The organism is Halorubrum cibi, from assembly GCF_900182635.1.
Classification (GTDB): Archaea; Halobacteriota; Halobacteria; order Halobacteriales; family Haloferacaceae; genus Halorubrum; species Halorubrum cibi.
Window position 1 is genome coordinate 336,994 of record NZ_FXTD01000001.1, and the last position, 191,276, is coordinate 528,269.

Below are 191,276 nucleotides of genomic sequence, written 5' to 3' on the forward strand. Positions count from 1 at the left end.
ACCGCCGGAACCGCCACCGGGAACGGCCCCGACGCGAACGACACCGCGGCCGCCCTCAACGGGGGTGTCTCCGCGTGAGCCGAGCCGTCACCCTCGCGGTCGCGTTCCTCGTGACGTTCGCGACGATCGCCGGCGGGTCGGCGCTCGCCGGCTACGTGACCGCCGACGGCGCGGCTCCCGCCCCGGAGATCGAAAACGAGCACTTCCGGTCGACGGACGTGATCAAAGACGACGATCCGGGTGAGGCGACCGTCGAACTGTCGAGCGACGCGGAGTCGCAGACGGTCCTCATCGATCCCGGCGTCCAGGCGGCGGGCGGCGGCGTCGCGGTCAACCCGCTGTCGCTCATCGGGATGGCCGGCGGCGGCGTCGCCGACCGGGACATCCGCCCGCTGGCGAACGCCCTCATCGAGAACGGCCACGACGTCCGGGTGTACACGCCGGATTCGAGCGCGTCTCAGTTCCCGAGCCAGCCGGGAGCGTCCGGCCCCACGCCGCTCGGCGAGGACCTCGCCGAGGCGGACGCGTTCGTCACGTTCCGGAGCAATTACGAGGCGGACGAGCTCGAGGACATCGAGACGTTCGTCGAGGCGGACGGTCGGATGATCCTGGCGACCGAGCCCGACGCGGCGTTCAGCCAGCCGGGTCCGACGTCGCTCGACGCCACCCTCGGGACCACCACCGAGCCCGGCTACGTGTACAACATGGCCGAGAACGACCTGAACTACCAGCGGGTGTACGCGGAGCCGACCGGCGACTCCGCGCTGACCGAGGGGGTCGACCGCGCGATGTTCTCGACGGTGACGCCCGTCGGGACGGCCGCCGAGGGCGGTGACGAGTTCCGGCCGATCGACGGCAGCGAGCTGTCGACGACGCGCTCTTCGACCGACGCGCCGCTTCTCGTCCGCGACGGCGGCGTCGTCGTGGTCGGCGATAGCGACTTCCTCTCGCCGGAGAACGCCGCGCGCGCCGACAACGACGTGCTGATCGGGAACCTGGCGGACTTCCTCGTGGAGAACGACCGGGACCCGGAGACGCAGCCGCCGCAGACGGAATCGGAGGGGCCGACGGGCCCGACCGCGCCGACGCAGCCCACGCAGCCGACCCAACCGCCGACGAACGCGACGAACACGACGGCCTGAGGCGGTCGTCGTCCGGAGCGTCGTCGAACCACACGGCAGGACCTTTTTTCGGCCGAACGGCACCGGGAGCGTCGGCTCGGCGGAAGCCATGAGTCCCCGGCGACCGTATCTCCCGTTCATGTCGCCGTCTCCGTCACCGTCCTCGTCATCCCCGTCGTCCGTCCGGGCGTTCTTCGCCGTCGAGCTGCCCGACGGCCTCGCGGAGCCGATCGCCGACCTCCAGTCGGCGTTCGCGGACGCGCCGGGGATCCGGTTCACGGACCCGGAGCAGGCGCACCTCACGCTGAAGTTCCTCGGCGACGTCGCCGCCGGCGACCTGGAGGACGTGCGCGCCGCCGGCGAGCGCGCGGTCGAGGACGCCGGCGTCGGCCCGTTCGACTGTACGGTCGAGGGACTCGGCGTCTTCCCCTCGCTCGAGTACGTCTCCGTCGTCTGGGCGGGGATCGGGGAGGAGACGGAGGCGCTGACCCGCCTCCACGAGGCGTTGGAGGCGGAGACGACCGCGCTCGGGTTCGAGCCGGAATCCCACGAGTTCACGCCGCACGTCACCCTCGCGCGGACGGACGACGGCCGCGGGAAGGGACTCGCGCGGGAGGTCGTCCGCGAGCGCGACCCCGAACTCGGGGCGTTCGAGGTCGAGGAAGTCCGGCTGATCGAGTCGACGCCCACGGAGGACGGCCCGGTCTACGAGCCGATCGAGACGTTCGCGCTCGGGTCCGGGTGACGCCGAGGGTCAGGACGAGCCCGCGTCGGGTTCGCCCTCGCCGGGACCCGCGACCGGGTGTTCGACGCGGACCCGCGTCACGCGCGTCGGGGTCGCGTCGGCGACGACGAGGGTGACCTCGCCGACCGCGACGCGGTCGCCCTCCTCCGGGAGACGGCCGACCCGCTCCGTGATCAGCCCGGCGACCGTCTCGAACCCGCCGTCGATCGGCAGCGAGAGCCCGAGCGCGTCGTTGAGGTACGCCACGGTGGTCCAGCCGCGCGCGACCGCGACGCCCGGCTCGAGGACGTCGACGTGGTCGGTCTCGCCGCGCCCGACCAGCTCGCCGACCACCTCCTCGAGCACGTCCTCGAGCGTCGCGAGCCCGACGACTGCGCCGAACTCGTCGACGACAACGACCATCCGCGCGCCGCTCTCGCGCATCTCCGCGAACAGCTCGTCGACCGGTTTCGTCTCGGGGACGAACGTCGGCTCCGTGAGGACGCTCGCGAGCCCCTCGTCCGCCTCGTCGGCGCGGATCGCGTCGCGGACGTCGACGATCCCCACCACGTCGTCGCGGTTCTCGCCGTAGACGGGCAGCCGGGTGACGTGCGCCGCCGTGGCCGCCGAGACGACCTCGCGGGGCGTCGCCGTGTCGGGGACCGCGACCATGTCGGTTCGGGGGACCATCACGGCGGTGACGCGGGTCGCGCCCAGGTCGAGGACGCCGCGGATCATCGCGCCCTCGTCGGGGTCGAGCGCGCCGGTCTCCTCGCCCGAGAGCACGAGCGTCTGGATCTCCTCGCGGCTCAGGTACGATTCGATGGCCGTGTCGCCGCCGACGACGCGGGTGACGAGCCCGCTCGCGGCCTCGAAGACGTAGAGGATCGGCCGGAGGAGCCGCTGAACCGCGACGACCGGGCGGGCGACCCGGAGCGCGTGCCGCTCGGCGTTCGCGACCGCGTACGACTTCGGCGCGATCTCGCCGAAGACGATGACGAAAAACGAGGTGAAGACGGTGGAGCCGGTCGCGGCCTGTCCGGCCGGGAGGTACTGGACGAGCACCGCGGTCGCGACGGAGGCGGCCGCGATGTTCGCGACGTTGTTGCTCACGAGCGCGGTGACGAGGAAGCGGTGCGGGTTCTCCCGGAGCGACGCGAGCGCCGCGCTTCCGGGGATCCCGTCGGCGACGAGCGCGTCGACGCGGTGTTTCGCGACCGAGAACACGGCGAGTTCCGAACTCGAGAAGAAGGCGCTGATCCCGGTCAGTGCGAGGATCGCGGCGGCCCCGAGAAACGAGAGCGTGAGGTCCATACCCCCACATGCGCGCCGACCCGAAAGGGTGTATCGGCGACGCCCCGCGAGGGAGATCGTCGCGACGAGGCACCGCCGCCCCCGACGACCCGGCGCTCGGTCCGTGACGGCCAGTCCGCGGCGGTACGCACGGACGAGGTGGTTCCATCCGAAACGAGGGGATGAATACCCACGATCGCGGATCGAAAGTGACACACGAAGGAGGGTTCGGGAGCGGAAAAACGGCGCGATGAAGAAAGCGTTAACACCGCGCCGAGGGTCGGTACGGACATGAAGGTACTCGTCACGGACCCGATCGCCGACCCGGGCCTTGAGCGGCTCCGGGAGGCCGGCCACGAGGTGGAGACCGACTACGACGTCGAGGGCGAGGCGCTCTTGGACGCCGTGAGCGACGCCAACGCGCTGGTCGTTCGCTCGGGGACGGACGTCTCCCGCGAGGTGTTCGAGGCCGCGGAGGACCTCGTCATCGTCGGCCGCGCCGGCATCGGCGTCGACAACATCGACATCGACGCCGCGACCGACCACGGCGTCATCGTCGCCAACGCCCCGGAGGGGAACGTCCGGGCCGCCGCCGAGCACACGGTCGCGATGACGTTCGCCGTCGCGCGGTCGATCCCGCAGGCGCACGGCCGGCTGAAGGGCGGCGAGTGGGCGAAAGGCGAGTTCCTCGGCACGGAACTCAACAACAAGACGCTCGGCATCGTCGGGCTCGGCCGCGTCGGCCAGGAGGTCGCGAAGCGGCTCGACTCGCTGGGGATGGATCTGGTCGTCTACGACCCGTACATCTCCGAGGAGCGCGCGGCGCAGTTCGGCGCGGACCTCGTCGACGACCTCCACGAGACGCTCTCACGCGCCGACGTGGCGACGGTCCACACTCCGCTCCTCCCCGAGACCGAGGGCATGATCGGCGAGGACGAACTGGCACAGCTGGAGGGCGGCTACCTGATCAACTGCGCCCGCGGCGGCATCGTCGACGAGGACGCGCTCGCCGAGGCAGTCGACGACGGCGTCGTCGCCGGCGCCGCGCTCGACTCCTTCGCCGAGGAGCCGCTGCCGGACGACTCCCCGCTCCTCGACGTCGAGGACGTGGTCGTCACGCCGCACCTCGGCGCGTCGACGGAGGCCGCCCAGGAGAACGTCGCCGTCGACACCGCCGAGGCCGTGATCGCGGCGTTCAACGGCGAGCCGGTGCTCACGGCGCTCAACGCGCCCTCGGTCGACGAGACGGCGTTCCCGCGAATCGAGCCGTACATCGCCGTCGCGGAGACCGCCGGCAAGGTCGCGGCCCAGCTGCTCGACGGCCGGATCACGGGCGTCGAGGTGACCTACGAGGGCGACATCGCCGCCGAGGACGTCGAGCTCGTCACGGCATCGGCGCTGAAGGGCGTCTTCGAGCCGCTCGAGTGGCAGGTGAACGCGGTCAACGCCCCGCGGCTCGCCGAGGAGCGCGGCATCGAGGTGACCGAGTCGAAGACTCGCCAGACCGAGGACTTCCAGAGCGTCGTCCGGGTCACGGTTCACAACGGCGACGACCAGCTCTCCGTCGAGGGGACGCTGTTCGCGGGCGAGGACCCGCGGATCGTCCGGATCGACGGCTTCCGCGTCGACGCCGTCCCGTACGGCCACATGCTCGTCGCGCGTAACACCGACGAGCCGGGCGTCATCGGCCTCATCGGAACCGTCCTCGGCGACCACGACGTCAACATCGCGGGGATGTTCAACGCCCGCGAGACCCAGGGCGGACAGGCGCTGACGGTGTACAACCTCGACCACCCGATCCCCGACGCGGCGCTCGAGGCGCTGCTCGCGGACGATCGGATCGTCGAAGTGACCGAGATCACCCTCGACGGCGCGGACGAGCGGAACGCGGAGTAGCCGACCGGCGTCGTCGGGGGCGCGTGCGAGGAGTTCGCAAGGCGCGTCGCGAAAACTTTAGACGCGAGAGCGGCGTACCCAGTCGCAATGAGTCGCGGCCCCGAACTGATAATCACGGAGAAGGACAACGCCGCCCGACGGATCGCCGAGATCCTGAGCGGCGGCTCCGCGACCGCGGAGCGGAGAAACGACGTCAACGTGTACAAGTGGGGCGGCAAGCGGTGTATCGGCCTCTCGGGCCACGTCGTCGGCGTCGACTTCCCGCCGGAGTACAGCGACTGGCGCGACGTCGAGCCCGTCGAGCTGATCGACGCGCCGGTCCGCAAGACGCCGACCCAGGAGGGGATCGTGAGCGCGCTCCGGACGATCGCGCGAAACGCTTCCCGCGTGACGATCGCCACCGACTACGACCGCGAGGGGGAGCTGATCGGCAAGGAGGCGTACGAACTGGTCCGGGAGGTCAACGAGGACGCGCCGATCGACCGCGTGCGGTTCTCCTCGATCACGGAAAACGAAGTGAAAGAGGCCTTCGCGGACCCCGACGACCTCGACTTCGACCTCGCAGCCGCCGGCGAGGCCCGCCAGGTGATCGACCTCACGTGGGGGGCGGCGCTCACTCGTTTCCTCTCCTTATCCGCCCGCCAACTGGGCAACGACTTCATCTCGGTCGGGCGGGTCCAGGGACCGACGCTCAAGCTGATCGTCGATCGCGAGCGCGAGATCCGCGCGTTCGACCCGGAGGCGTACTGGGAGCTGTTCGGCGACCTCTCGAAGGCGGGCGGCGACCCCTTCGAGGCGCAGTACTTCTTCGAGAACGACGCGGGCAACGAGGCCGAACGGGTGTGGAACGAGTCGGTCGCCGACACGCTCACGGAGGCGCTCGCGGCCGCCGAGGACGCCGTGGTCGACGACGTGCGCCGCCGCACGCGGACCGACGAGCCGCCGACCCCGTTCAACACGACCGCGTACATCCGCGCGGCGGGGTCGCTCGGCTACTCCGCCCAGCGCGCGATGTCGATCGCCGAGGAGCTGTACACCGCCGGCTACGTCACCTACCCGCGGACCGACAACACGGTGTACCCCGACGACCTCGAGCCGCGCGAGCTGCTCGAGGCGCTGTCGGCCGACGCGGCCTTCGGCGACGATGCCTCTTCCCTCCTCGAACGCGAGGAGATCGAGCCCACGGAGGGCGACGAGGAGACCACCGACCACCCGCCGATCCACCCGACCGGCGACTTACCCGGCGCGTCGGACCTCGACGACGACGAGCGGGAGGTGTACGAGCTCATCGTTCGCCGCTTCCTGGCCACCTGCGCGCCGGCCGCCGAGTGGGAGCGGCTGCGCGTCGTCGCGCTCGCGAACGGCGAGGCGACCGCGATCGCGGCCGAGGCCGACCCGGTCGCCGCGCTCCGGAACCCCGAGGACGCCGAGGGGACTCCCGAACTGGCCGCCGACGGCGGGCTCCGCCTGAAGGCGAACGGCAAGCGCCTGCTGGAGGCCGGCTACCACGAGGTGTATCCCTACCGCTCCAGCGACGAGCGGATCGTCCCGGACGTCGAGGTCGGCGAGACGCTGGCGCTCTCGGGCCGCCGGACGGAGGCCAAGGAGACCCAGCCGCCCCGCCGGTACGGCCAGTCGCGGCTGATCGAGGAGATGGAGAAACGCGGCGTGGGGACCAAAGCCACCAGACACCGCACCCTCGAGAAGCTGTACGACCGCGGCTACGTCGAGAGCGACCCGCCACGGCCGACCCGGCTCGCCGAGTCGGTCGTCGAGGCCGCGGAGGGGTTCGCCGAACACGTCGTGAGCGAGGAGATGACCGCCCAGCTCGAACGCGACATGCAGGCGATCGCTGCCGGTGAGAAGGGTTACGACGACGTGACCGCCGCCTCCCGCGAGCTGCTCGAGCGCGTCTTCGATGACCTCACCGAGTCGCGCGAGGCGATCGGCGACCAACTCCAGGAGTCGCTGAAGGCGGACAAGACGCTCGGACCCTGTCCGGAGTGCGGCTCGGACCTCCTCGTCAGGCAGTCGCGAGCGGGCTCGTACTTCGTCGGTTGTGACGGCTATCCCGACTGCGAGTTCACCCTCCCGCTCCCCTCCACCGGGAAGCCGCTCATACTCGAGGAGACCTGCGAGGACCACGACCTCCACCACGTGAAGATGCTCGCGGGCCGGAAGACGTTCGTCCACGGCTGTCCTCAATGTAAGGCCGACGAGGCGGACGAGGCCGACGACGAGGTGATCGGGGCGTGTCCGGAGTGCGGTGACGACCACGGCGGGGAGTTGGCGATCAAGCGGCTCCGTTCGGGTTCGCGGCTGGTCGGCTGTACGCGCTACCCGGACTGTGACTACTCGCTGCCGCTGCCCCGCCGCGGCGAGATCGAGGTGACGGACGAGCGGTGTGAGGAGCACGACCTCCCGCACCTCCGGGTCCACTCCGGGGACGAACCGTGGGAGCTCGGCTGTCCGATCTGTAACTACCGGGAGTTCCGGGCGCGCGAGGAGGGATCCGAGCTCCAGACCGTCGAGGGCATCGGCGAGAAGACGGCCGAGAAACTACACGGCGCGGGGATCGGAGGGGTCGACGAGCTCAAATCGGCCGACCCCGACGAGCTCGCCGGCGACGTCGACGGCGTCGGCCCGGACACCGTCCGCGACTGGCAGGCGAAAGCCGACTGATCGGGGCGGACGACCGGATGGCCCGGTCGGACCGGCTCACCGACGGGATCGCTCGGACGAACACGCATTCATATACGTCCGGGCGTGTTTCCTTCGGTAGTCATGGCTCGCGGGGACGACGTCGCGCTCGCGCGCTCGCTCGTCGGAGCGATCCCGGCGGCGGCGCTCGCCTGTGATCCCGAGAGCCTCGCGATACGCGCCGTCAACGACGCGGCGTCGACGCTCCTCTCACGAGACTCGTCTACGCTGACGCTGTCGGGGCTGTCGGATCTGGCCGTCTCCGGAACGACGATCGGCGAAGACCCGGTCGAGGGTGTGTTCTCGGATCTCTCCCCGAGCGACGGTTCGATCGCCACGGAAGTGGACGTCGAGATCGACGGCGACACGCGGCGGATCCGCCTCCGCGCGCACGCCACGACGCTCGGGGATCGGGAGTGGTTGATCGCGGTCGCGACCGACGTGACGCCCCGGGTCCGAGCCGAGCGCGGCAATCGTGCGCGCGCTCGGACCCTCGACGCGGTCGCGTCGACGCTCCCGATGGCGCTGTTTCGGTGTGACACCCAGGGGACGATCAGCCGATGGAACGAACGGGCGAGCGAGGACACCGGCTACGGAGCGGGAAGCCTCGACGGTCGCGCGTTCGCCGAGCTGTTCGACGCCGACGGTCGATCGACCCTTTCCGAGGGACTGACGCGAGTCTATCGGGACGGATCGGTCGCCGAGTGCAAGGCGACGCTCCTGACGCGGTCCGGCGAGGAGGTACCGTATCGGCTGACGATGGGGCCGGTGACCGACGGGTCGGCGGTCGTCGGGGCCGTCGTGCTCGGCGAGGACCGGACCGACGAGTCGGTCCGAGCGGAGCGGCTCGCGGTGTTGACTCGAGTACTCAGACACAACTTCCGGAACGACCTCAACGTCGTGACCGGCTTCTCCGAACAGGCGAGAAACGCGGTCGAGGACCCGGCGGTGACGGAACAGCTCGACCGCGTGGTCGACACGGCGGGCCGCCTGCTCCGCCTCGGCGAGACCGCCCGGAAGGTCGAGCGACTGCTCGCCGAACGGCCGGAACCGGAACCGCTCCCGCTCTCGCGGGTCGTGTCCTCCGCGCTCGCGTCGCTTCCACCGCGGCTCCGCGAGTCGGCCGACGTCGAGGTCGACGTCCCGCGCGGCGTCACCGTCTCCGGGGTCGACCGGCTCGCCGACGCCATCGCCGAACTCCTCGACAACGCGATCCGTCACGGCGACGCCGACCGGCCGAGCGTCCGCGTCTCGGCCGCCGAACTCCCCAGCGAGTCGTGGGTCTCGCTCGTCGTCGCCGACGACGGCCCCGGGATCCCTCCCGCCGAACGGGCCGTACTCACGGGCGAGGAGACGCAGCTGAAACACACGAGCGGCCTCGGGCTGTGGTACGTTCACTGGATCGTCACCGCCGCCGGCGGCCGCCTCGACATCACCGAGAGCACGAACGGCGGGAGCCGGATCGAACTCAGTCTCCGGGTCCCCGAGAACGCGTGAGACCGGCGAGGACGCTCGTGTCTTCCGCCACCGGTCACTCGCGGAGCCGGATCCCGTCGCCGACCTCGACTCCGTCTGCCGCCCCCGCGGGCAGCTCGACGACGGTGTCGGCCGCCCCGTGAGCGAGCCCGACGAACGGCGCGAGCCGTTTCACCTTCGTGACCTCTCCGTCGACGATCCAGACCGCGTCGATCGCGAACGGGACGAAGAGCATGTGGAGCCAGCGCGTCTCCGACTCCCCGAACGGGAACACGAGCGCGTAGTCGTCGGGGATCGACCGGCGGAACATCAGCCCGCGCGCCTGCGCGAGCCGGGAGCGCGCGACGTCGACGTCGCGCGCGAGGGTCCGCGCATCACGGTTCACGGGCGGATCCCGGTCGGGTCGATGGACGAGTCGCACGTCGGTCACGTCGTCGCCAGTCGGTAAATACTCCCGCACTCGAGTGGAGCGCGGCCGGGGCAGTACGGTGGTCGTGCGGCGCGGCGGCCGGGGCGAGGCGCTGGTCGGACGGTTCGGTGGTCGGGCGGCGCGACTACTCAGATTCGATCAACAGCGGGTCCTCGTCCGGGACCGCCATGTCGAGGAGCACGTCGTTCTCGTAGACCGCGACTCGCTCGCGGCGACTGAGGACGTAGCCGTCTCGGTCGGCTTCGATCTCCCGTTTCGATTCGCCGTGCGGGTCGACGATCTCGGCGACGACCTGGCCGGCCTCCACGAACTCCCCCTCCGTGGTCCGGTAGCGGACGATCCCAGCGACGTCGGTATATGGGCCGTCGAACCGACGCAGTTGGTCCTCGGAGTCGAAGTCGAACTCGGCGTGTCGGTCTGCGGGTTCCTCGACCATCTCGAGCGCGTGTAGGACGTTCCACGTGCCGTCCGCGGCCGCCGCGGCGACGTCGTGCTCGACGACGAACCGGCCGCCGAGCTCCGGGGTGAACGCGGGGATACCGTCGGCGACGGCCGCTCCGGTGAGCGAGTGCTGGAGGTCGCGGGTCTCGGTCTCGCCCGGCGGGTACTGGTTGACGACCGGCATCCCGAACGCCTCGGTGAGTTCGACGAGTCGGTCGCGGAGCACCGCCGCGTCCGACACGCTCCGGTCCTCGCCGTAGGGAACCCGGGGCTGGATCGTGTACGGATGGGTGGCGACCCACGACGTGTGTAACGCCACGATGGCGTCTGCGGTCTCTCGCATGTCCTCGTATATCCGCTCGCAGACGACCCGTTGGACGCGGGGCGGGGTCTCCGTGTCGGCGTCGTCGCGACCGAAGTAGCGGTTCGGGTCGTCCCCGTGGTAGTAGGCGGTCCGCGAGTTGGTTCGGAACCCCGCGGGGTTCATGATCGGTAAACAGACTACCGCCCCCGCGAGGTCGGCGACGTCGATCCGCTCCGCGACGTCGTGAGTCACCGCCATCCCGGTCGGCTCGTCGCCGTGGATCGTTCCAGTCACCCACACCGTCGGCCCGGGATCGACGCCGTTGAGCACCGTCACCGGGAGCTCCTCGGATCCGCCGGTCGGAAGCTCCGTGACCGCCCGATAGCCGGTCGCCCGCTCGCCCGGATCGGCCTCGGCCGTACCCACCTTCATCGGTTCCCTCCGTCGCGTGCCGCGTGACCGCCGCATCGATCCGTCATAACGGGTGAACCGAACGGCTCCTGAGACATCAGTGTACGTGCTCCGGCGAGCGACCGCGACCGCGACGCGTCGGGGACGATCGGTCCGCTATCGAGTCCACTCGCCCTCGTAGAGCGTCCTCCCCTCGTGTGAGACGGTCGTTCGGACCCGGCACCCCGACGTCGAGATCCGGTTCGTCGCCTCCACGAGGAACTCGCCGAGGTCGTTCTCGACGGTCAGCCGATGCTCGTTCCGCGCCGAGATCGACGCCGGGTCGTCCTCGTCGACCGTCGCCTCGTGCGTCGACTCCGAGACGAACGTCCCGTGCGGCAGGTCGACGCGCTTCTCCCCCGACTTGCGGGCGCGGACCCGTCCCGAGACGTGTTCCCGAGCGGTCTCCCACTCGGTCGATCCGATCGCGCGCTCGGCGTGTGCCGGAATCCGCTCCTCGTCCGGTCCCGCCATCCGAACCGCGTCCGCGAAGGCGGGATCGTCCCCGTCGTGACGACGGCCGGGGAACCGCAGCCGCGAGGGGGTCGCCGGGCTCGATCGGACGGTGAGGGGATCACCCGGTGACGAGCCAGTCCGTCGGGGAAGACGGGCAACCTCGGGAAAGAGCGCGGTCCCGATCGCGACCCGGATCCGGTGGCCCGCCTCGAAGACGTGGGAGGTCGGATCCAGCGTGACCGCGAGCTCCGCCTCCCCGTTCGTCGACAGCGGGTCCCGGGAGTCCAACCCGTCGCGGAAGGCCCCGCGGGCCGCTCCTCGCGTCACCGTCCGCCCCCGGCCGCAGGGGTCGACGTCGATCAGTCGAACGGCGATCGAGGGGTCCGAGACGGGCGACTCGATCCGGAGTTCGACCTCGCCCGTCCCCGTGATCTCCACGGGTCGATCGAGCGGGCCGGTGTCGAACGCGAGCGTTCGCGCGTCGTCGTCGTTCGTGACCGGCGGGGCGATCGCCGCGCCGTACGGATCGACCGAGGCGAGCCCGACCGTCGGATCCGGCTCGTACGCGAACTCGGCCGGCTCCGTGAACCCCGTCGCGTTCGCGGTCGGAGTCAACTCGCCGACCGCGTCCGATCCGCCGACCGCGGGGTCGACGAGCCCCTCCGGAGCCAGCGCGAACTCGATCCGGTCCGCCCCCGCGTCCTCGAGCGTCGGCCACGCGTCGAGCCCGCGCCAGCAGCCCGCCTCGGTTCCCCCGCCGTTCCGCTCGGTCCATATCCGATAGGTCGGGTGCTCGAGGACTCCGGTGTCCTTCCCGCGGAGGAATCGGTCGAACCAGTCTGCGACCTGCCGGCGGAAGTCGATCGCCGACTCGCGGCCGCGGTGGGGCATCCGATGACGCCACGGACCGAACAGGACGCGGGTCGGCGCGTCGATCCGGTCGACGTACCGGAGCGTGTCCTCCGTGTAGGGGTCACGCCAGCCGTCGACGGCGAGGACGGGGACGTCGATCCGCTCGACGGGGATCGTCTTGTCCGCCCAGTACTCGCCGTCCGGGCCGGCCTCGAGGAACTGGAGCAGCCACGGGTCGCGGTCGTCCAGCCGGTCGAGCCGGTCCAGCCACGCGTCGAGCGAGGCGGGATCGCCGGCGGGATCGGAGGGCGGCTTCGCGTCGAGCGCCTGCATCAACGTGAGCCAGTCCATCCCGATGGTGAGGAACTCGAAGAGCCCCCCGTAGGTGTACGCGTTTCTGAGTCCCTCGAACGGCGTGTGGATCGGGACGATCGCCTCGAGCGCGTCCGGTCGCTGCGCGGCGGCGTCGAGCGCGGTGATCCCCCCGTAGGACTTCCCGAACATCCCGACGCGGCCGGTCGTCCACGGCCGGTCCGCCAGCCAGTCGACGATCGCGGCGGGCTCTCTGCCCTCACGTCGAGTGAACGGCTCGTCGATGAACCCCGTCGATCCGCCGGTGCCGACCATGTCGGCGACGACCACCTCGTAACCGCGGGCGGCGAGGTATCGGTTGAGCGGATCGTACGCGCCGTAGGTGATGCTGTCCTGTTGGGGATACGGAACGTAGCTCAGGAGCGCCGGCGAGGGTCCCGGCTCGTCGACGGGCTCATAGCGGGTCGCGGCGACGGTCTCGTCGCCGACGGGGATCCGGATCCCCTCGTGTCGGGCGATTCGCCCGCTCATGCCACCTCGTCGGCCCACGGCCACGGCCGCTCTTCACCCCACGGCCAGGAGTCCGTCGCCTTCATCCCGACGTCGTGGCCCTCCTCCACCGTCTCCTCTCTCACCGACTCCGGATCGCGTCCCTCGATCTCGCGGTCCGACTCGGCCAGCTTCGCGACTCCGGCGGCACACAGCACCGTCAGCTCGCGGAGGTCACGGATGTCGAGTTTGTCCAGGGTGTCGCCGTGGGTGTGTCCCCAGCCGCGGCCGCTGCCCTCGGCGGTCGACCGCCCCTGTCCGCCGGCGACGCCGCGCTGGACGAACGGCCAGTGGTCGCTGTGCGGGCGGAGCCCGTCCTCGACGACGATCGGCACGTCGAACTCCGCTTCCACCTCCTCGAACGCCTCGCCGAGCCCCGACGCGCCGTGCGGGTAGATCTCGAGGTTCCGCGAGTAGCCCGCGCCGTCGACGTTGAGCACGCACTTCACCCGGTCGAGGTCGTGCGTGTGCGACCAGTAGTACGAGCCGTAGAGACCGGTCTCCTCGGCTCCGAAGACGACGAGCCGCACCCGCGTCTCGAGGTCGTCCTCGATCGAGGCGAGCACGCGGCCGACGCCGACGACGAGCGCCGAGCCGAAGCCGTTGTCGTTCGCGCCGACCCCGACGTCGTGCGCGTCGACGTGGGCGGTGTACAGCACCTCCTCGTCGGTGTCGGGTCCGACGACGGCCTCGACGTTCGCGGAGGTCGCCGGCTCGTTTCGCGCCTCGACCGAGAGCGTCGCGTCGATGCCGCCCTCGCCCTCAACCTCGTCGCAGTGGCGCGCGAGCTGGCTGCCGAGCTCCTTGCTCAGCCCGACCGCCGGGATCGGCCCCGGCCCGTTCGTGTGGTTGATGGAGCCGGTCGGCGGGAGCGACCCCTCGATGTGGTTGTAAAACAGGAATCCCTCCGCACCCGACTCGGACGCGTAGTCGTACTTCTCGCTGCGGTGAACCCAGCGGCCGTAGTCGTCGGGCGTGATACTCGACGCCATCGCGATACACCCCGAGAGGTCGACGTCCTCGAAGTCCTCGGGGAGGCCGTACCCCATGTCGACGATCTCGCCGGTCACCTCGCCCGAGGGCGTCCCCGGGAGCTCGACGAGTTCGTGGCTGCCGTCGAAGGTCATCATTCGGCCGTCGTGATCGACGGTCAGGGAGGCCTCCCCGCGCCACCAGCCGGGGATCGGGAACTCCGTAACCGAGACCTCGGAGAGGCCCGCCTCCTCGAAGGCGTCGGCCACGAGCGACGCGCCCATGGCCTCGCCCTCGTGACCGGGCATTCGGTCACCGAGGTCGGAGAGGTTCGCGAGCAGCTCCCAGGCGGTCGAATCCGTGTACGCGTCACCGACGGTCTCGGACGGCAGAGATGTCATACGCTCCTACACAGGTGCTTCCGGTATATGATTACCCGGGGACGACGGGGGGATTGCCGGGAGATCGCGGGCGGCCCGCTCGCGACGACACGACGGCCGACGCGGCGAGCGACGCCGATCCGACCCGGGAAGTTATGTCCGTCGGGCCGAAGCGGCCGTATGGAACCTTTCCTCGCCGCCATCCTGATCGGACTCCCGCTCGCGTGGCTCGCCGCGTTCGCGGCGTACGCGTACGTCGACGCGCCGAAGCGCGGGATGAACCCGCGGAAGTGGGCCGCGATCTTGTTTGCCGTCCCGCTTTTCGGCTTCTTCGCGTACCTCTTCGAGCGCGACGAACGCGACTACGACCCCGAGGAGGACCCGTACGCGCAGGGTGCCACCTTCGAGGTTCACGAGTCCAGACGCGGCGAGGAGCTGCTCGATCCCGGCGGGGCGGGGACCCGCGACGAGAGGGGCACCCCCGCCGGGGGTCGAGCGGTCGACGAGAATCATGGAGACGACGGAGATCGGGCGGGAGACGGGGACGAACCGGCCGACGGCGACGAGTGGAACGACCCGCCGGGCGTCGATCTCTGAGCACGGAGCGAGCCGATCGACGACCGATCAGAGTAGGTCCAAGAGCGCGGTCCGCCGACGTTCGAGGTCGAAGTGCGCGTGCTCGGCGTCCAGCCGATCGAGGAAGCCGAAGACGTCCGCTCCCTCCCGCTCGGCGCGCTCGACGAGCACCTCGATCGACGCGCGGGACAGCGCGAACGACCCCAGGTGACCGCAGAGCAGCGCCAGCGCGATCCCGGCGTCGCCGTCGGGAAACGCCGGGTCGACGGCGGCGAGGTCGGGCGGATCGTCGGACATCGATTCGATCCCCGCGTCGGCGGCGGGGGCGGTTGCGAGACATCGCGTACAGATCGCCGTCTCGTCGGCCGGCGCGTGGTCGCGGAGGTCCGGCGGAACGAGGAAGGCGACCACGGACGCGGAACAGTGTGGACAGGTCATGTCGGTGGTCGGGCTGAACGCGTGTCGGTGGTCGGGCTGAAAGAAAGCGAGAGAGGTGAGACGGATTTAACGGACCGATCAGTCGGCCGCTTCGGGCTCCTCGACCGCGCCGGCGGCGGCCGCAGCCTCGGCTTCGACCTCCTCTTTCGCCTCCTCCTCCTCCTTTTTCGCCTTGATCTTCTTGAGCCGGAAGATCTCCTCGCGCTCCTGTTCCTCGAGCTTCTGCTCGATGTACTCCTGGTTCTCGTACAGCCGGGGTAAAAGCGTGAACTCGAGGGCGTTGACGCGGCGTTTCGTCGTCTCGATCTCCTCGAGCATCTTCTTCATCGCCGTCTCGACCTCGGCGGCGAGGATGATCGACTCGAGCAGCTCCTCGTAGGCGTCGGCGGCCTCGTCGATGCGCGCCGAGGAGCCGAGCAGGCCGTACCCGCGCTCGTCGAGGCTCTTTTTGACCTTCGATGACTCGATCTGCGGGACGACGACGCCCATGATGTTCTTCGACTGCGTGGTGATCTCGGGGTGCTCTTTCAGCGCCGCGGCTGCGCCGCGAACCGCGACGTCGCCCTCCATCGCGCGCGCCATGTCGATCTTGCGCTGGGCCGTCTCGTAATCGTCGGCCATGCCCGACCGGACGTCCTGGGCCTGATCGAGGATGTCCATGAACTCCATGATGAGGCCGTCACGCTTCTGTTCGAGCGTGTCGTGGCCCCGCTCGGAGAGTTCGATCCGGTCTTCGATCGCCATCAGGTTCTTCCGAGTCGGTTTGACGTCCTTTGCCATCTGTTGAGGGACCGTTCCGCGCCGAGGCTGTTAATTCTTTTCAGATGTGGTGCCGGCGGCTCCGGATCGACGAAGGAACGACCGTCGAGAAACGGAAACGGCCCGCGTCCGACGGCGGGACGCGTGTGCCTCTGCGGATCGACCGATCACGTCGCCGTCGGTGAAGGGCCGATGGCCCCCCGGTTTCGGACGATTCACACCGCGTTCGGAACGAACGGACGGCGTGTCGTCCACGAGGGGTCCACGGCGAGACGTCGAGGGCGTGCGGAACACGCCGCTCGTGGAGACGCCTCCCTGCCGGGAACCCCTCACGACGTGCGAGGGCCGGTGTGAACATATACCTCCGAGAACGTTACGGCGATTTCATCCCGATTAATCCGAATTAGCCGCGGATCGAGGGGCGATCCGACGGAGCCGAGGCTGTGCCGGCCCCTACTCGACCCGCTCGAAAAAGTCCTCGCGGTTTCAGTCCGCGGCTTCGACGACTTCGCGCTCGTCGTCCTCCTCGCGGTAGTACTCCTCGATGAACTCCTCGTCGACGCGGTTGAGTTCCTCCTTCGGCAGCATCGAGAGGAGGTCCCAGCCGATCTCGAGCGTCTCCTCGAGCTCGCGGTTCGTGTCGAATCCCTGGTCGACGAACTCCGTCTCGAAGGCGTCCGCGAAGTCCAGGTACTTGTTGTCGCGCTCGGAGAGCGCCTCGCGGCCGACGATGTTCACGAGGTCGCGGAGGTCCTCGCCCTCCGCGTACGCCGCGTACATCTGGTCGGAGACGCCGCCGTGGTCCGCGCGGGTCAGCCCCTCGCCGATGCCGTCGTCCATCAGCCGCGAGAGGCTGGGAAGGACGTTCACCGGCGGCTGGAGCCCCTGACTGTTGAGGTCGGGGTCGACGTAGATCTGCCCCTCCGTGATGTACCCGGTCAGGTCCGGGATCGGGTGAGTGTCGTCGTCGCCGGGCATCGTGAGGATCGGGATCTGCGTCACCGAGCCGTCACGACCTTGGATCCGACCGGCGCGCTCGTACAGCTGCGCCAGGTCGGTGTACATGTATCCGGGGTAGCCACGCCGACCCGGAACCTCCTCGCGGGCCGCGCCGATCTCACGGAGCGCCTCGCAGTAGTTGGTCATGTCCGTGAGGATGACGAGCACGTGGTAGTCCTTCTCGAAGGCGAGGTACTCGGCCGTCGTCAGGACCATCCGCGGGGTGACCGTCCGCTCGACGGCGGGGTCGTCCGCGAGGTTCATGAAGACGACGGAGCGCTCCAACGCACCGGTCCGCTCGAAGTCCTCCATGAACTCGTTGGCCTCCTCGGCCGTGATCCCCATCGCGCCGAAGATGACGGCGAACTCGGAGCCGTCCTCGTCGTCGTCTCCCTCCTCCTCCTCGGGCACGCTCGCCTGCCGGGCGATCTGCATCGCGAGCTGGCTGTGCGGTTGGCCCGAACTCGAGAAGATCGGGAGCTTCTGGCCGCGAACGAGGGTGTTCATGCCGTCGATGGCGGAGACGCCCGTCTCGATGAACTCCTCGGGATACTCCCGGGAGTACGGGTTGATCGCCGCGCCGACGATGTCCTGTCGCTCCTCCGGGACGATCTCCGGGCCGTCGTCGATCGGCCGGCCGGAGCCGTCGAGCACCCGCCCGAGGAGGTCCTCGGTGACGGGCATCTTCATCGTCTCGCCCAGGAACCGGACGGACGCGTTCTGGTCGATGCCGGAGGTGCCCTCGAACACCTGGATGGCCACGAGGCCCTCCGAGGATTCGAGCACCTGGCCGCGCAGCGTCTCCCCCTGTGCCGTCTCGATCTCGACGATCTCGTCGTAGCCGATGGCCTCGTCGACCTCGGCGTACACGAGGGGGCCGCTGATCTCGGTGATGGTTTGATACTCTTTCATGATCAGTAGAGGCTCCGAAGCTCCTCGGTGATGTCCGCTTTCAACTCCTCGACGTACTCCTCGTAGTCCTCCTGGACGCCGATCCGGTTGATCCGCGGGACCGACTCGATGTCGATGATCTCCTCGACGGGCACGCCGGCCTCCAGCGCGTCGAACGCCTCGTCGTTGAACGTCTCGATCGTCGTCAACATGAGGTACGTCTTCTCGGGCGGACAGTAGGTGTCCACCGGGTGGAAGGCGTTCTGCTGGAGGTACGCCTCACGCAGGTAGCGGGCGATCTCGAGGGTGAGCTGCTGGTCGTCCGGCAGCGCGTCCTTGCCGACCAGCTGGACGATCTCCTGGAGCTCGGTCTCCTCGTCGAGCACGTCGACGGCCCACTGGCGCTTCTCCGGCCAGTCTTCCTCGACGTTCTCCTGGAACCAGGGGTCGAGCTGGTTCTTGTACAGCGAGTACGACTCGTTCCAGTTGATCGACGGGAAGTGGCGGCGCTCCGCCAGGTCCGCGTCGAGCGCCCAGAACGTCTTCACGATACGCAGCGTGTTCTGTGTGACCGGCTCGGAGAAGTCGCCGCCGGGCGGGCTCACCGCGCCGATCGCGGAGACGGAGCCCTCCGTTCCGTTGACGTTCTCGAAGTAGCCGGCCCGCTCGTAGAACTGCGCCAGGCGGGCGGCGAGGTACGCGGGGTACCCCTCCTCGCCGGGCATCTCCTCGAGCCGCGAGGAGATCTCGCGCATCGCCTCCGCCCACCGCGAGGTGGAGTCGGCCATGAGCGCCACGTCATAACCCATGTCACGGTAGTACTCCGCGATCGTGATCCCCGTGTAGATACAGGACTCACGCGCCGCGACGGGCATGTTCGAGGTGTTCGCGATGAGCGAGGTCCGGGCCATGAGCGGGTTGCCGTTGGCCGGGTCCTCGAGCTCGGGGAAGTCCTCGATGACCTCGGTCATCTCGTTGCCGCGCTCGCCACAGCCGACGTAGACGATGATGTCCGCGTCGGCGTACTTCGCGAGCTGGTGTTGGGTGACCGTCTTTCCGGACCCGAACGGTCCCGGGATCGCGGCCGTCCCGCCCTTCGCGATGGGGAACAGGCCGTCGAGGATCCGCTGTCCGGACACCAGCGGCGTCCGGGGGGTCTTCTTGTTCGCGGAGGGTCGGGGCTCGCGCACCGGCCACTCCTGGTGCATCGAGACCGACTCGCCGTTGTCGAGTTCGGCCACCGTCTCGGTCACGTCGAAGGACCCGGGCTCGATCGAAGCGATCTCGGTCGTCTCGCCCTCCTCGAGGGCGTCCGGCGGCACCATGACCTTGTGGTCGATGGTGACCGTCTCCTCGACGATCCCGACGACGTCGCCGCGGCCGACCTCGTCGCCGACTTCGACCGTGGGTTCGAACTCCCACTTCTTCTCGAGGTCGATGCCGGGCGCGTCGACCCCGCGGTCGAGGTAGGGGCTTCCCATCTTGCCCTCCAGCACGTCCAGGGGGCGCTGGACGCCGTCGTAGATGGCGTCCAGCATCCCCGGACCAAGGTCGACCGACAGCGGCTCGCCCGTGTTCTCGACGGGTTCGCCGGGGCCGACCCCGGAGGTCTCCTCGTACACCTGAATGGTCGTGATGTTCCCTTCGATCTCGATCACTTCCCCCATGAGGCCTTCGTCGCCGACGTAGACGACGTCGTTCATGCGGGCGTCGAGGTCGCGGGCGCTCACGACCGGACCGCTCACGCTTTGGATGACACCGTCTCCGGTGGTCTCCGTGGATTCTGCTTTACTCATGTTAATCGTCCTCCTCCATCAGGTCGATGCCGATGGCTCGTTTGATCTGGTCGCGGAGCCCGCCGCTGCCGGCGCCGCCTGCGCCGAGCGTCACGAGCACGGGCTCGATGCTCCCCTCGACCCGCTCGCGGGTCCCCCGCGAGAGGTGATCGAGGTCCGCGTCGTGCATCACGATGATGCCGGTCGTCTCGTCCTCGAGCGTCCGTTCGACGGCGTCGTCGAGCCGCTCTTCTTTCTCGTCGTCCGGCACGTTCTCGAACTTGCGGACGCCGGCGAGTTGGAACCCCGTGGTGAACTCCGGACTGCCGACGACGGCGATCTCCTGGCTCATGTTATCACCAGCTCCGATTCGATGTCGTCGGCCGACAGGCCGGCCTCCTTCCCGCGGGCGATGGCGCGGATGTTCTCCACCTCGCGCTCCTTCGCGAGGATGTAGGAGATCACCGGCGTCACCGACACCGGATGGACCGTGCCGAGCCGGTCGCCGTACGCCAACAGCGCGGCGTCGGTCGCGTGCTCGAACGCGATCAGGCTGTCGACCTCCTCGAGTTCGCGCAGCGCCGGACCGAGCTCGTCGGCGTACTGGCTCTCCGCGATGTACTCGACGAGCTCGTCGACGTTCCGCGCGAGCCGGGCGAGCGTGTCGCGGGTGAACAGCTCACCTCCCTCGATGAAGTACTCTGCGGGGTCGATCTCCGCGCCCGACCGCGCGAGCCGGAGCGCGTTCGTCGCGTTCCGGAAGTCGACCTCCGCTTTGAGGAACGCCTCGTACTGCCGGATCGGCTCGCCGCCGGGCAGGTTCTCGAGGAGACGTTCGTAGAACGCGCGGTCGACCGCGTTCTCGAGGGGGACGAGGACGTCCGACTCCTCGAACTCCGCGTACGCCTCCCGGAGCGGGTCTCCGTAGATCGTGTCCTCGAGGACCTCGACGACCGCCTCGATCGAGTCGGCCTCGAGCAGCCGCCGGATCCGACGGTCGTCGAACTCGCCGGCCCGGATGAGGTCGACCTCGATGGCCTCCTGGCTCGCGCCGGTGTAGACGCCGCGGATAACGGTCTTCACGTTCCACGCGTCGAACTTCCGGAGGTAGCGGGCGATGAGACCGTACAGCGCGCCCTCGCTCCAGTCTAAGATCCCCTCGAACTGCTTCGCGAGGTTCGCGTTCAGCGCGTACTCGATGAGGTCGACGCCGCCGTGGCGGCTCCCCAAGGCGTTGATCTCGGTCTCGTAGCTCGATTCCTCCATGAACCGGGCGATCTCGGCGGGCGTCATCCGGACCAACTTGCGGTACTCCTCGTCCCCGTAGAGCTGGCCGCGGCGGGCGCGAACCCGCGCGACGACGAACTCCGGGTTCGAGCTGCCGGCGGCGCTCATTGGTCGAACAGTCGCTCCGAGACGTGTTTCAACTCGTCGTCCCAGACCGTCTCCAGGACCGAGTCGAACGTGTTGTTCACGCGGACGCGGGAGGTGTCGCTCTCGGCGACCACACCGCCGAGACAGTCGACCTCGCCGTCGACCTGCGCGTTCCGATCCGCGACGAGGTCCTCGAGGAGTTCGACGTCCTCCGCGCGGGTGTAGACGGCGACGTCCTCGTCGTCGTCGAACTCCGCGAGGCTGGCGTCGAGAGTCGCCTCCGTCAGTTCGCGTCGGCGGCCCTCCTCGAGGTCGGCGATCGCTTCCTCGACGCCGTCGTACACGTCCTGAAGGACGTCACGACGCGCGCCGAGCCGCTCCTGTTTGGCCTCGAGTTTGGCCGACGAGAGCGTCTGCTCGCGCTCCTGGTCGATCTGTCGATCGACCTCGGCGAGCCGCTCCTCGCGGATGCGCTCGGCGTCGGTCTCCGCCTCGGCGAGTATCTCCTCCGCCTCGGCCTCGGCTCCCTCGCGGATCTCCTCCGCACGCGCGCGGGCTTCGTCTCGAACGTCCTCAACGACGGTTTCCAAACTCATTGTGTGAAAGGGTGTGCCGCTCAGACGATGAAGACGACGACGAGCGCGAGAATGACGATCGTCTCGGGAAGGACCGTCAGGATGAGCCCGTTGACGAAGAGGTCGTCGTCCTCGGCCATCGCGCCGACGGCAGCCGAACCGATACCTCGCTCCGCGTATCCCGCACCGAGGGCGGCGAGCCCGACGGCGAGCGCGGCCGCGGCGCTGGGGTCAGTGAGCGTTCCTCCGGTGGACAGTACGGCGTTCCCGAGTTCGTTGGTAGCTTCAAGCATTGGTAGTAGTTGCGGTTGCTCGTCTCCGAACAGTAGCTAGTTGCCGCCACAGTGGACATAAAGCTTCCCAAAACGACCGACGAGAACCCCCGCGAGGGGACTCACAAGGGCGATAGAGTGGGCTCTGAGGAACCAAGCGAAGGGGATCGAGCGATCCCGAAACGGCGCGCGACCCGGCTACTCCTCGGAGGTGTACTGCCGGTCGTACCCGAACGGCGTGTACGCGTCGCCGCCGCCCTCGTAGAAGTTCCCGAAGAACTCCACGTACTCGAGACGCACCGCCTGGATGCCGGCGGACGTGACGCCGAGCGCGAGGACGACGACGTGGCCGACTATCGCCACGACGATCCCGCCGACGAGCGCGAGGACGCCGACGGCGCCGATCGACGCCGGATCGAACGCGGTCGTCATCCCCGAGAAGACGAGTTCGTAGTCCTCGGGGTGGCTCCGCACGTACTCGAGGTAGTCGGCGGAGAAGATGAAGTGGAAGCTCCCTGCCCCGCCGTCGCCGATGTACGCGCCGAACGCGAGCAGGTTGACCGCGAGCGCCATCCCGCCCTTCGCGAGCAGCACCGCCATGATCCGGGCGTACGAGATGACGTTGACGATCGGCGAGAGCACCTCCGCGAGCTCCGGCGGCTCGCCGATCGCGAGCAGGACGACCCCGAGCGCGATGGCCACGATGGCGGCGTACCCGACCGCGACGGGGAAGCCGCCGAACGACACCGCGCCGAAGGTGAGTATCGAGAACGACTCGAAGAGGAAGTCCGGCTTCGGACCGGGGAGGTGCTGGCTGAAGATCCAGATCCACGCGCCGTTGAGGATCAGGAGCCACGAGCCCCCCTCGTACAGCGCGTGCTTCAGGTCGTGCTGCTGGTAGTTGCTCACGAACGAGAGGACGTGCCCCACGTTCAGGTGAGCGAGCCCGAACAGCACGCTGGCGACGAGGAACGACAGCGCCCAGTCGATGTCGGCCGGCGAGAGGCCCTTCCCGTCGACCGGCCAGTGGACGTCGCCCGGCAGCAGCTGGTAGGCGTGGTAGCCGAACACGTCGATGCCGAAGTAGATCCCGAACAGGATCGTGAAGCCGCCGGCCCACAGCGCGACCGCGCCGAGTTCGCGGAACGTCCCGTCGTACCTGCTGTACAGGAAAGCCCCGATGGCGGCGTACAACACGCCGTACCCCACGTCGCCGATCATGAACCCGAACATGAGCGGGAACGTGAGGAAGACGAGAAGCGTCGGGTCGAACTCCGTGTACTTCGGCCGGCCGAACCCCTGAACGAGCAGCTCGAACGGGCCCGCCGCGCTTCCGTTCTCCTGGACGACCGGCGGGTCGTCGCTCCCGTGGGTCGCGTGGCCGCCGTCGGTGGCCGCCTCGCGCTCGGCGTCGTCGTCGGCGGAGCCGGCACCCGTCGCGGAGTCGGTGGTCGCGGCCGCGGAGGCGCCGCCCGTCCTCCCGCCGTCGGCGACCGCCTCGGTGTGGTGGTCGCCGTCCGGCGTGAACGAGGCGCGCTCGAGCTCCTCGACCTCGGCGTGGTCGTCGACGGCGGCGGCGACGGCCGCCTCGAAGTCCGCGACCGTCGCGGTCGGGATCCACCCCTCCGCGATGAACGCGTTCTCCGTGGTCGCAAAGGAGAGCGGCGCCTGCTTCTTCTGCGCCTCGATGGTGAGCTGCTCTTCGGCGCGCAGGAGGAACCCCGCGGCCTCGGATTTCACCTCCTCAAGCTCGGCGTCGACCGCCTCGAGCTCCTCCTCGAGGTCCGCCTTCTCGCCCTCGAGCTCGGCGACGTAGTCGGCCGGGCTCGCGTCCGCGTCGGGCACCTCGAGGAACGCGACGTCGACCCCGACGAGCGCGTCCTGAAGGACGCCCTCCTCGGCCCCGTCGGCGGGCGCGGCGAAGGCGGCCACGACGTTCCCGCCCGAGAAGACCTCGAAGGCGTCGACGCCGTCGGCCGCGCCGAGCGCCTCCTCGATCGCTTCGGGTTTCGCCTCGCCGACGACGACCTCGAGCGAGTCGTATCCGCTAAGCAGATCGAGCTCGATGCCGAGGTCGGCGAACGGCTCCATCCGGTCGATCTCCTCCTGTCGGTCGCGTATCTCCGCTCTGAGGCCGTCGCGCCGGTCGTTGAGCTCGTTGACGCGCTCGCGGACCTCCTCGAGCTCGGCCGTGAGCGCGTCGTCGCCGAGTTTCCCCGGGCCGTCGGCGTCGTCCGCGGTGACGTCGAGGATGCTCTCGAGCGAGCGGACGGTGACGAGCCGCTCGTTGACGTCCTCGGCTCCCTCGAGTGAAGTGCCGGGTTCGAAGCCCTCGTAGCGGTCGTCGTAGTCGGTGACGTGGAGTGAGTGGTGGTCGTAGGCCGCCTCGATGACGTCGTCGATGACGCGCTTCGAGCCCGTCACCGACACCTTGCTCATTTGCTCCGGTCTAAGCGCCATTCATTCCTCCGTCTGCCGGCCCTTGACCGCCTCCTCGAACCGCTCGACCGCGTAGTCGACGGCGTCGTCGACCCGATCGCGGGCGGTCGATTCGAGCGCTTCGCGGTCCTCGCGCCCCTCGGCGAGGATCTCCTCGCGGCGTTCCTCGAGCTCCTCGCGGGCGGACTCCAGCCGAGCCTCGGCCTCGGCCGCCGCCTCCTCCTCGGCCTCGGCGCGGATCTCGTCCGCGCGCGATCTGGCCTCGGCGAGGCGCTCGTCGGCGTCCGATTCCGCCTCCGCGATGATCTCGTCCGCCTCCGTTTCAGCCTCCTTGATCCGGTCGAGCACCTCTGGTCTCGCCATTCTACTGATCGCGTGAACGTCCACGAGCGACGTATAAGGTGTTTGCGGAACCGCTCGGCGAGCCGGCGGAGAACGGCGAGCGCGGTGGAACCGCGAACCCGCCGTCTCGCCGCCTACATTTAAGTAGGAGTCGCCGGACCCTGACGGTATGGCAACGGTGTATGCGGTCGCGTCGGCGAAGGGTGGCGTCGGGAAGACCACCACGACCGCGGCGATAGCGACGCTCCTCGCGGAATCGGGCGCGGACGTCGTCGCGATCGACGCCGACGTGGGTATGGCGAACCTCGCCGACGCGCTGGGGATGGTCCCCGGCGAGACGACGATCCACGACGTGCTCGCCGGGCGCGCGGACCCGGCCGAGGCCGTCCACGACGGGCCCGCCGGACTGCGGGTCGTTCCGGGAGATCCGGACCTCGACGCGTACGCGGCCGCCGATCCCGCCGAACTCGCAGGCGTCGTCGAGGCGTTCTCGGACGCCGACTACGTGTTCCTCGACGCCGGCGCGGGGCTCTCTCACGACTCGACGCTCCCGATCGGGTTGGCCGACGAGACGCTTCTCGTCTCCACGCCCGACCGGAGCGCGCTCGGCGACACGGAGAAGACCCGACAGCTCGCGGAGCGGATCGGCGGCCACGTCGCCGGCGCGGCGATCACCCGTGTCGGCGGAGACGAGGACGAATCTGTGGGGCTCGACGACGCGAGCGGGATGGCCGACCCGGACGACCCGGCCGTCGATATCGTCGACGAGATCCTCGCGACGGAGGTGCTCGCGCGGATCCCCGAGGACCCGGCGGTCGCCCGGGCGAGCACGGCCGGAGAGCCGCTGACGACGTTCGATCCGAACGCGCTGGCGAGCCGCGCGTACCGCGAACTGGTCCGAACGCTGGCCGGCGTCGACGTGGCGGGGCCGGAGGGGAGAGCGGAGTCGGGAGCCGAAGCGGAACCCGAAATCGAAGCGGAACCCGAAACCGAAGCGGAGTCGGAAGCGGACCGGAAAACGGAATCGGAAGCGGATTCAGGAGGGAGATCGGATGCGGAGGTCGAACGGAAGGCCGACGAAGACACTGATAGCGACGACGCGGACGACGACATCATCGTCGCGGAGTCGGAGACGCTCGTCGAGGACGCCGAAGTCACCGCGAGCGATGCGGACGACGCGGACGCCGTGACCGGCGAGGCCGACGAAACCCACGATTCTGACGACACCGACGACACCGACGACACCCGAGAAGCTGCCGAAGATGAGGACTCGACCGGACTCATCGACGAGGCGGAGCCGACCGCCGACGAGGAATCGGGGGATCTCGACCGGTCGAGGAGCGACGATTCTGATGGCGACGACGGCGATACCGACGACGATGATGACGAGGACGATCTGGCCGGGAGCGTCCCGTTCCGGGACGACGACAGCGGGACGATGGCGACCGCTCTCACCGGCTCGGACGACGACGCTCGAGATTCGAACGACGGTACCGGCGAGGGGGAGACGGAGGGCGACTCGGACGACGAAGACGAGGGAAACGGCGGGTTCTTCGGCCGACTGCTCGGCCGCTGACTTCCGACCGAGACCCCCGCGGCTCGGCTACGCCTCCGAGGGCGCTTCCGCGCGGTCGCGGATCAGTTCGCGGATGGTTTCGGGGTCGTCGACCTCGGCGAGTTCCGCACAGGAGACGATCGCGGTGCCGTCGACGGACTCCTGGCTCTCCTCCTCCTCCGTGAAGTACACGGAGCGGGTGTGTGCCACCTCGCCGATGGAGGACATGATCCGCGCGCGCTTCTTCGCGGCCGGCGTGAACGTCGAGTGCCCGGTGAGCAGCCGCGTCACGGGGTCGTCCTCGTCCTCCGAGACGGCCTTGAACGGCGCGCGGGCCGTCGGGTGGACGGTGAACCCCGCGCTGGTGAGCACGTGGACGACGTGTTCGTCGCCCGGATCGGCGTCGGGCGCGGAGGGCGTCGGGTCCGCGTCGCGGACGTCGTCGGCACCCTCCAGGACGTCCACGGGACTGGAGAACGGCTCGTCGAACAGCTCCTCCAGCTGGATCGCGACCTCGATGGAGGCGTTCATCCCGTCTTCGTACTTCGAGACGGTCCGACGGGAAACGCCGAGCTCGGTCGCGAGCCGGCCGAGCGACCAGCCGCGCTCCTCGCGCTCGTCGGCGAGCAGGTCGCCGTCGAGGCTGACGTAGAGGCCGCCGGGGGCCGCGTAGATGAGCGGCGGCATCCCCTCGATGAACAGCTCGTAGGCCGTGTCCGGGTTGATCACCGGGACGCCGTGTCTGAAGTAGACGACGCCGGGCTTCAGCTCCTCGTCGCGGGTCCGGATCCCGATCACCATCGGGGTCGCCTCGAGGTACTCGCCGAGCCGTCGCATCTCCGCGCCGGTCGCCGCGTCGAGCGCGTCGACGTTGCCGAGGATCTTGAGGAGCAACAGGTCCTCGTCGCGCCGGACGGCCACGTCGAAGCTCTTGGGCCGGACCGCACACCGGTCGCTGACGAGGAATCCCGCGTCTTCCAGCATCGCGGTGACGTTCTCGATCAGCGCAGTCCGGGACATACCCGAGATAAGCGGCTCGGAACATATATACGTTGTGTCGGCTGGATCCGCTGATACCGGTGCCACCTTGCGTTTTCTCCGAGCGACTTGGACGACACGGTTATATAGGTGTTCGCGTGTCCGAGAGCGGAGCAGGCACCCGTCGAGATCGAACCGGCGGCGGGTCGAAACCGCCTTGGTCGCCGCCCGAGAACCTCCGATCATGCCGATCGTCGCCGTCGACGACACCGACTCGCGGGACCGCGGCATGTGTACGACGTATGTCGGGGTCCGGCTCGGAGAGCGGCTCGAGGCGGCCGGGGCGCGGGTGACGCGTCACCTGCTCTTGCGGCTCAACCCCGCGGTGAAACACAAGACCCGCGGGAACGCCGCGGTCGCGCTCCACGTCGACGAAGTCGACGCCGATGGAGTCGACGCTGACGGGATCGACGCGGACGAGGCGTTCCGGATCGCCGGGGAGACGGTTCGGGAGTTCGCGGCCGCCGAGGACCCGCGGACCTCACCGGGCGTCGTGGTGGCCGACGTCTCCCCCGACGGCGACGGTGACGCCGACTCCTTCGTCGACGGCGCGGGCGACCTCGCGGGACGGATCCCCGCCGACGTCGCGTCCTTCGCCCGCCGGGCGCTCCGGGAGCGACTGGAACTCGCCGAGGCCCTCGAGATCGCGGACCGACACGGCTTCCGACACGCCGGGTTCGGTACCGGCGGCGCGGACGGGGACGAGACGCCGGGTCGCGGGCGGATCGGCGCGCTCGCCGCGGTCGGCGCACCCGCCGCCCACGACGAGTGGACGTTCGAGCGGATCTCCTACCGCGAACTCGACCGGTGTGGGACTCCCCGCGACGTCGACGCCGAGAGCGTCTTCGCCGCCGCCAACGAGGCGTACCCGACCGTGTGGGACACCGTCGACCGCGGGACCGGCGAGGTCGTCTGCGTACCGAACGCGCCGGGGCCGATCCTCCACGGGATCCGCGGGGACGACCCGGACGCGTGCCGGCGGGTCGCCGACGCGATCGAGAGCGAACCGGTCGAGCGCGCCGCGACGTTCGCGACGAACCAGGGCACCGACGCCCACCTCGCGGACGGGAGCCTCGGCGACCTCCGCGACGGTTCGGGGTACCGGGTCGCGGGCGTCGTCGCGGACGACCCGGAGACGAAGCGGGGGGGACACGTCCACGTCGCGGTTGCCGCCGCCGTCGATGTCGGCCCGGAACTCCGAGCGATCGCGTTCGCGCCGACCGGCAGGTTTCGTGATCGCGTGCGCGCGCTCCGTTCGGGCGACCGCGTGACGCTGTGCGGCGAACACGAGGTCCGCGAGGATGAGTCGGGTCCGGCGGGGACGCTGAAACTCGAGAAGTTCGCCGTCCGCGACCTCGTGCGGACGGAACCGGCGACCCCGACCTGTCCGGAGTGCGGCCGGACCATGTCGTCTGCGGGTCGGGACCAAGGGTACCGCTGTCGCGACTGCGACGCCGCCGCGCCCGGAAAGGTCGAGGCGACGATCGACCGGGAGCTCGAGCCGGGGTGGTACGAGGTCCCGCCGAGCGCCCGCCGACACGTGGCGAAGCCGCTCGTCCGCGGCGGGTTCGACGCGCCGGTCCACCCGGAGCAGTAGGGTGTTCGATGAGAACAGTTAACACGGATCGCCGCGTCCCCCGGACGATGGCAGGGATCGTCTTCTACGCGACGGAGAACCACGACGCGGTCGTCGACTTCTACCGCGAACGACTGGGGATGGAGCCCTGGCTCGAACAGCCCGACTGTACGATACTCCGCCACGGGAACCTCCTCGTCGGGTTCTGCGACCGGGACCGGACCGACGACTGCGGGATCGTGACGGTCGTGTATCCGGATCGCGAGGGCGTCGACGACGCTCACGACCGCCTCGGCGACGCGGCTCGCGAGGAACCTCACGAGAACGGGACGTACGACATCTACCAGTTCTTCGCCGCCGACCCCGACGGGCGGACCGTCGAGTGTCAGGCGTTCCTCGACGAGGACGTGGAACTGCCCTAAAGGGGGCGGTCGTGTCGACGACGGCGTCGACTCACTCGTCGAGATCGCGTTCCTCGCGCCACGCGGCGGCCCGCTCCTCGGCGGCGTCGCGCTCGTCGAGAACGACCCGGTCGTACGCGCGGTCGTCGGTCGCCTGTTCCATCACGTCGAGGCGCGCGACGAACCGACCGTCGCCGCGCTCGCGGATCCGGACCGTGGCGTACCCGTCCGAGCGTTCCCACTCCGTGATCGTCGCGTCCTCCCGCTCGAGAGACCAACCCATGCGGGAGAGTAGGATCGAGCGCGGGTAAAGCGCGGCGGTTCCGCTCGTCAGACGTCGATCCCGTGCTCGCGTGTAGTCCCCTCCGTCTCGAGTCCGGTCGTGTACGAGCACTCGGGACACACCGCGTAGCCGAGGGAGTCGTACGGTACCGACGTCGACGGCGCGGTGGCCGCACAGTCGGGACAGCGGAACGTCGAGGGGTCGGTCCCGCCGAAGTCGAACGCCGTGGAGCGATCGGTCGCCATGCCTCATCCGACGGAGAACGCCCCTATAGTTACGACCCGCTTGATGGGACGGTAACCACATCCTGATTTATATACCCACGCCGACCCGAGCGCTCGTATGACCGACGACGCGTACGCGACCCGTCGCGACCGAGCGGGAGAACGGCTCCGGGCGATCGGGGCCGACGCGCTGATCTGTTTTCCGAGTCGGAACCTCCGGTACCTCACCGGGTTCGTGGCGGAGCCGAGCGAGCGACACTTCCTGTTCGTCGTCCCCGCGGAAGGGGAGCCGAGCCTGCTCGTCCCGAAGCTCTACGAGAGCCAGGTTCGCGAGGAGACGGGCGTCGCCGACGTACGGACTTGGGACGACCGGGACGACCCGCTGGCCGCAGTCCGGGACCTGCTGGAGGCGCACGGCCTCCGCGATGGGCGGCTCCTCGTCGACGACGCGATGTGGGCGCGGTTCACCCAGGACCTCCGGGCGGTCGCGCCGGCCGCGGAGTGGGGCCTTGCGAGCGAGGCGCTCGCCGACCTCCGGGTCCGCAAGGACGAGACCGAACTCGCCGCGTTGCGCGCGGCGGCCGCGGCCGCGGACGCGACCGTCGAGGACCTCCGGGAGCTCGGAACCGACGCGGTCGGCATGACCGAACGGGACCTCGCCGGATGGATCGCCGACCGGCTGGCGGCCCACGGCGGCGTGGGTACCTCCTTCGAGACGATCGTGGGTGCGGGCGAGAACGGCGCGAAGCCGCACCACGGCCACGGCGATCGGGAGATCCGCGCCGGCGACCCGGTCGTCCTAGACTTCGGGACGCGGATCGACGGCTACCCGTCCGACCAGACGCGAACGCTGGTGTTCGCGGGCGAGCCGCCCGCCGAGTACGAGGCGGTCCACGAGGTCGTCAGGGAGGCGCAAACGGCCGCGGTCGACGCCGTCGAGCCGGGCGTGACCGCGGCCGCCGTCGACCGGACCGCTCGCGACGTGATCGAAGGGGCAGGGTACGGCGACGCGTTCGTCCACCGGACCGGCCACGGCGTCGGGCTCGACGTCCACGAGGAGCCGTACATCGTGGCGGGCAACGACCGCGAACTGGAGCCGGGGATGGTCTTCTCCGTCGAGCCGGGGATCTACCTCGAGGGGCGGTTCGGTTGCCGGATCGAGGACCTCGTCGTCGTCACGGACGAGGGCGCGGAACGGCTGAACGCGACGGATCGACGCTGGCGGTGAGCGGGGGACGGATCGGCCCGTTTCCGGGCCGTATCGAGGCGGTCCGTACCGAAACCGTTACCACCGACCGAACGGAACCGCGACGCATGAGCGACACCGACGAGGAGGCCGACACGGAGGCCGAAGAGGACGCCGAGCCCGCCGTCGAACTCGGCGACGGGCCCGACGTCGCGGGCGAGCCGGTCGCCCGCGTCGCTTCCCGGCTCACGTGGCCCGCGACCCGAAGCGACGTGCGCGCCCAGGAGGGCGACGCCACCGTCCGGACCCCCGACGGACCGACGAGCCTGGACGCCGTTCTCGAGGAGTCCGAAGTCCCCCTCTTCGAGAGCCGCGACGAGTTCCACGAGGCCGTCGAGGACGTGGTCGGGAGCGGTCCGGTCGCCACGGAGTGATCGGTCCCGTACGCACCGCCGAGACGAGCCGGCACGCACACTCTTTTGTCCGTACCGGCCTCATGAGGATCCATGACGCTCCCGTTCGATCCGGACGACCTGGACGGCGACGACTTCGGCGAGAAGCGCGCGACCCTCGAGATGGACCACGAGGCGGCCATCGAGCGCGTCCGCGAGGTCTGTGCGGACGTGGGATTCGGATTCCCCGTCGAGTTCTCCCCCTCGGAGATGCTGAACGAGAAGGTCGACGCCGGTCGCGACCCCTACTACGTCCTCGGCGCGTGTAACCCCGCCGTGGCCGACCGCGCGCTCGACGCCACCGACGGCCGGATCGGCTCGCTGTTCCCGTGTAACATGGTGATAGAGCAGGTCGAACCCGACAGGCAGGTCGTTCATCACGTCTCGATCATGAAGATCGCGCGGCTGCTCGGCCTCCCGAGCGACGACGAGGAGATGGACGCGATAATCGAGGACACCGGGGAGATGGTCGGCGAGGTCTTCGAGCGGCTCGAGGACTGAGAGGGGATACGACGGCCGCTCGCCGACTCACTTCCCGTTCTCGACGCGCTCGCGGAGCCGGTCGACCTCGGATTCCAACTGTTCGACCCGATCTTCGAGCGCCCCTCGTCGACGGAACAGGAGGAACACGACCGCCACGCCGATCGCGACGGGCGCGGCGAGCAGCAACAGCACCAACGCGAGGATCACGAGCTCGGGACCGCCCGGGACGCCGAACTGCGCGAGGAGGGCAGAGAGCATGCCGGCACTCTCGTCTCGATGGAACAAAAGTCCTCGGGGCTGGTACTCACTCGTCGCGGCCGGCGAAGTCCGCGAGGTTCGCCTGGAGACCCGCCGCCATCGTCGACTTCCGTCGGAGGCGACCGACCGAGATCGGGAGGTGGGACGCGACGCCCCGGACCGCCTCGCCGAACGTCTCGGCGGTCCCGCGTTCGCCCTCGAAGGCGTTCCGGACGGCCTCGCGCACCTGCCAGACGCCGACCGGCCCCCAGTAGTCGTCCGAGACGTGCCGGCAGACGAGGACCTTCGCCTGTCGTCCGCGGTCGTGGAGGTGTTCCAAGACGCCGAGGCGCGCGGCGTAGTACGCGCCCGCGGTCTCCTCGACGTACCCCGTCCGTCCCTCGCGGCCCTCGCTCGCGGCCGCGAGGTAGACCCCGGCGTCGGGGTCGGGGTTCCAGATCGAGCCGGGCGCTTTCAGCTCGACCAGCTCGTACTCCCAGTTGCCGGGGACGAGGACGACCCAGAAGGCGTTTCCGAGGTACTCGTTTCGGTGGACTTCGATCCGGTCCACCGACGGGTTGTCGCGGATCGACCCGCGGAGGAACGTCCCGACCGTGTCGTCGACGGCGGTGATCGACCAGCGCGTCGGCACGAGCCGCCGGTTCCTCCCGCGCCCGAGCGCGCCCGCGGAGAGGATCGTATTAATCTCGTACACGTCGAACCCGCGGCGGTAGAGATACGTCATCGCGCCCTCCGCGCGCCAGTCGTCGTCCTCCAGCGTCTTCTTCACCGGTCGCGGGACGTGCGGGTTCTCGCCGAGGGCGGCCTCGCGCGCCGCCGCCCGCGGGCCGGTGGGCGTCTTCACGTCCTCCACGCCCACCTCGAAATCGAGGTCGGGGGTGCCGTCGAGGCCGATCTCGACGTCGACGGGACGGTCCGCAATCGCGACCTCGCGCTGGACGCCGAGCCAGCCGTCCCACGCGTCGTGGACGCTCGCCCCGTCGGTGCCGGAGCCGCCAGACCCGACCCCGCTCGCTCCCGCGTCGGTCACGTCGACGCCGCGGTTGGCGTTGAGCAGGCTGGTTCGGCGCTCGAAGACGTCCGCGATCGACACGCCCTCGTCGTACCACGCGCCGGAGGTCCGGAAGCTGGCGGCGCGCTCCTCGCGGCCGACCGGCGAGAGCAGCCCGGTCGAGACGTTGGGATAGTCCGAGCGGCCGACGAAGATCGACGGGGAGACGCTACCGACGACCGCGTCGTCGGAGACCTCCGCGTCGAAGCGCCGCTCGAAGGAGTCGAGGTGGTCGAGTATCCCGTAGTCCTTCTCGCGGGCGAGCCGCCGGCGCTCGGCGCGCTCGTTCGCCTCGAACTCGAGGTAGTTGTCGAGCCGCATTCGTCCGCCGTTGGGCGCGGGCGGGCTTCAACGTTGCTTCGGTGGTAGAGTCACGAACCATGTGCGTATCTGTGGTCGGCGCGCGCCTCCGAGCGTCCCAACGGGACGCGAGGAGCCCGCGCGAGGGACGCGGCGAGCGGTGAAACCGCGAGCCGCAGCGAGGCGCTCCGCGCCTCTGGCAGCCGGACGTAGTCCGGCGACGAGGTTGGGGAGGCGTGAGGTGCGGTTTGCGGGGCTGTGCGGGGTGGGACTCAAAGGGGCGGCCGGGAGGCGGGCGCAGGCGACGTAAGCACTGAGGGAACGAACGAAGTGAGTGACCGAAGCGCGCAGCGAGCGTGCGCCCGCCTCCCGGCTGGGGCTTTGATCGTGTTCATCGCGTCGATGACAGCGCAGTACCGAACGATGCGGGTTTTGACGGTGTTCACCGCGCCGACAACGATCGAAAACCGGTCGGCCGGGGAGTGGAAGGCCCTCACCGCATCGACGACGACCTATGCGTGGATGCCCATCGCCTCGATCTGCTCTTGATACCGGTTTCGGATGGTGACCTCGGTGACCTGTGCGACGTCGGCGACCTCGCGTTGGGTCTTCTTCTCGTTACACAGAAGCGAGGCGGCGTAGATCGCCGCCGCAGCGTACCCCGTCGGAGACTTCCCCGACAACAAGCCCTGCTCGGCGGTGGTCTCGATGATCTCGTTGGCCTTCGACTGGACCTCCTCGCTGAGACCGAGCTCCGAGGAGAATCGCGGGACGTACTTCTGAGGGTCGACGGGACGCATCTCCAACCCGAGCTCCTGAGAGATGTAGCGGTAGGTCCGGCCGATCTCCTTGCGGTCGACCCGCGAGACGTCAGAGATCTCCTCGAGCGAGCGGGGGATCCCCTCCTTGCGACAGGCGGCGTAGAGCGCGGCGGTGGAGACGCCCTCGATGGACCGGCCGCGGATGAGGTCCTCGTTGAGTGCGCGTCGATAGATGACCGAGGCAACCTCTCGGACCGATCGGGGGACGCCGAGGGCACTCGCCATCCGGTCGATCTCCGAGAGCGCGAACTGGAGGTTCCGCTCGCCCGCGTCCTTCGTCCGAATTCGCTCCTGCCACTTGCGCAGCCGGTGCATCTGCGAGCGCTTCTTCGAGGAGATGGAGCGCCCGTACGCGTCCTTGTCCTTCCAGTCGATCGTGGTCGTCAGCCCCTTGTCGTGCATCGTCTTCGTCGTCGGCGCGCCGACGCGGGACTTCGACTGCCGCTCGGAGTGGTTGAACGCCCGCCACTCCGGGCCGGGGTCGATCTGCTCCTCCTCGACGATGATCCCGGTCTCCTCGTGTATCAGTTCGCCGTCGGCCGTCCGGGTGAGCTCCGCCGGGTCGAGGTCGTCGGGGTCCAGCTCGTCGGGATCGACCTCCTCGATGTCCACCTCGTCGGTTTCCGATCCCTCCGCGTCCTCGTCCCGCACGCGCTGCCGGTCGTGATCCCGTTGCCGGGTGGGCCGTGTCATCGCATTTATATATTACGTTGACCGACTAACTTAAAAGTTCGTGAGCGATCGGGGATCGCGGCCGGTCGACGGGCGGAGCGTCGGTCGATCGCGTCGCGTCCGGGACCGTTCGCGTCCCCCCCGGAGCGTTGCTCTCGTCGCGTCCGCTGCCGTCACCTCCGACGGGCCATCCACTCGTCGACCGCGCGCGGGAAGAGCAGCGTCCCCGCTCCGCTGGCGACGATCGACCACAGGAGTCCGAGCGTCACCGCGCCCGTTCCGCTCGCGACGGCGCTGCCGCCGTGGATCGCCACGAGGAGGGTGGCGTTGAAGTAGACGAGTCGGAGGAGGATCAGCGTCGGAAGCAGGCGGGCCCACCCCGGAGCGTCCGTGAGGAGCGGGGCGACCCGACCGTTCCTGACGAGGGTGCCGACGACGACCATCGTCGTCAGGCCCACGAGCCACGTCTCGAAGAGGGCGACGAGCGCCCAGCCCTGCGCGACGGAGAGATACAGCATCACCGGAAGCGTGAGTGTCCCGACCTCGCCGACGATCCGACCGAGGTCGGAGAGCAGGGCGCCGATCGGGTCCTTCTCGGTGCCGGACCGACCGCCGATCGCCAGGAACTCGCGGCGATACCCGGAGGTGGCCGCGCTCGTCTCCCGCCCCGGCGGACCCCGCCGCGGGCTGCGTCCCCCGCCCCGGTGTGCCCGAGTCCTGTTCGGCAGGCCGTCGTCCCGGTCCGGCCGCGTCGAGTCGCTCACCGTTTCGGCCTCTCGGAGGACGGGGTTAACTCTTCTCTCGAGAGCGCCACCGCGGCGGGCGGCGGACCGACGCCGCGGGGCGCGATCCGACCCGGACGGACAGCCATATCCCCCGCGGACGCGGACCACCGAGACATGCCGACGATCGACTGCGATCCGGCCGAGGCGCGGGTCCGTCTGGAGGACGCCGGCGTCCGGATCGACGCCGGAAACACCGACCACGAGCGGTGGCGCGCCGAGCGCGACGGGGCGGTCGCGGTCGCCTACGACGACAAGGTGGTCGTCCAGGGGAGCGACCCGACCCGACTGAGTAACCTCCTCTCGGCGGGCGGCGGGCGCGCGCACGTCTACTTCGACGGCGCGTCCAGGGGAAATCCCGGCGCCGGCGCGGTCGGCTGGTGTCTCGTCACCGCCGACGGCGTCGTCGCCGAGGGGGGTGAGCGGATCGGCCGCGTCACCAACAACCAGGCGGAGTACGCCGCGCTGATCCGCGCGCTGGAGGCGGCCGACGAGTACGGCTTCGACGAGATCGACGTTCGAGGGGACTCCGAGCTGATCGTGAAACAGGTTCGCGGGGAGTGGAACGCGAACGACCCGGAACTGCGCGAGCGGCGCGTCCGGGCCCGCGAGCTGTTGGAGCGGTTCGATCGGTGGTCGATCGCGCACGTTCCGCGGGAGATAAACGCGCGCGCCGACGATCTGGCGAACGAGGCACTCGATGACGCGAACTGACGACGAGCCACCGGAGTGGGCGAGAGAACGGGCGCGGGAGCTGATGGCGGCCGAAGACGACGCCGGCGGGGCCGACCCGAGCGACGGCGACGGGGGCGACCGGGTTCCGGACGTCCCCGTCGAGGTCGTCGACGAGGCCGAACGCCTCACCCGCCTCGCACGGGAGGCGACCGATCCCGCGGCCGCGGAGGGGTATCGCGACCGCCGTGACGAACTGGTGACGAGCCACGAGTACGCCCCGCGAGTCCGCGAGGAGGACGACACCCTCGTGTTGTATCCGGAGGAGTGGATGGAGTCGGGGACGGTCCAGTTGGACCGGATCGAGGAGACCGACCGGGCGGTGGAGGTGTCGCTTTCGGGACCCGGCGACCCCGACCGCTACCGCGAGGTCGCCGCCTACAACGACGCGGTCGTCGACGCGATCGCCGAGCGGGCGGACGACGTCCACGCCGAGACCGCTCGGAGCTTCGCGGCGTTCATGAGCAACCACTACGTGCGCGCGGTCGACGACGCGACCCCGGAGATGCGCACGGAGTTCCGCGAGGAGTTCTTCCCGCGGAACGGCTGGCCGACCGACGAGCAGCGGTCGGCCCTCGAGGAGTCACTCGAGACGATCGAGCGCGTCGCGGGCGAACTCGACGAGCCGGAACCGTAGCCGCGGCTCATCGGGGGAAAAAACGACGAGCCGATCCGGATCACTCTCCGAGTGACGTCCTCACTTCTCGAGGAGCGTCCGTACTTCGTCCGCGCGGGCCTCGTCGATGACGAAGCGGTCGAGTACCCACTCGAGCTGCCCGAGGACGATGTCGTGGCCGGCGTCGGTGAGCGCGTACTGGTTCGTGCGCTTGTCGAGTTCGCTCTTCTCGATGAACCCGTCCTCGACGAGGTCGTCGAGGTTCGGGTAGAGCCGACCGTGGTTCACTTCCGAGCCGTAGTACGCCTCGAGTTCGCGTTTGACCGCGAGCCCGTACATCGGCTCCTCGGCGAGGATCGTCAGGATGTTCTGTTGGAACGCGGTCAGGTCGTGTGCCGTCGTCGGTGCCTCGGGAACGGATCGTGCCTCTGACATGCCTGAAAGAATGGTTCCCTGACTTATAACCTTTCTCAACGTTCATAGAATTTATGCGCTTTCAGCGACCGAAATACGCCTGAATGAGGGATACAGTCGATCAGGACGCCGTTCTCGACGGATCCGGTACGACCGTCACGGACCGCGATCCGTCGCCGTCACTCCGCTCGATACGGTCGTCGTTCGGTGAGATCGGCGTTTCGGCGACGGATCCACAACGGTGGATCGAACGTGAGGCGGTCCGTTTCCGTCGCGTTCATCCCGGGCGCATCCCCCGTACGGCTCGAGAGAACCGTGAGCGAATCACACGGGAATACCGGATCCGAACCGTCGCGGAACTCGACGACCTCACGGACTCGATTTGCGGTCCCGTCCCGAAAGGATTTTCCACGCGTTCGTCGCAGTATCCGGTACATGGTGAACCTCTGGGAGGACCTCGAGACGGGGCCGGACGCCCCCGACGAGATCTACGCGATCGTGGAGTGTCTCAAGGGAGAGCGTAACAAGTACGAGTACGACAAGGACGTTCCGGGCGTCGTCCTCGACCGGGTGCTTCACTCGAACGTCCACTACCCCTACGACTACGGGTTCATCCCGCAGTCGTACTACGACGACGAGGACCCCTTCGACGTGATGGTGCTCGTCGAGGACCAGACGTTCCCCGGCTGCGTGATCGAGGCCCGTCCCGTCGCGTTGATGAAGATGGACGACGACGGCGAGCAGGACGACAAGGTGATCGCGGTGCCGACCGAGGACCCGCGGTTCGACCACATCGAGGACCTCGAGGACATCCCCCAACAGATCCGCGACGAGATAGACGAGTTCTTCTCGACGTACAAGAACCTGGAGGAGGGAAAGGAAGTCGAGACGCTGGGCTGGGAGGACAGCGCCGCGGCGAAGGAGGCCATCGAGCACGCCCAGGACCTCTACGACGAGGAGTTCGGAGCCTGAAGCTTCTCGGGATCTGAGGGTTCGGAACCGTCGAGACTCCGGTCGCCTCCGCGGCGTGATAACCGGCGCGTATGGCGCCCGTCTCTCTCGATGTGTTATGCGCATGGGTAATTTTTAGAGGGCGGAACGAGTAGGATCGGGTGGAACCATGACGACCACCACCTCGTCGTTCGGCATGGATCACCCGACGGTCGTGCCGGTCAACTTCGACCCGGACGGTCGCGACGAGACGGGCGATCCGGAGTCGACACTCGCCGGGGCCGCCGAACGATAGTCTCCCGTTGGAGGCGGATCGGGGTCGGTTTCCGTCACTCCGGAGTCGTTGACGACTCCTGGATCACCGCGGAGAGCGGAGCGGCTTCCGCCGAGAGCGTCTCGAACCGTTCATCGGCCCACCGGACCACCGTCTCGTCCGTGGACTCGAACACGCAGCGCGGGTTGTTGTGCTCGTCGTAGGCGACCACGCAGGCGACGTCGTCGTACCGGAACAGCCCGTACTCGATGGGGTCGGGAGAGACGTACACCGTCGCGCCTTCGTCGGATATGGCTCGATCGGTCGCGGGTCCGAACTCCGTGACCGACGTCTCCAACACCTCCCGGTCGATGATCAACTCGATCTCCGAACCCTCGTCGATCGCGGCTCCGGCCGCCTCGTTGTACTGGGTCGTGACGATCGGCGAGACCGCCCGGACGTCCGAACCGCGGATCGTCCGGATCAGCTCCACCACTCGGTCGAGCGCGGCCAGCGGGTCGCGGTCGGTCGCCGCGGTGAGGTCGCCCGTCTCGAGTCCGTCGGCGGGGAAGCCCGCGCCTGCCCGCTCCAGATCGGCGGCGAAGCGCCCGTAGCGGTCGGCGCGATCGATCTCGGAGAGCAGCCCCTCGTAGGCGTCGTGGACGCGCTCGCCCGTCGGCGTCACGTGGTAGGTGCTCCCGCGTTTGACGACCCACTGCCGCTCGCGGAACCCCGCCAGGATGCGTTGGACGGTGGTCCGCGTCGCGTCGACCGCGTCGGTCAATGAAGCCGGACGTCGCGGCTTCCGGCCGAGCGCTCGAAGGATCGCGATCCGTACCGGCGAGCCGGCGAGGTACTGTGCGTCGTCGTGTCCGCTGTCGGACGCCATCGTCTGTCACGGGCGTACGACCACCCGCGTCATAACCGTGTCGTCGAGGCGGAAGGCGCGGTCGGTGGCGACCTGGCTGTAGTCCCGTGGAGGCCGCCTCATTCACCAGCGGCGCCGAGGAATGGGGTAGCTACTTTCTTCCGCGTGTGATTTCATTTAAACATCCGGAACGTACCACTTCGCATAAGACTAGAACTTAATCTCACGCGCATTTTGGTGTAATATGCCTGAAAGTGTTGCGGCATACCTGGCAGAGCACCCGAAGATGACCGGCGTCCTGTTCACCGCCATGCTGCTGTTGACGCAGGCGGCGCCCGCGGCGGCGAACGCGGCACAGGCGACGCCCGGCCCGTAGAACCGAAGACGGATCAAAGCGGCAGCAGTTCGTCGCTCCAGTGGAGTTCTCCGTCGTGAAACACGGGGAGGGTTTCGAGCTGGAGGAGATCGTTGAGCTGCTCGGAACTGACTCCTCCTATTCTCGCGTCGGTCGGCACCGCGTAGTTGTCGGAAACGCCATCGATCGTCGGACTGTACATCGTACCCACCCCGTACGGTCCGTTCGGATACGCCGACATCGTGAACTCCCACGCGGAGCCGTCCGGCTCGATGTCGACGACGATCGCGATCCCGCTCCGGCTCTGGCAGATCGTGGTCGCGCCGTCGCCGACGACGATGTACTGGTGGCCGGTGAGCAGCTCCCGCTTCGCGACGTGGAGAGCGGTCCGGAGGTTGAATCCGCTGTTCATCAGCCGGGCGACGATCCGTCCGAGCTTCGTCGCCGGCGAGTTCGCGACGTCGCTGAGCGTGACGATCCCGCCGCGGCTCCCGCGGTGGATCAGCGCCTCCCCCTGCTCGTAGGACTGACACGCGTTGAGGAGGAACGCGCTGACGTCGACCCGGAGGTCCTCCTGTGTGAGATCGAGGTAGTCGTCGGTACACTGCATCCCGCGATCGTCGACGTGGCCGACGTAGTGGAGGAAGTCGACGCCGGAAGCGAGGACCTCCCGCATCTCCGCGCGGGTGAGGTCGTGGCGCACCTCGATGTCGAACTGGACCATGTCGCGGAGCCCATAGAGGTCCGAGACCTTCCCCTCCTCGCGCATCTGTTCGTCGTTACAGACGACGAGCACCGAGATGCGCGACTGCTCGACGGTCCCCGTCTCCAGCCGCCGCCGATAGGCGTCGAGCGTGGCCTTGTTCGCGTCGAGCGGAACGCCGTCACCGACCCAGGCGTGCTCGACCGTCTCGACCGGTTCGGGACGGATGAACTCGGCGGAGGCGAGCGCGGCTCCCGGTTCGCTCGGGGTGTCGGTCCCGCGTGAGTCCGCTCCGCGAGAGTCGGAGACGCCGCCGGTGTCCGCCGGTTCGGTGGAGACCCCGCCCCCCGTCCCGCCGCGGACGAGGGTCCCCGGCTCCGGTTCCGGCGCGCGGAGGAACCCGATCCCGCCGCCGGGACCGGACTCCGCCGGCGTGGCCGTCTCCGGCGACCGGACGATGGAGAGCTCTCCGGCCACGAACGGAAGCGACTCGACGTTGCTCGGATCGGGCCGCACGTCGGTGGTGAGGGTCCACTGCGGGAGCTCCGGCTCGATCCGTTCGAACGGAACCTCGAGGTACGTCCCGAGCCGTTTGGCGAGCGGGGCCTCGTACAGCGCGGCCCAGTCGAGGTCGGCCGCGGTTATCCCCCGCTCGTACAGGTCGACGGGGTAGAACCCCTCCGTCCGGGCGATACAGTCGAAGTGGAACGACTGCCGGAGCACCTCCCCGGCCCGCCGCTCCACGTCCGGCTCGAGGGAGTGTGACCACCCGTCACCCTCGATCCGCGCGGCGGAGCCCGGAACCACCTCGGCCGCGAAGTAGTACGCGAGGGGAACGACGGGGTAGAGATCCCGGTAGGCGGGCGGCACCACGATCCGAACGCCGCTTTCGGGGCGCTCGATCCGGTCCGGAACGCGGAGGTCTTCTCCCGGCTCGATGAGGGGCGGGTGCCCGCGCAGCGTCGGGAACGAACGCTCCGGGCTCGTCGTCTGGAGCGCCGAACCCAGACACGAGACCGCCCTCATCAGCGGCTCGGGCTCCGTCGGCGTCGTGATCGTGCCGGCCGGCTGCTGGTGGAGCGACCGAAATCCGAGGGTCACGTCGGCAGCCGTCTCGAGGTCGATCCGGGTGGTTCGGTCCGTCGTCGCGACGGTGAAACCGGACTCGAAGTACAGGTACAGCTTCGTCGGCGCGGGATCGATCCCGAGGTGGTACTCGCCGGCGGGCATCGCGAGGTCGTCGCCGCGGGCGAGGAGCGCCCCGTCGCTGGATCGCGTCTCGACCACGGCGATCCGCGGGATCTCGATCGATCCGATCTCCACCGTCACGCTCGCGTCGACCGGGAAGTAGTGATCCTCGACCGCGGACGGTCGCGGATCGACCTGCCGATCGGTGTAGAGTTCGAACTGCGTGTTCTCGATGTGATCCGTGACCGTGAGACCGGGCGCGTCACACAGCGGGTCGATGTCGATGCTCATGTACGGTGGACCGCGATCGGCCGTCGGGACGGCACTGAATACCGCCCGTTCGGCGGAAGCCGGTGTAAACCTTGTGTCGGGCGGAAACCGCCGCCGACCGAACGGATAAAGGGGTCGCCGACCCACGTCCGCGTAATGATCACGCTGGGTACGGCGCGAGCGTCCCCCGGTGAGACGGACACCGGCCGTCTCGAAGTGGGCGAGACGCGGGACGGGAGTCCGGTCCGACTGCCCGTCGCCGTCGTCAACGGAGCGGACGGAGGGAAGACCCTCTACGTACAGGCGGTGAGCGACGGCGACGAGCTCAACGGGTTGGGCGTCGTGAACCGGTTCGTTCCCCGGGTCGACCCGACGGAGCTGTCGGGATCGATCCTCGTCGTCGGGGTCGTCAACTACTTCGCGTTTCAGGTGGCCGAACACCGGAACCCGATCGACGACCGGAAGATGAACCGCGGCTATCCCGGCGACGCGGACGGCACGACGAGCGAGCGGATCGCCCACGCGACCTTCGAGGAGGCGAAACGCGCCGATCTGATCGTCGACCTCCACCAGGGCTCGACGAGCCGCATGATAAACGAGACGCGGGTCCGCTGCGGGATCAGACACCACCTCCACGGGGACTGTCTGGAGCTCGCCAAGGTGTTCGGCTGCGGGCACGTCCTCGACATCAAAGGCCCCGACGGCCAGCTCGCTCGCGCCGGTCCCGACCAGGGAATCCCGACGATAGACCCCGAACTCGGCGGCTGCGTCGGCTGGGACGAGGAGTCGATCCGGTACGGCGTCGAGGGGATTTTCAACGTGCTCCGTCACTACGGCTTCCTCGACGGAAGCGTCGAGATCGAACCGCAGGTCCGCGCCCGTGGGTTCGACCAGTACGGTTCCCCGGCGGGCGGGCTCGTCCGGTTCGAGGCCGAACTCGGCGACCGGGTGTCCGCGGGCGAGACGCTCTTCGAGGTGACCGACACGTTCGGCGACCGGAAGGGACGCGTGACCGCAGACGCCGACGGGGTGTTCTGGCGGACTCGGCGGCTTCCGCAGGTCGCCGCCGGCGAGTACGTCTGCTCCGTCGGCACCAACGTCGACCGCTACTGATGACGGGTCCGAACGCTCCGCCGGACGGCCCGGACTCGACCGACACCGCCTCCACGTCGAGATCCCTCGCGTGTCCCGACTGCGGGGCGACGTTTCCGGACCGCTGGCGCTGTACCTGCGGGAGCCCCCTCGAGTTCGCGGAGCCGCTCGTTCCGGGTCACGAACTCCCGACCTCGGAGCGCGGACCGCCGGACTCCGGCGCGTTCGACGCGCGAACCGGGCTGTGGGCCTTCGAGAAATTTCTGGCGGTCGGTAACGACCCGACGGATCGCGTGACTCTCGGCGAGGGGTCGACGCCGCTCGTCGACGCCGACGGAGCGGCGGGCGGTGCGAGCGGCGCGCCCACGGATCCCTGGAACGCCGAGTTCAAACTCGAGTACGTCTTCCCGACCGGCTCGTTCAAGGACCGCGGCGCGACGACGACGCTCACGCGCGCCCGAGAACTCGGTGTCGACCGCGTCGTCGATGACTCCTCGGGCAACGCCGGGGCCGCGATCGCGACGTACGCCGCCCGCGCGGGGATCGACGCCGAGGTGTACGTCCCCGCGGACGTGAAGGAGGCGAAGATCCGGGCGATCCGGCGGGCCGGCGCGACGCCGGTACGGGTGGAGGGATCGCGGGCGGACGTGACCGACGCGTGCGTCGCTGCGTTGGACGGAACCGACACTCGCGACTCCGCCTGGTACGCGAGCCACGCCTGGAACCCCGCCTTCTTCGAGGGGACCGCCACCGTCGCCTACGAGATCGCCCATCAGCGCGACTGGCAGGCACCCGACGCTGTCGTGACCCCGCTCGGCCACGGCACCCTCTTTCTCGGCGCGTATCGGGGGTTCGAGCGGCTCCACGAGGCCGGCTGGATAGACTCGGTCCCGCGGCTCTACGGCGCGCAGGCGGCCGGAACCGCACCGATCGTCCGGGCGCTTCACGGCCCCGAGGCGGCCGATCCCGACGGGAAACGAAACGAGGCGGCGGACGGGATCCGAATCGCGGAGCCCGTTCGTCGGGAGGAGATCCTCGAGGCGATCCGCGAGACCGGCGGCGACGCGGTCGCGATAACCGAAGCGGCCGGCGAGCGGGAGCTGGACCGACTCCACGCCGCCGGCTTCTACACCGAGCCGACGTGTGCGGTCGCGCCGGCCGCCCTTCGCGAACTTCGGTCCTCGGGGGCCATCGACGAGGACGAGGACGTGGTCGTCCCGCTGACGGGAAGCGGGTTGAAGGGGTGACCGGTTGGCGAGACGCTCACGCCGTCACCGACCTCCCCATCACCGACATCCATTTTCCCCGGCGAGTCGTTCGGTCGCGCATGGAGGTCCTCGTCTACGGCGCGGGCGCGCTGGGCAGTCTCGTCGGCGGGTTGCTCGCGCGCGCTCACGACGTGACGCTCGTCGGCCGGAACCCACACGTGCGGCAGGTCCGCGAGGAGGGTTTGCGGATCGTCGGCGAGATCGAGGCCCACGTCCGGCCGCGAGCGGTGACGGACGGTCGCGGACGGTCGGCCGACCTCGCGCTCGTGACCACGAAGGCGTACGACACCGACGCGGCGGCGCGGGCGCTGAGCACCGGCGAGTACGACGCGGTCTGCTCGCTCCAGAACGGGCTCACCGAGGAGCGGCTCGTCACGGCACTCGAATCCACCGTCCTCGCCGGAACGGCGAGCTACGGCGCGCGCCTCCTCGAGCCCGGTCGCGTGCGGTGTACCGGGATCGGGGAGATCGCGGTCGGGTTGCTCGCCGGCGGCGAAAGCCCGCTCGCCGACCGGGTCGCGCGGGCGTTCGACGACGCCGGGATCGAGGCGGTCGCCGCCGCGGACATGCCCCGGCGGCGGTACGAGAAGCTCGCGGTCAACGCCGGGATCAACGGCCCTTCGGCGCTGGCGCGCGTCACGAACGGGGAGGCGGTCGAGGGGCCCGCGGGAGGGACCGCCCGCGAGGCGGCGCGCGAGGTCGCCCGCGTCGCGGCGGCGGGGGGGGCGGATCTGACGGCCGCCGAGGCGGTCGACGCCCTCGAACGCGTCGCTCGAGAGACAGCCGCGAACCGCTCGTCGATGTGCGAAGACGTCGCGACCGGTCGGCAGACCGAGGTCGAATCGATCTACGGGACCGTCCTCGACCGCGCCGATCGGCGGGGCGTCCCGGTGCCGACGTGCCGGACGCTGGCGTCCGTGATACGAGCGTGGGAAGGAGGGCGAGGACTTCGGGAGAACTGAACGGGCGGACGATCGGAGGGAACCTAGCGGGACGCCGCGATCAACACCACTCCTCGAGGACCGTCGCGTTACGCTCGTCGACGGAGAGCCACGCGTTCTCGCGGGAGACGTCGGCGATCACGAGTTCCGATCGCGACGACGAGGAGTCGATCGACGCCATCACGTCGGTCGAGGAGGAGGTCGTCGGCTCCGCGTCCGTCGGCAGCGCCGTCCGCCGGCGGTCGGGGTCCGGGTCGTCCCAGGGGGTGGAACTCCGTGACATGATTGTGATTAGTTCACAGTCATTTAAAACAGTTGCGAACCATACATACGGATCCGTCGATTGAAGCGGACGTACGTGCCGGAATCGACGACGGAGCGGACGGATATCCGTCGATCCGACGGTCGAGGATCTCGGTGCGGTGGGGTTGGAGCAGCGGCAGTACGGGTGGGGTTGGAGCAGCGACGGTACGGTGGAATTGGAGATCGGTGAGACGGCGGGAGACCGTCGAAGCGCCGGCGTGCCGGCACCCCTCCGTCTTCGGCTGCCCTTCGGGGGATACAAGAGGAGCGACGCTGAAAGACGGGGCATGAACGTAGCAGACGCCATGACGCCGCGGTCCGACCTCGTCGTCGTCGAGATCCCCGGCAGCCGGAACGACGTGTTGGAGTACCTCCAGGAGTACGGCTTCTCCTCGGTCCCCGTCGTCAAGAACGTCGACGGCGAGGAGGTGTACCGCGGGCTCGTCTCCCGCGACGACCTCATCGACCAGCCGGACGAGGACCAGCTCGCGCTGTTGATGCGCGAGGTGCCGGCGACGAGTGCGGACGCGACGATCGAGGCGGCGGCCGAGACGATGATCACGGAGCGTTCCCGCCGGCTCCCGGTCGTCGACGGCGACGAGCTGGTCGGGATACTGACCGTCACCGACGTGGTGCGGGCGATCGCGCGCGGCGAGGTCGACGGCGACCGCGCGGTGGGCGAGCTCGCCACCCGCGAGGTCAACGCCACCCACGTCGAGACGCCGCTGCCGGTCGCCGAGCGCGAGATCGGGCTCGCGGGCGTTCCCTACGCGGTCGTCCTCGACGACGACGCCGACATGGCGGGGATCCTCACCGAGGTCGACGTGCTCGAGGTCGCGCGCGTCGTCGAGGGTGAGGCGAGCACGGGCGATTCGATCGCCGAGCAGGACTCCGAGTGGTCCTGGGAGGGGATCAAGGCGACCGGCGCACGCTACCTCCCGACCCGCAACGTCGAGATCCCGGCGGGCGCGACCCGCCACTTCATGACGAACGAGGTCGTCACCGTGGCCGGCACCCGGACCGCGAAGGAGGTCGCCCAGGAGCTGATCTCCAACGACGTCGAGCAGGTCCCGCTCGTGAACGGGACGGAGCTGTCCGGCGTCGTCCGGGACATCGACCTCCTGGAGGGCATCTGATGGCCGGCGCGGACCTCGTCGAGCTCGCGAAGCGCCGCGGGTTCTTCTTCGGCGCGAACGGCGCGTACGGCGGGACCGCCGGCTTCTACACGTTCGGCCCGCAGGGCGCGGCGCTCAAGCGCAACCTCGAGGACGCTTGGCGCGACCGGTTCACGCTCCGGGAGGGAAACCGCGAGATCGAGGCCCCGACCGTGATGCCCGAGGCGGTCTTCGAGGCGTCGGGCCACCTCGAGGGGTTCGACGACATGCTCGTCGAGTGCGGCGAGTGCGGTGAGTCCCACCGAGCGGACCACCTCGTCGAGGACGCGACCGGGATCGAGGACGCGGAGGCGCTCTCCGGCGAGGCGGTCGAGGACCTGATCCGCGACCACGAGATCGCCTGCCCCTCCTGCGGCTCGCCGCTCGCGGGGCGCGACGTCGAGGACTTCAACCTCATGTTCGCGACCTCCATCGGCCCGGGCGACGGCCAGCCCGGCTATCTCCGCCCGGAGACCGCCCAGGGGATCTTCGTCGAGTTCCCCCGGCTGAAGGAGTACGCCCGCGGGAGCCTCCCGTTCGGGATCACCCAGATCGGCCCCGCCTACCGCAACGAGATCTCGCCGCGGGGCGGCCTCCTCCGTCTTCGGGAGTTCACGCAGGCGGAACTCGAACAGTTCATCGACCCCGAGGCGGACGAGCCGCCGCTCCACCGGGTCGAGGACGTCGCTGTCCGGCTCTACCCCGCGACCGAACAGGAGGACGACGCGGGCGAGTACCTCGACACCACGGTCGGTGAGGCGGTCGAGGGGGGGGTCATCGGCTCCCCGTGGGTCGGCTACTACCTCGGCGTCGCCCAGGAGTGGTACGAGCGCGTCGGCGTCGACATGGACCGGTTCCGGTTCCGTCAGCACCTCGCGGGCGAGCGCGCCCACTACGCCGCCGACTGCTGGGACGCGGAGAGCGAGGTCGACGGCGACTGGATCGAGATCGCCGGCTTCGCGTACCGCGGCGACTACGACCTCTCGAAACACGACGCGTACGGCGACGACGCCTTCACGGTCTTCAAACGCTACGACGAGCCGAAGACCGTCGAGCGCGCGACCGTCGATCCGGACATGTCCGTTCTCGGCCCCGAGTTCGGCGGCGACGCCGCCGCGGTCGCGGAGGCGCTGGAGACGCTCGCCGGCCGCGACCCGGACGCCTTCGAGGGCGAGACCGTGACCGTCGAGATAGGCGACGATAGCGGGGACGGCGACGGTGGCGGGGACGGCAGCGACGGCGGGACCCGCGGGATCGAGGTCGACGCCGACGTCGCGAACTTCTCGGTCGAGGAGGTCACCGAGAACGGCGAGCACATCACGCCGCACGTGGTCGAGCCGTCCTTCGGCGTCGGCCGGACGGTCCAGACGCTTTTGGCCCACGCCTACGAGACCGACGAGGTCGACGGCGAGGAGCGGACGTACCTCTCTTTGGCCCCCGAGATCGCCCCGCGCGACGCCGCCGTCTTCCCGCTCGTGACGAACGACGACCGGCTCACCGACCTCGCCGACCGGGTCGCCGCCGACCTCCGTGCGGCGGGGCTGGCGGTCGCGTACGACGACTCCGGCTCGATCGGGCGGCGGTACCGGAGACAGGACGAGGTCGGCACCCCGTTCTGTGTCACCGTCGACCGCGACGGCGTCGAGGGCGACGGTCCCGAGACCGTCACGGTCCGCGAGCGCGACTCGGCGGCGCAGGTCCGGGTCCCGGTCGCGGAGCTGGCGGACGAACTGGCGGCGCTCCGTTCCGGCGGGGCGTTCGCGGAACTGCTCGATCGGTACGAAGTCGTCGAGACGGCCGTCGAGACGACAGAGAACTGACCGTGACGCTCCCGGCGGCGGCGTGGCGCGATCGCGTGGAGTTCGAGCGGCGACTGGTCCACGCGAGCGGCACCCTCTACCCGGTCCCGTACCTGCTCGGATGGATCTCGTGGGCGGAGACCGCCGCGCTGCTCGTCGCCAGCGTCGTCGCCGTCGCGACCCTGGAGTTCCTCCGGATCGTCGTCGGGCTCGATCACGCGGTGTATCGCGCGTTGACTCGCGAGTACGAGACGGACGCGGTCGCCGGTTACGCGCTCTATCAGGTCAGTACCGCCGCGGTCGCGCTCGTCGCGACCACGCCGATCGCGACGCCGACGCTCGCGGTCCCGACGATGTGGATGCTCTCCGTGGGCGACCCGATAAGCGGCGCGCTCGGCGAGAACGGCCCGCGGGAGCCGAAGCGTCCCCTGGTGTGGGTAGTGATGTTCACCGTCTGTCTCGCGGTGACGCTCCCGTTCACGGTGCCCGCGTTCGGTCCGACGGTCGGCATCGCGGTCGCGGTCGCCGGCGCGGTCCCCGCCACGGTCGCCGACGGCGTCCCGCCGATCGTCTACGGGATCGCCCTCGACGACAACCTCACGATTCCGCCCGCCGCGCTCGCCGGGATGGCGGTCGCCGCCGCAGTGTTGGCGTGAATCGAGAGTGATCGGGCCGGCTCGGCCCGAGCCAGCCCGAGCCGGATGGTCCCCTCAACCGCCTCGGGGGATAGGTTCAATGACTCCGCCCGTGTTGGGCGAGCCACCACGATGAGCGCGAAGACGGTGTACGAGACGGTCGAATCGGAGCGGGAACTGCTGTACGACCTCGCCGAGCGGCTCTGGGAGACCCCCGAGCTGGGCCTCCACGAACACGAGTCGGCGGAGGCGCTCGCGACGACGCTTCGCGAGGAGGGATTCGAGGTCGATATGGGCGTCGCCGGGATGCCGACCGCGTTCGTCGCGACCTACGGTGAGGGCGACCCGACGATCGGGATCCTCGGCGAGTACGACGCGCTTCCGGGGCTCTCACAGGAGGTGAAAGCCGAGCGCTCGCCGATAGAGCGGGGCGGGGCGGGCCACGGCTGCGGCCACAACCTCTTCGGGACCGCGACGCTCGGGGCCGCGGTCGCGGTGAAGCGGGCGATCGAGGACGGCGAGCTCGCGGGGACGATCCGCTACTACGGCTGCCCGGCCGAGGAGACGCTCGTCGGGAAGACGTACATGGCTCGCGCGGGCGTCTTCGACGACCTCGACGCCGCGTTGACCTGGCACCCCGGCGACCTGAACACGCCGCGGGTCGGCAGTTCGAACGCGCTCAACTCGCTGCTCTTCGAGTTCGAAGGGGAAGCCGCCCACGCCGGCGGGTCGCCCGATTCCGGGCGAAGCGCGCTCGACGCGGTCGAGCTCACCAACGTCGGCGTCGAGTTCATGCGCGAGCACGTCTCCGACGACGCCCGGCTCCACTACTCGATCCCGGACGGCGGCGACGCCCCGAACGTCGTGCCCGCCGAGGCGTCGGTGTGGTACTTCGTGCGCGCGCCGAGCCGCGAGGAGGTGGAGCGAAACACGGACTGGCTGCGCGACATCGCACAGGGGGCGGCGACGATGACGCAGACCGAGGTCGAAGAACGGTTCCTCTCGGGGTGTCACGACTACCTTCCGAACGGCCCGGTCACGGACGTCATCTGGGAGAACATGGAGGCCGTGGGACCGATCGAGTTCGACGACGCGGACCGTGAGTTCGCCCGCGACCTCCTCGAGACGGTCTCGGAGAGCAACCGCGAGTCGCGGCTCGAGGACCTGCCCGAGGACCTCCGCGAGACGGTCGAGCCGCACGCGCTGTACCCGGACCCGGTCCCACCGTTCAACGAGGACGTGACCTCCGGCGGGTCGACCGAGGTCGGCGACGTGAGCTACATCGCGCCAACCGGGCAGTTCAACGCGGCGACCTGGCCGGTGGGCGCGCCGGGCCACTCCTGGCAGGTCGTCGCCGCGAACGGCGACTTCGGGAAGAAGGGGATGCTCTTCGCCGCGAAGGTGCTCGCCGGGGCGGCCCACGACCTCATGACCGACCCCGAGACGCTCGCGGCCGCGCGCGAGGAGTTCGAGGCGGCGACCGGTGGCGAGCCGTACGAGACGCCGCTGCCCCCGGAGGCGGAGCCGCCGTTCGACATGACTGCCGAGTAGGCTCGAGTGAGCCGGACCGAGGTCCGAGCGAGGCGGCCCCGCGATCACTCGCCCGGCTTCGGATCCTCCCCGGCCGCCGTTCCCCCGCCGAGCCACGAGACGGCCGCCCGTTCGAACGGCTCCGAGTGTCCCATCAGCGTGGTCCCGAGTATCGCCATCACGAGGACGTAGCCGACGGCGAAGGCGTTGAGCGTCGCGGCCACCGCCGGGTCGAACGTGCCGGCCGCGGCCCCGTTGGCGGCGACCGTCGCGATGATGAGCGAGAACTCCCCGCGGGTGGTCATCCCGAGCCCGACGCGACTCGACCGCCAGGCGTCGAGGCCGAACGCGCGCCCGGCGAGGTAGCCCGTGACGAGCTTCGTCGGCGTAGTCACGACCACCGCGAGCGCGACGAGCGCGGCGACGCCGCCGAACAGCGCCGGGTCGGTGACCAGCCCGATCCAGAAGAAGAACACTCCGGCGAAGGTGTCGCGGACGGGCTCCAAGAGCGTCTCGACCTCGTGGACGTAGTCGGTCGCGGAGAAGGCCATCCCGACGAAGAAGGCGGCGACGGCCTCGCTGACACCGAGCGCGAGCGCCGCGCCCGCGATGAACACGACGGTCGCGATCGACCGCAGCGTGACGAACTCCTTGTTGTCGGTCTCCACCAGCCGGTCGAACGCCGGCGTCCCGAACCGGACGAGCCCCAGCAACACGAGGATGAACCCGATCGCGATCCCGACGTCCGTCGCGGCGGCGGCGACGTCGCCGCCGCCGAGCACCAGCGCGGCCGCGACCGCGAGGTAGACGGCGATGAAGAGGTCCTCGTACACCAGGGTGCCGAGCATCGGTTCGGCCTCGTCGTTCGCGATCCAGCCGAGGTCGATGAGCGACTTCGTGATCACGGCCGACGAGGAGATGTAGACGATCCCCGCGAGCAGGAACGCCGGCAGGAACGCGCCGAAGACGAGCCAGCCGAGGACGAGCCCGACGCCGAAGTTCGCGAGGTCGATCGTCCCTGCCGTCCCGATCTCCGAGCGCCGAGCGAGCAGGCGATCGAGGTTGAACTCCAACCCCAGAAAGAAGAGGAGGAAGACGATCCCGAGCTCCGCCCCGAGCGCGATGAACTCCGTCTCCGGGACGTGGACGGTGCCGAACCCGGGGATGGAGAGCCGGCCGAGGACGTGCTCGCCGAGTGCCATCCCGACGACGATGTAGAAGGGGATCACCGACTGTCCGAGCCGGTGTGCGACCGCGCCGGCGACCGCGATCGCGGCGAACATGACGCCGACGTCGAGAAGCGCCACTACCGGTCACCTCCGCGGACGGATTCGTGAGAGTCGCCGGAGCGTGCGCGGCGGCTGAGATGCGCGTGACGCGCCGTCGTCGTCGCCGTCGCGTCCGTCATTCCGTCAGGAGCTCCTCGAAGGCCTCGCAGTTCTCGCGGGTGCCGACCCCGATCACGGTGTCGCCCTCGCGGAGGACCGTGCCGGCGTCGGGGCTGTCGATGACCTCGTCGCCGCGCTGGATGGCGACGACCGCGAGCCCGGTCCGGTTGCCGATGTCGGCGCTCTCCAGCGTCTCGTCGACGAGCGGGGAGCCCGGCGGAAGCTCGTACCACTCGAGGAGGATACCGCCCGGTAGGGTGGTCTCCTGGGTCGCTGGCTCCAGCGGCTGGAAGTGTGCGCCCTCGATGATCGACCCGATCGTGCGGGCGAGATCGTCGCCGAACTCGAAGGTCTTCTCGCTGTCCGCGCTCGGCTCAGGACGGTAGAACAGCTCCCGTTTGCCCGTGTTGTGGATGACGACGATCATCTCGCCGTCGTCGAGTTCGATCTCGAACTTCTTTCCGACGCCCGGAAGGTCGGATTCGGTGATCGTCATACGAAACGTACGACCGCCCCCGGTAATAGTCCTGTACACTACGTCCGTACCCGACGCCGGGGCGGTCGCGGCGGACTCCCGTCCGACGGACGTCTGCCGCCGGCACCAAACGCTAAGTAGACCGGGTTCGAGAAGACACCTATGTGGCGCTCCCCGAGGAGCCGGGACCGTCGGACCGTGGTCTGTATCGCGTGCGGGGAGTCGGTGTTGCGCGAGGACGCGCGCGAGTACGACAAGGAAGGGAACCGCTGGGACCGGCGGGACAAGGAGTTCGAGCACCTCTGTGTCGACTGCGACGACGAGCTCTGTCACCAGCCGCGGGACGGCCTCGAGTCGCTCGTGCTCTCCATCGAGTCCGACGGCCTCTCACAGGAGGAGTTCCTCGCCCGGTACGCCGACGCCGTCGCCGACTCCGCGAAGCACCTCGACGACGGTTAGAACGAACGCGGGGTATCCGACGAACGCGATCGAGTCCCGGTCGAACCTCCCCGACAGGCCTTTCTAACGGACCCGCGTTGGTCCGCGTATGTCAGACGACGAGCCGAAACAGGGCTCCGCCGAGGACCAAGGCCCCGTGACGGTCACCGAGGCGTTGGCCGAGCGGCTGGCCGACAAGCGCGAGGACCTGTTCGAGGAGTTCGGCATTCGCGACGAGTTCCCGCCGGCGGTCCTCCGCGAGGCCGAGGCCCGAACCGAGGGCGTCCCCGAGGAGATCCAAGCCGAGATCGACGAGCGGCGGGACCTCCGTGATCTCACCACCTGGACGACCGACCCGATCGACGCGCAGGACTTCGACGACGCCATCTCGATCGAGCGCGAGGAGGACGCCTACCGGCTGTGGGTCCACATCGCCGACGTGACCCACTACGTCACGCCCGACACCGCGATGTGGGAGGAGGCGGTCGAGCGCGCCAACACGGTGTACCTGCCCGCCTACACGATCCACATGCTGCCGCCGGTGCTCGCCGAGACCGTCTGCTCTCTCGTCCCCAACGAGGACCGGCTCGCGCACACGGTGGAGATGGAGATCGACGACGAGACCCTCTCCTTCGAGGACGTCGAGATCTACAAGTCCGTGATCAACTCCGACGAGCGGCTCACCTACAACGAGTGTGAGAACCGACTGGAGGACCCCTCCCTGCCGCTCGGCGAGGAGAACGAGCTCGCCTACGAGCTGGCGGACCGCATGCACGAACAGCGCAAGGAGGACGGCTCGCTCGTCCTCAACCCGAGCCGCGACCGCGCACACACGATCATCGAGGAGTCGATGCTCAAGGCGAACAAGGCGGTGACGCACACCCTGATGTGGGACCGTGGCGTCGAGGCGATGTACCGCGTCCACCCGCAGCCGACGCCCGACCAGTGGAACGAGGCGTTAAAGGAGATCCAGGAGCTCGACGGCGTCTCGATCCCCGGCTCCGCGTGGGGCGACGACCCCCGGAAGGCGGTCAACGCGGCCTTGGAGGAGTCGCCCGACCGCCAGCTCAACAAGATCCAGCGGGCCGTGTTGAAGGTGATGCCGCGCGCGAAGTACATGAATGACCCGTTCGGCGGCCACCACGCGCTCAACTTCGACATCTACGGCCACTTCACCTCACCCATCCGCCGTCTCTCCGACATGATCAACCACTGGATCGTCCACGAGAACGACGTGCCCGAGAACCTGATCGAGCTCTGTGACCGCGCCAGCGACAAACAGAAGGACGGCGAGACGGCCGAACGCCTCTACAAGCAGTTCCTCCAGGAACAGGGACTCGACCCCTACGCCGTGAACAACCGCGGGCTGGAGGTCGTCGAGGAGGAGGAGGCGAAACACACGGTCTAAAGGGCCATACGACTGATCTACGCGATCGTGCCTGACCACGCGCGTCGAGAGTGATACCCCCGAAGGGTTTTGCTCCTTGACGAATTATCGCCACACATGGCACGAGCCGACCCGGGCGATGTGGACGCACCCGAGAGGGAAATCCGATTGCTGAAGAACCCTGACGGGCAGTGGACGGCTCGTGACCTCCGTCTCGGGGTGACTGCCCAGGGTGACAGCCGGAGTGCCGCGCTCGACGCCCTCGACGACGTCGTCGAGGCGGTAGCGGGCGACGGTGGTCACCCTCCAACCGACGAGGAGATCCGTGACCTCGGCGTCGATCCCGAAACGGGCCGGACGCAAGGCGACGAACTCCCCGACGTGCTACAGTAGCGATGGTGACGCGGGATTTCTCGGGTGAGGACGTGTACAAGGTACTGGTGAACATCGGCGGCTTTCGGCACGTCCGGACCACGGGGGATCACCTGATTCTGCGGTGGGATCCACCGAAACGTCACGACGACACGGACCCTCGCGTCGTGACCGTTCCGCTCCACGACTCGATCAGCATCGGGACGCTCCACGACATCGCTGACGACGCCGGCGCGGAGAGTTTCGAAGCGTTCTGCGAATGGATCGACGAGCATCGGTAGCGTTCTATCTCGGCGGACGGTACACGTCGTGAGCGCCCACTTCATCGGAAGAACGAACCTGAAAACGGACTCCTCTCGCTGATCCCCACGGATCGGTCGAAGCGGTATCGGGACGACGTTGTAGGCTATCGAACCCGCTCGGTCACTCCGCGATGTCGATCGCGGGCCGTCCCGGCTCGGCGTGGCGGGCCGTCTCCGGGTCGGCGTCCGCGGCGCGCTCGACGACGACGGGGGCGTCGAACTCGCGTTCGATCAGCCACGCGGCCGCGCGCAGCGCGGCGTACTCCTCGTCGCCGGAGAGCGTCTCCGAGAGCGCCTCCCGCTCCGCCTGGAGGTCCTGCCCGTAGGACGCCGCCGCGTCTCCCTGATCGCGGATGTGGTCTTCGCTCATCAGCTCGCCGATCAGGTTGTCGGCGTCGCTGTCGATCGCGATCTCGAGCGCGTCGTACTTCCAGTCGGGCGCGACGACGACGTCGATCCGCTTCGGGTCCTGAATGTCGGCGACGTCGACGATGTCGCGGACGTCCTCGCGCGTGTTCGACACCAGCCGTCGGCGGCGCTCCACCGTCTCGCGGTCGGCGGTCGCGGCCGGCCAGTCGGCCTCGACGACGAAGCCGTCCCGTCCGAGCGTCTCCCACAACTCCTCGGCGAGGTGCGGCGCGACCGGCGCGAGCAGTCGGACCGCGGCGTCCAGCCCGCGCTCATAGACCGCGGGGTGCGGCTCCGCGTGCTCGCGGTAGCCCCGGAGCGTCCGGACGAGGTCCTGCACCTCGCGCAACGCGACGTTGAACGTGAGGTCGTCGTACTCGTCCCCGGCGATGGCGACGGCGGCGTCGACCTCGTCGGCGACGTACTCGTCGACCGTGCCGCGGTCGGCGTCCGGATCGGCGGTCGTCGCGTCGCCGGCGGCGTACCCCTCGACGAGGTCGGAGAGGCGGGCTAAGAATCGGTGCGTCGACTTGACGCCCTCCTCGGACCAGTCGAAGTCGCGCTCGGGCTGGGCCGCCTGCATCATGAACAGCCGCGCCGTGTCCGCGCCGTACTCCTCGACGATCCGCTGGGGTGAGACGACGTTCCCCTTCGATTTCGACATCTTCTCGCCCTCCAGTTGGACCATCCCCTGTGCGAGCAGGTTCGTGAACGGCTCGCGGTGTTCGAGCCCCTCCTCGTCGGCCAGCACCTTCGTGAAGAAGCGCGAGTACAGCAGGTGCATCACGGCGTGTTCGATCCCACCGACGTACTGGTCGACCGGCATCCAGTCGTTGGCGCGCTCCAAGTCGAAGGGCGCGTCGGCCAGATCGGGCGAGACGTACCGCAGGAAGTACCACGAGGAGTCGACGAACGTGTCCATCGTGTCGGTCTCGCGGGTCGCGGCCGCGCCGCACTCCGGGCACGTCGTCTCCTTCCACTCCTCGGCGGCGTCCAGCGGGTTTCCGGTCGTGTTGATGAACTCCGGCAGCTCCACCGGCAGGTCCTCGTCCGGCACCGAGACGGGGCCGCAGTCGTCGCAGTGGACGACCGGGATCGGTGTCCCCCAGTAGCGCTGGCGGGAGATGCCCCAGTCGCGCAGCTGGTACTGGGTCGCCGCCTCCGCGCTCTCGACGTCCTCCGTCAGCCGCTCGCAGGCCGTCTCGCTGTCGAGACCGCCGTACTCGCCGGAGTTCACGAGAACGCCGTCGTCGGTGAACGCCGCCTCGCTGGCGTCCGGGGCGTCCGGGATCGTCTCCCCGTCCCACTCGTCCGGCTCCGGGGCGATCACGGGACGGATCTCGACGCCCTTCTTCGTCGCGAACGCGTGGTCGCGCTCGTCGTGAGCCGGCACGGCCATCAGCGCGCCCGTCCCCACGTCCGAGAGGACGAAGTCGGCGACGAAGACGGGGATCTCCTCGCCCGTGACCGGGTTCGTGGCGGTCAGCCCCGTCTCGACGCCGTTCGGCTCGTCGCCGTCTGGGTCGGCCTCGTGGTGGACGAACTCGTGGACCGCGTCGTCCTCCTCGGCCAGCTCCTGGCTGATCGGATGGTCGGGCGCGAGCGCGAAGAACGTCGCGCCGAAGACGGTGTCGACGCGGGTGGTGAACGCCGTGACGGTGCCGTACTCCTCAATTTCGAAGTCCAGTTCGGTCCCGTGCTGCCGGCCGATCCAGTTGCGCTGCATCTGACGCACGGAGTTCGGCCACCCCTCCAGATCGTCGATGGCCTCCAGGAGTTCGTCGGCGTACTCGGTTATCTTCAGGAACCACTGGTCCAGATCGCGGGTCTCGACGGGAGTGTCACACCGCCAGCACAGCTCCGCGTCGCCCTCGACCTGCTCGTCGGCGAGGACGGTCTCACAGGAGGGACACCAGTTGACCTCGGCGTCGCGGCGCTCGACGAGCCCGGCGTCGGAAAAGCGGGAGAAGAGCCACTGGTTCCACTCGTAGTACTCGGGGGTACAGGTGGTGATCTCGCGGTCCCAGTCGTAGCCGAACCCCATCGACTTCATCTGGCCGCGCATCGTGTCGATGCAGTCGAAGGTCCAGTCGCGGGGGTTGGTATCGCGCTCCTTGGCGGCGTTCTCGGCGGGGAGACCGAAGGCGTCCCACCCCATCGGGTGGAGTACGTCGTCGCCGCGCATCCGGCGGTATCGGGCGTACGCGTCCGTGATGGTGTAGTTGCGGACGTGGCCCATGTGGAGTTTTCCGGACGGGTACGGGTACATCCCGAGGACGTACGTCGGGTCGTCGACGTCGTCCGGCGTGCGGTACACGGAGGCGTCCGCCCACGCCTCCTGCCACCGACTCTCGACCGCGGTGTGGTCGTAAGCCTCCTGAGACATCTGCTTATATACTCGTGGTGCGGTCGGCGTCGTATAGCTTTCCATCCACGGGTGCGACGACCAGTAGGTTCTCGTGGTCCCTCTCCGACGTCCGTCCATGGACCACGTCGAAACGCTGGAGTGTACCCTCTGTGGTGCCGAGTACGACCCCGACCAGGTGATCTACACGTGCTCCGAACATCCGGGCGTGAAGGGGATCCTCGAGGTGAGATACGACTACGACGAAGTTCTCGATCGGTTCGACGAATCCCTCGACGGAGACGTCCGCTCGCAGTGGAAGTACCGGGCGTTCCTACCGGTCGCGGACGACGTCGAGCCCGTGACGCTCGGCGAGGGAGGGACCCCGATCCTCGACGCGCCCAGACTCGGCACGGAACTCGGCGTCGACCTCCGGGTGAAGGACGACGGTCGGAACCCGACGGGCGTGTTGAAGGACCGCGCGACCGCGGTCTCGCTGACGAAGGCGCGGGAGTTCGGCATCGACGTCGTCACCTGCGCCTCGACGGGGAACGCGGCCGCGTCGCTCGCGGGCTTTTCCGCCCGCGGAGGCTTCGACTGCCGCCTGTTCGTCCCCGGCGACGCCCCCGAAGGAAAGCTGGCACAGCCGCTCGTCTACGGCGCGGACGTGCTCGGCGTCCGCGGGAGCTACGACGAGGCGTACGACCTCAGCATGGAAGTGACCGAGCGGTTCGGCTGGTACAACCGCAACGCCGCGGTCAACCCCTTCCAGGTGGAGGGGAAACGCACCGTCGGCCACGAACTGGCCGAACAGACCCGCGGGGAGGTCCCGGACTGGCTGGTGTTCTCCATGGGCGACGGCTGTACGATCGCCGGCGGGTGGAAGGGGTTCCGCGAGTTCCACGACCTCGACCTCGTCGAGGAGACTCCGCGGATGCTCGGCGTTCAAGCCGAGGGTGCGAGCGCGATCCACGACGCGTTCCACGGCCACGACGACGCCGACGAGGTCGCCGACACCGTCGCCGACAGCATCTCGGTCGGTCGCCCGCGGAACACGGTGAAGGCCTGCTCGACGCTCGAGGAGAGCGGCGGCGAGTCGGTGCTCGTGAGCGACGAGGAGATCCTCGCCGCCGAGTCGCTCCTGGGGCGAACCGAGGGGATCTACGCCGAGCCCGCGGGGGCCGCCCCGGTGGCCGGCCTCCGGAAGGCCCGCGACGCGGGCATCGTCGACGAGGGAGAGTCGGTCGTCGTCGTCGTCACCGGAAACGGACTGAAGGACACGAAAAGCGGGATGCGGGCGGGTGGCGAGGTCGAACGCATCGACCCCGCCATCGGCGACGTGGTCGAGCGGTACGACGGGGGAGACTGAGCCGGAGGGGTCGGGTCGGTCGAACCGGCGGGGACGCCTACAGCTTCTCGGCGTTTCGCGCCTGCTCGACGCGTCGCGTCGCCTGCTCGACCCGCTTTCCCGTCGCGTTCGCGAGTCCGGGCGGAAGCCCCTCCCGTGCCGCCGCGAGCCGCTCTTCGATCCGGGCGATCCGGTCGAGCACGTTCGCCAGCTGGCGCTCCGTTCCCTCCCCGTCGCCTTCGCGGGCGCGCTCCTCGGCCCGCCGTGCGGCCGCGACCGCGGCTGCGAGGGCTCGCTCGAGCCCGTTCACCGCGTTCGACGGGCCGCCGGAGCTTCCACCGGCGGAGCCGCCACCGCTCCCGCCGCCGGAACCGTCGTCCTCGTCGTCGTCGTCCTTGTCGTCGTCGTCGTCCTTGTCGCCGTCGCCATCATCGTCACCGCTCCCCGCCGCGGCCGCGACCGCGGCGCGCGTTTCCTCCGCCACGTCGGCGACGTAGCCGGCGAGCGGGGCCGCCCCGGTCTCCGGACGCTCGATCCGGATCCCGTCGTCGGACTCCGGGTCCGGGTTGACCCGATACGCGCCGATCTCGTCGGCGGCGTCGCGCACCTCGGCCGTGTAGGCACCCCCGGCGTGGACGTACACGGCGTCGGTTCCGTCCGTCGACGACTCGTACATCCGGCCCGCGAAGTCGTCCTCGAGGGCCGTCCCGACCACGTCGATCTCGGCCTCCTCGTCCGTGACCTCCAGTTTCGTGGCGTCCTCGCGCGCGACGAGCGGGACCTCCCCGTCGACCCCGGCGACCGTCATCCGGTCGGTCGCGGTCCCGTCGGATCCGTTCCCGTCGGATCCGCTCCCGTCACCCTCGGTCCCGTCGGATCCGGCGTCCGGAACCGTCAGCCGCTCGCTGTGCGGGGCTCGTCCCGCGCCGTTGACCGTGAGTCGGTGGTCGCCGGGCTCGACGTCGCGGACGACGGCGACGCCGCCGAACGTCGGGATCGCCTCCGGATCGCTCTCGAGCAGCGCGACCGCCTCGACGCCGACGTCCGTCGTCGTCAACCCTTCGTTCTTGGGGGCGTCGTCACTCGTGACCGCCTCCGTCACCCGCGTGACGACCGTGTTCACCGGCGCGGGCTCGCCGATCGCGTCATATCGGTCGGCGAGCTCCGCGCGGTGGTTCGGCGCGGTGATGTCCGCCGCCGGGGCGTCGTAGCGTGGCTGCTCCCAGGGCACCCCTGTCGTCGTGATGTGGCCAGCGACCGCGTCCTCGACGGCCTCCGGGACCGCGAACTCGAAGCTCAGTTGCGGCCCGACGAACGCGTCGATCCCCTCGAGCTCCGCGGTCTCGACGAGGTCGTAGGCGACGACGCCTCCACCGCCGCCCCGGTTTTCACCGTCGTCGTTGCCGCCGCCGTCGCCCTCGTCGGCTTCTCCGCCCGCCGTCTCGAGTCGCTCGGCGTGCTCGAAGGTGACTCCCGTCTCGCGGGTCGGGAGGTCCGTCGGCGGCGACGTCAGCGCGTCGAGCGACCGGATCGTGAGTGCGTCGTCGATCAGCGACTCACGGTCGACCGCCGGGAGCCGCTCGTGGTCGTACACCGGCTCGCCCTCGTACTCCGGGACGACGAACGGGAGCCGCGCTCCCTCGTCGCGGGGGAGCCCGTAGGCGAGCGGCACCTCCGCGAGGTCCTCGACCCCCTCGATCGCGGTGTTCGTGATGTCGGCGAGCAGCCCGTCAGCGCTCACGCGCTGGAACCGATCGGGGACCTCGTTGACCGACAGCGTCGAGGAGTGCGAGCCGAGCTCCGGAAGGATCCGGGGGACCACCTCCGGATCCGGATCGAGGAACTCGTTGTTCGGGACCCGCCTCGAGTGCGAGCTGGCGACGTACAGCTGCGGCTCGTCGGTCTCGCCGTCGACGAAGACGTGGAGGACCTCCCAGTCGTGCCAGTGGAAGTTGGTCGTGAACTGGTCGAACGCGGAGTAGAACCAGAACTGGACGGCCTCGAGCGGGGAGTCCTCGTACTCGACGCCGTGGTAGAACACGGTCGGGTCGGGCGGTGCCGGCGTTCCCGCCGGATCGCCCGCGGTCCCCTTGAACCGCTCGTGGTAGCCGTTCAGCGCGTCGAAGCCGTCGACGACCATCTCGCCGTCACGCTCGCTCGTGTAGGGCCGCGGGTCGGTCGGGAACCACGGCTCGTGTACGTCGAAGTACAGCGTCGGAGCGAACCGCTCGGCGAGTTCGGAGAGCCGATCCTCGTCCATTCCCGTCGTGTCGCCGTCGTCCTCCCGCCGGAGGGCGGAACACCCCGCGATCGAGGCGCTCCCGAGGCCGGCGACGGCGCCGAGGACCGTCCGGCGGTCGACCGTGGACGGGTTCCCCGTCACGAGCCGATCCCGTCCGGAGCGCACGTTCGCGCGTGGTTCGGGACGCTCTCGGAAGTCTTTCGGAACGCTCTCGAAGCCATTCGTTCGGAGAGGGACACAGAGCGGAATAAGCCTTCTGACGCCCGGATCGCAGCGTCGGGAGCGAACTCGCGAAGCGGCGACGATCGGGAGAACGTATTTGTGCGCGAAGCCGCCACGTCCGGTCATGGACACGAAGCGGGCCCTCTACTACGCCGCGATCGCGATCGGCGTTCTGATGGCGGTGAGCGTCGTGGTCTCGGTCGTCTCGGCGATCCTGAGTCTCGCGTGGGCGGTGATCTCCACGGCGGTGACTCTCGCCGTCCTGTTCGGGATCGTCTACGTCGCGTACCGGGCCGGATCGTGGCTGTCCGGCGACGGCGGCGGCGATCCGACGTCGATCGACTCGGTCGGCGGATCGCGGTCCGAATCGACCGAGACCTCCACGGACCGGCAGGAGCGGCTCCGTCGGCGGTACGTCGAAGGCGAGATCGACGAGGCGGAGTTCGAACGGCGGATCGCCCGGGAACTCGAATCGGAGGACCTCGACGAGATCGACCGGGAACTCGAGCGGGAGCGGTGACTCGCGGTCGAACTCGACGGGAGGACATCGTCGAACGCCTACACGACAGTCCGTTTCACGGTTCGACGATAGGCTCGTCCGTGTGAATCCCGTTCGCGCATCGACGATCGTCCTCGGAACGGCACCGCCACGCTTTTTCCACTTCCCTCAATCAGTTTAACCGATGCCCTCCAACAAGGCGACCGCAGCGGCTCCGTTGACGACTGGCGTTTTGCTCGCCGGGACGGCCGTACGAGAAGTGGTACGGCACGGACCCGAAACGTGGACCACGCTGGCACTCGCCGGCGGCCTCTCCGCCGTCGCAGTCGGACTCGGCGTTCTAACTGGCTTCCGTGGGTTCGGCTCCGGTGAGGACGACTCTGACGGATCCCGCCGTCGGACGACGGTTGCTCTCGCCGGTCTCGCACTGACGTGTTTCACCGTCGCTGCCGGGATCGCACTCGCGTAGGCGACGCCCTCCGTGACACCCCGCTCGACGGGGCTAGAACCGGTCGCGGAGCTCCTCTCGGAGGTCCTCGAGGTCGAGGTCCTTCATCGAGAGCAACACCAGCAGGTGGTAGACCAGATCGGCGCTCTCGTAGGTGAGTTCCTCGATATCGTCGTCCTTCGCCGCGAGGATCGCCTCCGTCGACTCCTCGCCGATCTTCTCTAACACCGCGTTCTCGCCCTTTTCGTGGGTGAAAAGCGAGGCGGTGTAGGACCCCTCGGGTAACTCCCGCTTTCGCGACTCGATGGTCGCGAACAGCTCGTCAAGGACCGCGTCGTCGTCGGCGGTCCCGTCGGGAGCGTCCACGTCTCCGCGTTCCGCCTCGTCGTCGGTCACGCCTCCACCTCGCTACCGGGGAAGAAGGCGAGGTCGTGGATCCGCGAGTCCTCGGTGAGCTCGGGGTGAAACGAGGTGGCCACCACCGGGCCGTCCCGCACCGCGACCGGGCGGTCGTCGACCGTCGCGAGCGTCTCGACGCCCTCACCGACCTCGTCGATGGCTGGCGCGCGGATGAAGACCGCGTGGAACGGCTCGGAGAGCCCCTCGACGGGGACCTTCGCCTCGAAGGAGTCCTTCTGTCTGCCGAACGCGTTGCGGTCGACGGAGACGTCGACGACCCCGAGCGCGTCGACCCGGTCGTCCTTCGCGTCCCGCGAGCACACGATGAGCCCGGCACAGGTCGCGAGCACGGGCTTTCCGGCCGCGACGTGCTCGCGGATCTCGGGAGCGATCCCCTCGCGGTGGATCAGCCGCGAGATGGTCGTCGACTCCCCGCCCGGCATGAGGAGGACGTCGCAGTCGGGGACGATACCCGAGTCCCTGACCTCGACGACCTCCGCGGACTCGCCGTGTGCGGCCGCGGCGCGGCGGACCGCCTCGGCGTGTTCGGCCACGTCGCCCTGGACGGCGATGACGCCAGCTTTCATACCTCCGCTCGGCGGGGCACGTCCAAAAAGGGCGCGCTACGACGATCCAACACCGTGACGACCCGGTCAGTAGACGACGAGCGCGAGGTACAGCTGGCCGATCCCCGCAAGCACCATCACCACGCCGGCGACTCGCTTCAGTTTCCCCGAATGGGCCATGACTCGCCCGGCGTTCGTGAGCAGTCCCATCCCGGTCGCCACGGTCGTCGCGACCATCAGGACGGCGACGACGCCGGCGTAGACGCCGAGCAACAGCAGCGCGGCCTCGGCCGGGAGCGCGATCGCCCGGGCGATCACTGCGAGGAAGATCGGCGCGACACAGCCCGCGCCCGCCAGCGCGTAGCCCGCGCCGAAGACCCCGAACCCGAACACGCTCGCCCGGCGCTTCGGGAGCGGGACCGATATCGACGGGGTCCGGCCGGCGAGCACTAACAGCCCGAAGACGACGAGCAGCCCCCCGACGAGCGACTCGAAGACGGTGATGTTCGAGAGCGTCGAGTGGCCGACCCGGACGGTCGCGCCCGCGAGGAGGGTGAAGGTCGCCAGCACGCCGAGCCCGGCGGCGATCCCGCGGGATCCGGCCCCCGCGATCGAGACCTCCTCAGCGTCGGTCTGGTTCACGTAGAACCCGACGTAGCCGGGTAAAAGCGGGTACGCACACGGCGAGAAGAACGTCGCCACGCCGGAGGCGACCGCGAACGACAGGTCCGTCGCGAGGGCGGTCCCGGTCATCTGGCGGTGGCGTCGATCATCAGTCGAGTACGTTCTCGATCTCCTCGACGATCCGATCCGCGGTGTGGACCTCTGAGTCCTTCCACGCGATGCGACGGTCGGCGTCGATGACGACTGCGGTGGGAAATCCCTGAACGGTAACTCGAGATGATAGTTCGGCGGTGACGTCCGCCCCGACGAGCCAGTCGCCGTCGTGCTCGCGCCACCAGTCGACGACCGTCTCCTCGCTGACCGCGCCACCGACATCCTCCGTCGTCACCGAGACGAATAAGGCCTCGTCGCCGATCCGGTCGTGCGCCTCCGCAAGGGCAGGCATCTGCTCGGCGCAAGGAGGACACCACGTCCCGAAGAAATCGACGAACGTGACTTGGTCCTCCGCCGGGATCGTCACCTCACCCTCACGGCTGCCAGGCGCGTCGATCGTCGGTATCGTCGTCAGCTCGACCGCCTCGGCCGACGAGCCGCCGAGTGCCTCCGGAACGGCACCCATCGCGACCGCGCCAGCTCCTCCCAACGCGCCGACGCTCGCGATCCCGGCGAGGAGGTGGCGGCGCTCCATCCTACGCGTTCACCACCCGTTCGAAGTCGCTCACGAGCCGTTCGATGTCCGTCTGTGGCCCCTTCGGGTACGCCCGCTCGACGATCCCGTCCTCGTTGGCGAGGAGGATGAGCCCGTAGTGCGGGAACTGGTACTCCAGGTTCTCGTAGTCGTCCGCGGGGTCCTTCTCGATCACGAGTCCGAAGTCCTCGTCCAACAGCTCCTGACCCGCCTCGTAGCTCTCCGGGCGGAGAAAGTGCCAGTTGCCGGCGTCGAGGTCGACGCCCTGCTGGCCGGCGTACTCGCGGAGGACGTCGGCGGTGTCGCGCTCGGGGTCGAACGTGAGCGCGAGGAACGCGGACTCGTCGGCGTACCCCTCCTCGGCGGCGACCGCCTGTGCGCGCCGGAGCCGGAGGATGAGCGCGGGACAGACGCCGTCCGGGCAGTTGGTGTAGAAGGAGGTCCACAGGACGGCCCGCTCGCCCTCGAACTCCTCGGTCGCCACCGTCTCGCCGGTGATCGGGTCCGGGACGGTGAAGTGCGGCATCTCGTCGCCGTAGCTCGGGTGGGAGGCTTCGCTCAGGTCCTGCTCCGGCGGGCCGAGTATCGTCCCTTCGGCCCCGGAACTCCCCAACACGCCGAGACAGCCGGCGCTCCCGGCGACGGCTGGAACGGCGAGCGACCGCAGATAGTGGCGACGATCCATACCGGAGGGCGGGGCCTCGCGAATAAGTCCGTTTCGTCCAGTCCCGACGATTGACGGAGAACGAACGCGCCTACGCGACCGTCAGCGAGAGGATCTGGACGAAGACGCCGAAGAGGACACAGAACGCGAGGACGGTCTTGGGATTGATCGCGATGGCGTTGCGGTCCTGCGAGTCGAAGTACCGGACGAGGCCCGCACTGGACATCAGTCCGCCGGAGTTGCTGCCGCTGCTCATGTCCCGACGTTCCGCGTCGTCGGGCGTAAGCGTTTCGTCTCGGGGATTCACCCGATCCGCCGGTCGTCGGTCACCCCATCTCCCCGCCGCGTGAGAAACCCTTATCGGCGAGCCGACGCTACGTGTCGGCGAACCATGACCGTTCGAGTGCTGGATTTCTACGCCGACTGGTGCGGCCCGTGTAAGACGCAGGACCCGATTCTGGAGGAGGTCCAAGAAGAGCTCGGCGACGCCTTCGAGCTACAGAAGGTCGACGTCGACCAGGAGCAGGACGTCGCCAATCAGTACCAGGTCCGATCGCTTCCGACGCTCATCGTCGAGAACGACGACGGCGTCGTCGACCGGTTCGTCGGGGTCACTCAGAAGGAGGACATCACGGCCGCGATCTCGGAAGCCGGCGCGTAGTCGGCACGCAGGAGCGGACGGACCCCCGCGCCGACGCGTCTCGCAACCTTTTACAGCGCCCGCGTGCTCACGAGGAGTATGGCCAGTTTCGACGCCGCGGAACGCCGCAACCTCGACCGACAGATCTGTATGCGCTGTAACGCCCGCAACGCGCCCGACGCCGGGCGCTGCCGCAAGTGCGGCTACACCAACCTCCGCCCGAAGGCGAAGGAACGCCGCGCGGCCTGAGCCGGTTCGGCCCGTTCCGACCGAGACGGCTCCTCCCGCCGTCCGAACCACCGTCCGTTCTCCGGACGCCGACAGGCCGAGCCGCCGCCCTAATCGCCGTCGCCCGCGGCCGCGCTCTCGCCGTTACCGCGTTCGGCCATCATCTCGGCCGCCCGCGTCGCCCACCCGGAGTACCGGAAGCCGACGGCGACGACGAGCGCCATCCAACTGTACGCGAGGAACACGCCGACGTACGCGCCCGGCGGGCCGAGGCCGGCGGTCCGGCCCAACACCCAGGAGGCGCCGAGGAAGAGTCCGAACATCCCCGTGAGCCGCGCCGCGAACGGGATCCGAGTCTCGCTCGCGCCTTGGAGCGCGCCGGACAGCGACGTGAAACAGGCGAGCGCGCCGCCCGCGAGGCCGTAGACTCGCGCGAAGTCGACGGCGTACTCGACGGTCGCCGGATCGGACGTGAAGAGCCGGACGACCGGCGGCGCGACCGCGACGAGCGCGAGCCCGACGCCCCCGACCGAGAGGAACCCGAGCGACGCGACGGCCCACCCGTCGAATCGGGCCTCCTCGGGGTCGCCCGCGCCGAGCGCCTGCCCGACCAGCACCGAGGCGGCGACGTTGTACCCGCGCGAGAGCGGGCCGGTCACCTGCTGGTAGACGCGGCGACCGATCTGGAAGCCGGCGTTGACCGCCTCGCCGAAGCCGAGGAGCAGCGCGTTGAAGGGGAACTCCGCGGCCTCGGAGCTGAACCCCTCCGCCACCCGCGGCGCGCTCACCCGGAGCAGCTGTCCCGCGATCGTCGGGTTCCGCGGACGGACGAACGCGGCGTCAGTCCACGGCCCCCGTATCGCAGCACACAGCAGCCCCGCCGTGAGGACGTTGGCGGCCCCGGTCGCGAGCCCGACGCCGACGATCTCCAGCCTGGGGAGTCCGAACAGCCCGAGGCCGAGGAGGACCGACCCGACGATGTTGAGCGAGTTCGCGAGGACGTTCACGTACATCGGCGTCCTGGTGTCGCCGGTGCCCTGAAGCGCCCGTGCGGCCACGAGCGCGACGTGTCTCGCCGGGGCCGTCGCGAAGACGATCGCGAGGTACGCCGAGCCGAGCGAGACGACCTCCGGCGGGGTCTGCCGGCCGACGAGCCGACCGAACACGTCGATCGCGGCCTCGCCGAGGAAGAACCCGAAGAGGACGAAGGGGACCCCGGCGAGCGCGCCGAGCAGGATCGCCTGCGTGATCGCCTCGTCGCGGGTCGCCGTCTCGCCCGCGCCGGTGTCCTGCGAGGAGAGCGCGATCGCGCCGCCGCCGAGACCCAGTCCGATCCGGAGCGGGAACCGCGCGTACAGGTCGGCGAGGCCGATCGCGACCACCGCGGCCGGCGAGAACAGCGCGCTGACGACGACGTCCGTCGTCCGCATCGCGGTCCGGAACGTCTGTTCGGCCATCACCGGCCACGCGAGCGCGAACACGCGTCCCCAGACACGCCGGACACGCGGGAGATCCATTCGTCACCGAGGAGGGACCCCGTCGGGTTCTAGCTATCGGAGGCGCTCGAGTCCGCCGACTGCTCCGGGTCGGGTGCGCGCCGGGACGTCGAAACGGCCGTCACTCGCTCGCGGGAACGTCACCTCGAACTGCGTCCCGCCGAGGTCGGCCTCCTCGACCGAAACCGTGCCACCGTACTCCTCGACGAGGCTGCCGACGATGAACAGCCCACCCCTCTCGGAGCCGTCGCTGCGGTCGCCGTCGCTCCCGGCGGTCGTGTTGCCCGCGTCGTCGTTCCCAAACAGTGTGATCCGCTGTTCGGGCGGGATTCCGGGACCGTCGTCGCCGATCGACAACGTGACCGTACCGTCTCCCTCGCCGTCGCTGATGGCGACCCGGAGGGTGGCGTCGCCGCCCGCGTGCTCGACGGCGTTCTCGACGAGGTTGTCGACGACGGAGCGGAGGCCGTCGTTCGCCGTGACCGGGGCCGTCTCCGTGAGGTCGGTCTCGACGGTCACGTCGGTCCGCTGTGTGACTCCGTCGAGTATCTCCCGAGTGACCGCCGCGAGGTCGACCCGGTGGAGATCGGCGTCGCCCAAGAGGGCGTCGGCGACGGCGCTCGTCGTCTCGAGTCGATCGAGTCCCTCGTCTGCCTTGGCCGCGATCACCGTCGCGGCGTCGCGTCCGTCGGGACCGTCTCCGCGGTCAGAGCCGTGCTCGGTTCCGTCGTCGCCGTCGTCGCCGCGCGAGGCCTCTCCGGCGAGGTCGGCGTATCCGCGGATCGTCGAGAGGTCGTTCCGGAGGTCGTGACGAAGCAGGTGGTTCACGAACGAGACCGCCCGGTTGGCGTCGCGTGCGCGGCGGGCCTCCGCTTCCTGGAGCACGGCGAGATATCCCGAGATCGCGCCGCCGAGCGCTCCCGATCCGGCGGCGACCAACAGCGGAAAGGCGGGTTCGACGAGGGGGCGCCCCTCGATCGCCCGGACGAGGAGCGTCGCGCCGATCGCGCTCGATGCGAGAAACGTGCCTGCGGCGGTCCAGCGAGCGACGCGGCCCTCCTCGACGCGGGTAAAGCCGGCGTCTCGGACCCGAACCCCCGCATAGACGACGCCGAGGGTGATCCCGCCGTCGAGCGTCAGCGCGAGTGCCGGACCGAGTGCCCCCTCGACGGTCCCGATCTCGGTTCCGTGGTGGATCGTCGCGGCGAGCAACAGGAGACTGCCGATCCCGACGACGACGGCGTAGCCCCGGGGTTTCCACACGATGTCGCGTTCTTCAGCGTCCTCCGACAAAAACCGTTGTGTGTCGCGGATCGATCGGCGGTAGCGTCCGTCGGCCCCGAACGTTCAAACGCCCGAACGACGCAGACGCCCCATGGACGTCTTCGTCTACGGGACCCTCACCGAGCCGGACCGGGTCGGGGAGCTGCTCGACTCGTTCGTCTTCGTCGGGTCGGCGACGCTCTCCGGGCTTCGACCCGTCGAGGGGCGCTACCCGACGCTCGCGCCGGGCGGGGAGACGGCGGGGCGGCTCCTCCGAACTGACGAGGTCGGCACGCTCGACGCGTACGAGGGCGTCGAAGACGGGCTTTACGTCCGGGTCACGGCCCCGCTCGACGCGCCCGACGGTTTCCCCGAGGAGGCGACCGTCTACGTCGGCGACCCGCGGCGGCTCGGCGCGGACGCGACGTGGCCGGGTCAGGGAGAGTTCCGCGAGCGGGTGAAGCGGTACCTCGACCGGACCGACGTCGCGGTGCGTCTCGACTCGTCTTCGCCCGTCTGACACAGGTCTGACGACGGATCGAGGTCGACGCCGTCCCGCAGTTTCACTTTCACTCCGCCTGCCGGACCTTTTTGTATCGCGGCCCGCTGTGTTCAGTCGCACGTCACACGCGTGCATTCCCCCTTTCACACGTTCCAGCGCGAGCGACGCGGCGAAGGTTCCCCGAACCGCTCGTACGTCGGAGCGCGGACGACGACCGGAACCGATTAGCCCGCGGCGTCGCCACGGGGCCGTATGATATCGTTGGCCGACATCGAGGCCGCGCGCGAGCGAGTCGACGGCGTCGCCCGCCACACGCCGCTCGAGCGCTCGCGGACGTTCTCGGAGATGACCGGCGCGGACGTCCACCTCAAGCTCGAGAACTTCCAGCGTACCGGGGCGTTCAAGATCCGTGGGGCGACGAACCGGATCGCGACGCTCCCGCCGGAGGCTCGCGAGGCCGGCGTCGTCACCGCCAGCGCCGGTAACCACGCGCAGGGCGTCGCGCTCGCCGCCGAGCGCGCCGGCGTCGACGCCACCGTCGTGATGCCGAAGTTCGCGCCCGTCTCGAAGGTGAAAGCCACCCGCGGGTACGGCGCGACCGTCAGGCTGGAGGGGATCGATTACGACGAGGCGCAGGCGGTCGCCCACGACCTGGAGCGCGAACAGGGGCTGACGTACGTCCACGCCTTCGACGACCCGGCAGTCATGGCCGGACAGGGCACCCTCGGACTGGAGATCGCCGACGACCGCCCCGACCTCGACACCGTCGTCGTCCCGATCGGCGGGGGCGGGCTGATCTCGGGCGTCGCGGTCGCGGTCAAGGAGCGGCTCGAGGGCGTCCGCGTCATCGGGGTTCAAGCGGAGGGCGCGGCCTCGGCGGCCGCGTCGCTGTCGGCGGGCGAGATCCGCGAGATCGAGGGCGTCGACACCATCGCCGACGGGATCGCCACCCGGTCGATCGGCGAGGAACCCTTCGCGGTCATGCGCGAGTACGTCGACGAGGTGGTTACCGTCGATGACCGAGAGATCGCCTTAGCGCTCACGCTGCTCTTAGAGCGCTCGAAGACGCTCGTCGAGGGAGCCGGCGCGGTCGCGCTGGCGGCGACGCTCTCGGAGGCGTTCGACTACGGCGACGACGAGACGATCGTCGCCGCGTTATGCGGCGGCAACATCGACCTCAACCGGCTCGGCACGGTGGTCCGCCGCGGGCTCGTCCAGATGGGTCGATACCTCAAGATCACCGTCGATCTGAAGGACCGGCCGGGCGAGCTCGAGCGCGTCTCGAGCATCGTGGCGCGCGCCGGCGCGAACGTGTACGCGGTCCACCACGACCGGACCTCGCGGGACGTGGCGGTCAACGCTGCGGAGCTCGAACTCGAGCTCGAGACCGACGACGCCGAACACGCCGCGAGCATCGTCGAGGAACTCGAGGCCGACGGCTACGAGGTCGAGGTGCTGTCGTAGAAGGCGCGTAAACGAAGCGCTCAGTCGTCGCCCTCGGCGGCGACGGGCTCGGGCTCGTGGAGTTCGCCGGCGCGCTCGCGGTCGGAGAGGTAGTCGTCGGCGTCGAGCGCGGCCTTCACGCCCATCCCGCCGGCGGTCACCGCCTGCTGGTAGTGGTGGTCGACCACGTCGCCCGCGCCGAAGATCCCCTCGACCGCGGTCGCGGTCTGTCCCCCGTCGCGACCCCCCTGCGTCAGGAGGTAGCCCGCGTCGTCGAGCTCGACGCCGGTCCCCTCCAGGTACGCCGTGTTCGGGGTGTGGCCGATGGCGTAGAACACCGCGCCCACGTCGAAGTCGTACTCGTCGACTTCCTCGGCGGTCGCGGGGTCCTCGAGCTTCTCCGTCGGGTGGCCGTCGGGGTGCTCGACGAGCGTGACGCCCGTGATCCCCTCCTCCGCGGTGCCGTGGATCTCGGTGAGCTCCGTGTTCTTCAGGATCTCTATCTCGCCGTCCTCCACCTTGTCCATCACGCGCTCGATCCAGACGTCCTCCGCGCGGAACTCCTCGCGCCGGTGCGCGATGTAGACGGTGTCGGCGAACTTCGTCAGGAAGTTGGCCTCCTCCATGGCGGCGTCGCCGCCGCCGACGACGAGCATGTCCTCGCCGCGGAAGAACGCCCCGTCACACGTCGCGCACGTCGAGAGCCCGTACCCCATCAGGTCGTCCTCACCGGGGACGCCGAGCGTCCGGGCGCTGGCACCGGAGGCGGCGATCACGGCGTCGGCGGTGTAGACGTCGCCGTTCGTGAGCTCGACCCGGAAGTGTCCCTCCGGCCGTTTTTCCACGTCGTCGACGATCCCGCTCCGGAGCTCCGTCCCGAACTTCTCCGCCTGCGCGCGCATCTCGTTTATCAGCTCCGGACCGGAGATCCCCTCGGGGAAGCCCGGGTAGTTCTCCACGTCGGTCGTGAGCGTGAGCTGGCCGCCGGGCTCGTCGCCCTCGATCAACAGCGGGTCGTTGTTCGACCGGGCCGCGTAGATCGCCGCGCTCAACGCGGCGATCCCGCTCCCGGCGACGAGGAGCCGTCGGTGCTCGAGTATTTCATCGCTCATACTATACTGTTCGTGACGCCGGGATATGTAGGTTGCGCCCGACGTTCGGCGTGCGGCGACGGACGGGGGTCGAAGACGCCCGGCGTCACTCCGGGAAGTCCGCGTCGATCGCCTCCGGCGTCGTGCCCGTCGGCGGCGCGGACGATTCGGAAAGCGCCTCGAAGAACCGCCCCGCGACGAACTCCTCGACGACGTCGGCGAGCGACTCGTCCTCGGCGACGGTCTCCAAGATCCCGAACGGGACCTGTGCGCCCGCCATGTTGGCGTGACCGCCCGCGGATCCCGCCTGTGCGAGCGCGTCCCGGAGCAGTTCGCCCACGTCGAGGTCGGTCCCGCGGGCGCGAGCCGACCCGTAGATCACCCCGTCCATGTACCCGTACACGAACGTCACGGCGATCCCCTCGAGATCGAGCAGCCGGTCGGCCGCCTGTGCGAGCGCGTCACGGTCGGTGATCTCGCCGACGCAGCTGGCGACCGTCGAGCCGCGGACGTCACGCCGGCCGATCGCGGTCGCGAGCACGCGAAGCGTCTCCGGGCTCACGCTCGGGCTCTCGACCCGGTCGAGCGTCGACTCGTCGACGTGCGGCGTCAGCGACGCGGCGGCCTCGAAGTCGGGGATCGACACCTCGCGGGTGAAATCCCGCGTGTCGATCCGGATCCCGTACAGCAGCGCGGTCGCGAGCGCGCGGTCCGGATCGATCCCCAGCCGCGAGAGGTACTCCTCGATGAGCGTGCTCGTCGCGCCCGCGTCCGGTCGAACGTCGACGAACGTCCCCTCGACCGGCCCGCGAGGCGGGTGGTGGTCGATCACCACGTCGACCGGCGTTCCCTCCGGCAGCGAGTCGTTGATCCCCGCTCGCGAGTGGTCCACGAGGGCGATCCCGCCGTACGACTCGAGATCGATCCCGTCGACGGTCGAGAGCGAGAGGTCCAGTAAGTTGACCATCGCGCGGTTCTCCTGATGGGCGATCTCCCCGCCGTAACAGGGATCCGCGGAAACGCCGACGCTCTCGGCGATCCGGGCCAGTCCGACCGCGCTCGCGATGGCGTCCGGGTCGGGGTTGTCGTGAGCGACGACGAGGAGCGGGCCGGAAAGTCCCCGTATCGTTCGGATCAGTCGCGGGGGGCGCTCCGTCGCTCCCGGCGGTCTCGTCGATATGGCCGATCGGTCGAAGGCGTGGTCGGTCCCGGAGTCGAGTTCGTCGAGACCGACCGCGTCGCGGACGCGCGTCGCCACCGCCTCCACCGGGTCGACGACGCGGTCCGCGACCGACTCCAGGGCGTCGACCTGCTCCGCGGTCGGTGCGGTGCCGACGTGCGCGACGATCATGGCGTCGGGGTAGCGATCGCGAGCCGCGGACGCGGCGGCGACGTTCCTGGCCGGGTCGTCGCTCGCGACCAACACGACCGCGGCGCGCTCGGGGAACGACGAGGGGTCGGTCGGATCGGCCTCCACGGTCGCCACGTTTCGATCGCGCAGCGTCGAGGCCCACCCGGCGTCGTCGGTCACGGCGAGGAGGTCCTCGGACCCCTCGGCGACGCGCTCGACGAGGGAGTTCCCGACCGCGCTACAGCCGAGCAGGAGGCGCCGGACCATGTATCCGCGTCGACGGGGCGGTGACGCAAAACGCTGCCGTCCGCGGTTCGGGATCTGGATCGATCACTCGCCGTGTTCCGGGTCGGTCGCGGCCGCGACGACGTCCACCGCGGCGCGGTTCTCGGCGACGTCGTGGACGCGGACGACGTCCGCGCCGCGTTCCGCCGCGACCGCGGTCGCGGCGACGGTCGCGTGTTCGCGGTCCTCCGGTCCGAGGCCGACGGCGTCGTACAGCGACTTGTACGAGTGGCCGACGAGTACCGGGCAGCCGAGCGCCGTGAACTCGTCGATCCGCCCGAGGAGCTCGAAGTTCTCGCCGGCCGACTTGCCGAACCCGAGCCCGGGGTCGACGATCACTCGGTCGCGGTCGATCCCCGCCACTTCGGCCAGCGCCAGCCGCTCGCGGAGGTCGGCGATCACGTCGGCGACCACGTCGTCGTACTCCGGGTCGTTCTCGGGGTCGACGGGAGCGTCGACGCTGTGCATCACGACGACGGGACACTCGGCGTCCGCGACGACCTCCCGCATCCGGGGGTCCTCCAGCCCGGTCACGTCGTTTATCACGTCCGCGCCCGCCTCGAGGGCCGCCTCCGCGACCGCCGGCTTCCGGGTGTCGACGGAGACGAGCACGTTGCCGTCGGCGACTGCGGGCACCTCCCGGACCGCCTCGATCGTCGGGACGACGCGGGCGATCTCCTCGTCGGCCGGCACCCGCTCCGCACCCGGTCTGGTGGACTCGCCCCCGACGTCGATCACGTCGACGCCGGCCTCGACCATGCGTTCGGCCCCCGCGATCGCGTCCGAAAGTCCCTCGTGACGGCCGCCGTCGTGGAAGGAGTCGGGCGTCACGTTGAGTATCCCCATCACGGCGGTGCCGTCGGACCAGGGGTAGTCGTCGACGGGATCGGGCTCTTTCTCCTCGTTCCCGTCGATCCCGAGGCTCGTCCGGAGGTCGGCGGCGACGCCGGCGAGGCCGTCGCCGCCGACCTCGAGGCGCTCGCACAGCTCGCGGAACTCGGCGAGGGAGCCGGCGAGCGTGACCGGCGAGAGCTCGCCGCCCACGGAGCCGCCGCCGTCGACGTCGCTGCCGCGGCCGTCGGCGCCGACGCCGCCAACCGCGGCCTCGCCGCCGACCGTCCGGAGCGTGGCCGCGACACGGCGGGCGCGATCGCCGCGAAGCCGAAGGGTGCGGACGCGGTGGTCGACCCCGTCGCGAGTGCGGTTCACGCCGGCGGGCGGGACCCCCCCGCGCTCGAGCGCTCGTGCGGCGTCGGCCGGACCGTCGACCGACGTCGGCGTCACCGTTCGGTACAGCGCCGCGCGCGCCTCCGCGACCGCGAACAGCGATCCGGCGACGAGCACGCAGTCGTCCTCGTCGGCTCGCCCGATCGCCGCCGCGACCGCGTCGGCGACGTCGTCGCCCTCGGTCACCTCGGCGACGTCGGCCGATCGGAGCGCCGCCGCGAGCACCGCGGGGTCCTCCGCGCGGTCGAGCGCGGGCCGGCAGGCGATCGCGCTCTCGACCGTCGGAAGGGCGGCGACCGCCCCGGCGTGGTCCTTGTCGTGCATCGCGGCGTACACGAGGTGGAGGTCCGCGTAGTCGTACTCCGCGAGCGTCTCCGCGAGCGTCCCGCAGGCCGCGGGGTTGTGCGCGCCGTCGAGGACCGTCAGCGGATCCGTCTCGACGACCTCGAACCGACCGGGCCACGTCGCCCGCGCGAGGCCGTCCGCGAGCGCCCGTTCGAAGGCCTCGGAGGGACCGTCTTCCCCGCCGTCCCCGTCCCCTCCGCCGACCGCCTCGAGCGTCCGGCGGGCCAACGCGGTCGCGACCGCCGCGTTCGTCGCCTGATGCTCCCCGACGAGCGGGATCCGATACGTCCCGGCCGACTCGCCGGCGAAGGTCACCGCGGCGTCAGTCGCGCTCACGCGACCCCCGTAGCTCGCGGCGATCGCGGGGTCGGAGCCGGCGTCGTCGTTCTCACCGCCGTTTTCGCCCGCGTCGTCGTCGCCCGCGTCGTCGACGTCGGCGTCACTCCCCGGCCCCGCGACTCGCGTCACCGGCGCGCCGGCCTCTCCGGCGACCTCGCGGACGACGCGGAGCGCCTCGCCCGAGCAGGCCGTGACCATCGGCGAGTCCGCGCTGGCGATCCGTGACTTCGTGCGGGCTATCTCCGCGATCGTGTCGCCGAGGACGGCGGTGTGCTCGAGCGAGACGTTCGTCACCGCGGTCGCGATCGGGTCGACCGCGCTCGTCGCGTCGTACTCGCCGCCGAGGCCGACCTCGAGGACGACGACGTCGACGTCTCGGCGCGCGAAGTCGTGAAGCGCCATCGCGGTGATCACCTCGAAGAAGGTCAACGGCTCGCCGCCGGCGGCTCGCTCGACGAGCCACGGCTTCACCTCCTCGACGAAGTCGACGACGGCCGCGTCGGTCATGGGTCTGCCGTCGACGCGGATCCGCTCCGCGAGCGCGGAGAGGTGCGGCGAGGTGTAGAGTCCGACTGAGAGCCCGGCCTCCCGTAGGACCGACTCGACCATCCGGGACGTGCTCCCCTTGCCGTTCGAGCCCGCGACCTGGACGCAGGGGAGGTCGGATTCGGGGTTACCGAGCCGGTCGAGCAGCGCCTCGACGCGCTCGGTTCCGGGTTTGACCGAGAAGCGACGGAGGTCGAACAGGAAGTTCGCCGCCTCGTGGTAGTGCATACGCCGTGGGTCGTCTCCGGGTCGTTTAGGCGTACCGGACCCGGATCGAACGGGCGACGCGGAGGTCGTCGGCTCGCGGGGGACGACCGAACTGGTGCGCTTTTGAACGCGGGGGGCCTGCGTTCGGACATGACCGAGACCCTCACCCTCGCCACCCGCGGGTCGGAGTTGGCCCTTCGACAGGCCGAGACCGTCCGCGACGCGCTCGCGACCCGGAAGCGCGAGGTCGAGATCCGCCGCGTCGAGACTCGCGGCGACCAGATCCCCGACGAGCTGATCCACCGGCTCGGTCGGACCGGGGCGTTCGTCCGCGCGCTCGACGAGGAGGTGCTCGCCGGCGACGCCGACCTCGCCGTCCACTCGATGAAGGACGTTCCCACGGAGGGCGGCGACGAGCTCGTCGTCGCCGGCGTCCCGGAGCGCGCCGCCGCCGGCGACCTCCTCGTCCACCCCGAGGGGAAAGCGCTCGCGGACCTCCCGTCCGGGGCCGTCGTCGGCACCGGGTCGCTCCGCCGAACCGCCCAGATCGGGGCCGCACGCCCGGACCTCGTCGTCGAACCGATCCGCGGCAACGTCGACACCCGGATCGAGAAGCTGCTCGCGCCCGGTCTCCAGGCGGAACACGAACGCCGGCTGGTCGCCTCGGGGGAGGACGCCGCGTTGACCGCCGAGGGAGACGGTGAAAACGAGGCTGCCGACGCTTCCGACGAGACGTTCGACGAGAGCGTCGAGGAGTGGTTCGACTCGCTCTCGGACCTCGAGCGCTCGGCGATGGAACGGAAGGTCGACACCGAGTACGACGCGCTCGTGCTGGCGGAGGCGGGGCTCCGCCGGTCGGACCTGTTCTACGACGTCGAGACGACCCGGCTCTCTCGCGAGGAGTTCGTCCCCGCGGCGGGACAGGGGGCCATCGCCGTGACCGCCGCGGACGACGAGGTCGTCGAGGCGGTTCGGTCGGCCGTCGATCACCCCCGAACGCGGGTCGCGACGACCGTTGAACGGACGGTGCTGGCCGAACTCAACGGCGGCTGTATCGCTCCGATCGGCGTCTCGGCGCTCGTCCAGGGCGAACACGTCCACACCCGCGTTCGCGTGCTCTCGACGGACGGCACCGAGGAGGTGGCGGGCACCCGCGACCTCCCGATCCGATCGCACGCGACGGCGGCCGCGTCGTTCGCGGCCGACCTCGCCGACCGCGGCGCGGCCGAGCTGATCGCCGAGGCACGCGAGGAGGTCGACGCGGATGCCTGAGGACGCGGCGGGCTCGGCGGGAGACCGCGGAGCGGAGGTCGGCACGGTGTTTCTCGTCGGCTCCGGGCCGGGCGACCCGGACCTCCTGACGGTGAAGGCGGCCCGCCTGATCGAGGAGGCGGACGTGGTGCTCCACGACAAGCTCCCCGGCCCGGAGATCCTCGGCGAGATCCCTGAATCGAAACGCGAGGACGTGGGAAAGCGCGCCGGCGGCGAGTGGACGCCCCAGGAGTACACGAACCGCCGCATGGTCGAACTGGCCCGCGAGGGGAAGCGAGTCGTCCGGCTCAAGGGCGGCGACCCGTTCGTCTTCGGGCGCGGCGGCGAGGAGGCCGAACACCTCGCGGAGGCGGGTATCCCCTTCGAGATCGTCCCGGGGATCACGTCCGCGATCGCCGGCCCCGCGGTCGCCGGGATCCCCGTCACCCACCGCGATCACGCCTCCTCGGTGTCGTTCGTCACCGGCCACGAGGACCCGACGAAAGAGGAGTCCGCGGTCGACTGGGACGCGCTCGCGGACACGGGAGGCACGATCGTCGTCCTGATGGGCGTCGGCAAGCTGCCCGCCTACGCCGCCGAACTCCGCGAGGCCGGGATGGCCCCTGACACCCCGGTCGCGCTCGTTGAGCGCGCGACGTGGCCCGACATGCGCGTCGCGACCGGCACCCTGGAGACGATCGTCGAGGTCCGTGACGACGCCGGGATCGAGCCGCCCGCGATCACCGTGATCGGAGAGGTGGCCGCGACCCGCGAGCGCGTGATCGCGTTCCTGCGGAACGCCGACGGGGGCGACACCGGAGGTGACGGCGCGTGAGCGACGGCGCCGACCGCGCCAGCGGCGACGCCTCCCGCGCGAACGACGACGGCGGTGACGACGACCTCCGCGCGGGCGACGATGACGGCCCGCGCGTCGCCGTCTTCCGCCCGGACGACGAGCGGATCGACGAGGCGGTCGACCTCCTCGCGTCGCTCGGGGCGCGTCCCGTTCCGGACCCGATGCTCGCGGTCGAACCGACGGACGCGGTCCCGGGAGATGACGCCGCGTTCGTCGTGCTCACGAGCAAGACGGGCGTCGAGCTCGCCGCGTCGGCGGGGTGGACCCCCGGCGACGCGCTCCTCGTCGCCATCGGACCGTCGACGGCTGCCGCGGCCCGTGAGGCCGGCTGGACCGTCGATCTCGTTCCCGAGGAATACACCTCCGCGGGGCTCGTGGCGGCGCTTCGCGACCGGGTCGACGGCGTGCGGATCGAGGTCGCGCGCTCGGATCACGGGAGCGACGTGCTCCTCGCCGGGCTCCGAGACGCGGGCGCGACCGTCACCGAGACGGTCCTCTACCGGCTGACGCGGCCGGTCGACGCGGGTGAATCCGCTGAACTCGCCGCCGCCGGCGACCTCGACGCGCTCGCGTTCACCTCCTCGCTCACGGTCGAGCACTTCCTCGCAGCTGCCGCCGACCGAGGGATCCGGGAGGCGGCGCTGGCCGGGGCGAACGCCGCGCTCGTCGCCGCGATCGGCCCGCCGACCGCCGAAACGGCGACCGAGCTCGGGCTCGACGTCGACGTGGTTCCCGACGCGGCCGACTTCGAGGCGCTCGCCGAGGACGTCGTCGAGGCGGTCGAGAACCGATCGAACGGACGCGGCGCCCCCGGAGCAGCCGAGGACGGAGACGACTGATCGGCGGGCGCCTCGAAGCGTGCGACGCGCCGGACGCCGAACCGTCGATCTCGAGAGCCGAGAACCGGAGGTCGTCTCCAATCGACTTTGTGTATTCACCGACAGCCGCGAACCGACGGATCGACTCTCTTACGCCGCGATCGCGTTCTCTGTCGATATCAATTCTGATACTTTCATACGAGCGTTTATTTCGATCGAACTGATAGCCGGTGACATGGAACCGGGCGAACGATGGTCGATGCGGGTCGACGATGGCGTTCTCGTCGTCGAGTTTCCACACGGAACGGGGATCAGCCCCGCGGCCGGCGAGGCGCTCCTCGATCGGTGGCGGAACCTCATCGCCGACCGCGACGTCGACGCCGTCGTGATCGCCGTGCGGACGAGTCGGCCGTGCTCGGACGCGGGTCGGCGGGTGCTCCGCGAATCCGCGCAGATCGCGGTCGCCCGCGGCATCGACCGCTTCGCCGTCGTCGGGGAGCGATCGAAACGGCGGTACCTCCAGCGGACGATCGCCATCGAGGACATCGCGGTCGAGGCGTTCAACGACCCCGCGACCGCGATCCGGTGGGCGCAGTCGTCGCCCGACTCGCCGACCTCGCTCAGATCATCTCCGTAAGCCTCGAGCGTTCTCTCCGCCGCCTTCCCGTGCCCTCGCCGGCCTGAGCGACCGGACTCAATCGGCGGTCGCCGACTCGGCCCCCGACGCAGCGTCCGCGGGCGGGTTCGCCGAGAAGTAGCTCGCCAGCGCCGGCCCCGAGACGTTGTGCCAGACCGAGAACAGCGCCGGGATCAGCGCCGCCTCCGGGCTGAAAAAGGACGTCGCGAGCGCGACCGCGAGCCCGCTGTTCTGAAGCCCGACCTCGAACGCGCAGGCGCGGGCGCGGTCCTCGGACATCGAGGTCAGCTTCCCGATCCCGTACCCGGAGCCGAGCCCGACCGCGTTGTGGATCACGACGGCCGCGAACGCCAGTGCCGCGGCTGTCAGGATGTTCTCGACGTTGAGGCCGACGACGGCGGCGACGATAGCGACGATAGCCGCGACGCTCACCGCCGGGAACACGTCGAGACCGACCTCGGCCACGCGCGGGGCCCGCCGGTCGAGGACGTACCGGATCGCGAACCCGAGCACGACCGGGATCAAGACGATCTGGACGATCGTGACGAACATCTCCATGAACGTCACCTGAAGGCTCTCGCCGAGGATGAACACGACCCATGCGGGCATGACGACCGGCGCGGCGAGCGTCGTGACGGTCGTGATCGCCACCGAGAGCGCCACGTCGCCCTTCCCGAGGTACGTCATCACGTTCGAGGCGGTGCCGCCGGGCGCGGCCCCGACTAAGATCAGCCCCACTGCGAGCGCGTCCGGGAGGTCGAAGGCGGCGACGAGTCCCCACGCCGCGAGCGGCATCACGAGCCACTGGGCGACCGCGCCGATCGCCACGTCGCGGGGGCGCTCGACGAGCCGTCTGAAGTCCGCGGGCTCGAGCGTGAGCCCCATCCCGAGCATGATGACCCCGAGGAGCGGCGTGATGTACGGCGCGATCGGCGTGAACGTCCCCGGCGAGTACAGCGCCAACGCCGAGGCGACGAGCACCCAGACGACGAAGTACTTGCTCGCGACCCGGCTCGCCCGCCGGATCCCGTCGGTTCCGATGCTCACGAAACGACCCTCCGTTTTCGTGTCATACTGGACGTTCGTGGGATCTGCTTTTTGACTCCGTCGCTTCCGGCGACCCGCTCGTCCGAGTCAGCCCTCGATCCCGGCCGCCTCGACGACCCGCTCGGCCTGGCGGGTCGCGCGCTCGCGGACCGCGTCGGCGTCGATCCCGACGTGCTCGCCGCCGTCGTACCGAACCGTGCCGTCGACCATGGTGAAGACCACGTCGTCGCCGTGGGCGGCGTACACGAGGTGCGAGAGCGGGTCGTGGACGGGCGTCGCCCGCGTCTTCTCGGTCGTGAGCCCGATCACGTCGGCGGCGTACCCCGGCGTGAGCCGGCCGATCCGGTCGAACCCCGCGGCGCGCGCGCCGTTCTCCGTCGCCATCCGGAGGACCGTCTCCGCCGGGAGCCTGGTGGGGTCGCGGGCGTCCACCTTCCCGAGCAGGCTCGCCTGACGCATCTCCGTGAAGGGGTCGAGCGTGTTGTTACACGGCGGCCCGTCGTTGCCGAGCGCGACCGCGACCCCGCGGTCGAGGTAGTCGTGTATCGGGGCGATCCCCGAGGCGAGCTTCATGTTCGAGGAGGGGCAGTGCGTGACGACGGTGTCCGTCTCGGCGAGCACCTCGCGCTCGCTCTCGTCGGTGTGAACGCAGTGCGCGAGCGTCACGTCCGGCCCGGTGAGCCCGACCTCGTCGAGCCAGTGGACGTTCCGTCGCCCCGTGGCGGCCTCGACCGCCTCGATCTCCTCCTCGTTCTCGCTGGCGTGGGTGTGGATCGTCACCCCGTCGTGGCGGTCGGCCAGATCGCGGCAGCCGCGCAGGCACGCCTCGCTACAGGTGACGGCGAACCGTGGCGTGACCGCGTATCGCACCCGCCCGCCGGCCGCGCCGTGGTACTTCCGTATCAGTTCCTCGCTCTCCGCGAGCGCCTCGTCGGTCTCCTCGAGCAGGCCGTCCGGCGACTCCTTGTCCATCAGCACCTTCCCCAGTCGCCCGCGGATTCCCGTCTCGATCGCCGCCTCGAACGCCTCCGCGGCGTGGTTCACGGAGAGGTGGTCGACGACCGTCGTCGTCCCCGACTCAAGACACTCGAGGTAGCCGAGCTCGGCGGCGGCGCGCGTCGCTTCCGCGTCCATCGCCGCCTCCATCGGCAACACGGCCTCGAAGAGCCAGTCGAGCAGCGCGTCGTCGTCGGCGATGCCCCGCCCGAGCGACTGGACGGAGTGGACGTGGCCGCCGACCAGTCCGGGCGTGACGATGTCGAAGCGCCGTCGCTCGTGGTCGGGATACGTCTCGCGGAGGGTCGCCGCCTCGCCGACCGCGGCGATCGCGTCGCCCTCGATCGCGACCGCGCCGTCCTCGATGACGGTGTCGGCGTCGGCGACGACGGTTCCGGTTACCAACATGTCCGTCCGTTCCTGGCGGGTGACGCTCAAGAGTCTTGTCCATCGGTTTCGGACGTTCCGGGTCGATCGCGTCCGATCCGCCCCCGCCTCTTATCTATCGCGGCGTCCAATCGCCGGCGAACAGGCCGCCCATGAGCGCATCCTCGGACGCGATCCGTGTCCTCCACGTCGACGACGAGCCGGAGCTCGCGGAGGTGGTCGCGACCTTCCTCGAACGTGAGGACGACCGGATCGACGTCGAGACCGCGTCGAACGCGAGCGAGGGGTTAGAGCGCCTCGCCGACGGCGACGTCGACTGCGTGGTCTCCGACTACGACATGCCCGGCCGGAACGGCATCGAGTTCCTCGAGGCGGTCCGCGAGGAGCGCCCGGACCTCCCCTTCGTTCTCTACACGGGCAAGGGCAGCGAGGAGGTCGCGAGCGAGGCGATCGCCGCCGGCGTCACGGACTACCTCCAGAAGGAGCGCGGAACCAGCCAGTACGCCGTCCTCGCGAACCGCGTCGCCAACGCGGTCGAGCAGTACCGGACCGGCCAGCGGGCCGCCGAACTCGACCGCATCCGCACGCTCGCCAGCGACGTCAACCAGGCGATCGTGCGCGCGGACTCGCGGGCGGCGGTGGAGGCCCGCGTCTGCGAGATACTCAGCGACTCCGACCCCTACCTGTTCGCGTGGATCGGCGAGATCGACCCCGAGACGAACCGCGTCGAACCGCGAACGTCCGCGGGCACGGAGCGCGGCTACCTCGACGGGATAACCATCACTACCGACGAGCGTCCCACCGGACGGGGTCCCACGGGCACCGCGATCCGGGAACGGCGGGTCGCCGTCTCACAGGACGTCACCGAGGACCCAGAGTTTGAACCGTGGAAAGCGGAAGCCGTCGAACGCGGGTTTCGATCGGTGGCCGCCCTCCCGCTCGAGTATCGGGACACGCTGTACGGCGTGTTGACGGTCTACGCCGACCGGCCGAACGCGCTCGACGCGAACGAGCGCGACCTCCTGGCCGAACTCGGAAACGACGTCGCTCACGTCCTCCACTCCTTCGAGGTGCGGGAGAGTCTCCGCGAGGAGCGTGACTTCGTCGATCAGGCCCTCGATTCGCTCACCGACGTCTTCTACGTCGTCAACGCCGACGGGACGTTCCGCCGGTGGAATGACCACCTCACGGCGGTCACCGGCCACACGGACGAGGCGATCGGGCGGATGCGGGCGACCGACCTCTTCCCCGAGGACGACCGGGAACGGGTCGCCGACGCACTCAACGAGGCGCTCGCCGCCGGAGAGACGACCGTCGAGTCCGCGCTTCTGACGGCGGCCGGTCACCGGGTCCCCTACGAGTTCACCGCGTCACGCCTGACCGACCTCGACGGGGATCTGATCGGGCTCATCGGGATCGGCCGGGACCTCACGGAGCGGAAGCGACGCGAGCGGCAACTCGAACGGCTCGTCGACAACCTGCCGGGGATGATCTACCGGTGTGTGAACGAGCCCGGGTGGCCGATGGAGGACGTTCGCGGGGAAGTGACCGACCTGACGGGGTACCGTCCGAGCGAGTTGACGGACGGGACCGAGATCTACGGCGAGCGGATCATCCACCCCGACGATCGAGCGGAGGTCTGGCGTTCGATACAGGCCGCGCTCAACGAGCGGGAGTCGTTCGAGATCACCTACCGGATCCACACCAAGGAGGGGGACCTCAAGTGGGTGTGGGAACGCGGGCGGGCGATCCGCACCGACGACGGCCGGGTGGAGGCGCTCGAGGGGTTCATCACGGACGTCACCGGACAGGAACGGTACACGCGAGTCATCGGCGCGCTACACGAGACCGCGCAGTCGGTCATGCGGGCCGACACGGCGGAGCGCGCGGCCGAGATCGCCGTAGAGGCCGTTCACGACGTCCTCGACATGCCGGCGAGCGCCATACACCTCCACGACGAGGAGGACGGGACGCTGGTGCCGGTCGCGTGGACGGACGTGACCGAGGAGATCGTCGGGGAACCCCCGGTCTTCGGCCTCGGGGAGGGACTCGCGGGAAAGGCGTTCGAGACGGGTCGGCCGCTGATCTACGACGACATCTCGACGGTCCCCGAACGGTTCAACCCCGATACGCCCGTTCGGAGCGAGATCGTCCTCCCGATCGACGACCACGGCGTGCTCCTCATCGGGTCGACCGCTCCCGAGGCGTTCGATGACACGGACGTCTCGCTCGCCGAGACCGTCGCAGCGCACACGACGACCGCGCTCGATCGGATCGAGCACCACCGGGATCTCGAACGACAGAACGAACGGCTGTCGGAGTTCGCGAACATCGTCTCTCACGACCTGCGGAACCCGTTGAACGTGGCCTCGGGGAATCTCGAACTCTCCCGGGCGGAGTGTGACAGCGAACACCTCGACGCGGTGGCGAAGGCGCACGACCGGATCGGAGTGTTGATCGACGACCTACTCGAGTTGGCGCGCGAGGGAAACGGCGCGACCGACTCGACGCCGGTCGATCTCGCCGATCTCGTCCGGGACTGCTGGGAGAACGTGGACACCGGCGCGGCGACGCTCGACGTCGCCGCCGATCGCACGATCCGAGCCGATCGGAACCGACTCACGCAGCTCTTGGAGAACCTGATCCGGAACGGGGTCGAACACGGCGGCGACGACGTGACGATCTCGGTCGGCGATCTGGACGACGGGTTCTACCTCGCCGACGACGGCACCGGGATCCCGCCGGACGAGCGCGATCGGGTCTTCGAGTCCGGCTACTCGACGCGCGCGGACGGAACCGGGTTCGGCCTCGCGATCGTCGAGGAGGTCGTCGACGCACACGGCTGGGACGTGCGGGTGACCGAGAGCGAGACCGGCGGGGCGCGCTTCGAGATCACCGGTCTCGAACTCGACGCGGCGTAGCTCTCCGAGTCCCGTCCCGATCCCCGTCGGGAGGCGATCCGATCCGGCTCCGATCCCCCGCGGGACGCTTCCGAGCCGCCCCGTCGAATTTCACGGGGACGCGGAGTCCGACTCCAGCGCCGTCTCGATCTCCGTCATCCCTTCTTCTCGTCCTCGAGATCCGTCTCGATCGACCGTTCCCTCGAGCTCCTCGGTCTCGAGGAGTCGGTCGAGCCGGCGCTCGAACTCCTCCTCACCGATCTCGCCGGTCGCGTACCGCCGCCGGAGCGTCGCGACCGGGTTAGCGGCGTGACTCTCCGATCGCCCGGCGTCCGCGCTCGCCGCCGTCTCCGTCGTCGCGTCCGCGGGCTCGACGAGCGGGAAGTCCTCGCCGAGGACCGCCACGAGCGGGAGCAGGATCAGGAAGCCGACCACGAACGTCGCGGGGACGAGCACGCCGAGCTCGAGGACCGTGAAGAGCGAGGTCAGGCCGAACGAGAGCACCGCGATCAGTCCCATAAGTCGCTTCTTCTCGAGCGTGGGGAGGGCGGCCATGGCTGGACATAGCTCGGCCAATTGAAAAAAGCGTGTCGCCGTCGGTCTCCGACCGTCTCCGGACCGTCACACGTCGTCGACGCACCATCGACGCGCCACCGAGCGCCATCGACGGCTATTCCCGTCGTCCCCGCGCAGCGATCCCCATGTTGCGGTACGTGACGACGAACCCGGGCAAGGTCCGCGAGGCGGAGAGCTACCTGGCGGACGGCTCGGTCAGCCAGCTGGACTTCGATTACGCGGAGATACAGGCCGCCGAGCTCGCGCCGATCGCGGCGCGCGGCGCGCGTGAGGCGTACCGGGAGGCGGGCGGGCCCGTCCTCGTCGACGACGCGGGGCTGTTCGTCGAGACGCTTGACGGCTTCCCCGGCCCCTACTCCTCGTACGTGGAGGACACCCTCGGGATCGACCGCGTCTGGGAGATCGCCCGCGACCTCGAGGACCGCCGGGCCGCGTTCCGGTGTACCCTCGCGTACTGCGACGGCGCGGGGTTCGCCGCCAGCCCGGACCCGGTCGACCGGGGCGACCGCGTCGCCGCCGCGGCCGCGGGACCCGACGATGCGGGGTCGGATGGGACTCCCGGGCCCGACGGAACCGGCTCCGAGACCGAACGCGCCGAGCCGCTCCCCGTCAAGCTCTTCGAGGGGTACGTGCCCGGCCGGATCGTCGCCCCGCGCGGCGACGGCGGGTTCGGCTACGACCCGATCTTCGAACACGACGGCGAGACGTTCGCGGAGATGGACACCGAGCGGAAGAACGCGGTCTCACACCGCGGCCGGGCGCTGGAGAAGTTCGCGGAGTGGTACGCGGACCGCTGACGCGACGCGCGGTCGATCCGACTCACCACTCCCGCGCGTCCCGGTCCGGGCCGGGATACTCGCCGCCGACGACCTCGGGATAGAGCCGCTCGGGCGAGAACACGCTCGCGAACGCGCGCGGCTCTCGCACGCTCACGGGGAACCGACTCGTGAGTCCCGCGGCCGCGACCGCGCTTGTCAGCGCCGGATCGAGGCTGATGACCTGCATCGCGCCGCCGCGGTACGCCGACGCTAACGCCGGGTGGTCGCCCGCGGGATGGGTCGCGGGCTCGCGCCACGCCGACACGTGCTCGCGCCAGTCGCGGGCGAGTTCCGGGTCGGCGAGCGACGCCACGACCGCCTCGGCGTCTGCGAGGAGGGCGTCGCTGGCGACGAGCGTCGTCCAGGCGTGTCCCCTGAGGCGATCGAGCGCGTCGCGGGCGGGCCCGCCGACGAGGAGATCCGCCGCCAACACGTCAGCGTCGGCGACGACCCTGGCGGGGCTCGGGTCGGGTCGGGCGTCGGTGCCGGCGTCGCTCATGTCTTCGTCCCCCTCCGTGTCCCGTTCCGCGCGCCGCTCCGCGAGCATCCGCGAGATCGCCTCCTCGTCGACGTCGTAGTCGGTCGCGCGCTTGAACAGGTCGCCGAAGGTCATATCGGTCCCTCGCTCGCCGCACGTATCGACCTTCCGGACCGGATGCCGGATCGTCGAATCGGTCGTGTGACGCGGACCGCCGCCCGCGACGTGGGACGCCCGTCGGACGGCGGGCACACGTCTGACGCGGATATAAGTCCATTCAGTCGGTCGATCTCGTCAGGCGCGTCGCTCCGATCGACCTCGGAGTGGAGTGCCGATTCCCCCGGTTTTCCCGACGCCGCCGTGACTCCTCGTCTCCGACGCCGTTCGATCGCCGATCCATGCGCCATCATACCAAACAACGATGTGGGAGGGGTCCGTATTCGGGGTATGGTAGACGACACGTCCGCGACCGCCACCGCGGGTCGAATCGGGTCGCTCACTTCGACACACTGGGTCGGCGTCGCGGCCGCGGTCGCGAGCGCGCTCGTCCATCTCGTGTTGGGGATGGGGTTCCTCGGCGACTTCCTCGAGACCGGGCTCACCGTCTCGCTGGCGATGGGCGTCTCCTTCCTCGTCGCGTTCGCGGGGTTCCTGATCGGCGTCTGGTTCGTCCTCACCGATCGCTTCCGTCCGACCGTCTACCTGCTCGGGATCCCCTTCACCGCCGGACAGATCGTCCTCTGGTACGCCTTCAACAGCCCTGGCCTCCCCGCGCCGCCCGCGATAAACCCGCTTTCGGCGGCCGACAAGCTCGCGCAGGTCGTCCTGATCGGGGTGCTCGTGGTCCTGTACCGCCGGGAATCGTAGCCGGGGTAAGCCGGAGGTCCTCACGCGATCGGACTCACGGCCTACTCACAGCCGACCGCTGGCGACGAGCCAGTCGCGCACGAAGGAGGCGACGACCGGCACCGCCACGGCGGTCGTGAGAACCCGCGAGAAGCCCTGACCGGGAACCGGCGACAGCGCGAGCCACGTCGCGAGCATCGTCGCCGCGCCGATCGGCCGCCGGAGTCGGCTCGGTCGAAGGTCGTGCGTCGCGAGCCCCAATCGTCGTCGGCGGCGGAGCCCGTAAGCGAAGAGCGGCCGGGCGAGTCCGACAGCGAGGAACGCCACCGGAGCCGCGCCGGCGACGACGGCGACGGTCGCGGCCACGAGGACGGTCGCGCCGTCGACCTCCACGTCGAGTTCCGCGCCGAGTTCGGTCACCGCGTCGGTCGCGCGCGCGAGCGCGCCGTCGACCGCGTCACCGCCGGCGGCGATCGCGAACAGCCCGGCGGCGAGCCAGTCGATCGCACTCCCGCCCGCGGTCGGATCGACCACGAGGTACGCGCCGAGCAACGCGAGCGCGGACGCGCGGAGAGTCGTCACGACGGTCGCCGCCGTCACCGGCTCGGTGCCGGCCGCCTCGCGTGCTCTCCCTGCCGCGACCCGGATCGCCGCGACCGCGACCACGCCGCCGAGCCCGACGCCGGCGAGCGCGACGAACGGGAGTCCGGCGGCGAGCAATCCCGCCGCGCCGATCCCGGTCGGGACCGCCCACAGCGCGACGAGGGGACGCCAGCCGCCGTCGATCGGGAGCCGGCGAACGACGCGGTCCGTCGGGGCCATCGTGTCCACCAGGGGACCGTCGCGAAAACCACTTTCGGCGGGCGGGGAGGGAAGCGACGGGACCCCTCGTCCCGTCACTCGAATCGGTTCGGAGACAGGTACGCCGCGATCTCCGGGTCGACCGACTCGCCGGCGATCCGCTTCGAGAGGAACTCGCCGACCGCGGGTGCGAGCGTGACGCCGAGTCCGCTCATGCCGCCGGCGAGATAGAAGCCGTCGACCGCCGATTCGCCGACCACCGGAACGCCGTCGGGCGTGAGCGTCCGGACGCCGACCCAATCGGCGACCACTTCGGCCCCCTCGAGCCGCGGGATCGCCGCCTCGATCCGATCGCCGATCTCGAGGTAGAAGTCGTGGTCGACCGATCGGGCGTCGGTCGGGTCGAGGCGCTCAGCGTCCTCGTAGCTCGCGCCGAAGCTCCCGCCGAACGCCTGAGTTCGTCCCTCGCCGCGGACGTAGATGCCGTCGCCGAACTGAACGAAGGGAAGCGAGAACGGGTCCTCCTTCCCGAGGACGACGACCGGCCCTCTGTTGTGTCTGAGGGGCAGCGAGACGCCGGCCACGTCGTTCACCGCCGGTGCCCACGGCCCCGCCGCGTTCACCACGGCGGCCGCGGGTCGCGTTCCCTCCGCGGTCTCGACGCCGACGACTGCCCCCTCCTCGACGCGGACGTCCGTCACTGCGGTGCCGGTCTCGACGGTCACGCCGCCGTCGGCCTCGGTCGCCTCGCGGACGTAGTACCGGACGATCTCCGCGGGGTCGAGGTAGCCGTCGTTCGGCGTCCACATCGCGCCGGCGACCGCGTCGGGGTCGAGCCCGTGGTCGGCGAGCGCGGCCGGCTCCAGCAGCGACGCCTCGACGCCGAGGTCCGCGAGCGCCTCCGTGGCCTCGCGGAGATCGGCCAGCTCCCGGTCGCTTCGGGCGACGTCGAGCGTCCCGATCCGCTCGAAGTCGAGGGTGCCGTCCTCGATCAGCGGCTCGTAGTGCTCCCACGCGCGCTCGCGAAGCTCGTGGCTCAGCGGGTCCGGACTCGACTGGTGGCGGACGAATATCGCGACGGAGTCGCCGGTGGTCCCGGAGCCGAGCGCGTCGCGCTCGTAGAGGACGACGGGTCGCGGGTGATCGCGCAGGTGATACGCGAGGCTCGCGCCGACGATGCCGCCGCCGACGATGACGATCGGATCCATCGAATTCTCGGTCTCCGCAGTCCGGTAAAAACCTCGTGTTCGGCTCGAGGAAGCCGGCGGTCGCTCGAATGGTAGAGGGACCAGCGACGGAATCGCGGTGGCGCGTGCCTGCGAGGCCGCTTCGCGGCCGAGCAGCACCGCGCGAGGGACGCGGCGAGCGGAGCGAGCCGAGAGGCTGGGGAGGCGTGAGGCGCGGGGCTGTGCGGGCGGGGCGGGACTCAAAGGGGCAGTCACGAGGGCGAAGCACACCGACGCAAGGACCACAGGAGCGAGCAACGCGAGCGACGAGAACCGCAGCGAGGTGCGCGAGCCCTCGTGACTGGGGCTTTGGAGATGTTCGTCGCGATCGCGTCCCTCGATCAGTACGACGGAGCCATGAGAGTCCCTTCAAGACGGTGTATACTCGAATCATCTCCGTATGAGCGGGGACACGCTTTTGATCGCTCGGTCCGTGGTGATCCCGTGTACTCGGTTCGCGTCTCCCGGCGGTTCATCGCCCAGCACTTCCTGACCGTGCCGGACGCCGGCCCGGAGAACGAACTCCACTCCCACCGCTTCGAGGTCGACGTGGAGGTGGCCGGTCCGGAGCTGAACGAGCACGACTACCTCGTCGACATCGACGACCTCGCCGGGCGGATCGACGCGCTCGTCGACGAGTACGCCGACGCGACGCTCAACGACCGCCCGCGGTTTGAGGGGAACAACCCGAGCGTCGAGCGGTTCGCCCGCGTCTTCTGTGACCGCCTGCTCGAGGGGATCGAGACCGAGGGGATCGAGACGGCGACCGTCACGATGTGGGAGGACGAAACCGCGGCCGCGAGTTACGAGACGGTAGTCGGGGAGTAGATCGGTCGATACGAGATCGGTCGATACGGAATACTCGGTGGTGCGTAGTTGCTGGCGCGTGAACATCATCAAAGCCCCAGCCGCTCGGCTGTACTGATCAACGAATACGACCGCAGAGAAGACTACCAAAGCCCCAGCCACGAGGAGGCCGTACGCTCGCTGTCGTTCGAGACGGCGAAGCCGTCTCGTGATGACGAGAGAGCTCCGCTCTCTCGAACCACGCTCCTCACTCGGTCGCTCACTTCGTTCGCTTCCTCGTTGCGGTGCTTGCGTCACCTACGGCCTCCTCGTGGCTGCCCCTTTGAGTCCCACCCCGCCCAGCACCGCCCCACCCAGCACCTCACACCTCCCCAGCCTCGTCGCCGGACTACGTCCGGCTGCCAGAGGCGCGGAGCGCCTCGCTGCGGCTCCTTCCAGTCGCCGCGTCCCTCGCGCAGTGCTGCTCGGCCGCGAAGCGGCCTCGCAGGCACGCGCCACCGCCTACAAACCGGGAATCGCGGTCGTGGGAATCCGCAATCTCCTGCGATCTCGGTCAGTACGTCAACAGCACGCCGACCGCCTCCTCGGGTCGCTCCTCGAGCAGTTCGTACGCGTCGGCGGCCTCCGCGAACGGGATCCGGTGGGTGAGTATCGGGTCGAGATCCAGTCCCGTGAGCCGCTCCCAGGCGACCTCCCGGCGTCGCTCCAGCGACCAGCGACCACGGAGCGCCGGCTCGATCGTCGACACCTGGCTGCTCTCGACGGCGATCCGGTCGCGGTGGAAGCTCCGTCCGAGGTCGAGCTCGGCGGATTTCGTCCCGTACCACGAGCCGACGACGACCCGCCCGTCGTACCCGGTGGCCGCGATCGCGTCGTCGAGGGCGTCGGGCGCGCCGCTCAGCTCGTAGGTGAGGTCCCGTCCGGGGGGGTCGCCCTCGCGGAGGCGCTCGACCGCGTCCGCTCCGGGGGGCAGGCTCCGGTCCGCGCCGATCCGCTCGGATCGCTCTCGACGGGTGGGACAGGCGTCGACGGTGGCGAGCTCCGCGATCGACGAGTCGGCGAGCAGCGCCGCCGTCGCGAGGCCGATCATCCCCTGGCCGAACACGCCGACGCGCTCGCCGATCCGGGGGTTCCCGTCCATGAGGAAGTTGACCGCGGTCTCCACGGTCGGGAACAGCGCGGCCTGCGCGTCGGTGACCCCGTCGGGGACGGGCTGGAGCTCGTCCGGCGACGCCGTGAACGCGCTCGCGTGCGGCTCGAACGCGAACGCCCGCCGTCCGCGCCAATCGGGATCGACGTCCTCGCCGACCGCGTCGACCTCGCCGACTGCGGCGTAGCCGTACGACAGCGGGAACGAGAGGTCGCCGTCGAGCGACTCCAGCGCCGGGTCCGCCGGGAGGTCCGTCGGCGCCTCTCCCCGGTAGACGAGCCGCTCCGTGCCGGAGCTGATCGCCGAGACCGTCGTCCGAACACGGACCTCGTCGCTCTCCGGAACCGGGTCCGCGACCGACTCCACCTCGACCGTCCGCGGCGCAGTGAACCGCAGTCGGCGTGCGGTCATCGTCGCGACCGACTCCGAGAGACGGGGTCGGTGCGATCGATCGCCCGGTGTCGAGGCCGATCCGTCCGCGAGAGCGGACGGATTCGCGGGTGCGGCGGGCGGGTGCGTGGGTACATACGTCTCCCACGGGTGTGAGAACCGTAAACGTTGGCCGTGACGGCGGTCGCGTCGATCGACCGGAGTCGGGCGCCGGTGAACTACTCGGGTCCGTCCGCGAGCGTCTCGCTCTCCTCGTCGAACCCGTCGTCGTACCGGAGACAGGCGATCCCGTGGCCCGTGTCGAGTTCGTACTCCGCGGGGTGGTGTCGCTCGCACGGCGAGGTGAACGCCGAGTCGAGCAGCGCCGCGGCCGCCTCGACTCGGCCGTCGTGGAGCGTCGCGATCGCCTCCGCGAGCGCCCCCTCCGCGTCGGCGTCCGGAAGCGTTCCCGGGAGGCCGAACTCCTCGCGAACCGACCCGTCGAACGTCTCCCACGGCGTCTCGGTCGGATCGGCTCGGGTGGCCGTCACCGACGCCGCGTCGTCGGTCTCTCGCGCCCGGAGCGTCAGGTCCGTCACGCCCCGCCAGACCTCCGAGGAGAGGTCGTAGTCGGCGTCGGGAACGATTCGCGGACACCGGGTGTGAAACCGACACCCCGAGGGCGGATCGATCGGTGACGGGACCGTCCCGTCGAGGCGGACCCCGTCGCGCTCCCACTGCGGATCGGGCTCGGGGATAGCCGAGAGCAGCGCCTCGGTGTACGGGTGGTACGGCGGTTCGAACACGGTCTCCGTCGGTCCGCGCTCGACGAACTCCCCGAGGTACATCACGGCCACTCGGTCGGCGACGTGTTCGATCACGCGCAGGTCGTGCGCGATGAACACGTACGAGAGTCCGAACTCCGCCTGGAGCTCCGAGAGGAGGTTGAGGATCTGCGCTTGAACGCTGGCGTCGAGTGCACTCACCGGCTCGTCACAGACGATCACCTCGGGATCGACCGCGAGCGCGCGGGCGATCCCGAGTCGCTGCCGCTGTCCGCCGGAGAACTCGTGTGGATAGCGGTTCGCGTGACTCCGCTTCAAGCCAACCGTCTCCAACAGCTCGCGGACACGCTCGTCGCGCTCCGCGCCCGTCGCGAGCCCGTGGACCTCGAGCGGCTCGCCGACGACGTCGCCGGCGGTAAGTCGCGGGTTCAGACTCGAGAGCGGGTCCTGAAAGACGTACTGGAGATCCCTCCGGTGGTCCCGAAGATCGGGGCTCGACAGCGCCGTCAGGTCCTCGCCCCGGTGATACACCGACCCGGCGGTCGGCTCGATCAGCCGGAGCGCGCTCCGGGCGAGCGTCGTCTTCCCGCAGCCGGACTCGCCGACGATCCCGAGCGTCTCGCCCTCCCGTAACTCGAAGTCCACGCCGTCGACGGCCCGCACCGTCCGCGACCGTCCGAGAAGCCGGTCGAGGAACCCGTCCGTCGAGTCGTAGTGCGCCTTCAGTCCCTCGACGCGGAGGACCGATTCGGTCGAATCACCCATCGCAGTCGCCTCCTCTCTCGGCGTGTTCACCCGTCGCTCCGTCGATCTCCACCGAGTAGTCCAGCCCGCCCTCGAGGCCGTCGGTGTACTCGAGACAGGCGGCCGCCCGATCGGTCCCGATCGTCGCCGGCTCGCCGGTCTCCGGGTCGACGAGCGACGGGTTCCTTCGAGTACACGCCTCCTCGGCGAAGGGACACCGGGGGTGGAAGCGACAGCCCGAGGGTACGTCGATCGGGTCAGGCGTCGTCCCCGGGATCGTCGGCAGCCGATCGCGGCCGTCGCCGACGCGCGGAATCGCGCTCATCAGCCCCGCCGTGTACGGGTGTTTGGGGTCGTAGTACAGCTCCTCGATCGCCGCCGTCTCGACCGCTTCGCCCGCGTACATAACCATCGCTCGGTCACACGTTCCGGCGATCACGCCGAGATCGTGGGAGACGAGCTGAACCGCGACGCCGAACTCGTCGGTCAGGTCGGCGAGCAGATCGAGGATCCGGGCCTCGACGGTGACGTCGAGGGCGCTCGTCGGCTCGTCGGCGACGATCAGGTCCGGCTCACACGACAGCGCCATCGCGATCGTCGCTCGCTGGCACATGCCCCCGGAGAGCTCGTGGGGATAGTCCGAGTACCGGGCGTCGGCGTCGGGTATCCCGACGCGGTCGAGAAGCCGGATCGTCCGGTCGCGAGCGACTTCCGGATCGCATTCCAGGTGGTGTTCGACGGTCTCGGCGATCTGCTCGCCGACGGTGTAGACGGGGTTCAACGCGGCGCGAGCGTCCTGAAAGACCAGCGCGATCCGATCGCCGCGGACCGACCGGAGTTCGGACTCGTCCATCGACAGGAGGTCTTCTCCCTTGAATCGGACCTCCCCCCGCTCGATCCGTCCGGGATCGTCGATCAGGCCGAGCACCGCGCGCGCCGCCACGCTCTTTCCCGCGCCGCTCTCGCCGACGACACCGAACGTCTCGCCCGCCTCGACCCGATAGGAGAGGCCGTCGACGGCGGTGACGATCCCCTCGTCGGTGTCGAACCGGGCCGTCAGGTCCTCGACCTCGAGGAGGGCCGTCACGGCTCGTCACCTCGGCTCTCGTGGTTTCCTCCGCCGTCGCGCGCGTCTCCGCGTCCCTCGAGTCCCCCACGTCCCCCGCGATCCACGCCGATCGCGCGCGCGTCGAGCGCGTCGTTGATCCCGTCGCCGATCACGTTCACCGCCAGCACGAAGACGAAGATCGCCCCGCCGGGGTACACCGTCGCCCACCACGGGATCGCCCCGCCCGGCCCCCGGATCAGCGTCTCGCGCGTCGCGTCGAGCATCGTGCCCCACTCGGCGGTACTCGGGTCCATCCCGAGCCCGAGGAAGCCGAGCGCGGCGACGCCGATCACGACGCTGCCGACGTTGAGTGACGCCAACACGACGAGCGACGACAGCGCGTTCGGCGCGACGTGTCGGCGGATGACGCCACGGTCGCGCGCGCCGACCGCCTTCGCCGCCAACACGTAGTCGCGCTCCGCGATCGACAGCACCTCCCCGCGGACGAGGCGGGCGTACCCGGCCCACCCGAAGAGGCTGAACGCGAGCACCAGCTGCCAGTAGCCGCCCCCGAGCGTGGCGACGACGACGAGCGCCAACACGAGACCGGGGAACGCGAAGACCACGTCGACGATCCGCATCATGGCCTCGTCCACCCGCCCACCGTAGTACCCCGATATCGCCCCGTAGAACAGCCCGAACGCCGCCGTCAGCCCGACGACCACGAACCCGATCGAGATGCTGTAGCGACCCCCGACGAGGACTCGCGAGAACAGGTCGCGACCGGCCCCGTCGACGCCCATCGGGAACCGCGCGGACGGCGGGTCGTACGGGCTCACGCTCGGGTCCACGGACAGGTAGAGGATCGTCGTCGGGTCGTAGGGCGCGAGCGCGAACGGCTGGACGACCACGCCGAAGACCTCGACGGGCCGCGCGAGAAGCGAGACGAGCGCCATCGCGACGACGACTCCGAGGGCGACCATCGCCGAGCGGTTCCGTCGGAACCGCCGGAATCCCCGCCGCCACCGCCCGACCGTCGTGCCGTTCGTCACCCTCTCGCCGTTCTCGCGGCCGTCGCTCCCGGCGTTCGCGCCGTCGTCGCGTTCGCCGGTCGGCTCGTCGCCCGCCTCGCTCCACTCGGAGAGCGGGTCGCGCTCGCGGACGCGGTCCGCGTCGAACCCGACGATCCGGATCCGCCCTCGTTCGGCGGTTCGGCGGCGCATTCGGTTCCCTTTCGAATCGGTCGCCCCGTCGTCGCTCTCAGTCATACCTGATCCTCGGGTCGAGCACGGCGTACAGGACGTCCGCGAGGAAGTTCGCGAGGACGACGCATACGGCGGTCACGAGCGTGATCGCCATCACGACGTTGATCTCCCGTCGGTCGATCGCCTGAACGAACTCGGAACCGAGCCCGGGCCAGTTGAACACGCTCTCGACGACGACCGAACCGGCGACGATGCCGGCCGTCAGCGCGGCCGCGAGCGTGACGACGGAGACGAGCGAGTTCCGCAGGACGTGTTTGAACACGACCGTTCGCTCGGGCAGTCCCCTCGCGCGCGCGGCGGTGACGTACTCCTCGTTCAGCTCCTCGGCCATCGACGTCCGCATCACGCGGGTGAGGGTCGCGGCCGCCGCGGTCCCGATCGTCACTCCCGGTAACAGGAGGTACCGGAGCGTCTCCGGGTGATACAGCGGCAGCCGCGAGGGCGGTAACACGGGGAACAACCCGAGGCGCAGCGAAAAGACGAGGATCAACAGCAGGCCGAGCCAGAAGTTCGGGATCGAGACGCCGGACAGCGCCAACACGCGACTCGCGAGGTCGCCGATCTCTCCCTTGTTCACCGCCGCGTAGATCCCCGTCGGGATCGCGATCGCGACCGCGAAGACCCAGCCGAAGAGCCCCAAGACGAGGGTTTCCGGGACACGCCGCCACACGACGGCCGAGACCGCCCGTCCCGTCCGGATCTCCCGGCCGAAATCGCCGACGAGCACGTTCGAGAGCCACTCGAGGTACTGCCGCCACACCGGCCCCGAGAGCCCCCACCGCTCGCGGAGCCGCGCCTCCTCGGCGGCGCTCACGTCCGGGTTCAACGCGACCACCTGCGAGACGGGGTCTCCGGGCGTCAGGTGGAACAGTCCGAAGGTGACCGCCGACACGCCGAACAGGACCGGGACCACGGCGAGCCCGCGCCGGAGAACGAACCGTCTGAGACTCATCGAACTGGCTCCGCGGTCACGACGACTCGCCGTACTCGGCGGCCATCTCCTCGAGCAACTCCTCCGCGCGGTCGACGTCGTACTCGTTCAGCGGTCGAATCGCCTCCTCGAGCGCGTCGTAATCGGTCGTCCCCGCCCCGCGAGCGATCCGCGGGATCGGCGTCCAAGCGGGTTCCGCCCAGCCGTTCAACACGTTGTCCACGATCCGTTGACGGGGGATCAGGTGATTGACCGCCTCCCGGAGCCGGGGGTCGTCCCACGGCTCGACGTTCACCGGATACTGGAGGTAGTCGTACCCTCCGGCCTCGACGACGTGAACGAGGAACCCCTCGGCGTCGTCGAAGTCCGCGAGCGTCCCGCTCGCGACGTCGTACGTGAGATCTATCTCGCCGCTCCGGAGCGCACCCGCCCGCGTCGCGTCGTCGGGGACGACCTCCACTTCCACGCCGTCGACGACGGGGCCGTCCGGGAACGCGTCGGGGCCGTCGAACCACTCGAACGCCGCCTCGACGCCCCGCGATCCGACCCAGTAGTCGTCGAACCTCGCGACCTCGAGGTACTCCTCGTCGACGAACTCGCCGAACTCGTACGGGCCGGTTCCGATCGGCGTGACCCCCTCGCGAGGGTCGATCCCGCCCTTCTCGACGGCGGCGATCTGGTCCGAGCTGAGGACGTAGATCCCCGGCAGTTCACGCTCCGCCTCGGCGTCGGGGACCTGCGCGTACACGTCGACGACGTACTCGTCGACCGCGACCGCGGCGAGCACGGAGTCGAACGTCTGCGGGGCGGTCGCCGAGTTCTCGTAGTACTCGTAGCTCGCGACGACGTCCTCGGCGGTCAGCTCGCTCCCGTCGTGGAACTCGACGCCCTCCCGGAGCTCGTAGCGGAACCGCATCCCGTACGTCCCGTCCGCGGCCGCTTCGCGGGCGTCCTCGGGGAGCAGAACGCGAACCTCGTCGGCGGTCGCGGGGTCGTCTTCGGGGTGACGAACGATCACCTGTTCGTCGACGTCGACCGCGCCCTCCGCCGTGGTCCCCGCGGTCCGCATGTACTCCTCGTAGGCCGTGCGGTCGACGTTCCGAACGTCGCGAAGCTCGTAGCGCTCGGCGAGCCACGGGTAGACGTTTCCCTCGGCGTCGTTGACGACGAGCCCCTCGAAGAGGAGGTTCTGGAGCATCGTCGACGTCGTGTCGCTGCTGTGGGGCGGATCGAACGAGTTCGGGTTCGTCGAGACCGCACCCGTGAGCGTCCCGCCCTCGACGAGGTCCGCGAGGTCCGAATCGCCGGCCCGGCGATCCCGGTTGATCCAAACGACCTGCTCGTCCTGTGGCGCGTACAGGGCGTAGCCGAACAGTCCCTCCTGGAACGGCCACATCCCGAACCCGTGGACGTCCGCGTTCGACACGGCGGTCTCCACGCCGAAGTGGGTGAAGGAGGTGTACCGCTCGTCGGCGAGGGTCCGCCAGATCTCGTCGTACGTCTCCGCGCGGAACTGCGGGTCCTCGACGACCTCGATCCCGTACCGGGCGGAGTCGAGAAGCTCGTCGAGTTCGGGGTCGGCGATCCCCGTCAGATTACAACACGCGCCGACGTTCGCCGAGTTGTGGATCACGTTACAGAAGCTGTGCGGGTTGAACGTGCCGGAGAGGCCGATGGCGGGGAGGTAACCGTTTCCCTGATACTCCGGGTTGATCACCCGATCGAGGTACGCGTTCCACTCGTAGGTCTCCACCTCCGTCTCGAAGTACCCGGTCTGCTGGAGGGACTCCGCGATGAGTTCGACCATCCGGATGCGCTCGTCCGTCCCGCCGGTCTCGAGACGCACGGAGAGGGGAAAGAGGCCGCCGTCATCCGGATCGGAGCCGGCGGACCCCGAGGGTTCGGTGGCCCCCAGACCACCGCACCCGGCGAACCCGGCGGTCCCCGCGGCCCCGATCGTCGCGAGGAGGTTCCGCCGGTCGAGACGCCGACTCTCGTCGGCGGCTTCGTGTCGATTTGCCATGCCGTGAAAAATTCCCCGCCGGTATAATATGTTACGGAGGGGTATCCGTTCGCCGACTGCTCGTTCCCGGCGAAACGACACCGCTTCCGGCGAGATGACACGGCTTCCAGCAAGATGACACGTCCGTGCTGCGGATCGCCGTCCGCTCAGACCCGGTCGGCGATGTAGCGGTCGATCCGGTCCACGAGTTCGGGCCGGAACGTCCAGAATCCGTCCCAGACGTTCGGTTCGTCCTCGAGCGCGACGAGCGCGGCGTGATCCCCGTTTCCGCCGTTCGGTCCGTTCCGGGCGTCGGCTCCATCCGGCGGCGTGAAGACCACGAACCACGATCGGCGGTAGGGGTACGACGAACCCGTGTGGACCGTCACCGGAAGCGTCTCCGCGGAGTCGGCGTCGTCCACGCCGTAGACGTGGACGTCGACGCCGCTTCGCGCGACCGACTCGTACACCTCGTAGGTTCCCCGCTCGTCCCTGAGCCGCGAGAGCCGCTGGAACGACGCCCGCAGCGTCCCGCCGCCCGTCTCGTTCGCGATCCGTTCTATCACCCGCGAGATGACGATCAAGAGCAGCTTCTCCTTGTTGGATTCGGGGTACCCCCGTACCCTAAACGGCACCTCGTCGAGCCCGCGGAGCACGTCGGGGAGGTCGACCTCGCCGAGGCCGATCGCGCCCGTCCGGTAGAGGTCGGAGTTGATGAGAAGCACCGACTCCAACAGCTCGTCGAGCGTCGAGTGGGCGAGCACCTCGCCGTCCTCGACCAGCGCGACCACGTCCGCGTCGCCGTCGGGGACCTCCGCGTCGCGTATCGACACGGGCTGCCCCTCGAGCAGCGAGTCGAGCAGCCCTCTGACCGGATCCGGCGACGACCGGTTGAGCACGACGAGGGACCGATCGGGGGCTTCGATCTCCTCGAAGAACGCGCGCAAGGAGTCCGGGTCCATCATGAATCTCTCCCGGTTCGATCCGGGCGAGCCTCACCTATAGTGTTTGTCCACGGGGAAAACTCCGCAAATCGGACGGATCCGTCATCGGACACGTGTCTTTTCGTGTGCTACGATACTTTCTGGGATCGCAAGACTGTGCGGCGTTTGACGTTCTCGGTTCTTCTGCTGTACTTTCCGAACTCTACACCGAGGGACAGAAGGAACAGTCCACCTCGATGACGTGGTTCACGGCCGACGACCACCGGTGCCAAATCCACCGAATCCTTCCCCCATATCTCGCCGTATCGAGGGGTTTTCGTCACTCAGTCGTCGTCAGCGGTGTACGCGCCGCCACGACGTTTGATACGTGCGACGACGAGCCGTCGGTCGTCCTGCCTGAAGCTCACGGAGAGCCGGAACTCCCCGATGCGTATCTTTTTGTACGGGCTGTTCTGGAGCGGCTCGCCGTAATCCGGCGGGTCGCGCCACGGCGAGGAGACGATCTCATCGAGCTTGTCGAGTATCCGGTCTTGGTCGGCGGGGGAGAGTCCGTCGAGGTCGTCTTCGGCCGTCGAGGAGAGTTCCCAGGTCCACCCGCCCTCACTCATCCGTGCCGAACCGTTCGCGGGCTTCCTCGGCGCTCGTCGTTCGTCCCTCGCGGATGTCCTCCTCGGCTTCGAGCAGGGCGACGAGTTCGTCGCGGTCGAACGTCGGGAACTCGACGGCGTCCCGAAGCGTGTACCGGATGAACTCGCTCCGACTGTTGAACCCGCGTCCCTGCCACGTATCGTCTATCTGTTCGAGGAACGACTCGGTGAGTTTGAAATTCACCGTGGCGATGTCGTCCCCGCCGTCGTCGTCGTTCGTGGCTGCTTCAGACATATAGACGTAATACGCTGGTCTTACCGATAGTCGTTTCGGCGGAACATCACTCACCGCGTAACCGACGTGGATAGCCGCATCGAGGGGCATTTCTATCACGTTCCTGACTACGGTTCATCGTCCGTCCTGTGAGTGTGGATTAACGAAATCAGGGGTGTCGCTTGAGGGGACGCGCCTCCGGTCGATCTCGGGGCAATACCGGCGCTGTCCGTGAATTAATTTGTGAGTACTGACAATTCACCGAATCGCATTACGGCGAGGAGTTCCCTGTTTAGCGAGAGAAGCGAATCTTGAACGGGTTTCGTTCAAGCGATCGTAGTCAGAAAAGTGTGCGTACAAAGAGTGTACAGTAGAAAGAGCCTAGGCCGGGATTTGAACCCGGGGTCTCGTCCTTACCAAGGACGCGCTTTACCGCTAAGCTACCCAGGCGCGCAATACGTCGTTGACCGGAACCGACTTTAGGGGTTTCGATCCACACCGTCCGTGTCGTCTGATTCCACGCCTACCGGTCGGTCGCGCTCACAGCCCGGTCGGAGATGTCGGCGATGCGGTCGGCGGTCGTCTCGGGCAGCGCCCGTCCCGGCGGCGGGAACTCCCGGTCGCAGTCGGCGGCGAGTTCGCGGGCGTACTCGAGCAGCTCCGCCGGCGGGTCGCCGCCGACCGCGGTGGTGCCCGCGACGACCGCGAGTTCGAGGGCGTCGACCTCGAGGTTCCGATCGAGCGCCGCCGCCTCGGCGGGATCGACGCCCTCCGCCTCGCGTTCCGTCTGGTCGCGGCCGAACGCGCGCACGACCTCGACGGCCGCGGCCGCCGCGCCGGTGTGTGCGAGAAGCGAGAACCCGCGGGAGACGAGCACGTCCGCGGCCAGCACGTCCATGTCGGCGTCGATGTCGGACTCGCGGGTGGCGGCGGTCGCCCACGGCTCCTCGTGGGCGAGCCACCGCGTGAGCCGGAGCCCCTCGTAGATGAGTTGGACGCCCGCGGCCCGGTCGACGACTTCCTCGAGGTCGACCTCGGGGTCGAGCGCGCGGGCGGTGACGAGCGAGAGGACACCGGGAGTTACCGCGGCGTCGACGAGGCGGTCGTCGAGGGTCTCACGGAGGCGTTCGGGCTCGACGTTCGCGAGCGCCTCGCGTGCGGCATCACGCGCCCGCGCGACATCGTCCATTAGCGATCCGTTCGGCAGGCAAGGGCAAAGACCTTTGGAAACCGCCCACGCGACGGCGACGGTCCTGACCGCGACCCGTCCGATCGACGACCGTCACCGCGGCCCGTACCCCGATCGATCCGGGAGCGAACCGTCGGTGATCCGGGCGCCGTCCCGATGTGACAGATTTAAATATCCGTCCCGACCATCTCCCAATGCGAAGCACGCACCGGTAGTGTAGTGGTATCACGCAACCTTGCCATGGTTGCAACCCGAGTTCAAATCTCGGCCGGTGCATTTCTCGAACGTAGTGAGAGAAATCACCGAGTGATTTGAACGCTATCAGTCGCGCGCAGCGAACTGGCGAGCGAAGCGAGCCGTGAGCGAGCACGTCTGATTCTGAGTTCAAATCTCGGCCGGTGCACTCCCTTCGATCAGATGTTTCGTTGACTGACATCGACGACCGAGTACGGGGCGTCTCGCGGCCGTGTCCGCGCCGTTTCGGCGGCGTATGTTTCCGGAAAACGGACGGCTTAACCGTGAGAGTACACTCCGATCGGGTATATGGTCGAACTTCTTCTCGTCGTCGGCTTGGCGGTCACGGTGTTCGTCGGATACAACGTCGGCGGCTCGACGACGGGGCCGGCGTTCGGGCCCGCGGTCGGTGCCGGCGTCCTCTCGAAGGTCGGGGCCGCCGCGCTGATGTCGGTGTTCTTCTTCATCGGCGCGGGAACGCTCGGGCGACGCGTGGTCGACACGCTGGGACGGGAACTCGTCACGCGCGGCGGCGTCTTCACCCTCGAGACGAGCATCGTCGTGCTGTTCTTCATCGGCGGCGCGCTCTTCGTCGGAAACTACTACGGCGTTCCGGCGTCGACGTCGATGACGGCCGTGGGCGCGATAGCCGGGCTCGGCGTCGCGACCGGTAGCCTCGACTGGAGCGTGATGGGCGAGATCGCGGTCTGGTGGATCGTCGCGCCGATCATCGGCTTCTGGGTCTCGGGCGTCATCGGCCGCTACTTCTACCCGCGGATCAACCAGTGGGTGGCGATCGACACCACCGACGGACCGCTGCTGGAGTACGAGCGATCGGGGGCCGTTCCGCGGCCGACGCTCGGCCCGAACACGACCCGCCGGGAGGTCGGCGGCGCGGTCGTCGTCGTCGCCATCGGCTGTCTGATGGCGTTCTCCTCGGGGACTTCCAACATCGCGAACGCGATCGCGCCGCTCGTCGGTGCGGGAGTCGTCGACATGAACCCCATGATCCTCCTCGGGAGCGCGGCCGTGGCGGTCGGCGCGTTCACCATCGCGCGGCGCACCCTCGACACCCTCGGCAACGACATCACCGACCTCCCGCTCACCGCCGCGATCGTCGTCGCGGTCGTCTCCTCGGGGATCGTCGTCGGCCTCTCGGCCATCGGGATCCCCGCCTCGTTCGTCATCATCGCGACGATGTCGATCGTCGGGCTCGGCTGGGGTCGCGCGACCCGGACGGCCACCGTCGGCCAGGGGATCCGCGGCGAGGCGGAGACCAACGTCTCCGTCGGCGCGCTGAAGGCCGACGAACCCGGCGACGAACCGGAGGGCATCGGCGAGGAGGACCCCGCGGACATCCCGGCGGCGGCGGACCTGTTCAACCCGTCGACGACCGCCCGGATCGTGGTGTTACAGAACGTCGTCCCGCTGCTCTCGACGCTCGGCGCGCTCGTCGCGTTCGGGCTGTTGTTCCGGTTCGTTTGGTGAGACGGGGATCCGGGTCGCGGCGAGTCGCCCCCCTTACCGCCCGAACCGACGCTGTCTGTCCTGGAAGTCGAGGACGGCCCGCAGGTAGTCCCGCCGCCGGAAGTCACGCCAGTTCACGTCGGTGAAGTAGAGTTCGGCGTACACCGACTGCCAGATGGCGAAGTCGGAGAGCCGCTCCGCGCCGGTTTTGATCACCAGATCGGGTTCCGTCGGGAACACGAGACGGTCCGTGACGGCCGCTTCGTCGATCTCCTCGGGGCGCAACTCGCCGGCGTCTACGTCGGTCGCGATGTCGCGGACCGCGGCGGCGAACTCGGCTTTCCCGCCGAGGCCGACGTTCATTCGGATCGGGGCGTCAACCGATTCGGTGTCGTCCGGTCCGCGGACCGACATCCGTCGCGGTGCGTCCAGGTCCCGAAGCTCTCGAACGAGCGAGGGGACCACCGCCTCGTCCAGCACGGAGACGGAGACGGTCACCCGCTCGGCCCCGTAGTCGAACGCCCAGCCGAGCGCCGCGGCGAGGGTGTCGAACGCGCCGTCGGCGAGCAGGTCGCGCTCGGTGATGACGATCGCGACGTGCTCCGGGGGTTCCCCCTCGTGGAGCCGGTGGCGAACGCCGAGGTACGCGTCGTAGAGACCCACGGTCGTCGATCGCCCCGCGGGGTGTAAAAGCTCGCGGACGAGGGGTTTAATCGACCGTCGCCCCAAGGGCGCGTGATGATCGACAGCTACCGGGGGGTGTTCGGCGCGGTCCCGTACGCGATCCGCAACACCGACTCGTGGACGATGCGGGTCTACGGGGTTATCGGCGCGCTGGCGACCGCGGCCATCGCGCTCGTCGTCACGCTCGCGCTCGTCGTCTGGATGGCCGAGACTGCCGGCGTCCCGAGCGGGACGTACCTGTTCACGCGCTCGTTGTACGTCGTTCTCGGCTTCGCCGCGGTCGCCCCGCTTTTGGCCCCGCTGCTCTTCGTCGCCCGCCGACACCGTCGGGAGCTCCCCGTCGCGGCCGGCTACGACCGGAAGCTGGCGTACGCGGGATTTCTCTTCTTGGCCTCGCTGTACCTCGGACTGATCGTCACCGCGCCAGCGGACCTGCGCGACCCGACCGAGTCCGTGCTGCTGTCGGCGCTGTACGCGCTCCCGCGACCGGTCGGGGCGCTGTTTCCCGTCCTCGCCGCCGCGGTCGTGTTCTGGACGCACTACCGGCTCCGGGGCGACGTCGAGGACGGCTCGAAACCCGGAAATGGCTCGGCGACCTAGCACCGACGATGACCGACGAAAAGGAGGGAACGTTCCTCGTCACCCACGTCGAGGAGGACTCCGCGGTGCTGAAGGACGCTCACGACGGGCAGGTCCACACGCTGAGCTCGAATCCGGGGCTGGCGGTCGACGACGCCGTCGAGGCGACCGTCGCGCCCGACCCGCCGATGGAGGTCACCTATCGGGTGATCGAACTCGAGGAGCGGCGGTCGCTCTCGCTCGAACGGAGCGAGGAACCGCCGACGGTTCACGAACGCGAACTCGCGACCGACCTCGGGACGGGGGAGTTGACCCGCGAGCCGCGCGCCGGCATCGGCGAGATCCACGTGCTGTCTCCGCCCGAGGACGCGACCGAGGAGGCGGCCGACGACGTGCTCTCGGACCGAGAGGGAACGCTCTCGCGGGCCGCGCGGCTCGGCGTGAACCGCGTCGAGGTCAGGGCGGAGCCCGGCGTACTCAGCGTTCGGTATCTGCCCTGAACGCCCGATCGGTTCGCACTTCCGTTTTCGACGGACTCGAGAGATAAGAAGGCTTATTCGGGCTCACGGACGAACCCGTTTCATGACAGCGATCGAGGTACCGGAGGTCGATTACACCGAGTACTCGAACCGGCAGCTCGTGCTCGTGCCACTGGCGGTGCTCGCGCTCGCGGTGCTCGTCATCGGCGGGTGGTACGCCGTCACGGGCGCGCCGGCGACCCTCGGGTTGGAGTTCACCGGCGGCGTGGAGCTCCGAGTCGCCGATGACGCGGGCGGAGACGTCGAGGAACGGATCGAAACCGCGTTCGACCGCGAACCCGACTCGATCCGCTCGATCCCCGCCGACGACGTGTACGTCGTGACCTTCCGCGCGGCCGCCGACGACCCGGAGGGACTGGCGAGCGATCTGGAATCGCAGGCGGACGCGGCGGGGCTGTCGGTCGAGGCGATTGACCAGGTGTCGCCGAGCTTCGCGTCCGACACGGCGCGGACGACGATCTTCGGGCTCGCGCTCGCGTTCCTCGGAATGAGCGTGCTCGTCTTCGCGCTGTTCCGGACGTTCGTCCCCTCCATCGCGGTCGTCGCCTCCGCCTTCTCGGACCTCGTGATCCCCGTCGCCGCGATGAACCTCCTCGGCATCGAGATGACGCTCGGCATCGTCGCCGCCCTCCTCATGATCATCGGGTACAGCGTCGACTCGGACATCCTGTTGAACAACTCCGTGTTGCGCCGGACCGGCGAGTTCTACGAGTCGGTGAGCCGCGCGATGCGGACCGGGGTGACGATGACAGTCACCTCCATCGCCGCGATGCTCGTGATGGCGATCGTCGCGACGGTCTTCGGCGTCGGCCTCCTGCGTGACATCGGGATCATCCTCGCGATCGGGCTCTGTGCGGACCTGATGAACACGTACCTGCTGAACGTGGCGCTGTTGCGCTGGTACAAGTTCGAGGGGGTGAAACGCTGATGTTCGAGCCCATCAAGGAGAACTGGCGCGTGCTGCTCCTCGTCGTCGTCGTGCTCGGCGCGACGGTCGCGCTCTTCGCCCCGCAGTTCGCTCCCGAGACTGCGCCGGGCGAGTCCGCCGAGAACGCGACGCAGGGGATAACGAACCTCCAGTACGGCCTCGATCTGGCGGGCGGGACCCGCATCCGCGCGCCGCTCCTCGGCTACACCGCGACGGGCGTCGACTTCGCGGGCGAGACACCGACGCAGGTCGCGAGCGACGTCGCCGCCGAGCTGGAGGGCGTCTCGACCCGCGAGGTCGACGCGGTCCGCGACGACGAGGGGACCGGCTCCGACGGGGCCGGTGCCGTGGAGGTCACCGACACGTCGGTGAGCGAGAGCGAGTTCCGCGCGGCGATGGACGCCTCGGGGTATGCCTACGACACGATCCGAAGCGGCGTGACCCAGGAGACCCGCGACGCGGCGGTGGAGGTCATCCAGGGGAAGATCAACGAGGCGGGCCTCTCGGGCGGTAGCGTTCAGCAGGTCCAGTCGATCACCGGCGAGTACTTCATCCTCGTCGAGGTGCCCGGACAGGGCCGCCAGGACGTGATCGACCTCCTCGAGGAGCGCGGGACCGTCGAGATCGCCATCGCGTACCCCGACGCGGACGCGAGCGACGGCACCGCGAGAACCGACGGGATCCTCGCCCAGGACGACTTCGAGAACATCGGAACCGCGAGTAGGCGGGAGGCGGGGTCCGGCGCGTACGTACCGGTCTCGGTCGTCAACGAGGCCCCCGAGGGCCAGCGATCGCCGGCCGTCCAGTTCCAGGACGCGGTCGTCGAGTACGGCGTCGCGAGCGCTTCCGGCGGCGCGCGCTGTAACTACGACCTCGAGACGAACTCGCTCGGCGAGTCCAGCGACTCCTGTCTGTTGCTCGTCGTCGACGGTGAGGTCGTCAACGCGTTCGGGATGGACGACGGCCTCGCACGGAGCATGGCGAGCGGGGGCTGGGCCGACAGCGGGAACTTCCGGCTGACGACCACCTCCTTCGCCGACGCACAGACCATCTCGATCAACCTCCGGGCGGGCGCGCTTCCCGCCGAGCTGGACATCAGCGGGCAGGGGACCTCCTCGACGATCTCCGCGACGCAGGGGGAGAACTTCCGGCTCTACTCCGCGATCGCCGGGGTCTTCGCGGTGTTCGCGGTCGCGGGCGTGGTGTTCCTCCGCTACCGCGAGCCGAAGGTGGCGCTTCCGATGATCGTCACCGCACTGGCCGAGGTGTACGCGCTGCTCGGGTTCGCCGCGCTCGTCGGCTACCCGCTGGAACTCGCGGTGATCGCCGGCTTCATCGCCGTGGTCGGGACGGGCGTCGACGACCTCGTGATCATCGCCGACGAGGTGATGAGCGAGGGCGAGGTCAACTCCCGGACGGTGTTCGACTCGCGGTTCCGCCGGGCGTTCTGGGTGATCGGCGCGGCCGCGGCGACGACGATCGTCGCCATGTCGCCGCTGATGGTGTTGAGCCTCGGCGATCTCTCCGGGTTCGCGATCTTCACCATCCTCGGCGTGCTCATCGGCGTGTTGATCACGCGGCCCGCCTACGGCGACATCCTCCGGCGGCTGTTGACGGTCCGGTAGCGATCCGTCGCCGGTTCGCTCACGCGGTCCGTCGACCCGCGACGCTTAACCGCCGCGCGCCGGAACCCGACGGCATGCTCGTCGTCGTCTCGGACACCCACAGCACCGACGACCCGAAGCTCCGCGGTCGGACCCGCGAGGCGGTCGAAGCGGCCGAGGTCGTCGTCCACGCGGGCGACTTCTACCGCGAGCCCGTCCTCGACGCGTTCGAGCGGGCGAGTGACTCCCTCCGTGCCGTGTTCGGCAACAACGACGGAGCGGCGATCCGCGAGCGGCTCCCGGAGGTCCGCACCGTCGAGTTCGGCGGCGTCCGCCTCGCGGTGACGCACAGACACCGAAGCGGCGACACCGGCCTCGTCATGCTCGCTCGCGGCCGCGACGCCGACGCCGTCGTCTGCGGACACAGCCACCGTCCGCGCTTCGACGACTCGCCCGCGGTCCCGATCCTGAACCCGGGGAGCCACGCGCAGCCGCGGGGGAACCGCCCGGCCCACGCGGAACTCGAGCCGGCGGACGGCGGGCTCGACGGTCGGCTCGTCACGCCCGCCGGCGAGGTGTTCGAGCGGTTCCGGATCGAGACGTAGCGTCGGTCGCGTTCGAGAGGAAGAGCGCACGCGTCCGTCCCGCGTCTCGACGGAGGGGGATCGGTCGGACGCGGCGGGGACGGACGGCCGCGACTCCCCGCTTCGGCCGGTCGGATCGGCGGTCGTCGGGGGAACGACCGTCGTCCCAGAGGCGTCGACCGCCCGGACGACGGGGGATCGTCCGGGCGGACGGAGGGCGGACGTGTGCCTCGATCGCGAAGCGATTCCCGGGTACCGAGGTCGATCGGTACTCGGCGGAGGGCCGAAGCGGGGGTCGCACTTCGGTATCGTCCCGGTATCGTATTATAGGTGTTCGAGGCACAAAGACGCGTTTTAGTGACGGTCCGGATCGACGGCCCGTTCGCCGCGTTCGACCGATCTTCGGGTCGAAACGCCTAACTCGGTGCCGACGGTTACTTGTCGTATGATATCGGTCGAGCCGCTGTTCGTGCTCGTTCTCGCCGGTCTGCTCGGGTTGTTCTTCTTCGGCTTCCTTCTCGTCCGGCGCACCCTGATGGGGCTGCGTGAAGGCTACGAGGACGGGCAGCGATAGCGATGGTCGTCGTCACGACTCTCACGCTCCTCGTCGCCGGCGTCGCGAGCCTCTTCATGGCGTGGTCGATCGGAGCCGGCTCCTCCGGATCGACCCCGTTCGCCCCGGCCGTCGGGGCCAACGCCATCTCGGTGATGCGAGCCGGCCTCGTCGTCGGCGTCCTCGGCCTCTTCGGCGCGATCCTCCAAGGAGCGAACGTCACCGAGGCGGTCGGCACCGAGCTGATCGGCGGGGTCACGCTCACCGCCACCGCGGCCATCGTCGCGCTCGTCACCGCCGCGATCCTCGTCGCGATCGGCGTCTTCGCGGGATACCCGATCGCGACCGCGTTTACCGTCACCGGCGCGGTCGTCGGCGTGGGCCTCGCGATGGGCGGCGACCCCGCGTGGCCGAAGTACACCGAGATCCTCACGCTGTGGGTACTCACCCCGTTCGTCGGCGGCGGGATCGCCTACGGCGTCGCCCGGACCCTGATCGGCGACCGCCTCCCGGAGCGCGCGCTCACGGCGGCGCTGGCCGGCGTCGTCGGCGCGATCGTCGCCAACGTCGGGTTCGCGCTGCTCGGTCCCGACGGCGAGCAGGCGTCGATCGCCGAGGCGGTCTCCGTCGAACTCGGCGTCCCCGGCGGAGTCGGCGTCCTCGCCGCCACGGTCGCGATGGCCGCGCTCGTCGCGGCCGCGGTGTACGTCGACATCGGCCGGGACCGCGAGGGCGCACAGCGCCGCTTCCTGCTCGTGATGGGGGGGCTCGTGGCGTTCTCCGCCGGCGGGTCACAGGTCGGTCTCGCGATCGGGCCGCTCGTGCCGATCTTCTCCGAGGTGGGCGTGCCGCTGTGGGCGCTGCTGGTCGGCGGCGGCGTCGGCCTGCTCGCAGGGTCGTGGACCGGCGCGCCGCGGATGATCAAGGCGATCTCACAGGACTACGCCTCGATGGGGCCGCGGCGGTCGATCTCGGCGCTCATCCCGTCGTTCGCCATCGCGCAGACCGCGGTCGCGTTCGGAATCCCCGTCTCGTTCAACGAGATCATCGTCTCGGCGATCGTCGGCGCGGGATACGCCGCGGGCGACGCCGGCGTGAGCCGGTCGAAGATGGGGTACACCGTGCTCGCGTGGGTCGCGTCGCTCGCCGGGTCGCTGGCGCTCGGGTTCGGCGTCTACTCGGTCGTCCGGTTGGCGTTGTGATCGGTGGGGCGGGGCCTCCGATCGGCCGTCCGAAGCGGAAGGCGTGACTGCGGCGAACACCGTCAAAGCCCCAGCCGCTCGGCTATACTTGGTTGCTGTCGCGGCGAACACCGCCAAATCCCCAGCCGCGAGGACTCGCGCGGCTCGTTGCGCTCCTCGCTCAGTCGCTATCGCTCCTTCGCTGCGGTGCTTACTTCGCCGTGCTTCGTCCTCACGACTGCCCCTTTGAGTCCCACCCGACCGCACAGCCCCGCACCTCACGCCTCCCCAGCCTCGTCGACCGACCTTCGCTCCGCTCCGGCCGGTCGACTCCCTCGCGCGGACTCCTCGCACCCTTCGGGCGCTCGGAGGCGCGCGCCACCGCGTCTTGTTACCTCTCAGTCGCTCGGGTAGGTCGGCAGTCTCCCGGAGCGGGCGCTCCCCTCGACGAACGGGAGGTCGGTCCGGTTCGCGCTCGCTTCGGTGCCGTCGACGCGCACGGTGACCGACTCCGCGGCCGCGTCGAAGTCGACGAGCGCGAAGGCGATGGGTTCCTCGAGGGCGGGGCCGACGGCCGCGCGGGTCACCTCGCCGACCGCCGCGTCGCCCTCAAAGACGGCCGCGCCGGGGTCCGGGAGGCGCTCCGTGACGGCGTCGGGGTCCGCGTCGCCGTCGATCCCGGAGAGATCGTCGATCAGGCCGTCGAGGGCGAGCCCGACGAGCCGCCGACTGGGTCGACCCTGGTTCTCGACGCGGGAGACCACCTCCTGGCCGACGTAACACCCCTTCTCGAAGTCGAGAGCGTTGCGGATCCCGAGGACGTTCGGGACCGTCCCCTCGAGTTCGTGTTCGAAGAGGGGCGTACCGGCCTCCAAGCTGAGTGCGTCCCACGTCCGGTAGCCGAACGGGGCGGCGTTGAGCCCGCGGCTGAGGAGCGTGTCGAACACGTCGGGCGCGTCGGCGGCCGCACAGACGACCTCGTATCCCTCCTCGCCGAGCGGCGCGTCGGTCGCGATCACCGTGACGCCGGCGTCGACCATCGATCCCCGCACGAACGACAGCGGCTCCTCGGGGGCGCCCGGGCCGCCGAGCACCGAGGCGACCTTCTCGGTCGATTTGGGTCCGTGAACGCCGAACACGCCGAGATCCGCCGAGACGTCCTCGATATCGACGTCCTGAATGAACACCTTTCCAGACCAGTCCTCGAGGACGGGCTCGGCGCGCTCGGGAGGGACGAAGACGAGCAGTCGCTCGTCGGCGTTGTAGACGTACATGTCCGTCTCGATCCCGCCCTGCGGGTCACACAGCAGCGCGTAGACGCCGTGTCCGTCCTCGACGGGGACGCGGTTGCTGACGGCGTTGTCGACGAACTCCACGCGGTCCTCGCCCGTGACCGAGAGCACGCCGTACCCCATCTCGATCGCGCCGACGACGTTCCGGACGGCCTTCCCGACGCGGGCGGGCTTGCCGTAGTGGTCGACCACCTCTCTGCCGCCGCGGTCGCGATAGCGCGCGCCGTGATCCTCGTGGGCGTCGGAGACGAGCGTCATGGCTCCCTCCAATCGCGGCACGGCCAAAAGGTCGCGGTTCGCGGGTGCGGAGCCGTCGGACTCGAGGATCGCTCCCGACGGCTTACAGGCCGAGCCGCCTTCTGAGGGTCTCGAGGAGTCCGCCGGCCGGCTCCTCGTCGCCCGGATCGGGGTCCGGGACGACCCGGTCGTGTGGATAGACGCGGACGCGCTCACCGCTCTCGACGGTGATGAGGGAGTCCTCCTTCAGCGCGGAGAGCGCGTCCTCGACCGCGTCGATGTCGGCGTCGACGGCCGCCCGGAGCTCCAACACCGTCATCCCCTCGTCGCCGCGGTCGACCAACGCGTCGAGCAGCGCGACCTGGACGTCCGGCCGGTCGCGGTACTCCGACTTTGCGGCCATGTCCGGAACATGGACCGCGCGGGGTTTACCTCTACCGGCGGAACGGGACGAGACGGCTTGCCGGCGACGGTCGATTCACCGGACGAGCCGCGAGCAGGTCCCACAGAGGTTCTCCTCTTTCACGTCGACCTCGCGGACCGTGGGCGAAAAGGACATCACGCACTTGCTGTTGTCGCAGTGTTCCAGGCCCAGCGTGTGGCCGATCTCGTGGACGACTTCCTTGCGGACGCGGTCGGCGAACACGTCGATCGCGGGCTTCGTCGACACGCCGCCGTCGGAGGAGGTTCTAAGCCGGTGTGTCGAGATGACGGAGCCGCTGCCGTTGAGGTACGCCAGCCCGAACACGTAGTTCCGCCGGCGGTAGTAGAGGTCGCGCGGGGTGATCCCGATGTTCTTCTCGCCGCTGCCGACGCGACCCACGACCTCGATGAGGTCCTCCGCGCGGTACTGTCCTCGGCCGCCGTCGTAGGCGGTCTCCGGGACCGCCTGGTCGTCGTGGACCGTCACGTCACAGTCGTACACCGACCGCAACACGGCGGAGGCCTCCCGCTTCACTCGCGGGGAAACCTCCCCAACGGGCACGATGTCCACGAGCATGGAACGGCTTTTGACCGCCGCGGTCATAAACCCCCCGCCGTGACATCCCCCTCACGTCGTGCGCTCGTGACCGAACTCGACCGGTTCGACAGACTCCTCGAGGTCGGCTGCGGCGACCGCCTCGGCGTCGCGAGCGACCTCGCCGACCGCGGCCGCGACGTGGTCGCGATCGACGTCGCGGTCGACGACGATCCCGGCGGCGTGACGGACGAGCCGGCGGGCGAGAACCGGTCGGCGGACGAGGGTGAGGCCGCCGCCGACGGTTCGCTCCGCGTCCGCCGCGGCGACGTGGTCGCGCTCGCGGACGCGGCCGACCCCTCGTCGACGCTCGCGAGCGGGAACGCGGACGGGACCGGGATCGACGCGGTGTACGCTCGGCGCCTCCCGGCGGAGCTTCAACGCCCCACCGTCGATCTGGCGGCCCGCCTCGAGGCCGCCTGCCTGTTCACCACGCTCGGGTTCGAGGAGCCGATCGTCCCCGTGGAGCGCCGATCGATACCAGGAATGACGCTGTACGTCGCTCGTGACCGCTGATCCGCCCCCGTGCCGCGGATCGGACCCGCTTCCGTGGAACGAACCGCGGGAACCCGAACGTTCATTTCTCCGCCTGCCGGCGTACGGGTATGCAGGTCGACGCTGTCGTACTCGATATCGACGGGGTGTTGGTCGACGTCGCGGACTCCTACCGCCGAGCGATCATCGAGTCGGTCGACCGCGTCTGCGGCAAGACGATCGACCGCGAGGCGATCCAGTCGTTCAAGGACGCCGGCGGCTTCAACAACGACTGGGAGCTGACGTACGCGGCCGCCCTGTTCGTGTTGGCCCGCCGCGAGGGGCTCCGGATGGACGTCGAGGCGTTCACCGACCGGATCGCGGCCGACGAGGACGGCGGGGGCCTCGAGGCGGCCAAGCGCGTCGTCTCCGACCTCCCCAGCGTCGCGCAGGCGCGGGTCCGCGACCAGTGGGACACCGACCGCCTCCACGACGTGTTCCAGGCGCTGTATCTCGGCGAGGAGCTGTACCGCGAACTCGAGGGAGGCGACCCGCCGGTGTCGGCGACGGGCTACATCCACGACGAGCCGACTCTCGTCGAGCCGGCGACGATCGCGGACCTGACCGACCGCTTCGACGTCGGCGTGTTGACGGGACGGCCCGCCGCGGAGGCCGAGATCGCCTTAGAGCGCGTCGACCTCGACGTTCCCGAACGTCACCGATTCACGATGGACGACTGGGAGGAGGGGAAGCCGCACCCGCGGGCGCTCGTCGAACTCGCCGAGCGGTTCGACGCCGATCGGGTCGCGTTCGCGGGCGACACCCTCGACGACGTGCGGACCGCCCGGAACGCCGACCGTGAGGACGACTCGCGCGTCTACTATGCGATCGGCGTCCTGACGGGCGGACTGACCGGCGAGGCGGGGACGCGGGCGTTCACGGAGGACGGAGCCGATGCCGTTCTCGAGGACGTGAACGGACTGGTGGACCTGTTGGAATAGCGTCGCGATCGCGGCTCGCTACTCGTCGGCCGTGAGAATGGGCCTTGCCGGATTCGAACCGGCGATCAACTCGTTATGAGCGAGTCGCTTTAACCGGACTAAGCTAAAGGCCCTGATCGACGGGTAGCTCTTGTTCGCCCTTTAGCCTACCGGGTTCTCCTCGATCGAGGAGAGGACCGCATCGAAGAGATAGTCCTCGTACCAGTTGACGCGCTACGTGTTCCCGTTTCCGGCCGGTCTGTACCGGATCGTCATCTGCGTCTCACCGGCCTCCTCGATCGGAACCAAATACGTCTCCTCACGGGTCGGCGCGTAGACCGCGAAGTAATCTATCTTCCCGTCGTAGCCCTCCCGTTCGTATCCGGAACCCTTCGTTCGGACGCTCCGAGTCCGAAACCGCACCGCCCCGTCCGTGGTCGCCTCGAACGCCGTCTTCGCTTGGACACGGTAGAACGCACCGTCGATCTCGATCGCGAGGTCGTACGGCTCGTTGTCGTACGCCGGCGTGAGTACGGAAACGTCGCGGGCGATCAGTTCCGCTTTGACGATCGCCTCCGTCGCCTGTCCGCGCTTCTGCGGCTCTCCGAGTCGGTCGTACTGCTCGTAACGCGACATACGACGCTTCGGTCGTCATCGTACAAAACGCGTGTCACGATCGGAGACGCAAGAGGAAGCGCCGAAGCCAGGACTCGAACCTGGGACCGCCTCGTTAACAGCGAGGCGCTCTACCAACTGAGCTACTTCGGCTCGATTTCAGGTACTCGTGTGGTTTTGATAGGGCTTTCGTTTCCGCCCGACACGGGCCGGGAACCTCGTCCGCCCCTTACGACCGACACGCTTTCGGCCGGACCGCGAGAAGCCCGCGTATGGCCGACCTCGACGCGGTGCTGTCGCGCGTCCGCGAGCGCGTTCTTCCGGAGGCGGAGGAACGCGAGCGGCTGCGAACGGCGGCCGCCGACCTGACGGAGCGGACTCGAGCGGCGATCGCGGACCTTCCGGTCGAGGCCGACGTGGTCCAGGTGGGATCGACCGCGCGCGGGACGTGGGTCTCCGGTGACCGCGACGTCGACCTCTTCGTGCGGTTTCCGGCTGACATCGACCGCGAGGAGCTCGAGGAGTACGGGCTCGCGGTGGGTCACGCGGTCCTACCGGACGGCCACGAGGAGTACGCCGAACATCCCTACGTGAAGGGCGTTCACGACGGCTTCGACGTCGACCTGGTTCCCTGTCACGACGTCGCGGAGGCGGGCGATCTGATCTCCGCGGTCGACCGCACGCCCTTCCACGACGCGTACCTCACGGAGCGGCTCGACGACGACCTCGCCGCCGACGTGGTCCTCACGAAGGCGTTTCTCAAGGGAATCGGCGCGTACGGCAGCGACCTCCGGACCGAGGGCTTTTCGGGGTACCTCACCGAGTTGCTCGTCGCCGAGTTCGGCGGGTTCGTCCCGCTCGTCGAGTCGGCCCGGAGCTGGCACCCGCCGGTGGAGTTCGATCCCGAGGGGCACGCCGAACGGACCTTCGAGGACCCGCTCGTCGTCGTCGACCCGACGGACCCGACGCGCAACGTCGCGGCGGTGTTGTCGGCGGAGAACCTCGCGCGGTTCCAACACTACGCTCGAGACCTGCTCGCGAACCCTCGCGAAGGCCTGTTCGAACCTCGGGCGTTCGATCCGCTCGACGCGGGCGAGGTCCGCGACCACCTCGACAGGCGCGAGACGACGCCGGTCGCCGTCGTCTTCGACGCCCCGAACCTCGTCGACGACCAGCTGTGGCCCCAGCTCCGGCGGTCGCTCGACGGGACCGTCCGTGGACTGAACGAGCGCGGGTTCGACCCGCTCCGTGCTCGGGCGATGGTCGGAGACGACGGGGAACGGGCCGCCCTCTACGTCGAGGTCGAGACGGCGACTCGACCGGCGGTCGAACGCCACGAGGGGCCGCCGGTCGCCGTGCGGAAACACGCCGACCGCTTCTACGAATCGTACGCCGACGACGTCGATCCCGACACGTACGGACCGTTCATCGACGGGAACCGATACGTCGTCGAGCGCGAACGCGAATTCTCCGCGGTTCGCGGATACCTCGAGAGCGACGCGGCAGGCGACATCGCACTCGGCGCGCAGATCGAGCCGGCGTTCGCGGACCGCGACGTGCTCGTCGGCGACGCCGTGGCGACGCTCGCCGACCGGTTCGGAAGGGACCTCCGGGAGTTCTACGAGCCGCACCCGTGAGGCCGGGCGAACCGGCCTGAGATCGGGTAGAACCGATCGAGTCGGCGGTGCGGTCGGATCGGGTTCAGTCGGATCGGGTTCGGTCGATTCAGGCGCGGCCGAGGACGCGAGTCAGGTAGTAGAGCCCGAGCAAGACGAGGACGACCACGACGCCGACCGCCGAGAACAGCACGGCGACGCGGGGGAACGCCATCCAGAGCGCGATGTAAAACGAGAACCCGAACGCGAGGAGCACCGCGACCACGACGCCGCGAGTGGGGTTCTGGACGGCCGCGACGAACACCCGCTGTGGCAACGAGAGGTCCGCGAAGTCCACGTCGGCGACGTCGCTCGGGGCGTCCGTTCCGCTCGGGTCGGTGACGCCGGATCCGCCGTCCTCCCTCGGCGATCCCGTCGATCCGTCGGCGTCGTCGTTCACGTCGTCGCGTACGGTCTCGCCCGTCCTGTACCTGTCGCTCCGCCCGCGGTCACGTGATCGCGACGACGACCGCCGACCCGACGAGGACGGCGCCGATCGCGGCGAGCAGAACGCCGAATGCGAATCCGATGGCGACGTTCCGATCGTCGCTTTCGGCCGTCGTGACCGCCTCGACCGCGAACGACGAGAACGTCGTGAACGCGCCACAGAACCCGACGCCGAGCGTCAGCGCGACGACGGAGTCGAAGGGTGCGGCGAGCACGGCTCCGAGCGCGAGGCTCCCGAGGGTGTTGACGGCGACGAGCGAGCGACGGCCCGAGATAGCGAGGCCGATCAGGTGTCGACACGTCGCGCCCGCCGCGCCGCCGAGGCCGACGGCGAGCGCTCCGACGAGCGGACCCGTCGCCGTCACCGTCGCCTCCCGACGGCGAGCCCCGCCAGCGCGGCCGCGAACCCGAGACCGTAGCTCGCGGCGACATAGGCCGTCCCGCCCGTCGTACCGAGCGCGACCGCGTCGGTCGCGAACGTGCTGTACGTCGTGAACGAGGAGATCACGCCGGTGCCGACGAGGAGTCGCGTCCGCGGACCGACCGCACGCGTGACGAGGAAGCCGAGCGCGAACGAGCCGACGACGTTCACGAGGAGCGTGCTGATCCCGGTCGCGTCGCCGACGGCGACGTCGACGCCGTACCGCGCCAGCGCGCCGACGAACCCGCCGAGCGCCACGAGGCCGATCCCGGGAACCGTCCGTTCCATGGCCGTTCCTCCGGACGGATCGTGTTGTGCGTTCCGATGCTCACCGGCCGCGGCTCCGTTCGGCTCGCGTCGGCTGCTCTGCTCGTTCCGTCGATCGCCCCGTTCGCGCCGCCTCCGTGTCGCTGGCGCGCGGATTCTCGCCGCCGTGTGGCGTTCGGCGCTCCCGCACGCGGACCGCGTGGGCCGTCTCGCTCGCGTCGTCGACGACGAGCGCCTCGCCGACGCCGGTCGGCAGCCGGGCGGCGAGGTCGCCGGAGAGGTACGTCGCCTCCGCCGCCGCCAGCGCGTCCACGTCGGGTCCGGCCGTGAGCCGGTGTGCCACGAGGAGGTCGGACTGCGAGACGGCGACGGCAGGCAGCGCGCTCGGACGCTGGGTCGCACAGACGATCGACACGCCCGGTGCGCGTCCCCGCGTCAGAAGCGTCCGGAGCGCCGGGTCGGCGACGCCGTCGAAGAAGGCGTGCGCCTCGTCGACGAGCAGCCAGGGGAGCCGGTCGACGGTCCCGTTCACTCGCGCGTCGTACAGGCCGCGGGCGACCGCTCGGACGACCGCCCCGGCGGCGGACTCGGGTACGCCCGACAGGTCGAGCACCGTCGGGTCGCCGCTCGCGGCGAAGGAAGTGACCGGCGGGGCTGCCGCGTCGAAGACGCCCCAGGACTCCGCCAGCCGGAGGTGGTTCCGAACCGCCCGGCGCGTCCGGTCGGGGGCGTCGGTCTCCGAGACGGCCCACCGGAGCGACTCGATCGACGGGGAATCGCCGTCGTTTCCCGCCGTTTCGACCGCGTCGGCGACGACCCGCCACAGCAGGCTTCCGGGGCCGTCCGTGGGGTCGAGTCCCACGAGGTCGGGCCAAACCGAGGCCGGAACCTCGGCCGGTCGGATGACGGGCTCGACGACGCGTCCGCCGATCTCGGTCAGCCCGTCGAAGACGCCCATCGGGTCGACGACGACCGGAGCCACTCCGGTCGCGTCCGCGAGCTCCTCCGCGATGACGCCGAGCGTGTACGACTTCCCGGTGCCGCGCTTCCCGAAGACCACCGCCGCGTGCGGGGAGTCGGCGTCGATCCCGACGGCCGCTCCGTCGCTGCCGTCCCGCGCCAGAAAAGTGCCGAGACGGACCATCGCCGGCGGTCGGTCTTCCCCGTCACTCGCCCCGTCTCCGCCGTCATCCCGTCCGAGAACGTTCATGCGCGGGATCGTGCGGCATCGAATAAAAGCCGTCACGCGGCGGCGAGAGTGGGTGATCGCGTGGTTCCGACCCCGTCCGATCGTTTATATACTAATCCGCGGCCACCGGTCGTATGCTCGACTCGAAGTCGGACACGTCGGACTCGAAGGCCCGTGTAGGATCGTTTCTCGACGACCGCCGCGCGATCGAGGGGCTGCCCGTCAGACTGGTGATCGCCCTCGTCGTCGGCGTCGCGAGCCTCAGCGTGATGATGGGGATGATCGGCGACATCGACGGGCTGTCGTCGACGGAGGTCGACGCGCAACCCCAGCCGGAGGTGACGACGCCGGGATCACAGACGCTCGACGTCGCCGTCGTCGACCCCGACGGCAACCGCGTCTCGGACGCGACGGTGATCGTCCGCGGCGGCTCGGCGCGACTGGACGGGCTCGCCACCGCGAAGTCCGGTCCGGACGGGATAGCCAGCGTCGACGTGTCGCCGAAGCTCGGAGCGAACCAGCTCGACGGGACGCTCTCGATCGACGTCAAACCGCCCGCGGGAAGCGATTTCGTCGACGAACGCGGCAACACCGAGGTGCTCGTCGTCGCCGAGTAGACCGACCGCCGCGGAGCGGGGGCGTATCCGTCGGTATCGCCGGGATCAGGGCCGGTCGTCCCAATCGATCCACTCCTGCTCCCAGCCGGTTCTCGCGAAGTATCCCTGCTCGGCGAACTCGGCGTCCTCGCGGCGCGTCCGGTTCCGTTCGACGCCGGCCTGCTCGCCGTCGACGAGCATCGGACGGAGCCGCGCGGGGCCCGCCTCCTCGACGGTTCGGAAGCCGTCGGGGGCGGGATCGTCGTCCCCGTCCGCGTCGCCGTCGGTACGGTCGGCACGATCGTCACGGTCGGCCGGCTCGACGGCGACGATCGTCTGATCGCCGGCTCCGCGCGGGTACACGATCCGCCCGTGGTCGTCGAGCTGCTCGCGGAGCGCTCGGGGCGGCGTCACGACGGCCGCCTCGACGAGGATCCGGTCGTACGGGGCGTACTCCGGAAGTCCCCCCGCACCGTCGCGGCGGTCGACGAGGACGGCACCGTAGCCGGCGTCCGCGAGGTTCGACCGGGCGAGGTGAACGGCACGTCGATCGATGTCGATCGCGTGAACGTGGCGCGCGCCGACGATCTCGGCGAGCGCGGCGCTCGTGTAGCCGATCCCGCCTCCGACGACGAGTACGTCGTCCTCCTCCTCGGCGTCCACCGCGGTAAGCATCCGCGCGACGGTCGCCGGCGCGAGCGCCCGCGTTCCGGCCTCCTCGCTCGCGTCGTTCGCGTACGGGGCGTCGTCCACGAACGCCTCGCGGGGGACCGTCTGGAGCGCCGACAGCACCGACGCGCCGAGGGGCTCGCCGAGCTGGTGTTCGAGCCCCTCGATCATGTCGACCCGAAGCGCCGATTCGTCCATGTCCGCTCTCGGCGGTCCGCGGTCTAAAACCGCACGCTCCGCGCGGGGCGACCTGACGGGCGGGGTCCGCGACTCACCGCATCGGAACGAATCGCACCGCGCCGTGGTCCTCGTGGTCGACGCCGCCGTCGTCACGGACGGTCAGCCGGACGAGCCGCTGGCTCGTGCCGGAGCGGCCGCTGGCGACGCGCCCGAGAAGTCCGCCCGCGTCGCCGTCGGTCTCCACGGGCGCGACGACGTGGCCGCCGGGCCGCGTCCGATCGACGATCTCCCGGGGAACGCCGCCCGGAGCGGCACAGGTGAGGTAGGCGGCGTCGAACGGGTCACACTCCGCGAAGGCGGTCCGTCCGTCTCCGGCCCGAACGGTCACGTCGTAGCCCAGCCGGTCCAGTCGCTCGCGGGCGGCGTCGGCGAGCTCCGAGACGTACTCGACGCTGTAGACGTTTCCGGGGCCGACGATCTCGGCGACGACCGCGGCGTGATAGCCACAGCCCGTGCCGACCTCGAACACCCGGTCCCCCGAGGAGACCTCGAGGAGGTCGACCATGACCGCCACCATGTGCGGCGCGCTTATCGTCTGGCCGTGGCCGATCGGCAGCGGTCGATCCGCGTACGCGTGCGATCGGTCCTTCTCCGGAACGAACTCGTGGCGGGGGACGGCGGCGATCGCCGACAGGGTCCGCTCGCTCGCGTCGGTCCGTCGCCGGAGGTGCTCGACGAGCCGTCGGCGCTCCGCGGCGTGATCGACGTCGCCCATGCTACGAAGTATCACTCCCCTCGTGGAGAACCTATCGGCGTGAAGGGGGTTCGATCGGACCGTTTCGGAGCGTTCCGGACCCGTTCGACGAGGGGGTGATCCGGTACGTCGGGCGTGCTTGTAGGACGGGTGTTTCGTAAGTGATCGAGGTGAGAAGAAGGGAACAGTTGCTGGGGCGGTGAACACCGCCAAAGCCCCAGTCGCGAGGCGCTTCGCGCCTCTGGCAGCCGGCGGCGGAGCCGCCGGCGACTGCCCCTTTGAGTCCCACCCCGCCCCGCACAGCACCGCGACCGCACCTCACGCCTCTCCAGCCTCGCTGCTCGCGCTTTCCAAGCGCTCGCAGCGTCCCTCGCGTTCCGGTCGCGGGCCGGCGGCCCGCTCCCGGGCGCGCCACCGCAGACGATCAGTCACTTCTTCGCCCTGTACTGAGCGATACACCGGATCGTTCGGCGGGGTCCGGACGCCGTTCCGTGCCACCCGCCGTTCGCGGACGGGTCGCTATTCGACGTCGATCCGGTGACCGTCCTCGCGGTCGTCCCGCCTACTTGGCAGGGTGACGGTGAGGACGCCGTTCCGGTACGTCGCCTCCGCATCCTGCGCTTCCACGCCGGCCGGGAGATCGATCGTCCGGGTCACCGACTCGTGACGCCGCTCGCGACGGAGGTACCGGTGCCCACCCTCGCCGTCTCCCATCTCGTCGTCTCCCGTCTCCCGCTCCGCATCGCGCTCGGCGCGGATCGTGAGTCGATCGTCGTCGACGCGGACGTCGATGTCCTCGCGGTCGTATCCGGGCAGGTCCGCCATCACGACGATCTCGTCGTCGTATTCGGCCACGTCGACGTCGGCGGTCCGGAGGCCGCGGCCCCCGCTCAGTCCCTCGCCGAAGGGGCTTCGTCCGAAGAACTGCTCTATCTCCTCGAAGGGGTTGGATCCGTTCATGACTGTTCGTCCCTATAGAGGCTCGCTGAGATATTAAACTGAGATAGACGGTTGCTAACTTCCGCCGTGCCACGCGGCGATCCCGATCGAACCCGGCCGGAGTCCCGCGATCAGTTCACGTCGATCCGATGGCCGCTCCCGCCGTCGGCGGACCGCTTCGGCAGCGTGACCGTCAACACGCCGGCGTCGTACGCGGCGCTCGCCGCGTCCGGCTCGACCGCTGCCGGCAACGGGACCCGCCGGGAGACCGACCCGTGACGTCGCTCGCGGAGGTGGTAGCGTTCCCCGTCGACCGGGTCGTCCGGATCGTTCGCGCTGCTCGCGTCGCCCGCGTCGCCGCTCGGCGTCGCCCCCACGGTGAGCGTCTCGTCTCTGAGTTCCACGCTGATCTCCTCCTCGTCGAACCCCGGCAGATCGGCGAGCACGGTCACCGCCTCCTCGCCGTCGATCACGTCGACGTCGACGCTCGAGTCGGTCGGCACGTCGAGGCCCGAGCCGATCTTCTCGAGTTCGCGGTCCATGCGCTCGAACAGCTCCTCGATCTCGCGGAGGGGATCGCGTCGGGTCATACGGGTCAGGATTCGATCCGGATCGACTTGAACGTGTGGGCGGCCGGGGGAGGGAGGAACCCGACCCGTCGCTCTCAGAGGAACGGCCGCCAGTAGTACGGGCTGACGAACCCCTCGATGAGCGCGGCGACCGCGAGGAAGACGCCGATCCCGACGGTCACCCAGAACGCGTTCTCGACGGCGTCCGCGAACCCGACGCGGCTCAGCCGGCCCCGAAACGCGCGCCAGGCGACGACGCCCAGCCGGACACCGAGCGCGCCCGAGACGACGATCGCCGGGATCTCGAAGATTCCGTGCGGGACCACGAACGCGACGAGCGCGGGGAGATTCTCCTCCAGCGCGGCGACCGCACCGAGCGCGATCCCGTTGAACGCGATCGACGAGAGCGCCGGGAGGACGAGCGCGACGCCGCCGAACGCCGTGGCGATCGTCACCGTCCAGTTGTTCCCGAAGAACTGGAGGGCCGCGGCCGGCGGGAGGTGTCCGACGAGCCGCGCCTCGATCGAGGTAGGGACGGTCCCGACGAACGGCTCGGCCAGCGTCCAGCCCGCGACGCCGCCCGCGACGCCGACGGCGGCGACGAGGAGGTGGGTGCCGGGCGTCCGCCGGGCGAACGCGAGCGTCTCGCTCACGCCGCGGCGGACCCCGCCGGTGACCTGCGCGCGGACGCCCGCCTCCGGCGGGTCGACGGGGTCGACCGCGCCCCGGTGGTCGCCGTAGAGGACGGTCTTGAGGAGGTCCAACGCCGGCGCGGCGACGACCGCGCTGGCGAGCGCGACGACCGCGCCGCCGCCGAGGAACGCCAGCGCGGACGCGGCCGAGGAGATCGCGACGACGACGCCGACGGCGACGACGAGGTAGGCGATGGCGTCGACCGGGTTCGCGCGGACGAACCCGCCCGCCCCCTCGACCGCCTCGACCACGCCCGCGTCGTCGACGACGATCGCCGCGGGGGCGAACGCGAAGACGATCCGCACGAGGAGCAGCCCGATCCCACCGAGAACGAACGCGACGAGCCCGACGAGCGCGCCGACCAGCGGCCCGCCGGCGACCGACGCGACGCCCACGGCGACCCCCGCGAGCAGGATCACGCCGAGCCACAACAGCGTCTCCGCGACGTAGAGGCCGAGGAACGTGAGCCAGCGGCCGCGGACGCCGGCGATCCCCGCGGTCAGCCCCCGTTCTCCCCGCAGCCGGGCGATCACGGCGCTCATCTGGCCCGCGGAGACGGCCGAATACGCGAGGACCGCGAGGAGGACGGCGACGATGCTCCCGACGGCGACGAGCGCGACCGCGGTCGGCGAGACGAGCGGCTCGAGGGCGGGCGCGATCTCCTCGGCCCAGCGCTGGACCGCCTCCGGGTCCTCCACGTCCGGCGGCGTCAGGTCGGTTCCCGCGAGCGCGTCGCCGGCGGCGGCGAGCCGTCCGGTGAGTTCGGCGTGGAGGTACGCGCCCGCGAGCGCGACGAGGAGGGCGGTGCGGGCGATCACGGGGACGGCCGTCCCGAGGAAGTAGAACGGGAGCAGGTCCGCCGGTCGCCGTCGGAGGGTCGAAACGGTGGCCGTGACGGCCGTCGACAGGTCCATACCTCCGGGTTCGGCCGTGTGACACTTAAGAGCGTATGCCGTCGTTCCTCACTTGTCGGGGTACTTCGGCTCCCGGCGCTCGGCCCGCTCGGTCGCGCGCTCGATCACCTCCCGGACGGTGTCGTCTCCCTCGCTCGCCCGGTAGACGTCGCCGTGGCCGGGGTACATCGCCTCGACCGTGTCGGGGAGGCGCTCGAGGAGGTCGTGGAGGCTCTCGATCAGGCGCTCGCGCGACTGCCCCGCCATGTCGGTCCGGCCGAAGGAGCCGTCGTCGAACGCGCCGTCGTTGTAGACGACGACGTCGCCGGTGTAGACGCGTTCCTCGCCCACGAGCGAGACGTGGTCGTCGGCGTGACCGGGCGTCTCCACCACCGTACACGGCTCGCTCCCGACGAGCACCTCGTCGCCGTCGCGCAGCGCCACGTCCCGGCGCGGGTGGTCGGCGGCCGCCAGCAGCCGGGGCTCGAACCGGTCGAGAACCGCGTCGAGCTCGCCCACGTGGTCGTGGTGCTGGTGGGTGAGCACGACGCGGTCCAGGTCGTCGACGTGCTCGGCGACGACGTCCGCGACCCCCGGCATCGTCCCGGCGTCGACGAGGGTGGTCGCCTCGCCGGGGATCAGGTACGCGTTACAGGTGAACTCCTCGGCGTCGGCGGTGACGGTGATGGGCTCCATACACGCCCTACCCGTCCCGCCGGACAAAAACGTGTGCGACGGCGGCGCGGTCGCGAGCCGACGACGAAACCGCCCGACTACTGATCCGCCACGGGATTTATACGCTACGGTCCACTACTCACGGGTACACATGGGCTTCGGAAGCTACGACGAATCCGAACAGGAGAACCAGGACCTGGATGCGGACTTCGACGACGACGACGGCGTCCGAGCGGCCCAGGAAACCCACGACGGGTCCGTCGAGTACGAGCCCGGCGCGTCGAACGACGAACTGCTCGACCGGCTCAAGGAGATCAAATCCGAGGAGACGTGACGTATCGTGAGACGTTCTCGGACCCGTGAGTGAGCCGCCGAGCCGCACCCTCGGCGTCGCCTTCTCCGACGGCGACCGCGTGAGCCGCGTCGCCGGCGCGATTCTCAGAGCCGACGGCGCCCTCGACGGGTTGGCCTACGGCGCATGTACCGTCGGCGGCACCGACGCCACCGACGCGGTCGTCGATCTCGCGACCGACCTCGATCGGGCGGACGTTCGCCACGTCTGCGTCGCCGGCGTCGCGCCCGCGTGGTTCAACCTCCTCGACCTGCGGCGGATCCGCGAGGAGCTCGACCGCCCCGTCTCCGCGGTGAGCTACGAGGCGAGTACCGGCCTCGAACCCGCGCTCCGCGAGGCGTTCGGCGGCGGCGACAGCGACAGCGACGGCAACGTCGACGACGACCTCGCCGAGCGGCTGGCCGTCTACCGGTCGCTGCCGCCCCGCCGCCGGGTCGTACTCGAGGGATCGAACCCGGCGGACCCGCTCTTCGTTCGCGCGGTCGGCGTCGCGGACGACCGCGCGGCCGCGATCGTGCGGTCGCTCGTCCGCGAGGGGTTCCGCCGGCCAGAGCCGCTCCGGGTCGCGTCGATCGCGGCGAGCGCCCACCGGGAGGCGGTTCCGGACACCTCCTTACCCTGAGTTCGGCGCGACCTCGACGGTCTCGCGGTGCCACCCCGTCGACCCCCCCGGCCGGGGCCCCGTCCGCTCCTCGGTCTGGACCGTCCCGTCGCGCCGCACCGCGCGGACGACGACGTCGAACGCGGTTTCGTCGGGCGCGTCGAACGCGTACCGCCAGCGCCGCCACGCGTGGGGGGCGACCTGCGGCTCCAGCTCCCCCCCGTTCCACGTCTCCCCGCCGTCGACGCTGACCTCGACGCTCGCCAGCTCCTCGAGACCGGTCTCCAACCCGCCGAAGGCGACCCCGCCGACGACGACCCGGTCGCCGTCGCGGACGCCGGTCCGAACGTACGACATCGTGTTCGCGACCGCCTCCTCGTCCCAGCCGCGCTCCTCCCAGTAGGCCTCGTGGTCGACGCCGGAGACCTCGATCCGCTCTATCCACTTCGTCATCTTCATCCCGTATCGCCCGGGGACGAGCAATCGCGCCGGGAACCCGTGTTCGGTCTCCAGCGTCCGGTCGCCCATCCCGTAGGCGATCAGAATGTCGTCGCGCTCGACGATCTCCATCGGGATCGCCTCGCTGTAGCCGTCGGCGGCGTACGTGACCACGTCGACCGCGCCCTCGGCCGGCCCCGCCGCCGCGACGAGGTCGGACAGTTGGACCCCCGTCCAGTGGGCCGTCCCGATCAGGTCGCCGCCCACCTCGTTGGAGATACACACCATGGTCGTCGTCTGCTCGAGGCTCTCCTCGTGGCCCACCAGGTCGTCGTACGCGAGCGAGTACGGCTCCGCGACCGCGCCGTCGACGTCCAGACTCCACGCCCCGGGATCGATCACCGGCGGGTTCACGTTGACGTCGACGACGTAGTGGTCCGACGGCGACGTGACTGTGGGTGGCATCCCGCCGAAGTCGAACGCGGGGTCCCCGCTCGGCGGCGACACCGACCGCTCGAGCGACTCGCCGACCCGCTCGCTCTCCTCCGGACCGCCGAGGCGACCGAACAGGAACCGGAGCCCCGCGAGCGGGACGCTCCCCGCGACCGCGAGGCCGCCGACGCGCCGGAGGAATCCCCGCCGACCACGCAGCCGGTCGGTCCCTCGGACCCGACGGGCGACGAGCGCGGGCGGCGCGACGGCGACGGCGACGGCGACCCCGAGCGCGAGGGAGACCCCCGCGCCGACGGCGAGAAACAGCGGGAGGGTCGCGGCGACGCCGACCGCCGCGACCGCGGTGCCGGTCCGTGAGCGGAGCGCGTTCGGGATCGACCGGTTCCCCGTCCGCTCGCCCGCTCGTCGTCCCGCCCGATCGGCCGCGACGGGGAGGAGGACCCCGCCGGCGGCGGCCGCGACGACGACGCCGGCGACCAGGGCGGCGACGAGCGTCGGCGTCGCGTAGAAGCCGAGCAGGTCGATCGCGAGCGTCGACAGCCAGCCGGGCGAGAGCGCGATCGCCCGTTCGGCGACGGGCTCGATCCCGAACCCGCCGACGAGGGGCGCGGCCGCGAACAGCCCGGCGACCCACGCCGCGCCGACGACGCCCCCGCCCAGCGCCCGACGGAGGGCCGTCTCGCGGTCCACCGCGTCGGGTTCGGTGGAGTCGCTCCCGTTCCTGCCTCCGCCTCCGTTCCCGCCTCCGCCTCCGTTTCGATCGGCGGCGGCGTTCATCCGTCACCGGCGGCGGTCCCGCGTCGTTCGCCCGCCGTCGCTCCGTAGTGTGCGTGTCGCGTTCGGTGCATCTACTCTCAGTTGGGCTGTTAACATATAACGTGTCGGGTCGGGGGCGGCTATTTGTTCCCCGCGGCCCACCGCCCCGCCATGGGCGACGTCACCTTCCGCGACCGCGATCGGATCGAACGCACCCCCGCCCACGGCGTCGCGCTGGACTGTCTCGCCGCGGGGATCGAGGCGGCGCTCCCGGCGAACGTCGTCGCCGACGCAGTCTCGGTGGTGGACGGAACGCTCCGGATCGCGGCGGTCGACGGCGAGACGGGCGGGTACGACCTCGATGCGTACGAAACGGTTCGGATCGTCGGGGCCGGCAAGGCGGCCGACGGGATGGCGGCGGCGTTGTCCGACCGACTGAGGCCGGCTCTCGGCGGTCGGTTCGCCGGCGGGACGGTGATCGCGGACGAACCGGAGCGACCGGGGGGAGCGGACGGGCCGGAGGCGGATCGGTCGTTCGAGGTCCTCGCCGGCGATCACCCCCTCCCGACCGAGCGCGGCGTCGCGAACGCCCGGCGCGTCGTCGACGCCGCGGCGGCGGCCGGCCCGGACGACCTCGTGATCGCGGTCGTCACGGGCGGCGCGAGCGCGCTCCTCGCCGCCCCGGCTGACCCGATCGGCGTCGACGACCTCCGCGATCTCACCGACGCCCTGCTCGCCTGCGGAGCGTCGATCGACGAGATCAACGCGGTCAGGAAACACTGCTCGGCGGTCAAGGGCGGGCGACTCGCCCGGACGGCGGCCCCCGCGACGGTCGTCACGCTCGCCGTGAGCGACGTGGTGGGCGACGATCCGGCCGTGATCGGTAGCGGCCCGACCGTCCCCGACTCCTCGACGTACGAGGACGCGCTCGCGACGGTCGAGCGATACGGCCTCGAATTCCCCGCCGCCGTCCGCGATCACCTCCGCGCGGGGGCCGCCGGCGAGCGCCCCGAGACGCCGGAGGCCGACGATCCGGCCTTCGAGCGCGCCCGGACGTTCGTCGTCGGCAACGCTCGGACCGCCCTCGACGCCGCCGCGACCGCCGCCGGCGACCGAGGGTACGAGGGGGTCGTCGTCGCGGACGACGTCGTCGGCGAGGCGCGCGACGCCGGTCGGGAACACGCCGAACTCGCCCAAAGGTGCGCCGCCGACGGGACGCCGACCTCCCCGCCCGCGGTGTTGCTCACGGGCGGGGAGACGACCGTGACGCTCTCCCGCGGCGGCCCGGGTGACGGGGACGGTGACGCCGTCGACCCCGGCTCCGGCGGACCGAACGCCGAGCTCGTCGCGAGCGCGGGGATCGAACTCGACCGCGAGGGCGCGGTCGTCGCGAGCGTCGACACCGACGGGATCGACGGGGCGAGCGACGCCGCTGGCGGGGTCGTCGACGCCGCGACCCTCTCGGCTCCCGCCGCCAGGGACGCGCTCGATCGGCACGACGTGGCCCCGCTGTTGGACGAGGCCGACGCCCTGCTCCGGACCGGCCCGACGGGGACGAACGTCAACGACCTCCGGGCGGTTGTCGTGACGGACGAGGTCGAGTGAGACCGTCCGAACTTATACCGCCGGCTCCCGCAGTCCGTGACATGAGCGAGGACGGAGCGGAGGCCGACGCGGTCGGAGGCGGTGCGGTCGGTGACGCCCCCGGAGACGGCGCGCTCGACTCGAATCTGTGCGTGGGTTCCTGTGAGCGGTGCCCGGCGCTGGTCGAGTCGCGGAGCCGGATCGTCGAGGGCGTCGGCCCGACGGACGCCGACCTGCTGTTCGTCGGCGAGGGTCCCGGAGCCACCGAGGACGAGGAGGGCGAGCCGTTCGTGGGCCGATCGGGCGACGTGCTCGACGAGGCGTTGCGGGACGCGGGGCTCGCGCGGGCCGACGTGCGGATCACGAACTGCGTGCGGTGTCGCCCCCCGGAGAATCGCGACCCGACGACGGAGGAGCTCGCGAACTGTCGCGGCCACCTCGAGGCGGAGATCGTCGGGCTCGACCCGGAACTGATCGTGACGCTGGGCAAGGTCCCGAGCGAACACCTCCTCGACCGGTCGGTTCGGATCACGGCCGAGTCGGGCGACGTCGTCGACGCGCGGATCGGGGGCGAGTCACGGCGGGTCCTGCTGTCGGTCCACCCCGCGGCGACCCTCTACGACCGGAGCCAGCGCGACGGCTTCCTCGAGACGATCGCCCGAGCCGGCGAGTTGAGCGGGGTCGCCGCGGGCGGAGATGGCGGATCGGGGGGACAGTCGCGGCTCGGCGAGTTCTGAGACGGACCCATCTGGGTCGGCACGCCCGCTCGATTCGTTCGGTCCGGAACCACCGTTCGGTCCGGAATTTCCGTTCGACCCGTTCGATCTCCGGACGCGTGAGGGCGTGAGTACCGTTTTCAGGGGATGTCTCCCTAGTGAACATAGAAAACGATTAGTCCCGCCAGTTTGATTCCCCGGTGTATGTCCGACAACAGGTGGTCGGCGAACCGGCGGACGTTTGTTAAAACGGCGGGGGCGGGCGGCGTCGTCGGCCTCGCCGGGTGTACCGGCGGCGGCGGGTCCGGAGACGACGGGAGTTCCGGCGACGGATCGAGCTCTGACGGGGGAACCGCGGGCGACACGGAGTCCACGCCCACGGCGCAGTTCATCCTGAACCCGGCGGAGGCGGACGTCGCGATCGAAGAGCAGTACCAGCCGATGTTCGAGTACCTCGAGTCCGAGGTCGACGTCGAGATAGAGCCGGACCGCGCGGAGAGCTACACCGCGACCCTCCAGGCGATGCGCAACGACCAGGGCGAGATCGCGGACATCTCGCCGTCCGCGGTCATCGCGGGCGAGGACATCCTGGACATCGTCGGCATTCGGATCGCCTACGGCGCGGCCCAGTACTTCTCGACGACTACGACGACGCCGGACAGCGGCATCGATTCCCTGACCGACCTCGAGGGCGAGCTGATCTACATGGGCGACATCCTCTCGGTGTCGGGCACGCTCGTCCCGCTCACCGTGTTACAGGACGCGGGCCTCGACATCGGGAACGCGCCCGACGGCGACGCGGAGGACTTCGACGCGGAGTACTCGGATCACACGACCGCCCGCGAGCAGATGGTTCAACGCGAGGACGTGATGGCGGCGACCACCGGCGCGTTCTCGTCCGCGCCGTACGTTCCCCAGGAACAGTTCGAGGAGATGTCCCAGGACTTCGTCGACATCTCCGCGGAGTACGAGGGCGCGGGCGACGAGATAGAGTCGTCGGGCACCGAGCTTCAGCTGCTTGCGGTCTCCGACCCGATCCCGCGCGCGCCGCTCGTGACGCGGTCCAACTGGGACGACCCCGTGAAGGGCGAACTCGAGGAGGCCATCCTGAACGTCTCCGAGGACGACCTCAGCCACGGCGAGGACTACGACGGAGAGCCGCTCTGGTTCACCGGCGTCCAGGACGGGACCATCGAGGACTACGAGATGATCCGAACCGTGCTCGACGAGCTGGGGCTCGAGTTCCAGGACCTCGCGTAACGACCCTCTCCATTCACTCCTCATGAGTCGCATCACAGTCGACGGACTCACGAAGCGGTTCGGCGAGACGGTCGCGCTCGACGACGTCTCCTTCGAGATTCCGCAAGGCGAGTTCGTCATCGTTCTCGGCGTCTCCGGGTCGGGTAAGTCGACCCTGCTCAGGTGTATGAACGCCCTCGAGACGCCGACCGAGGGCGAGATACGGATCGACGAGACGCCGGTCACGAGTCCCCGTGACGACGTCGCGATGATCTTCCAACAGCACAACATCATCGGCCAGATGAGCGCGTACTCGAACGCGCTCACCGGGTCGCTCAACCGGAACACGTTCATCGACTCGCTGTTCCAGCGACAGGACGAGTCGGACAAACTCCAGGCGTTGGAGGCGCTCGACACGGTCGGACTCTTGGATCAGGCCCAACAGAGCGCCCAGCGGATGTCCGGCGGTCAACAACAGCGCGTCGGGATCGCCCGCGCGCTGGTACAGGATCCGACGATCCTACTCGCCGACGAGCCGGTCGCGAGCCTCGACCCGGGCTCCTCCCAGCAGGTGATGGGGTATCTCCGAACCGCCGCACGCGATCGCGACCTCTCGGCGGTCATCAGCCTCCACCAGGTGAACCTCGCGCGGAAGTTCGGCGAGCGGTTCATCGGACTGCGCGACGGGCAGAAGGTGTTCGACGGCTACCGCGACGAGTTCGACATGGACGTGATAGACGAAATCTACGGCGACATCGACACGGAGGGCATGTTCGCTCCCGACGAGGAGACGGACGCGGACGCCGGCGGGGCGGACGCGGCGACCGCGGCGTCGGGCGGCTCCTCGAGCGGGGTGACGAGATGAGCTACGGCGACCGCGTCCGCGACCGCTACGAGGAGATCGTCCTCGCGCGGCGGGTCCGCGCGCTCGTCTTCGTCGTCGGGATCGCCGCGCTCGCCGGCGTGTTCTACTACGCGCTGATCTCGGTCGGCTTCTTCGCGGCGAACATCCCGGAGTACGTCCCGAACTTCCTCAACGCCTTACGCGACTTCTTCCCGTTCCTCGCGCCCTCGTTCCCCTTCATCGACCCGAGCGGCTTTCTCGACTACTGGGCGTTCATCCAGGAGCGGAACCTGATCTGGGGCGGGTTCGGCGGCGACATCCCGCTGTTCGGCGAGGCGGGGATCACGCTCGCGATGGGCTTCGCCGGCACCGTGATGGGATTCCCGCTCGCGCTGCTGTTCGGGATCTTAGGCTCCGGCCGCGTCACCCCCTTCCCGTTCAACTTCATCTTCCGCGGGATCATGTCCTCCATCCGGGCCATCCCGGCGCTCGTGTGGGGGCTCATCTACATCCCGCTCGGCGGGATCGGACCGGTCACCGCGACGCTCGCGATCGCCACCGACACGATCGGGAACCTCGGCCGGCTGTTCACGGACGAACTCGAGGAGATCGAGGACGGCCCGATCGAGGCGATGGAGACGACCGGCGCGAACAAGCCGCAGACGATCACCTTCGGCATGCTCTCGCAGGTGACCACGCCGTTCATCGCGTGGACGCTGTACATCTTCGAGATCAACGTCCGGATCGCGGTCTCGCTCGGGATCATCGGCGGCGGCGGGCTCGGCAACGTGCTCTCCGTCCAGCAGGGGCTGTTCGCGTTCACCAACATGATGGCGACGATCCTCGTCATCCTCGTGTTGATCATCTCCGTGGAGATCTTCTCTCAGCGGATCCGGTCCGCGCTCCGCGAGGGCGACGAGGCGCAGGGGATCGTGGCGCTGCTACTGGGCTTCCCCCAGCGGATGGCCGAGGCCGCGCTGAAGTGACCGGGCGGCTCCCGGCGATTCGGAGTCGGCCGGTTCGGACCTGACCGGTTCGCACCCGGCCGATTCGGACCCGATCCCTTCGGTGACGGACGGCCGAACGCGGCTGCCCCAAGGGAAACCGACTTTTCCGTCCCCCTCCCAGAGGTGGTATGAGCACCTTCGAACCGCCCGCGGAGACGCTGGCGGACGTCGTCTTGGTCGACTACGGGCTCGGCAACCTGCGCTCGGCCACCCGCGGACTGGAGCGCGCGGGCGCGTCGGTCGAGATCACGGACGATCCCGAGGCGTTCGCCGCCGCCGACGGCGTCGTCCTCCCCGGCGTCGGCGCGTTCCGCGAGGGGATGGAGAACGCCGGGCCGCTGCGGGAGGCGCTGACCGACCACGCCGAGGCCGGCCGGCCGCTCTTCGGGATCTGTCTCGGGATGCAGATGCTCCTCACCTCGAGCGAGGAGGCCGACCACGAGGGCGAAGGCGAGGTGACCGGCCTCGATCTGGTGCCTGGTACCAACGTCCGGTTCGACGTCGACCGCAAGGTGCCCCACATGGGATGGAACGAGCTGTCGGTCGAGCGCGACCACCCGATCGTTGAGGGAGTCGACGGCGAGTACGCCTACTTCGTCCACTCCTACTACGCCGAGCCGGACGATCCCGACGCCGTCGTCGCGACCGCCGACTACGGCGTCGACTTCCCGGCGGTCGTCGCCAACGAGGCGGGCAACGTCTTCGGCACGCAGTTCCACCCCGAAAAGAGCGGGGAGACGGGGCTCCGGATCTTACGGAACTTCGTCGAGTACTGCGCCGAGCGGTAGGGTCGTACTCTTATAACCCCTCGTAGGGGCTCGCCTTCGCGTCCGTGAGCCGGTCGACCTGCTCGTCGGAGAGGTCGATATTCGCGGCCGCCAGGTTCTCCTCGAGCTGGTCGACGGTACGCGCGCCCACGATCGGGGCGGTGACGCCGTCGCGGTGGGCGAGCCACGCGAGCGCGACCTGCGCGGGCGAGGCGTCGACCTCCGCCGCGACCGCGTCGAGCTCGTCGTGGACGTCGAAGTTCTCCTCGGTGAGGTAGGCGTCTCGGAACCGGCTCGAGGACGCGACCTTCGACTCCTCGGGCAGGTCCTCCTCGCGGTCGTACTTACCGGTGAGAAAGCCCTGCCCGAGCGGGCTCCACGGGCAGACGGCCAGGTCCCGCTGGCGGGCGAACTCGAGGTAGTCGCCCTCGATCTCGCGGTCGACGAGGTTGTACCGCGGCTGGAGCACGGTGAACGGCTCCCATCCCTCGGCGCGGGCGATCTCGTTCGCGCGGGCGACCTTCCAGGCGTTGGGTCGGTGCGTCGACGCGCCGAGGTAGTGGACCTTCCCGGACTCGACGAACCCGTTCAGCGTCTTCATGGTCTCGCGGGCGTCGGTCGCGTCGTCCCAGCGGTGGATGTAGAGCACGTCGACGTAGTCGGTGCCGAGCCGGTCGAGCAGCGCGTCGAGCCGGTGTCGGAGGTTCTTTCGGTTCGTTCCGCGGCTGTTGGGGTCGCCGTCGCGGGTCTGCCAGTAGATCTTCGAGGCGATCGTGTAGCGCTCGCGGTCGCGCCCGTCGAGCCAGTCGCCGATCCACTCCTCGCAGGTGCCGCCGCCGTACACGTCGGCGGTGTCGACGTAGCGCCCGCCGGCGTCGGCGTACGCGTCGAGCAGCTCGTGGGCGCGCTCCTCGCCGATCTCGATCTCGCCCGCCTCGTTCTCCTTGCCGAACCGCCAGGTGCCGAACTGGAGCTCGCTGGTGTACAGGCCGGTGCCGTCGAGTTTCACGAACTCGAGGTCGATCTCGTCGAGTGGTGTCGCCATCATCATCTCCTTCGGACCCTCAGGGCAAAAACGTCGAGAAAGCGGAAGGGGAGCGGTGTCGTGGTGATCGGCAGGGTGGCAGAGTGGCGGGTCGGTAGCGTGGTGCTTCCGACCGCGGACTACAGCAGCCCGGACAGCACCGTGTTGAAGCTCACGCCGACGACGACGCCGATCGTGACGACCGTGGTCGCGTAGATGACGAGCAGCCGGCGCTCGAACAGCTTGTTCAACAGGATCAGGTTCGGGACGCTGATCCCCGCGCCGCCGATGACGAACGCGATCACGGTCCCGATCGGGATACCCGCCTCCGTCAGCGAGTGGGCTATCGGGAGCATGCCGCTCAGGCTCACGTAGATCGGCGCGCCGGCGAGCGCCGCGAGCGGGGTCGCGAGCGGGTTGCCCGGGCCCGCCACCCGCTGGAGGGTCTCCGCGGGGACCGCGCCGTGGATCAACGCGCCGATGGTGATCCCCAGCAGGAGGTACGGGAGCGTGTCGCGGAAGAACGTGAGCGCGCCGCGGCCAGCCGCCGAGACCCGGTCGGTGTGGGTTCGGGCCGTCGCGGTCGCGTCGCGCTCGCAACACCCGTCCGTCACCGGCGTCGGGTCGGGTTCACAGCAGCCGCCGGTCGCGGCCGTGCCGCCAGTCGGCGTCCCACCGTCGGTCGCCACCTGCCGTCCGCCGGTCGTGATCCGGACGTCCTTGACGTAGCGATCGAGGTCCAGCGCGCCGACGACCAGTCCGCCGACGATCGCACAGGTGAGCGCCGCGACGACGTACGCAGCCGTCACCGCGGGGCCGAACAAGCCGAGGAGCAACACGACCGCGATCCAGTTGACGATCGGCGAGGCGAGCAGGAACGAGAAGGACATCCCGATCGGCGCGCCCGCGCTCAACAGTCCCGCCAGGACCGGGACGGTCGAACACGAACAGAAGGGCGTCACCGCCCCCAGCCCCGCCGCGAGGACGTTCCCGCTGCCGTGATTCCGCGATCGAAGCAGGGATTCGACCCGCTCGGGCGGGAGGTACTCCTGGGCGAGCCCGACGAGGAAGGAGGCCCCCAGAAACAGCGGCGCGAGGACCACCGCGAGGTGGACGAAGTACTCCCAGGAGTCGGCGAGCGCCGCTTCAGTGCCCGGCGGGATCACGACTCCCCTCCCAACGCCGCGGCCAGGTCGATCAGTTGGAGGCTCGCGGTGTCGGCGATGCGGTAGTGGGTCCACTTCCCGTCCTTCCGCGTGCGGACGATCCCCGCGTCACGGAGCTTCCGGAGGTGGGTGGCCACCGTCGACTGCGGCGCGTCAAGGACGGCCTCCAGGTCGCAGGCGCAGAGCTCGCCGTCCCGGAGCGCGTGGACGACCGCGAGCCGCTTCTCGTTCGCGAGCGCCTTGAACACCGCCTCCTCGCTCGCGACCGCCTCCGGGTCGGGTCGGCGATCGTCGATGACCGACCCCGCACAGCAGGCCCTCCCGCTCCCCTCCTCGAGCCGCCCGAGCGTCGCGGTCGTCGATCCGGTTCCGTCGTCGATCCCGTCTTCGGTTCCGTCGCGTTTGCCGTTGGTCTGATTGGACATGTTCGATGAGTCTTCTCGTTTCGTTCGGTCGCTCACGCTCCCTCCTCGCCGCTTTCCGGGTCTATCTCCTCGATACACACGTCACAGCAGTCGTCTTCTTTCTCACCGCCGCCGAACAGCCGATCTAGCATCGACATACATATTGAGAAAACCCGATTTAACTTTAGTGTTGCGGTCGTTTCGATTCGATGTGGGACTCGCTAGCCGTCCCCTTCACGACCGTTCGAACCCAATGGTTTCGCTGAGATCCTGTTTTTAAGATGATCTTCATGTGAAACGGCTGGTCGATGAAAGATGCTTGTGGTACGGGTGTTTCGTAAGTGATCGAGGTGAGAAGAAGGGAACAGTTGCTGGGGCGGTGAACTCGACTGGGAAGAATACCGCCAAAGCCCCAGTCGCGAGGACTCGTGCGACTCGCTGTGCTCCTCAGTCGCTCACTCCGTTCGCTCCTTTCGGTGCTTGCTTCGTCGGACTTCGCCCTCGCGACAGCGAGGCGCTCCGTGCCTCTGGCAGCCGGCGGATCCGCCGCCGGCGACTGCCCCTTTGAATCCCCCCTGAACCGTACCACAACCGCACCTCACGCCTCCCCAGCCTCGCGGCTCGCGGTTTCACCGCTCGCCGCGTCCCTCGCGGACTCCTCGTGGCCGCGTCCACGCGGCCACTCGGAGGCGCGCCACCGCACCGCGGATCGCTTGTTCCTTCGTCTGTATCGACCGCGGATGGGTCGATGTCCGTCCGTTGACGAGGATCCAATCGAGCCAGACCGACATCAAAGACATCGACTATTCTCGATGAACGTCTCCAGCCGTCGACGACTACTCCTCGTCGGGCTCCGCCGCGAGCGCGTCGTCGCGCAGTTCCCGGCATCGCTCGCCGTCGACGGTGAGTTCGGGGACGGGCGTCGGCGACCCGTCCGCGTCGACGGCGACGAAGACGAAGTACGAGTCCGTCGTCAGCTCACGCTCGCCGGTCCGGGGCGACTCGCGGAACGCCCGGAGCCGGACGCGCACGCTCGTCCGGCCGGCGGCGTACACGTACGACTCGATCACGCAGGTGTCCCCCTGCGGGATCGGTCGCTTGAAGTCGAGCTCGCTGATCTTCGCGGTGACGCACGTCTCGCCGGCGTGGCGCATCGCCGACATCGCGCCGATCTCGTCCATCCACTTGACGACGTTGCCCCCGTGGGCCGACGCGTAGTTGTTGGTGTGGGTCGGCTGGACGCGCTGGCGGTTCTCGATGTAGGTGTCGCTGACGCTCGGCATACCGCGAGGAGGGTCGGGGCATGGAAAGCGTCGTCGCCGGTGAGACGCCTCTCAGTCGTCGCCGGCGGCGGTCGAGTCCGTCGATCCTCAGTCGTCGGCGGCGGCGGTCGCATCCGTCGATCCCCCGTCCGCCGGATCGACCAGCGCCTCCGCGATCTTCTCGATCGGGTGGGGTGGGGTCTCGGCGGCTCCGTCGCGGTCGCCGAGTTGCGAGCGACAGGACGCCCCCGGCGCGGTCGCCGTCTCGCCCGGACTCTCGTCGACCTGATCGAACAGGATCCGGCCGATGGCCTTCGAGAGGTCGTAGTGTTCCGACTCGTAGCCGAACGACCCCGCCATGCCGCAACACGAGGAGTCCAGCGGGTCGACCGCGTAGCCCGCGCGCCGGAGCACGCCTACCGCGTGGTGGTCCTTGTCCGTCGCCTTCTGGTTACAGTGGCCGTGGTAGGCCAGCGACTCCTCGGGCGCGTCGAACGCCAGTCGCTCGTCGACCCGGCCGGCGTCGAGGTACTCCGAGACGCCATAGGCGGCCGCCGAGACCGCCCGCACGTCCTCGCCGTCGAGGAGGTCCAGGTACTCGTCTTGGAACATCACGGCGTCGGAGGGCTCGACGAAGAGGACGGACTCTCCCTCCCGAACGCGAGAGGAGAGGGCCGCGACGTTCGCCGCCGCGCGCTCGCGAGCCACGTCGAGGAAGCCGGTCGAGAAGGCCGCGCGACCCGACGGTGCGAGGTCATCGGGAACCTCCACGCGGACCCCCGCGGCTTCCAATACCGCGACGGCCGCCTTCCCGGCCGCCGGATAGCTGTAGTTCGTGTACGTGTCGGGAAAGAGCACGACGGTGTCCTCGGCGTCCGCGGGTGCGACGGTCGAGCCGCCCCGTGACGCGAACCACTCCTCGAAGCTCTCGGAGCGGAACGTCGGTAGCTCGCGGTCGGGCGCGATCCCCGCCACTGCGTCCATCACCCTGCGAGCGCCGGGCAGCTTCGCCGCCGCGTTCGACACCGGCGCGAGCGCGCTCCCGACCGCCGAGAGGCGATCGATGTCGCGAAAGAGCCGCTCGCGGAGCCCCGACCCCTCCTCCTCGTGGTGTTCGTGTTTCACCTCCGCCTTGAGCTTCGCGAGGTCGACGCCGGTCGGACAGTCGCTCTTGCACCCCTTACACCCCACACAGAGGTCGAGCACCTCCTCCTGGAAGCGGTCGGAGTGGATCTCCCCCTCGTCGAGGTCGCCGCTGATGGCGGCGCGAAGCATGTTGGCGCGCCCCCGCGTCGTCTGGATCTCCTCGCCGGAGGCCCGGTAGGTCGGACACATCACGCCCGAGTCGGTCTCGCGGCAGGTGCCACAGCCGTTACACAGTTCCACGAGGTGCGAGAAGCCGCCCTCGTCGTCGAAATCGAGCGTCGTCCGTGGCTCGATCGACTGGTAGGCCGGCCCGTACCGGAGGTGTTCGCGCATGTCCGTGTCGGCGGCGGTGTCGGGGTAGCCGCGCTCGGCGGCCGTGTCGCCGTCGACGTAGACGACCTTGCCGGGGTTCAGCCGCCACTCCGGATCGAACGCCGATTTGAGCTCCTGGAACGCGCCCCAGAGCGCCTCGCCGTACATCTTCGGGTTGAACTCGGTGCGCGCGAGGCCGTCGCCGTGCTCGCCCGAGAACGCGCCGTGGTGCTCCAAGACGAGGTCGGTGACGTCCTCCGAGATGGAGTGCATCTTCTCGATCCCCTCCTCCTCCTTCAGAGAGAGGATGGGCCGGATGTGGAGGGTGCCGCTGCCGGCGTGTGCGAAGTACGCCGCCGACGTGTCGTGGGCCTCGAGCACCGCCTCGAACTCGCCGACGTACTCGGCGAGCTCCTCCGGCGGTACCGACGCGTCCTCGATGAACGGGTACGGCTTCGGGTCGCCCTCCATGCCCATCAGAAGCGGGATGGCCGCCTTCCGGAGGTTCCAGAGGTCCGCCTGGTCCTCCTCCGTGTACGCCTCGAGGACGTCGAAGGCGTCGCCCGCCTCGACGAAGTGGTCGTTCGCGTCGGCGACCGCCCCCTCGAAGTCGTCGACCAGCTCGTCGTCCCACTCCAGCATCAGCGCCGCCGCGGCGCGGTCGGGGATCGGCTCGGCGTACTCCGCGAACTGCGGGGAGCCCGCCGCGAGCCCGAACACCTCGTCGTCCATCAGCTCGACCGCGCTCACCGGGAACTCGAGGGCCTCCGGGACCGCCCGCATCGCCGCCGGAAGCGAGTCGAAACAGTACAGCGCCAGCGCCGTCTCCTCGGGCCGGGTGACGAGCGACACCTCCGCCTCGACGACGACCCCGAGCGTGCCCTCCGCGCCGACGAACAGCTTCGAGAGGTTGATGACCGTTTCCCCGTCGTCGTTCTCGTAGACGACCTTGTGGAGGTTGTACCCCGACACCGATCGCTTGAGCGTCGGATACCGCTTCTCGATCTCCGCCTCGTTCCCCTCGACGAGTTCGCGGACCGTCTCGTACAGCGCCGCCTCCCGCTCGCCGCCCTCCTCGCCCGCGACGATCGACTCGTACTCCGGCGAGTCGAGGACGACCTCGCGGGCGTGGATCAGGGAGCCGTCCGCGAGCACGACGCGCAGCTCCTCAGTGTAGGCGTCGGTGATCCCGTACCGGACCGAGTGCGCGCCGGTGGAGTTGTTGCCGATCCCGCCGCCGACCGTCGCCCGCGCCGAGGAGGCCGGGTCGGGCGCGAACTTCAGCCCGTCCTCGGCGAGCCGGTCGTCGAGGTCGTCCTGGACGACTCCCGGCTCGACCACCGCCCGGCGTTCCTCCGGGCGGACGTCCAGTATCCCGTCCATGTGCCGCGAGAAGTCCAACACGACGCAGCCCGGTCCGACGGTCTGTCCCGCGAGCGAGGACCCCGCCCCGCGCGGGAGCACGGGCACGTCGTGGTCGGCGGCGACCCGCATCGTCTCCCGGACGTCCGCGACCGATCGCGGGAAGACGACGCCCGCCGGCCGCGCCGAGTAGATGCTTCCGTCCGTCGCGTACAGCACCTGCGCGTACTCGTCGAACTCGACCCCGCCCTCGACGCGCTCGCGGAGGGCAGACGCGAGCGCCCGGTAGGCGGGCACGTCCGGCCTGTCGTGCCCGAGCGCGGCCGCCGACGGGTCGCCCCCCGCCGGCTCGCTCCCCGATGTGGGGTCTGTTGCCATACCGTAACAGGGCGTCGACCGTCGAATAAATCCATCGTTAACGATGATGACGTATCCTCCGGTCCGTCAGTCGCGCCCGACCGGGATCCCGGAGTAGCCGCAGCCGTCACACGAGAGCGTCTCTCGCGCGCCGAACGCGTACGCCGACAGCGGGGTTCCACAGCGCGGACAGGGATCACCGCCGGAGCGGGGCGGGGCGTACCCGACGTCCGCGACGACGATCCGGACGGCGATCTCGCCCTCGGCCGACTCGTCGACCGCGCCGCCCCAGATCACGTTCGCGTCCGTCCCGACCCGCTCGCGGACCGCCGCGATGGCGTCGGTCGCGGCGGCGATGCTGGTCTCCGGGTCGACGACCACGTCGACGAGGACGGCGCTCGCACCCGCCGGATCGATCCCTGCCGGCAGTCGCCCGAACGCGGCGTCGACCGCGACCGCGGGCGCGTCGTCCACGTCCCCGCGCTGCGCGACGGTTCCGGTTCCCACCGCGGCGACGCCGGTCGAGAGGGCCGTCCGGGCGTCGGCCAGGTCGAGGTTGACGAACCCGGGGCGTTGTACCGCCTCGAGGAACGTCCGGATCGCCGCCGCCGGCCCACCGTCCCCCGCGATCAGCGTCGCGTCGGTCCGTCGGCGCACCGCCGCCAGCGACTCCGGGTCGACCCCCGCCGGCGCGACCGCGACGACGAACGCGTCGAGGTCGGCGAGGCCGGCGAGCGCGTCGAGGACGCGGTCCGTCTCGAGCGGCGGATCCGCGGCGACCAGCACGGCGGCGACGCCGGCGGCGTCGTCGGGCGCGGAACCGACGGTGTTGCCGCCGGCGTCGTCGCCCTCGCCCGGATCGGCGTCCCGCCCGGCGACGAGTTCGCGAACCGTCGTGACGCGCGCGCCGGGAAACGCCCCGTTCGGGACGGCGGCGTCGCCGCCGACCCCGCAGACGACCACGGAGCCGTCGAGCGCGTCGGCCCGCCGCCTGAGGTCCTCGCTCGAGACCATCCACCGCGCCGGTTTCGCCCCCGACGACAAACCTCTTGGCACTCGAGACGCCCTCGGCTCGGCCGCCATCCACGTTTCAGCATCCCGAAATTAAATGTCAAGAAAAGATAATAGTTATATCGGATCGCCGGACTCCGGTCGGACAGACGAGCGCAGAGACGTGACGAGTCCAACCCTGCGGATCGGCGGCGGCTCCGGCGGCGACGACGCCTCGGTTCCGGCGCCGGTCCCGCCCGACGACCCCGAAGCCTGGTACGCCCCGGACGTCCGCGCGCAGTACGAGTCCGCGCCCGGCGTCGTCGCGACGATCCGCGAGCGCGACGGCGGTCGGTTCGGCTACGACGTCCGCGAACCGCCCCTCGCGCCGGCCGACGAGCGAGCCCTCGACCGGATCAGAGAGCACTTCTCCGCGGTTCGCGGCCGCCGGCCGCTCACTCGCGCCGGCGCTATCGAGCGGGCGGAGGCGGGCTTCGAGCCGAAGTACGAGCGGGTGCTCGACCGGCTGATCTCGACGACTGCGGCCGCCCGCCGACGGATCGGCTACCACGCGCTGTGTGAGATCCGGCTCTTCGGCGACCTCACGCCCGTCGCGCTCGACGGTCGGATCGCGGTCGCGGACGTCGGCGACGACCGCGAGCTCATCGTCCACACCGACGCGTTCGCCCCGCTCGAGACGGGCGTCGACGCCGATGCCGAGTACGTCGAGCGTGTCGCCGGCGAGCGGCTCGCGCGGTACGCCGTCGAGTTCGCCGGCTTCGCCGTCGACGTGGTGATCTACCGCGAGCGGCTGCTCGGCTCCGACGCCTTCGAGACCAAGTACGCCGCGCTCGAGCCCGACCTGCTCCCCGGCGACGAGGCGCTGATCCGCGACTGCGAGCGCCGGATCTGGGAGACGCCCGTCGATCGGCTGATCGACGACCGGACCGCGTTCGTCGCCGAACACGCCCGCCGGTACCTCTCGCGTCGGCTCGCCGGCGGGTCCTCGCCACGGGGGTGGGTCGCGACCGCCCGGGAACGCGCTCGGAGCGCCCTCGCCGATCGGGGCCTGGTCGCTCCGAGCGTCGATCCGACCTACGCCGACGACCGGCTCGAGGACCTCGTGTACTACGTGCTCCGCGACTTCGTCGGCGAGGGCGTTCTCACCGTTCCGATCCGCGATCCGCACCTGGAGGACGTCGAGGCCAACCGCGTCGGCGAGCGCGTGAAGGTCGTTCCCCGACCCGCGGTACTGTCGAGCGCGCTGGACGGCGCCGTCGACGACTCGGAGGCCGACGCCGTGGCGGACGGTTCGGCGAGCGCCCGAGACGGGATCGACCCGCTCGCGGGCGGCGGTCGGATCCCGACGAACCTCGCGTTCACCGACGAGTCGCGGTTCGTGGACGTCGTGACGCGGCTCGCGGCCCGCGACGGCGTGGAGTTGAACGCCTCCACGCCCTCGGCGAAGGTCAACCTCGACGTCGCCGGCGTCTCGGAGACGGTCCGGTGTGCGGTCGCGCTGCCGGTCATCTCCGCGGACGGCCCGCACGTCTCGATCCGGAAGCAGGCGCCCGACCCGCTCACGCCGGTCGATCTGATCGCCCGGAACGCGCTCTCGACGGAGCTCGTCACCCTGTTGTGGCTGTTGTACGAACACCGCGGTGTCGTCCTCTTCGCGGGGCCGACGGGGGCGGGCAAGACGACCCTGATGAACGCCCACATGCCCTTCATCCCCTTCGACGACCGGCCGATCTCCATCGACGAGGGGTCCCGCGAGGTGCGGCTCCCTCACGAGACCGGCGTGGCGCTCACAACTCGCGACCACGAGAACGACTACAAGGCCGTGAGCATGGCGACGCTGATGACGGAGGCCAACTACCTCAATCCCGACGTCGAGGTGATAGCCGAGATCAACACGCCCGCCAGCTTCGAGACGTTCGCCGAGACGGTCAACACGGGCCACGGCGTCGTCGGCACCACCCACGCCGCCGACGTGGAGACGCTCGTCAACCGCGCGATCGAGCGCGGGCTCCCGCCGTATCTGCTCCGAGAGATCGACCTCGTCGTCTTCCCGCGACAGGTCGGCGGCGACCGCTACGTCGCACAGGCGGTCGAGCCGCTCTCGCCCGCCGAGTACGACGCGCTCGACCCGGCCGCGACGGAGAGCCGGACGGGCGATCCGAAACACGGCGGAGCCGGCCTCGTCGAGCGCGACGACACGACCGTCCACTACAACACCGTCGCGTGGCGCGACCCCGCGGGCGGCTTCCGGATGGACGGTGCGCCGACGGCGGACGCCGCGACGTCGTACGCCGACGACCGTCGTCGGCTCCACGCGCTCGCGCGGCTCGCCGAGCGGACCGACCGCGACCTCGACGCGGTCGAGTCGGAGTTCGCCGCCAAACACCGCTACGTCGAGTACCTCGTTCGGGACGGCCTCGACGACTTCGACGAGCTGTTCGAGTTCCTCGCCGACCTCCGGGCCGACGAGGCCGCGACCGTCGAGCGCGCCGCGCGCTCGCTGCGGCGCGAAGCGGGCGGAGACGGACGTTCCGATGACGATCGCTCTGGAGGCTCCCGGTCCAGGGGCGCGCCGTGAGCGGCGGCACGCGGACGTCGGTTCGCGGGGCCGAACCCTCCCTCGGCGACGCCCGATCCGCCGGGATCGACCGGCTCGTCCACGCGCTGTTCGCTCGCCACGCCGACGACCGCCGCCACGACGTCGACAGGCAGCGCTACCGCGGAGCGGACCCGTCGACCGACTTCGAGACGTACCTCGCGCGAACGTACGCGCTCTCGTGGATCGCGTGTCTCGCGACGGTTCTTCCGACGTTTCTCGTCGCGTTCGCGGTCGCTCCCGACGTCTCGGTCGCGCTCGCGTCCGGTCTCGGCGCGCGCGTGTCGCTCGCCGTTCCCGTCGTTCCACCCACTGCGCTCGCGGTCTGTCTATCGGCCGCCGCGGGACTTCTGGTCAAGCGGGCGACGGTCCGCGCCGGGGGGCTCTATCTCCGGTGGCTGGTGTCCGCGCGTCGGACGCGGATCGAGCGGACGCTCCCCGGCGCGGTCAGGTACCTCGACGCGCTCTCCTCGGGGAGCGACGACGCCCGCACCCTGATCGCGAAGGTCGCCGAGAACGACGCCTACGGCGGCGCGGCCGTGTCGTTCCGGAAGGCGCTCAACGCGGCGCGGCTCACGGGGAGCCTCGACGCCGGACTCCGCCGCGTCGCCCGCGACACGCCCTCGCGGGATCTCCTCGCCCCGTTCCTGCTCAAGTTTCGCCAGCACGTCTCGGCCGGCGACGAGGCGCTCGCGGAGTTCCTCCGGACCGAGAGCCGCCTGCTCGCGCACCGGCAGGAACACGCCCGGACCCGGGCGCGGCGGTACCTGAAACCGATCGCGGAGCTGTTCGTGCTCGTGCTCGTGTTGCCGGCGCTGCTCGTCGTCGCCGTCACGGTGACGAGCGTGTTCGCGCCCGACCTCTCGCGGCTGGTCGACACGCCGGTCGGGACCGTCTCGCCGCGCGCGGTCGCCGTCTACGCCTCCGTCGGGTTCCTGCTCGCGGTCGGGCTCGTCGGCATCGCCGCCACCGGCGCGCTCCGACCCGTCGACTCCCGCACGAGTTATCGACGCCCGAGGGGCGTCCGCGGGACGCTCGCGTCCGCGCCGTCGAACCCTGCGAGCGCGTCGGCCGTCGCGACCGTCCCCGCGGCGGTCGCGGCCGGCTGGCTCGCGTACGCGGGGTACCCGCTCGTGAACGTCTCGCTCCTGGCGTACGTCGCGTTCGCGCTCCCCGTCGGGCTCGTCGCCGCCCGTCGCGGCCGGATCGACGACGCGAAGGACCGCCGGGTCGCCGACTTCGTCTACGCGGTCTCCACGCACGCCTCCGTCGGCCGCCCGTTCCCCGAGGCGGTCGCGACCGCGGCCCGCGAGACGGATCTCGGGGTGTTGCGCGACGACGTCGCCGACCTCGCGTTCAACCTCTCTCTTACGACCACCGGAGACGGCGGGGCGGCCGACGGCGACGCTCTCGGCGCGAGTGGCTCCGGGATCGACGCGCCGACCGCCGGCAGCGACGTGCGCGCCGCGGCCCTCGACCGCTTCGTCGCCCGCGTCGGGACGCCGCTCGCCGCCCGGACCGTCGGGCTGGTCGCCGGGGCGTTGAACGCCGGGAGCACCGTCGACGAGGTGTTCGAGACGCTCCAAGTCGAGGTCGACCGGCTGACCCACGAGAAGCGGGCGCTCCGCGGCGCGATGCGCCGCTACGTCGTGGTCGGCTGGGTCGCGGCGCTGTCGGTCGCCGGCGCGGTCGCCGCGATCAACGCGGGGGTGATGGAGACGGACCGCCTGCTCGCGCTCGCGGCCGCGCTCGACGCGCCCTTCGATCCCGAACTGGTCCATCCCGAACTCGAACGGTTCCGCCTCTACGTGGTCGCGCAGGCGACGATGCTCGCGTCGGGGTGGTTCGCGGGAGCCGCCGCGCGCGGCAGGTACGGGGCACTCCTCCACTCCGGCGTGCTCGTGGCGGCCTGTTACGTCGGGTTCGTCGCGATCGGACAGATCTGAGCGGCTCGATGACTCCGGCGGGAGGCGCCGGCGGGTCCGCGTTCAGGGCTCCATCGACCGCTCGATCCGCGTCGTGAACCGTTCCGGATCGAGCCGGTAGAACGCGAACGCCACCTCGCTCGTGGGCTCGCCGAAGACGTCGACGATCGGTATCCTGCCGGTTCGCTCCAGCCCCTCGATGGTCTCGGCAGACACGGACTCGTCCGTCGTCGACACCAGCCGGCCGCTCGCCGCGACGCTCCGCCACCGGCCGTCGCGCTCGCCGTACGTCACGAACGTCGCCGCGCGGTCGTCGAGGTCGCCTTTCGCCCGATCCGGGCCCACCGAGAGCCGGAAGTAGAGGACGGACTCGACCGGGTCGTATCCGTACGAGACCGGGACGCTGTGGGGCGGTTCGCCCTCGGGCGTCGCGAGCGAGATGACGCCGGTCCCGGACCGCCCGAGGAACTCGTCGCGCTCGTCGTCGTCCATGCGGACCGTGTCGATGTCGCTCATACCCCCGATTACGGTGTCCGTCACCATATAGCTCCGTTACGATCCGACTAGCTCCGTTGCGGTCGCCCCGACCGCAACCTATATTGTTCAAAAGACACAATATCGGCCCATGAGTGAAGCCGACCGAGAGGGCGCGGACGAGGCGGGAACCGAGCGGGAGGGATCCCGATCGAGCGAACGCGAACGGATCCGCGAGCGAAAACGCGAGGAACTGCGCGCGCGCCTCGAAGGCGCGTCGAACGACGGATCCGACGCCGGCGGCGGTGACGAGCGTGGCGGAGCGGACGACGAAACCGAAACGCCGACCGAGCCGGTCGAGGTCGAGAGCGCGGAGGAGTTCCAGCGGCTCGTCGCCGACCACGACGTCGTGCTCGTGGACTGTTACGCCGACTGGTGTGGTCCGTGTCAGATGATGGAGCCGACCGTGGAGTCGCTCGCGGCGGAGACGGACGCGGTCGTCGCGAAGGTCGACGTCGACGGCCTCCCCGGACTGGCCCAGCAGCTCGGCGCTCGGGGCGTGCCGACGTTCATCGTGTACGCGAACGGCGAGCCGGTCGACCGGTTCGTCGGCGCACAGGACCGCGCCGCGCTCGAGACGGCGATCGCGAGCGGCGCGGCCTGACCGTTCGCGGTCCCCCGCTAGCCACCCACGACGCCCGGCTCAACGGATCGCAGTCCTCCGATTATCCGATCTGGGATCTCGCCGCGATCGTTTATGTGCGATCGGGGCCGGAGCCGATCCATGACCGCTTCAGGGGAGTACGGACGGAGAGAGTTCGGGCAGGGCGGATTGAACGACCGGTTGAACGTCGAGGAGCTGGTCGGGGAGATCGGCCTCGACGACGACGAGATCGAGTGGCGAAAGGAGTTCCTCGGCTTCGACGAGGAGGACGTGCGTCGTCTCGAGCGGTACGAGGAGGCGTTCGCGGCGAACGCGGACCGGGTCGCCGAGGACTTCTACGAGAACCTCACGGGCCACCAGCAGACCGTCGACGTCATCGGCCGCTCCGAGAAGGGGATCGAGCAGCTCAAGCGAACCCAGTCGGCGTACCTCGTGACGCTCGCGAACGGCGAGTACGGCGCCGACTACTTCGCGGACCGGGCGCGGATCGGCAAGATCCACGACCTGTTGGAGATGCCGATGAAACACTACCTCGGCCAGTACGGCGTCTACTACGACCTGATCCTGCCGATCGTCGGCGACCGCCTCGTCGACTCGCTCACGGAGCGGCTGACCGGCGCGGCCACGGACGGTGGGCTGGCGGTCGCCGAGGAGGGACCGAGCGACTCGACGGCGACGCCGGCCGGAGACGCCCGGGACGACCGCGGCGGCCCCGGCGAGGGGGACGTCGAGGAGATCGTCCGTGCGGAGGTCGACGACGCCATCGAGGACGTCCTCTCGATCCTGCGGATCGTCAACCTCGACATGCAGGTCGTCACGGACACGTACATCCACTCGTACAGCCGGGAGATCGAGGCGGAGGCTCGACGGAACGAGCGGCTGATGACCGAGGTCCACGAGGAGCTTCGCGACCCGATCGAGGACCTACAGACGTCGGCCACGGACGTCGCCGACAGCGCGGGCACCATTCGCGACGCCTCCGGGGAACAGTCCGACCGGATCCGCGAGATCGCCGCGGAGGTGGGGAACCTCTCCGCGACCGTCGAGGAGGTCGCCTCCACGGCCGACCAGGTCGAACGCGCGAGCGACCGCGCGGAGACGCTCGCGGAGAACGGTCGCGACGCCGCGGACGACGCCGCGGAGGTCATGGACGACATCGGCGAGGCGGTCGACGGGGCCGCCGACGACGTGACGGCGCTTCAAGAGCGCGTCGGCGAGATCGACGAGTTCGTCGACGCCATCAACGGGATCGCGGAGCAGACGAACCTGCTCGCGCTCAACGCCTCCATCGAGGCCGCCCGCGCCGGCGATGCCGGCTCCGGATTCGGCGTCGTCGCCGACGAGATCAAGTCGCTCGCCGAGGAGTCCAAGCGGCACGCCGGCGACATCGAGGAGATGGTCGCCGGGATCCGATCGGACACGGAGGAGACCGTCGAGAGCCTGACGGCGGCGAACGAGCGGGTCTCCCGCGGGGTCGACCGCGTCGAGGACGCGATGGCGGACCTGACCGACATCGCCGAGGCGGTCTCGGAGACCGCCGCGGGGATCCGCGAGGTGTCCGACGTCACCGACGACCAGGCGGCGGCCGCGGAGGAGATCGCGGCCACGGTCGACGAGGTCGTCGAGCGGTCGGCCCGCGTCACCGACGAGATCGGTGAACTGGCGGCCGCCAACGAGCGACAGGCGCGGATGGTCGAGGAGGTCGAGACCGCCGTGACCCGGCTCTCGACCGAACGGCCCGCCGCGGCCGCCGACCGGACGGACCCGGCCTGAGAGCGGATCTCCGACGCGCCCGATCTCACTCGACGTGATCGAACGCGACGGCGAGGTCGTCGGCTCCGAAGAAGACGAACCGGTACCGTCCGGCGTCGAGGTCCGGACACACGCGGAGGTCGTCGTTCGGATGTTCGGCCACGAGGCCCGCCTCGTCCATCGAGAACGACCACTCGACCGTCGCTCCCGGTCGGATCGAGACGAGTTCGTCGGTGTACTCGAACCGGCCGTCGTCGCTCCCACGCACGTCCGTCCACCCCGTCTCGGTCTCGACCTCGAGGACGTACTTCGCGCGGTTGCCGACGCCGATCGGCCGCGCCGAGACGTTCGTCATCTCGATCCGGAACGCGTCGCCGCGCTCGAATCGGAGCGCCCCGTCCGGGTCGCTCGATCCGGCCGAGCCGCCGTCGTCGTACTCGGGATCCACGACCCGGAGTTCGAGTCCCGACTCCCCGTCGACGCCGCCACCGGAGCCCCAGTTCACCTCCCCCTCGTAGGCCGCGGGATGTCGCTCGAACCCCTCGTCCGGACACGAGAGCGCGGACGGGACGCTCGGTGGATCGCCGTCGGGTCGCACGAAGCCGTCGAGCGACGCCGGGTCGCGGACGCCGTCGGTCCCGGTCAACTCGGCGCGGTTCCCCCAGCCGTCGGTTATCCCGACCCGGATCGACTCCGGAAGGGGATCGGCCGTGACACGGAGGAACGCGCCGGAGTACGTGATCGCCTGCCCGCACGCGACGTCCCCGTCGTCGGCGTCGACCACGGTCGCCTCCGCGGTCAGCGTCCCGTCCTCGATGGCGACGTCCGCGAACTCGACGACGCGTTCACACGTGCTCCGGCCGACGGACTCGACGTAGGCGAGGACCGATTCGTCGAAGTCGATCTCCTCCACGAAGCCGACCGTCTCCGGACGGGCTTCCCCGAGGAGCCACTCGGGACCGCTCCGGTCGTCGAACAGGGTACAAAAGCCCGGTCGTTCCGTTCGTCGCCACGCCGGCCCCGAGAGCGCCCCGCCGACCTGGTGGATCGCGATCTCCGGGTCCGGGTCGCTTCCGTCGGTTCCGTCGTCCGCGTCGTCGTCGTCGGATCCGGAACCGGGCTCGCCGAGACAGCCCGCGATCCCGGCGATCCCGATCGCCCCGGCGACGGCTCCGATGCCGCGAAGCGTCGACCGTCGGCTGATCCGTCTCATGCCCGAGGCTACGCCGGTCCCGGATAAGGGCTTCGTGGAGGCACAAACGACTCTCTGTGCTATCCCGTCGGCGTCGGGCTAAGGTCGGCCGAACACCCGATCCAGTTCCGCCCGCTCGACGCCGGCGGCCAGTCCGAGCGCCAGCCCGACGCGGGCCTTCGCGGCCGGGAGGTCGTCGGCAAAGACGACGCCGTGGTCCCCGAGCGTGACCGCCCCGCCCGGCGTGCCGTACACCGGTTCGGTCGGGCCGGCGGGTCGCCCGGCGACCACCACGGGGACCTCCTCGACGGCCTCCGCGACGGCGTCGCCGATCGCGGCCGTGGCGTTCCCGAGGCCGGTGCCCTCGATCACGATCCCGCCCACGTCGGCCGCGAGGGCGCGCTCGATCCCCGCCGCAGTGGCTCCCGTCCCCGAATGGATCACGGGGACCTCGGGAACGCGGTCGGCCGCCGCGACCGGATCCGACGGGTCGATCGGCCCCTCCGGCCCGCAGAGGGGGTCGATCGCGACGCGTCGTCGCGGCTCCCGGACGATCTCGGACGCCGCGCGGGTGAACGTCGCGACCGGCGCGGTCGCCGGCGAGGTCATCGTCGAGAGCGCGTTGCTGTGGGACTTCACGACGTCGCGGCCGGCGTGTAGCTCGTCGTCGAACCCGACGTGGACGCCGTCCGCGAACCGGTCGTCAGCCGCCGCCCGCACCGCGAGCGTCAGGTTCGCCGGCACGTCGCTCGAGGGCTCGTCGAGGCGACGCTGTGCGCCCGTCACCACGACCGGTGCGGGCAGGTCCGTCAGCACGTCGAGCGCGTAGGCGGTGTCCGAGAGCGTGTCGGTGCCGTGGGTGACGACGACCCCGTCCGCGCCCTCCTCGATCGCCTCCCGGGCCGCGGCCGCGGTCGCGAACACGTCCCGCCAGCGCACGTCGAACCCCGGCTGTGAACACGCTTCGCGGGCCGACACCGTCGCGTACCGCTCGACGCCCGGAACCGCCTCGACGAGGTCGGCTCCCGTCTTCGCCGGCGCGGCGCCGTCGTCTCCCGGCTCCGACGCGATCGTCCCGCCGCAGGCGACGACGCACACGTGCGGTCGGTCCCCCTCTTCGCGCTCGTTCTCCCCGACCTCGCACTCGTTCTCTCCGGCCCCGCGCTCGCTCTCCACTTCGACCTCGTCGCGTGTCATGGCCGACGGTGGCCGCGGCAGGGGTAAATCGCTTCGCCCCTCGGCAGCCGAGTTCCGATCCGGCGTCGGCGGTCGGCTCCGCTCCCCGCTCGACGGGCGGACCTCGATCCGTCCTCGAGGGCCTCGGTTCGACTCGGATCGCCCGGGAGTTGGTATCGGCACGTCAGCTATTGAAAAAATATCCAGAGGGCGTTCTAAACTTTTTAGGAGTCTCTGAGGCAGTTTTAAAACGTCGCGAAACCCGATACAAGGTGTGAATTACGCCGAACCCTCGGCGGGCTATATGTGGGTACCGCCCCTCGTCCCAGTCGTCAGATGTCCACCCGTGTCCCCCTCAACCGACTCGCCTTCGACCTCCCGCTCGCGGACCGGATGGTTCACGCGGTCCGCGCCGTCGCGTTCTGGGTCGCGATCGTCCTCCCGATCGGCTACCCGTTCCTGCTTTCCGCGGGACTCGACGGGACGAACGGTCTGTACTTCGTTGGGCTGCTGGCCGCGAACGCGGTCGCGCTCAAGATCGGCCACGACTACGACCCCGGCTCGTCCGACGCCCGCGGCGTGACGGACCGTCCCGATCGCGGCGACGCTCCGAGCGCGTCGGACACGCGTCGGCGCGCCACCGACGCCCGGAGACGATCCGACGACGTCGACGCCTGATCCGGGACCGACCGGACCCGATCGCGACCCGACCGGCGACGCCGCCCTCCCGTCGTCCGCCCTCAGTCGACTCTTTCCGCCCTCCGTCTCCCACCCGCGATCGGCTCCCGATCGGCTCTCGGTCGGCATCTCGAAGCGCTTACCCACCCGCCGACCCGAGCGTGTGCCATGACCGACGCGACGCGGGTCGAGTGGCGCGAGTGGGGCCGCGAGGCGTTCGCCGAGGCCGACGAGCGGGACCGACCGGTGCTCCTCTCGCTTTCGGCCACCTGGTGTGAGGGCTGTCACGAGATGGACGCGACCACCTACGCCGAGCCGCGGGTCGCCGCCAACGTGAACGAGTGGTTCGTCCCGGTCCGGGTCGACGTCGACCGCCGCCCGCGCGTCCGCGAGCGGTACAACATGGGCGGGTTCCCGACGACCGCCTTCCTCACGCCCGACGGCGAGCTGCTCACCGGCGCGGGCTACCTCGGCGTCGACGGGATGCGCCAGGTGCTCGAGTCCGTCCACCGGATGTGGGACGACGAGGGCCGCGAGGCCGGCCGGATCCCGCGCGCGCTGAACGGCGACCGGCCGCCGGCCGGCGAGCTCTCCGAGGCGGTCGAGAGCCACCTCGCCGGCCAGCTCGAGAACAAGTACGACGCGGAGTACGCCGGCTGGGGAACCGACGCGAAGTTCCCGCTCCCCCGCACCGTCGAGTTCGCGCTGAAGCGCGACCGCGACCGCGCGCTCCGCACCCTCGACGCGGTCCGCGACCACCTCGCCGACGAGGTCGACGGCGGCTTCTTCCGGTTCGCCGGCGAGCGCGACTGGAGCGACGTGGCCTACGAGAAGCCGGCGGACGCGAACGCGGCGGTGACGCGGGCGTTCGCCAACGCGTACCTCTACACCGGCGAGGAGGTCTACCGCGAGCCCGCCGCGGCGGCCGTCGAGTTCCTCACCGACGACCTCTGGACCGGCTACGGCGTCGGCGGGAGCCTCGGACCGGGGCTCGGCCGAGCCTACTACGCCGCGCCCGCCGAGGAGCGGGCGGAGCTCGACTCGCCCCGACGCGACCTCACCGTCCTCGCCGGCGCGAACGCGCTCGCGGCCGACGCGCTGTTGGCGTTCGCGGCGTACACCGACGACGATCGGTCCCGCGAGTACGCCGAACGGGTCCTCGACGGGCTCGAGCGCGACCTGGTCGACCCCGACTCCGGCGTCGTGACCCACTACCGACCGGCGGGAGGTGACGACGGGGCCGGCGACGACGCCCCGGAGGACCTCCTCGAGGACGTCTCGCGCGTCGTGGGAGCGTACGTCCGCGCCGCGGGCGTGCTCGGAGAGGGAGCCGACGTCGCCCGCGCGGTCGCCGACCGAGCGATCGAGGAACTCCACGTCGACGGCTCGTTCGTGGACGGACCGCGTTCGGGTGCCGGGCTGCTCGATCGCCCCTTCAGACCGCTCGACGGCAACGTGGAACTGGCGTCCGCGCTCGTCGACCTCGCGGCGCTCACCGGTGAGGACCGCTACCGAGAGGTCGCCCGCGAGACCGCCGAGTCGTTCGCGGGCGCGACCGACCGGCTCGGAGTTCAAGTGGCGGGGTACGGCAGTCTCGTCGGGCGGCTGCTCCGCGGGACGACCGTCATCGCCGTCGGCACCGAGCCCCGAAGCGACCTACACCGGGCGGCCTGGCGGGTCGCCGACCACGAGAAGGTCGTCGTCCCGAACGCCCACCGCGAGGACGCGCCCGCGCCGCGAACCGTTCCCGAGGGATCGGCCGTCGTGATCGCCAGCGACGACGTCTCCGCCCCCGCGACAACGCCGGACGAGTTGATGGCCCGCGTCGCCGAGACGGTCGAGTGATCCCGCTCAACGGCCGTCTCCGAGGTCTCGTACGAGTACCGGTCCGCCCGCTTCCGTGCCATCCGTGGCGGCTCAGTCCTCCAGAACGCCCGTAAACGTCCGACGCGTTTATACCGATACCGCGACATCGTGGGATATGACATCCCTTCGTGACCTCGGTCTCTCCGAGTACGAGGCCCGTGCGTACCGCGCCCTGCTGCGGACCGGACCGACGACGGCGAAGGACCTCTCGCGGGCCAGCGAGGTTCCGATGGGCCGGATATACGACGTCCTCAACAGCCTCGAGAGTCACGACCTCGTCCGAAGTCAGGCGGCGAGCCGCCCGAAGAAGTACGTCGGCGTCGAGCCGGACGCCGCGCTCGACCGGCTGCTCGAGGAGAAACAGCGTGAACTCGAGGCGAAGGCCGAACAGTACGCGTCGGTCGTCGAGGAGCTGTCGAGTGAACTCGACGCGACCGACCCCGTCGACGGAGAGTTCTGGACGGCCGCCGTCGGCGCGGAGGACGCCACGGACCTCCTGTTGGAGCGGATCGCGGCGGCCGAGCGACGGATGGTCGTCGTCGCCGGCGCGCCCGCGACCGGCTTCGACCTCGGCACGGTCGGCGAGCGGGTGACCGCGGAGCTGGAGGCGGCACTCGACCGCGGCGTCGAGATCCGGGTGTTGCTCTCGCCGGAGACGGTCGACGCGCTCCCGCGGAACGTCGGCCGCCGGTACACCGCCGAGCTCGCCGATAACGAGGGGTTCTCGGTCCGGACGACGCCGGGCGTCGACGGGACGTTCAACGTCTTCGACGGGCTCGAGGTGTGTATCGAGGTACCACACCCGCTCTCGGGTGAGGAGCCCTTCGCGATGATCGACATCAAGGACGCCGAGTTCGCCGCCAGCGTCAGCGAGGAGTTCGAGCCGCGGTGGGCGGAGGCGGAGTCGCTCTCCTTCGGGTAGTCCCCCGAAAACGGCCTCAGCGGTCGGAGGTATCGCGGTCGACGAGCGGGGAGTCGGCGTTGGCACACTCGGGTCGGCCGCACACGCCCGCGTCCTCGCCCGCGCGCTCGACGCCCGGGGAGAGCGACTCTATCCGCCAGTCGACGACGTGGCCCGTGTCGGCCTCGTGGTCCGCGAGCGTCTCCCTCGCCGACCGGAGCCGGTCGTGTGTCGCCTCGAAGCGACAGTCCGTACAGCGGACGACGACGCGCGTTCGGTCCATATCGAATCGAGGGAAGAGACGGGCAAAACCGCTCCGATCGCGGGATCGGCGCGGGTCGCCCCGACCCGTCGGACCGTTTGCGTTCGTCCGCTTCAGTTCGTCCGCGTTCGTCCGCTTCAGTTCGTCCGCGTTCGTCCGCGTCAGTCCGTCTCGTCGGCTTCGGTCCGCCAGCCGCCGGTGAGTATCACTACCCAGACCGCCGCCCCGGCGAGAACGAACACCCCGGCCAGGTACGGGACGATCGGGAGGCTGAGTCCGAGGGCGTCGAGCACCGTCCGGAGCTCGTAGACGATGACGCCGACGATAGCGAGGCCGACGAGCAGTCCGCCGCGGGTGACGTCGACGCTCATGCGACCACCCCGGACGCGGCGACGTCGAGGAGGCGGGAGCCGACGAACGCGAGCGCGTCGACGAGCGACCACGCCGCGGGGACGGCGACCTCGGCGAGTGCGCCAACCGCGGCGTCGATCCACACCGGATACGTCCCGACGCCGGGACCGAGCAGCCCGCCGTCGCTGATGATCGCCGCGAGCGGAAGCGCGTACGCGAGCACGACGAGGGTGACGGCGATCCCGACCCAGATCCGGAGATCGTCGAGCACTTCCGGGGCGTCGTCGGGGCCGGAGAGCGCGGGACGAAGCGTCTCCGCGAGTCCGGAGACGCGGGGGTTCCCCATCGTGAGCACGAGGTTTCCGATGAACAGGACGGTAGAGAGGAACAACAGCGTCCCGCCGATCGCGATCTGGACGTTCAGCTCCTCGAACCCGCCGAACGCGACCGGGTAGTCGAAGCCGGAGTACTCCGGCTCGGCGGTCCGTCGGGGGACGCCGAGCAACCCTTGAGCGTGCATCGCGTTCGACATGAGCGCCATCCCGATGAACCAGAGGACGACCTGAAACAGCCCGATCTGGCTGCTGTAGATCGGCTTGTTGGTGATCTGCGGCCAGAGCCAGTAGGTCGCCGCCATGAACGTGAGCGCGACCGCGGTCCCGACGGTGAGGTGGAAGTGGCCGGGCACCCAGATCGTGTTGTGGATCATGTAGTTGATGTTCATCCCGGCGTTGACCATCCCGGAGAATCCGCCGGCTGCGAACATCAGCCCCGCGAGCATCATCCCGGTGAACGCGGGGTCACGCCAGGGGAGCGACCGGAGCCACCCGAAGATCCCGGTGCCGCCGCGCTGGCGAGCACCGTACTCGACGCTGGCGACGACGGTGAACGCCGTGAGCAGGCTCGGCAACAGCAGGAACATCGTGTTCGTCATCGAGATGAACTTGAAGCCTTCGGCGATGCCGGGGTCGAGGTACTGGTGGTGGATGCCGACCGGCGTCGACAACAGCAGGAACAACACGAAGACGACCCGCGCGAGGGGGTCGCTGAACAGCCGACCGCCGGCGATCGACGGCAGCACCGTGTACCACAGGAGGTACGCGGGCATCAGCCAGAAGTAGACGACGGGGTGACCGAAGAACCAGAACAGCGTCCGGGTGAGCGTCGGGTTCACCGACTCGATCAGCCCGAGCGACCACGGCAACAGGAATATCAGCACCGACGCCGCGACCGCCGAGGAGGCGATGTACCACATGATCATCGTGGTCAACACCATGAACGTCTGGAGCGGGATCCGCTCTCCGGGGTTCTCCTCGCGCCACGCGAGCCACGTGCGGAACCAGTCCGCGCCGGCCAGCCAGCTCCCGACGATGAACACGGCGAGTCCCGTATAAAAGAGCGGGTGCGCCTGAAGCGGCGCGTAGAAGGTGAAGAGCACGTCCGCGCTCATGTCGATCGAGTCGACGAAGCCGGCGAGAACGGAGATCCCGGTCATCGTCATCCCGCCGGCCATCAGCGCGTACCACGTCCAGGTTATCCTGATGTCCACGAGGGGTCGATCGAGGCTGCGGACGACCGCCCACGTGAACAGCCCCACGAGGAAGAACGTCGTGAAACTGAGCGCTAAGAACACGCCGTGAGCGGTGAGGGAGGTGTAGTAGTCCGTCGAGGAGATGAGCCCGCGGAAGATCCCGGTCCGGTGGAGCGTCTGGATGATCCCGAAGACCGCCCCCAACGTGAGCGCGAGGAAGGCCCCAAGAAGCGACGATCGAACGACCTTCGCCTCCGCCGGGAACTCGTCGTAGAACGTCTTCTCGGCCTCGAGCGCGTCGCTCATGCGCTTTCACCTCCGTTCGTCTCCTCGAACTCCTCCTCGGGCACGACGTGGAGTTTCCCCTCCATGGCGTGGTGACCGGCCCCGCAGTACTCGTTACACAGGATGCCGTACTCCTGGGGCTCACCCACCTCGACGGTGAGCTCCGAGACCTCGCCGGGAACGACCATCGTGTTCGCGTTCGTCCCGACCACCTCGAAGCCATGGATCACGTCGCGGGAGGTGACCTGGAAGGTCACCGTGCTGTTCTCCGGCACCACGATCGGGTCGGGTTGGAATCCGAACTGGAACGCGACGACGTACGCCTCGTAGTGGTTCTCGCCGACCTGCTCGACGCGCGGCTCGGTGAACCGCTCGTCCTCGTCGAGGGCGTTCGCGTCGATCTGTGGTTCGCTGTCGGCGACCATCGCCACCCCCGGCCCGACCGCCCCGTACGTCACGGACCCGAGGAGCAACAGGATCAGGAGGATGGAGCACGCGAGCCAGATCTTCTCGTAGGCGTGGATGTGCATCCGTGATCACCCCACCACGACCAGGTCACGGCCGAGGAACTCGACGTAGTAGATGAACACCCAGGCGATCACGAGGATCGCGAAGTACACCGCGATGAGCGCGAGCGTGCCGACGGGATCGAACTCCTCGTCGCCGCCCGCGTCGTCCGCCGGCGCGTCCGCCGTTTCGGTTCGGCTCATGGGTTCGCTTACGGGCAGCCAACTATATAATATCCACCCGTTCCCGTGGTATGAAAATCCGCTTGGTCTATATGGTGACGGCCGCACACGTGTTCGTATGGACTTCTCGCTCCAGCACGCGGTCTTCCTGGTGCTCGGCGGCGTGCTCCCGGCCGCGGCCTACATAGCCTCGCGCGCGGAGTACGTCGTCGCCGTCACGTTCCTCAACGTGGTGCTCATCTGGGCGAGCCTTCGGGTCGCCACCGGCGGTAGCCTCCGTCCCGGCGGCGACGACGACAGGCTCGAGCCGAGCGACATCGAGGACGCGTAGGCGGTCGAAACCCTCGCGACCCCGTCCGGATGCCACCGGCGGATCAAGCCACCACCAATGCCGAACTGTACCCTCTGTGAGCTGCCGACGGGATCCGACCCGCACACCGACCCGGCCGTCGAGGGCGAGTACTGCTGTCGGGGGTGTCTCGCGGTGGCGCGCTCGCTCGAGGACGTGGAGGACCTCGAAGACCTCGAGGCGCGGGCCCCGGACGCGGAACCTTCTGACTCCTTCGACGGCGAGACGGCCTTCCTCCACGTCGACGGCATGCACTGTGCGACCTGCGAGTCGTTCCTCGAGTTGACCGCCGCCGAGCGCGAGGGGGTCGCGGCCGCTGAGGCGAGCTACGCCACCGACACCATCCGCGTCGAGTACGACCCCGACCGGGTGACCGCCGACGACCTGCCCGATGCGCTCTCGGTCGCCGGCTACACCGCGAGCGACCGCGCCGACCCCGAGCCCGCGGGCGACGACGTCGACGTGGTGCGGTTCCTGATCGGCGGCGGCTTCTTCGGGATGATGGCGATGCTGTGGTACGTCCTCTTTTTATACCCGACCTACTTCGGCTACGACCCGCTCCTGGATCTCGGCGGCGTGAGCGGGCTCTACCTCTTCACGCAGATCTGGCTTTTCACCTCGATCGTGCTCTTTTACACCGGCTACCCGATCCTCCGCGGGGCGTACGTGAGCCTGCGAGCTGGCCGACCGAACATGGATCTGTTGGTGTCGCTGGCGGCGGTCAGCTCCTACGCCTACAGCACCCTCGCGATGCTGCTCGGCCGGACCGACCTCTACTTCGACGTGACGATCGCCGTGATCCTCGTCGTCACCGCGGGAAACCAGTACGAGTCGCGGATCAAGTCGCGCGCGACGGGGATGCTCTCGGAGCTGACGACCGCGGCCGAGAGCGAGGTCCGACGGGAGTCGGGCGAGACCGTCCCGATCGACGCGGTCGAACCGGGCGACAGGCTGCTCGTGCGCCCCGGCGAGCGCGTCCCGTTCGACGGAAGCGTCGCCGAGGGGACCGCCGCCGTCGACGAGGCGCTCGTGACCGGCGAGTCGCTCCCGGCGACGAAACGCCCCGGCGACGCGGTCCGCGGGGGGACCGTGGTCACGGACTCCCCGCTCGTGCTCGAGGTGGGCGAGGACGCGACGAGCACGCTCGACACCCTCGTGCGCCTGCTGTGGGACATCCAGAGCTCGCGGTCGGGGATCCAGCGGCTCGTCGACCGGCTCGCGACCGTGTTCGTCCCGCTCGTGGTCGCGGTCGCGGTCGTGGCCGGCGCGGGGACCCTGGCGTTCGGCGGCGCACCGACCGAGGCGGCGCTCGTCGCGCTCACCGTCCTCATCGTCTCGTGCCCGTGCGCGCTCGGACTCGCGACCCCGCTCGCGATCGCCGCCGGGATCCGCGACGCCGCCCGTCGCGGGATCGTGATCGTCTCCGACGCCGTCTTCGAGGCCGGAGCCGAGATCGACGCGGTCGTGCTCGACAAGACCGGCACGCTCACCGACGGCGAGATGCGGCTGCTCGAGACGGTTCTCGACGATGACTCGGGATCGTCCATTTTCGACTCCACCGCCACTTCCGACGCCGATCTCGACGTGGACCCCGACGCTGACCTCGACGTGGACCCCGACGCCGACGCGAACGCCGACCGGGTCCTCCGGCGGGCGGCCGCGCTCGAACGCGCCTCCGCACACCCGATCGCCGAGGCGATCGTCGACGCGGCCGCGACGGATCGAGACTCGACCGACCGGTCGGATCCCGCGTCCCCCGCGGCCGTCGCCGACGGCGGAACCGAGCCCGCGACCGGAACGGGACACCCGAACGGATCCGATCCCTCGGACGGATCGGTCGGCCCCGCCGACTCCGCCGATTCCGTCGGCGTCGACGGCGTCGACGTCGGCGACGTCGAGGTCACCGACCGCGGCGTCGCAGGGACGATCGACGGCGACCGCGTCGTCGTCGGCCACCGCTCGCTGTTCGCGAACCGCGGGTGGGCGCTCCCCGGTCGCCTCGACGAGGCCGGCGAGCGCGCGACCGCGGACGGGAACGTCCCCGTCTTCGTCGGCTGGGACGGGCGCGTTCGCGGGGTTCTCGTCGTCGGCGACGCGGTCCGCCAGGGGTGGGAGGCGGTCGTGACCGACCTCGCCGATCGCGGGAAGCGCGTCGTCGTGCTCACCGGCGACTCGGCCGCGGCGGCGCAGCGCTTCGAGGAGCACCCGGCGATCGACGAGGTGTTCGCGGGAGTTCCGCCGGAGGCGAAAGCCGAGACGGTTCGGCGGCTCGGCGCGGGCGAGCGCGTCGCGATGGTCGGCGACGGCAGCAACGACGCGCCGGCGCTCGCGGCCGCCGACCTCGGCGTCTCCGTCGCGAGCGGGACCGACCTCGCGGCCGACGCCGCGGACGCCGTCCTCCTGGAGGACCGGCTCTCCGCGATCCCGGAGCTGTTCGATATCACGAGCGGGACGAACCGACGGATCAGGGAGAACCTCGGCTGGGCGTTCGCCTACAACGCGATCGCGATACCCCTCGCCGTCTCCGGCGCGCTCAACCCGCTCCTGGCCGCGCTCGCGATGGGGACGAGCAGCCTGCTCGTCGTGAGCAACTCGTCCCGATCGGTCGCCGGCGAGGAGTGACCGCGACCCGGCTCACTTCGCCGGGCTCGGATCGGACCGGTCGTCGTCGGCGTCCGCCTTCGATCCGGAGCCGCCACCTGCGTCCGTATCGCCCCCGTCGCTGCGCCCGTTCGGGAGGAGCCGCCGCGCTAACGCCCCGAGCCGTTTGTACGCGAGGTTGACGTAGAGCCCGGCGAGAAAGACGGTCCCGATCACGAGGGGAGCGTCGGCCGCCGTCTCGCCGAGCACGACGTCCGAGAGCAGGAAGATCCCGACGCCGAGCGGGAGCGCGGCGGGGAGCCGGAAGTTGTACCGGAGCACGTCGCCGACGGTGCTCTCGAAGTCGTCCACCAGCGCCGTGAAGACGAACCCCAGCGCGCCGAGCAGGCTGAACACGGGGACGTACGGGGCGACGATCCGGCCGGAGGCGGCCGAGAGATCGACGGCGGCAGTGACGGTCGCCCCGGCGAGGAGCGCGGTCGCCAGGAGGTCGACGCCGACGACGGCGAGCCCGACCTTCGAGCGGTACCACGTCCGTGCCGCCCAGTCGGCCTCGTCGTCGGCCGTGTCGTCGGTCGCGGCGGTCGCGGCATCGCCGCCGCCAGGCGATTCGCTTCCCGAACCGACCGAGCCGCGGCGCTCACCGGCCGCTCCGTCGGCGTTCGACCCGGTCGATGTACGTCCCGCCCGATCCCCCATCGAGCGTGTGGTTCGTCACCGAGTACCAATTACTTTCCCCCGAGCGACGCGGACGCGTTTCAGACGGCCGCGCCGACGTGCGGCTTCACCGCGCGAACGATGTCGTCGACGTCGTATCCGTCCTCCTCTTTGTCGAAGACGAGTTCGCCGTCGACGCGAACGACGAACACGCCGTGGTCGCCGGTCACCAGCGCGACCTCCTCGAGCTCCTCCCCGAACTGTTCGAGGACCGCCCGTGAGACGTCCTGTGCCCGGTCCAGCATGCCGCACGGTACGCAGTACTCGATCTCGACTCGTGTCATACGCGCCAGTTGGGGCCGAACCGGCATAAAACGGCTGCCCCGGCGAGCCCGGACCGTTCGGGTTCAGACCACGAGCGCGTCGAAGACGACCGCGAACAACAGGAGCCCGAGGTACGCGTTCGACGCGTGAAACGCCCGGAACGCCGCGGACTCGCTCCGCTCGTAGTGGAGCCGGACGACGGCCCACAGGAAGACCGCGCCGACCGCCACGCCGACGAGCGCGTACAGCGCGCCGAGCGGTTCGGCGACGAGCGCGAGCACCGCGGCGGCGACGAGCGTCGCCCCGAGGTACCAGAGGATGTGTCGCCGAGTGGCGGTCTCGCCGCGAACGACCGGCATCATCGGGAACCCGCCGCGCTCGTAGTCCTCCTTGTACGCCAGCGCGAGGTTGTAGAAGTGCGCGGGCGTCCACAGAAAGATCACGGCGGCGAGAAGCAGCCCCCCGCCGCCGACTTCGCCGGTGACCGCGGCCCAGCCGATGAGCGCCGGGAGCGCGCCCGCCGCCCCGCCGATGACGGTGTTCTGGACCGTGTTCGGCTTCAAAACGAGCGTGTACACGACGCTGTAGAACAGGATCGCGACCAGCCCGAGCGCGGCGGTAAGCGGGTTCACGCTCCAAAACAGCCCGAGGGAGACGGCCGTCAACAGCCCGCCGAACGCGAGCGCGTGCGGAACCGGGACCAGATCGGTCGCCAGCGGGCGGTCGCTGGTCCGTTGCATCCGCCTGTCGACGTCGCGTTCGAACACGTGGTTGAACGTCCCGGACGCGCCGATGGAGAGTGCCCCGCCGGCGAGCGTCGCCGCGACCGCGTACGGCGTGAACCCCGGACCGCCGGCGAGCGCCATCGCGGCGGCGGCCACGAGACAGAGCAGCCACATCAGCCGTGGCTTCATCAGCCGGAAGTACGCGGCCGCGGTGGCGCGCAGCCGGGGCACCGTCGCCGTCGGCACCGACGGCTCGGGAGCGTCCTCGACCGGGGGAAGGTCGTCGGTTCCCGGCTCGAAGTCGGTCGGCGCGTCGTCGGCGTCGCCGGTTGCGTCCTCGAGCCACCACGCCAGCGCCGCGAGGACGCTCGCGAAGATCGTCACGCCGAGGACGAGGTGGATCAGCCCGAGCGGGAGCGTCCCGCCCGGAACCGCGAACGAGGTGTCGCCGAGGGCGACGACCGCCCCGATCCCGGCCTGTGCCGGGAACAGCGCCAGCGCGAGGAGGAGCGCGGCGCGGACTCGGCGGTCCGCGTCGGCGACCCACGCCAACGCCGCGGCGGCGACGACGAGCCCTCCGACGAGGGCGGCCGCCGCACGGTGGCCGAGCGCGATCCAAGCCGCCGGCTCCGTGGGGAGCGCGTAGCCACCCCCACAGGCGGGCCAGCCGCCACAGGCGGCCGCGGCCTCGGTCAGGGAGGTCGTCGCCCCGACGACGACGAGGAGGTACACGCCCATCGCCGCCGCGGCGAGGATCGCGGGGAACCGGTCGGGTATCGTCACGTGGATCCGCTTGGGTGTCGGTCCATATATGTCCCGCGCTTTCGCGGGTCACGGTCGGCCGCGACGCCGTCCCGCCCGCGCCCACCCGAACTCGACCTCACCCGCGGCGCTCGAGGATCCGATCGATGATGTCGCCCGTCGAGAGCAGCTCGTCGTCGTGGCGGGGCTCCCGACCGGACGCCCGCTCGACCCGGCAGTCTATCCCACGGTCCTCGAGCGCGGCCGCGATGGCGTCCTCGTCGTGGTGCTGATCGTAGCCGAGCACGATGACGTCCGGGTCGATAGCCTCGATCGGCACGAAGATGTCCTCGTCGTGTCCGAGGCGGGCCTCGTCGACGGCGGCGAGCGCGGCGACCATGTCCCGTCGCTGGCGGTCCGAGAGGATCGGCTTCGCCTTGTGGGTGACGTTCGACCCTCGGGCGACGATCGCGTGGAGCTCGTCGCCGTACGTCGCGGCGTCCTCGAGGTAGTGGACGTGTCCGGGGTGGAGCAGATCGAAGGTCCCCTGCGCGACGACCCGGGTCATCGCAGCCACGAGAGGAATCCGCCGCGGTCGTCGTTCGCGTCCCCCAGCTCGCGGTCGATGTCCTCCTGGGTAAAATCGAAGAAGTGCTCGTCGGGCATCTCGACGTTGAGCACCTCGAGCGTGCGCTGGTTCCCCTCGTTGTCGAACGCCTTCCAATCGCCCCACCCGTAGGGAGCGCCGACGATGATGTGGACCTCTCCCTGGCCGAACGTCGCGAGATCGGCGTCGCTCGGTTGGAGCACGCCGTTCGGGTGCGAGTGAACCGACCCGACCGAGCGCATGTCGTTCGGCTTCATGTGCGAGCGGACCGACGCGCTTGTCGGGGATGACTCCGTTCCGGGGATGACGAGCACGTCCGTGATGACCTGTCCGTCCCGGTCGACGTCGAGGTCGCGGGCATCGTCCGCGCGGAGGAACCCCATGTACTCGTTGGGGTGGGTCTCCTCGCTGGCCTCGAGGACGAACTCCATCGTCTCCCGGGCGATCCCGAGGAGGTCGTCCGACCGGAACAGTCGCATGTCCCGGGAGAGTCGCCGTCGACTCATATGGGTTCCGGACCACCGGGACGCGGCCGGACGTGATCGGACGCTACGGCCGCCTCGACCGCCTCCGTCCGATGAGCGCGATATAACAAGCTTAACACCGTCCGATCCCGAACGGCGTGTATGAGCGAACACACCGCCGGGGATTCCGGCACGCGGGACGATTCGAGTCCCGAACCCGACGCCGTGATGGCGGAGGGGAAACGCGATAGCCGAGACGTCGTCCGCGATCTCGCGCCCGACTGTACCCTCGAGGACGTCGAGACCGGCGCCCTGTACCACGCCGCCGTCAACGGCGTCGTCGAGTACGGCGTCTTCGTCGACGTCTCCGACGCCGTGAGCGGGCTCGTCCACGAGTCGAACCTCGAGGGCGAGTACGCGGTCGGCGACCGGCTGATCGTCCGGCTGACCGAGGTCAAGGAGAACGGGGACGTCGCCTTCGACGAGGCGTCGCCGGGCGGCTACACGACCGAGATCGTCGAGCACGAACCGACGATATCGCGCGTCCGCGGGCTCGTCCCCGGCGACGAGGTGACCGTCGAGGGCGAGGTCGTCCAGACGAAACAGACCGGCGGCCCGACGATCTTCGGCGTCGCCGACGCGTCCGGCGTCGTCTCCTGTGCCGCCTTCGAGGAGGCCGGTGTGCGGGCGTACCCCGCCGTCGAGGTGGGCGACATGGTCCACGTCTCGGGCACGGTCGAGACGCGGGAGGGCGGCCTCCAGCTCGAGGTCGACTCGTTGAAGCCGCTCTCCGGCGACCGCGCCGAGGAGGCCCGAACGACGTTCGAGGCGGCGCTCGAGGAGAGAGCCGAGCCGGCCGACGTCGACCCGCTCGTCGAGTGGGAGGCGTTCGAGTCGATCCACGACGACCTCCGCGAGCTGGCCCGACTGCTCCGGCGAACCGTGCTCGCCGGACGGCCGATCCGGGTCCGTCACCACGCCGACGGCGACGGGATGTGCGCGGCGATCCCGGTCCAGCTGGCGCTCGAGCGGCTCGTCCGCGAGGTCCACGAGGACCCTGACGCCTCCCAGCACCTATTCAAGCGGCTCCCGAGCAAGGCCCCCTACTACGAGATGGAGGACGTCACCCGCGACCTCAACTTCGCGCTCGAGGGGCGCGCCCGTCACGGCCGGAAGCTCCCGCTGCTTCTCATGCTCGACAACGGGTCGACCGAGGAGGACGTCCCCGCCTACGAGAACCTCACACACTACGACATCCCCATCGCGGTCGTCGACCACCACCACCCCGACCCGGACGCGGTCGCGCCGCTCCTGGACGCCCACGTCAACCCCTACCTCCACGGCGAGGACTACCGGGTCACCACCGGGATGATGTGCGTCGAGCTCGCGCGGCTGATCGACCCGTCGCTCACCGAGGAGCTCGAACACGTGCCGGCCGTCGCCGGCCTCTCGGACCGCTCGAAGGCCGAGGCGATGGACGACTACGTCGAGCTCGCCGCCGAGGCCGGCTACGGCAAGGAGGACCTCCTCGACATCGGCGAGGCGCTCGATTACGCCGCCCACTGGCTGCGCTACTCCGAGGGGAAGACGCTCGTCAACGACGCGTTGAACGTCGGCTGTGACGACCCCGAGCGCCACGAGGAGCTGGTCGAGTTCCTCGCCGAGCGCGCCGAACGCGACGTGGACCGCCAGCTCGAGGCCGTCGACGATCACGTCGAACACGAGCGGCTCGCCTCCGGCGCGCACCTCTACCGGATCGACGTCGACGAGTACGCCCACCGGTTCACGTACCCCGCGCCGGGGAAGACGACGGGCGAACTCCACGACACGCGGGTCCAGGAGACGGGCGATCCGGTGATCACGATCGGGTACGGGCCGGACTTCGCCGTCCTCCGCTCGGACGGCGTCCGGCTCGACATCCCGACGATGGTGACGGAGCTGAACGAGGAGCTTCCCGAGGCGGGCGTCTCCGGCGGCGGCCACCTCGTCGTCGGCTCGATCAAGTTCGTGAAGGGCCGTCGCGAGGCCGTCATCGACGCGCTCGTCGGGAAGATGGCCGAGGCGGAGATCGACGAGTCGCTCTCGTCGACCGCCGTCATCGACGACTGATCCCGCGTCCCGGACGTTCGGTCCGGTTCGGCTCGCTCGGATCTCGTTCGCTCGATCCCGTTCACACGAACGTCACCTCGCGACGAGCGACCGCTCCGGCGACGACCACCGTCCCGAGCAGTCCGCCGACCGTCCCGACCGGGAGGTGGATCCCGCCGCCGCGCCAGTCGGCCGCGTACGTCCGCGCGTAGAAGTCGGCGACGTGGGGATTCTCCACCGCGAGGAGCACCTCACGGTTCTCCGTCCTCGCACCCTCGTTCCAGTTGAGGCTCCCCACGACGGCGGTGTCGTCGATCACGAGCCCCTTGGCGTGGATCTTGTCGTACCGGCCGCGCGGCTCCGCGACGGCGACGTCGATCGGCTCCGCGGCCAGCGTCTCCGCCAATTCCCCGTTCGTCTCGCGGTCGTACCACGCGTTCGACAACAGAAGGTGGACGTCGACGCCGCGGTCGGCCGCCCGTCGGAGCGCCCGAACGATCCGCTCGTTCGGCCCGCCCGTCCGCGGGACGACCGCGAGGACCCGGTCGTCGGCCGCGTCGATCCGGTCGACGATCCGGTCGCCGGCGTTGCCGGGCGCGGTGAGCAGTTCCACGTCCGCGGGCGCTGGCGTCGGCGGGTCGAACCGTGTGGGATACGGTCGGTCCTCGTCTCCCGAGCCTTCGCCGTCGCCGTCGTCGTCCCCGTACCTCGGCGGGCCGTGAAACGTCGTCTCCTCGCGAAACGCGTGCCAGGACCGGGTGTCGGGACCGGTCGCGTCGTTCTCGAAGAGCGCCGCGAGGTCCTCGGCGACCGCCGGGTCGTCCGCGATCACGCCCCAGCCGCGGCTCGACTCCCCGCCGGTCCCCGACCGCTTCCAGTTCTCCGTGAGCACGACCGCCCGGTCGTCGGCGACCGCGTACTTGGCGTGGTGAAACCGGAACCGGTCCGGGTCGCCGTCGAGGACGCGCACCTCGACGCCGGCGTCGACGAGCCGGTCGGCGACGCGCGCGCCTCGCCGGGGGAAGCCGCCGACCGGGGTTCCCTCCAGCAGGACCCGCACGTCCGCCCCGCGAGCGGCCGCGTCGACGAGTCGGTCCGCAACGCGCTCGGACTCGATCGTGTAGCCGGCGAGGTAGATCCGATCGTCCGCGGTCGCGAGCGGCTCGACGGGCGTCGCCGGGGTGTCCGGGAGGACGAACGGCGTCACTGACGCGCCGGAGACGCGCTCCGGCTCGCGCGGCTCGTACCCGATCGGTCGCCACTCGCCCCACGTCGCTCGCCAGCGGTACCCCTCCCGAACGCGGCCGTACTCGACGACGTCGACGGCGTCGCCGTCGCGGCGCAGTTCGATCCGGTCGCCGCTCGCCGAGAGCGGGAAGTACGCGTCGAGTTGTCGGACCCCCGGCGGCGTCCGCTCGCCTCTCCCCGCGGCGAGGTGGTCGCGAGCGAGCTTCGGCTCCATCGAGAGCGCGACCGTTCCGTTCGCGTCGGGCGGGAGCATCGCGTCGTGGTAGCCGTCCGAGAGCGACCAATTTCCCGGTGCGGGGAGCCGAACGACGAGGTACTCGCCGCGATTGCCCTCGGTGGTCGGGTTGGGATACAGCTCGAGGATCCGCGGATCGGAGGGATCGGCCGTGCGGTTCGCCGCGCCGGACGACGCCGTCGTCTCGTCGGTCGGCGGCTCGGATTCGATCGCTCCGGGCGACCCCGTCGGCGCGGCCGCTCCCGCCACGCCGGCGACGCCCGCGGCCGACGCGACGGTCGCGAGCAGGACCGCGACCGCGACGGCGACCCGGACGGCGCGACCGGACCGAACTGATCGGCGGGATCGGTCGATCGAGGGAGGCATACGGGCTCTGGTTGCGGTATCGAACATAAACGTCCGGGCGGCCCCCTCGTGGTACCACGACCCTCGCAAGGGTTATCCCCGAATCGGTCGTACGTTTGTTTGCAATGGCAAACGGAAAGGTTGATTTCTTCAACGACACTGGCGGCTACGGTTTCATTTCGACTGAGGACGAGGACGATGACGTGTTCTTCCACATGGAAGACGTTGGCGGCCCGGACCTCGAGGAGGGACAGGAGTTAGAGTTCGACGTCGAGTCGTCGCCGAAAGGCCCCCGCGCGACGAACGTCGTCCGCAACTAAGCTCCGTCGGGCGACCGTCGCCCCGAGACCTCACACGACGACCATCGAGCCCGTTTCGTCCTCATCGGAGGGCGCCCGGACGCGACCCAGTTTCTCACGCATATCACGCACGGAGCAGCGTCCGCGTCGGACGCCGAGCCGTCGCTGACGTCGATGTCGACGCGTCCTCGAGCCGACGGCTACGAGCGGTTCGAAGGCGATTCACGGTTCGAAACGAGGGAAACGAGACCCGATCGACCGACTACGCCGGCGTCGCCGCGGCGTCGAGGGTCGCCTGCGCCTTCTCGGCTTCCGTCTGGATGATGAACGAGCGTTCGTCGGCGTACTCGGCGACCGCCTCGAGCGCCTCACGGGTGCCGATCTGTCGGAGCGCCCAGCCGGCCGCCGCGCGGACGTCGTCCGAGTCGTCCTCGGCGAGCGCGTCGGCGAGCGGGTCGATCGCTCGGGTGTCGCCGATGAGCCCGAGCGCGCGCGCGGCGAGCGGGCGGACGTGGTCGTTCTCCATCTCCAGTTTCTCCGCGAGCGGGCCGACGGCGTCCGCGGAGCCGATCTCGCCGAGCGCCTTGAACGTCGCCTTCTGGAGCTGCGGATTCGAGTCCTCGTCGACGTACTCTAAGAGCGTCTCGACCGCCTCCTCTGCCGCCATCTTCCCGAGGATGCGGATCGCGAACTCGTCGCGCTTGCCGGCGCGGCCGAGCAGCTCCTCCACCGAGTCCTCGGTCTTCCCGCGTTTGCCCATCCGCTCGAACGCCTCGAGACAGTGACGCTCCATGAACTCCGACTGAAGCGAATCCAGCGCGAGCAGGATCATGTCGACGTTGCCCCGCGCCTCGTGTTCCTTCAGCGCGGCCCACTCGACCGGGTAGTCCTTGTAGTGACCGAGCACGTCGTAGTACCCCTGCGCGCGGAGTTGCTCGTGGGTCTCGAGGTCGTCCCACTCCTCGGCGTCCTCCAGTCCGTCCTCGAGCGCGTCGGTCGCCTCCAGAAGCGCCGCGATCGTCTCCGCGTCGTCGTCGGGGTCGAGATCCGCGTCGCCGATCCCCGCCGCGACGGCGTCGAGCGCGTCGACGAGGACGGCGATCCGGTCGGCGGCGGCGTCCGACTCGCCGTCCGTGTCGGCGTTCGCATCGGCACCGTCGTCCGCGTCCGCCGCGTCCGGATCCGTCTCGATCGCGTCCGCCTCGACGGCGTCGTCGACCGCCTCCGCGGCCGCGTCGACGAAGGTCTCGACGGCATCCGCGGCGTCCGCTCGGCCGTCGGCCGTCCACTCGGTGTCCTCCAGCGTCGAGGCCGCCGTCTCGATCGCCTCGACGACGTCCTCGGCGTAGGGGCCGCGGGCGTCCTCGACTCCCTCACGGAGCTCCGCGATCCGGTCCTCGAGCTCGCCGCGCGGGTCGTCGGCGTCCTCGTCGTCCTCGTCGGGTTCGGGGAGATCGGCGTCCGACAGGGCCTCCTCGGCGTCGTCGAGAAGCGCCTCGACGTCGTCGAGGTCCGCCTCGGTCTCGGCGTCATCGAGCGCCGCCTCGATCTCCTCGAGGTACTCGGTCAGGGACTCCTCGGTCGGCTCGTCGGGGAGCGTCGGGGCGGTCGCCTCGGGCTCGTCGGCCGCCGCCGCGTCGTCGGTGTCGACCTCCTCGGAGGCATCGGCCGGCTCGTCGTCGCCGTTGCTCATATACCGGAGAATGCGCGCGTAGTCCATTAAGACGTTTCCCTTCGCGTCGACGTCCGCCGAACCCGCCCCGTCGCGGCCGGTTCGAACGCGTGACCGTGTTCGTCGTCGATCGCCTCGGTTTCCGTGCGGCGCCAGGAATCGCCGACTACCGTTCGACGTCGACGACTACCGTTCCGTCTCGACCGTCAGATCCGTCGCGATCCAGGCGTCGGTGTTTCCCTCCTCGATGAAGACGGTTCGATCGGGAGTGGTGCGGCTCATCGCCACGGCCGGCGACTCGTCGTCCGGGACGCCTGGGTCGCGTTCGACGCGTTCTCCGCTACTCATTAGCGACCGCTCGGGGACGGCCGTGGTTATAGATTTCGGTCGGCCTAAATCCGAACGGGACGCCGGCGACGATGGCGGCGATCCGGACGGGTTATCGGAGGGCATTACCCCGACGGCGGCGTCGATCGGACGATGACGGACTCGCTTTTCACGCCGTTCTCGCTGCGCGAGACGACGGTCCCGAACCGGATCATGCTCTCTCCGATGTGTCAGTACTCCGCCGAGGAGGGGATGCCGAACGAGTGGCACCGGGTCCACCTCGGCACCCGTGCGGTCGGCGGCGCGGGCGTCGTGATGACGGAGGCGACGGGCGTCGAGCGCCGCGGCCGCATCACCCCGGGATGTCTGGGGATCTGGTCCGACGAGCAGGCCGAGGCGCTCGAGCCGATCACGGCCTTCGTCCGGTCACAGGGCGCGCTCCCCGCGATCCAGTTGGCCCACGCCGGCCGGAAGGCCTCCCACGCTCCCCCGAGCGAGGGCGGCCACGCGCTCCCGATCGATCACGACGAGGGGTGGGAGACGATCTCGGCGACCGACGAGCCGTACCCCGACGAGGAGCCCGCCGCGACCCGCCGGATGGACGCCGACGACGTCGCGGACGTGGTCGACGCGTTCGCGGCCGCCGCGGAGCGTTCCCTGTCGGCCGGCTTCGAGATCGCGGAGGTCCACGCCGCCCACGGCTACCTCCTCCACCAGTTCCTCTCGCCGGTCACTAACGACCGCGACGACGAGTACGGCGGGAGCTTCGAGAACCGGACGCGGCTGGTCCGCGAGGTCGTCGAGGCGGTCCGCGGCGTCTGGCCCGACGACAAGCCCGTCTTCGTCCGGATCTCCGCGACGGACTGGCTCCCCGACCGCAATTCGTGGGACGTGGACGACTCGGTTCGGCTGGCCCCCCTGCTCGCCGAGGCCGGCGCGGACCTGATCGACGTCTCCGGCGGCGGGATCCACCCGGACCAGCAGTTACCGAACTCGGGACCGGGCTACCAGGTGCCGTACGCGGAGGCGATCCGCGAGGGGACCGACGTGCCGGTCGCCGCGGTCGGCGGGATCACGGAACCGACCCATGCCGACGCGCTCGTGCGCAACGGGCGGGCCGACCTCGTCGCGCTCGGCCGCGAAATGCTCCGTCACCCGTACTGGCCGCTCGAGGCCGCCCACGAGCTCGGTGCGGAGATCGAGTGGCCGGTACAGTACCGCCGCGGCCGGTTCGAGTAGCGGCGGGTCGGCCGTTCCGTTCGTCCTCCCCGGCCGGGCGCCTTCTCTGACCGGGTACCTTCCTCCGGACGGGCTTTTTATCTCCCGGCCGCGTACGGGCGCACATGAGTTCCCGTGGTTCCCGCGACGGCCCGCGTGACGACGACCTCGAGGAGCGGCTCGACGAGCTCGAGGACGTCCTCTCCGAGCTCCGGGCGGACCTGCGATCGAGCGATCGGGAGGGCCGCGACCGATCCGGTCCCGTCCGCTCGCCCCGCCCGTCCGGCCCGCCGCGACCCCCGCGGCTCTCCGAGCTGGTCCGGTTCACCGAGGAGTACACCATCCCGACGGTGATCGCCCTCCTCGAGACCACGATCACGTCGCTGGAGCTGTTGCGCGGGACCCTCCGGCTGCTCGATCCCGGGCGCGACCTGCGCGAGGACGCGGACGCGATCGCGGGCCCGCTCGCGGGTGCTCGCGACGGGGCGGCGGCCGGGCTCGCGCGCTCGCTCTCGGAACTCCGGACCGCGCTCGCGGAGGCCGACCTTCCCGAGGAGGCCGCCTCGCGGTCGATCATCGAGGACGCCCGCGACCTCTCCGCGGAGATCGAAGCGCGGATCGAGGAGGGGCGCCGGGAGGCGGACGCAACGAGGCGGTCGGATCGGGGAGGGGACGACCGAACACGGCGGGGCGATCGAGGCGGCGACGGCGCGGTCCACATCGACGTGACCGACCCGGACGACGAGCGGGGAGGCCGTTCGGCGGACGAGGGCGGCGGAGACGAGCCCGACGTCGGGAAGCGACCCGAGGTCGACGTCGAGTCGGAGCTCGAGTCGATCAAGAGCCAACTCGACGACGAGAACGACGGGGAGAGCGAGGCGGACGACGGTTCCGAGAGCGACGAGGCGAATGCCGGCGGCAACGAGGTGGATGACGGCGGCGAGAAGGGAGATTCCGACGGCGACGACCGCTGACGGGCCCGGTCACCACTCCGCGCCGAGGTGGTCGGCGACGCGCTCGGCGGAGTCGCAAAGTAACGCGCCGTCGTCGGTGAACACCTCCAGCGCGACGGTCCCCTCGAACTCCTCGAGCGCGTCGCTGACGCCCTCGTAGTCGACCTCGCCCGCGCCGACCGGCATGTGGGTGTCGCCGCGTCGGCGCACGTCGTGACAGTGGAGGTGCGAGACGCGGTCGCCGTGGCTCCGGAGGAACCGCCGTATCGCCCCGTTTCCGCCCTCCATGTAGGCGTGGCCGACGTCGAAACAGACCGCGGTGTCCGTCTCGCGGGCGACGTCGCCGAGCACCGACAGCTGGATCCCGCGGTGCTGGTGGCCCACGTTCTCGACGACGACCTCGACGCCCGCCTCGCGGCCGGCGTCGGCGACGCGCCGGAGCTGGTCGGCGGCGACCTCCCGAAACTCGACGTCGTCGCGGTCGGCGGAGGTGGCGTGGAGGACGGCCTTCTCCGCGCCGAGGTCGCCGGCCGCCTCCAGCAGTCTCCGCTGGTAGGCGACGATGGCATCGTTGACCTCGGGGGCGTAGCTCGTGAGCGGTTGGCTGTACGGGAGGTGAACCATCAGGTCGCGGCCCGCCAGCGCCCGGTCGAGTCTATCCGAGTCGATCGATTCGGGCGGGAGGCTGCCCGCGCCCACGCCGAGTTCGACGAAGTCGAACGCCGCGGGCGACGCCGCCAGCCGGTCGAGGTCGTCGCCGACGGTCACGCCGATGTCCATACCGATCGGCTGCGCCGCGGGGGACTTAAGAAAACGGACGCCGGAACTCGACCCGTTACTCCTCGTCGACGAGCGAGCCGAGCACGCGCTCGGCGTCCGCGGGCACGTCGAAGTCGTGGTAGTGCTCGCCCTTCTCCTTCGAGAGGACGTTGAGCGCGGCCGCCGCACCGTCGCCGGCGGAGATGACCGCCTGCCACTCCTCGGCGCGGACCATCGCACCCGTCGCGTAGGCGTTCTCCACGGAGGTCTCCATGTTCACGCCGACGTCGACGGTGTCGTCTTCGGAGAGGTCACAGCCTAAGTCCTCGGCGAGGTCCCGGCTCGCGCCCGTCGCGAGCACGACGTAGTCGGCGGCGTACTCCTCCTCGGCGGTCGAGACGACGAAGCCGCCGTCGGCCGCCTCGACGCCCGTCACCTCGACGCCCTGGTGGCGCTCGACGCCGAAGTCGTCGACCTGGTCGCGCATCGTGTCGACGAGGAGGGTGCCGTCGACCGACCCGATTCCGGGGTAGTTGAACAGGTGCGCCTTGTGCATCCACGTGCCGTCGGTATCGAAGACCGTCGTCTCGAGACCGTTCTTCGCCGCGAAGAGGGCTGCGCTCAGACCCGCGGGACCGCCGCCGACGACGATGACGTTTGCCATGTCGGAGACACGGGTTCGACCCGCATAAACGCGCGGTAACGGGAGTGTGATCGGGTGACTGAAGAGAAATTCGAGGGAAACCGGACGGCGGCCGATCAGTCGTCCGCGAGCGGCGCGTCGAGGTCGATCTCTCCGGCGTCGATCTCGGCTTCGACCTGTCGCGCGGCCTCGACCATGTTCTCGGTCTTGCCGTAGGCGATCTCGCGGGGAAGCAGCTTCAGCCCGCAGTCGGGCGAGATCGTCAGCTTCTCCGGGGGAACGACGCGCAGCCCCTGGCGGATGTTCGCCTTGATCTCCTCGACCGGCTCGACCTCGGCGGTGTGGGCGTCGACGACGCCGAGCGCGAGGTCCGGCTCGAACTCGGGGTCCTCGAACGTCGGGATCTGCTCGTAGTCGCCGTTACACAGCTCCACGTCGAACTCGTCGATCGGGAAGTCGTTGATCTCGGGGTAGATCCGCGAGTAGTCGCCGTAACAGACGTGTAAGCCGATCCGCACGTCCTCGTCGATCCCCGAGACGATCCGGTCGAGCGCCTCGCCGACGATGGCGTGGTCCTCCGGCGTCGTCGCCAGCGCGGGCTCGTCGATCTGGATGTAGCGCGCGCCGGCCTCGACGAGCTTCTCGACCTCCTCGTTCACGAGGTCCGCGAGGTCGTAGACGAGCTCCTCGGTGGAGGGGTACGCCTCGTTGAACGCCCAGAAGCCGAGCGTGTACGGCCCCGTGATCGGCACCTTGACGGGGCGCTCGGCGACGTTCGTGGTGAACTCGAACTCGTCGACGAGCCACGGCTCGTCGTATTCGACCTCCTCGACGACCGAGGGCTTGTCGAAGTAGTTGTGGCCCCACACCTTCACCGGGCCGTTGAACTCGTAGCCGTCGATGCGCTCGGCGAAGAACTCCACCATCTCGTTGCGGCGCATCTCGCCGTCGACGACCGTGTCGAGGCCGGCGCGCTCGTGCTCGTGGGTGATCAGCCGGCAGGCGTCGTCGTGGGCCTCCGCCAGGTCCGACTCGTCGAACTTCGAGTCGGGGTCCTCGACCAGTTCGTCGGCGCGGTTCAGCCACTTCGGCTTGGGGTACGAGCCGACGACGGTCGTGAGCAGGAACGAGTCGTTCGGGTGGTCGTGCGGGCGGAACTGTTCGCGGTTGGCGGACGGGTTGCGGACCATTATTCGAGCACCTCCGTGGCGGCGGCGAGGGCGGACAGCTTCGCGCGGTACTTGTTCTCGGGCAGGTAGAACAGCTCGGTGTTCGGCGTCAGGTAGGTCGTCTCGAAGTCGGCGGCGGGGGCCTGTCCCTCGAACCACTCGACGCGTTCGGCGACCGTCTCCGGCTCCTCGACGAGCGTGTTCTGCCCGTCGACGAGACCGAGCGCGACCGAGTCGGTCGCGCCGTACTCCTGGACGTTGTACACCGTGTCCTCGCGATCGCCGGCGACGAGGTCGAGCCCGAGCGCGTCCGCGTCCGCCTCGTCGACGAGGTGGGCGTAGAGCTTCTCGTCGAGCGCGCCGTAGAACGTCTGGACGACCACGTCGGCGTCGGTCGCCGCGGCGACCGTCGCGATCGCGTCGGTCGCGCGCTCCTCGGTCCCGTCCGCCGGCGGGTTCGTCACCAGCGAGGGCTCGAGGAGGAACAGCGTCTCGTGGGCCGGGAACGCCTCGAGTTCGCCGGCGAGGAAGTCGGCTATCGCCGCTTGGAACTCGGCGTCGTCGCCGTAGTGCTCGTCGGTCGCCAGGTCGGCGAGCGAGTACGGCCCCGGTAGCGTCGCCGCGAGCGGAGCGTCGCCGGCGTTCACGCCGTCGATCAGGTCCGCGGCCGCCTCCAACTCGCCGGCGACGTCGCCGGAGAAGTCCAGATCGTCGACGACGCGCGGGTCGCGGTAGAAGTTGTTGTTGTCGTAGTACCGCACGATCCCGCCGGTCTCGACGCTCTCGTGGACCGTGAGCGGGTGGGCGATCATGTCGTCCCAACGGGCCTGCCCCTCGGCGACGCGGTCGAGGCCGGCCTCGAGTTGATCGTCGACGAACTCCGCGCGGACCTCGTCGTACGTCTCGGTGATCTCGCCCTCCTCGTCGCCGCTCAGGAGATCGCCCTTCTGGTGGCCCTTCAGGTCCGAAAGCGTCCCTTTCGCCCAGTCCGGGAGCGGATAGATCCCCGGCGTGGCCGCGACTCGTTCAGTCATCACCGAGCGTTGGATATGCCGTTGTATAATATTTCCGAACCTGTTTCATGCCCCTTGGTTATTCCACGGATCGCGACGCGATCGGAGCCGAACCCTTACCATCGATGGCGTCGAACCGCCACCCATGTCCGTCGTCTCGCTTTTCCCCTCGGCGACGGAGGTCGCGGCGGCGCTCGGCGTCACGCCCGCCGCGGTCTCCCACCAGTGCGACCGCCCGCCGGCGGCGGCCGACCGCCCGACGCTCACCGGACTCGTTCGCGACCTCGAGGACGACCCCGAAACGCTCGACCGGGACGTCGCCCACGACGACACCTACTACCTCGACGGCGACGCGCTCGCGGCGGCCGACCCGGACGCGATACTCACTCAGGGCGTCTGTGCCGTCTGCGCGCTCGACGCCGGGCTCGCCCGCCGGGCGGTCGAGCGACTCGATCTCGACGCCACGGTGCTCGACGTTCACGCGGACGATCTCGCGGACGTGCTCGCGAACGTCGAGCGGATCGGCGAGGCGGTCGGTCGTCCGAACGCCGCGGCCGAACTGCGCGCCGATCTCGAAACCCGAATCGACGCCGTCGCCGGCGCGGTTCCGGACGGAACCGTGGAGGACGGAATCGCGGGGGGCGGAACCGTGGAGGACGGAATCGCGGGGGGCGGAACCGTGGAGGACGGAATCGCGGGGGGCGGAACGGACCCCGGTTCCCGCCCTCGCGTCGCCGTCCTCGACTGGACGGACCCGATCCGCCACGGCGGGCTCTGGATCCCCGACCTGATCCGGATCGCCGGCGGGGAACCCGGGCTCGTGGCGGCCGGCGAGCGCTCGCGGGCGGTCGACCCGGCGGAACTGCGCGCGTTCGACCCGGAAGTGCTCGTCGTCGGCCCCTGTAGCGCCGACGTCGACGAGGCTCACGGACGGGCGCGCGACCTGCTGGAACGCGAGTCGTTCGACGGAACCGCCGCGGTGCGGGAGGGACGGGTGTACGCGATGGACGGCACCGCCTACCTGAACCGCCACAGCCACCGGGTCGTCGACGCGCTCGAGGCGCTCGCGGGCCTGATCCACCCGGACCGATTCGAGGCGGACGGGAGCGGCAGCGAGGACGCGAAGGTCAGACGCGTCGGTCGAGCCGCAACACGGTGAGCGTCTCGAACGGGAACGACTCCTCGCGGGCGACCGCGTGATCGAAGCCGGCCGCCTCGACTAACGCCAGCACCTCCTCGTACCCGGTGAGCGAGGAGACGAGCAGGAAGACGACGCCGTCTGGCGCGAGCACCCGCCCCACGTCGGCGAGGAACGGCTCGATGAGCTCCCGGCCGGACTCGCCGCCCGAGAGCGCGTGCTCCATCCAGTCGTCCCACTCGTTCTCGGGGTCGGTCGGGAGGTACGGCGGGTTGAAACACACCGTGTCGAACGCGTCGTCGCGGAACGGCTCGAGCAGGTCGGCGACGACCGCCTCCACGCCGCGGTCGTGAGCCTCCCGCGCCGCGTGCGGGTTGCGGTCGCTGCCCACGACGCTGAGTCCGCGCTCCTCGGCGATCCGTTCGGCGACCCAGCCGGAGCCGGTGCCGACTTCCAGCACGCGGCCGCGCGCGCCCTCGACGGCCGCCTCCGCCAGCAGTCCGGAATCCTCGGCGGGCTGGTACACCGTCGGTCCGTCGCGGTCGAGGCGGTTCACGATCCCTCCGAGCCGTCCGTCTCACCCGACGGCGTCGGTTCGCCCTCGACGCCGCCGCCGATCCGGGCCTCCAGCTCGGCGTCGGCCCCCTCGGTTCGACTCGAGAGCGTCTGCTGCGGGAAGGGGATCGTGATCCCCTCCTCTTCGAACGCGGTCTTGATCGCGCCCATGACCGCGGTCTGGGTCCGCCACCGCTTGCGCATGCTCGGGTTCGTGATCCAGTAGCGGACCCCGAAGACGACAGCCGAGTCGGCGAATCGCTTCGTCACGACGTCGGGCTGAGGCATCCGGGCCACCCCGTCGATCCCGGATATCGCCTCCTCGACGACCTCCACCGCCCGGTCGAGGTCGGTCGTGTAGTCGACGCCGACCTCGATCTCGATCCGGAGCCGGTTCCGCCGCGACCGGTCGACGACCGCGCCGGCGCGGACTTCGTCGTTCGGGAGCGTCACCACCTCCCCGTCGAACGAGCGGAGCCGCGTGTTGATGATCGAGATCTCCGTGACGGTCCCCTCGAACTCGCCGATCGACACCCAGTCGCCCACCTCGAACGGCCGCGAGAACATCAGGACGAACCCGGCGAGGACTGCCCCGAGCGTCTGTCTGGCGGCCATCCCCACCACGATCCCGAGGAACCCCGCCCCGACGAGGAGGCTGCCGACGTTGTCGGTGAAGAGTCCGATCGTCACGAGCACGACGAGGGTGTACACGCTCAACTGGACGATCCGTCGGAGCATCTCCTCCTGGTGTTCGGAGATCGCCGTGCTCTCGACGGAGAGCTCGCGGATCACGCCCCCGAGGAAGTCGGTGATCGCGTACGCGCTCGCGAGCAGTATCACCGCCAGCACGACGTTCGACAGCTGGTCCGCGATCGCGGCCGACTGGAACGCGTCGACGAGCGCTCCACTGCGCTCCCAGACGACGAGGAGCGAGAGCACCCCCACGGCGGTCGTCCCCGCAACCGTCGTCGAGAGCGCCAGCCGCCGCTTCGAGGAGAGCTCCTCGTCCCGCCGTTTCAGCCGCCCGACGACCAGCCGGACGCCGACGACGGCCGCGAGGATCGCCGCCGTGAGGAGGATCCGCCGGACGTTCCCGCTCACGAGCCGGTCGAGGTCGGCGAGCACGCCGACGAGGGCTCCGACCCCGCCGGTCATCGTCTCACGCCTCCGGTTCGGCTCCGGCCGATCACGGTTTCACGGCTCCACGGCATCGTCTCACGCCTCCGCCGGCGACCCGTGCTCGCGGGCGAGCTCCGCCAACGCCGCGAACGCCGAGGGATCGAGCGTTCCCGGCCGTCGGGAGAGGACGTCCTCCCCGGCCGCGTCGACGACCGCGTCGGGGCGATCGAGCCCCGAGATGTGCGCCGTGTTGCGGATCGCGTTCCGGACGGTCTTGCGCCGCTGGGTGAAAAGCGCCTTCACGAACCGGAGGAAGAACGCCTCGTCGCCGACCTCGTAGTCGGGGTCCCGCGGCGTACAGCGGACGACCGCGCTCTCGACCGCGGGCTGGGGGTCGAACGCCTCCTTGGGGATCCGCTCGACTATCTCGACGTCCGCGTAGTGCTGTGCGGAGACCGAGAGTCGCCCGTACGCGGACTCGCCGGCCGACGCGACCATCCGGTCGGCGAACTCCGCCTGGAAGGTCAACACGAGCGGCTTCCCCTCGGGGAGCAGCCGGAAGGTGATCTCCGAGGAGATCCCGTACGGCAGGTTCGCGACGCAGGCGGTGAACGGCGGGAGATCGACCGCGAGGGCGTCCCCCTCGATCACCTCGAGGGTTCCCGCGTCGACCGCGTCGGCGAACTCCTCGCGGAGGAACGCGGCGAACGGGGGGTCGCGCTCGATCACGGTCACCCGGCCGGCGGGATCCGGGTCGTTCGCGCCAACCGTCGCGAGCAGCCGGTCCGTGAGCGCGCCCGCCCCGCCGCCGACCTCGAGGACGTGGCTCACGTCCGCGTCCTCGGGGAGGTACGCGGACAGCCGGTCGAGGACCCGGTCGTCGACGAGGAAGTGTTGATCGTTGTCGGGGTTCGCGCGGGTGCCGGCCCGCCGCGCGAGCGAGTCGGGGTCGCGGGTTCCGTACGCGTCCGCGGTCCCCGCCGATCGATCGGTCATGGCCGCGCTACACGTCGGTTCGGGGTAAAAGTCCCGTTTCCGAGTCGATCGCGTCCCGCCGGTTTCGGGTCGACCGGCGTCACTCCTCGTTCCCGACGAACGTCCGGTACTTCAGGTCGTCCTCGCGGATCTCCTCGACGATCCGCTCGAGGATCACCTCGCGGGGGCGGTGGAGTCCCGAGATCCGCTCGGAGACCTCCTCGAAGCTCTCGAAGGGGCCGCGTTTCCGCTCGTCCAGCACCCTGTTCCGAAGCTTCTTGCCGATCCCGGGAAGCAGGTTGAGCTGGTGAAGCCGGAGGGTGATCGCCCCGGCTTCGTTGTAGAAGTCGACGAACCGACGCTCGTCGCCGTCGACGATCGCCTCCACGGCGTACTCGATCTCGGCGGCCGCGTTCCGGGTGAGGCCCTCGAAATCGACCTCGCGGTACCGCGAGACGGCCGGTCCGTCGAGGTCGATCCGGTCGCTCACGGAGACGCCGGCGTCCTCCTCGAGCGACAGCTCGTACAGCCCGAACGACGCCGTGCCGAGGGCGTACGCCACCGGAGACTTCTGGTAGCCCGGCCGGCCGTCGTCCGGTCGGCCGTTCGGGAGGACGTCGAGGAGGACGGCGACGGACCGCCCCTCCGTTCCGTCCCCGGAGGCCGAGCCGCGCTCGTCGACGGTGTCCGTCGGGTTGTCACTCATGCCAACAGGTTCCGCGTCCGAGGGGTAAAAAACCGCTGCCGTCGGGGAAACGTCGAGCCGAAGCCGGCGGTGTGGCCGATCCGCCGCCTCAGGCGTACTTCGCGACGACGTCGAGGACCTCGTCGAGCTCCTCGCCGTCGAGCGAGTACCGCTCCTGGGCGAAGACGGAGCGGAGCTCCGTGCGGTCCTCGGGAAGGAGGTCGGTGATCTTGACCGCGGTCGGCACGTCGATACGATCGAGCTCGGCGAGCTCCTCGACGAGTTCGCGGGACTCCTCGGGATCGAGGTGGCCGAACCGGTTCACGTGCTCGATCGCGCGGGCCAGCTCGTACCGGAGCTCGCGCTCCTCGTCGTCCGCGCGGTCGGCCTCGATATCGGCGAGGATGTCCTTGGCCTCCGCAGTGGTGAGGTACTCCTCGTCCAGCTTCTCCTTGAAGATCGTCATCGTGCTACTGTTGGCTCATGTGGGCGGCGCGGACGATGAGCGTCTTGGTCTTGCCGCCGTCCGTGATCTCGACTTTGAACGCCGCGCCCTGCTTGCCCGTCACGGTGCCGGTCCGTCCGTCGAACCGGGGGTGGAAACGACCCTCCTGGACGCTCGGGTCGATCTTGAGGTGGACCTGCGTGCCCTCCTCGAACTCCTGGATCGCGCGCTGGGGCGGCGAGGTTCCGCGGTCTCTCGGCTTGTTCGACAGCTTGTCTCGAGTGGCCTTCTGGGGTCCATTGGAACTCGGCATGGTCGTTGGGGTACGGTTCCGCTGCCGCAGGTATAAATGGTGCGTTACGTCCCGGAGGAACCGGACGTGGCGGCGTTCGGCCCCGAACGGGCCGGGTGAACGCTTCCGGGAGTGAGTGAAAGACCGACGCGAGACCCCCTATCGAAAGCCCTAATCACGCGTCTCCCCTGATACGTTCGTAATGAGTCATCAGCTGCCGGACGTACAGGCGTCGGCCCCGGACGTCACCGTCGGGCTCTCGCAGGTCGGCGTCACCGGCGTGGAGAAACTCGTCAAACTCGCCCGCGGCGACGACCGACCGATCGTCCTCATGGCCGAGTTCGAGGTGTTCGTCGACCTCCCGAGCGGCCGGAAGGGTATCGACATGTCGCGGAACCTCGCGACGATAGACGAGATTCTGGAGGAGATCACCCGCGAGGAGGCCTACCGCGTCGAGGACGTCTGCGGCGACGCCGCGGAGCGACTCCTGGAGAAACACGACTACACGACCACCGCCGAGGTGTCGATGACGGCGGAGCTCGTCACCCGCGAGGACACCCCGGCCTCCGGACTCGAGACCCAGAGCACGGCGACCATCGTCGCCAGCGCGACCGCGACGGAGGAGGGAACCCGCGCCGAGATCGGCGCGGAGGTCACGGGGATGACGGTGTGTCCCTGCTCGCAGGGGATGAGCGAGTCGCGGGCGCGAGAGAAGCTCGCCGAACTCGGCGTCGACGGGGAGACGACCGACGCCTTCCTCGAGGCGGTCCCGCAGCCCGGTCACTCCCAGCGCGGTCACGCCACGCTGACGATCACCACGGACGGCAGCCCCGAGGTCGACCTCCGAGACGTGATCGACGTCGCCCGCGACTCGATGAGCGCGCGGATCTACAACATGGCGAAACGCCCCGACGAGGACCACATGACCTACCACGCCCACGCGAACGCCAAGTTCGTCGAGGACTGCGTGCGCGCGCTCGCCGAGGGGACGCTCTCGGAGTTCGATCATCTCGCCGACGACGCCGTGATCCGCATGAAGCAGTCGAACGACGAGTCGATCCACCAGCACAACGCGTACGCCGAGCGCGAGGTCACGATGGGCGACCTCCGCGACGAGCTCGGCGAGTAGTCGTCCACCCGACCCGCTTTTCTCCCCTCCGGTATCCTCGATCTGCTCCGAGATCCACCCGCCGCCGTCCCCGACATCGTATATACCTTCCGGCAGAATTCCACACTGTTGGAATATAGATACAAGACTACTTCCGTGGCGATCGGATCCTCGAACGTACTCATGACCGACATCGACATCGAACCCACGGACACGGTCGACGCGCGCGGAGCCGCCTGCCCCGGGCCGCTCATGGACCTCATCGGTCGAGTCCGCTCGGCGAGTCCGGGCGACGTCGTGTTGCTGTTGAGCGATAACGACCAGTCGCTCACGGACGTCTCGGAGTGGATCGACGAGACCGACAACGACCTGCTCGCCGTCGACGAAACGGGCGACGAGTACGGCTTCTACGTGGAGGTCGCGTAGATGGTCCGGCGCGTCGCGATCCTCGGTGGCGGCACCGGCGGGACGGTGCTCGCGAACGACCTCACCGACCGGCTCGCCGCGGAGATCGACGCCGGCGACGTCGAGGTGACCCTGATCAACGACGACCCCGACCACGTGTACAAGCCGGTGTGGTTGTACGTCCCGTTCGGGCAGCGCGAGCCCGCCGACGGCCGGCGACCGCTCCGGGAGCTCGTCGACTCCCGGATCGACCTCGCGATCGACCGGGTGACCGAGATCGATACGGACGAGAAGAAGCTCGCGCTCCGCGACGCCCCGGGCTCGCTCACGTACGACTACCTCGTCGTCGCGACCGGCTCGACGCTCGCACCGGCCGAGGTCCCGGGGCTCGTCGAGGGCGCCCACGACTACTACTCGGAGTCCGGCGCGCTCGCGTTCCGGGAGGAACTGCTCTCGATGACCGAGGGGCACCTCGTCTTGAGCGTCGTCGGCACGCCGCACATGTGTCCCGCCGCGCCCTTGGAGTTCGTCTTCATGGCGGACGACTGGTTCCGCGAGCGCGGACTGCGCGAGGACGTCGAGATCACCTACACCTACCCGATCAATCGCGTCCACGGGAACGCGAACATCGCCGAGTGGGCGCGGCCGCTCATGGACGAGCGCGACATCGACGTGGAGACGTTCTTCAACGCCGAGTCGGTCGATCCCGAGGCGGGAACGATCGCGTCGATGGAGGGAACCGAACTCGACTACGACCTCCTCGTCGGGATCCCGCCGCACCGCGGCGTCGACGTCGTCGACGAGGCGGGCCTCGGCGACCGCGGCTGGGTCGACGTGGATAAACGCACGCTTGAGGCCGAGGCGGCCGACGGCGTCTACGCGATCGGCGACGCCGCGACGACCGGCGTGCCGAAGGCGGGAAGCGTCGCCCACTACCAGGCGGGCGTCGTGGCCCGGCGGATCGCGAGCGAGGTCCGCGACCGTCCCGCGACGGCGACGTACGACGGCAAGACGCTGTGTTTCATCGAGACGGGGATGGACTCGGCCTCGTTCGTCGAGTTCGACTACGAGAACCCGCCGTCGCCGGCACCCGCCTCGGAGAAGCTCCACTGGTCGAAGCTGGCGTACAACGAGTCCTACTGGCTCACCGCACGGGGGTTGCTCTGAGATGCCGGGAGAGAACGTCGACGCCGACGAAACGGACGACCTCGACCGCGACGACCTCGAGGCGATCGTTTCCGAGAACCCCGAGGCGGTCGCGGCGTTCGTCGATCGACTCGACGCGGTCAACGAGTTGCTCGACGTCGTCGCGCTCGGCGAGGCCGCGCTGACCGACGAGATGGCGGTCGAACTCGCCGGCACGGCGTCGACGCTCGCGGAGTCGGCGGACGGGCTGGCGACGGAGGAGACCGTCGGACTCGCGGCGACCGTCGGCGATAACGGCGACGAGCTCCGCGAGGCGATGGAGACGCTGATCGAGCTCCAGCGGAGCGGCACCTTGGACGAGCTCGCGGAGCTCGGACAGGTCGGCTCGCTCGCGACCGCCGCGCTCGACGACGGAATGGTCCGATCGCTCGCGGGCACCGGGGCCGCGCTCGGCGAGGTCGCGGACGCCGCGGCCGACGAGGAGGTCCGCGAGGGGACGAAGACGCTCCTGGAGGGGCTCGGTGCGGCCCAGCAGAGCGAGCCCTCGAGGGTGGGTGCCGTCGGGCTCGCGCGCGGGCTCCGCGACCCCGAGATCCAGTACGGACTGGGGTACGTGCTCGCGCTGTCGAAGGCCATCGGGCGGTCGCGGTCGCCGGAAAACGAGTCCTAACGGTTCCGAACACGCGTTCTTCGCTCGGGTCGAAACGGGTCGGTTCGTGCGTCGCCGAGGCGGCTCAGACGAGCAGTTGGATGTCGGCGTCGGCCATGTCCTGGAAGGCCGATGCCGCGCCCACGCCGGTCGTCACGCCGTCGTAGAAGTCGTCCTCGTCGTAGCCGAGGAGATCGATCGTCATCTGACACGCCTGGAGGTCGACGCCGCTCGCGAGGGAGGTCTCGATCAGCTCCTCGACGGACGCCACGTCGTTGTCCTCGATCCGGTTGCGCATCATCCGGGCGGTCATCCGGTCCATTCCCGGAAGCGCGGCGATGGCGTTCGGAACGGGCATGTTGGGGTTGCCGACGGAGCTCAACCCGAGGTCCTTCGAGTTCTCCTCGTGGAGGATCTCGAGCCCCCAGAAGGTGTGGAAGACGGTGACGTCGTAGCCGAACGCGGCGGCGGTGCTCGCGAGGATGAGCGGGGGGTACGCCATGTCGAGCGTTCCCTTCGTCGCGATGATCACCATCTTGTCGGCGTTGCCCTCGTCGACCTCGCTCCGGAGGTCGGAGACCTCGGTCTCGAGCGCCTCGATCTGCGCGCGCAGATCGGCGACGTCGTCGGACGGCGAGTTCTCGCCCGACGACGGCGGTGTGTCCGCGCTCATCTCACTCGGCCTTCCGGACGTAGTGTTTGTACACCGCCGTCCCGTCCTCGGTGGCCTCCTCCTGGTCGACCATCTCCGCGCCGTCGGTCGACTCGGCCCAGCCCTTGATGTCGCTCATGCTCCCCGAGTCCGTCGAGACGATCTCGAGGACGTCGCCGGCGGCGAGGCCGTCGAACGCCCCCTTCGTCTTGATGACCGGCATCGGGCAGTTCTGTCCTTTCACGTCGAGCGTCTCGGTCGCAGTTTCCGTGCTCATGGTTGGGATCCCCGTGTTGGGGCTACCACACAATATTGGGTGTCTGATGATAAGTGTGTCGATTCTTGTGGTTGACCTGAACAACTGAACGACACCACGGCCCGATCCTACTATATTATAGATTGCTACGCGCGAGAACGGATAGATCGACCGATAAAACACATAGAGATGCGTGAACTCTATCGCACGTCTCTCTATGTATATTGTATATCTTGTACACCATTATGAGAACATTTAAGTCAGTACGTCCGATAGTGGGTGGTGTACATGGACGCAGACGAGATGGACTTTCCGACGCCGGACTCGGACGTCGACTCGATCGCACCCGAAACGCTCAAAGACCGCATCGACGACGGAGAGTCGGTGACGCTGCTCGACGCGCGGATGTCGAGCGACTACGAGGAGTGGCGCATCGACGGCGAGAACGTCGAATCGATCAACGCGCCCTACTTCCACTTCCTCGACGAGGAGATCGACGACGCCGTCCTCGATTCGATCCCCGACGACGAGCACGTCACCGTGCTCTGTGCGAAGGGCGGCGCGAGCGAGTACGTCGCGGGCGCGCTCGCCGACCGCGGCTACGACGTCGATCACCTCGAGGACGGCATGAACGGCTGGGCATCGATCTACGAGACCCACGAGGTCACCGACTACGACGGGCCGGGAACGCTCCTCCAGTACCAGCGCCCCTCGAGCGGCTGTCTCGGCTACCTGTTGTACGACGGCGACGAGGCCGCCGTGGTCGACCCGCTTCGCGCGTTCACCGACCGGTACCTCGCCGACGCCGAGGAGCTCGGCGTCGAACTGACGTACGCGTTCGACACGCACGTGCACGCGGACCACGTCTCGGGGCTCCGCGAACTGGCCGACGAGGGCGTCGAGGCGGTCCTGCCGTCCGCCGCCGCCGACCGCGGCGTCACCTACGCGGACGAGGTCACGCTGACGACCGACGGCGACGAGTTCGCGGTCGGGTCGGCGACGGTCGAGACCGTGTTCACCCCCGGCCACACCACCGGGATGACCTCCTATCTGCTCGGCGGAAGCCTGCTCGCGACCGGCGACGGCCTCTTCATCGAGAGCGTCGCCCGCCCGGACCTCGAGGAGGGCGACGAGGGTGCCCCCGAGGCCGCCCGGATGCTGTACGACTCGCTACAGAACCGCGTGTTGGCGTTCGATGACGACGTCCTCGTCGGCGGTGCGCACTTCAGCGACGCGGCCGAATCCGCCGCTGACGGGACGTACACCGCGCCGATCGGCGAGCTCCGCGAGCGCATGGACGCGCTCTCGGCCGACGAGGATACCTTCGTCGAGACCGTCCTCGCGGACATGCCGCCCCGACCGGCCAACTACGAGGAGGTCATCGCAACCAATCTCGGGCAGAACGCCGTCGACGACGACGAGGCGTTCACGCTCGAGCTCGGCCCGAACAACTGCGCCGCGAGCCAGGATGCGCTCACGAGCGACGACTGATCCGACCGTGACCCCCGATCAGGTCGCGACACGGAACGCGACGGATCCGTCCGACATCGGAGGTGACCGCCGATGATCGCCGGCGTTCTCGCCGACCTGCTCGGGGCTGGGACCGTCGACGTGCTGTTTCCGAACGGGATCTCGCGGTACGCGATCGGCGGGCTGCTCGTCGGGCTCGGGACCGTCCTGATCTACCTCGGTACGGGGATCACGGCGGGCGCGAGCACGTTCCTCGAGTCGACGCTCTCGTACGTCTCGGGGCGGTCCCGGTTCACGCAGTACCGCCCGTCGCGTGACTGGCGCGTCGTGTTCACCCTCGGGATAATCGGCGGTGCGGCCGTCTACGCGCTGATCTATCAGGGCGACCCCTGGTCGATCGCGGGCAGCGCCTGGACGACCGAGGTCTCGCCGTGGCGGCTGTTCCTCGGCGGGATCCTCGTCGGGATCGGCACCCGCGTCGGGAAGGGGTGTACCTCCGGCCACGGCATCTGCGGCGTGGGGTCGGTCTCCCGCACGTCGCTCGTCGGCGTGGCGACGTTCCTCGTCGTCGCGATCGTGACCGCGAACGCGGTCTCGGCGCTGGGGGTGGGGCTTTGAGCCGACATCCCCTCTTCATGCCACTGATACTCGTCGGCGGGCTCGTCTTCGGCTTCGGGCTCGGGTTCAGCCACATGGCCCGTCCGGAGGTCGTCTTGGACTTCCTGACGTTCGACGACTTCGGGCTGCTGTTCGTGATGTTCGGCGGCTCGATCGTCGCCGGCATCGCGTTCTGGACGCTGCCGAAGCTGCGGAATTCGGCCCCGTTGACGGGGCGACCGTACGGCCGTCGGCTGAAGTCGTTCGACCGGAACGTCCTCGTCGGCGGCTCGATCTTCGGCGTCGGCTGGGGGCTCTCGGGGATCTGTCCCGGCGCGGCCTACGCCAGCCTCGGCGTCGGCAACTGGCCGATCCTCTACGCGATCGGCGGGATGTTCATCGGCGCGTACGCACAGGGCGTCTGGCGCAGCCGGGACGCCGCCGACGCGAGCGCGGCCGCGCCGAGCGACGATTAGACCCACGCGCTCGCTTCCGCGTCCCGGTCCGTCCTCCTGTCGCTTCTTTCTCTCTCGCCCGTTGCCGCGCTCACGACACGATACACCACCATGACGAACGAACGCTCCGATTCGACCGACTCGACCGCCTCGACCGATCCGATCGACTCGACCGACACCGTCGACGACGGACCGTCTGTCCCGATCGACCGCGTCGTCGAGATCGCGACCGACCTGCTCGGGTACGACACGCGGAACCCGCCCGGTGACGTCCGCGAGATCGTCGATCACGTCGACGACCTGCTGTCGGCCGCCGGCTTCGAGACCGAGCGCGTCGCCACCGATCCGGCGAAGCCGAACCTGCTCGCGACCTTGCCCGGCCGGACGGACCGAACCCTACTGTACAACGGCCACGTCGACACCGTCCCGTTCGACGCCGACGCGTGGACGCGCGATCCGCTGGGCGAGCGCGACGGCGACCGGATATACGGCCGCGGAGCGACCGACATGAAGGGACCGCTCGCGGCGATGCTGGCCGCCGGGGAGACGCTCGCCGCGGACAACGCCGACCCCTCGGTCACCCTCGCGTTCGCGGTCGTGGGCGACGAGGAGACGGGCGGCGACGCCGGCGTCGACACGCTCGTCGGGAGCGACGCGTTCGACCGGGTCGCCCCCGACGGTTGCGTCATCGGCGAGACGACCTGTTCGCGTGGTAGCCACTCGGTCACCGTCGCCGACCGCGGGAGCATCTGGCTGACGCTGCGCGCCGAGGGGACGGCCGCGCACGGCTCGCGTCCGTCGCTCGGCGACAACGCGATCGACCGCCTCTGGGAGGCCGTCTCACTGCTCCGTTCGCGGCTCACGGCGCGGGAGTTCGACCTCGACGCGGCGCTCCGACCGATCGTCGAGGAGTCGGTAGAGTACTACGAGCCGACGCTCGGCGCGGCCGCCGCGCGCGACCTGTTCGAACACCCGACCGTGAACCTCGGGACGATCGAGGGGGGCGAGGCGGTGAACACCGTCCCGGACGCGGCGACCGCCCGGCTGGACGTGCGGCTGACCGCGGGCGTCGAGACCGCGGACGTGCTCGCGGACGTCCGCGACTGTCTCGCCGAGTTCTCCGCCGTCTCCATCGCCGACGTGAGCTGGTCGGTGGGGAGCTACGAGCCCGTCGACGGGCCACTCGTCGGGGCAGTCGCCGACACCGCGGCCGCCGTCTCCGGCGAGCGCGTCTACCGCCGGAGCGCCACCGGCGGCGGGGACGCGAAGACGTTCCGTCACGCCGGCGTCCCCACCGTGGAGTTCGCGTTCGGCACCGACACGGTCCACGCGGTCGACGAGTACACCACCCTCGAGGCGTTGACGCGCAACGCCGAGGTGTACGCCCGGCTACCGGCGACGTTGGCAGAGCAGATAGGGCGGTAGGGCAGTAGGGCGGTAGAGCGATCCCCTCCCGAAGCGAGCCTTTAAGACGCTTCGAAGCCAATAGTGTGTATGAGTTCCAATACTGTGTCGTCGGATGGCGGCGATCACGCCGAGGGAACCACCCACGGTCGACCGACCGCGCTGGCCGACGAGGCCGCCCTCGACGACTTCCTCGCGGGCACCGACGCCGCGCTCGTCGAGTTCTACACCGAAGGATGCGGGATCTGTGCGAGCATGGAGCCCGTCCTCGGCAACGTCGCGCGTACGGTCGAGGTCGACGTGGCGCTTCTCAACCCCCGCGACGACCCGCCGCTCGTCGAGCGCTTCGACGTGCGCAGCGTCCCGCTCTTCGTCCTCTTCGTCGACGGCGAGCCGGTCGCGCGGCGCGCGGAGGGGTTCATCCCCGGCGACGACCTGGCCGCGTGGATACGCGAGCACGTCGAGTAGGATCGTCGTTCGGCTCCTCGTTCCGTCTTATATGTTTTCAGATCTGTCCTCGTCCGAGACGGCCGATATGATTTGACTGCTTATAGAACGGGTGTTTCGTGGGTGAACCGGATGGATAGAAGAGGATCGTTGCTGACGCGGTGAACACTCACAAAGCCCCAGCCGCGAGGACTCGCGTGACTCGCTGTGCTCCTCAGTCGCTCGTTTCACTCGCTCCTTGCGGTGCTTGCGTCGTCAGGCATCGCCCTCGCGACTGCCCCTTTGAGTCCCACCCCGACCCGCACAGCCCCGCACCTCACGCCTCCCCAGCCTCGCGGCTCCCTCCGGTCGCCGCGTCCCTCGCGGTCGGGTTCGCGCCCTCCGGGCGCTCACCGGCGCGCCACCGCACCACCAATGATCGTTGCTTATGCTCTGTTGAAGAGCGATCTTATCAGCGGATATCACCGGTTTAGAAGGGTGAAGCCGAGGAAATCGAACCTGCCATGGAAATCGATATCCTCGA

At 69.9% G+C, this 191,276-nt stretch carries 194 protein-coding genes and 4 tRNA genes (1 of these 198 running past the window's edge); 88 read left to right on the forward strand and 110 right to left on the reverse strand.

Translation table 11 applies throughout. The features are described from left to right. From FN829_RS01600 to thpR, 3 genes are all read left to right on the forward strand, one after another. A protein-coding gene (locus FN829_RS01600) for a S49 family peptidase (RefSeq protein ID WP_142985249.1) crosses the window boundary here: on the forward strand, positions 1–78 show its 3' end. It extends 930 nt beyond the left edge of the window; 78 of the gene's 1,008 nt are visible here — the last part of the coding sequence; the start codon falls outside the window, past its left edge; its stop codon occupies positions 76–78. After that, positions 75–1,142, forward strand: a complete 1,068-nt coding sequence (locus FN829_RS01605) for a DUF4350 domain-containing protein (RefSeq protein WP_142985250.1) — start codon at positions 75–77, stop codon at positions 1,140–1,142. Before FN829_RS01600 ends, FN829_RS01605 begins: the two co-directional genes overlap by 4 nt. 118 nt (positions 1,143–1,260) lie before the next feature. Beyond that, positions 1,261–1,866 carry an RNA 2',3'-cyclic phosphodiesterase gene (thpR, locus tag FN829_RS01610; RefSeq protein WP_142985441.1) on the forward strand — a complete coding sequence of 202 codons (606 nt, stop codon included), beginning with the start codon at positions 1,261–1,263 and terminating at the stop codon, positions 1,864–1,866. 9 nt (positions 1,867–1,875) lie between these two features. Here the strand turns inward: thpR and FN829_RS01615 are convergent, their stop codons facing one another. Beyond that, positions 1,876–3,159 carry a hemolysin family protein gene (locus FN829_RS01615; RefSeq protein ID WP_142985251.1) on the reverse strand — a complete coding sequence of 428 codons (1,284 nt, stop codon included), beginning with the start codon at positions 3,157–3,159 and terminating at the stop codon, positions 1,876–1,878. Between the two features lie 270 nt (positions 3,160–3,429). On the opposite strand from FN829_RS01615, the gene serA reads away from it, so the two are divergent. The 3 genes from serA (at position 3,430) to FN829_RS01630 (ending at position 9,231) form a co-directional block, all read left to right on the forward strand. Beyond that, a complete protein-coding gene (serA, locus tag FN829_RS01620; protein ID WP_142985252.1) occupies positions 3,430–5,034 on the forward strand; it encodes a phosphoglycerate dehydrogenase in 1,605 nt (534 codons plus the stop codon). An 87-nt stretch (positions 5,035–5,121) separates the two neighbouring features. Further along, positions 5,122–7,716, forward strand: a complete 2,595-nt coding sequence (locus FN829_RS01625) for a DNA topoisomerase I (RefSeq protein ID WP_142985253.1) — start codon at positions 5,122–5,124, stop codon at positions 7,714–7,716. A 102-nt stretch (positions 7,717–7,818) separates the two neighbouring features. Then, positions 7,819–9,231 (forward strand): ATP-binding protein, encoded by a 1,413-nt coding sequence (locus tag FN829_RS01630; protein WP_142985254.1) that lies wholly within the window; start codon positions 7,819–7,821, stop codon positions 9,229–9,231. A 34-nt stretch (positions 9,232–9,265) separates the two neighbouring features. On the opposite strand, the gene FN829_RS01635 is transcribed toward FN829_RS01630, so the two are convergent. From FN829_RS01635 to FN829_RS01650, 4 genes are all read right to left on the reverse strand, one after another. Continuing rightward, positions 9,266–9,640 carry a DUF192 domain-containing protein gene (locus tag FN829_RS01635; protein WP_142985255.1) on the reverse strand — a complete coding sequence of 125 codons (375 nt, stop codon included), beginning with the start codon at positions 9,638–9,640 and terminating at the stop codon, positions 9,266–9,268. A 124-nt stretch (positions 9,641–9,764) separates the two neighbouring features. Further along, positions 9,765–10,817 (reverse strand): succinylglutamate desuccinylase/aspartoacylase family protein, encoded by a 1,053-nt coding sequence (locus FN829_RS01640; protein WP_185955659.1) that lies wholly within the window; start codon positions 10,815–10,817, stop codon positions 9,765–9,767. Positions 10,818–10,952: 135 nt separating this feature from the next. Then, the gene (locus FN829_RS01645) at positions 10,953–12,986 is read right to left on the reverse strand and encodes a CocE/NonD family hydrolase (RefSeq protein WP_142985257.1); all 2,034 of its coding nucleotides are present in this window, start codon (positions 12,984–12,986) and stop codon (positions 10,953–10,955) included. Further along, on the reverse strand, positions 12,983–14,377 hold the full coding sequence (locus tag FN829_RS01650; protein WP_142985258.1) for a M28 family peptidase: 1,395 nt from the start codon (positions 14,375–14,377) through the stop codon (positions 12,983–12,985). The genes FN829_RS01645 and FN829_RS01650 overlap by 4 nt, the downstream gene beginning before the upstream one ends. 159 nt (positions 14,378–14,536) lie before the next feature. Here FN829_RS01650 and FN829_RS01655 point away from each other — a divergent pair, with 159 nt between their 5' ends. Beyond that, complete coding sequence (locus tag FN829_RS01655; RefSeq protein ID WP_142985259.1) at positions 14,537–14,953, forward strand: PLD nuclease N-terminal domain-containing protein; 417 nt, start codon at positions 14,537–14,539, stop codon at positions 14,951–14,953. 27 nt (positions 14,954–14,980) lie between these two features. Here the strand turns inward: FN829_RS01655 and FN829_RS01660 are convergent, their stop codons facing one another. The 10 genes from FN829_RS01660 to ahaH form a co-directional block, all read right to left on the reverse strand. Further along, positions 14,981–15,370 (reverse strand): DUF6276 family protein, encoded by a 390-nt coding sequence (locus FN829_RS01660; RefSeq protein WP_142985260.1) that lies wholly within the window; start codon positions 15,368–15,370, stop codon positions 14,981–14,983. Positions 15,371–15,448: 78 nt separating this feature from the next. Next, positions 15,449–16,150: a V-type ATP synthase subunit D gene (locus FN829_RS01665; protein WP_142985261.1), complete on the reverse strand. Its 702-nt coding sequence runs from the start codon at positions 16,148–16,150 to the stop codon at positions 15,449–15,451. A gap of 465 nt (positions 16,151–16,615) precedes the next feature. Beyond that, on the reverse strand, positions 16,616–18,040 hold the full coding sequence (locus FN829_RS01670) for a V-type ATP synthase subunit B (protein WP_142985262.1): 1,425 nt from the start codon (positions 18,038–18,040) through the stop codon (positions 16,616–16,618). 2 nt (positions 18,041–18,042) lie between these two features. Next, positions 18,043–19,815, reverse strand: a complete 1,773-nt coding sequence (locus tag FN829_RS01675) for an ATP synthase subunit A (RefSeq protein WP_142985263.1) — start codon at positions 19,813–19,815, stop codon at positions 18,043–18,045. A gap of 1 nt (position 19,816) precedes the next feature. After that, positions 19,817–20,146: a V-type ATP synthase subunit F gene (locus FN829_RS01680; RefSeq protein ID WP_142985264.1), complete on the reverse strand. Its 330-nt coding sequence runs from the start codon at positions 20,144–20,146 to the stop codon at positions 19,817–19,819. Beyond that, positions 20,143–21,189 carry a V-type ATP synthase subunit C gene (locus tag FN829_RS01685; protein WP_142985265.1) on the reverse strand — a complete coding sequence of 349 codons (1,047 nt, stop codon included), beginning with the start codon at positions 21,187–21,189 and terminating at the stop codon, positions 20,143–20,145. The genes FN829_RS01680 and FN829_RS01685 overlap by 4 nt, the downstream gene beginning before the upstream one ends. Beyond that, positions 21,186–21,764, reverse strand: a complete 579-nt coding sequence (locus tag FN829_RS01690; protein WP_142985266.1) for a V-type ATP synthase subunit E — start codon at positions 21,762–21,764, stop codon at positions 21,186–21,188. The genes FN829_RS01685 and FN829_RS01690 overlap by 4 nt, the downstream gene beginning before the upstream one ends. Before the next feature lie 20 nt (positions 21,765–21,784). Next, positions 21,785–22,036, reverse strand: a complete 252-nt coding sequence (locus tag FN829_RS01695; protein WP_127116581.1) for a hypothetical protein — start codon at positions 22,034–22,036, stop codon at positions 21,785–21,787. Positions 22,037–22,213: 177 nt separating this feature from the next. Then, on the reverse strand, positions 22,214–24,454 hold the full coding sequence (locus tag FN829_RS01700; protein ID WP_142985442.1) for a V-type ATP synthase subunit I: 2,241 nt from the start codon (positions 24,452–24,454) through the stop codon (positions 22,214–22,216). 21 nt (positions 24,455–24,475) lie between these two features. Next, positions 24,476–24,817 carry an ATP synthase archaeal subunit H gene (ahaH, locus tag FN829_RS01705; RefSeq protein ID WP_142985267.1) on the reverse strand — a complete coding sequence of 114 codons (342 nt, stop codon included), beginning with the start codon at positions 24,815–24,817 and terminating at the stop codon, positions 24,476–24,478. Between the two features lie 148 nt (positions 24,818–24,965). Here ahaH and FN829_RS01710 point away from each other — a divergent pair, with 148 nt between their 5' ends. Beyond that, complete coding sequence (locus tag FN829_RS01710; RefSeq protein WP_142985268.1) at positions 24,966–26,372, forward strand: nucleotide-binding protein; 1,407 nt, start codon at positions 24,966–24,968, stop codon at positions 26,370–26,372. A gap of 27 nt (positions 26,373–26,399) precedes the next feature. On the opposite strand, the gene FN829_RS01715 is transcribed toward FN829_RS01710, so the two are convergent. Continuing rightward, positions 26,400–27,371 (reverse strand): transcriptional regulator, encoded by a 972-nt coding sequence (locus FN829_RS01715; RefSeq protein ID WP_142985269.1) that lies wholly within the window; start codon positions 27,369–27,371, stop codon positions 26,400–26,402. A 202-nt stretch (positions 27,372–27,573) separates the two neighbouring features. On the opposite strand from FN829_RS01715, the gene FN829_RS01720 reads away from it, so the two are divergent. Further along, positions 27,574–28,986, forward strand: a complete 1,413-nt coding sequence (locus tag FN829_RS01720) for a tRNA(Ile)(2)-agmatinylcytidine synthase (protein ID WP_142985270.1) — start codon at positions 27,574–27,576, stop codon at positions 28,984–28,986. 47 nt (positions 28,987–29,033) lie between these two features. Then, positions 29,034–29,387 carry a VOC family protein gene (locus tag FN829_RS01725; protein WP_142985271.1) on the forward strand — a complete coding sequence of 118 codons (354 nt, stop codon included), beginning with the start codon at positions 29,034–29,036 and terminating at the stop codon, positions 29,385–29,387. A gap of 31 nt (positions 29,388–29,418) precedes the next feature. On the opposite strand, the gene FN829_RS01730 is transcribed toward FN829_RS01725, so the two are convergent. Both FN829_RS01730 and FN829_RS01735 read right to left on the reverse strand, forming a co-directional pair. Then, positions 29,419–29,649 carry a DUF7543 family protein gene (locus tag FN829_RS01730; RefSeq protein ID WP_142985272.1) on the reverse strand — a complete coding sequence of 77 codons (231 nt, stop codon included), beginning with the start codon at positions 29,647–29,649 and terminating at the stop codon, positions 29,419–29,421. Between the two features lie 47 nt (positions 29,650–29,696). Further along, a complete protein-coding gene (locus FN829_RS01735) occupies positions 29,697–29,894 on the reverse strand; it encodes a hypothetical protein (RefSeq protein WP_142985273.1) in 198 nt (65 codons plus the stop codon). A 97-nt stretch (positions 29,895–29,991) separates the two neighbouring features. Here FN829_RS01735 and FN829_RS01740 point away from each other — a divergent pair, with 97 nt between their 5' ends. From FN829_RS01740 to FN829_RS01750, 3 genes are all read left to right on the forward strand, one after another. Further along, a complete protein-coding gene (locus FN829_RS01740) occupies positions 29,992–31,101 on the forward strand; it encodes an aminopeptidase P family protein (protein ID WP_142985274.1) in 1,110 nt (369 codons plus the stop codon). A gap of 86 nt (positions 31,102–31,187) precedes the next feature. Next, positions 31,188–31,493 carry a DUF5789 family protein gene (locus FN829_RS01745; RefSeq protein WP_142985275.1) on the forward strand — a complete coding sequence of 102 codons (306 nt, stop codon included), beginning with the start codon at positions 31,188–31,190 and terminating at the stop codon, positions 31,491–31,493. 72 nt (positions 31,494–31,565) lie between these two features. Beyond that, positions 31,566–32,012 (forward strand): DUF302 domain-containing protein, encoded by a 447-nt coding sequence (locus FN829_RS01750; protein WP_142985276.1) that lies wholly within the window; start codon positions 31,566–31,568, stop codon positions 32,010–32,012. 27 nt (positions 32,013–32,039) lie between these two features. Here the strand turns inward: FN829_RS01750 and FN829_RS01755 are convergent, their stop codons facing one another. From FN829_RS01755 to FN829_RS01770, 4 genes are all read right to left on the reverse strand, one after another. Next, a complete protein-coding gene (locus FN829_RS01755; protein ID WP_142985277.1) occupies positions 32,040–32,252 on the reverse strand; it encodes a preprotein translocase subunit TatA in 213 nt (70 codons plus the stop codon). Between the two features lie 46 nt (positions 32,253–32,298). Further along, a complete protein-coding gene (gene nreA, locus FN829_RS01760; protein WP_142985278.1) occupies positions 32,299–33,624 on the reverse strand; it encodes a DNA repair protein NreA in 1,326 nt (441 codons plus the stop codon). Between the two features lie 491 nt (positions 33,625–34,115). Then, positions 34,116–35,117: a transcription initiation factor IIB gene (locus FN829_RS01765; protein WP_142985279.1), complete on the reverse strand. Its 1,002-nt coding sequence runs from the start codon at positions 35,115–35,117 to the stop codon at positions 34,116–34,118. A 152-nt stretch (positions 35,118–35,269) separates the two neighbouring features. Next, positions 35,270–35,860: a hypothetical protein gene (locus tag FN829_RS01770; RefSeq protein WP_142985280.1), complete on the reverse strand. Its 591-nt coding sequence runs from the start codon at positions 35,858–35,860 to the stop codon at positions 35,270–35,272. Between the two features lie 135 nt (positions 35,861–35,995). On the opposite strand from FN829_RS01770, the gene rnhA reads away from it, so the two are divergent. Then, positions 35,996–36,592, forward strand: coding sequence for a ribonuclease HI (gene rnhA, locus FN829_RS01775; protein ID WP_142985281.1), 597 nt, complete (start codon positions 35,996–35,998; stop codon positions 36,590–36,592). Beyond that, positions 36,579–37,247 (forward strand): DUF7108 domain-containing protein, encoded by a 669-nt coding sequence (locus FN829_RS01780; protein ID WP_142985282.1) that lies wholly within the window; start codon positions 36,579–36,581, stop codon positions 37,245–37,247. Before rnhA ends, FN829_RS01780 begins: the two co-directional genes overlap by 14 nt. 60 nt (positions 37,248–37,307) lie before the next feature. Here the strand turns inward: FN829_RS01780 and FN829_RS01785 are convergent, their stop codons facing one another. Beyond that, positions 37,308–37,661 (reverse strand): PadR family transcriptional regulator, encoded by a 354-nt coding sequence (locus FN829_RS01785; protein WP_142985283.1) that lies wholly within the window; start codon positions 37,659–37,661, stop codon positions 37,308–37,310. Between the two features lie 414 nt (positions 37,662–38,075). Between FN829_RS01785 and FN829_RS01790 the strand changes: the two genes are divergently transcribed. Together FN829_RS01790 and FN829_RS16330 are read left to right on the forward strand one after the other, a co-directional pair. After that, positions 38,076–38,612: an inorganic diphosphatase gene (locus tag FN829_RS01790; RefSeq protein ID WP_142985284.1), complete on the forward strand. Its 537-nt coding sequence runs from the start codon at positions 38,076–38,078 to the stop codon at positions 38,610–38,612. 148 nt (positions 38,613–38,760) lie between these two features. Continuing rightward, a complete protein-coding gene (locus tag FN829_RS16330) occupies positions 38,761–38,886 on the forward strand; it encodes a hypothetical protein (RefSeq protein WP_281286013.1) in 126 nt (41 codons plus the stop codon). A 34-nt stretch (positions 38,887–38,920) separates the two neighbouring features. On the opposite strand, the gene FN829_RS01795 is transcribed toward FN829_RS16330, so the two are convergent. Then, positions 38,921–39,733 carry a helix-turn-helix transcriptional regulator gene (locus FN829_RS01795; protein ID WP_142985285.1) on the reverse strand — a complete coding sequence of 271 codons (813 nt, stop codon included), beginning with the start codon at positions 39,731–39,733 and terminating at the stop codon, positions 38,921–38,923. A 223-nt stretch (positions 39,734–39,956) separates the two neighbouring features. Here FN829_RS01795 and FN829_RS16335 point away from each other — a divergent pair, with 223 nt between their 5' ends. Further along, entirely contained in the window at positions 39,957–40,088 is a 132-nt protein-coding gene (locus FN829_RS16335) for a DUF7503 family protein (RefSeq protein WP_281286014.1), read from the forward strand. Between the two features lie 13 nt (positions 40,089–40,101). Here the strand turns inward: FN829_RS16335 and FN829_RS01800 are convergent, their stop codons facing one another. Continuing rightward, the gene (locus tag FN829_RS01800) at positions 40,102–42,249 is read right to left on the reverse strand and encodes a caspase family protein (protein WP_142985286.1); all 2,148 of its coding nucleotides are present in this window, start codon (positions 42,247–42,249) and stop codon (positions 40,102–40,104) included. A gap of 135 nt (positions 42,250–42,384) precedes the next feature. Here FN829_RS01800 and FN829_RS01805 point away from each other — a divergent pair, with 135 nt between their 5' ends. From FN829_RS01805 to FN829_RS01815, 3 genes are all read left to right on the forward strand, one after another. Continuing rightward, positions 42,385–43,341: a succinylglutamate desuccinylase/aspartoacylase family protein gene (locus FN829_RS01805; RefSeq protein WP_142985287.1), complete on the forward strand. Its 957-nt coding sequence runs from the start codon at positions 42,385–42,387 to the stop codon at positions 43,339–43,341. Beyond that, positions 43,341–44,567, forward strand: coding sequence for a threonine synthase (locus FN829_RS01810; RefSeq protein WP_142985288.1), 1,227 nt, complete (start codon positions 43,341–43,343; stop codon positions 44,565–44,567). Before FN829_RS01805 ends, FN829_RS01810 begins: the two co-directional genes overlap by 1 nt. A gap of 80 nt (positions 44,568–44,647) precedes the next feature. Next, positions 44,648–45,550 (forward strand): ketopantoate reductase family protein, encoded by a 903-nt coding sequence (locus FN829_RS01815; RefSeq protein ID WP_142985289.1) that lies wholly within the window; start codon positions 44,648–44,650, stop codon positions 45,548–45,550. A gap of 40 nt (positions 45,551–45,590) precedes the next feature. Here FN829_RS01815 and FN829_RS01820 read toward each other — a convergent pair whose 3' ends face one another. Next, positions 45,591–45,812: a DUF7556 family protein gene (locus FN829_RS01820; protein WP_142985290.1), complete on the reverse strand. Its 222-nt coding sequence runs from the start codon at positions 45,810–45,812 to the stop codon at positions 45,591–45,593. Between the two features lie 307 nt (positions 45,813–46,119). On the opposite strand from FN829_RS01820, the gene FN829_RS01825 reads away from it, so the two are divergent. From FN829_RS01825 to FN829_RS01840, 4 genes are all read left to right on the forward strand, one after another. Next, entirely contained in the window at positions 46,120–46,968 is an 849-nt protein-coding gene (locus FN829_RS01825) for a CBS domain-containing protein (RefSeq protein ID WP_142985291.1), read from the forward strand. After that, complete coding sequence (gene glyS / locus FN829_RS01830) at positions 46,968–48,806, forward strand: glycine--tRNA ligase (protein WP_142985292.1); 1,839 nt, start codon at positions 46,968–46,970, stop codon at positions 48,804–48,806. The genes FN829_RS01825 and glyS overlap by 1 nt, the downstream gene beginning before the upstream one ends. A gap of 2 nt (positions 48,807–48,808) precedes the next feature. Continuing rightward, positions 48,809–49,441: a dolichol kinase gene (locus FN829_RS01835; protein ID WP_142985293.1), complete on the forward strand. Its 633-nt coding sequence runs from the start codon at positions 48,809–48,811 to the stop codon at positions 49,439–49,441. Between the two features lie 111 nt (positions 49,442–49,552). After that, a complete protein-coding gene (locus FN829_RS01840; RefSeq protein WP_142985294.1) occupies positions 49,553–50,971 on the forward strand; it encodes an amidohydrolase in 1,419 nt (472 codons plus the stop codon). A gap of 44 nt (positions 50,972–51,015) precedes the next feature. Here FN829_RS01840 and FN829_RS01845 read toward each other — a convergent pair whose 3' ends face one another. Both FN829_RS01845 and FN829_RS01850 read right to left on the reverse strand, forming a co-directional pair. Continuing rightward, a complete protein-coding gene (locus FN829_RS01845; RefSeq protein ID WP_142985295.1) occupies positions 51,016–52,257 on the reverse strand; it encodes a cation:proton antiporter in 1,242 nt (413 codons plus the stop codon). 97 nt (positions 52,258–52,354) lie between these two features. Beyond that, positions 52,355–52,834: a cation:proton antiporter regulatory subunit gene (locus FN829_RS01850; RefSeq protein ID WP_142985296.1), complete on the reverse strand. Its 480-nt coding sequence runs from the start codon at positions 52,832–52,834 to the stop codon at positions 52,355–52,357. 141 nt (positions 52,835–52,975) lie between these two features. Here FN829_RS01850 and FN829_RS01855 point away from each other — a divergent pair, with 141 nt between their 5' ends. The 4 genes from FN829_RS01855 to FN829_RS01870 all read left to right on the forward strand — a co-directional run bounded on the left by FN829_RS01855 (position 52,976) and on the right by FN829_RS01870 (position 55,291). Beyond that, positions 52,976–53,272, forward strand: a complete 297-nt coding sequence (locus tag FN829_RS01855) for a DUF7562 family protein (protein ID WP_142985297.1) — start codon at positions 52,976–52,978, stop codon at positions 53,270–53,272. Between the two features lie 88 nt (positions 53,273–53,360). Further along, positions 53,361–54,659 (forward strand): ribonuclease catalytic domain-containing protein, encoded by a 1,299-nt coding sequence (locus tag FN829_RS01860; RefSeq protein ID WP_142985298.1) that lies wholly within the window; start codon positions 53,361–53,363, stop codon positions 54,657–54,659. Between the two features lie 96 nt (positions 54,660–54,755). Continuing rightward, entirely contained in the window at positions 54,756–55,031 is a 276-nt protein-coding gene (locus tag FN829_RS01865; RefSeq protein WP_142985299.1) for a type II toxin-antitoxin system HicB family antitoxin, read from the forward strand. Between the two features lie 2 nt (positions 55,032–55,033). Further along, positions 55,034–55,291 carry a type II toxin-antitoxin system HicA family toxin gene (locus FN829_RS01870; protein ID WP_142985300.1) on the forward strand — a complete coding sequence of 86 codons (258 nt, stop codon included), beginning with the start codon at positions 55,034–55,036 and terminating at the stop codon, positions 55,289–55,291. 142 nt (positions 55,292–55,433) lie between these two features. Here FN829_RS01870 and leuS read toward each other — a convergent pair whose 3' ends face one another. Beyond that, positions 55,434–58,106, reverse strand: a complete 2,673-nt coding sequence (leuS, locus tag FN829_RS01875; RefSeq protein WP_142985301.1) for a leucine--tRNA ligase — start codon at positions 58,104–58,106, stop codon at positions 55,434–55,436. A 97-nt stretch (positions 58,107–58,203) separates the two neighbouring features. On the opposite strand from leuS, the gene thrC reads away from it, so the two are divergent. Beyond that, positions 58,204–59,433, forward strand: a complete 1,230-nt coding sequence (gene thrC / locus FN829_RS01880; RefSeq protein WP_142985302.1) for a threonine synthase — start codon at positions 58,204–58,206, stop codon at positions 59,431–59,433. 37 nt (positions 59,434–59,470) lie between these two features. Here the strand turns inward: thrC and FN829_RS01885 are convergent, their stop codons facing one another. Further along, the gene (locus tag FN829_RS01885; RefSeq protein WP_142985303.1) at positions 59,471–61,795 is read right to left on the reverse strand and encodes a hypothetical protein; all 2,325 of its coding nucleotides are present in this window, start codon (positions 61,793–61,795) and stop codon (positions 59,471–59,473) included. A 205-nt stretch (positions 61,796–62,000) separates the two neighbouring features. Between FN829_RS01885 and FN829_RS01890 the strand changes: the two genes are divergently transcribed. Together FN829_RS01890 and FN829_RS01895 are read left to right on the forward strand one after the other, a co-directional pair. Then, on the forward strand, positions 62,001–62,396 hold the full coding sequence (locus tag FN829_RS01890) for an SHOCT domain-containing protein (RefSeq protein ID WP_142985304.1): 396 nt from the start codon (positions 62,001–62,003) through the stop codon (positions 62,394–62,396). Between the two features lie 238 nt (positions 62,397–62,634). Continuing rightward, positions 62,635–62,844 carry a hypothetical protein gene (locus FN829_RS01895; RefSeq protein WP_246066420.1) on the forward strand — a complete coding sequence of 70 codons (210 nt, stop codon included), beginning with the start codon at positions 62,635–62,637 and terminating at the stop codon, positions 62,842–62,844. A gap of 33 nt (positions 62,845–62,877) precedes the next feature. On the opposite strand, the gene hisE is transcribed toward FN829_RS01895, so the two are convergent. From hisE to FN829_RS01925, 6 genes are all read right to left on the reverse strand, one after another. After that, positions 62,878–63,219 (reverse strand): phosphoribosyl-ATP diphosphatase, encoded by a 342-nt coding sequence (gene hisE, locus FN829_RS01900; protein WP_394348696.1) that lies wholly within the window; start codon positions 63,217–63,219, stop codon positions 62,878–62,880. Beyond that, the gene (pdxT, locus tag FN829_RS01905) at positions 63,216–63,809 is read right to left on the reverse strand and encodes a pyridoxal 5'-phosphate synthase glutaminase subunit PdxT (protein ID WP_142985306.1); all 594 of its coding nucleotides are present in this window, start codon (positions 63,807–63,809) and stop codon (positions 63,216–63,218) included. Before pdxT ends, hisE begins: the two co-directional genes overlap by 4 nt. 66 nt (positions 63,810–63,875) lie before the next feature. After that, a complete protein-coding gene (locus tag FN829_RS01910; protein WP_142985307.1) occupies positions 63,876–64,541 on the reverse strand; it encodes a cytochrome c biogenesis protein CcdA in 666 nt (221 codons plus the stop codon). Positions 64,542–64,560: 19 nt separating this feature from the next. Beyond that, on the reverse strand, positions 64,561–65,100 hold the full coding sequence (locus tag FN829_RS01915) for a TlpA family protein disulfide reductase (protein WP_142985308.1): 540 nt from the start codon (positions 65,098–65,100) through the stop codon (positions 64,561–64,563). Between the two features lies 1 nt (position 65,101). Further along, positions 65,102–65,785, reverse strand: a complete 684-nt coding sequence (locus FN829_RS01920; RefSeq protein ID WP_142985309.1) for an SCO family protein — start codon at positions 65,783–65,785, stop codon at positions 65,102–65,104. A gap of 70 nt (positions 65,786–65,855) precedes the next feature. After that, a complete protein-coding gene (locus FN829_RS01925; protein WP_142985310.1) occupies positions 65,856–66,020 on the reverse strand; it encodes a preprotein translocase subunit Sec61beta in 165 nt (54 codons plus the stop codon). Between the two features lie 135 nt (positions 66,021–66,155). Here FN829_RS01925 and trxA point away from each other — a divergent pair, with 135 nt between their 5' ends. Both trxA and FN829_RS01935 read left to right on the forward strand, forming a co-directional pair. Beyond that, positions 66,156–66,425 (forward strand): thioredoxin, encoded by a 270-nt coding sequence (gene trxA, locus FN829_RS01930; RefSeq protein ID WP_066412215.1) that lies wholly within the window; start codon positions 66,156–66,158, stop codon positions 66,423–66,425. Positions 66,426–66,503: 78 nt separating this feature from the next. Continuing rightward, positions 66,504–66,653 carry a 50S ribosomal protein L40e gene (locus FN829_RS01935; RefSeq protein ID WP_112080429.1) on the forward strand — a complete coding sequence of 50 codons (150 nt, stop codon included), beginning with the start codon at positions 66,504–66,506 and terminating at the stop codon, positions 66,651–66,653. Between the two features lie 89 nt (positions 66,654–66,742). On the opposite strand, the gene FN829_RS01940 is transcribed toward FN829_RS01935, so the two are convergent. Together FN829_RS01940 and FN829_RS01945 are read right to left on the reverse strand one after the other, a co-directional pair. Then, positions 66,743–68,149, reverse strand: a complete 1,407-nt coding sequence (locus tag FN829_RS01940) for an MATE family efflux transporter (protein WP_142985311.1) — start codon at positions 68,147–68,149, stop codon at positions 66,743–66,745. A 33-nt stretch (positions 68,150–68,182) separates the two neighbouring features. Continuing rightward, entirely contained in the window at positions 68,183–69,391 is a 1,209-nt protein-coding gene (locus tag FN829_RS01945; RefSeq protein ID WP_142985312.1) for an ATP-binding protein, read from the reverse strand. Positions 69,392–69,503: 112 nt separating this feature from the next. Here FN829_RS01945 and FN829_RS01950 point away from each other — a divergent pair, with 112 nt between their 5' ends. After that, on the forward strand, positions 69,504–69,911 hold the full coding sequence (locus FN829_RS01950) for a gamma-glutamylcyclotransferase family protein (protein ID WP_142985313.1): 408 nt from the start codon (positions 69,504–69,506) through the stop codon (positions 69,909–69,911). A gap of 234 nt (positions 69,912–70,145) precedes the next feature. Next, on the forward strand, positions 70,146–71,357 hold the full coding sequence (gene ilvA / locus FN829_RS01955) for a threonine ammonia-lyase (RefSeq protein WP_142985314.1): 1,212 nt from the start codon (positions 70,146–70,148) through the stop codon (positions 71,355–71,357). Positions 71,358–71,377: 20 nt separating this feature from the next. Here the strand turns inward: ilvA and FN829_RS01960 are convergent, their stop codons facing one another. From FN829_RS01960 to folP, 3 genes are all read right to left on the reverse strand, one after another. Next, on the reverse strand, positions 71,378–72,448 hold the full coding sequence (locus FN829_RS01960) for an NAD(P)/FAD-dependent oxidoreductase (protein WP_142985315.1): 1,071 nt from the start codon (positions 72,446–72,448) through the stop codon (positions 71,378–71,380). Between the two features lie 85 nt (positions 72,449–72,533). Next, the gene (locus tag FN829_RS01965) at positions 72,534–74,045 is read right to left on the reverse strand and encodes a DHH family phosphoesterase (RefSeq protein WP_142985316.1); all 1,512 of its coding nucleotides are present in this window, start codon (positions 74,043–74,045) and stop codon (positions 72,534–72,536) included. Between the two features lie 63 nt (positions 74,046–74,108). Next, positions 74,109–76,748 carry a dihydropteroate synthase gene (gene folP / locus FN829_RS01970; RefSeq protein WP_142985317.1) on the reverse strand — a complete coding sequence of 880 codons (2,640 nt, stop codon included), beginning with the start codon at positions 76,746–76,748 and terminating at the stop codon, positions 74,109–74,111. Positions 76,749–76,877: 129 nt separating this feature from the next. On the opposite strand from folP, the gene hemC reads away from it, so the two are divergent. The 4 genes from hemC to FN829_RS01990 all read left to right on the forward strand — a co-directional run bounded on the left by hemC (position 76,878) and on the right by FN829_RS01990 (position 80,289). Beyond that, positions 76,878–77,999, forward strand: a complete 1,122-nt coding sequence (hemC, locus tag FN829_RS01975; RefSeq protein ID WP_142985318.1) for a hydroxymethylbilane synthase — start codon at positions 76,878–76,880, stop codon at positions 77,997–77,999. Beyond that, positions 77,992–78,813, forward strand: coding sequence for a uroporphyrinogen-III C-methyltransferase (cobA, locus tag FN829_RS01980; RefSeq protein ID WP_142985319.1), 822 nt, complete (start codon positions 77,992–77,994; stop codon positions 78,811–78,813). The genes hemC and cobA overlap by 8 nt, the downstream gene beginning before the upstream one ends. Next, the gene (locus FN829_RS01985) at positions 78,810–79,673 is read left to right on the forward strand and encodes a uroporphyrinogen-III synthase (RefSeq protein ID WP_142985320.1); all 864 of its coding nucleotides are present in this window, start codon (positions 78,810–78,812) and stop codon (positions 79,671–79,673) included. Before cobA ends, FN829_RS01985 begins: the two co-directional genes overlap by 4 nt. A gap of 214 nt (positions 79,674–79,887) precedes the next feature. Further along, positions 79,888–80,289, forward strand: coding sequence for a hypothetical protein (locus FN829_RS01990; RefSeq protein ID WP_142985321.1), 402 nt, complete (start codon positions 79,888–79,890; stop codon positions 80,287–80,289). 57 nt (positions 80,290–80,346) lie between these two features. On the opposite strand, the gene FN829_RS01995 is transcribed toward FN829_RS01990, so the two are convergent. Then, complete coding sequence (locus tag FN829_RS01995) at positions 80,347–81,330, reverse strand: bile acid:sodium symporter family protein (protein ID WP_394348699.1); 984 nt, start codon at positions 81,328–81,330, stop codon at positions 80,347–80,349. 93 nt (positions 81,331–81,423) lie between these two features. Next, the gene (locus tag FN829_RS02000) at positions 81,424–82,740 is read right to left on the reverse strand and encodes a 5'-deoxyadenosine deaminase (RefSeq protein WP_142985323.1); all 1,317 of its coding nucleotides are present in this window, start codon (positions 82,738–82,740) and stop codon (positions 81,424–81,426) included. 131 nt (positions 82,741–82,871) lie between these two features. Here FN829_RS02000 and FN829_RS02005 point away from each other — a divergent pair, with 131 nt between their 5' ends. After that, on the forward strand, positions 82,872–85,640 hold the full coding sequence (locus FN829_RS02005) for a GAF domain-containing protein (RefSeq protein WP_142985324.1): 2,769 nt from the start codon (positions 82,872–82,874) through the stop codon (positions 85,638–85,640). A 90-nt stretch (positions 85,641–85,730) separates the two neighbouring features. Here FN829_RS02005 and FN829_RS02010 read toward each other — a convergent pair whose 3' ends face one another. After that, positions 85,731–86,174, reverse strand: coding sequence for an SHOCT domain-containing protein (locus FN829_RS02010; RefSeq protein WP_142985325.1), 444 nt, complete (start codon positions 86,172–86,174; stop codon positions 85,731–85,733). Between the two features lie 146 nt (positions 86,175–86,320). On the opposite strand from FN829_RS02010, the gene FN829_RS02015 reads away from it, so the two are divergent. Further along, on the forward strand, positions 86,321–86,992 hold the full coding sequence (locus FN829_RS02015; protein ID WP_142985326.1) for a non-canonical purine NTP pyrophosphatase: 672 nt from the start codon (positions 86,321–86,323) through the stop codon (positions 86,990–86,992). Positions 86,993–87,014: 22 nt separating this feature from the next. On the opposite strand, the gene FN829_RS02020 is transcribed toward FN829_RS02015, so the two are convergent. Continuing rightward, the gene (locus FN829_RS02020) at positions 87,015–87,626 is read right to left on the reverse strand and encodes a DUF7384 family protein (RefSeq protein ID WP_142985327.1); all 612 of its coding nucleotides are present in this window, start codon (positions 87,624–87,626) and stop codon (positions 87,015–87,017) included. 312 nt (positions 87,627–87,938) lie between these two features. On the opposite strand from FN829_RS02020, the gene FN829_RS02025 reads away from it, so the two are divergent. After that, positions 87,939–88,358, forward strand: coding sequence for a DUF7475 family protein (locus tag FN829_RS02025; protein WP_142985328.1), 420 nt, complete (start codon positions 87,939–87,941; stop codon positions 88,356–88,358). A gap of 45 nt (positions 88,359–88,403) precedes the next feature. On the opposite strand, the gene FN829_RS02030 is transcribed toward FN829_RS02025, so the two are convergent. Next, a complete protein-coding gene (locus FN829_RS02030) occupies positions 88,404–89,159 on the reverse strand; it encodes a CDP-alcohol phosphatidyltransferase family protein (protein ID WP_142985329.1) in 756 nt (251 codons plus the stop codon). Positions 89,160–89,233: 74 nt separating this feature from the next. Further along, a complete protein-coding gene (locus FN829_RS02035) occupies positions 89,234–90,346 on the reverse strand; it encodes an NAD(P)/FAD-dependent oxidoreductase (RefSeq protein ID WP_142985330.1) in 1,113 nt (370 codons plus the stop codon). Between the two features lie 462 nt (positions 90,347–90,808). Between FN829_RS02035 and FN829_RS02040 the strand changes: the two genes are divergently transcribed. Continuing rightward, complete coding sequence (locus FN829_RS02040) at positions 90,809–91,192, forward strand: 6-pyruvoyl trahydropterin synthase family protein (protein ID WP_142985331.1); 384 nt, start codon at positions 90,809–90,811, stop codon at positions 91,190–91,192. 532 nt (positions 91,193–91,724) lie between these two features. On the opposite strand, the gene FN829_RS02045 is transcribed toward FN829_RS02040, so the two are convergent. The 11 genes from FN829_RS02045 to FN829_RS02095 form a co-directional block, all read right to left on the reverse strand. Continuing rightward, positions 91,725–92,732: a zinc-dependent alcohol dehydrogenase gene (locus FN829_RS02045; protein WP_142985332.1), complete on the reverse strand. Its 1,008-nt coding sequence runs from the start codon at positions 92,730–92,732 to the stop codon at positions 91,725–91,727. A 197-nt stretch (positions 92,733–92,929) separates the two neighbouring features. Then, positions 92,930–94,240, reverse strand: coding sequence for an ABC transporter ATP-binding protein (locus tag FN829_RS02050; RefSeq protein WP_142985333.1), 1,311 nt, complete (start codon positions 94,238–94,240; stop codon positions 92,930–92,932). Next, a complete protein-coding gene (locus FN829_RS02055) occupies positions 94,233–95,306 on the reverse strand; it encodes an ABC transporter ATP-binding protein (protein WP_142985334.1) in 1,074 nt (357 codons plus the stop codon). The genes FN829_RS02050 and FN829_RS02055 overlap by 8 nt, the downstream gene beginning before the upstream one ends. Then, positions 95,303–96,535: an ABC transporter permease gene (locus FN829_RS02060; protein ID WP_246066421.1), complete on the reverse strand. Its 1,233-nt coding sequence runs from the start codon at positions 96,533–96,535 to the stop codon at positions 95,303–95,305. The genes FN829_RS02055 and FN829_RS02060 overlap by 4 nt, the downstream gene beginning before the upstream one ends. Beyond that, positions 96,528–97,484, reverse strand: coding sequence for an ABC transporter permease (locus FN829_RS02065; protein ID WP_142985335.1), 957 nt, complete (start codon positions 97,482–97,484; stop codon positions 96,528–96,530). Before FN829_RS02065 ends, FN829_RS02060 begins: the two co-directional genes overlap by 8 nt. 16 nt (positions 97,485–97,500) lie before the next feature. Continuing rightward, entirely contained in the window at positions 97,501–99,270 is a 1,770-nt protein-coding gene (locus FN829_RS02070; RefSeq protein WP_142985445.1) for an ABC transporter substrate-binding protein, read from the reverse strand. A 362-nt stretch (positions 99,271–99,632) separates the two neighbouring features. Further along, positions 99,633–100,427, reverse strand: a complete 795-nt coding sequence (locus FN829_RS02075; protein ID WP_142985336.1) for a DICT sensory domain-containing protein — start codon at positions 100,425–100,427, stop codon at positions 99,633–99,635. A 305-nt stretch (positions 100,428–100,732) separates the two neighbouring features. Beyond that, complete coding sequence (locus FN829_RS02080; RefSeq protein WP_142985337.1) at positions 100,733–101,017, reverse strand: type II toxin-antitoxin system RelE family toxin; 285 nt, start codon at positions 101,015–101,017, stop codon at positions 100,733–100,735. Beyond that, the gene (locus tag FN829_RS02085; RefSeq protein ID WP_142985338.1) at positions 101,010–101,291 is read right to left on the reverse strand and encodes a ribbon-helix-helix domain-containing protein; all 282 of its coding nucleotides are present in this window, start codon (positions 101,289–101,291) and stop codon (positions 101,010–101,012) included. The genes FN829_RS02080 and FN829_RS02085 overlap by 8 nt, the downstream gene beginning before the upstream one ends. Before the next feature lie 357 nt (positions 101,292–101,648). Next, positions 101,649–101,720: transfer RNA gene (locus FN829_RS02090), tRNA-Thr, on the reverse strand. 73 nt (positions 101,721–101,793) lie between these two features. After that, positions 101,794–102,459 carry a DUF7114 family protein gene (locus tag FN829_RS02095; protein WP_142985339.1) on the reverse strand — a complete coding sequence of 222 codons (666 nt, stop codon included), beginning with the start codon at positions 102,457–102,459 and terminating at the stop codon, positions 101,794–101,796. Between the two features lie 205 nt (positions 102,460–102,664). Here FN829_RS02095 and FN829_RS02100 point away from each other — a divergent pair. Together FN829_RS02100 and FN829_RS02105 are read left to right on the forward strand one after the other, a co-directional pair. Next, positions 102,665–102,735, forward strand: a tRNA-Gly gene (locus tag FN829_RS02100). 267 nt (positions 102,736–103,002) lie between these two features. Continuing rightward, complete coding sequence (locus FN829_RS02105; protein WP_142985340.1) at positions 103,003–104,181, forward strand: inorganic phosphate transporter; 1,179 nt, start codon at positions 103,003–103,005, stop codon at positions 104,179–104,181. Between the two features lie 33 nt (positions 104,182–104,214). Here the strand turns inward: FN829_RS02105 and FN829_RS02110 are convergent, their stop codons facing one another. After that, entirely contained in the window at positions 104,215–104,823 is a 609-nt protein-coding gene (locus FN829_RS02110; protein WP_142985341.1) for an undecaprenyl diphosphate synthase family protein, read from the reverse strand. Positions 104,824–104,898: 75 nt separating this feature from the next. Between FN829_RS02110 and FN829_RS02115 the strand changes: the two genes are divergently transcribed. From FN829_RS02115 to FN829_RS02140, 7 genes are all read left to right on the forward strand, one after another. Continuing rightward, complete coding sequence (locus tag FN829_RS02115) at positions 104,899–105,444, forward strand: hypothetical protein (protein ID WP_142985342.1); 546 nt, start codon at positions 104,899–104,901, stop codon at positions 105,442–105,444. 8 nt (positions 105,445–105,452) lie between these two features. Next, positions 105,453–105,923: a DUF5812 family protein gene (locus FN829_RS02120; protein ID WP_142985343.1), complete on the forward strand. Its 471-nt coding sequence runs from the start codon at positions 105,453–105,455 to the stop codon at positions 105,921–105,923. 82 nt (positions 105,924–106,005) lie between these two features. After that, entirely contained in the window at positions 106,006–106,890 is an 885-nt protein-coding gene (gene secF / locus FN829_RS02125) for a protein translocase subunit SecF (RefSeq protein ID WP_142985344.1), read from the forward strand. After that, on the forward strand, positions 106,890–108,515 hold the full coding sequence (locus FN829_RS02130) for a preprotein translocase subunit SecD (protein ID WP_142985345.1): 1,626 nt from the start codon (positions 106,890–106,892) through the stop codon (positions 108,513–108,515). Before secF ends, FN829_RS02130 begins: the two co-directional genes overlap by 1 nt. Positions 108,516–108,589: 74 nt before the next feature. Next, complete coding sequence (locus tag FN829_RS02135; protein WP_142985346.1) at positions 108,590–109,099, forward strand: metallophosphoesterase; 510 nt, start codon at positions 108,590–108,592, stop codon at positions 109,097–109,099. Positions 109,100–109,523: 424 nt separating this feature from the next. After that, entirely contained in the window at positions 109,524–109,652 is a 129-nt protein-coding gene (locus tag FN829_RS16340) for a DUF7859 family protein (RefSeq protein ID WP_281286017.1), read from the forward strand. 2 nt (positions 109,653–109,654) lie between these two features. Further along, the gene (locus tag FN829_RS02140; RefSeq protein WP_142985347.1) at positions 109,655–110,833 is read left to right on the forward strand and encodes an inorganic phosphate transporter; all 1,179 of its coding nucleotides are present in this window, start codon (positions 109,655–109,657) and stop codon (positions 110,831–110,833) included. A gap of 377 nt (positions 110,834–111,210) precedes the next feature. Here the strand turns inward: FN829_RS02140 and ygfZ are convergent, their stop codons facing one another. From ygfZ to FN829_RS02155, 3 genes are all read right to left on the reverse strand, one after another. Further along, positions 111,211–112,362: a CAF17-like 4Fe-4S cluster assembly/insertion protein YgfZ gene (gene ygfZ, locus FN829_RS02145; protein WP_142985348.1), complete on the reverse strand. Its 1,152-nt coding sequence runs from the start codon at positions 112,360–112,362 to the stop codon at positions 111,211–111,213. 82 nt (positions 112,363–112,444) lie between these two features. Then, complete coding sequence (locus tag FN829_RS02150) at positions 112,445–112,744, reverse strand: DUF6432 family protein (RefSeq protein ID WP_142985349.1); 300 nt, start codon at positions 112,742–112,744, stop codon at positions 112,445–112,447. 75 nt (positions 112,745–112,819) lie between these two features. After that, a complete protein-coding gene (locus FN829_RS02155) occupies positions 112,820–113,341 on the reverse strand; it encodes an archaemetzincin family Zn-dependent metalloprotease (protein WP_142985350.1) in 522 nt (173 codons plus the stop codon). 39 nt (positions 113,342–113,380) lie between these two features. On the opposite strand from FN829_RS02155, the gene FN829_RS02160 reads away from it, so the two are divergent. Together FN829_RS02160 and FN829_RS02165 are read left to right on the forward strand one after the other, a co-directional pair. Then, a complete protein-coding gene (locus tag FN829_RS02160) occupies positions 113,381–113,875 on the forward strand; it encodes a UPF0146 family protein (RefSeq protein ID WP_142985351.1) in 495 nt (164 codons plus the stop codon). 89 nt (positions 113,876–113,964) lie between these two features. Beyond that, complete coding sequence (locus tag FN829_RS02165) at positions 113,965–114,834, forward strand: TIGR01548 family HAD-type hydrolase (protein WP_142985352.1); 870 nt, start codon at positions 113,965–113,967, stop codon at positions 114,832–114,834. A gap of 38 nt (positions 114,835–114,872) precedes the next feature. Here the strand turns inward: FN829_RS02165 and FN829_RS02170 are convergent. From FN829_RS02170 to FN829_RS02180, 3 genes are all read right to left on the reverse strand, one after another. Next, positions 114,873–114,947: transfer RNA gene (locus tag FN829_RS02170), tRNA-Ile, on the reverse strand. 100 nt (positions 114,948–115,047) lie between these two features. Beyond that, on the reverse strand, positions 115,048–115,449 hold the full coding sequence (locus FN829_RS02175) for a group I intron-associated PD-(D/E)XK endonuclease (protein ID WP_142985353.1): 402 nt from the start codon (positions 115,447–115,449) through the stop codon (positions 115,048–115,050). Positions 115,450–115,508: 59 nt separating this feature from the next. Beyond that, positions 115,509–115,581 (reverse strand) — tRNA-Asn (locus FN829_RS02180). Between the two features lie 119 nt (positions 115,582–115,700). Between FN829_RS02180 and cca the strand changes: the two genes are divergently transcribed. Next, a complete protein-coding gene (gene cca / locus FN829_RS02185) occupies positions 115,701–117,065 on the forward strand; it encodes a CCA tRNA nucleotidyltransferase (RefSeq protein WP_142985354.1) in 1,365 nt (454 codons plus the stop codon). A gap of 88 nt (positions 117,066–117,153) precedes the next feature. On the opposite strand, the gene FN829_RS02190 is transcribed toward cca, so the two are convergent. Genes FN829_RS02190 through FN829_RS02205 form a run of 4 tightly spaced genes read right to left on the reverse strand, consistent with a single transcriptional unit; the run spans position 117,154 to position 119,428 of the window. Next, a complete protein-coding gene (locus FN829_RS02190) occupies positions 117,154–117,483 on the reverse strand; it encodes a hypothetical protein (protein ID WP_142985355.1) in 330 nt (109 codons plus the stop codon). Between the two features lie 49 nt (positions 117,484–117,532). Next, positions 117,533–117,895 (reverse strand): fluoride efflux transporter FluC, encoded by a 363-nt coding sequence (locus FN829_RS02195; RefSeq protein ID WP_142985356.1) that lies wholly within the window; start codon positions 117,893–117,895, stop codon positions 117,533–117,535. Beyond that, a complete protein-coding gene (locus FN829_RS02200; protein ID WP_142985357.1) occupies positions 117,892–118,239 on the reverse strand; it encodes a fluoride efflux transporter FluC in 348 nt (115 codons plus the stop codon). The genes FN829_RS02195 and FN829_RS02200 overlap by 4 nt, the downstream gene beginning before the upstream one ends. Before the next feature lie 40 nt (positions 118,240–118,279). Further along, on the reverse strand, positions 118,280–119,428 hold the full coding sequence (locus FN829_RS02205; protein ID WP_142985358.1) for an ATP-binding protein: 1,149 nt from the start codon (positions 119,426–119,428) through the stop codon (positions 118,280–118,282). Between the two features lie 113 nt (positions 119,429–119,541). On the opposite strand from FN829_RS02205, the gene FN829_RS02210 reads away from it, so the two are divergent. Next, on the forward strand, positions 119,542–120,024 hold the full coding sequence (locus FN829_RS02210) for a DUF7382 domain-containing protein (RefSeq protein WP_142985359.1): 483 nt from the start codon (positions 119,542–119,544) through the stop codon (positions 120,022–120,024). A gap of 45 nt (positions 120,025–120,069) precedes the next feature. On the opposite strand, the gene FN829_RS02215 is transcribed toward FN829_RS02210, so the two are convergent. From FN829_RS02215 to FN829_RS02240, 6 genes are all read right to left on the reverse strand, one after another. After that, on the reverse strand, positions 120,070–120,870 hold the full coding sequence (locus FN829_RS02215) for a protein-L-isoaspartate O-methyltransferase family protein (RefSeq protein ID WP_142985360.1): 801 nt from the start codon (positions 120,868–120,870) through the stop codon (positions 120,070–120,072). Positions 120,871–120,943: 73 nt separating this feature from the next. Further along, complete coding sequence (gene pcm, locus FN829_RS02220; protein ID WP_142985361.1) at positions 120,944–121,627, reverse strand: protein-L-isoaspartate O-methyltransferase; 684 nt, start codon at positions 121,625–121,627, stop codon at positions 120,944–120,946. A 498-nt stretch (positions 121,628–122,125) separates the two neighbouring features. Further along, positions 122,126–122,566 (reverse strand): Hsp20/alpha crystallin family protein, encoded by a 441-nt coding sequence (locus tag FN829_RS02225; protein ID WP_142985362.1) that lies wholly within the window; start codon positions 122,564–122,566, stop codon positions 122,126–122,128. Positions 122,567–122,676: 110 nt separating this feature from the next. Beyond that, on the reverse strand, positions 122,677–123,135 hold the full coding sequence (locus FN829_RS02230; RefSeq protein ID WP_142985363.1) for an Hsp20/alpha crystallin family protein: 459 nt from the start codon (positions 123,133–123,135) through the stop codon (positions 122,677–122,679). 74 nt (positions 123,136–123,209) lie between these two features. Then, positions 123,210–124,721 (reverse strand): stage II sporulation protein M, encoded by a 1,512-nt coding sequence (locus FN829_RS02235; protein ID WP_142985364.1) that lies wholly within the window; start codon positions 124,719–124,721, stop codon positions 123,210–123,212. Between the two features lie 48 nt (positions 124,722–124,769). Next, the gene (locus FN829_RS02240) at positions 124,770–125,396 is read right to left on the reverse strand and encodes an MBL fold metallo-hydrolase (RefSeq protein ID WP_142985365.1); all 627 of its coding nucleotides are present in this window, start codon (positions 125,394–125,396) and stop codon (positions 124,770–124,772) included. 130 nt (positions 125,397–125,526) lie between these two features. Here FN829_RS02240 and FN829_RS02245 point away from each other — a divergent pair, with 130 nt between their 5' ends. Both FN829_RS02245 and FN829_RS02250 read left to right on the forward strand, forming a co-directional pair. Beyond that, positions 125,527–125,709 (forward strand): DUF5786 family protein, encoded by a 183-nt coding sequence (locus tag FN829_RS02245; RefSeq protein WP_142985366.1) that lies wholly within the window; start codon positions 125,527–125,529, stop codon positions 125,707–125,709. Positions 125,710–125,734: 25 nt separating this feature from the next. Next, the gene (locus FN829_RS02250) at positions 125,735–126,349 is read left to right on the forward strand and encodes an endonuclease dU (protein ID WP_142985367.1); all 615 of its coding nucleotides are present in this window, start codon (positions 125,735–125,737) and stop codon (positions 126,347–126,349) included. On the opposite strand, the gene FN829_RS02255 is transcribed toward FN829_RS02250, so the two are convergent. Next, entirely contained in the window at positions 126,341–127,996 is a 1,656-nt protein-coding gene (locus FN829_RS02255) for a molybdopterin-dependent oxidoreductase (protein ID WP_142985368.1), read from the reverse strand. The two genes, FN829_RS02250 and FN829_RS02255, sit on opposite strands and share 9 nt — an antisense overlap. Before the next feature lie 150 nt (positions 127,997–128,146). Here FN829_RS02255 and FN829_RS02260 point away from each other — a divergent pair, with 150 nt between their 5' ends. The 6 genes from FN829_RS02260 to hisH all read left to right on the forward strand — a co-directional run bounded on the left by FN829_RS02260 (position 128,147) and on the right by hisH (position 134,153). Continuing rightward, positions 128,147–129,580, forward strand: coding sequence for a glycerate kinase type-2 family protein (locus FN829_RS02260; protein WP_142985369.1), 1,434 nt, complete (start codon positions 128,147–128,149; stop codon positions 129,578–129,580). A 41-nt stretch (positions 129,581–129,621) separates the two neighbouring features. Beyond that, positions 129,622–130,296, forward strand: coding sequence for a uracil-DNA glycosylase (locus FN829_RS02265; RefSeq protein WP_142985370.1), 675 nt, complete (start codon positions 129,622–129,624; stop codon positions 130,294–130,296). Between the two features lie 183 nt (positions 130,297–130,479). Continuing rightward, positions 130,480–131,535 (forward strand): PhnD/SsuA/transferrin family substrate-binding protein, encoded by a 1,056-nt coding sequence (locus FN829_RS02270; protein WP_142985371.1) that lies wholly within the window; start codon positions 130,480–130,482, stop codon positions 131,533–131,535. A 22-nt stretch (positions 131,536–131,557) separates the two neighbouring features. Then, a complete protein-coding gene (locus tag FN829_RS02275; RefSeq protein ID WP_142985372.1) occupies positions 131,558–132,379 on the forward strand; it encodes a phosphonate ABC transporter ATP-binding protein in 822 nt (273 codons plus the stop codon). Then, entirely contained in the window at positions 132,376–133,344 is a 969-nt protein-coding gene (phnE, locus tag FN829_RS02280; RefSeq protein ID WP_142985373.1) for a phosphonate ABC transporter, permease protein PhnE, read from the forward strand. The genes FN829_RS02275 and phnE overlap by 4 nt, the downstream gene beginning before the upstream one ends. Before the next feature lie 149 nt (positions 133,345–133,493). Further along, positions 133,494–134,153 (forward strand): imidazole glycerol phosphate synthase subunit HisH, encoded by a 660-nt coding sequence (gene hisH / locus FN829_RS02285; RefSeq protein WP_142985374.1) that lies wholly within the window; start codon positions 133,494–133,496, stop codon positions 134,151–134,153. A gap of 10 nt (positions 134,154–134,163) precedes the next feature. Here the strand turns inward: hisH and FN829_RS02290 are convergent, their stop codons facing one another. The 6 genes from FN829_RS02290 to FN829_RS02315 form a co-directional block, all read right to left on the reverse strand. Further along, on the reverse strand, positions 134,164–135,177 hold the full coding sequence (locus FN829_RS02290; RefSeq protein WP_142985375.1) for an aldo/keto reductase: 1,014 nt from the start codon (positions 135,175–135,177) through the stop codon (positions 134,164–134,166). A 119-nt stretch (positions 135,178–135,296) separates the two neighbouring features. Further along, entirely contained in the window at positions 135,297–136,322 is a 1,026-nt protein-coding gene (locus tag FN829_RS02295; RefSeq protein WP_142985376.1) for a permease, read from the reverse strand. Continuing rightward, on the reverse strand, positions 136,319–136,747 hold the full coding sequence (locus FN829_RS02300) for an ArsR/SmtB family transcription factor (protein ID WP_142985377.1): 429 nt from the start codon (positions 136,745–136,747) through the stop codon (positions 136,319–136,321). Before FN829_RS02300 ends, FN829_RS02295 begins: the two co-directional genes overlap by 4 nt. 815 nt (positions 136,748–137,562) lie before the next feature. Continuing rightward, complete coding sequence (locus FN829_RS02305; RefSeq protein ID WP_142985378.1) at positions 137,563–138,009, reverse strand: acyl-CoA thioesterase; 447 nt, start codon at positions 138,007–138,009, stop codon at positions 137,563–137,565. A gap of 87 nt (positions 138,010–138,096) precedes the next feature. After that, positions 138,097–141,186: an FAD-binding and (Fe-S)-binding domain-containing protein gene (locus tag FN829_RS02310; RefSeq protein WP_142985379.1), complete on the reverse strand. Its 3,090-nt coding sequence runs from the start codon at positions 141,184–141,186 to the stop codon at positions 138,097–138,099. Between the two features lie 66 nt (positions 141,187–141,252). Beyond that, complete coding sequence (locus FN829_RS02315; RefSeq protein ID WP_142985380.1) at positions 141,253–142,179, reverse strand: hypothetical protein; 927 nt, start codon at positions 142,177–142,179, stop codon at positions 141,253–141,255. Positions 142,180–142,273: 94 nt separating this feature from the next. Here FN829_RS02315 and FN829_RS02320 point away from each other — a divergent pair, with 94 nt between their 5' ends. Both FN829_RS02320 and FN829_RS02325 read left to right on the forward strand, forming a co-directional pair. Then, complete coding sequence (locus FN829_RS02320; RefSeq protein ID WP_142985381.1) at positions 142,274–144,754, forward strand: type II/IV secretion system ATPase subunit; 2,481 nt, start codon at positions 142,274–142,276, stop codon at positions 144,752–144,754. Next, entirely contained in the window at positions 144,751–146,718 is a 1,968-nt protein-coding gene (locus FN829_RS02325) for a type II secretion system F family protein (protein WP_142985382.1), read from the forward strand. The genes FN829_RS02320 and FN829_RS02325 overlap by 4 nt, the downstream gene beginning before the upstream one ends. A gap of 42 nt (positions 146,719–146,760) precedes the next feature. On the opposite strand, the gene FN829_RS02330 is transcribed toward FN829_RS02325, so the two are convergent. After that, entirely contained in the window at positions 146,761–147,213 is a 453-nt protein-coding gene (locus FN829_RS02330) for a pyridoxamine 5'-phosphate oxidase family protein (protein ID WP_142985383.1), read from the reverse strand. 109 nt (positions 147,214–147,322) lie between these two features. Here FN829_RS02330 and FN829_RS02335 point away from each other — a divergent pair, with 109 nt between their 5' ends. Continuing rightward, positions 147,323–147,835, forward strand: coding sequence for a thioredoxin family protein (locus FN829_RS02335; protein WP_142985384.1), 513 nt, complete (start codon positions 147,323–147,325; stop codon positions 147,833–147,835). A 120-nt stretch (positions 147,836–147,955) separates the two neighbouring features. After that, positions 147,956–149,608, forward strand: a complete 1,653-nt coding sequence (locus FN829_RS02340) for a globin-coupled sensor protein (protein WP_185955660.1) — start codon at positions 147,956–147,958, stop codon at positions 149,606–149,608. A 25-nt stretch (positions 149,609–149,633) separates the two neighbouring features. Here the strand turns inward: FN829_RS02340 and FN829_RS02345 are convergent, their stop codons facing one another. Both FN829_RS02345 and FN829_RS02350 read right to left on the reverse strand, forming a co-directional pair. After that, positions 149,634–150,800, reverse strand: coding sequence for a hypothetical protein (locus tag FN829_RS02345; RefSeq protein WP_142985385.1), 1,167 nt, complete (start codon positions 150,798–150,800; stop codon positions 149,634–149,636). 78 nt (positions 150,801–150,878) lie between these two features. After that, positions 150,879–151,976 (reverse strand): asparaginase, encoded by a 1,098-nt coding sequence (locus FN829_RS02350; protein WP_142985386.1) that lies wholly within the window; start codon positions 151,974–151,976, stop codon positions 150,879–150,881. Positions 151,977–152,291: 315 nt separating this feature from the next. Here FN829_RS02350 and FN829_RS16110 point away from each other — a divergent pair, with 315 nt between their 5' ends. The 3 genes from FN829_RS16110 to FN829_RS02365 all read left to right on the forward strand — a co-directional run bounded on the left by FN829_RS16110 (position 152,292) and on the right by FN829_RS02365 (position 155,421). Further along, positions 152,292–152,633 (forward strand): hypothetical protein, encoded by a 342-nt coding sequence (locus FN829_RS16110; RefSeq protein WP_246066424.1) that lies wholly within the window; start codon positions 152,292–152,294, stop codon positions 152,631–152,633. A 168-nt stretch (positions 152,634–152,801) separates the two neighbouring features. Continuing rightward, on the forward strand, positions 152,802–154,478 hold the full coding sequence (locus FN829_RS02360) for a DUF255 domain-containing protein (RefSeq protein WP_142985387.1): 1,677 nt from the start codon (positions 152,802–152,804) through the stop codon (positions 154,476–154,478). A 136-nt stretch (positions 154,479–154,614) separates the two neighbouring features. Continuing rightward, the gene (locus FN829_RS02365) at positions 154,615–155,421 is read left to right on the forward strand and encodes a TrmB family transcriptional regulator (RefSeq protein ID WP_142985388.1); all 807 of its coding nucleotides are present in this window, start codon (positions 154,615–154,617) and stop codon (positions 155,419–155,421) included. A gap of 16 nt (positions 155,422–155,437) precedes the next feature. On the opposite strand, the gene FN829_RS02370 is transcribed toward FN829_RS02365, so the two are convergent. From FN829_RS02370 to FN829_RS15775, 5 genes are all read right to left on the reverse strand, one after another. After that, positions 155,438–155,683 carry a DUF7542 family protein gene (locus tag FN829_RS02370; RefSeq protein WP_142985389.1) on the reverse strand — a complete coding sequence of 82 codons (246 nt, stop codon included), beginning with the start codon at positions 155,681–155,683 and terminating at the stop codon, positions 155,438–155,440. Between the two features lie 140 nt (positions 155,684–155,823). Continuing rightward, on the reverse strand, positions 155,824–156,033 hold the full coding sequence (locus FN829_RS02375) for a CbaC protein (RefSeq protein ID WP_142985390.1): 210 nt from the start codon (positions 156,031–156,033) through the stop codon (positions 155,824–155,826). Continuing rightward, positions 156,030–157,850: a b(o/a)3-type cytochrome-c oxidase subunit 1 gene (locus FN829_RS02380; protein WP_142985391.1), complete on the reverse strand. Its 1,821-nt coding sequence runs from the start codon at positions 157,848–157,850 to the stop codon at positions 156,030–156,032. The genes FN829_RS02375 and FN829_RS02380 overlap by 4 nt, the downstream gene beginning before the upstream one ends. Then, the gene (locus tag FN829_RS02385; protein ID WP_142985392.1) at positions 157,847–158,359 is read right to left on the reverse strand and encodes a cytochrome c oxidase subunit II; all 513 of its coding nucleotides are present in this window, start codon (positions 158,357–158,359) and stop codon (positions 157,847–157,849) included. Before FN829_RS02385 ends, FN829_RS02380 begins: the two co-directional genes overlap by 4 nt. 6 nt (positions 158,360–158,365) lie before the next feature. After that, a complete protein-coding gene (locus FN829_RS15775; RefSeq protein WP_185955661.1) occupies positions 158,366–158,539 on the reverse strand; it encodes a hypothetical protein in 174 nt (57 codons plus the stop codon). A gap of 97 nt (positions 158,540–158,636) precedes the next feature. On the opposite strand from FN829_RS15775, the gene FN829_RS02390 reads away from it, so the two are divergent. Both FN829_RS02390 and FN829_RS02395 read left to right on the forward strand, forming a co-directional pair. Next, positions 158,637–158,849 carry a hypothetical protein gene (locus tag FN829_RS02390; protein ID WP_142985393.1) on the forward strand — a complete coding sequence of 71 codons (213 nt, stop codon included), beginning with the start codon at positions 158,637–158,639 and terminating at the stop codon, positions 158,847–158,849. Between the two features lie 57 nt (positions 158,850–158,906). Continuing rightward, entirely contained in the window at positions 158,907–161,489 is a 2,583-nt protein-coding gene (locus FN829_RS02395) for a heavy metal translocating P-type ATPase (RefSeq protein ID WP_142985394.1), read from the forward strand. A 12-nt stretch (positions 161,490–161,501) separates the two neighbouring features. Here the strand turns inward: FN829_RS02395 and FN829_RS02400 are convergent, their stop codons facing one another. The 5 genes from FN829_RS02400 to FN829_RS02420 all read right to left on the reverse strand — a co-directional run bounded on the left by FN829_RS02400 (position 161,502) and on the right by FN829_RS02420 (position 165,001). After that, on the reverse strand, positions 161,502–162,167 hold the full coding sequence (locus FN829_RS02400; RefSeq protein ID WP_185955662.1) for a hypothetical protein: 666 nt from the start codon (positions 162,165–162,167) through the stop codon (positions 161,502–161,504). A 59-nt stretch (positions 162,168–162,226) separates the two neighbouring features. Next, positions 162,227–162,469 carry a SelT/SelW/SelH family protein gene (locus FN829_RS02405; protein WP_142985395.1) on the reverse strand — a complete coding sequence of 81 codons (243 nt, stop codon included), beginning with the start codon at positions 162,467–162,469 and terminating at the stop codon, positions 162,227–162,229. Positions 162,470–162,532: 63 nt separating this feature from the next. Then, the gene (locus FN829_RS02410; RefSeq protein ID WP_142985396.1) at positions 162,533–163,957 is read right to left on the reverse strand and encodes a heme o synthase; all 1,425 of its coding nucleotides are present in this window, start codon (positions 163,955–163,957) and stop codon (positions 162,533–162,535) included. A 97-nt stretch (positions 163,958–164,054) separates the two neighbouring features. Beyond that, positions 164,055–164,483, reverse strand: coding sequence for an adenylyltransferase/cytidyltransferase family protein (locus FN829_RS02415; RefSeq protein WP_142985397.1), 429 nt, complete (start codon positions 164,481–164,483; stop codon positions 164,055–164,057). Beyond that, a complete protein-coding gene (locus tag FN829_RS02420; protein ID WP_142985398.1) occupies positions 164,480–165,001 on the reverse strand; it encodes a Mov34/MPN/PAD-1 family protein in 522 nt (173 codons plus the stop codon). Before FN829_RS02420 ends, FN829_RS02415 begins: the two co-directional genes overlap by 4 nt. A gap of 147 nt (positions 165,002–165,148) precedes the next feature. Between FN829_RS02420 and FN829_RS02425 the strand changes: the two genes are divergently transcribed. Continuing rightward, on the forward strand, positions 165,149–167,095 hold the full coding sequence (locus FN829_RS02425; protein WP_142985399.1) for a DHH family phosphoesterase: 1,947 nt from the start codon (positions 165,149–165,151) through the stop codon (positions 167,093–167,095). 61 nt (positions 167,096–167,156) lie between these two features. On the opposite strand, the gene FN829_RS02430 is transcribed toward FN829_RS02425, so the two are convergent. Further along, a complete protein-coding gene (locus tag FN829_RS02430; protein WP_142985400.1) occupies positions 167,157–168,923 on the reverse strand; it encodes a phospholipase D-like domain-containing protein in 1,767 nt (588 codons plus the stop codon). A gap of 104 nt (positions 168,924–169,027) precedes the next feature. Here FN829_RS02430 and FN829_RS02435 point away from each other — a divergent pair, with 104 nt between their 5' ends. Next, positions 169,028–169,222 carry a cold-shock protein gene (locus FN829_RS02435; RefSeq protein WP_112079586.1) on the forward strand — a complete coding sequence of 65 codons (195 nt, stop codon included), beginning with the start codon at positions 169,028–169,030 and terminating at the stop codon, positions 169,220–169,222. A 241-nt stretch (positions 169,223–169,463) separates the two neighbouring features. Here FN829_RS02435 and FN829_RS02440 read toward each other — a convergent pair whose 3' ends face one another. Continuing rightward, on the reverse strand, positions 169,464–170,894 hold the full coding sequence (locus tag FN829_RS02440; protein WP_142985401.1) for a HEAT repeat domain-containing protein: 1,431 nt from the start codon (positions 170,892–170,894) through the stop codon (positions 169,464–169,466). 165 nt (positions 170,895–171,059) lie between these two features. Continuing rightward, on the reverse strand, positions 171,060–171,221 hold the full coding sequence (locus tag FN829_RS15780) for a hypothetical protein (protein WP_185955663.1): 162 nt from the start codon (positions 171,219–171,221) through the stop codon (positions 171,060–171,062). A 132-nt stretch (positions 171,222–171,353) separates the two neighbouring features. Here FN829_RS15780 and FN829_RS02445 point away from each other — a divergent pair, with 132 nt between their 5' ends. Then, entirely contained in the window at positions 171,354–172,439 is a 1,086-nt protein-coding gene (locus FN829_RS02445; protein ID WP_142985402.1) for an NADH:flavin oxidoreductase/NADH oxidase, read from the forward strand. A gap of 104 nt (positions 172,440–172,543) precedes the next feature. Beyond that, positions 172,544–173,392 (forward strand): DUF7547 family protein, encoded by an 849-nt coding sequence (locus FN829_RS02450; RefSeq protein WP_142985403.1) that lies wholly within the window; start codon positions 172,544–172,546, stop codon positions 173,390–173,392. A gap of 9 nt (positions 173,393–173,401) precedes the next feature. Here the strand turns inward: FN829_RS02450 and FN829_RS02455 are convergent, their stop codons facing one another. The 4 genes from FN829_RS02455 to FN829_RS02470 form a co-directional block, all read right to left on the reverse strand. Next, positions 173,402–174,151: a sugar phosphate isomerase/epimerase family protein gene (locus tag FN829_RS02455; protein WP_142985404.1), complete on the reverse strand. Its 750-nt coding sequence runs from the start codon at positions 174,149–174,151 to the stop codon at positions 173,402–173,404. 55 nt (positions 174,152–174,206) lie between these two features. Further along, a complete protein-coding gene (locus FN829_RS02460; RefSeq protein ID WP_142985405.1) occupies positions 174,207–174,794 on the reverse strand; it encodes an NAD(P)/FAD-dependent oxidoreductase in 588 nt (195 codons plus the stop codon). Between the two features lie 95 nt (positions 174,795–174,889). Beyond that, the gene (locus FN829_RS02465) at positions 174,890–175,963 is read right to left on the reverse strand and encodes a methionine synthase (RefSeq protein ID WP_142985406.1); all 1,074 of its coding nucleotides are present in this window, start codon (positions 175,961–175,963) and stop codon (positions 174,890–174,892) included. Continuing rightward, positions 175,963–176,976 (reverse strand): 5-methyltetrahydropteroyltriglutamate--homocysteine methyltransferase, encoded by a 1,014-nt coding sequence (locus FN829_RS02470; RefSeq protein ID WP_142985407.1) that lies wholly within the window; start codon positions 176,974–176,976, stop codon positions 175,963–175,965. The genes FN829_RS02465 and FN829_RS02470 overlap by 1 nt, the downstream gene beginning before the upstream one ends. Positions 176,977–177,100: 124 nt before the next feature. On the opposite strand from FN829_RS02470, the gene FN829_RS02475 reads away from it, so the two are divergent. Beyond that, positions 177,101–178,114, forward strand: coding sequence for an ABC transporter substrate-binding protein (locus FN829_RS02475; protein WP_142985408.1), 1,014 nt, complete (start codon positions 177,101–177,103; stop codon positions 178,112–178,114). Here the strand turns inward: FN829_RS02475 and FN829_RS02480 are convergent. From FN829_RS02480 to FN829_RS02505, 6 genes are all read right to left on the reverse strand, one after another. Beyond that, positions 178,083–178,649 carry a HemK2/MTQ2 family protein methyltransferase gene (locus FN829_RS02480; RefSeq protein WP_246066425.1) on the reverse strand — a complete coding sequence of 189 codons (567 nt, stop codon included), beginning with the start codon at positions 178,647–178,649 and terminating at the stop codon, positions 178,083–178,085. The genes FN829_RS02475 and FN829_RS02480 overlap by 32 nt on opposite strands. Continuing rightward, entirely contained in the window at positions 178,646–179,803 is a 1,158-nt protein-coding gene (locus FN829_RS02485) for a mechanosensitive ion channel family protein (protein ID WP_142985410.1), read from the reverse strand. The genes FN829_RS02480 and FN829_RS02485 overlap by 4 nt, the downstream gene beginning before the upstream one ends. A gap of 60 nt (positions 179,804–179,863) precedes the next feature. Then, positions 179,864–180,763 (reverse strand): 16S ribosomal RNA methyltransferase A, encoded by a 900-nt coding sequence (locus FN829_RS02490; RefSeq protein ID WP_142985411.1) that lies wholly within the window; start codon positions 180,761–180,763, stop codon positions 179,864–179,866. Positions 180,764–180,842: 79 nt separating this feature from the next. Next, a complete protein-coding gene (locus tag FN829_RS02495; RefSeq protein ID WP_142985412.1) occupies positions 180,843–181,448 on the reverse strand; it encodes a DUF655 domain-containing protein in 606 nt (201 codons plus the stop codon). Between the two features lie 88 nt (positions 181,449–181,536). Continuing rightward, the gene (locus FN829_RS02500; RefSeq protein WP_142985413.1) at positions 181,537–181,893 is read right to left on the reverse strand and encodes an RNA polymerase Rpb4 family protein; all 357 of its coding nucleotides are present in this window, start codon (positions 181,891–181,893) and stop codon (positions 181,537–181,539) included. A gap of 4 nt (positions 181,894–181,897) precedes the next feature. Then, entirely contained in the window at positions 181,898–182,185 is a 288-nt protein-coding gene (locus FN829_RS02505) for a 50S ribosomal protein L21e (RefSeq protein WP_142985414.1), read from the reverse strand. Between the two features lie 181 nt (positions 182,186–182,366). On the opposite strand from FN829_RS02505, the gene mptA reads away from it, so the two are divergent. The 4 genes from mptA to FN829_RS02525 all read left to right on the forward strand — a co-directional run bounded on the left by mptA (position 182,367) and on the right by FN829_RS02525 (position 185,493). Then, positions 182,367–183,293 carry a GTP cyclohydrolase MptA gene (gene mptA, locus FN829_RS02510; protein ID WP_142985415.1) on the forward strand — a complete coding sequence of 309 codons (927 nt, stop codon included), beginning with the start codon at positions 182,367–182,369 and terminating at the stop codon, positions 183,291–183,293. A gap of 162 nt (positions 183,294–183,455) precedes the next feature. After that, on the forward strand, positions 183,456–183,698 hold the full coding sequence (locus FN829_RS02515) for a sulfurtransferase TusA family protein (protein WP_142985447.1): 243 nt from the start codon (positions 183,456–183,458) through the stop codon (positions 183,696–183,698). After that, complete coding sequence (locus tag FN829_RS02520) at positions 183,699–184,844, forward strand: NAD(P)/FAD-dependent oxidoreductase (RefSeq protein WP_142985416.1); 1,146 nt, start codon at positions 183,699–183,701, stop codon at positions 184,842–184,844. It begins immediately after the preceding gene. Between the two features lies 1 nt (position 184,845). Next, entirely contained in the window at positions 184,846–185,493 is a 648-nt protein-coding gene (locus FN829_RS02525; RefSeq protein WP_142985417.1) for a DUF1641 domain-containing protein, read from the forward strand. Between the two features lie 64 nt (positions 185,494–185,557). On the opposite strand, the gene FN829_RS02530 is transcribed toward FN829_RS02525, so the two are convergent. Both FN829_RS02530 and FN829_RS02535 read right to left on the reverse strand, forming a co-directional pair. After that, entirely contained in the window at positions 185,558–186,145 is a 588-nt protein-coding gene (locus tag FN829_RS02530; RefSeq protein WP_142985418.1) for a DsrE/DsrF/DrsH-like family protein, read from the reverse strand. Position 186,146: 1 nt separating this feature from the next. After that, the gene (locus tag FN829_RS02535; protein WP_142985419.1) at positions 186,147–186,401 is read right to left on the reverse strand and encodes a sulfurtransferase TusA family protein; all 255 of its coding nucleotides are present in this window, start codon (positions 186,399–186,401) and stop codon (positions 186,147–186,149) included. Positions 186,402–186,668: 267 nt separating this feature from the next. Between FN829_RS02535 and FN829_RS02540 the strand changes: the two genes are divergently transcribed. The 5 genes from FN829_RS02540 (at position 186,669) to FN829_RS02560 (ending at position 190,774) form a co-directional block, all read left to right on the forward strand. Further along, a complete protein-coding gene (locus tag FN829_RS02540) occupies positions 186,669–187,871 on the forward strand; it encodes an MBL fold metallo-hydrolase (RefSeq protein ID WP_142985420.1) in 1,203 nt (400 codons plus the stop codon). A gap of 72 nt (positions 187,872–187,943) precedes the next feature. After that, entirely contained in the window at positions 187,944–188,468 is a 525-nt protein-coding gene (locus FN829_RS02545) for a YeeE/YedE family protein (RefSeq protein WP_142985421.1), read from the forward strand. Between the two features lie 17 nt (positions 188,469–188,485). Beyond that, positions 188,486–188,923, forward strand: coding sequence for a YeeE/YedE family protein (locus FN829_RS02550; protein WP_142985422.1), 438 nt, complete (start codon positions 188,486–188,488; stop codon positions 188,921–188,923). Between the two features lie 90 nt (positions 188,924–189,013). Further along, positions 189,014–190,327: a M20 family metallopeptidase gene (locus FN829_RS02555; protein WP_142985423.1), complete on the forward strand. Its 1,314-nt coding sequence runs from the start codon at positions 189,014–189,016 to the stop codon at positions 190,325–190,327. A gap of 69 nt (positions 190,328–190,396) precedes the next feature. Next, positions 190,397–190,774, forward strand: coding sequence for a thioredoxin family protein (locus FN829_RS02560; protein WP_142985424.1), 378 nt, complete (start codon positions 190,397–190,399; stop codon positions 190,772–190,774). Positions 190,775–191,276: the final 502 nt, after the last annotated feature.

Excerpts from the sequence above, each read along its gene's own strand:
- thpR (WP_142985441.1), top strand. The coding sequence starts at position 1,261 with ATGTCGCCGTCTCCGTCACCGTCCTCGTCATCCCCGTCGTCCGTCCGG.
- FN829_RS01615 (WP_142985251.1), bottom strand. The coding sequence starts at position 3,159 with ATGGACCTCACGCTCTCGTTTCTCGGGGCCGCCGCGATCCTCGCACTG.
- serA (WP_142985252.1), top strand. The coding sequence starts at position 3,430 with ATGAAGGTACTCGTCACGGACCCGATCGCCGACCCGGGCCTTGAGCGG.
- FN829_RS01625 (WP_142985253.1), top strand. The coding sequence starts at position 5,122 with ATGAGTCGCGGCCCCGAACTGATAATCACGGAGAAGGACAACGCCGCC.
- FN829_RS01630 (WP_142985254.1), top strand. The coding sequence starts at position 7,819 with ATGGCTCGCGGGGACGACGTCGCGCTCGCGCGCTCGCTCGTCGGAGCG.
- FN829_RS01640 (WP_185955659.1), bottom strand. The coding sequence starts at position 10,817 with ATGAAGGTGGGTACGGCCGAGGCCGATCCGGGCGAGCGGGCGACCGGC.
- FN829_RS01645 (WP_142985257.1), bottom strand. The coding sequence starts at position 12,986 with ATGAGCGGGCGAATCGCCCGACACGAGGGGATCCGGATCCCCGTCGGC.
- FN829_RS01650 (WP_142985258.1), bottom strand. The coding sequence starts at position 14,377 with ATGACATCTCTGCCGTCCGAGACCGTCGGTGACGCGTACACGGATTCG.
- FN829_RS01655 (WP_142985259.1), top strand. The coding sequence starts at position 14,537 with ATGGAACCTTTCCTCGCCGCCATCCTGATCGGACTCCCGCTCGCGTGG.
- FN829_RS01660 (WP_142985260.1), bottom strand. The coding sequence starts at position 15,370 with ATGACCTGTCCACACTGTTCCGCGTCCGTGGTCGCCTTCCTCGTTCCG.
- FN829_RS01665 (WP_142985261.1), bottom strand. The coding sequence starts at position 16,150 with ATGGCAAAGGACGTCAAACCGACTCGGAAGAACCTGATGGCGATCGAA.
- FN829_RS01670 (WP_142985262.1), bottom strand. The coding sequence starts at position 18,040 with ATGAAAGAGTATCAAACCATCACCGAGATCAGCGGCCCCCTCGTGTAC.
- FN829_RS01675 (WP_142985263.1), bottom strand. The coding sequence starts at position 19,815 with ATGAGTAAAGCAGAATCCACGGAGACCACCGGAGACGGTGTCATCCAA.
- FN829_RS01680 (WP_142985264.1), bottom strand. The coding sequence starts at position 20,146 with ATGAGCCAGGAGATCGCCGTCGTCGGCAGTCCGGAGTTCACCACGGGG.
- FN829_RS01685 (WP_142985265.1), bottom strand. The coding sequence starts at position 21,189 with ATGAGCGCCGCCGGCAGCTCGAACCCGGAGTTCGTCGTCGCGCGGGTT.
- FN829_RS01690 (WP_142985266.1), bottom strand. The coding sequence starts at position 21,764 with ATGAGTTTGGAAACCGTCGTTGAGGACGTTCGAGACGAAGCCCGCGCG.
- FN829_RS01695 (WP_127116581.1), bottom strand. The coding sequence starts at position 22,036 with ATGCTTGAAGCTACCAACGAACTCGGGAACGCCGTACTGTCCACCGGA.
- FN829_RS01700 (WP_142985442.1), bottom strand. The coding sequence starts at position 24,454 with ATGAGCAAGGTGTCGGTGACGGGCTCGAAGCGCGTCATCGACGACGTC.
- ahaH (WP_142985267.1), bottom strand. The coding sequence starts at position 24,817 with ATGGCGAGACCAGAGGTGCTCGACCGGATCAAGGAGGCTGAAACGGAG.
- FN829_RS01710 (WP_142985268.1), top strand. The coding sequence starts at position 24,966 with ATGGCAACGGTGTATGCGGTCGCGTCGGCGAAGGGTGGCGTCGGGAAG.
- FN829_RS01715 (WP_142985269.1), bottom strand. The coding sequence starts at position 27,371 with ATGTCCCGGACTGCGCTGATCGAGAACGTCACCGCGATGCTGGAAGAC.
- FN829_RS01720 (WP_142985270.1), top strand. The coding sequence starts at position 27,574 with ATGCCGATCGTCGCCGTCGACGACACCGACTCGCGGGACCGCGGCATG.
- FN829_RS01725 (WP_142985271.1), top strand. The coding sequence starts at position 29,034 with ATGGCAGGGATCGTCTTCTACGCGACGGAGAACCACGACGCGGTCGTC.
- FN829_RS01730 (WP_142985272.1), bottom strand. The coding sequence starts at position 29,649 with ATGGGTTGGTCTCTCGAGCGGGAGGACGCGACGATCACGGAGTGGGAA.
- FN829_RS01735 (WP_142985273.1), bottom strand. The coding sequence starts at position 29,894 with ATGGCGACCGATCGCTCCACGGCGTTCGACTTCGGCGGGACCGACCCC.
- FN829_RS01740 (WP_142985274.1), top strand. The coding sequence starts at position 29,992 with ATGACCGACGACGCGTACGCGACCCGTCGCGACCGAGCGGGAGAACGG.
- FN829_RS01745 (WP_142985275.1), top strand. The coding sequence starts at position 31,188 with ATGAGCGACACCGACGAGGAGGCCGACACGGAGGCCGAAGAGGACGCC.
- FN829_RS01750 (WP_142985276.1), top strand. The coding sequence starts at position 31,566 with ATGACGCTCCCGTTCGATCCGGACGACCTGGACGGCGACGACTTCGGC.
- FN829_RS01755 (WP_142985277.1), bottom strand. The coding sequence starts at position 32,252 with ATGCTCTCTGCCCTCCTCGCGCAGTTCGGCGTCCCGGGCGGTCCCGAG.
- nreA (WP_142985278.1), bottom strand. The coding sequence starts at position 33,624 with ATGCGGCTCGACAACTACCTCGAGTTCGAGGCGAACGAGCGCGCCGAG.
- FN829_RS01765 (WP_142985279.1), bottom strand. The coding sequence starts at position 35,117 with ATGACACGGCCCACCCGGCAACGGGATCACGACCGGCAGCGCGTGCGG.
- rnhA (WP_142985281.1), top strand. The coding sequence starts at position 35,996 with ATGCCGACGATCGACTGCGATCCGGCCGAGGCGCGGGTCCGTCTGGAG.
- FN829_RS01780 (WP_142985282.1), top strand. The coding sequence starts at position 36,579 with ATGACGCGAACTGACGACGAGCCACCGGAGTGGGCGAGAGAACGGGCG.
- FN829_RS01785 (WP_142985283.1), bottom strand. The coding sequence starts at position 37,661 with ATGTCAGAGGCACGATCCGTTCCCGAGGCACCGACGACGGCACACGAC.
- FN829_RS01790 (WP_142985284.1), top strand. The coding sequence starts at position 38,076 with ATGGTGAACCTCTGGGAGGACCTCGAGACGGGGCCGGACGCCCCCGAC.
- FN829_RS16330 (WP_281286013.1), top strand. The coding sequence starts at position 38,761 with ATGACGACCACCACCTCGTCGTTCGGCATGGATCACCCGACGGTCGTG.
- FN829_RS01795 (WP_142985285.1), bottom strand. The coding sequence starts at position 39,733 with ATGGCGTCCGACAGCGGACACGACGACGCACAGTACCTCGCCGGCTCG.
- FN829_RS16335 (WP_281286014.1), top strand. The coding sequence starts at position 39,957 with ATGCCTGAAAGTGTTGCGGCATACCTGGCAGAGCACCCGAAGATGACC.
- FN829_RS01800 (WP_142985286.1), bottom strand. The coding sequence starts at position 42,249 with ATGAGCATCGACATCGACCCGCTGTGTGACGCGCCCGGTCTCACGGTC.
- FN829_RS01805 (WP_142985287.1), top strand. The coding sequence starts at position 42,385 with ATGATCACGCTGGGTACGGCGCGAGCGTCCCCCGGTGAGACGGACACC.
- FN829_RS01810 (WP_142985288.1), top strand. The coding sequence starts at position 43,341 with ATGACGGGTCCGAACGCTCCGCCGGACGGCCCGGACTCGACCGACACC.
- FN829_RS01815 (WP_142985289.1), top strand. The coding sequence starts at position 44,648 with ATGGAGGTCCTCGTCTACGGCGCGGGCGCGCTGGGCAGTCTCGTCGGC.
- FN829_RS01820 (WP_142985290.1), bottom strand. The coding sequence starts at position 45,812 with ATGTCACGGAGTTCCACCCCCTGGGACGACCCGGACCCCGACCGCCGG.
- FN829_RS01825 (WP_142985291.1), top strand. The coding sequence starts at position 46,120 with ATGAACGTAGCAGACGCCATGACGCCGCGGTCCGACCTCGTCGTCGTC.
- glyS (WP_142985292.1), top strand. The coding sequence starts at position 46,968 with ATGGCCGGCGCGGACCTCGTCGAGCTCGCGAAGCGCCGCGGGTTCTTC.
- FN829_RS01840 (WP_142985294.1), top strand. The coding sequence starts at position 49,553 with ATGAGCGCGAAGACGGTGTACGAGACGGTCGAATCGGAGCGGGAACTG.
- FN829_RS01850 (WP_142985296.1), bottom strand. The coding sequence starts at position 52,834 with ATGACGATCACCGAATCCGACCTTCCGGGCGTCGGAAAGAAGTTCGAG.
- FN829_RS01855 (WP_142985297.1), top strand. The coding sequence starts at position 52,976 with ATGTGGCGCTCCCCGAGGAGCCGGGACCGTCGGACCGTGGTCTGTATC.
- FN829_RS01860 (WP_142985298.1), top strand. The coding sequence starts at position 53,361 with ATGTCAGACGACGAGCCGAAACAGGGCTCCGCCGAGGACCAAGGCCCC.
- FN829_RS01865 (WP_142985299.1), top strand. The coding sequence starts at position 54,756 with ATGGCACGAGCCGACCCGGGCGATGTGGACGCACCCGAGAGGGAAATC.
- FN829_RS01870 (WP_142985300.1), top strand. The coding sequence starts at position 55,034 with ATGGTGACGCGGGATTTCTCGGGTGAGGACGTGTACAAGGTACTGGTG.
- leuS (WP_142985301.1), bottom strand. The coding sequence starts at position 58,106 with ATGTCTCAGGAGGCTTACGACCACACCGCGGTCGAGAGTCGGTGGCAG.
- thrC (WP_142985302.1), top strand. The coding sequence starts at position 58,204 with ATGGACCACGTCGAAACGCTGGAGTGTACCCTCTGTGGTGCCGAGTAC.
- FN829_RS01890 (WP_142985304.1), top strand. The coding sequence starts at position 62,001 with ATGGACACGAAGCGGGCCCTCTACTACGCCGCGATCGCGATCGGCGTT.
- pdxT (WP_142985306.1), bottom strand. The coding sequence starts at position 63,809 with ATGAAAGCTGGCGTCATCGCCGTCCAGGGCGACGTGGCCGAACACGCC.
- FN829_RS01910 (WP_142985307.1), bottom strand. The coding sequence starts at position 64,541 with ATGACCGGGACCGCCCTCGCGACGGACCTGTCGTTCGCGGTCGCCTCC.
- FN829_RS01915 (WP_142985308.1), bottom strand. The coding sequence starts at position 65,100 with ATGGAGCGCCGCCACCTCCTCGCCGGGATCGCGAGCGTCGGCGCGTTG.
- FN829_RS01920 (WP_142985309.1), bottom strand. The coding sequence starts at position 65,785 with ATGGATCGTCGCCACTATCTGCGGTCGCTCGCCGTTCCAGCCGTCGCC.
- FN829_RS01925 (WP_142985310.1), bottom strand. The coding sequence starts at position 66,020 with ATGAGCAGCGGCAGCAACTCCGGCGGACTGATGTCCAGTGCGGGCCTC.
- trxA (WP_066412215.1), top strand. The coding sequence starts at position 66,156 with ATGACCGTTCGAGTGCTGGATTTCTACGCCGACTGGTGCGGCCCGTGT.
- FN829_RS01935 (WP_112080429.1), top strand. The coding sequence starts at position 66,504 with ATGGCCAGTTTCGACGCCGCGGAACGCCGCAACCTCGACCGACAGATC.
- FN829_RS01940 (WP_142985311.1), bottom strand. The coding sequence starts at position 68,149 with ATGGATCTCCCGCGTGTCCGGCGTGTCTGGGGACGCGTGTTCGCGCTC.
- FN829_RS01950 (WP_142985313.1), top strand. The coding sequence starts at position 69,504 with ATGGACGTCTTCGTCTACGGGACCCTCACCGAGCCGGACCGGGTCGGG.
- ilvA (WP_142985314.1), top strand. The coding sequence starts at position 70,146 with ATGATATCGTTGGCCGACATCGAGGCCGCGCGCGAGCGAGTCGACGGC.
- FN829_RS01960 (WP_142985315.1), bottom strand. The coding sequence starts at position 72,448 with ATGAGCGATGAAATACTCGAGCACCGACGGCTCCTCGTCGCCGGGAGC.
- FN829_RS01965 (WP_142985316.1), bottom strand. The coding sequence starts at position 74,045 with ATGGTCCGGCGCCTCCTGCTCGGCTGTAGCGCGGTCGGGAACTCCCTC.
- folP (WP_142985317.1), bottom strand. The coding sequence starts at position 76,748 with ATGCACTACCACGAGGCGGCGAACTTCCTGTTCGACCTCCGTCGCTTC.
- hemC (WP_142985318.1), top strand. The coding sequence starts at position 76,878 with ATGACCGAGACCCTCACCCTCGCCACCCGCGGGTCGGAGTTGGCCCTT.
- cobA (WP_142985319.1), top strand. The coding sequence starts at position 77,992 with ATGCCTGAGGACGCGGCGGGCTCGGCGGGAGACCGCGGAGCGGAGGTC.
- FN829_RS01990 (WP_142985321.1), top strand. The coding sequence starts at position 79,888 with ATGGAACCGGGCGAACGATGGTCGATGCGGGTCGACGATGGCGTTCTC.
- FN829_RS02000 (WP_142985323.1), bottom strand. The coding sequence starts at position 82,740 with ATGTTGGTAACCGGAACCGTCGTCGCCGACGCCGACACCGTCATCGAG.
- FN829_RS02005 (WP_142985324.1), top strand. The coding sequence starts at position 82,872 with ATGAGCGCATCCTCGGACGCGATCCGTGTCCTCCACGTCGACGACGAG.
- FN829_RS02010 (WP_142985325.1), bottom strand. The coding sequence starts at position 86,174 with ATGGCCGCCCTCCCCACGCTCGAGAAGAAGCGACTTATGGGACTGATC.
- FN829_RS02015 (WP_142985326.1), top strand. The coding sequence starts at position 86,321 with ATGTTGCGGTACGTGACGACGAACCCGGGCAAGGTCCGCGAGGCGGAG.
- FN829_RS02020 (WP_142985327.1), bottom strand. The coding sequence starts at position 87,626 with ATGACCTTCGGCGACCTGTTCAAGCGCGCGACCGACTACGACGTCGAC.
- FN829_RS02025 (WP_142985328.1), top strand. The coding sequence starts at position 87,939 with ATGGTAGACGACACGTCCGCGACCGCCACCGCGGGTCGAATCGGGTCG.
- FN829_RS02030 (WP_142985329.1), bottom strand. The coding sequence starts at position 89,159 with ATGGCCCCGACGGACCGCGTCGTTCGCCGGCTCCCGATCGACGGCGGC.
- FN829_RS02035 (WP_142985330.1), bottom strand. The coding sequence starts at position 90,346 with ATGGATCCGATCGTCATCGTCGGCGGCGGCATCGTCGGCGCGAGCCTC.
- FN829_RS02045 (WP_142985332.1), bottom strand. The coding sequence starts at position 92,732 with ATGACCGCACGCCGACTGCGGTTCACTGCGCCGCGGACGGTCGAGGTG.
- FN829_RS02050 (WP_142985333.1), bottom strand. The coding sequence starts at position 94,240 with ATGGGTGATTCGACCGAATCGGTCCTCCGCGTCGAGGGACTGAAGGCG.
- FN829_RS02060 (WP_246066421.1), bottom strand. The coding sequence starts at position 96,535 with ATGACTGAGAGCGACGACGGGGCGACCGATTCGAAAGGGAACCGAATG.
- FN829_RS02065 (WP_142985335.1), bottom strand. The coding sequence starts at position 97,484 with ATGAGTCTCAGACGGTTCGTTCTCCGGCGCGGGCTCGCCGTGGTCCCG.
- FN829_RS02070 (WP_142985445.1), bottom strand. The coding sequence starts at position 99,270 with ATGGTCGAACTCATCGCGGAGTCCCTCCAGCAGACCGGGTACTTCGAG.
- FN829_RS02075 (WP_142985336.1), bottom strand. The coding sequence starts at position 100,427 with ATGGACCCGGACTCCTTGCGCGCGTTCTTCGAGGAGATCGAAGCCCCC.
- FN829_RS02080 (WP_142985337.1), bottom strand. The coding sequence starts at position 101,017 with ATGAGTGAGGGCGGGTGGACCTGGGAACTCTCCTCGACGGCCGAAGAC.
- FN829_RS02085 (WP_142985338.1), bottom strand. The coding sequence starts at position 101,291 with ATGTCTGAAGCAGCCACGAACGACGACGACGGCGGGGACGACATCGCC.
- FN829_RS02095 (WP_142985339.1), bottom strand. The coding sequence starts at position 102,459 with ATGGACGATGTCGCGCGGGCGCGTGATGCCGCACGCGAGGCGCTCGCG.
- FN829_RS02105 (WP_142985340.1), top strand. The coding sequence starts at position 103,003 with ATGGTCGAACTTCTTCTCGTCGTCGGCTTGGCGGTCACGGTGTTCGTC.
- FN829_RS02115 (WP_142985342.1), top strand. The coding sequence starts at position 104,899 with ATGATCGACAGCTACCGGGGGGTGTTCGGCGCGGTCCCGTACGCGATC.
- FN829_RS02120 (WP_142985343.1), top strand. The coding sequence starts at position 105,453 with ATGACCGACGAAAAGGAGGGAACGTTCCTCGTCACCCACGTCGAGGAG.
- secF (WP_142985344.1), top strand. The coding sequence starts at position 106,006 with ATGACAGCGATCGAGGTACCGGAGGTCGATTACACCGAGTACTCGAAC.
- FN829_RS02130 (WP_142985345.1), top strand. The coding sequence starts at position 106,890 with ATGTTCGAGCCCATCAAGGAGAACTGGCGCGTGCTGCTCCTCGTCGTC.
- FN829_RS02135 (WP_142985346.1), top strand. The coding sequence starts at position 108,590 with ATGCTCGTCGTCGTCTCGGACACCCACAGCACCGACGACCCGAAGCTC.
- FN829_RS16340 (WP_281286017.1), top strand. The coding sequence starts at position 109,524 with ATGATATCGGTCGAGCCGCTGTTCGTGCTCGTTCTCGCCGGTCTGCTC.
- FN829_RS02140 (WP_142985347.1), top strand. The coding sequence starts at position 109,655 with ATGGTCGTCGTCACGACTCTCACGCTCCTCGTCGCCGGCGTCGCGAGC.
- ygfZ (WP_142985348.1), bottom strand. The coding sequence starts at position 112,362 with ATGACGCTCGTCTCCGACGCCCACGAGGATCACGGCGCGCGCTATCGC.
- FN829_RS02150 (WP_142985349.1), bottom strand. The coding sequence starts at position 112,744 with ATGGCCGCAAAGTCGGAGTACCGCGACCGGCCGGACGTCCAGGTCGCG.
- FN829_RS02155 (WP_142985350.1), bottom strand. The coding sequence starts at position 113,341 with ATGCTCGTGGACATCGTGCCCGTTGGGGAGGTTTCCCCGCGAGTGAAG.
- FN829_RS02165 (WP_142985352.1), top strand. The coding sequence starts at position 113,965 with ATGCAGGTCGACGCTGTCGTACTCGATATCGACGGGGTGTTGGTCGAC.
- FN829_RS02175 (WP_142985353.1), bottom strand. The coding sequence starts at position 115,449 with ATGTCGCGTTACGAGCAGTACGACCGACTCGGAGAGCCGCAGAAGCGC.
- cca (WP_142985354.1), top strand. The coding sequence starts at position 115,701 with ATGGCCGACCTCGACGCGGTGCTGTCGCGCGTCCGCGAGCGCGTTCTT.
- FN829_RS02200 (WP_142985357.1), bottom strand. The coding sequence starts at position 118,239 with ATGGAACGGACGGTTCCCGGGATCGGCCTCGTGGCGCTCGGCGGGTTC.
- FN829_RS02205 (WP_142985358.1), bottom strand. The coding sequence starts at position 119,428 with ATGAACGTTCTCGGACGGGATGACGGCGGAGACGGGGCGAGTGACGGG.
- FN829_RS02210 (WP_142985359.1), top strand. The coding sequence starts at position 119,542 with ATGCTCGACTCGAAGTCGGACACGTCGGACTCGAAGGCCCGTGTAGGA.
- FN829_RS02215 (WP_142985360.1), bottom strand. The coding sequence starts at position 120,870 with ATGGACGAATCGGCGCTTCGGGTCGACATGATCGAGGGGCTCGAACAC.
- pcm (WP_142985361.1), bottom strand. The coding sequence starts at position 121,627 with ATGGGCGACGTCGATCACGCCGCGGAGCGCCGACGGCTCGTCGAGCAC.
- FN829_RS02225 (WP_142985362.1), bottom strand. The coding sequence starts at position 122,566 with ATGAACGGATCCAACCCCTTCGAGGAGATAGAGCAGTTCTTCGGACGA.
- FN829_RS02230 (WP_142985363.1), bottom strand. The coding sequence starts at position 123,135 with ATGACCCGACGCGATCCCCTCCGCGAGATCGAGGAGCTGTTCGAGCGC.
- FN829_RS02235 (WP_142985364.1), bottom strand. The coding sequence starts at position 124,721 with ATGGACCTGTCGACGGCCGTCACGGCCACCGTTTCGACCCTCCGACGG.
- FN829_RS02240 (WP_142985365.1), bottom strand. The coding sequence starts at position 125,396 with ATGGAGCCCATCACCGTCACCGCCGACGCCGAGGAGTTCACCTGTAAC.
- FN829_RS02245 (WP_142985366.1), top strand. The coding sequence starts at position 125,527 with ATGGGCTTCGGAAGCTACGACGAATCCGAACAGGAGAACCAGGACCTG.
- FN829_RS02255 (WP_142985368.1), bottom strand. The coding sequence starts at position 127,996 with ATGAACGCCGCCGCCGATCGAAACGGAGGCGGAGGCGGGAACGGAGGC.
- FN829_RS02260 (WP_142985369.1), top strand. The coding sequence starts at position 128,147 with ATGGGCGACGTCACCTTCCGCGACCGCGATCGGATCGAACGCACCCCC.
- FN829_RS02265 (WP_142985370.1), top strand. The coding sequence starts at position 129,622 with ATGAGCGAGGACGGAGCGGAGGCCGACGCGGTCGGAGGCGGTGCGGTC.
- FN829_RS02270 (WP_142985371.1), top strand. The coding sequence starts at position 130,480 with ATGTCCGACAACAGGTGGTCGGCGAACCGGCGGACGTTTGTTAAAACG.
- FN829_RS02275 (WP_142985372.1), top strand. The coding sequence starts at position 131,558 with ATGAGTCGCATCACAGTCGACGGACTCACGAAGCGGTTCGGCGAGACG.
- phnE (WP_142985373.1), top strand. The coding sequence starts at position 132,376 with ATGAGCTACGGCGACCGCGTCCGCGACCGCTACGAGGAGATCGTCCTC.
- hisH (WP_142985374.1), top strand. The coding sequence starts at position 133,494 with ATGAGCACCTTCGAACCGCCCGCGGAGACGCTGGCGGACGTCGTCTTG.
- FN829_RS02290 (WP_142985375.1), bottom strand. The coding sequence starts at position 135,177 with ATGGCGACACCACTCGACGAGATCGACCTCGAGTTCGTGAAACTCGAC.
- FN829_RS02300 (WP_142985377.1), bottom strand. The coding sequence starts at position 136,747 with ATGTCCAATCAGACCAACGGCAAACGCGACGGAACCGAAGACGGGATC.
- FN829_RS02305 (WP_142985378.1), bottom strand. The coding sequence starts at position 138,009 with ATGCCGAGCGTCAGCGACACCTACATCGAGAACCGCCAGCGCGTCCAG.
- FN829_RS02310 (WP_142985379.1), bottom strand. The coding sequence starts at position 141,186 with ATGGCAACAGACCCCACATCGGGGAGCGAGCCGGCGGGGGGCGACCCG.
- FN829_RS02315 (WP_142985380.1), bottom strand. The coding sequence starts at position 142,179 with ATGGTCTCGAGCGAGGACCTCAGGCGGCGGGCCGACGCGCTCGACGGC.
- FN829_RS02320 (WP_142985381.1), top strand. The coding sequence starts at position 142,274 with ATGTCAAGAAAAGATAATAGTTATATCGGATCGCCGGACTCCGGTCGG.
- FN829_RS02330 (WP_142985383.1), bottom strand. The coding sequence starts at position 147,213 with ATGAGCGACATCGACACGGTCCGCATGGACGACGACGAGCGCGACGAG.
- FN829_RS02335 (WP_142985384.1), top strand. The coding sequence starts at position 147,323 with ATGAGTGAAGCCGACCGAGAGGGCGCGGACGAGGCGGGAACCGAGCGG.
- FN829_RS02340 (WP_185955660.1), top strand. The coding sequence starts at position 147,956 with ATGACCGCTTCAGGGGAGTACGGACGGAGAGAGTTCGGGCAGGGCGGA.
- FN829_RS02345 (WP_142985385.1), bottom strand. The coding sequence starts at position 150,800 with ATGAGACGGATCAGCCGACGGTCGACGCTTCGCGGCATCGGAGCCGTC.
- FN829_RS02350 (WP_142985386.1), bottom strand. The coding sequence starts at position 151,976 with ATGACACGCGACGAGGTCGAAGTGGAGAGCGAGCGCGGGGCCGGAGAG.
- FN829_RS16110 (WP_246066424.1), top strand. The coding sequence starts at position 152,292 with ATGTCCACCCGTGTCCCCCTCAACCGACTCGCCTTCGACCTCCCGCTC.
- FN829_RS02360 (WP_142985387.1), top strand. The coding sequence starts at position 152,802 with ATGACCGACGCGACGCGGGTCGAGTGGCGCGAGTGGGGCCGCGAGGCG.
- FN829_RS02365 (WP_142985388.1), top strand. The coding sequence starts at position 154,615 with ATGACATCCCTTCGTGACCTCGGTCTCTCCGAGTACGAGGCCCGTGCG.
- FN829_RS02370 (WP_142985389.1), bottom strand. The coding sequence starts at position 155,683 with ATGGACCGAACGCGCGTCGTCGTCCGCTGTACGGACTGTCGCTTCGAG.
- FN829_RS02375 (WP_142985390.1), bottom strand. The coding sequence starts at position 156,033 with ATGAGCGTCGACGTCACCCGCGGCGGACTGCTCGTCGGCCTCGCTATC.
- FN829_RS02380 (WP_142985391.1), bottom strand. The coding sequence starts at position 157,850 with ATGAGCGACGCGCTCGAGGCCGAGAAGACGTTCTACGACGAGTTCCCG.
- FN829_RS02385 (WP_142985392.1), bottom strand. The coding sequence starts at position 158,359 with ATGCACATCCACGCCTACGAGAAGATCTGGCTCGCGTGCTCCATCCTC.
- FN829_RS15775 (WP_185955661.1), bottom strand. The coding sequence starts at position 158,539 with ATGAGCCGAACCGAAACGGCGGACGCGCCGGCGGACGACGCGGGCGGC.
- FN829_RS02390 (WP_142985393.1), top strand. The coding sequence starts at position 158,637 with ATGGACTTCTCGCTCCAGCACGCGGTCTTCCTGGTGCTCGGCGGCGTG.
- FN829_RS02395 (WP_142985394.1), top strand. The coding sequence starts at position 158,907 with ATGCCGAACTGTACCCTCTGTGAGCTGCCGACGGGATCCGACCCGCAC.
- FN829_RS02400 (WP_185955662.1), bottom strand. The coding sequence starts at position 162,167 with ATGGGGGATCGGGCGGGACGTACATCGACCGGGTCGAACGCCGACGGA.
- FN829_RS02405 (WP_142985395.1), bottom strand. The coding sequence starts at position 162,469 with ATGACACGAGTCGAGATCGAGTACTGCGTACCGTGCGGCATGCTGGAC.
- FN829_RS02415 (WP_142985397.1), bottom strand. The coding sequence starts at position 164,483 with ATGACCCGGGTCGTCGCGCAGGGGACCTTCGATCTGCTCCACCCCGGA.
- FN829_RS02420 (WP_142985398.1), bottom strand. The coding sequence starts at position 165,001 with ATGCGACTGTTCCGGTCGGACGACCTCCTCGGGATCGCCCGGGAGACG.
- FN829_RS02425 (WP_142985399.1), top strand. The coding sequence starts at position 165,149 with ATGAGCGAACACACCGCCGGGGATTCCGGCACGCGGGACGATTCGAGT.
- FN829_RS02430 (WP_142985400.1), bottom strand. The coding sequence starts at position 168,923 with ATGCCTCCCTCGATCGACCGATCCCGCCGATCAGTTCGGTCCGGTCGC.
- FN829_RS02435 (WP_112079586.1), top strand. The coding sequence starts at position 169,028 with ATGGCAAACGGAAAGGTTGATTTCTTCAACGACACTGGCGGCTACGGT.
- FN829_RS02440 (WP_142985401.1), bottom strand. The coding sequence starts at position 170,894 with ATGAGCAACGGCGACGACGAGCCGGCCGATGCCTCCGAGGAGGTCGAC.
- FN829_RS15780 (WP_185955663.1), bottom strand. The coding sequence starts at position 171,221 with ATGAGTAGCGGAGAACGCGTCGAACGCGACCCAGGCGTCCCGGACGAC.
- FN829_RS02445 (WP_142985402.1), top strand. The coding sequence starts at position 171,354 with ATGACGGACTCGCTTTTCACGCCGTTCTCGCTGCGCGAGACGACGGTC.
- FN829_RS02450 (WP_142985403.1), top strand. The coding sequence starts at position 172,544 with ATGAGTTCCCGTGGTTCCCGCGACGGCCCGCGTGACGACGACCTCGAG.
- FN829_RS02455 (WP_142985404.1), bottom strand. The coding sequence starts at position 174,151 with ATGGACATCGGCGTGACCGTCGGCGACGACCTCGACCGGCTGGCGGCG.
- FN829_RS02460 (WP_142985405.1), bottom strand. The coding sequence starts at position 174,794 with ATGGCAAACGTCATCGTCGTCGGCGGCGGTCCCGCGGGTCTGAGCGCA.
- FN829_RS02465 (WP_142985406.1), bottom strand. The coding sequence starts at position 175,963 with ATGGTCCGCAACCCGTCCGCCAACCGCGAACAGTTCCGCCCGCACGAC.
- FN829_RS02470 (WP_142985407.1), bottom strand. The coding sequence starts at position 176,976 with ATGACTGAACGAGTCGCGGCCACGCCGGGGATCTATCCGCTCCCGGAC.
- FN829_RS02475 (WP_142985408.1), top strand. The coding sequence starts at position 177,101 with ATGTCCGTCGTCTCGCTTTTCCCCTCGGCGACGGAGGTCGCGGCGGCG.
- FN829_RS02485 (WP_142985410.1), bottom strand. The coding sequence starts at position 179,803 with ATGACCGGCGGGGTCGGAGCCCTCGTCGGCGTGCTCGCCGACCTCGAC.
- FN829_RS02490 (WP_142985411.1), bottom strand. The coding sequence starts at position 180,763 with ATGACCGATCGATCGGCGGGGACCGCGGACGCGTACGGAACCCGCGAC.
- FN829_RS02495 (WP_142985412.1), bottom strand. The coding sequence starts at position 181,448 with ATGAGTGACAACCCGACGGACACCGTCGACGAGCGCGGCTCGGCCTCC.
- FN829_RS02500 (WP_142985413.1), bottom strand. The coding sequence starts at position 181,893 with ATGACGATCTTCAAGGAGAAGCTGGACGAGGAGTACCTCACCACTGCG.
- FN829_RS02505 (WP_142985414.1), bottom strand. The coding sequence starts at position 182,185 with ATGCCGAGTTCCAATGGACCCCAGAAGGCCACTCGAGACAAGCTGTCG.
- mptA (WP_142985415.1), top strand. The coding sequence starts at position 182,367 with ATGAGTCATCAGCTGCCGGACGTACAGGCGTCGGCCCCGGACGTCACC.
- FN829_RS02515 (WP_142985447.1), top strand. The coding sequence starts at position 183,456 with ATGACCGACATCGACATCGAACCCACGGACACGGTCGACGCGCGCGGA.
- FN829_RS02520 (WP_142985416.1), top strand. The coding sequence starts at position 183,699 with ATGGTCCGGCGCGTCGCGATCCTCGGTGGCGGCACCGGCGGGACGGTG.
- FN829_RS02525 (WP_142985417.1), top strand. The coding sequence starts at position 184,846 with ATGCCGGGAGAGAACGTCGACGCCGACGAAACGGACGACCTCGACCGC.
- FN829_RS02530 (WP_142985418.1), bottom strand. The coding sequence starts at position 186,145 with ATGAGCGCGGACACACCGCCGTCGTCGGGCGAGAACTCGCCGTCCGAC.
- FN829_RS02535 (WP_142985419.1), bottom strand. The coding sequence starts at position 186,401 with ATGAGCACGGAAACTGCGACCGAGACGCTCGACGTGAAAGGACAGAAC.
- FN829_RS02540 (WP_142985420.1), top strand. The coding sequence starts at position 186,669 with ATGGACGCAGACGAGATGGACTTTCCGACGCCGGACTCGGACGTCGAC.
- FN829_RS02545 (WP_142985421.1), top strand. The coding sequence starts at position 187,944 with ATGATCGCCGGCGTTCTCGCCGACCTGCTCGGGGCTGGGACCGTCGAC.
- FN829_RS02550 (WP_142985422.1), top strand. The coding sequence starts at position 188,486 with ATGCCACTGATACTCGTCGGCGGGCTCGTCTTCGGCTTCGGGCTCGGG.
- FN829_RS02555 (WP_142985423.1), top strand. The coding sequence starts at position 189,014 with ATGACGAACGAACGCTCCGATTCGACCGACTCGACCGCCTCGACCGAT.
- FN829_RS02560 (WP_142985424.1), top strand. The coding sequence starts at position 190,397 with ATGAGTTCCAATACTGTGTCGTCGGATGGCGGCGATCACGCCGAGGGA.